Raw genomic sequence first — 224,017 nt, forward strand, 5'->3', positions numbered from 1 at the left:
CCCGGCTGGGCCTGGGCGGGGTTGCCTGGCAACTGGCGGTACGGCGGCTGCAGTTGAGCAGCGGCTCGGCGGCCCGCATGGTGAACGGCATCGCGGTCGCGGTGGCCGGTGCGATCGCGCTGCAGATGCTGTTCGCGGGCGTGCAGGGCGACTACACCAAGTCCACCGGCAAGGACACCGACAGCATTCAGATGCAGGTCAACCTGTCGCGGGGCGTCCCCTTCGTGCCGGTCGCCGGGAAGTTCGCGGCGACCGAGGGCGTACGCGAGGCCACCGCACTCGGCAACACCGAACTGGGGGACCGGCCCTGGACCCCCGGTCACGGGCCGGACGACACGGTGGGCCTCACCGTCGGCACCTGTGCCTCCCTGCGCAAGGTGGCCGCACTGACCTCCTGCCACGACGGGGACGTCTTCGTCGCGAAGGGCGGGGACGAGGACTCCGAAGTGGACCGGTACGCCCGGCCGGGCCGCACGCTCCACGTCGACACGAGCGACGGCCTGGGCGGCGGACCGGACGTCGTCTGGACCGTGCCGCACGGTATGAAGCAGGTCCGCGCGATCACCGGGCCCAACGGCACCAAGGACAGCGGGGTGCTGATGACACCGGCCGCGCTGTCCGGCCCGATGAGCAGCGCCCTGAACGGAGGGATCTACCTCAGGCTCGACGAGTCCGTCCCGGACGTGCACGAGTACGTCCGCAACACGGCGGCCCGGATCGACCCGCTCGCGGACGCGATGGTGTGGTCGGCCACCGAGCAGTCGGACAAGTTCACCTCCATCCGCACCGGAACGTTCGTCGGCGCCGTCTGTGTGCTGGCGCTGATCGGGGCGAGCCTGCTGGTGTCCCAGCTGGAGCAGTTGCGCGAGCGGCGCAAGCTGCTGTCGTCGCTGGTCGCCTTCGGCACCCGGCGGCGCACCCTGAGCATGTCGGTGCTGTGGCAGACGGCGATCCCCATCGCCCTGGGCCTGCTGCTCGCCTCGGCCGTGGGGCTGACGCTGGGCGGGGTGCTGCTGAAGATGGTCGGCTCGACGGTGAGCGTGGACTGGCCGAGCGTGCTGTCGATGACCGGCGTCGGCGCGGCCGTGGTCGTCACGGTCACGCTGCTGAGCCTGCCGCCGCTGCTGCGGATGATGCGCCCGGAGGGGCTGCGGACGGAGTAACGGCGCGAGGTCCGGGCGCGGTCGGCCGTGGGCCCCTCCCTCCCGGGGGCCCACGGCCGTTGCTCACAGGCTGTGCTCCCGCACCACCCTCCGCGCCTGGGCGAACAGCATGCCCACGTTCACCGACTTACGGCAGACGACGACGGCGACGACGTCCTGCTGGTCGTTCATCCGCAGGAACAGGTGGGTGAGGTTCTCGCTGTTGACGAGGATCTCCTGGAAGAAGTGGTTGTCGTCGCTGACGCCACGGCGCTCCTTGAAGACATCCTCGATCATGACGACCGTACGCCCCTGGAACAGGTCGAGGGTCGCACCCGCCAGCAGGTCCAGCACCTCCGGCGGGTGGTTGTCGACGGTCTCGTACGACAGCAGCATTCCGGTGGCCATGTCGACCACACCGGCCGCGACGCAGTCGGGCGTCTCGGCGCGCAGCGACTTGACCAGACTCATCACCTGGTCGGAGAAGCCCGTCATGCGTTTCGTCGCCATCCCTCACACCCCCTCTGGCGTCTTCTCGGTGAGGATCGATCCGATGCGGTCGAGGGCCGGGTGGGTCGCCCGGTGCAGGCGGCTCACGTCCATCCCCTCGTCGCCGAGGACCACCATCAGGGCGGTGTCGCCGACGGCGTAGAAGGCGACGCAGCCGTGGCTGCCGTACGTCACCGTCTGCCGCAGCGCTCCGCGCGCCGTGGCGGCGGTGGTGCGGCGCGCCAGGCCCAGGCCCGCCGCCGCGAGCGCGGCGAGCCCCTCCGGGTCGATCGACTCCGCGGTGTCGGCCGCGATCAGCATGCCGTCGGCCGCTGCCAGGGCGGTGTCGGTGATCCCGGTCACCTGTTCGCGCAGTCCGCGCATCTCCCGTGCCAGGGCTTCGTGGTCCATGTGCTCAACTCCCTTGTTTTCCTTGCCGGTTCGACCGACGCGAGCCGTCGAGGGACCGCTGTCATCCAGCGGTCCCGTGACGCAGCCGGAAGAACCCTTTCCAGCCCGCCCCGCTCACCGGCGGGACGAGGACTTCGGTGATGCCGCTGGCGCCGGGTGCGCGGCGCGGCAGGGCGGCGGGGGCGGTCGGCTCCGGCTCCGGCGGGGACTGCTCGCGATGCCGTACGACCGGAGCCTCGGGCGCCACCAGGAGCGGGGTCCGGGCGAGCGGACCGGGGCACTCCAGCAGCCCCTCGCTCAGCATCCGCGCGACCTCCACGGTGACCGTGTAGACCCCGCGGCCGGTACGGAAGGCCAGGTCACGGGCGGTACGGCGGCCGTCGGCGTGCGCGAGCAGCTCCCGTTGCAGCGGGGTGCAGGCGTCCTCCGGCGCGGCCATGGGCAGGGGCCGGTCCCGGTCGGGGCGCACGGGGTGCGGCAGCGCGTCCACGGCGGACACCTTGCGCACCGCGTCCTCCAGCAGCCGGGCGGGCCGCTCGCCGGTGGCGACCGGGGCGTGCGGCTCGGTGCCGGTGACGCGTGCACAGGCGTCCACCCGGCCGGCGACGACGGCGAAGGCCGCGTCCCGCAGCGCCAGCAGGCACACCACCCGGAGCTGGGCGGCCCCCGCGTAGCCGTGCGCGATCAGCCCGGCGGCCGGCCAGCGCGCCCCGGACTCGCGCACCAGCTCCGCCCACTGCTCGCCGTCGATGCGCTCGGAGCGCAGCAGCAGCGCCTCGGCGCCGGGGGCGCCGGGACTCTCCGCCGCCACGACGAGTCCGTCCCGCAGATGGAAGGCGCCGCCGGGGCTGCCCGGCACCCGCAGTTCCCCCGTGAATCCGTCACGCCCGCACGCGGTCAGCGCGTGCGCGAGCCCGCCGTGATCCATCGCTCCCCTTGGCATTTCGTACAGACGCCTGACGTGTCGCACCGAGGGGGTATGTGTATCAGTCGATCGGCATATTTCAGCCGAAGGTTTCCGACCTGACCCGGACTGACGGAAGTTGGAGTTTCGAGCCGATCACATCGCTTTGTTCGACACTCATTTGATCGATCGGCGGGCTCAGGCGTCCCGGTCGAGTACCCGCACCGGGAGCGAGCGCAGCGCCCCGCGCAGGGCCGCCGCCAGCTCCTCGTACTCGGCGGACCGGGCCGCGCCCGCGCGCATGGCGAAGGCGACCCGACGGCTCGGAGCCGGCTCGGCGAAGTAGCCGGTGAGGAGTTGGCTGCTGCGGGTGGTCTCCAGCTTCAGGGCCGTACGCGGCAGCAGCGTGCAGCCGAGGCCGCCGGCGACCAGCTGCACCAGCGTGGACAGGCCGGCGGCGGTCGTGGTCACCGGGGCGTCCTCGCGGCCCGCCTCCCGGCAGATGTCGAGGGCCTGGTCGCGCAGGCAGTGGCCCTCGTCCAGGAGCAGCAGGTTCAGCTCCCTCAGCGCCTCGCGCGGGATGCCCTCGCGGCCGCCGAGCCAGTGGTCCAGCGGGGTGACCAGCACGAAGTCCTCGTCGAAGAGCGGGAGTTCGACGACTCCGGGCACGCCGAGCGGCACCGCCAGCAACAGCAGGTCGAGACGGCCGGAGCCCAGGCCGTCGATCAGGTTGGCGGTCTGCTCCTCGTGCACCTGGAGGTCGAGGTGCGGATAGCGCTCATGGACCAGCCGCAGCACGGCCGGCAGCAGGTACGGCGCGACCGTGGGGATCACTCCGAGGCGCAGGACGCCGGTGAAGGGCGCCCGGACCGCCTCGGCCTCCTCCAGCAGTGCCCCGACCGCGTCCAGCACCGCCTTCGCGCGTACGGCCAGGCGCTCGCCGGCGGGCGAGAGCAGCACCTTGCGCGTCGTACGCTCGAGGAGGGTCACCCCGAGGGTCTCCTCCAGTGCCGAGACCGCGCCGGACAGGGCGGGCTGGCTCATCCCGATGGCGGCCGCCGCGTCCCGGAAGTGCAGATACTCGGCGACGGCGGCGAAGGCACGCAGCTGTGCGAGGCTCGGCTGCCTGCGCTTGCCGTTACTCATGGTCACTGATAACTACCTCCGATCAACATGACCGAGTGTAGCTATTTCACTAATCAATGCACCCTGTGCCAACATCGACAAAGTCCAACCCATGGGAAACACCCTCAAAAGGGGTGTTCCTCGCTGCAAGGAGAGCGTGTGCTCACTGTCGGTGACAAGTTCCCCGAGTTCGAACTGACCGCCTGCGTCTCGCTGGAGAAGGGCAAGGAGTTCGAGCAGATCCACCACAAGTCCTACGAGGGCAAGTGGCTGGTCGTCTTCGCATGGCCGAAGGACTTCACCTTCGTCTGCCCGACCGAGATCGCCGCGTTCGGGAAGCTGAACGACGAGTTCGCCGACCGCGACGCCCAGATCCTCGGCTTCTCCGGTGACTCCGAGTTCGTCCACCACGCCTGGCGCAAGGACCACCCGGACCTGACCGACCTGCCGTTCCCGATGATGGCCGACTCCAAGCACGAGCTGATGCGCGACCTGGGCATCGAGGGCGAGGACGGCTTCGCGCAGCGCGCCGTCTTCATCGTCGACCCGAACCGCGAGATCCAGTTCACCATGGTCACCGCCGGTTCCGTGGGCCGTAACCCCAAGGAGGTCCTGCGGGTCCTGGACGCCCTGCAGACCGACGAGCTGTGCCCGTGCAACTGGACCAAGGGTGAGGACACCCTGGACCCGGTCGCGCTGCTGGCCGGTGAGTGACCCATGTCGCTCGACTCGCTGAAGTCCCGCGTCCCGGACTACGCCAAGGACCTGAAGCTCAACCTGGGCTCGGTCATCGGCAACTCCGACCTGCCCGCGCAGCAGCTGTGGGGCACGGTGCTGGCGACCGCCATCGCCTCCCGTTCCCCGATCGTGCTGCGTGAGCTGGAGCCGGAGGCGAAGGCGAACCTCTCGCCGGAGGCGTACACGGCCGCCAAGTCGGCCGCCGCCGTCATGGCGATGAACAACGTCTTCTACCGGACCCGCCATCTGCTGTCCGACCACGAGTACGGCACCCTGCGCGCCGGTCTGCGGATGAACGTCATCGGCAACCCGGGCGTGGAGAAGGTCGACTTCGAGCTGTGGTCGTTCGCGGTGTCCGCGATCAACGGCTGCGGCATGTGCCTGGACTCGCACGAGCAGGTGCTGCGCAAGGCGGGCGTGGAGCGCGAGGTCGTCCAGGAGGCGTTCAAGATCGCCTCGGTGATTCAGGCCGTGGGCGTCACCCTCGACGCAGAGGCCGTGCTGGCCGAGTAAGCGGTTCCGCGAAGGCCCCGCTCACCCTTGGTGAGCGGGGCCTTCCGCGTTCTGAGCGACGGGCTCGTCCGCGGCGGCCTTCTGCCGCTGGAGTTCCTCCGAGTACTGCCGCAGATACCCGACCACCGTGTTGGTCACCGCCACCAGCGGTACGGCCACCACCGCGCCGCCGATGCCGGCCACCATGCCGCCGGCGGCGACCGTGAGGACGACGGCCAGCGGATGGACGCGGACCGCACGGCCCAGGATGAACGGCTGCAGGACGTGGCCCTCGATCTGCTGGACCGCGAGGACGACCACCAGGGTCATGACGGCCGTGAAGACACCCTGAGTGACCAGCGCCACGATCACCGCGAGCGCGCCGGAGGCGACCGCGCCGACGAGCGGGATGAACGAGAACAGGAAGATGAAGACGGCCAGCGGGACGGCCATCGGCACGTTGAGGAAGTAGATGCCGATGCCGATGAAGGTGGCGTCGATGAGGGCGACCAGGACCGTGCCCCGGACGTAGGCGGTCAGGGTGCGCCAGGCGCGCGGGCCGGCGCCGGCCACGCCTGGGCGGGCCGCGGCGGGCACCAGCTTCAGGAACCACTCCCAGATGCGCCTGCCGTCGTAGAGCAGGAACAGCGTCGAGAAGAACACCAGCAGGAGGCCGGTGAGGAAGTCGACGATGACCTGGACGCCCTCCAGACCGGCGGACGTTATCTGGTCGGTGTTGGCGCCGATCGCCTCGCGGAGGTTCTTGGCGATCTGATTGATCTGCTTGTCGGTGACGTGGAAGGGGCTCTTCAGCAGCCAGTTGCGCAGGTCGTCGATGCCGGACTGGATCTGGTTGGAGAGCGTGTCGATGTTCTCCATGACCTGCCAGGTCACGAACCAGCCCATCAGCCCTATGACCACGAACCCGCTGATCGCGGTGAGCGCGGTGGCCGGTCCGCGCGGCACTCCGCGCCGGGTGAGCCGGGCCACCGTCGGCTGCAGCAGCGCGGTGACGAGCAGGGCGATGACGAAGGCGAACACCACCAGCTGGACCGCGCTGATGACCTGGATCAGCACCCAGACGGTGCCGGCGAGGACCAGCATGCGCCAGCCGGCCTCGGCCGCGACCCGCACACCCCAGGGCACGGCCTCGGCGGGGTCGGGGCGGTGGCCCGCCGCGGGTGCGGGTACGGGCCGGCGGGCGGGCGGTACGACGGCCTCGGCGACGAGCGGCGGCGCGGGCAGCGGTGCGTCCGAGGGGTCCGGCGGCTCCGGGGCGTGCTCGCGCTCCACCTCCGCACGGCGCTCGTCCAGGCGTTCGCTCATCTCGGTGAGTCCGGCACCGAGCCTGCCGAGCCACCCTGGCACTCGCGACATGATCCGTCCTCTTCCCCCGCGTCCCCGCGTGTTCGCCACCTCTCCTCCCCCTGGAGGCATCCGGGTACGACCGTACAGGGCGAAAGCCCCTCCCCTAAGGACGGGGGAGGGGCTGCGCGAGGTTGAGTGCGACCGGCAGTGACCGACGGGCCTAATACCAGTGGTTGGCCGCCCAGAACGACCAGGCCTGGCAGGGGCTGCCGTACCGGCTGTCCATGTAGTTGAGGCCCCACTTGATCTGGGTGGCGGGGTTGGTCCGCCAGTCGGCGCCGGCCGAGGCGTACTTGCCGGCGGGCAGGGCCTGGAAGAGACCGTAGGCGCCGGAGGAGGCGTTCGTGGCCTGGTAGTTCCAGCTGGACTCGTGGTCCACGATGTTGCTGAAGCACTGGAACTGGTCGCCCGCCACCATCTGCCGTGCCATCGCCTGGATCTGCGCGACGGAGTAGCTGCTCTGGACGGGGAAGCTGGAGGAGTCGCGGGCGCTGTCACGGCTGGCCGCGGCCTTCGCCTCGGCGCGCGCCTTGGCCTCCTTGGCCGCCTGCTCGGCCGCCGCCTTCTTGGCGATCGCGGTCTCGGCGGCAGCCTTGCGGGCCGCCTCCTCGGCGTCCTTCTTGGCGCTCGCGTCCGCGGCGATGGCCTGGGCGTCGGCCTGCTGCGTCAGGGAAGCGGACTGGACCTGGGCCTGCTGACCCGCGGGTATGTCCGCGAGGAGCGTGGTGTCGGCTGCCGTCGCCTCGGCGTCGTTGTTGTTCTGCGCGACGCTGCCCGAGGCAACTCCGACGACGCTTCCGACGGCGGTGACCGCGGTGGCCGAGGCCACTGCGAATCCCCGGACCGAAATCCGGCTCACACGGTTTCCTTCCAGCATCGCCCGCTTCGGTGACCCTGGCGGACGCAATCGTGCCCCTGGCACTGGCCTCCCAACTGCGGGGTCACGGGAGGCGCGGGCCCGGTGGGCAACTCCCCCTTCGGGGAGCGCCGCGAGGTGCTCGGGCGGCATACGACGAACTCTATGGAGTTGGTGGTGCTGCTGTGGTGCCGTACCGCTGGGGGTACAGGTGTGTCGTATGCGGGGCCTGACAGGACTGAGACTCTGCCGTAACCGGACGCCGGGTGGCAATTCTGAGTTGAGTGTGAAAGCTCACATCCCGTTTGCCCCTGGGGATTTCCGGAAAGCTCCACACGCCAAGGCGCCGCCCGGCTAGGCTCTTGACCTTTGCCGGACGGCGCCAACTGCCGTGCGGGTCGAATCAGATGTGACCGTCCTCCAGCATTTCGGTCACAAGTGCAGCAATCTGGGACCTCTCGGACCGGGTCAGCGTGACGTGCGCGAAGAGCGGATGCCCCTTCAGCTTCTCCACGACGGCGACGACACCGTCGTAGCGACCGACCCGCAGATTGTCCCTTTGTGCCACGTCATGGGTGAGAACGACCCGTGAATTCGCGCCGATTCGGGACAGAACAGTGAGAAGCACATTCCGTTCGAGGGACTGCGCCTCGTCCACGATCACGAACGCGTCGTGCAGGGAGCGGCCGCGGATGTGGGTGAGCGGGAGAACCTCCAGCATCCCGCGCGCGGTGACCTCCTCGATGACCTCGCGGCTGGTGACCGCCGACAGCGTGTCGAAGACGGCCTGCGCCCACGGGCCCATCTTCTCCGCCTCGGTGCCCGGCAGATAGCCCAACTCCTGCCCGCCGACCGCGTACAGCGGCCGGAACACCATCACCTTCTGGTGCTGGCGGCGCTCCAGGACCGCCTCCAGGCCCGCGCACAGCGCCAGCGCCGACTTGCCGGTGCCGGCCCGGCCGCCCATCGAGACGATCCCGACGTCCGGGTCGAGCAGCAGGTCGAGCGCGATGCGCTGCTCGGCGCTGCGGCCCTTGATGCCGAACGCCTCCCGGTCGCCGCGCACCAGGCGGACGTTGCCCTCGGCGGTGATCCGGCCGAGCGCCTTGCCGCGCTCGGAGTGGATGGTCAGGCCGGTGTGCACGGGCAGCTCGGCGGCCTCGGGGACGTACAGATGCCCTTCCTCGAAGAGGATGTCCACCTGCTCGCCGGAGAGCGTCAGTTCGGACATTCCGGTCCAGCCGGAGTTCTCCGTGATGGCGAGTTCGGCGCGGTACTCCTCGGCGAGCAGACCGACCGAGGACGCCTTGATCCGCAGGGGCAGGTCCTTCGAGACGACGGTGACGTCGTACCCCTCGGCCTGCAGATTACGGGCCACCGCGAGGATGCGGGAGTCGTTGTCCCCCAGGCGGTAGCCGGTGGGCAGCACGCTGGGGTCCGAGTGGTTGAGCTCGACACGGACGGTCCCGCCCAGCTCCCCGATCGGGATGGGGGCGTCGAGGCGACCGTTCTTCACCCGGTAGTCGTCCAGCAGGCGCAGGGCCTGGCGGGCGAAGTAGCCGAGTTCCGGATGGTGCCGCTTGGCCTCCAGTTCCGTGACCACCACGATGGGGAGCACGACCTCGTGCTCGTCGAAGCGGGTCAGGGCGTTCGGGTCGGCCAGCAGGACGCTGGTGTCGAGAACATAGGTGCGCCGGTCTGGCTTGTGGCGCTTTGTGCTGGTCACCACGGAAGGACGTACCCCCTCGGATGAGGTCGGGGAGCGACGAGATCGAGCTGGGCCGGTCGTCGGCCGCCCTGCACGGGCCGACAGCCGGCCCTCCGCCTCTTCGTCCGTGCTGTGACCGCACGATCGGGCTGGTGCAAAGGGCCTCCCGGGCGGACGGCCCCGTGCCGCCCGCTGAGATCCGACACCCGTGGTTCGGGTGTCGACCTGTTTGGCTTATGCCCTCGAACATGCACTGCCATGCAAAAGCGGCCACCGGCGTACCGGTGAACTCCTCGTTACGTCCGCAAGAATCCGGGTGTGCGAACGCCCCGCCGCCTTGGCGGCCGGCGGGGCGTCGGTCGGGTCTCAGCCGCCGTAACGGCGGTGACGTGCGGCGTAGTCACGCAGGGCGCGCAGGAAGTCGACCTTGCGGAAGGCGGGCCAGAAGACCTCGCAGAAGTAGTACTCCGAGTGCGCGGTCTGCCACAGCATGAATCCGGACAGCCGCTGCTCGCCGCTGGTGCGGATGACGAGGTCCGGGTCGGGCTGGGCGCCCGTGTAGAGGTGACGGCCGATCATGTCGATGTCGACGGACTCGGCGAGGTCCTCCATCGGCACGCCCTTGTCGTGGGCGTCGAGCAGCATGGAGCGCACGGCGTCGGCGATCTCCTGCCGGCCGCCGTACCCGATGGCCACGTTGACGAGTATGCCGTCGATGTGGGCGGTGGCCTCCTCGGCCTCCTTCAGGGTGCGTTGCATGCCGCCCGGCAGCAGGTCCATGGTGCCGACGTGGTGCACGCGCCAGCGGCCGTCGGCGGCGAGCGTGCGGACGACGTCCTCGATGATGCCGAGCAGCGGGACGAGCTCCTCCTGCGGCCGGTCGAAGTTGTCCGTGGACAGCAGCCACAGGGTGACGACCTCGACATCGGTCTCGGTGCACCAGCCGAGGAACTCCTCGATCTTGTCCGCACCGGCCCGGTGGCCGTGCACGGTGGTGGAACCGGACGCCTTCGCCCAGCGGCGGTTGCCGTCCATGATGACGCCGATGTGCTTGGGCACCTGAGCGTGGTCCAGGTGGCCCTCCACCCGGCGTGCGTAGAGCCTGACGAGCAGGCTGCGCAGGTTGTCGCGCAGGTTCACGTGGCCCTCCGGGGGTTTGGCGGCGGGTTCGGGGTGCGGGAGGTGTTTGAGCCTACCCCGCTGGCGGCTTCGTTCTGGCCCGGGGTTTGGGGATCGGGGTCGGGGTGCTGCGGATGCGCCGTCGAGTGCGGCTGTGCGGGGGTGGTCGCCCAGTTCTTCCCGTCCCTTGGCAGGGACGCCGAGCCGGCACCGAGCGGTTCCCGGAGCCCCCGCCGAAAGACCTGCCGATGGACGGGACGAAAAACGGGCCGGTCCGTGGGGGGGAGACGGACCGGCCCGAGGGGGGGTTTCCACCATAACCCTTCGTAAGGGATGGTGGGTGCATCGGCGGGACACAACTACTCTCCGAAATCATCCGGCGACGCCGTGGTGGGCACGGAAGGCTGGATTCAGAGGTGTCACATGGCCGGTTCACAGTGGATTCCCAGGGATGACCGGTCAAATGCGAAAGGATTCAGAAGGAATCCGGATGGTTTACGCCATCTTGCGGAGATGTCGGCGAGTTGCGCCGGGGTCCCCCCGATGGGCTACCCGACCGGCGAACGGTGACTTGACGGTTCCGGTACCGCGACCCGGGAAGAGCGCTCGGGCTCACAGCACCGCGCAGCCCCCTCCACTGCGCGGTGCCACCCGCGCGAGGTTTGCCGACGCGAATTACCTTGGTCTGAACTTATGTGACAGATGAGGCTGATGTGAACCGCACTGCATAACGATGTGGAAACCGTTGGCAAACTGCGGGTGAATCAGCCGGGTTTGCGGACGTCGAAGAGGTGCCGGGTGCTGTGCGCCACGAACGGCCCCTCCCTCTCGATCCGCTCGTGCAGCGCGCGGAGTTGGGGTTCGTACGCCTCCACCGTGAAACCCGGGACCATCCACACCACCTTGCGCAGGAAGTGGACGACGGCGGCGATGTCGTGGAACTCCATCCGCAGCCGCTCCGCCCGCAGCCCGGCCACCGCCAGGCCCGCCGCCTCGGCGTCGGCCCGCTCCCGCTCGGGGTCCCGGCCGGAGCGCGCCTCCTCGGGCAGCGGCCCGAGGAAGTACTCCACCAGCTCGACGACGCTGGCCGGCCCGACATGCTGGGCGAAGTACGTGCCACCCGAACGCAGCACCCGGGCGATCTCGTCCCAGTACGGCCGCACCGGATGCCGGCTGAGCACCAGGTCGAAGGTCTCGTCGGCGAACGGCAGCGGCGCGTCGTCCGGGGCGGCGACGACCACCACCCCGCGCGGCCGCAGCAGCGCGGCGGCCCTGGCCACATTCGGCGGCCAGCCCTCCGTCGCGGCGGCCAGCACCGGCCGGGCGGGCTCGGCCCTGCCCAGCGCGAAGTCCAGGACCTCACCCCCGCCGGTCTGGATGTCCAGCACGGCCTCCGCCCGGGCCAGCCGCTCCCCCGCCGACACGGCGTACCCCCACGAGGGCCGCTCCTCACTGGCCCGCCCCGCGAACCAGGAGAAGTCCCAGCCGTCGGTGGGCACGGCGGCGCCCTCGGCCACCAGGTGTTCGAAGGAGTGGTTCACCGACATGCCTTCCATGATCCCAGGGCACTGCCCGGCGGCGCCTGCTAGTTTCCGCCCGTATGACGACCTCCCGCATGACGACCTACTTCGCCGGAGAGAAGCAGACGCTGCACGCGAGCCTGGACCGGCACCGGGACGCCGTGCTGTGGAAGCTGGACGGCCTCGACGACGAGCAACTGCGCCGGCCGATGACACCGTCCGGCACCAACCTGCTGGGCCTGGTGAAACATCTGGCCTGCGTCGAGTACGGCTGGTTCGTGGACACGTTCGGCGGCGAGGCCGAGCCTTTGTGGTTCGACCCCCATGACGACATGCGGGTCACCCCCGAGGAGACGACCGAGCGGATCGTCGCCTTCTACGGCCGCGCCCGCGCCGCCGCCGACGCCGTGATCGACGAGCTGCCGCTGGACGCCCAGGGCAGCCCGGCCTGGCGGGACATCACCGTGACCCTGCGCTGGACCTTGGTCCACATGGTGGAGGAGACCGCACGGCACGCCGGCCACATGGACATCCTGCGGGAGCTGATCGACGGCGCCACCGGGGACCATCCGCCGGTCACCGGCGCCGGCTGACCGTGCCGTACACCGCCCCGTACGCCGCCTGGGCCGTGGCCGCGTCGAGCAGGCCGGCGTCCAGGTGACGGCGGGCCGCACGGGCGGCGGGGCCCTCGGGCACCAGGTCGTGCGTGTGTATCAGCCCCCACAACGTCATGAGCAGGGCGCCGAAGCGGGCGAGCGGATGGAGCGGGCCGTCCAGCGGACCCTCGCGGGTGGCCCAGCGGGCGGCTATTGTGCCGCCGACCTCCGGGACACGCTCCACTCCGCGCCAGTGCTCGTCGGCGGTGGCGTAGACGACGTGCGGGACATGGGCGTGGATCAGCGCGCCGCTGCACAGCAGGCACGGCTCGAGGGTGGTGTAGAGGCGGTGACCGGGGTGCCGGTGGCCGGCCGGCAGCTGCGCGAGGGCGTTGACCTCGGCGTGCGCGAGGTCGGTACCGGCGAGTTGCCCCGGCGGCGCGGTGGCCTCCCGGCTGCGATTGCGCCCGGCCGCGACGACATTGCCCTCCGGGTCGTACAGCACGGCACCGATGGGTCGGCTGCCGGCCCGCAGCGCCTCCCAGGCCAACTCGAAGGGAAGGCGCCAGAGGAGGGGGATCGAGGTCACTGGACCGCCCCCGGCCCCCCGAGCACGAGGAGGATGTGCTCGGCGTCGCCGTGCCGGATCGTGCCGGCCCGCTCGAAGCCGTGTCTCTCCAGCAGCCGGACGGAGGCGGTGTTGCCGCCGAAGGGGTCGGCTTACAGGGGCCGTACGCGCTCCAGCTCCAGGAAGAGGCCGAGGGCGCGGGTGCCGACGCCGCCGCCCCAGTACGGCCGCCCGAGCCAGTAGCCGACGAACCGCCGCTCGCCCTCCGTCCAGGAAACGACGTGCCCGGCGGCCGCACCGTCCACGGTGACCGTCCGCACGAGGCAGTCCGGATCGCCGAGAACACGCTCTCGCCAGTGCCGCAGGAAGGCGTCCCGCGGCCGGGGCGTGAATCTCGACCGCCGGACGGCCTCCGGGTCGTGCTCATAGGAGAGGAAGGCGAACAGGTCCTCGTCCGTGACGCCCCGAAGGCTCACTTCGCTGTGCTCGTCGCGTTCGTCGGTCATGTCGGGCAGTGTGGCAGCCGCCACTGACAACGCCCCCTGTCGCGTCAGGCCACCAGGGGCCGTACCTCCTCGGCGGCGAACCGCACGAACCCCTCCGGGTCGGGCTCGTCCCCGGTCGGCTGGAGCACGACGGTGTCGGCACCGGCCTCGGCGAGCCGCCGTACCGCCGCGGCCACGGCCGCCGCATTCCCCGCGGCCCCGACGCCCGGCGCCGACTCCAGCCTCTCGTCGGCGAGTTCGGCCCGCAGCCGGGCGGCGGCATCGGCCCCCGTGGCGGCGAGCAGATAGACGACGACCGGGTGGTGCTCGCCGCGCCCCGCCTCCTTCTGCCCCTCCTCGATGAGCCGCCGGGCCTGCCGTACGCCGTCCGGGGAGGTGGCGGAGGTGAGGAGGGTGCCGTCGGCCTTGGCTCCGGAAAGGCGGAGGGTACGCGGGCCGGTGGCGCCGGCGAAGACGGGCACCGGCTGCTCCGGCGGCCAGTCGAGAGCGACGTCGTCGAGGGAGACGTACCGGCCCCGCACGGTGAGCCGTTCACCACCGAGCAGGACGCGCAGGGCGTCGAGATGCTCGCCGAGGAGGGTGAGCGGGGAGGCGGCGCGGGCACCGACCTGACCCATCCAGTCCTGCACCCCGTGTCCGACGACGATGGTGGCCCGCCCTGGGAACATCCGGTGCAAGGAGGCGGCCTCCATCGCGGTGATGGCCACGTTCCTGAGGGGCACGGGCAGCAGCCCGACGCCGACCCGCACCCGCTCGGTCCAGGCGAGCGCCGCGGCGGCGGTCGCCATCCCGCCCTCCCGGAAACAGTCCTCCCACAACCACAGTTCCTCAAGGCCTGCTTCGTCCGCCGCACGGGCCACCGCCCGCAGCCGCTCGGGCGGAAGCTGGGGGCGGAAGACGACACCGAGTCCAGTCATGGACCTCTTCCTAGTGGGGAGGACGTGGGGTGACAAGCGGTGTTGCCCGGCGGAGAGTTGGAGGGGACGGGGATGGGGATGGGGAGACACTGGCGGGACGGGGCCGGGAGGCTGATCGTGCCCCGGGGTGAGGGAACGGAGGACCCGCTGGTGCTTCCGCTGGAGATCTCGGCCTCCTACCGGGCCCGGACGAAGGGTCTGCTGGGCCGGGAGTCGATCGCCGGGGCGATGCTGCTGTCACCGGCGAGCGGGGTCCACACCTTCGGCATGCGCATCCCGATCGACGTCGCCTACCTGGACCGCCACCTGACCGTCCTCGCCGTCCGCACCATGCCCCCGGGCCGCCTGGGCCTGCCCCGGCTGCGGGCACGGCATGTACTGGAGGCGGAGGCGGGAGTGATGGCGGGGTGGGGGCTGCGGACGGGGGTGCGGCTGCGGGTGGAGTCCGGGGGCGACGCCGACGGTGTTCGCGACCCAGGTGACACCGGCGGTGCCGGCGGTGTGGACGGCCTGAGTTGAGGGCCGTTGTCAGTGGCGCGGCCTAGCATCGCGGTATGAGAGCTTCAGGGACGTTCAAGGTCGAGGAGTTCACTCCGGCGGAGGTGCGGCTGCCGGAGCCGGTGGTCGAGACGGCGGTGCCGGTCGGGGTGGCCACGATGCGGAAGCGGTACGAGGGCGAGGTCGCCGGGGTGTCGCAGACGCTGTTCACCGCGGCGTACGACCAGTCCAGTGGGACCGGCACGTATGTCGCCATGGAGTCCTTCGAGGGGAGCCTCGGCGGGAGAAGCGGCAGCTTCAACTTCGCCCACTCGGCGACGACCCTCGGGGAGGGCAGAGAGGCCGAGTTTTTCGTGATCGTGCCGGGGAGCGGGACGGGGGCGCTCACCAGGATCCGAGGGGCCGGCGGTCTGCGGATCGATGTGGACGGCACCCATCGGATCTGGTTCGAGTACGAGGTGGGCGGCAGGTCCTAGGGTTCCGCGGAAAATCGGACCCTGTCGATATCCGCATGGTCAGCGGTTGAGGTCCATGACGCCAACTCCGAGCCTGTCATGGGCTTCCGGTGCGACGGTGGCCACCAGCGCCCCGTCGGGAAGCATCGGATTCGGTCGTGCCACGTGCACGGCCGCCGCGACACCGAGGGCCACACCGTCGCGCAGCAACTCGGAGACCGTTACGGCCATCGCGTAGTCGTCATCGATGACATGGAGTACGTCCAGCAGCACGCCCGCGTGGGCGACGATCCCGGCGCGCTCGCGCTCAGCCTCCAGCAGACACAGGACGGGCGTCCACAGGCGCACGCCATCGCTGGATGCCGCAGCATGAATCAGCCCGGAGACCTGCTTGTTGCCGCCCATCGCCAGCAGTGTGGGACTGTCGAGGACGTAGTGCTCGATCTGGTTCAACGGGACGACTCCGCCTCCGCGAGGGCAGCCCGGTGAGCAGCGGTGGCTTCGCGCATTTTGCGCCGCATCTCGGCGGATTCCTCATCCGTGACGTAATGCCCGAACCGCTCGGCGAGCAGAGCGCGGGTGCGATCGGCCCGTGCCTTGATCTGCTCCGGAGTCAGCGTCTGAGCAGCTATCTCCTGCATGAGGGCACGCAGACTGGTCCCTCGCGCCTCTGCCACGGCGGCGAGCTGGTCACGGACTTCTGCGGGCACACGAATCATGACATCGGCCATACCGCAAGTATACGCGGCGTATACGCCTCGCGCCTCTCACCTTCGGAATCCGGGTGCGGTTAGCTCTCCGAGCGCGGAAAGGACACCTCGACGCGGCGGTTCTTCCTCCTGCCCTCCTCGGTGGAGTTGTCGGCGATCGGGTACTGCTCGCCGTAGCCGCGGACCTCGAAGGTGATGTTCGGGTCGTTCAGGTCCTGGTCCAGGACGGCCTGTACGGCGTTGGCGCGCTGCCTGGACAGGATGTCGCCGTGGGCGGACGAGCCGAGGTTGTCGGTGAACCCGAAGACGCGGACCTGAGTCGCGTTCTGCTTCTTGATCTCGTCGGCGATGGTGGCGATCCGCGCCTTGGCCTCTCCGCTGAGCTTGGCGCTGTCCTTGCTGAAGAGGACTTCGGCCTGGAGCGCGAAGGTGACGTCGGCGTTGGTGTCCTCACGCCGCTCGTCCCCGCTCTGGTCCTCTACGACCGACTTGATGTCCAACACCTTGGGCGCGGCGAGCGTGGCCCCCTCGGGGAGCTTGAGGTCTGGGTCGGTGGGGTCGATCTTCACCGGGGCGGCGGCGGAGGGCGCGGTGTCGGGGGGCTGACTGGGGTCCGTGTCGTCGGCGTAGGAGGGGGTGGCGGTGAGGAGGAGGGTGACGGCGGTGAGGGTGAGGGCGAGACGGGGGGTGGTCACTTTGGCCTCACCCGGAGATCTTGATGGGGGCGGAGGAGAAGGTCGGCAGCTGGAACTCCACCTGGTCCGTGTTCGCGGGAGGGGCCGGGAACTGCATGAAGACCGGGATGGTCTGGCCTGACTGGATGTTTGTCAGGCCGGTCGTTGTGAGGGGCCGCCCCTCCGTGTCCCGCAGCACGTAGTACCGCTTCTTTCCCTTCGGGTCGACGAGCGTTGCTCCGCCAAGCGAGTAGCCGTGCTCGGCGATTTCGGTCTCATCTCCGCGAAGTGCGGCCGGGATGACGAGAGACTGGGCACCGTCATTCTTCAGATTGCCGTTCACCGTAACGAAACCGCCCGAGTCCCGCTGGGCCGAGGTGACTTGGAGAAGCAGGCCACCCTGGCCCTTCAGCTCAGCCAACGGCGCCTGCGACTGTCCCTCTTGAGTACTCGGGTTAGAACCACCTCTCTTGGCGGCAGACGCGGACTTCTGGGGCTTCTTGTCGTCATGCCCGCCACCACCACAGCCGGCCACACCGACGGCGAAGCCGACCACAAGGGTCAGTGCGACCATCCCCTTGCGGGCCTTCGCAGTGAACCGCATGCTCATCGCTCCGCTTCCTTCTTCCCTCGTCATTCGCTTGTCAGTTGGCCAGGTGAACGTCGAAGAGATCCTCGGGCTTCGGGAGCCCTGCTTGGTCCTTCGGGTCGATCTTCCAGTCCTTGCCGTCACACGTGAGTTGCGGCAAGGCGTCACCGCCGGGGGGCTGAAATGTGCAGAGCGGCCGGATCTCGGCGATGGCAGATGCAGTTGAGTGGATGCTCTCCGTGGTGGGCACGACGGAGTCGCCGACTACCTTGTTAGTCGTAACCTTCGCCTGGTACTTGTGCGGCGGAAGTGGAGAGCAGCCGTCCAAGTGGGCATCGTTCTGCGCGGCGAGCTGTCCGGCACGCCAGCACGGGTCGTTCACGGCTGCCTTGCCTTCGAGGATGTCCTGCCACTTGGTGGGGTCACGCAGATCGGCAAGCCACAGGCCCGCGAGTTGGTCCCGTGCGTTCTGGGCCGCCGCCAGTGCTGCCGCATCGGCTGCTGTCTGGGCGCCGCTTCGATTCACCGCGGCCTGGCCGACAGCGAGGTAGGCCAACGCAAGAAAGAGCAGACCCGCCACCACCGTGATGTAGATGGGGAAGGCCTGCCCTGCATCGCCGTGACGGCGATGGCGCGTCACACGATTTTGTTGATCTGCGTCATGATCTTGTCGAGGATCGCCGATCCGATGCTCGTCCCCGTAACCGCCAACACGATGGCCACCACCACCGCGATGATGCCGAGGTACTCCACCGCGGTCTGCCCCTTGTCGCTGCGAGCAACCCGGGCCTGCAGGTACGCGACGGTGGTGTTGAACCAGTTGCTCATGGTGGTCCCCTCCGGGTTCGCCTCCGATCCGGGAAACGTACGCCGGGACCCAGCACTCTCGAGAGGGCCCCAGGACCCAACCCCGGACCCATTCCCCCCGCCGTCCGCTCCCCCACGCTCCCACCTCAAGCCACCCCCAACCACTTCGCGGCCGCCTGGGACCGGGTGGTGGTCTGGAGCTTGGCGAAGATGCGGTTGATGTGGTTCTTGACCGTCTTCTCGGAGATGAAGCACGCGGCGGCGATCTGCTGGTTGGTCATGCCGGACGCGATGAGGTCCATGATCTCCGCCTCCCTCGTGCTCAGCCGGAAATGTGAACGGAATGACTGTCCCATGGAGGATTGCAGTTGCGAAAGGAGTTGGGGTGTAGTTTTCCCTAAATATTGCGGGACTTGAGGATCTGCCTGTGCAGGTGCACTCGTCCGCAACTCCGTCAGCAACGCCTTCGCCGCCCCGGGAGTCACATGCGGCCGCCCCTCCCGGACATCCCGCACCGCCCGTACCAACTGCTCCGTCGTGAACTCGCCGTGCACCAGGTATCCCCCCGCCCCCAGCCGCAACGCCTCCCGCACGGTCTCCGTCTCGTGGCTGTAGGTGAGCATCATGACCGGCGCCACCCGTACCAGGTGCGGCAATGCCGAGATTCCGTCGACTCCGGGCATGCGGACGTCGAGGAGTATGACGTCCGGGCGGTGCCGTACAGCCGCCTCGTACGCCTCCCGGCCGTCCGTCGCCTCCGCCACCACCGTGGTGTCCTCGCGGCCCGACAGCAGGGCCGTCAAACCCGCCCGGACCACGGGGTTGTCGTCGGCCACCAGCAGGCGCAGGGGAGGTGCAGCCGGTGCGGCCTCCTTCGGCCAGGGGGGACTGTGCTGCATGATGCCGCCTCCTCTCAGGCTTCCCGGGATGCGGGGTCGGAGCCGTTCATGGACGGCACGCAGGACATGGAAGACACGGAAGACAGGGAAGACACGGGAAGCTCCACCCGCACCTCCGTGCCCCGTTCGTGGTCGCCCCTGCCGATGCGGATCCTCGCGCCCATCTGCGCGGCCCGCTCCACCATGCCGAGCAGCCCGAAGTGGCCCGAGTCGCGGAGCCGGTCGAGTGTGGTGCCGGGCGGGAGGCCCCGGCCGTCGTCGTGGATCGTCAGGCGCAGCAGGTCGCCGTGCACCGCCGCTGCCACCTCCACCTGGGTCGCGGAGGCGTGGCGGTACGCGTTCTCCAGCGCCTCCGTGGCGATGGAGAGAAGGTGACGGGACAAGGGGGCGGGCAGTGTGGGCAGGTCCGGAGCGCCGGCGGGGTCGTTCGGCCAGCGGCAGGTCACCCGCAGGCCCGTGCGGGTCGTGAAGCTCCGGGCCACGGAGGTCAGTTCGCGCCACACCGTCGTCTCGGTCTCACCCAGCGGATCCGGCTGCTGTCGGCGCAGGTCCGTCAGCAGTTCCCGCGACTCCGCCGCCGCCCTGCGGGCCGAGCGGGACACCAGGTCCGCCTGTTGCCGGATGCGGTCGGGGTCGGGTGCGTCGGCGGAGGCGGTGGCCGCCAGGCCGTCCGCCGCGAGGGCCACGCCGTACAGGGTCTTGGCCACGGAGTCGTGCATCTCGCGGGCCAGCCGGGCGCGTTCCGCGCTCACGGCCTCCGCCGCCGCGAGGCGCGCCTGGACCGTCGTCAGGGCGTGGGTCGCGGCGCCGAAGCGGAGCATCAGGTTGCGCAGGGTCGAGCCCATGGCGCCGGAGATCACGCACAGGCCGGGGAGCAGGAGGGCCTCGGCCACCGGGGCGTGGCGGTCGGCCTTCAGGGTGGCGTGGACCAGCAGCAGGATCAGGGACTGGAGGGAGGCGAAGCACGCCGCGCCCCGCCAGCTGTAGACCAGGCCGGCCAGGAGCGGGGTGCAGACGCTGACATAGGCGAGGGTGGTGTCCGGGCCCGCCGAGACCAGGAGGAACGAGCCGAAGAGGGTGTCGGCGGCGAGGAGGCTGGGGTGGCGCAGGAGGAGCGGGCCGAAGCGTTCCCAGTCGCGGAAGAGGACGTACGACACCATGAAGGTGACCACCACGGCCGCGCCGACCAGGCGGGCGCCCAGGCCGGGGGCCGCGTGGAGCAGCGCGGCGGGCGCGGCCAGGGCGATCATGGCCAGACGGAAGCCGAAGACCTGCCGGCACATGGCCTGCAGCGCACGGATCTGGATCTTCTCCGAGGGTTCGGCGGTGCCGGGATCCGCATGGGCGGTCGACCGCCGGCGGCGTACGAACCAGCCCATGACCGCGCGCACCCGGCCGCCGGCCCCGGAAGACACCCCTCCCCCGCGCCCCATCAGCCCCGCCACCGTCACGTCCGCCTCACTTCCCCGTGAGCGAGCCGAAGTCCACGCCGGAGCCGAGGATCAGGCCGGCGCCCAGCAGCAGCATCGTGGCCGGGACCATGAACGTGGTGATCATCAGCGTGGCCTTGGGCACCGCGCGGGCGGCCTTGCGGCGGGCGTTCTGCGCGTCGGTGCGGCGCATGTCCTTGGCGAGGGAGACCAGCGTGTCCACGATGGGGGCGCCCAGTTCCTCCCCCTGCTGCAGTGCCGTCACGAACATCGCCACCTGTTCCGAGTCGTTCCTCCTCCTCAGCTCCGCGAAGGCCTGGCGGCGGCTCATGCCGAGGTCCATCTGGCGCAGGGTGATGCGCAGTTCGTCCGCCCAGGGGCCCTCGTACCGCGACGCCACCCGGTCGAGAGCCTGGCGGAAGCCCAGCCCCGCGCTGACCACCACGGCCAGCACGTCCAGGAAGTCCGGCAGCGTGCGCTCGATGACGTCCCTGCGGACCCGGATCGCCGACCAGATGCCCACCTCCGTCCAGAACGCGCCGAAGAGCAGCAGCAGTACGGCCACGAACCACTGGCCGCGCAGCAGGAACACCAGGCAGCCGATCCCGCCCAGCGCGCCGTACACCGCGCGGCGGGCCGCGTAGCGGTCGATGGTCAGGCCGCCGGGGTTGCCCGCGAGGTCGATCTTGCGGCGGTACTTGGCCACCAGGCGCGGGCCCATCAGGCGCAGCACGGCGGGGGCGTAGCGCATGCCCATCCGGTCGATGACCGAGCCCACCGCGCCGGTGCGGGTGGCGCCGACCTCCAGGGCCACCGCCAGGTCGCCGGGGAGTTTCGCGTCCGCGCGGTACATCCGGAGGCCGGCGAAGGCGCCCCAGACGCCGAGCCCCATCAGCAGGGCGAGCAGGAATCCCACCATCGGGCCGACCCTCCCCTCACACGTCGATCCGGCTCAGGCGCCGGATGAGGACGAATCCGACGGCGTACATCGCGAAGGCGATCAGCACGCAGGCCTGGCCGACCGGTGAGCCGGTCATGCGGGCCAGCGCGCCGTCCTTCACGCCGTTCATCAAGAACAGCGCACCGACGCCGAGGACGGGGACGGCGTACGACGTCATGGTCACCTGGGAGAGCTGGGTGCGGATCTCACGCCGGGTCTCCTTGCGTTCCTCCAGGGTCTCGGTGAGGTTCCGCAGGGCGGACACCACCTGACCGCCCGCCCGGTTGGACAGGACCAGGGTCGTGACGAGGACGACCAGCTCCCGGGACGGCAGCCGGTCCGCCAGTTCGCCGAGCGCGTCGTCGAGGGACTGGCCGATGGCCAACTGGTCGGAGACCTTGGCCAGTTCCTCGCCGGCCGGGGCCTCCAGCTCCTCCGCGGCCATGCCGATCGCGGTGCGCAGGGCGAGGCCCGCCTGGGTGGCGTTGGCCAGGATGCGGGCGAGTTCGGGGAGTTGGTTGATGAAGCGCTCGATGCGTTTCTGCCGTTGCCAGTTGAGGAACTGCACCGCCGCCCAGATGCCGAGGAGGCCGGCGAGGGGACCGAAGAAGGGGGCCAGGGTGGCCTGGCCGATCAGCCAGAGCGCGGCGACCGTGGCGAGCATGTAGACGAAGAACTCGCCCGGGGTGACGTCCAGTCCGGTCGCCGCCAGGCGCACCTCCAGCCAGCGGCCGAGGCGGGTGCGGCGCAGTCGCCGGTCCAGGTCGCGGAAGCGGCGCCTGCGGCCGGTCGCCGGGACCGGGCCGGTGTGGGTGAGCCGGTCCACGAGGGCCGCGCGCTGGGCCCGGCCCGAGGCGTAGGTGTGTACGCCGGCCACCGCCAGGACGCAGGTCAGCAGCGTCACTCCGGTGGTGAGCTGGACGAGGGTGTGGAGTTCCATGGGTGGCCTACCTGGCTTCTCGGGTGGCGAGCTGGTCCACGGAGTGGGCGACTCCGAAGGCCTGCGGGACGGGCTGGCTCGCCATGTAGAGGCGGTCGGCGGTACGGCGGGGCAGGGGGAAGTACTGGAAGCTGCCGTACACGCGCCCGTCGGGGGTCATGGGCTGGGCGTCGAACCGGGCCACGGTCGCGATCCGGTACGGCTCCCCGCCGTGGCTGTCGAGCAGCGCGATCTCGGTGATCCGGCGGGCGCCGTCGGTGAACCGGGTGAGCTGGACGATGACGTCGACCGCGCTGTTGATCTGGTCGTGCAGGGCTACGAAGGGGACCTCGACGTCGGACATGGAGGCGAGGGTCTGCAGCCGGGTGAGCGCGTCCTCCGCGCTGTTCGCGTGCACGGTCGCCAGCGATCCGTCGTGGCCCGTCGACATCGCCTGGAGCATGTCGAGGGACTCGCCGCCGCGGACCTCACCGACCACGATCCGGTCCGGGCGCATCCGGAGGGAGTTGCGGACCAGGTCGCGGATGGTGACCTGGCCCTGGCCCTCGACGTTCGGCGGCCGTGACTCCAGCCGGACCACATGGGTCTGCTGGAGCTGGAGTTCGGCGGAGTCCTCGATGGTGATGATGCGCTCGTGGGACGGGATCAGGCCCGACAGCGCGTTCAGCAAGGTCGTCTTTCCCGTACCCGTGGCGCCGGAGACGATGATGTTGAACTTCGCCTGCACCAGCCCGGCCAGCAGATACACCATGTGCTCGTCCAGCGAGCCGAAGGAGATCAGCTCCTGGAGGGTGAAGGAGCGCGGGAAGCGGCGGATGGTGAGGATCGGGCCGGTCAGCGACAGCGGCGGGATGATCACGTTGACGCGCTCGCCGGAGGGCAGGCGGGCGTCCACCATCGGGTTCGACTCGTCCACCCGCCGGTTGACGGTGGACACGATCCGCTCGATGGTCTGCATCAGCTGGTCGGCGGAGACGAACCGCAAGGGCAACTGCTCGACGCGGCCGCCTCGTTCGACGAAGATCGCGTCGGGGCCGTTCACCATGATCTCGGTGATCGACGCGTCTTCGAGGAGGGGCTCCAGGATGCCGAGGCCCAGCGCCTCGTCCACCACCCGGCGGATCAGCTGTGAGCGCTCGACCGTCGACAGCACCGGGCCCTCGCGGCTGATGATGTGCCCGAGCACCCGTTCGAGGCGCGCCCGGCGCTCGGCCGCCGCGAGCGAACTCATCTCCGCGAGGTCGATCTCCTCCAGCAGCTTGGCCCGGTAGGAGGCGACCAGATGCCCGTCCTCGCCCCGGCTGGCGTGCTCCTCCGGAGTGCTGATGCGTGCGCGCAGGCTCATGTCGGCACCTCCTCGCTTAGTGGTCGAGCGGCATGGTGGCGGACTTGGTGGCGTAGCCGAAGTCCCAGATGACCTTCGGGATCCTCACCTTGGCGATGACGGTCACCGAGCCGTCGCCTCCGGGGCCGGGTGAGCAGGTCACGGAGATCCCACTGCTCACGGCGTCCGCGCAGGCTTGTGCGTACGACTGCTGGAGGGACGCCGCCCGCGCCCCCGCCCGGGCCGCCGTACCGGCCTGCTCGGCGGCGTAGGCGACGGCGCCGATCTGGATGCCGGCCAGCCCGACGAGCAGCAGCACGGGAACGAACCCGAGGTACTCGATGGCCACCTGGCCCCGGTCGCGTCCACGGCGGTACGGCATCTCAGTGCTTCACCTCCTCGACGGCGCCGGCGTGGCCGGTCACCGTGGCCGGGAAGTCGATCAGACCGGGGAAGAGGACGGGGACGTGCAGTTCGACGTCGGCCGTCACATAGCCGCTCCCGCCACAGGACACTTTCGCGCTCCCCCTCCACGCCGCCGACAGGTGCCTGAGCCCCGCCGCCGAGCACGCCGCATCCCTGGCGCCCCCCGGCGCCGCGGCCGTCCCCGCCCGCACCGCCTCATCGGCAGCATTCCCGGCAAGCGTGAAGGTGTACCCCACCAGCACGGCCTGCCACACGAGCACCAACGTCAGGACGATCAGCGGCGTCATCCCGAGGAACTCGATACTGACCTGCCCCCGATCCCCACCCGGCCTCCTCATGGAGCACTCACTCCTTCCGCCGCCGGAATCCACCCGGACCACGCCCGCTCCCCCGATGGCCCGCGGCTCCCTCGGCCGCCCGCACCAGCCCCAGCTCTCCCGCGAGCCCCCACAGCGCCTGCTTCACCGTGCTCCTGCTGTCGAGCTCATGGACCCGGCCGGCATCCACAACGGCCTGAAGTTCCTTGAAGTTGGCGGGAATCGCCGTACGCGCCAGCGCGGTTCCGGTGATCCGCTGCACCAGCGCGGGCTGGATCTCCGTACTGCGCGTGTGCCGGTTGACGACCACCGTCGTCTCCTCGGCCTTGCGGATCTGCAGCCGGTCCCACATCCGTACGGTCCGCTTGGCGGCGCGGACGGCGATGACGTCCGGGGTGGTGACCAGCAGCGCGATGTCGGCCATCTCCACCACCGCCGCACCGGCCCCGCTCAACTGGGCGCCGCAGTCGACGACGACCACCTCGTAGCGGGAGCGCAGGGCGCTGACGATCTGGCGGGCGGCGCGGTCGGTGACGTCCTCGCCGCGTTCGCCCTCGCCGGGCGCGAGGAGCAGGGCGAGCCCGGTGTCGTGGCGGAAGACCGCGTCGGCGAGGACGCGGGGCGAGATGTCGGTGATGGCGGCGAGGTCGGCCACGGACCGGCGGAACTGGATGTCCAGGTAGGAGGCGAGGTCCCCGGTCTGCAGATCCAGGTCGACCAGGGCCGTCGCCCGCCCGGAGGCCTGCGCGGCGAGGGCGAGCTGAATGGCCGCGAGCGTCGCCCCGACTCCCCCCTTCGCGCCGCTGACCGTGACGACCGTGCCGCCGACCCCGCCCAGCACATCGGAGGCGCCGTGGCCGAGGTGACGCCGTACCCCCGTCGACCACTGGGCGACGGCCTGGACCCGGCTGGCGAGTTCCTCGTACGACAGCGGGAGCGCGACCAGGCCGCGGGCGCCGGAGTCCATGGCGGCGGAGAACAGGCCGGGGCCCGCGTCGGTGGTGACGAGGATGACGCCGACGGCGGGGAAGCGGAGCGCGACCTCGCGGATCAGCTCCAGGGCCGGTACCGGGCCGATCCGCTCGTGCACGACGACGACTTCCGGGAGTTCGTCCACGGACTCGGCGGCGAGCCGGGCGAGGGTGTCGACGAGCTGGGTGGAGTCACCGACCGGTGGCTGGGGTTCGGCGTCGGGGAGCTGGCTGAGCAGGGTGGTCAGGGAGCGTACGGCGTCCGGGTCGGCTCCCGCCGGGAGGATCCTGGTAGGCATGCGGGCCGCCTCTCACTTGTCCGTCGCGAGTTCGTAGGTGCGGTCCTTGTCCGGGACGCTGGTCTCGCTGCCGGGGGCCACCAGCGCGAGCCGGACGCGCTGGGCGAAGGACTCGGCGTAGGTGATGCGCTGGGCGTCGAGGGTGGACAGCGCGAAGGTGATGGGGACGGCCTCGCTGGGCTGCTGCTGGTTCTTGCTCTGGTCCGGGTCGAGGGCGGTGATCTGGCCGACGTCGAGGACCCGGGCGTCGGTGACGATGATCTTCGACTGGTCCGGGTCGCCTTCCTTCTTTCCGGCGAAGGTGGCGTACACGTTGACGTGCGATCCGGGGGTGATCTTCCCCGCCACTCCGGTGGCCGCGTCGATCATGATGGCGACCTCCTGCTGTCCGGGCTGGAGAGCGGGCTGGTCGACGACCATGTCGGTCTGGAGCAGGGAGCCCTTGCGCAGGGTGGTGACCGCGATCTTGCCCTGGATCTGCCGCAGATCCGTGACCGCGTTGTCCGACAGCCACCGCTTGGGCATCTCGATCTTCTCGAACTGATCCACGCCCAGAGTGGTGTACGGCTTCACATCGGAGCGCACCCGGTAGGCGGTGACCTCCGGTCCGACCTTGGAATCGACGTCGTGGACGACGGAGAGCACGCCGGCGAACGCGCCGAGAGCGCACAGGACCGACAGGATCAGGAGTATCACGCCGCGGCGCTGACGGGAGTTCATGAACCGTGCAACCTCATTGGGGGAATCGGTCGAGCGGACTGGGGACGTACAGGGCGGGTCAGGCGGGCGTGCGCTGTTCCAGGGCGCGGGGCGCGGCGGGTTCGTAGGCGGGCGGGGTGGCGGAGCAGAAGACACAGCGGTCGCCGATGACGTCCAGTCCGCACCAGTGACAGGCGGTCTGCCGTACCGACGTGACCAGTTGGTAGAGAACGGACAGATCGGCGAGGTAGCTGCAGAACTCGGTCATGCGGCCGGTCCCCCACCACACCGGGGACTCGGCGGGCAGCGGCACCTCGCGCAGCCCGTGCACGCTCCACTGCCCCGCGAGCCCGGCGACCCAGTCACCCTGCGTCTGTCCCTTGGCGACGAGCATCCAGGTGTTGAACTCGGGCCCCTTGAGCGTGGCACCGGGCCCGATGCGCACGAGCTGGGGCTCCGGATGCGCGAGCACGGCGAACTGGCTGCCGGGCACCCAGGACTTGGCGTGCGCCTTGAGCCCGACCGGCACCCGGTCCAGTTTGGCGACCGAGCCGAGCACGGCCCCGGCGTGGATGTAGTGGGTGAGCAGCCGGCCGGCTGAGGCGAGCACGCCCGGGCTCAGATCGCAGGAGGCGAGCTGCCGGAGCTGCCGGGCGAGCACGGCGATGCCCAGCGGGGGCAGCTCCGGCCGGAAGAGGGCGATGCGATCGCTCTCCAGCAGTGAGCGCAGGGTGTGCAGCCGTCGTACGACGGGCTCGGGGGTGGCCGCCGAGCAGACGACGACCACATATCCGTACTGCTCGGTCAGGGTGTGGAGTTCGGTGAGCGCGTGCTCCAGGGGCCGCTGGTCGAGGCCGCCGAGCACGACGGGTGGCATGGTCCGTTCGTCCTGCGCCGGCAGTGCCATGTCGGCACTGGTCACGGCAATGGCAGTTGGCACGCGCAGCTCCCCGCTCTTCACTTCCGCCGGCCCACGGAGGTAACTCCCTTACGCCGGGACGACTTCACTGCGTGACTACCTGAGCACTGTATCCACGGCCGTATGACCGGAGAACAGCGTTTGTGAAGCCCGCGTGGAACTTTCGGGTCACAACTCCCGCCAAATCCGGACAGCTTGAGCGTCGATCCGGAAGCCGATCTGGTCTGGACCTCTTGACACCCTGATTGGTCTGGACCAACTTGTATCCCCGACGGCGGCGACCACATCTCCCCCCTCCCCTCTTCGCCGAGGCTCCCTCTTCTCCGACCCCACTTCCCCACCGGAGGCCCCAGTGGACCATGCACTAGGCATACCCAGACCCCGCGGACGGCGAATCACCCTGTGGTCCGCCGCCACGGCCCTGGCCCTCTCCGTGGCGGGCCTCACCGCGGCCGCGGCCCCGGCCTCCGCAGCGGACGTGAACAACGTCAAGAACGCCGGCTTCGAGTCGGGCCTGACCGACTGGACGTGCACGGCCGGCAGCGGCACCACCATCTCCTCCCCGGTGCACTCCGGCTCCTCCGCGCTGAAGGCGACCCCGGCCGGCCAGGACGACGCCCAGTGCACCCAGACGGTCGCGGTCAAGCCCAACTCGACGTACACGCTCAGTGCGTGGGTCCAGGGCGGCTACTCCTTCCTGGGCGTGACGGGCACGGGCACGACGGACGTGTCCACATGGACCCCGGACACGACGGCCTGGAAACAGCTGTCCACGACCTTCACCACCGGCGCGTCGACGACCTCGGTCACGGTCTACACGCACGGCTGGTACGGCCAGGCGGCCTACTACGCCGACGACGTCTCGGTCTACGGCCCCGACGGCGGCGGAGGCGGCGATCCGACCCCGACGGTCCCGGCGGCTCCCACCGGCGTGACGGTCTCCGGTACGACATCCTCCTCCGTCTCGCTGTCCTGGTCCCCGGTCTCGGGCGCGACGGGCTACAGCGTCTACCGCGACGGCACGAAGGTGACGGCGGTGACGGGCACGTCGGCGACCGTGACCGGACTGGCCGCCGCCACGTCGTACACCTTCCAGGTGACGGCGACGAACGCGGCGGGCGAGTCGGCCAAGTCGGCGTCGGTGACGGGCACGACGGCCTCCGGCGGCAGCGGCGGTGGCGGTGGCTCCCTGCCCAAGCACGCGGTGACCGGCTACTGGCAGAACTTCAACAACGGCGCGACGGTCCAGAAGCTGTCGGACGTCCCGTCCTCGTACGACATCATCGCGGTGGCCTTCGCGGACGCGACGTCCACGCCGGGTGCCGTGACCTTCAATCTGGACTCGTCCGGCCTGGGCGGCTACACGGTGGACCAGTTCAAGGCGGACATCAAGGCCAAGCAGGCGGCCGGCAAGAAGGTCATCATCTCGATCGGCGGACAGAACGGCACGGTGTCGATCAACGATTCCACGTCGGCGACGAACTTCGCGAACTCCGTCTACTCCCTCATGCAGACGTACGGCTTCGACGGCGTGGACATCGACCTGGAGAACGGCCTCAACGCCACGTACATGACCCAGGCGCTCCGCGCCCTGTCCGCGAAGGCCGGCTCGTCGCTGATCATCACGATGGCCCCGCAGACGATCGACATGCAGTCGACGTCGAACGCCTACTTCCAGACGGCCCTGAACGTGAAGGACATCCTCACGGTCGTCAACATGCAGTACTACAACAGCGGTTCCATGCTGGGCTGCGACGGCAAGGTCTACAGCCAGGGCTCGGTGGACTTCCTCACCGCCCTTGCCTGCATCCAACTCCAGGGCGGCCTGGCCCCGTCCCAGGTGGGCCTCGGCCTCCCGGCCTCGACCAGCGCGGCGGGCAGCGGTTATGTGTCCCCCACGGTGGTGAACAACGCCCTGGACTGCCTGACGGCCGGCACCAACTGCGGCACCTTCAAGCCGTCCAGGACCTACCCCGACCTGCGGGGCGCGATGACCTGGTCGACGAACTGGGACGCGTCGGCGGGGAACGCCTGGTCGAACGCGGTGGGGGCGCATGTGCACGCGCTGCCGTGACGCGAGTTTCGCCCAGTGACGGCGCCCGGGCCCTCGGCGGCCCGGGCGTCGCCGCACGCCGGGGACGCGGGTGGCAAATCCGCGACCCGGAGAGGGACCGGAGCGGCGATCATGAGAGCGCGAGGCGGCCGCCCGGGACATCCCGCGCGCGTGACGGCGCCTACCCGTCACGCGGCCCCCAACTCACACCACACGTACTTCCCCCGGTCTCCGAACCTTGCCGTCGGCTGCCACCCCCAGTACTCCGCACACGCCTTCACCAGGCCCAGCCCGCGTCCGTCCTCCAGTTCCGCCACCTGCTCCAGCGGGCGCGGCGGATCCGGTGGCGCGGGGTCGCTGTCCCACGCCCCGATCCACACGGTGCCCTGCGGGGTTCGGCGGACCCTGAGCGCGGCCGGTCCCTTCGTGTGGCGTACGGCGTTCGAGACCAGCTCTGCCGCCAGCAGCTCCGCGGTGTCCACCAGGCCGATCAGACCGTGCAGGGTCAGGATCAGGCGCAGGGTGCGACGGCAGACGGTCACGGCTCTGAGGTCGTTCGGGATGTAGAGCGTGTAGTCCCAGGTCTCGTTTTCGGGCATGCGTCATCGACTCCAGTCGGTGAGTGGGGACTTCGCGCGCGGTGGCATTGCCGCAGCCGCCATGGCAGGACGGAGCGGCGCGCTTCCGCTGTGTGTGCGCTACGTGACCGACGGTAGGGCCATAATTTGGGACCGTGCAAGTCGTTGCCGTAATCTGCCCCTCGAACGAGGTGGTGTCCCAGGCAAGGTGGCCGCGGGGAGGAAGACATGGCGCGCAGGAAGGAAGTCACCGCACGTCAGGCCCGTCTGGGTGCCGAACTGCGGAAACTACGCGAGGCCGCCGGACTCAAGGGGCGTGAAGCCGCGGCGCTGCTCGGTACGGACTCGGCTCAGGTGAGTCAGATCGAGTTCGGCACAGCAGGCGTCAGCGAGGAACGCGTACGCCGACTCGCCGCGCACTATGCCTGCGCGGACGCGGAGTTGATCGAAGCGCTGGTGGCCATGGCCACCGATCGGACGTGTGGCTGGTGGGAGGAGTACCGGGGTTCACTGCCCAGCTCGTTCCTGGATCTCTCCGAGCTGGAGCACCATGCAAACTACCGGTGGGACGTGGACTTCCTGCACGTTCCCGGCCTTCTTCAGACCGAGGAGTACGCACGCGCCCTCTTCTCGTACGTCAACCCCGAATTCCCGGAAGGCGAGCTGGACCGCTGGGTAGAACACCGCATGAGGCGAAGGGTCGTCATCGAGCGGCCCGACCCGATCCCGTACGAGACCCTGGTCCACGAAGCAGCTCTGCGCATCAGGGTCGGTGACCGCGCCGCGACCCGGGCACAGCTCTCGCGGCTCCTGGAACTGTCCGATGCGGCTCACGTCACCGTGCGCGTGATTCCGTTCGAACTGGACTCCTTCGCCGGCGCCGGTAGCGCCATGGTGTACGCGGGTGGCCCCGTCCCCCAGCTGGACACAGTGGTACGCGACAGCCCCCACGGCACGCTCTTCATCGATGCCGAAGCCCAACTCGGTCGCTTTCGAACGCTCTTCCGTAGGGTAGAAGCAGTGTCACTCGGACCCGAGCGTTCTCGTGACTTCATCCACCAGCTGGCCAAGGAGCTGTGAGGCGCACCATGACCACCCCCTCCGTATGGCGGAAGTCGTCCTACTCCGGCGGCGGCGAAGGCAACGCATGCGTGGAAGTCGCCGACCTCGACGACACCCACATAGCCATCCGCGACTCCAAGACCCCGGCCCGAGCCACCCTCACCTTCCCGGCCGCCGCCTTCGCCCCCTTCATCGACTCCCTGAAGGGGACTCCTCGTCGTCCTCGAAGTACGCGTCCAGCACCGCGTCCAGCTGCTCGTCCCACTCCTTGAACCGGGACTTCGTCGTCGCCTCGATCTCGATCGGGTACCAGCGGCGGTCCGGGGTGTGGACGGTGATCGTGTAGCGCTTGCCGAAGCGGGGGGTCTCCGTCTCGACCGCCGCGATCTCGTCCCAGCGGAACTCGCAGGCCTCCTCGTCCAGGCGGAGGCGGACGCCCTTGCGGTCGGCCACGATCTTCGCCCGGCGGTCGGAGGCCTCGAAGACCGGGCCGTCGACCGGACCGTCCTCGTCCACGCCTTCGTCCGCGCCTTCGTCGTCCCCGGACTGCGAGGTCCCCTCGGTCGCCTCCGGCGCCCTGGAGTCCTCCGGCTCTGCCGGCTCCGCCTTCACCTCCGCGTCCTGCGGCTCCGGTTCGTCGGAATTCGCCGGTGCCGGGACCGTGATTCCGGGGATGAACGCCGGGTCGAAACCGGCGCCCGTCACGGGCTCGGCCTTCAACGGCTCGGCCTCGGACGGCTTGCTGCTCGCTCCTATGCGCTGCTCCACGGCGGCAGTATGGACGACTTCCCTGTGCCGGAACCAGTCAGCCCGCCCATCCCCGGTTTCACTCACGTCACGTTCACACGAACACACTCACCACCGCCGCCACCGCGAACCCCGCCACCGACAGCACCGACTCCAGAACCGTCCAGGTGCGCAGCGTGTCCCGTTCGCTGATGCCGAAGTACTTGGCCACCATCCAGAAGCCGCCGTCGTTGACGTGCGAGGCGAAGATGGAGCCGGCCGAGATGGCCATGATGACAAGGGCCACGAAGGGCTGGGAGTGGTGGCCCTCGGAGAGCAGGGGCGCCACGATGCCCGCCGTCGTCACGATCGCCACCGTCGCCGAGCCCTGGGCCACCCGCAGGACCAGTGAGATCAGGTAGGACAGCAGGATCACCGGCAGGCCCACGCCGTGGAAGGTGTCCGACAGGGCCTGGGCCACACCGCTGGCCTTCAGTACGGCGCCGAAGATCCCGCCCGCGCCGACGACCAGCAGGATGTTGCCGACCGGCTTCAGCGAGGAAGTGGACACCGTTTCCAGGGACTTGCGGGACCAGCCCCGGCGCAGGCCCAGCAAGTAGTACGCGAGGAGGAGCGCCAGCGTCAGGGCCACGAACGGGCTGCCGAAGAACTCCAGGACCGAGCGGGTGGGGGACGGGTCCAGGGCGATCGAGGAGAAGGTGGCCGCGAGGATCAGGATCAGCGGTGTGCCGATGATGGCCAGGACCGTGGCGAGCGGCACCGGACGCTCCTGGGGTGCCATGCCCTGGGCGCGCTGTTCGGCCACGACCGCCCGCTTCGCCTCCTCCGCCGCCTCGACCATGTCCTGCGGTACGGCGACGAAGATCCGCTTGCCGATCCAGGCGGAGTACGCCCAGGCGGCCAGTACGGCCGGGATGCCGCAGACGATGCCCATGAGGATGATCCAGCCGAGCTGGACGTGGAGGAGGCCCGCGGCGGCGACCGGGCCGGGGTGCGGGGGCAGGAAGGCGTGGGTCATCGAGAGGCCGGCCAGCAGGGGGAGGCAGTAGAGCAGGATCGACTTGCCACCGCGCTTCGCCGCCGCGTAGACGAGCGGGGCCAGGACGAAGATGCCCACGTCGAAGAAGACCGGGATGCCGAAGATCAGGCCCGTCAGGCCCATCGCCAGGGGGGCTCGGCGCTCGCCGAACAGGGCCAGCAGGCGGGCCGCGAGCACCTCCGCGCCGCCGCTGACCTCCAGGATCGCGCCGAGCATCGTACCGAGGCCGATGATGATCGCGACGTGGCCGAGGATGCCGCCCATGCCGGACTCGATGGTGGAGACGGCGTCGGAGCGCTGGACCGTGCCGAAGAGTTCGGTGACCGACAGGCCGGCCAGCAGGCCCACGGCTATGGAGACGGCCAGGAGGGCCACGAAGGGCTGCAGCCGGACCTTGATGATCAGGAACAGCAGGAGGGCTAGGCCGAGGGCCGCGACCATGAGGAGGCCGGGCGTGCCGTCGACGAGGAGGAGCAGGCCTCCGGTGTGGGGTGGTGGGGCGGTGGGGGCGGTTGCGGCGAGCAGGAAGGACATACGGGGGTCCTCTTCGTAAATGCATTGTGCTTTCGGGCAGGGGGGATCGCGGTGCGGCGGCCCGGGGGTGGGCGCCGCCGTACCGTGAAGGGGCGTGCGGGTGGTGAGGGGTCGTCAGATGCTCAGCCGAGTACGGCGAGCGCGTCGATCTCGACGAGGAGGCCGGCCGGGAGACCGACGTAGACCGTGGTCCGGGCGGCGGGCGGCTGGGTGAGGCCCTGCTCCTCGAAGTACGCGTTGTAGATCTCGTTCATCTCGGCGAAGTGGTCCACGTCGGTGAGGTAGACGCGGATCATCATCACGTCGTCCCAGCTCGCGCCGCCCTCTTCGAGGATCGCCCTGACGTTGGCGAGGGTCTGGAGGGTCTGCTCGCGCAGGGTGGGACCGGCCGGCGTCGGGGGCCTGCCCTCCTCGGCGGGCAGGAAGCCGACCTGGCCGGCGACCTGCAGGATGTTGCCCTTCTTCACGCCGTGGGAGAACTTGGCGGGCGGGGTGGTGTGGGTCTTCGGGGTCAGGGCGATCTTGTCGGTCATACGGTGGGGTCCTTCGTCTCGGTCATGCGGGGTCCTTCGTGGGGTCCGACACCGGCGTTCTTCCGGAGTACTCGCCGCTGATCGCGTCCGCGGTACGGCGGACCTGCGGGAGCAGGGTGAGGAGTTCCTCGGCGGTGACGACCACGTTCGGCGCGGACACCGACATCGCGGCGACCACGCGGCCGTCGGCGCCGCGGACGGGGGCGGCGACGCAGTTGATGGACTCCTCGTGGCCACCGAGGTCGGTGGCCCAGCCCTGTTCGCGGACCTTCTCCAACTCCCGCAGGAAAGCGGGGGCGTTGGGGGTCGAACGGGGCGTGTACAGGGGGTATTCGAGCTGGTCCGCGAGGGCGCGCCGCTCGGGTTCGGGCAGGTCGGCGAGGAGGAGCTTGGCCACGGCCGCGACGGTGATGGCGACGGGCTTGCCGATCCGCGAGTACATGCGGACCGGGTAGCGGCTGTCCACCTTGTCGATATAGAGGACCTCGCCCTCCTCGTACACGGCGAGGTGCACGGTGTGCCCGCAGGCCTCGTTGAGGCGTACGAGGTGGGGGTGGGCGATCTCGCGGATGTCGAGGTTCTCCATCGCCTCCTGGGCGAGCGCGAAGAGGCGGGCGCCGAGGCGGTAGCGCTGGTCGGACTGGCGGTAGACCAGGCCGTGCTCGTGCAGGGTGCGCAGGAGGCGGAGGGCCGTGGATTTGTGCACGCCCAGCCGGTCGGCGACCTGGCCGAGGTCCGCCGGGCCCTCGGCGAGGAGCGGCAGGATGCTCAGGGCGCGGTCTACGGTCTGACTCATGGGGTGTTCGCCTCCTCCGATGCCCGCTCGGCCTGCGTCCAGCCGGGGGCGAGTCGAAGTCTCCCCCATGCGGTGGCGTCCAGGGCGGTCAGGCGGTCGGCGTGGTCCCGGGCGGGGGGTGTGGCCAGGTCGCCGGGGGTGGTGAGGGCCGCGGCGGCGAAGAGGTGGCCGAGCCGGAGGCGGGTCGCCAGGGGGAGGTCGCGGAGAGTGCCGGAGAGGAAGCCGGCGGCGAAGGCGTCTCCGGCGCCCGTGGTCGCCACGACGTCCACGTCGAGGGCGGGTTCGAAGGTGGCCGGGGTCGCGGTGGGCCGGCACCGTTCGAACGCCGTCGCGCCCCTCTCGCCCCGCTTCACCACCAGCACCCCCGGCTCCGGAAGCGCCGATCGGATCGCCTCCGGCCCGCCGGTGATGCCCCAGGCCTGCTCCGCCTCGTCCTCGCCGACGAAGACGATGTCCGCCCGGCGGGCCAGGTCGAGCAGCACGCGCGGCCCCTCGGGGCTCCGCCACAGGGCCGGACGGTGGTTCACGTCGAAGGACAGCAACGGGCGCGCCGGGCGGGCAGCCGTCAACGCCCGCAGCAAGGCTCCGCACTCCTGGGACAGTGCCGCCGTGATGCCCGACAGGTGCAGCACGCGCCCCGCCCGCACCGCCGCCAGATCCACGGTGGCCACCGACATCGCCGACGCCGCCGAACCCGCCCGGTAGTAGGCGACCTCGTGCGCGCCCGTTCCCCGGTCGCCGGCGGTGCGGAAGTAGACGCCCGTCGGGCGGGCCGGGTCCCGGGACACGGCCGAGACGTCGACGCCGTACCCGGCGATCCGCTCCACCAGGTGCTGCCCGAACCCGTCCGCGCCCACGCGGCTCACCCACCGTGCGCTGTGCCCGGCGGCGGCCAGTACGCAGGCCACGTTGGACTCGGCGCCGCCGATCGCACGGTCGAAGGAGGGCACGTCCGCGAGGCGGCCCGGCCGGGCGGGCAGGAAGGTGACCATGGACTCGCCGAGCGCGACCACGTCCACAACCTCCATGACCGCACCCTTCACGGCGTAAGCAGCGTCGTTGATGATGACTCCTGTCCGATGCCCGGGTCACGGTTTCGTTGACCCGATGTCGGCGAGATGCTAGACACCATTCAGCAATCCGTGCAATGACCGTTGCAGAGAGTGCAACAGTCCAGAGAGGGGCTCCATGAGCAGCAGCGAAGCGCTCGCCCGGCTGGCCGAGGAACGCGTCGACCACCGCTTCAAGGGCCTCCCGCCGGACGCCGACGGCCTCACCGTCGGCGAACTGGCCGCCCAGCGCCGCAACCTCTTCGCCGAGGCCGACGGCTTCACCACGCCCGTGCTCGCCCTGTCCGCCGAGCGCCTGGAACACAACCTCGCGCTGATGGAGACGTACGCCGCCCGGCACGGCCTCGCCTTCGCCCCGCACGGCAAGACCTCCATGGCCCCGCAGCTCTTCCACCGTCAGATCCAGCACGGCGCCTGGGGCATCACGCTGGCGGTGCCCCACCAGGTGCGGGTCGCCCGGGAGTTCGGCATCCAACGGGTCTTCCTCGCCAATGAGCTGGTCGACGCCTCGGCGCTGCGGTGGATCGCCTCCGAACTCGCCGCCGACCCGGACTTCCGGTTCGTCTGCTACGTCGACTCCGTGGGCGGCGTCGAGCTGATGGACTCCGCGCTCAAGGGCTCCGCGCGGCCCGTGGACGTCGTGGTCGAGCTGGGCGCCGGCGACGGCGCGCGGACCGGCGTACGGACGGACGCCGAGGCCCGGACCGTCGCCGATGCCGTGGCCCGCACGCGGACGCTGCGGCTCGTGGGCGTCGCCGGTTACGAGGGTGAGGTGCCGCAGGCCGACCCGGAGCGGGTGCGGGCGTATCTGCGGCGGCTGGTGGCGCTCGCCGCCGGCCTCGACGGGGCCGGGCTCCTCAAGGACGCGGCGGAGATCGTGGTGAGCGCGGGCGGCAGCGCCTGGTTCGACGCGGTGGCCGAGGTGTTCGAGGAGATCCCCGAGCTCTCCCTCCCCGTGCTGAAACTGCTGCGCTCGGGGGCGTACGTCTCGCACGACGACGGGCACTACCGCAGGCTCACCCCGTTCACCCGCGTCCCGGAGGAGGGGGCCCTTGAGCCCGCGTTCCGGCTGTGGGCGCAGGTCGTCTCCCGGCCGACCGCGGAGCAGGCCTTCGCCAACGCGGGCAAGCGCGACGCGGCCTACGACCTGGACCTGCCCACCGCCCAGGTGGTACGCCGGAACGGTGTCGAGCGCCCGGCCACCGGGATCACCGTGACCGGCCTGTCCGACCAGCACGCCTGGCTGCGCACGGAACCGGACGCGGACGTCGAGGTCGGCGACTGGATCGGGCTCGGGCTGTCCCACCCGTGCACGTCGTTCGACAAGTGGCAGCTGATCCCGGTGGCCGAGGCCGACGGGACGGTCGTCGACTACATCCGCACGTTCTTCTAGAGACTCTCAGGAGGCCTGGCATGGAGGACCTGGTCATCCGGGACGTCGACGTCGTGGACGGCAGCGGCGAACCGTCGTACCGGGCCGATGTGGTGATCGACGGCGGCCGGATCGTGTCGATCGTCAAGGAGGCCGCCGCGGCCGGCTGCCAGCGCCCGCGCGCCATGCGGGAGCTGGACGCGGAGGGCCTGGTCCTCTCCCCCGGCTTCATCGACATGCACGCCCACTCCGACCTCGCCCTGCTGCGCGACCCCGACCACAGCGCCAAGGCCGCGCAGGGGGTCACGCTGGAGGTCCTCGGGCAGGACGGGCTGTCGTACGCGCCGGTCGACGACCGCACGCTCCAGGAGGTGCGGCGGGCGATCACCGGGTGGAACGGGCACGGCGACGACATCGACTTCGACTGGCGGTCGGTCGGTGAGTACCTGGACCGGCTGGATCGCGGGGTCGCCGTCAACACCGCCTATCTCGTCCCGCAGGGCACGGTCCGCGCGCTCGTCGTCGGCTGGGAGGACCGCGCGGCGACGCCCGAGGAGCTGGGCCGGATGCGGCAGTTGGTCGCCGAGGGCATGGAGCAGGGCGCGGTCGGGCTGTCCTCCGGGCTGACGTACACGCCCGGCATGTACGCCCCGGACGCCGAACTGACCGAACTGTGCCGGGTGGTGGCGTCCTACGGCGGCTACTACTGCCCACACCACCGCTCCTACGGCGCCGGTGCCCTGGAGGCCTATGCCGAGATGGTCGCCCTGACCCGGGAGGCCGGGTGTCCGCTGCATCTGGCCCACGCGACGATGAACTTCGGCGTGAACGAGGGCCGGGCGCCCGAGCTGCTGACCCTGCTCGACCGGGCCCTGGACGCCGGCGCGGACATCACCCTCGACACCTATCCCTACACCCCCGGCTGCACCACCCTGGCCGCGCTGCTGCCGAGCTGGGCGAGCGAGGGCGGCCCGGAGGAGATCCTGGCGCGGCTCACCGACCCGGCGACGGCGGCACGGATCCGGCACGACCTGGAGGTGACCGGCTCGGACGGCTGCCATGGCGTGCCCGTGGAGTGGGAGACGATCGAGATCTCCGGTGTCACCGACCCGGCGCACGGCGACCTGGTGGGCCGTACGGTCCGGGAGGCGGCCGAGCTGCGCGGCGAAGCCCCGTGGGACACGGCCCGCCGGCTGCTGGTCGGGGACCGGCTCGGTACGACGATCCTCCAGCACGTCGGACACGAGGACAACGTCCGCACGATCATGCGGCACCGCACCCACACCGGCGGCTCCGACGGCATTCTGCAGGGCGACAAGCCGCACCCGCGCGCCTACGGCACCTTCCCGCGCTATCTCGGCCACTACGTACGGGAGTTGGGGATCCTGTCGCTGGAGGAGTGCGTCGCCCGTCTCACGTCCCGGCCCGCGGCCCGGCTGCGGCTGCCGGACCGGGGGCTGGTGCGCGAGGGGTACCGGGCCGACCTGGTGCTGTTCGATCCGGACACGGTGGCGCCCGGCGCGACCTTCGCCGAGCCCCGCACGCTGCCGACCGGCATCCCGTACGTCCTGGTCAACGGCAGGTTCGTCATCGAGGACGGGAAGCGGACGGATGTGCTCGCGGGCCGGGCGGTCCGCCGTACTTCCGTGTGACCGTTACGGCTTGGGCAGGACGCAGCCGGCGGCGCTCAGGTCCAGCTTGTTGCCCGTGGTGAAGCAGGCGGGGATCTGGTAGGTCTCCTCGGCGTAGTTGATGCCCTGGTGGATGGTGACGTTGCCGCTCTCGTCCACCTCGCACGGGTTGTTCACCGTGCAGGTCTCGCCGTCCTCGTTGCCGGTGTTGTTCACGGCGACGACCTTGCCGGTGGTGGTGTCGATCACCGGGGAGCCCGAGGTGCCGCCGATGGTGTTGCACGCGGAGGTGTAGCGGACCGAGTCCTTCCAGGTCCAGTCGCCCTCCTTCAGCCGGTACACGAAGCCGTCGATGCTGCAGCTGTAGGTGCGCTTCCAGTACCCGGAGACGACCTTGATGGCCGTGCCGGCGGTGGGGTGGGTGTCGTTCACGGTGAGCGGGCTGATCCCGTACGCGCTCTTGATCCGCGCGTACGTGGTGGTCAGCCGGTAGATCGTGACGTCCGAGTCCGTCATGGTCGAGTAGACGACCTGGTTGGCGCGGAGGGTGGCGACCCTGCTGCCGGAGGCGTTCAGCAGGCCGAAGCTGCGGCTGGAGGACTGGCCGGTGATGACCTGGCCAGGGTCCGGGAAGCCGGTCTCCAGGCAGTGGCCGTTCGTGAGCACGAGCGCGGGGTCGCTGTCGGCTGAGTTGGGGAAGCGGATCACGGAGCCGGAGCAGTTGCTGAGCGCGACGGTGCCGGCGTAGTTGACGGTCACCGCGGGCTTGACGGCGGTGTGCGGCGCGGCGACCGCGGGTGTGGCGCCCAGCCCGACCATGGCCACGGAGGAGAGTGCGGCAAGGAGAGGCATGTTCATGTGGGGGTCCCCTCTGACGACTTGGGCGACCGGAGTCCTCCGGTCGCCCTTTCGTTTGTCATGCACATACTCAGCGCAGGAGGGGTGCGGGAACAAGAAGGCGGCTCAGGTCATAGGGGTTTCCCTCTGCGGGGCACCTCGCGGTCCTCGTCGGAAGCGAGCACGTCGGGCGCCTGGACACGCACGAAGGCGCGTCCACCCGTCAGTGGGGGCGTTTGGTGTTGCCGTGGCCGTGGCCCCGGCCGCTGGGGAAGCCGGAGGTGGAGGGGGCCGGGTCGGCCGTGGTCGCGGTGGGCTCGGAAGCACCGGAGGTCGCAAACGCCGTGACGGGGGCCGAGGTGGCGGGGCCGGTGCTCGCCTTCCCCTGGGACGCGCCCGCGGCCGGGGCGGCGGACGAGCGGGACGCCGGGGCCGAGCTGTCACCGGCCGTCGGGGTGGCCCCGGCCGAGGAGCCGGCGTCCGCGGAGGGGCTCGCGGTGGCGGAGTCGCCGACGACGGATGGCTTGCCGCCGGCCGGACCGTCCGAGGCGGGGGAATCCGAGCCGCCCGCCATGGCGGCGATCACCGCGACCGCGCCGGCCACTCCCAGCGCCCCGGCGACGGCCACGACCCGGCGGCGGCCGCCCGTGCGCCGCTCGGCGCGCCGCCGCGCGGCCCGCCCCTCGCCCGGCCGGGACCGGCCGGGCGGCTCGGTCACCACGACCGGCCCGGTCGGCTCGACGGCCCCGGTCGGCTCGGCCAGTGGGGGCAGCTCGCGGGTCTCGTCATAGGCGCTCGTCCAGCCGTGGGCGGCGGCCGGGTCCGTGTACTCGTCGTACGCCGGAGCGGAGACCGCCCTGGGGAGGTACACGTTCGGCGAGACCGACGGCGCGTGACCGGCGTCCGGCAGCTGCGCGGTCACCTGCGCGGGATCGGCGTCCGGCGGGGCCGCCCGCCCCGGCTCGGTGCCGTATCCGTTCGGCGGTACCTGGTGGGCCCCACCCGGTCCGCGTCTGCCGTCCGTCCCCGTCTCTCCGCGCATCCCCGCCCCACTCAGCCTCGCCGTACACACAAGCCACCCGCTCGGGCCCGCCCCCCTGACGTCCCCGCCGTACCGGCCCGGCCCGGCGGAGCGGCACCGCATTCTAGGGACGCAAGTGGCTCCTGAGACAGCCATCGGCGATATCCGGGCAAATCGCCGTGTCTCACGTGGCGGAAAACACGACTCAAGAGGGGTGGGCGCGCCGTAAGCTCACGACATGCAGGTGATCCAGTCGACCAAGCTCGCCAACGTCTGTTACGAGATCCGGGGCCCGGTTCTCGAGGAGGCCATGCGGCTTGAGGCGGCGGGACACCGCATCCTCAAGCTCAACACCGGCAACCCGGCCGCCTTCGGCTTCGAGTGCCCGCCGGAGATCCTGGAGGACATCCTCCGCAACGTCTCGACGGCCCACGGCTACGGCGACGCCAAGGGCCTGCTGGCCGCCCGCCGGGCCGTCGTCATGCACAACCAGACCATCGGCATCGAGACGGACGTCGAGCACGTCTTCATCGGCAACGGCGTATCCGAGCTGATCGTGATGGCGATGCAGGGGCTCCTCGACGACGGCGACGAGGTCCTCGTACCGGCCCCGGACTACCCGCTGTGGACGGCGGCGGTGTCCCTCTCCGGCGGCACGGCCGTGCACTACCGCTGCGACGAGCAGTCCGACTGGATGCCCGACCTCGCCGACGTCGAGCGCAAGGTCACCGACCGCACCAAGGCCATCGTCATCATCAACCCCAACAACCCCACGGGCGCGGTGTACGACGAGGCGATGCTGAAGGGCCTGACCGACATCGCCCGCCGGCACAACCTGCTGGTCTGCTCCGACGAGATCTACGACAAGATCCTCTACGACGGCGCCACGCACACCCCCACCGCGAAGATCGCCCCCGACCTGCTCACCCTCACCTTCAACGGCATGTCGAAGGCGTACCGGGTGGCCGGCTACCGGGTCGGCTGGATGGCGATCTCCGGCCCCCGCGCCCACGCCGACTCCTACATCGAGGGCCTGACGATCCTGGCGAACATGCGGCTGTGCGCCAACATGCCGGGGCAGCACGGGGTGGTCGCCGCGCTCAGCGGACGCCAGTCGATCAAGGACCTGGTGCTGCCGGGCGGGCGGCTGAAGGAGCAGGTGGACACGGCCTACGAGCTGCTGACGCAGATCCCGGGCGTGAGCTGCGTCCGCCCCAAGGGCGCGCTGTATCTGTTCCCGCGCCTCGACCCCCAGGTCTTCAAGATCAAGGACGACCGGCAGATGGTCCTGGACCTGCTGCGCCAGGAGAAGATCATGGTCGTCCAGGGCACGGGCTTCAACTGGCCCGAGCCGGACCACTTCCGGGTGGTGACCCTGCCGTCGGTCGGCGACCTCCGGGACGCGGTCACCCGGATCGGGAACTTCCTGGACGGCTACGGCCAGCCGTAGCCGACGGGCACAGCCGGCCGTAGCCGACGGACTCCATTCCGTGACACGGCTCAACTTTAGACGAAATCCAAGCTAGGATGGCTTCCTGTCAGCGCACAGGAGGCCATCGCCATGTACGAACCGATCCGCACCAAGTCGGTCCACAGCACGATGGCCGGCACCGCCTCCGACTTCCCCCACCGGTCGCGCGAGGAGGAGCTGGACATCCAGCTCGCCGGCCACCTCGCGGCCCTGCTCGCCGTCACGGACGAGTTGCGGGCGCTCGCGCCCTCCGCCGACCTGGACCAGGCGGCCGAACGTCTCGCCGAGCAGGTGGCCCGGCTGCGGAGCGGACGAACGCCGGCCCGCGCAACCGGCACCGCACCCGAGGCCCGGCCGGCGGCCCTGCACGAGCGGGCCCACACCCTCGCCGGTCGCGCCCTCGTCGTCGCGGCCTCCCGCGCCGATACGGCGGCGGCGATCCTGTCCGCCGAACGCATGGACGCGCACACCGCCGCACTGGGCGACCCGAAGGAACTCAGCGCGGCCCACTGATCCCTCCCCCGGGATCCCTCGACGGCCCCGGTCCGCGTGCACCCGCAGCGACGCGCGGACCGGGCGCCATTTTTTCGTGCGCGCGACGCGTACATTCGGGTGGACTGCACACCCCAAGTGGCCGCCAAAGGGCGGCCGCACCACCACTGCCTCGTAACGTCGGTGGAAATGACGGTGGTTCGGACTCCGACATCCCATCGTCCCTCACTTTTCCACGAGATATGACAAGGTGAAACGTAGGCAATTGTCGGTGGGGCTCTTCACTGCGGCGGCAGTTGCCACCGGAGTGACAACGTGGGCCATTCATGCATACTCGGCAGCGCCCCCGGATTCCAAGGCCCCGTCAGTCATGGCGAACGAGGCCGGCAGGACGGCCAGTGCCCGTGCGGACCATGACAAGGCCCTGAAGATCGACCCGATGCTCACGTCGGCTCTCTTCAACGAGGCGCTTCTGTTGGAGTCGAGCGACCCCGACCAGGCCGGCGAACTCCTGAAGCGTGCCATTGCCGGCAAACCCAAGGCGGGCACGGCACATCTGCGCCTCGGACGAATCCGAGCGCGGCAGCACCGTACCAAGGACGCCGCGGACGAGTTCCGCCGTGCAATCGCTGCCGATCCCTCACTGCGTTCCCAAGTGCCGGCGGAATTCCGATGATTCCGGATTCCTCAGCCCTCTCACCGACATCGAGCCAAGCAGGGAGCAACAGATGACGCCGACCGCGACACCGAGGTTCTCCGTCTTCACCCCCAGCCACCGGCCCCGTTTCCTCGATGAGTGCCTGGCAACCCTGCAGGCACAGACCTGTTCGGACTGGGAGTGGATCGTCCTGCTCAACAACGGCGCCCGGTGGCGCCCGGAGCGGCCCGACGACCGCGTCCGCGTCGAGATCGCGGACGGCGTGAAGGGCGTAGGGGCTGCCAAGCGCAAGGCCTGTGAACTGGCGCGCGGCGAGATCCTCGTGGAACTCGACCACGACGACCTGATGGCGAAGTCGTGCCTGGCGGAGCTCGGCAAGGCGTTCGACGAAAATCCCGACGCTGTCTTCGTCTACAGCAACACGGCGCAGATCACCGAGGACGGGGGGCGGGACGAGAGCCGTTTCGACGAGACGTTCGGCTGGCAGTACGAGGATGTGGAAGTCGACGGCCGCAAGCTGCTGCAGGTCATCTCCCTCGCGCCGACGCCGCACAACGTCGCCTACATCTGGTACGCACCCAACCACGTGCGGGCGTTCCGCAAGGAGAGCTACGAGAAGGCCGGCGGGTACGACGCCAAGCACACGGTTCTGGACGACCAGGACCTGATGTGCCGCCTCTTCCACCTCGGCGACTTCCACCACATCAACAAATGCCTCTACCTCCAGCGGGTTCACCCCGGGAACACCCAGAGCGACCCGGAGATCAACGCGCACATCCAACGCGAGACGGTCGCTCTGTACGACAAGTACATCGAGGCCAACGCCCTCGCATGGACCTACCGGCGCGGACTGATCGCGTTGGACCTCGGCGCGGCCCACCGCAAACCGCCGGGCTACGTCGGAGTGGACCAGCGGCCGGGAGACGGTGTCGACATCGTCGCGACCCTGCCAGGGAAGCTGGACCTGCCCGACGGCTCCGTCGGCCTGATGCGGGCGGTGGACTTCCTCGAGTACGTGCCGGCGAAGGTGCCGCTGATCAACGAGCTGTACCGGCTGCTGGCGCCCGGCGGCATGCTCCTCACCATGACGCCCAGCGCCGACGGCCGCGGCGCCTACCAGGACCCGACGCGCGTCGCCTACTACAACGAGAACTCGTTCTGGTACTACACGGACGACCAGTACCGCACCTTCGTGCCGGACCTGGAGGCCCGGTTCCAGTCGTCGCGGCTGGTCACCTACTTCCCGAGCGAGTGGCACTCCCAGAACGACATCTCGTACGTGGTCGCGAACCTCATCGCGATGAAGGACGGCGCCCCGCGATGCGGCGGAAAGCTCCTCGTCTAGGCCGCCCCGGCATTCGAGTGGTCTGAACGCCCCTCGCGCCTGCCGTACGACAGCACCATCGGGGGCGCCTCGTAACGTCGGTGCCGACTACCTGCGACAGGCGAACTCCATCCGTCAGCCACGTTCCACGAAAAGTGACCCCGGGCACGCAGTCCCCCGAACGCCACCTGGACCGCCGGCTCGCCCTGCTCCGTGAGGAGGCGGAGCACCTGGTGTCGGACCTCAGGGACCGGGAGGCGCGCAGGCAGGAGTCGCACACGCGCCATCTGGAGGAGCGCAACAACTGAAGCCGGGGCCCCGCACGCCATTGTGCGGGGCCCCGGTGGGTGGTCACCACGGCCGGTCGTGACGATCGCTGGTCAGGGCATCCGGACCGGCCGTGGAGTCTTCGACGGGCTGTTCAGCCCAGGCGCTCCACCAGCGCGCGGTACTGGTCCCACAGCTCCTTCGGGGTGTGGTCGCCGAAGGTGTTGAGGTGCTCGGGGACGAGCGCGGCCTCCTCGCGCCAGATCTCCTTGTCGACCGTGAGCAGGAAGTCCAGGTCGGACTCGGACAGTTCCAGGCCCTTGGTGTCCAGCGCGCCCTTGGCCGGCAGCACGCCGATCGGGGTCTCGACGCCCTCGGCCTTGCCCTCCAGGCGCTCCACGATCCACTTCAGGACACGGGAGTTCTCGCCGAAGCCCGGCCAGACGAACTTGCCCTCGTCGTTCTTGCGGAACCAGTTGACGTAGTAGATCTTCGGCAGCTTGGACTGGTCCTTGTCCTTGGCCACGTCGATCCAGTGGGCCATGTAGTCGCCCATGTTGTAGCCGCAGAACGGCAGCATCGCGAACGGGTCGCGGCGCAGCTCGCCGACCTTGCCCTCGGCGGCGGCGGTCTTCTCGGAGGCCACGTTGGCGCCGAGGAAGACGCCGTGGTTCCAGTCGAAGGACTCCGTCACCAGCGGCACCGCGGAAGCGCGGCGGCCGCCGAAGAGGATCGCCGAGATCGGCACGCCCTTGGGGTCCTCCCACTCGGGCGCGATGATCGGGCACTGGGCGGCGGGGGTGGTGAAACGGGCGTTGGGGTGGGCGGCGGGCTCGGCGGACTCGGGGGTCCAGTCGCGGCCCTTCCAGTCCGTGAGGTGGGCCGGGGTCTCCTGGGTCATGCCCTCCCACCACACGTCGCCGTCGTCGGTGAGGGCGACGTTGGTGAAGACCGAGTTGCCCCACAGGGTCTTCATCGCGTTGGCGTTGGTGTGCTCGCCGGTGCCGGGCGCGACGCCGAAGAAGCCGGCCTCGGGGTTGATCGCGTACAGGCGGCCGTCCTCGCCGAAGCGCATCCAGGCGATGTCGTCGCCGATGGTCTCCACGGTCCAGCCGGAGACCGTGGGCTCCAGCATGGCGAGGTTGGTCTTGCCGCAGGCGCTCGGGAAGGCGGCGGCGACGTACTTGGACTCGCCCTGCGGCGGGGTGAGCTTGAGGATCAGCATGTGCTCGGCCAGCCAGCCCTCGTCACGCGCCATGACCGAGGCGATACGCAGCGCGTAGCACTTCTTGCCGAGCAGGGCGTTGCCGCCGTAGCCGGAGCCGTAGGACCAGATCTCGCGGTCCTCGGGGAAGTGCGAGATGTACTTGGTGGAGTTGCACGGCCACGGAACGTCGTCCTGGCCCTGCTCCAGCGGGGCACCGAGGGAGTGGACGGCCTTGACGAAGAAGCCGTTGTCGCCGAGTTCGTCCAGGACGGCCTGGCCCATGCGCGTCATCGTGCGCATCGAGACGGCGACGTAGGCGGAGTCGGTGATCTCCACGCCGATCGCGGACAGCGGGGAGCCGAGCGGGCCCATGCAGAACGGGACGACGTACATGGTGCGGCCCCGCATCGAGCCGCGGAACAGGCCTTTCTCGCCGCTGAAGATCTCCCGCATCTCGGCGGGGGCCTTCCAGTGGTTGGTCGGGCCGGCGTCCTCCTCCTTCTCGGAGCAGATGAAGGTGCGGTCCTCGACCCGCGCGACATCGGTGGGGTCGGAGGCCGCGTAGTAGGAGTTGGGGCGCTTGATCGGATCGAGCTTCTTGAAGGTGCCCTTGGCGACCAGTTCTTCGCACAACCGGTCGTACTCGGCCTCGGAGCCGTCGCACCAGACCACGCTGTCCGGCTGGGTCAGTTCGGCGATCTCGTCGACCCACGAGATCAGTTCCTGGTGGTTTGTGGGAACGCTGGAAGCCGAGTTGTCGCGCGCCACGGTTGCTCCTAAGTGAGGGATTTTGTCCTGTGGCCCCGTGGGGGCTACGACCCGGATGCTTCGGATGCTCATCCGGTGCCGACTGCACTCATTTGATCATCCGACGAGAGTGCGCATATGTCCAGGGGGCGTCACAAGTGAGCGACGTGATGAAAACCACGGCTTCCAGGCCTGTTTGCGTTCCCTTTACGTCCAGGTTTGTGTCACCTGAAGGTCTTTTTGCGTTCGATCGACCAAGGCCCGCGCTGACACCCGACTTACGGTGCCGTAGGTACCATGCCCCGCATGACTGCGTCCGTCCCCGACGCGCCCACGGACACGCCGGCCGACGGCCGCGGTCCGGCGCTCTCGCTGCCGCAACACGTCAAGCCGAAGCTCCGCGGCTGGCTGCACCTCGGCATGTTCCCGGCCGTACTCATCGCGGGCCTCGTGCTCACCGCCCTCGCCGACTCCACCAGAGGCCGCATAGCCTGCGGGATCTACGTCCTGACGGCCTGCCTGCTGTTCGGTATCAGCGCGCTGTACCACCGGGGCAACTGGAGCCCGCGCATGGACGGCGTTCTGCGCCGTCTGGACCACGCCAACATCTTCCTGATCATCGCGGGCACCTACACCCCGCTGACCCTGCTGCTCCTGCCCGGGGCGAAGGGCGAGTGGCTGCTGTGGGGCATCTGGGCCGCCGCCGCGGCCGGCATAGTCTTCCGCGTCTTCTGGGTGGGCGCCCCGCGCTGGCTGTACACGCCCTGCTACATCGCCATGGGCTGGGCGGCCGTGTTCTTCCTGCCCGACTTCCTGCGCACCGGCGGCATCGCGGTCCTGGTCCTGGTGATCGTCGGCGGTCTGCTCTACAGCGCGGGCGGCGTGATCTACGGCATCAAGCGCCCGAACCCGTCCCCGCGCTGGTTCGGCTTCCACGAGGTCTTCCACTCCTTCACCCTCGCGGCGTTCGTCGTCCACTACGTCGGCATCTCGCTGGTGGCGTACCAGCACGCGTAGACACCCTCAGCCCTCCCTATCCGGCCACGGCTCACCAGCCGTGGCCGTCTTCGTACGCCTGGAAGCATCTGAGGCCAGCCCTCCATTGACAGTTCCCATATTTTGAGAGTTACTCTCATTTCATGGTTGCGCCGAACACACCCGTCGTACGGCGCACCAGGCGGGAGGAGGCCCCGGCCGTGGCCGCCCCCGTCGCGGATGCCAGACAATGACCGGCATGACGGCCGCACGCACCCCCAGCACCTCCCCCGCCGACCGGCCCCGCCTCAGCCTGCGGGAACGCAAGAAGATCAAGACCCGGGAGGCGATCCGCGCGGCGACGTACTCACTGGTCCGGGAGCAGGGGTACGACGCCACCACGATCGACCAGATCGCCGAGCGGGCCGAGGTGTCGCCGTCGACCGTCTTCCGCTACTTCCCGACCAAGGAGGACATCGTCCTCACGGACGAGTACGACCTGATGATGGCCGAGGAGCTGCGGGCCCGCCCGGCCGACGAACCGCTGATCCAGTCCCTGCGGCACGTCATGCACCGGGCGCTCGACCTGGCGCTGTCCGAGGACCCCGAGGTGACCCGGTTGCGGGTGCGGCTCGGGGTCGAGGTCCCGGCCATCCGCAGCCGGATGTTCGAGAGCATGGCGAGCACCAGCCTTCTGCTCCGCCAGGTCGTCGCGGACCGCACCGGCCTCGATCCGGAGAGTCTCGAGGTGCGGGTCTACGCCATGTCGCTCATCGGCGGGCTCATGGAGGTCAACCGGTACTGGGGCGAGAACGACCAGCAGGGCGACCTCCGTGAGCTGATGGAGCGTGCCCTCGACGTCCTGGAGCGCGGCCTGCCCAGGGAAAACCACTGAGGTCACGGCGGTCCGGCGTGCGATGCTGACGAGGTGAACCGACCCGAGATCCGCGTCGAAGTCGCCCCCGCACTGCACCTGTTCGTGCCGCACGCCCGGCGGGCCGGTGCCGCGCCCCTGGCCACGGACGGGGTCTCGACGCTCGGCCATGTCATCGAGTCCCTCGGCGTCCCGCTGACCGAGGTCGGCGCACTGGTCGTCGACGGCAGCGAGGTGCCGGCATCGCACATCCCGAAAGACGGCGAGACGGTGAAGGTACGGCCCGTCGACCGCCCCCAGCGGGTCCCCGGCGCCCCGCTCCGCTTCCTCCTGGACGTCCACCTCGGCACGCTCGCCCGCCGCCTGCGCCTGCTCGGCGTGGACACCGCGTACGAGTCGACCGACATCGGCGACGCAGCGCTCGCCGCCCGCTCGGCCGCCGAGAAGCGGGTCATGCTCAGCCGCGACCGGGGCCTGCTGCGCCGCCGCGAGCTGTGGGCCGGCGCCTTCGTCTACAGCCACCGCCCCGACGACCAGCTCCACGACGTCCTGGACCGCTTCCACCCCGACCTCCACCCCTGGACCCGCTGCACCGCCTGCAACGGCCTTCTGAAACAGGCCACGAAGGCCGAGGTCGTCGATCAGCTCGAACACGGCACCCAGCGCTCGTACGACGTCTTCGCCCAGTGCACCGAGTGCGGCCGCGCGTACTGGAAGGGCGCCCACCACGAACAGCTGGAGGCCATCGTGGAGCGCGCCCTGGCGGAGCACGGTTAGCGCGGTCAGCGCCTGGTCACATCCCCCTTGTCACAGGCGGTCCCGTCCCGGTTCCGGTCCAACCCCAGTGGGTCGTCGGCGCCGTTGACCTTCAGCCGACCGTAGTTGTTCTCCTTGAGCCAGGCGCATCGAGCCGCCGCCGTCTTCTTCACCTCGGGCGGGAACACCGTCGGCACGCACACGTTGGCCGAGCCGTAGTGCCGGTCGCAGCCGGAGATGGTCGGGCTGACCTGCTGTGCGGCCTTCCTCTTGCCGGGGCCCGACACCTTGCCGGTGAGGGAGTCGGCGAAGGCGTGGATGTGCGGGGAGGCGGCGCTGAGGGCCGCCGGGCCCGTCAGATGGACCCACTGGGCCACCGAGGGCACCCCGTTGGCGTCAACGGCGAAGAGCATGTACCAGCCGGGCGGAGCGAGGTTCGGGTTGTTCGTGACGTTCAGGTCCACGTTGTTGCCGTCCACCGACAGGGGGAGGTCCACGAAGCGCTGGTTCGGGTCGGAGGAGTGCGTGACGGCGGCTGGGCGGATCAACTCCGCCTTGGCGATGGGCCGGTCGACCGTGATCCGCTGGGTGTCGCCGTACTTCCACTCCTGGTTGATCACCGAGGTGATCGTCGGGCGTGTGCCCTTGTAGAGATACGGCGGGGTGTAGATCGACACGTTGTGGTTCCAGGTGCCGTTGCCCGGGTTGTCGCCCGTCGCCATCACACGGCCGTCGGGGAGCAGGAACGCCGAGGAGTGGTAGCCGCGGGACTCGGGGTCGGCGGCCACGGGGTCGAAGGTGCTGGTGCCGGGGTCGTAGATCGAGGACTCGTACACCGGGTTGGCCCGGTTGTGCAGGGCGCCGCCGGTCTCCAGCACCTTGCCGTCGGGCAGCAGCACCGCGGAGACGTACATCTTGCCCTGGTTGCCGGTCTCCGGCTGGGGGCCGTTGCCCAGGTCGACCGTGCCCTGCGGGATCGGCGGCCCGGCGACGTAGGCCGGGTTGGCCTGCTTGAGGTCGATCAGGTCGGTGAGGCGGTTCGCATCCGGATTGGACTCGATGTTGCCGCCGCCGATCGTCAGGACCCGCTGGTCCTGCGCGGGCGGCAGCAGCACGCTCGCCGACTGGTCCCGCTCGTCCTTGTTCTGCAGGCCCGGGATCTGGGTGATCGTGTTGGCGCCGTAGTCGTAGATCGCCGAACCCGTGCCGGGGATGTTGTTGCCGAAGACATGACTGCCCGTGTAGAAGAGGCGGCCGTCCTGCATGAGGATCATCGCCGGGTACAGGCCCCAGTACGACCAGGTCTGGTTGACCTGCGACAGCGGCAGCCACTGGTTCTGCGCATAACTGAACTTCTCGGCGGTCACCGAGCCGGTGGAGTCCTCGCGCAGCCCGCCGAAGGAGATGACGTCACCGTTGCCCAGCTCGGTCGCCGACGGGTACCAGTGGCCGTCGTTGAGGTCGTTGGTCTTGGTGTAGGTCTCGGTCGTCGGGTCGAAGATGTACGAGTCCTTGAACCCCTCGTAGCCGTGCCCGCCCACCACCGGGTACGCCTTGTTGCCGCTCAGCACCAGCACCCGGCCGTCCTGGAGCTGGACGTGCCCCGCGCAGAACATGTCCTTCGGCGTCGGGATGACCTTGTACGTGCCGTTCGCCGGGTCGTACACCGCCGAGGTGAAGGTGCCCGCGTTGAAGTTCTCCTCGCTGTTGCCGGAGCCGGCGATCAGCAGCACCTTGCCGTTGTCGAGCACGACGGAGTGCATGGAGCGGACCGGGTTCTGCGTCGGCAGCACCGACCAACTGCCGTTGGCGCACTGGTCGGTGGTGCCGGTGCACTGGGCCGGCGGGAGCGGGTCCGGCACCTGTTCCATGGTGTAGTCGTCGGTGGTCGCCGAGCCGGTGCCGTAGACGGAGACGCCCCAGGTGATGCGGTCGGTGCCGGCCGGGACCTCGGGGGTGCGGACCGTGGCCTGGGTCCAGGTGGAGGCCATGTCGAGGGTCTTGAGGTCGGTCCAGTACTGCCAGCCGGCGGAGGTGTCGTGCCGGAAGAGGGTGATGTTGGCGTCCGGGGTGGTGGTCTTGTACCAGAGTCCCAGGTCGTACTGCTTGCCGGCGCTCACCCCCGGCGCGCAGTCCGTCGACTCGGTGATCATCGCCTTGCGGTCGCCGGAGACCCGGCGGGTCACCGTGACCTTCATGGCCTTGGTCCCGGAGTGCGCGTCCGAGGTCGTCTCGAAGCTGAAGTCGTTGTCGCCCCAGCCCGACTTCTCCCAGCAGTACGGCATGTCGTCGCTGCCTGCGGTCTCGAAGCCGGGGTTCTTGATCAGGTTGGCGGCCTCCGCCGGCTGGGGCGCGGCCAGCAGCAGACCGGCGGTCAGGGCGCCCACCCCGGCCAGCGCGGTCCGTCTGCGGCGTCTGCGGTACGTCGTACTCACACGGCTCTCCTTGCTCGGCTCCCCCGCCGACGGGGGAGGTAGACCAGCGCCTCGGTGCCCACGAAGCGCAGGACGAACGTCATGACCAGCGCGAGCGCCGTGGCGGGCAGGACGCCCATGCCCAACCGGCCGACGAGCAGGGCGATCAGCGGGATGCGCAGCACCAGGTCGGCGTTGGCGAGCAGCGCGAACCGGCCGAGCCGGTCCCACCAGCGGCGGTGCACACGCCGGTCGCGGAACAGCAGGTGTTCGATGAGCAGGAAGTTCCAGGCGACCCCGAGCTGGTTGGCGAGAATCTCGGCGGGCAGGTAGTGCATCCCGAGGGCGGTCAGTGCCCACAGCCCGACGAGGTTCGGCACGAACCCGCTCGCGCCGATCAGTCCGAAGCCGACCATGCGGGCGGCCGGGGAGGCGGTGCGCAGGCCCACCAGGTGGCGCAGGAAGCGGAAGCCCTCCTGGGCGGTGGACTTGGACTCGCCGGCGAACCGCTCCTGGAAGACGAACGGCACCTCGGCGACCTGCCGGGGGCGGCTGCGGACGGCCAGCTCCAGCAGGATCTTGTAGCCGAGCGGTTTGAGTACGTCCGCCGTGACCGCGCTGCGCCGGATGGCGAAGAAACCGCTCATCGGGTCGCTGATGCCGCGCAGTCGGCGGGGGAAGAGCGCCTTGGCGAGCCAGGTCGCGCCGCGCGAGACGGCCACCCGGTAGCCGCCGGCGAGCCCGGCCCGGCTGCCGCCCTCGATGTACCGGGAGGCGACGACGAGCCCGGCGTTCGCCCGCTCGCCGGTGGCCACCAGCTCCGGTACCAGGGACGGCGGATGCTGGCAGTCGCCGTCCATGACGACGATCCACTCCGAGGCCGCCGCCCTCAGCCCCTCGACGACCGCCCCGCCGAGCCCGCCGGCGGGTTCCTCCCGGTGCAGTACGGCCACCGGGAACGGGCAGTCCTTGGCGGCCTCGCGGATCACCTCGGGGGTGTCGTCGGTGGAGTCGTCCACGAAGAGCACCTCGCAGGGCAGCCGCGCCGGCACGGACTCGGTGATCCGGTGCAGCAACTGCCGGATGTTCGCGGACTCGTTGAACGTCGGTACGACGATGGTGACGGCGCCGGGCTCGGGGACCTCCACGGCGTCGAGGCCTTGTGCCGGGGCGCTGTACTCGTTCATCGCGCGCCTCCCCCAACCTGGATCCGCCGGATCTCGATGCGGTCGGGTCCGGTGCCGAAGGTGGCGACCGGCGTGGAGTGCCGGATCGCGGCCCGCACATTGGGCAGGTCCTTGGCGTCGCGGCGGACGGTCGGCGAGGCGACGACGTAGTCGATGTCCCGCCAGCCGTGCGGCATGGTCTTGCTGACGGCCGGGTCGAGGTCGGCCTTGTAGAACCAGATGGCGCCGAGCCCGGGCCGGTATCCGGCGTGCACGAGGTCCAGCCAGAGGGCGTCGTCGACGAGCACGCGGGTGTCCTTCGGGTCCGCCACCTCGGTGCTGAGCCAGTGGGAGGCCTGCCGGTAGGGCTTGTTGGCGTCGGCGGTGACGGCGGTGCGGTCGCCGTCGTACCAGTGCGGTACGACATAGGCGCCGGCGGCGAGGGCCAGGATGGCGGCGAGCGCGTACCGGCCGCCGGTGAGGTGGCGCTTCTCGCCCTCCCTGCGCCACCTGCTGAGGACCGCGTGGGCGACCGATGCGGCGCCGCCGGCGAGGACCAGGGCGAGGAAGGGCAGCGCGCCGATGATGTACATGGCGGGCAGATAGCCGTTCGGGCGCAGGGCCACCGCGGCGAGGACGGCGACCGTGAGGGCCGGTCCGGCGAGGGCGCGGGCGGTGACCGACCAGCGCCAGGTGAGCAGCAGGAGCAGGGCTCCGGCGAGGCCGCCGAGGGGCAGCACGCGGTCGTAGTACAGCCAGGAGTGCAGGACGCCGTAGGAGCCGGAGGAGCGGTCCAGGATGAATCCGGAACCGGGCCTGGACATCTGGTAGGTGATGCCGTCCCACAGCGAGACGTGTCCGGCGCCCGGGAACAGTTCGCCCTTGAGCAGGGCGAACAGCGGATAGGAGAAGCCGATCAGGGCGCAGCCGGTGACGGCTCCGGTGAGGGCGAACTTGCGGGTGTCGCGGTGGCTGTGCCGCCACATGGTGACGAACAGGGCGGGCAGGACGACCAGCATCGTCTCCTTGGTGAGCACTCCCGCAGCGGCGGCGAGGCCCGCGCCGAAGTGGTGCCAGAGGTGGCGGCTGGGCGAGGCGGCGAGGCAGAACGCCAGCAGCAGCCACATCACGGCGATGTTGTCGAGGAAGATCTCCCGGCTGAGCACGACCGCGAGCGGGGAGAGCCCGAACAGGGCCATGCCGAGTCCGGCGGCCCAGCGGGGCAGGGAGAGCCGGCGGCCGAGAACATAGACGAGGACCGCGCTGACGCCGCTGACCAGCAGCATGGTCAGCCGCATGGTGCCGACGGTCATCGAGCCGGGGCTGATCGCCGAGGGGAGCCAGCTGAGCAGGGCTATCTGGATCCAGCCGAGCGGCGGGTGGTCGTACCAGTAGGTGTAGTGGGCGAGGCCCCGGCCCTGCTGGACGGCCCAGGCCTGGGCGAGGTAGGTGCCCTCGTCGTCGCTGAGCGTCGGGTAGGCGGCGATGTTCCAGCCCTGGACGAGGAGGATCACCGCGAGCAGGACCCCGCACACCAGCAGATCGGGGCGGGAGGAGCGGAGCCGTGGCGGCGGGCTGGTCCGGGCGGTCGTACCGCCTTCCGGCACAGGTGGGCGCTGCGCGGGGACCTTCGCTGCGGTCACCGCGGGAAGTGTGGAGGTCACGCAGGAACGTCCTCTCGGATGGGCTCGGCCGCGGTGAGGTGTGCGCCGACGTGCGTGGTCAACTCCCAGTCGTTACGGCCGCGTTGCTCGCGCCAGACGGCACGGATCGCGGCTCCGGCGAGGAGGACCTGGTAGAAGGGGCCGCCCACGATGAGCTTCACGTAGTGGACGAGACGGACCTTCAGGCCGTACTGCTTGCCGAAGTCGTGCAGCCCGACCACCTCGAAGACGAAGGTGACGGCGGCGGTGACCAGCGGGAGGAAGGTGAGGAAGGCGACGCCGACGGGCACGTCGAGGAAGAGCGCGACGGCCGCGTTGAGCGGGATGATCACGCCGGAGAAGGCCTGCATGAACGGGGTCATCAGGGTGTACCGGGCGAGCAACCGCTGTCCGAGCCCGGGCAGTTGCCGCCAGTCCTTCTTCCGGTACACCTGCAGGAAGCCCTGGTTCCAGCGGGTGCGCTGCTTGAGCAGCGACATCAGGGAACCCGGGGTCTCCTCCCTGGTCACCATGTCGGAGTCGTAGGCGACGACGACCTTCTTGCCGACGCTGGAGAGGCGTACGCCCAGGTCGCAGTCCTCGGCGAGGCAGTTGGGGTCCCAGCCGTCCGCTTCCCTGAGGACGCCGGTCCGTACGAAGACGGTGTTCCCGCCGAGCGGGATGAACCCCTTCTGCGCATGCAGGTGCAGCCGGGAGCGGAACCAGAAGAAGTACTCCAGGCAGTTGCGCAGGCTGTACCAGCTGGAGTGGAAGTTGATGAGCTGTACGCCGCCCTGGACGACGTCCGCCCCGGTCGTACGGAAGGCGTGGTCGACGTGGGCGAGCAGCTCCGGGTGGACCTGGTCCTCGGCGTCGAAGACCCCCACGACGTCACCGCGGCAGTGCGGCAGCGCCGTGTTCATGGCCTTCGGCTTGTTCTTCTTCTCGTGGGTGTCGACGACGACGCGGACGCGCGCGTCCCGTGCGGCGGCCTTCTCGGCCACCTCGGTGGTCTCCGGGTCGTCGTGCCCGACGATCACGATGATCTCGAAGTCGGTGTGCGTGGATTCCAGCAGCCGCTGGATGGTGTGGTCCAGCACCGCCTGTTCGTGCCGGGCGGGCAACAGCAGTGAGAACGACAGGTGTTCGTCGCCGTCCGGTCTGCCGAACCGGGTGGAGGCCAGCACCTCGGGCGTGCGCCACGCGTGCATCTGCCACCACAGGGTGAAGGCCGCCATCCAGAACAGGGCCAGTGAGACGGCGGCGATGAAGACAGACGTGAGCAAAAAGATCCCCCCAGATCCCTGAATTCCCCCTGTGCGGGCGACGGTGAGTGACCGCCCGTCGACCCGCTGTGGAGACAGTAGGGGGGATCTGTGAAATGCGGGAGCTCTTCCGATAAATAGATTGTTTCGGAACGGTGGTGTCAGTAGCGGGACCTATCCGAACACCTGCTCTCTTTCGGACAGTTCACGCCTTCCGGTAGCCGGGGTTCCGGATGCTCAGCTCCTGTTCAGGGACGCGCGGAGCCGTTCAGGATCGGTCGTCGGCGCGTCACAGGTGAAGTTACGGCAGACGTACGCGGTCGGTTCACCTTGGCGCAGGGGCCGGTCGGCGAGGAGCGGGAACTCGTCACTGTCCGCTGCGCCGACGGCTACGACGGCGCCCGGGGCGGTACCCAGAAGTGCCGTACGGTGCAGGGCCGTTGTCCGCTCGTCCGCGAAGTCGGGCCCTGGTCCGACGACGGCGATCTCCTTGGGCCCGTCGAGGAGGGCCTCGGCGACGGCGAGCCCCCAGCCGATGAACCGGGGCACGCGCGGCCCCAGGGTCTTCACGACCCCCAACGCCCGCTCGGCGGCGGTCCGGTGCGGCTCGGAACCGGTGTGCGCGGCATAGCCCAGCAGGGCACCGGCCGCCGCGGTCCAGCCCGACGGGGTGGCGTTGTCGGTGGGGTCCTGCGGCCGGCGGATGAGCCGCTCGGCGTCCGACGCGGTGTCGAAGAGCGCGCCGGTGCCGGGGTCGGTGAAGCGGGCGAGCACATGGTCGAGGAGCAGTCCGGCGAAATCCAGCCAGACGCCCTCGCCCGTCACGGACGCGAGCGCGAGGAAGCCCTCGGCGACGTCGGCGTAGTCCTCCAGCACGCCGGCGTTGGGGCCGACACGGCCGTCCTTGCTGGTCCGGGCGAGCCGGGCGTGCTCGTCGAGGTGCACCCGGACGAGCAGGTCGGCCGCGCCGAGGGCGGCCTCGACCAGGTCGGGCCGGTCGAAGTAGGCGCCGGTCTCGGCGAGGGCGGCGACGGCGAGGCCGTTCCAGGCGGCGACGACCTTGTCGTCCCTGCCGGGGGCGGGGCGCCCGGCGCGCTCGGCGAGGAGCCGCGCCCTGATGGAGGCGATCCTCTCGGCGTCGAAGACGGTGCTGCTCTGCGGGAGTTGGAGGACGGACTGCCCGTGCTCGAAGGTGCCCTCGTCGGTCACGCCGAAGTACCGGGCGGCGAGGTCGCCGTCCGCGTCCCCGAGCACGGCGCGCAGCCGCTCGGGCGTCCACACGTAGTACGCGCCCTCGATGTGCCGGCCCGTGCCGTCGTCGCTGTCGGCGTCGAGCGCGGAGGCGAACCCGCCCTCGTCGGTGCGCAGTTCACGCACGAGGAAGTCGGCGGTCTCCAGGGCTACACGCCGGGCGAGGTCCGATCCGGTGGCCCGCCACAGATGGGCGTACACGCGGCAGAGCAGCGCGTTGTCGTACAGCATCTTCTCGAAGTGCGGCACGATCCAGTCACGGTCGACGGAGTACCGGGCGAACCCGCCGCCGAGCTGGTCGTAGATGCCCCCGCGGGCCATCCGCTCACATGTGTCCTGCGCCATCTGCAGCGCGCCCTCGGCGCCGGTCCGGGCGTGATGCCGCAGCAGGAACTCCAGCACCATGGACGGCGGGAACTTGGGCGCCCCGCCGAATCCGCCGCGCTGTGGGTCGTACTCGCGGGTCAGCCCGAGGAGGGCCTGGGCGAGTTCCTGCTCGTCGGGTGCGCGGTCGCCCTGCCGGACGATCTCCCGCTGGGAAAGGTCGCGCACGATCTTCCCGGCGACCTCCGCGACCTCGTCACGGCGGGTGCTCCAGGCCTGCTGCACCCCTTCCAGCACCTGCCGGAAGGAGGGCATGCCGTGCCGGGGTGCGGGCGGGTAGTAGGTCCCGAAGTAGAAGGGCTCGGCGTCCGGGGTGAGGAAGACGGTCATGGGCCAGCCGCCCTGCCCGGTGGCGGCCTGCACGGCCTCCATGTAGACGGCGTCGACGTCGGGGCGTTCCTCGCGGTCGACCTTGATGGTGACGAAGTGCTCGTTGAGGTAGTCGGCGGTGGCCTGGTCCTCGAAGGATTCGTGGGCCATGACATGACACCAGTGACAGCTGGAATACCCGACGCTCAGCAGGACGGGTCTGTTCGCCCTGCGGGCCTCGTCGAAGGCCTCGGCCGACCAGGGCCACCAGTCGACGGGGTTGTCGGCGTGCTGGAGCAGATACGGGGACGTCTCATGGGCCAGTCGGTTCACCGTTCCACTCTCCCACGGGCTCGGGGACGGCGTAGAAGCGCAGGTTCATGGGGCGCGCGCCTTCGGGGGCGTCCTCGCGGAGGTGGCCGTAGCGGTCGAGCAGGGCGTGGTACTCCCGCATGAAGGCGAGCAGTTCCTCCCTGGTCAGCCACGTGCCGTGGCGCTGGATCTGGGCCCAGCCCTCGGGGCCGCGGTACTCCTGGTGGGCGCGGCGGTACAGGGCGCTGTCGAACTCGATCTTCAGATGGGCGAGCTGGGCGGCGGCCTCGTACTCCTCCGGGGTCATCGTGGCCGGGTCGGGTGTGGTGTGGCTGAACGGCAGCGAGCGCCACCACCGCTCCCGCCCGCCGGACTTCTCCGGGATCTCCTCGATGAGCCGCTGCTCGGCGAGTTTGCGCAGGTGGTAGCTGGTGGTGCCGGAGCTCTCGCCGAGTTCGCGGGCGAGGACGGTGGAGTTGGCCTCGCCGTGCCGGCCGAGGTATTCGAGGATCCGGCGGCGCAGGGGGTTGCCGAGGGATTTGTAGAGGGCGGTGCGCTCCAGGCTGGTCATCTCGGGCAGGCCGTCGGTCATGCGGTCACGGTAACCCCGAGAACCCTGAGAAGTCCCCGATGTCTGCCGAACTTTCTTTGCAGAACTTTCTCTGCGATCTACGGTGGAGGCAGTCGAGGGGTGACGAACGGGGAGGGTGTGAGCGCGACCATGACCGTGACGGTGACAGGGCGGAAGAGGTGGCCCTTGGTCCTGCTGGGGGCGGCGGCGGTCCTGCTGGTGCCGTGGATGGTGGTGCTGGCCCTGACCCTGCCGGGCAGCACCGAGGTGGACAACTGGCCCCTGGCCTGGATCGGCCTGGACGTCCTCATGGCGACGGGCTGCGCGGCGACGGCCCTGCTCGGCCTGCGGGGCGACCCGAGGTCCCGCCTGACGGCTTCGGCGACGGCATCGGTGGCGGTGCTGGACGCCTGGTTCGACATAACCACCGCGGGCACGGGCGCTCCGCTGGCCGAGGCGCTGCTGTGCGCGGTGGCGGAGGGGGTGCTGGCGGGGGCGTGCGTGCATCTGGCAGTGGGCAAGGGGCGGCGGACCGCCCGGCGCTGAGCGGCCGGAACATCCTCGGAGCGAGGTCTGCGGACTGGCGTCCGCGTTCCCTCGGACAGGCCGCCGCTCCCTCGCACCGCACGGAACACGCTCACAAGGACGTTGCCGCACCTCCCCAACTCCCCACCGGACACCACCCCTCCCGCTTCCGCGCCCCGCGAAGGACACTCGTGGACAAGGAAGTTGACGCCGGAGGGGGGCGGGGCATGCGGGACGGCCATCGGGCGGAAGCCGAGCGGCTACTGGTGCGGGCCGTCGAGGAGGAGGTACGGCGCTCGGGCGGGCGGATCGACGGGCAGCTGCTGCTGTCGCGAGCGCGCGGCGCGCTGGACGCGATGGCGGAGGCGGCCGGCGAGGAGTACGAGGCCTACGTCCATGCGCTGGACGAGACCGAGGCGGGCCGGCTGACCTTCGGGCAGCGCTACGCCCGCGAGGGCGCCGGAACCGCCCTGCTGGTGGCGGTGGTGGCCGCGGTGGCCGCGGCCGTGGCCGACCTCCTGCTCGGCACCGGCAGCGGTACGGCCGTCGGCGCGGGTGTCGCCGCGGGCGTGGTCGGTGCCGCCGCCTCCGTGGTGAAGGCGGCCGGTGCCCATCTGCCCGCCGCGCATCACCGCGCGGGCGCGGCCGGCCAGCCCGGCGGGCCCGAGCAGCTTCGGCTGCAGTGGCTGACCGCGCTGGAGGTGCGCGGCATCCGCCCGTTCCTCGACCAGCAGCGGGTGCTGACCGCCGCCACGGCCCGGAAGAAGAAGGGCGGCCCGGCGCTGCGCGGCGCGGACAAGAGCGCGGCGGCCCGCCGGCGTTCGGTGCTGGAGCAGTCGTTCGGGCAACTCCCGGACAGGGACGGCCCGTTCGCGGGACGCCGGGCGGAGCTGGCACGGATCCGGCAGTGGGCGCAGGCCGCCCGGGCGGCCACGGAGACCCGGCCCACGGTGGTCGTGCTGCACGGCGAGCCCGGCTCCGGCCGGACCACGCTCGCGGTGCGCGCGGCGCACGAGCTGCGGGACCACTTCCGCGGCGCGGTGATCGTGGATCTGCGCGGCGGCCGGCGGGAGGAGCCGCCCCTGTCGACCCGGGACGCCCTGCTGCATCTGCTCAACCGGCTCGGGGCTCCCCGTGAGCAGTTGCTGTTCCGCGAGCGGTCCGCCCCCGACCAGCAGGTCAAGCGGCTCGGCGAGCTGTACCACCAGCAGCTGTCCGGCCTGCCGGTGACGATCGTGCTGGACGACGCCTCGGACCCGGAGCAGGTGCGGGCGCTGGTCCCCGAGCGCTCCGACAGTCTGGTCCTGGTCACCGCCCGCACGGCCCTGGACCTGCCGGCGGATCTGCCGGCCTGGGTGCACGATCTGCCGGTCGAGGCGCTGGGCGCGGCGGGTGCCGAGGAACTGCTCGGGGCCGTCGCCGAGGACGCGTCGGGGCCGTACGACGCCGAGTCCGCCGACCGGATCCGGGACCTCACCGGCGGGCTGCCGCTGGCGCTCAGGATCGCGGGCTCCGCGCTCGGCCCGCGCTCGCCCCGGCAGCTGGCCACGGACCTGGGCGCGTACGGTCCGGTGGAGCCGGTGGAGCGTGCCCTGTGGCTGCGCTACACCGACCAGCCGGAGCCCGCGCGCCGGCTGCTGAGGAGGCTCGCGCTCGCGGGCCGGGCCTCGCTGGGCGCCGCGGCGGCCGCCGCGCTGCTCGCCACGGACGAGGCCGAGGCCACACGGCAGCTCGCCGACCTCGCCCGGGCCGGCCTCCTCGACCATGTGCGCGGCAGCCGCTACCGGCTGCACGACCTGGTGCGCGCCTTCGCCCAGGCCCGGCTGCTGGCCGAGGAGGACCCGGCCGAGCGTGCGGCGGCGCAGGAACGGCTGATCGTGAACTACGCGGACCTGGCCGACTCGGTGCTGCGCCTGGTCGACGGGAACATGTCGACGCGTTCGCACCAGTTCGGCCCGCACGGCTTCACCTCGCTGGACGAGGCGCTGCGCTGGCTGGACGACGAGTCCAGCTTCATCACCGCGGCCCTGCGGCACGCGGAGGGCGTGGACCAGAGAGCGGTGCAGAACCTGCTGGGCGCGCTGTGCGACTACTGCCTGCTGCGCGGCGACCTGTACCGGCTCGGGGAGATCAGCGAGCTGGCGCAGGCCGTGGACCAGGGGCTGCTGGTGCGCTCGGTGCAGTGGCGCACCGGGATCGCGGCCCGGCAGCTGGGCGAGCTGGACAAGGCGCGCGCCACGCTGGCCTCGGTGGTGGACCTGTACCGGGAGGCGCACCATGACGCGGGTGCGGCCCGCGCGCTGGGCTCGCTCGGGATCACCCTGCACCACCAGGGCCAGCTCACCGAGGCCGCCGCCAAGCTGCGGGAGGCGCTGGATCTGCAGGCGGCGCCGGAGCTGGCCACGGACCGGGCCTGGACGATGCACGCCCTGGCCGCAGTCCAGCGGGACCGGGGCCGGCTCGCGGAGGCGCTGGAGCTGCTCACCCGCTCCCTGGTCCTGCATCGCGAGGGCGGCTCGGTGCACGGCGAGGCCTGGGCGCACTTCCAGCTCGGCCAGCTGGCGCTGCGCATGGGGGACGTACCGCGCGCGGAGTCCGAGCTGCGGTCGGCCCTGGAGCGCTGCGGCCGGACACAGGACGCGCGCGGCGAGGCCTGGGCGCTGACCCAGCTGGCCCGGGCCCGTCTGGTGGCCGGCGACCCCGCACCGGCCGTCGAGGGCCTGCGGCGGGCCGCCGCCCGGCACCGGGACAACGAGGACGCGCGCGGCGAGGCGTGGACGCTGTACTACCTGGGCCAGGCGCTGGAGGAGGCCGGCGACCTGGATCCGGCGGTGCGCGACATGGAGCGGTCCCGCACGATGTTCTCCCGGATGCGCGACGTCTACGGCCTGGCCTGCGCCCGGCACCACTCGGCCCGGGTCACCCGCGACCAGCGGGCCGCGCAGACCGGCTCGCTGCGCAACTCCGGCTTCGCCCGGCAGCTCCTGGTGGACGCCCGCGCCGACTTCCAGCGGATCGGCGTCGCGCACGGGGAGGCGTGGACGTGCCTGGAGCTGGCGGTGGTCGACGCGGGCAACGCCCGTACCCAGGCCGCGCTGGCCCTCGCCGACGAGGCGCTGGACCTGTTCGTCTCCTACGGCGACCGGCGCGGCGAGGACTGGGCCCGCTTTCTGCGCTGCACCCTGCTGCCCTACGCGGCGCCCGGCGGGGTGGAGGTGGGCACGGCGGTGGCCCAGGAGGAGCTGGCCCGGCTGGCCCGCGCCGGCCATCCCCTGCGGGACGAGAAGCTGGCCGACTACGTCCCGGCGTACGCCCTGCTGCTGGAGCGCGGGGTCAGCCTGGAGGACGGCTGGCAGGCCTGGCGGCTGCGCATGACGCCGGACCGCCACGCCCGGGAGGTGATGGGGGTGGCGGTACCGGCGGCGCGCTGACGCCCGGGGTCAGCCCCGCTCGGCCGCGGAGTCGGCCTTCTCGGTGCGCTCGGCCTCGCGGTCCGGGGACTCCTTGAAGTCGACCTTGTTCATGTGCTTGCTCATCGACTTCATCAGTCCCCACACCGCCAGGGCCATCACCGCGAAGACGATGAAGCCGAGGACACCGGGGGTGACCTTGTTCTCGTCGACCTCCTTGGCGAGGGGGACGAGGTGCGTCACTGCCAGGCTCACGCTTGCGCTCATGTCAGGCATTGTCGCGGATGCCCGCGAAGAGGTCGTCCTCGGGGAGGGAGGTGTCCACGAGAGACTTCGCCAGCTCGTACTCCTCCGTCGGCCAGACCTCCTTCTGCAGCTCCATCGGCACCTTGAACCAGCCGCCGTCGGGGTCGATCTGCGTGGCGTGCGCGATCAGCGCCTTGTCGCGGATCTCGAAGAAGTCCGCGCACGGAATGTGCGTGGTCAGCGTGCGCTCGGCGCGCTCGAACTCCTTCCAGCGCTTGAGCCACTCCCCGTACGGCGACTCCAGGCCCCGGTCGAGCATCGCCTGGTGCAGCGCCTCGGTGCGGGGGCGGTTGAAGCCCTGGTTGTAGTACAGCTTCTGCGGCTGGTAGGCGGGGCCGTACTCGGCCTCCGGGTACTTCTCGGTGTCCGCCGCGCCGTCGAACGCCACCATGGAGATCTTGTGGGTCATGATGTGGTCGGGGTGCGGGTAGCCGCCGTTCTCGTCGTAGGTGGTGATCACCTGCGGGCGGAAGGCGCGGATCCTGCGGACCAGCTCGCCGGCCGCCTTGTCGACGTCCTCCAGGGCGAAGCAGCCCTCGGGCAGCGGCGGCAGCGGGTCGCCCTCGGGCAGGCCGGAGTCGACGAAGCCGAGCCACTCCTGCCTGACCCCGAGAATCTCGCGGGCCTCGTCCATCTCCTTCTTGCGTACCTCGTGGATGTGCTCCTCGATGTACGTGTCGCCCTGCAGCTTCGGATTGAGGATGGATCCGCGCTCTCCGCCGGTGCACGTCACCACCAGCACGTCCACCCCCTCGGACACGTACTTCGCCATGGTGGCCGCGCCCTTGCTCGACTCGTCGTCGGGGTGCGCGTGAACGGCCATCAGTCGCAACTGGTCAGTCAAGACTCAATCCTCGGTAAGTCGGCGCCCCGTGGTCCCGGCGCGATCGGCGGCTTCTATAGTGACGGAATCGGGGGGCGAATAATTCCGCGGAGAGGACGATCATGAGCACGGCGAGCGCGCGGCTGCCCGAGGGCCGCTACGGCCGTTCCTCGGACGAGCGTGCGGACCGCAAGCTCAAGGTCGCCGGTGCGGTGCTCGGCGCGGCCCTGCTCGCACTGGTCGGATACTTTGCGTACCACTATGTCGTGGAGAGCAGGATCAGCGCCCAGGTGATCGCCTTCGACGCCACGGACAACGCGGTCGAGGTGCATCTGGAGGTCCACAAGGACTCCGGCACCTCGGGCTACTGCACCCTGCGCTCCCAGGCGGCGGACGGCTCCGAGGTGGGCCGGGCCGACTTCCGCTTCACCGGGTCGGCCACACGCATCGACAAGGTCGTCACGCTGCGTACCACGGCGAAGGGCACCACGGCCGAGCTGCTCGGCTGCCATACCGGCTGACCGGGGCCGGCCGGACACTCACCGGCTTCACCCGGAATACGTACACGCTGACCTGCGTTGATGTGATTCTGATGGCTTATGTCCTCCCCCTTCCGGCCTTGAATTGTTAGGCTCGTGGTTTCGCCCATCCAAGAGGGAACATTCTTCTGGGTAGGGCGATGCTTTGTATTCCCAGTACCGACGAGGAGCACCCTGTGACCCAGACCAGCGAGAACGTCACCTGGCTGACCCAGGAGGCGTACAACAAGCTCAAGGACGAGCTTGAGTACCTTACTGGTCCTGCGCGCACGGAGATCGCCGCCAAGATCGCGGCCGCGCGCGAGGAGGGCGACCTGCGTGAGAACGGCGGGTACCACGCGGCCAAGGAGGAGCAGGGCAAGCAGGAGCTGCGCGTGCGGCAGCTCACCCAGCTTCTCGAGAACGCCAAGGTGGGCGAGGCTCCGGCCTCCACCGACGGTGCCGTCGCGCCGGGCATGGTCGTCACGATCGCCTTCGACGGTGACGAGGACGACACGATGACGTTCCTGCTCGCCTCCCGCGAGTACGCGAGCGCCGACATCGAGACGTACTCGCCGCAGTCCCCGCTGGGCGCCGGTGTCATCGGCCACAAGGTCGGCGAGGACGCGGAGTACGAACTGCCGAACGGCAAGAAGGCCTCGGTGACGATCCTGAAGGCCGAGCCGTACTCGGGCTGATCCACCCACCCGACATGACCTCGGGCCCCCGGGTGTCCGCCGGATTCCGCCGGACCCCGGGGGCTTTGCCGTGCCGCTACCGGCCGGCCGGTGGCGGCATGTCCTGCTCGGTCCAGATGGTCTTGCCGGCGCGTGTGTAGCGCGTGCCCCACTGGTGGGTCATCTGGGCGATGATGAACAGCCCCCGTCCTCCCTCCTCGTCGCTCGCGGCGTGCCGCAGATTGGGCGCGGTGTGGCCGGTGTCGGAGACCTCGCAGATCAGGGTCCGGTCGCGGATCAGGCGTACGCGGATCGGCCCGCCGACGTAGCGGATGGCGTTGGTGACCAGTTCGCTGACGACGAGCTCGGTGGTGAAGGCCAGGTCGTCCAGCCCCCAGTCGCCGAGCTGCTTGGTGACGGCGGTGCGGATGGTGGCCACCGCCGCCGGGTCCGGACGTATCGACCACTCGGCGAACTGGTTCCGGTCGAGCAGGCGGGTTCTGACCATGAGCAGCGTCGCGTCCACGTCCACCGGCCCGGGCAGCAGCGTGGCCACCGCCCTGTCGCACAGCGCCGCCAAGGACGCCCGGCCGTCGGCCAGGACGCGGGACAGCTGCGCGAGCCCGGCGGCGCGGTCCTCGGCCGCCTGGAGGAGGCCGTCCGTGCAGAGGGCGACGAGACTGCCCGGCGCGAGATCCAGTTCCGCGCTCTGGTAGGGCAGGCCACCGATTCCCAGCGGCGGCCCGCTCGGCAGCTCCGGATAGCCGACGACGCCCGTGTGCGGGTCGACGACCGCCAGCACCGGCTCCCCGGCCCGCGCGAGACCGCACTTCCCCGAGAAGGGGTCGTACACGGCGTACAGGCAGCTCACGCCGAGGGCCTCGTCGGCGTGCGGCCTGCGGTGGCCCGGGCCTCGGTCGGGCCCGCCCTCGTGCGTGGTCTGCTCGACCAGGTCGTCCATCCGGGACAGCACCTCGTCCGGGCTCAGGTCCAGCCGGGCCAGCACGCGCACTCCGGTACGCAGGCGCCCCATGGTGGCCGCGGCACGCATGCCGTGACCGAGCACGTCTCCGACGACCAAACCGACCCGCTTTCCCGACAGGGGGATGACGTCGTACCAGTCGCCGCCCACGCCGGACCCGCTGTCGGCGGGCTGGTAGCGGCTCGCCGAGTCGACGGCGGTGTGTGCCGGCAGGTGGCGCGGCAGCAGACTGCGCTGGAGTTTGAGGGCCACGGTATGGCCATGGGTGACCACCGGCATCAGCAGGAGACCGATCAGCAGGGCGCCCAGGCCCAGGACGGTGACCCCGCCCGTCCGGCCGATCAGCGGCAGGTCGACGGCGGTCGTGCCGTACCCGGGTTTCGCGTAGACGACGAAGGCGGCGTAGAGGAACAGCGAGATCATCGTCAGCCCGCCCAGCGCCGGCAGTATGCCCTTGAAGACCAGGTCCCTGATGCTGCGGGTGAGGATCTTGCGGTAGTACCAGACGCAGGCGAAGCCGGTCACCGAGTACTGGAAAGCGATCGCGAGACCGATCGAGTCGATCGAGTCGGCCAGGATGTTCTGGCTGCCCGACGCCAGCAGGGCGAACAGGGCGATCGAGGCCGCTCCTATGCCGACCGTGCCCCAGGTCGGGGTGAGGAACCTGCGGTGGATCCGGGCGAGCCGGGCGGGGATCGCCTTGTGGACCGCCATGGAGAAGACGGTCCTGGACAGGGGCAGGATGGTCGTCTCGGCGGAGGCCAGCGCCGAGGTCAGCACCATCAGAATCAGCAGTCTCGACAGGATCAGCCCGGTGTCGCTTCTCCCGAACACGGCCTCGCCCAGCCCGGAGAGCACATCGTCCGAGTCACGCTTGCCGAGCCCGATGCCCGACGTGCCGACTCCCGCGAACGCCTGCGCGGAAGTGGACACCAGGCCGTACATGATCAGGAGCAGCACGGTGGACAGCACCGCGGCGCGCCCGGGGATGCGCGTGCTGTCGACGGTTTCCTCATTGACCGTGAACGTGGTGTCCCAGCCCCAGTAGATGAAGACCCCCGCGAGGATGCCGGAGGTCAGGGCCCTGGCCGAGGGCACCTCGAACGGGTTGAACCAGGAGGCGGACACATGGATCGCCGTCGGGGGCGGGTCGGTGTAGACCCTCACCAGCGCCGCGACGGCGAAAGCGGTCAGCATCACCACTTCCAGGCACAGCAGCCAGCGCTGGACGGCCGCCGAGAACTCGATGCCGACGTAGCAGATCACGGTGAGCACGGCGATCCAGACCATGCCCGCCACGGTGGTCCACAACCGGTTCTCCGCCAGTCCGTTCAGGCCCGCCAGCCGGAAGCCGTAGGCGGCGGAGATGTCGGCGAGGTTCGCCATGACGATGATGTTGGCGACGATGAGGCCCCAGCCGCCCATCCAGCCGACGCGCGGTCCGAAGGTGCGCGTGGCCCAGGTGAAGGTGGTCCCGCAGTCCGCGTTGCCCGCGTTGAGCTCCCGGAAGGCGTAGGCGACCAGCAGCATCGGGATGAACGCCAGCATGGTGACGATCGGGGCCTGCAGTCCGACCCCGGCCACGATGATGCCCAGCGTGGCGGCCAGGCTGTACGCCGGGCCGGCGGAGGCAAGGCCCATGGTCACCGAGGAGAACATGCCCAGGGCGTCGGTCTTGAGCCCCTTCCGGCGAGCCCCCGTCCCGGGAGCGGGGAGGCCCGGGGACACGGTGCCGCCAAAGTGCCTCACACTTGATTGCACCGCCGGTTCCCATGCCTCCGCAACAGCACGGAGGCAGCCCGACGCGGCAGTCGAACGCTCGACTAGCTGATCATGTCCATGTACAGTCAGTGAAGATCATGGGCGATCTCGGCGGGGCGGGGCGCCCCGGCAAGGGTGAACAGGCGGTCGTGTCCCTCACAAGGCTCTCGAAGACATCACCGTCTCGAAGAGAGATCAATTGAACACGGCTGAGAAGATTGCGGCGGGCTCGTGAACGCTGCCGCCACCGAACAGGCCAAAGTGGCGAGGATCCGGCTCGCCTCGGTCGCCGGGGTGCTCCGATGCCCGCATCTGTGGCTCGGCGCCGCGCTGTTCGTGATCTACGCGGTGCTGTCGGTCGCCAGGTTCGAGCGGTTCGCCACCAGTTCATGGGACCTGTCGATCTTCGAGCAGGTCGTGTCCTCCTACGCGCATCTCCGGGCACCGATAGCCACGATCAAGGGGCCGGGTTTCAATATCCTCGGTGACCACTTCAGCCCCGCCCTGGTGGTTCTCGCGCCCGTCTACCGGCTCTTCCCGACACCGGTGACGCTCCTGGTCGTACAGGCCGCGCTGTTCGCCTGCTCGGCCGCGGTGGTCTCGGCGACCGCGGAGGAGGTCCTCGGCCGCGCCAAGGGGATTCTGCTGGGGGCCGCGTACGGCCTGTCGTGGGGTGTGCAGAAGGCGATCGATTTCGACTTCCACGAGATATGCCTGGCCATGCCGCTGCTCGCCCTGGCCCTGCGGTCGCTCGTGCTCGGCCGGTGGCGCCGCGCGGCCTGGTGGAGCGCGCCGCTGGTGCTGGTGAAGGAGGACCTGGGGCTGACCGTCGCCGCAATCGGCCTGTGCCTGTTCCTGGCAGGTCAACGGCGTCTCGGGGCCGCGCTGGGGGCGTTCGGGGCGGCTGCGACCGCGGTGGTGATGACGGTGATCATTCCGTGGTTCAACACGAACGGGGACTACGACTACTGGGGGAAGGTCAGCCACGGTTCCGGGGCGGGCGGTCTCACCGACGGCATCGGGACGAAGACCGAGACCTTGCTGTGGGTGCTCGGGGTGACCGCCTTCCTCGTGCTGCGGTCCCAGCTCGTGCTGATCGCCCTGCCGACCCTGGGGTGGCGTTTCCTGGCGGACGATCCGAACTACTGGGGGCGGGACTGGCATTACAGCGCGGTGCTCATGCCGATCGTGTTCGTCGCGCTGATCGACGGCATCCGCCGCGCCGAGGCCTCTCCGCGGGACTGGGTGCGCGGGTACGCGCGTGGCGGGGTGGCCGCCGCGACGGCGGTCGCCGGCACGCTGTGTCTGCAACTGCCAGTACGCGGGCTGCTGGACTCCGGCACCTTCGACGGCGGCCCACGGGCCGAGGCCGGCGCGCAAGCCGTACGGCTCATACCGTCCGGGGTGAGCGTGGAGGCGAACACCGGACTCATGGCGCATCTCGCGGGCCGCACCCAGGTGTACTGGGTCGGCAACACCGGGCGAGTGGTGCCGCAGTACATCGCCCTGGATCTGGCATCGGGCTGGTCGTCCCCGATCAAGGACGTCACGGGTTACGCGAACGGACTGCACCCGGGCACCCGGTACCGGCTGGTGTTCAACGACCAGCAGTACGCGGTACTCACCCGAACGTAGCCCGACGCACCTCGGGGAACCCGATGGCCGACGGCGGCGCGGGGGGTGGAAAGCCCCCCTCCGCCCGGAGGGGGGCCGATGCGGGGCGGCTGAGCCGTCAACCGTGCGCCCGGCGGTACTTGCGGACCGCCAGCGTACGGAAGACCAGGATGATCACGACCGACCAGATCAGTGAGGCCCACACGGGGTGCTGCATGGGCCAGGCGCCGGACGCCTGGAAGCCCGGGGGAAGGTTGCCGAACAGTTCGCGACTCGCCTGCACGGTGGCGCTGAACGGGTTCCACTCCGCGATGTGCCGCAGGAAAGCCGGCATCTGGTTCGCGTCCACGAACGCGTTCGAGATGAACGTCAGCGGGAACAGCCAGATCAGGCCTCCCGAGGTAGCCGCTTCGGGAGTGCGCACGGACAGGCCGATGAGCGCGCCGATCCAGGAGAACGCGTACCCGAGCAGCAGGAGCAGGCCGAATCCGGCGAGCACCTTGCCCACGTTCTCATGGGTGCGCCAGCCGACCAGGAGGGCGACGACCGCGAGGACGAGCAGGGTCAGTGCCGTCTGTACCAGGTCGGCGAGGGTGCGCCCGGTCAGCACCGCGCCGCGTGCCATCGGCAGCGAGCGGAACCGGTCGATGAGGCCCTTGTGCATGTCGTCGGCGATGCCGGCACCGGCGCCGGCCGTGGCGAACGTGACCGTCTGGGCGAAGATGCCGGCCATCAGGAACTCACGGTAGGCCTGGGTGGAGTTGGACGACCCGACCTGGATCGAGCCGCCGAAGACATAGGTGAACAGCACCACGAACATGATGGGCTGGATCAGCCCGAAGACGAGCATCTCGGGAATCCGGCCCATGCGGATCAGGTTCCGGCGGGCGATGACCAGGGAATCGCTCACGGCGCTCACTTCACGGTCTCCTTGTCCTTCGCCTCGGCCTGGTCGGCCTGGTCGGTTGCCTCGGCCACGTGTCCCGTCAGCGACAGGAAGACGTCGTCGAGGGTCGGGCGACGCAGCCCGATGTCGTCGATCTCGATCCCGCGGGTGTCCAGCTCACGGATGATCTCGGCGAGCAGCTTGGCGCCGCCGGTCACCGGGACCGTGAGCTTTCGGGTGTGCTCCTCGACCGTGACCTCGCCCTTGCCGAAGCCGCGCAACACCTCGGTGGCGGTCGCGATGTGCTCGCGCTCGTGCACCACGACCTCGACGCGCTCGCCGCCGGTGCGGGCCTTGAGCTGGTCGGAGGTGCCCTGGGCGATGACCCGGCCGTGGTCGACCACCGCGATGTCGTGCGCGAGGTGGTCGGCCTCCTCCAGGTACTGCGTGGTGAGCAGCAGTGTCGTACCGCTGGAGACGAGCTGTTTGATGACCTCCCACAGCTGCTGGCGGTTGCGCGGGTCCAGACCGGTCGTCGGCTCGTCCATGAACATCACCGGCGGCGAGACCACAAGGGCCGCGGCGAGGTCGAGCCGGCGGCGCATGCCTCCGGAGTAGGTCTTGGTGGGGCGGTCGGCGGCGTCCGCGAGGTTGAACTGCTCCAGCAGCTCCTCCGCGCGCGCCTTCGCCGCCTTGCCCTTCATCTGGTACAGCTGCCCGACCATCACCAGGTTCTCCCGGCCGGTCAGATACTCGTCCACCGCCGCGAACTGGCCGGACAGGCCGATGGAGCGGCGTACGGCGTCGGGGTCCTTCAGTACGTCCACGCCCGCGACGACCGCCCTGCCGCTGTCGGGGCGCAGGAGGGTGGTCAGGCAGCGGACGGTCGTCGTCTTACCGGCGCCGTTCGGCCCGAGAAGGCCGAGGACCGTGCCCTCGGGCACGTCCAGGTCTACGCCGTCGAGAGCCCTTACGTCGCCGAAGGTCTTCACCAGGCCTTCGGCATGGATGGCGCCTGGCATGTCTGTCTCCACGTCATCGGGGTCGTCGTCCGGGATTCTTCGGAAGACCGTCCACACCATAACGCGATGTATCGCGTTCCTCAATGGGGTGGATCGGGGATTGACTCGAACGAGTGGCCGATCAGTATCAGGCCCGCCGTCGGGCTCTCAGCCGATGACGGTGTAACCCGCGTCGTGCAGGGCCTGGCCGACCTCGGCGCAGTGCGCCGGGCCCTTCGTCTCGAGGTGCAGCTCCACCTCCGCCTCCGTGAGCCCGAGCCGGGGGTCGGTTCGTACGTGGCTCACGTCGAGGACATTAGCGTCGGCCACTGACAACACCCCGAGGAGTGTGGCGAGAGCGCCCGGGCGGTCCGTCAGCCGAAGCCGAACGGCCAGGTAGCGGCCCTGTGCGGCCATGCCGTGCCGCAGCACGCGCTGCATCAGCACCGGGTCCACGTTCCCGCCGGAGAGCACCGCGACGACCGGCCCCTCGAAGGTGCCCGGCGCGGCCAGCAGCGCCGCGACCGGGCTCGCCCCGGCCGGCTCCACGACCAGCTTGGCCCGCTCCAGGCACAGCAGCAGCGCGGCCGACAGCTGGTCCTCGCTGACCGTGCGCACCTCGTCGACCAGGTCCCTGACGATCCCGAACGGCACCAGGCCGGGCCGCCCCACCTTGATGCCGTCGGCCATCGTCGCCGGGCTCTCCACCGACACCGGATGCCCGGCGGCCAGCGAGGGCGGGTAGGCCGCCGCGCCCTCCGCCTGTACGCCCACGATCCTGACGTCCGGCCGGATCGCCTTCACCGCCACCGCGATGCCGGCCGCGAGTCCGCCACCGCCGATTCCGACGACGATCGAGCGTACCTCCGGGCACTGCTCCAGGATCTCCAGGCCGACCGTGCCCTGACCGGCGATCACGTCCGGGTGGTCGAAGGGGTGGATGAACACCGCCCCCGTCTCGGCCGCGTACTCCTCGGCGGCGGCCAGCGTCTCGTCGACCACCTGGCCGTGCAGGCGCACCTCGGCGCCGTAGTCGCCGGTCGCGCTGATCTTGGGCAGCGGGGCGCCCTTCGGCATGAACACCGTGGAGTGCACCCCGAGCAACGAGGAGGCCAGCGCCACGCCCTGCGCGTGGTTCCCGGCGCTCGCGGCCACCACCCCGGCCGCCCGCTCCTCCGGCAGCAGCCCGGCGATCCGCACATAGGCGCCGCGCAGTTTGAACGAACCGGTGCGCTGCAGGTTCTCGCACTTCAGATGCACCGGTGCGCCGACGAGTTGGGTCAGGTGCCGGCTGCCCTCCATCGCGGTCACCCGCGCCACACCCGAGAGCATCTTCTGCGCTCCGCGCACATCGTCCAGGGTGACGGAACGCAAGGAGTCAGCCGTGCCGTAGCTCATGACTCCAGCATCGCAGTTCACGGTCGTACACGACGGGTGTGACCAAGCTCCGAGACCGGTTTGCGCAGCGCCGGTACGGCCCGCCGCCGGGCCGCGTACCCTGTCCCCCAACCAGCAGCCCTTCATGAAGCGAGCCTCCGGCCATGCCCACAACACCTGAAATGTCGATGGACATGACGACCGTCGGTGACACCGGTCTTCTCGACACCCTCCAGCACGAGGTGGCGGTGTTCGCCCGGCGTGCCGAACAGACGCGGCTCGGCGGGGTCGGGCAGGTGCGCAACTCCATGGACCGCGCGGCGTATCTCCTGCTCAACCGCCTCGACAAGGAAGGCCCGATGGGCGTCAAGGCGCTCGCCGCGAGCATGGGCATCGACTCCTCCACGGTCACCCGGCAGGTGGCTCCGCTGGTCGACACCGGGCTCGTCAAGCGCACCTCGCACCCCGAGGACGGGCGTGCGGTGGTCCTTCAGCTGTCCCCGCGCGGGACCGCCCGGCTGGAGGAGGTGCGCTCCTCCCGGCGCCAGCTGATGGCCGAGTTGACGCAGGACTGGGCACCGGAGGAGCGCGAGCAGTTCTGCACGCTCCTGACCCGGTTCAACCGCGCGCTGTCCGCGCGGATGACGGTGCAGGGGCCGGCGCCGGCGGAGCAGCCGCCGGCGTCCTGAGCACGGGCTCCCACCGCGGACACGCACGGGTCCGTGCCGAAGTCTTGACCCCGGGCCCCCGCTGGCCTCATATGAGACCGGGTCCTGTGTCGTTCGTACGCGGTTCACCTGTCCCGTACCGGACAGGGCCTCTCCAGGGGGAGGCGCGGTGCGTGATCGGCAGGCGTCCCGGGGTGCCCGCCGGGCCCGGGAGTTCGAGGCGTTCGTCGCGGGTGCGGCCGGACGTCTGCTGCATGCCGCCACGCTGCTCACAGCGGAGGCGCCGGATGCCAACCCGCGCGCGCGACGCCTGCTGACGCTCGCGCTCGCCCACACCTACGCGCGCTGGGACCGGCTGCACGGCGAGGACCCGTACGACTGCGCCCGCCAGTACCTGGCCACCCGCTTCGCACGCGCGACGTGGCACCAGTACGGCGCGTTCGGCCGCACCCGCCCGAATCCGCGCAGCCCGCTCGCCGCGCTCACCCCGCAGGAGCGGCTGATCCTGGTACTGCGCCTCTACGAAGGCGTCGCCGAGGAACAGGCAGCGGCTCTCCTCGGACTCCCCCGGGAACGCGTCCACACCATCTGCGACCGCGCCACGGCCACGCTGCTGCACCCCCCGAGCCGTCCCGCAGCACGGACGGCGGGCAGGGAGGTGGCGCCGTCATGACAGCGGGACCCCGGCCTGACGGGAGGGCGGCGTGAACCGGTCCCAGCGGGAGGCCGCCGCGCGGCAGATCATGGAACAGGCCCCGGCGCCGGTGCCGCCGGACCTCTGCGGGGAGGCGGTGCGCCGTGGCGAGCGCCTGCTGCGGCACCGGCAGCTCGTCCGTCGGGTGCTGTGGCTGCTGGCCTGCGCCGCAGCCGTCGCGTTCAGCGTGTGGGCGGCCCGAGTGCACCCGTGGACGGAACCGCCCTCCCAGACGACTCCGCCGATCACCGGCTGGTGAGCCGGGGCGTCGTACGTTCGCGCCCCGCGGCGGAGCCACCGGTCACCAGCCACCGGCCACCCACCAGGAGCCCCGCCGGCCTGCGTGACCCGGCCCCGCCTCAGGGCGTCCGTTCGCGTCAGCCCAGCGCCTGCTGGAGGTCGGCCAGCAGGTCGTCGACGTTCTCGATACCCACGGACAGGCGTACCAGGTCGCCGGGGACCTCCAGTGCGGAGCCGACCACGGAGGCGTGCGTCATCCGGCCGGGGTGCTCGATCAGGGACTCGACGCCGCCGAGCGACTCGCCGAGCGTGAACACCTTGGCTCGGTTGCACACCTCGACAGCGGCCTCCTCGCCGCCGTCGACGCGGAAGGACACCATGCCGCCGAACGTCTTCATCTGCTTCGCGGCGACCTCGTGACCGGGGTGCTCGGGCAGGCCCGGGTAGAGCACGCTGGTCACGCGCCGGTGCCGGGTCAACATGTCGGCGATCTTCGCGGCGTTCTCGCTGTGCCGGTCCATCCGCACCGCGAGGGTCTTGGTGCCGCGCAGCACCAGCCAGGAGTCGAAGGGGCCGGCGACGGCGCCCATCGCGTTCTGGTGGTAGGCCAGCTCCTCGCCGAGGCCCTGGTCGGAGACGATCAGCGCGCCGCCGACCACGTCCGAGTGGCCGCCCATGTACTTGGTCAGGGAGTGGACGACGACGTCCGCGCCCAGCGACAGCGGCTGCTGGAGGTAGGGCGTGGCGAAGGTGTTGTCGACGACGAGCTTCGCGCCCGCGTCGTGCGCGACGGCGGCGACGGCGGCGATGTCGGTGATGCCGAGCAGCGGGTTGGAGGGGGTCTCCACCCAGACGGCCTTGGTCCTCGGGGTGATCGCGGCCCGTACGGCGGCCGGGTCGCTGGTGTCGGCGACGGACCACTCCACGCCCCAGCGGGTGACGACCTTGGCGAAGAGGCGGAAGGTGCCGCCGTAGGCGTCGTTCGGGATCACCACGTGGTCACCGGGGCTGAGCAGCGTGCGCAGCAGGGTGTCCTCGGCCGCCAGGCCGGACGCGAAGGCGAGACCGCGACGGCCGCCCTCCAGCGCGGCGAGGTTCTCCTCGAGGGCGGTGCGGGTGGGGTTGGCGCTGCGGCTGTACTCGTAGCCGCCGCGCAGCCCGCCGACGCCGTCCTGCTTGTAGGTCGAGACCTGGTAGATCGGCGGGACGACCGCGCCGGTGAGGGGATCCGCGGTGTTGCCCGCGTGGATCGCGAGGGTCTCGAAGTGCTGACTGATGTGCCTGTCACTCATGTGCACCGAGCGTAGTGCGCCTGGCCGGATGCTGACGCCCGCCCGGCACAGGCGGCACCGGACGAAGGGTTTTCCCTGCGTGGACCCCGTACGGACACCGCCCCCGGAGTGTCCTGTCATGAACGGGACCGGAGTTTTCCACAGCCTGGCGGCGGGGTTGGCCAATTGTCGGCGGCGTCTGGTTCGCTTGGGGCATGTCGATTCTCTGGCTGCTCATGGCGCTGCTCATGCTGAGCTTCGTGCTGCTGTCGGTCATGCGGCGCAGGCGCGGCGTGATCGAGCAGGTCCCCCCGGGACACCCGGACGCCGCCGACCCGGCGGCCTATGGCTTCGTGCGCCAGGAGGAGCTGGACCTGCGCATGCCCGGCCCGGACCAGGACCTGCTGGACGTCCTGGAGTTGGTGCAGCGCACGCAGGACTATCGCGCGGCCTCCCAGCTGCTGGCCGGCACCGAGACCGAAGGTGAGCTGCGCTGGCAGCGCGTCCAGGCCTTCGCGGGCGCGGCCGCGCTGGAGCTGCAGCAGCGGCCCGGCGGGGTGCACGAGACGCCGGGGGGTCAGTGGCTGCGGGTGTGGCGGGCCGAGCAGCCCAAGGACGCGGGGTGCGCCGCCGTCTACGCGGAGTTCCTGGTGCAGCAGGCCTGGCGGACCTCGACGCCGGGCACGGACGACTTCCGGATCATCATGGAGGAGGCCCGGGACGCGTGCGCCCAGGCGGCTCTGCTGGCCCCCGGCGACCCGGTGCCGTACATCGTCGAGCTGTCCATCGCCCGCGGACTCGCCTACTCCCAGGCCGAGTTCGACCAGCTGTGGCTGAAGATCCTCGACCGCGCCCCGCAGCACATGGGCGCGCATCTGGCCGCGCTGCACTACTGGTGCGAGAAGTGGCACGGCTCGCGCGAGCAGGCGTACTCCTTCGCCGAGGCCGCCGCGGCCCGCGCGCCGCAGGGCTCGCTGCTCGCCGCGCTGCCCCTGTTCGCGGTCTTCGAGCACCTCCCCGAGGTGAATCTGGTGGCGGGCTTCTACCAGAGCGAGGTCGTCACCAAGGCGATGCACGGCGCCCTGCACGCGGTGCACTCGGCCCGCCCCGACGACCCGATGCTCGCGCACGTCCGCCATCTGCTGGTCTTCTTCCTGGTCCGCGCCGAGCGCTGGCAGGAGGCCATGCACCAGCTGATACACGTGGACGGGCACATCGGCGCCCTGCCCTGGACGCTGTCCGCCGACCCGGCCGCCGAGTTCGCCCTCTACCGCGCCCTGGCGGTGGCCGGATACGAGGCCAACGGCGGCAGCCCGGCCACCCTGCCCGGCTGAACCGCCGACCGGGGGCAACGGCGTGGGCACGCAGTACCGCTCGGCGATCCACACCCACCCCCCGGCCCAGACCACCACCGCCGAGCCTCCCAGAGCACGTACCGGAAGGTCCTGACCGCCTCCGGCCACGGCCGGATCACCACAGAAATCCAGTACCACCTGCCGGCGGACAACGATCAGTCCGCCCGGACGGCCACAAGCTGGGCGTCCACGGCAACGACACCGTCGACGCCCTGACACAGACCCACGGCCACTGGAACGAGACGCGGTTCCGGGACGTGACCCCGCAGCGTAACGGCGCCGTCCCGGACCTCCACCGCGACGGTGCCCTTCTCCAGACCGAGGATGCGCCCCAGGACGTCCCGCTCGACCTCGACGCGGATCTCGACGTCGGAGCGGATGAAGACGTCCAGCAGATCGCTGCGGCTGACGATCCCGGTCAGGAGCCCGTGGTCGCCGACCACCGGCAACTGCTTGACGTGCCGCTTGCGGAGTTCCCGCGCGGCCCGGGGGATCGTCCAGTCGGCACGGGCCGTGAAGACGGGGCTGCTCATGAGTGCGCCCGCGGTCCGGGCCCGGGCCTTGCCCCATGCGTGCTCGTCATTCCCGTCCCGCCCCTGCGGGTCGGGCATGCCGGTCTCGTGCCGCAGCACGTCGGAGGCGGACACGACGCCGATGGGAGCGCCCTCGTCGTCGACGACCGGGGCCGCGGCGATGTCGTTGGCGTCCAGCAAGGCGGCGATCTCGTGGAAGGGTGTGTCGGGGCGGACGGTGATGACCTCCTCGGTCATCACGTCACTGACCGTGCGGCGGTGCAGCATGGCATCGGCCTCCTCCACTTCGCGACGGGGCGGAGCCCCGGCCCCCCGGCCGCTCGTCCACACCCGTCTCCCTACCCATGACAACACCGCGCCGCCCCGGCGACCAGTGACGTTCGGCCTGGCGGAGGGGCCGGCTGCCCCACAGCGCGTGTGCACCGTCTGTCGCCCGAAAGGCCGAGCAACAGATGCGTCACCCGTACGGCGGCCCTGGCGTGCAGCCGGTTGCCGCACCCGGAAGCCTAGGATCCGTCACTGGACTACGAGGAAATATCCGCTTCGTCAAGGTATGGCCGGACCCGCGCCGAGATCGAAGGAGACGGGATGTCGCACCGCGCCGGCAAAACCCGTTGGCGGCGCTTCGCGGCAGTCCTGGTACCGAGCATCGCAGCCTGCGCGGCCCTGGGCATCGCCATGGGGCAGGGGGCACTGGCCGCGTCGTTCCTCATCTCCGGCCAGAGATTCCAGGTCACCGCGGACACGCTGACCGCTCGCGGCCTCAGCATCTACGGCATGGTGGACGTGACCAGGCAGGGCGAGCGTGTGCCGGTCCAGGTCACCGGATCCCGGCACTCGACGATCAGCGGGCTGTGCGAGTCCGTGGTGATCGAGGTGCCGGTGCTGGGCCCGCAGACGCTGAAGCTCACCGGCGGAGACAAACGACCGGTCGAGGCATCGAACCTGTTCCTCGACACGGCATTCCAGTCGGCCGGGCAGGCGGAATTCCGTGGACTCGACCAGGGCATCGCACAGGGGGAGATCACCAAGGGCCCGATCAATCCGGGCGACAGGAACTCGCCCTTCTTCGACCCCAACGGCTTCGGGCAGCAGGCCACGTCGGTCACCCTGACCGACGTGCATGTGACGGCGGTCGCGCTCTCTGCCGGTACGTTCAGCATTCCCGGCCTGCGCGTGCAGATCGAGCACGGCCGCCACGAATGCTCCTGAGCCCCGGGCGGGCCGCACCTGCCGAACGCCCCCGCAACCGCGCCGCCCGGCCCCGCGTACGCCGCACCCGCTGATCAGGAAGATACGTGAGCACCAATCTCCTCGGCAGACGAACCCGATTGCGCGTCACCGCGGCGCGCGCCCGGCACAGGTTCAGAACCTGGCGTGGCGAACGCCCCTTCTGGGCAGGGCTTTTCACCTCGACGGCGGGATTGCCCATCCTGTACTGGCCGTACGCGAATCTGGACCTGGCCGGAATTCCGCTGGCCATGTCGACCACGTCCGGTGCCGGAGCCCTGATCATCGGCGTTCTGCTCATCACCCTGGGGCTCACCCTCTGGTACCAACCGCACCTCCGCGTGTTCGCCGGAATCGCCACTCTCCTGCTCGCCCTCGTCTCCTTCCCCGTCGCGAACCTCGGCGGCCTCTTCCTCGGACTGATCACCGGTCTGATCGGCGGCTCCCTGGCCTGCTCCTGGACTCCCGTCGCCACCGAACCGTCGCCGGCGCCGGCGGACTGTGCGTCCACGGCCGTTCCGGCAGGAGAAGCCCGACGTGGCAACTGACCACGCCCATCGGACCACGGACTCCTCCGCCCCCGAGCCCCGCCGCCCGGGCCGTACCCCACCGCCCCACCGCATGCTCGGACGACTACCACGGCCCATCGCCTGCGCACTGGCCGCGGCCGCCGTGCCCCTGGTCCTGCGCCTCCCCACACCCTGGCCGACGCACCCGCTCCCCACACCCGCCGACACCGGCACCCCCACAAGCGCCACCCCGCAACCGGCCGGTCCGGCGCGGACGCTCCCCCGCTTCGGGGCGGCACCGGCACACGCCGCGCGGCCGTCCGCGAGCACCGCACGAGCGGCCACGGGGGCCTCGTGGTCCCTCTCCGACGCACCGCTCGACCCACCGCCGGCCCGCCCTACGACCATCTCCTGGGTACTGCGCGCCGACCGACTCGTACTCCGAGCCGTCGGCTTCCGCGGTGTGGTCACCGTACGCACCGCAGCCGGGCCCATTCGCGCACTGAAGTTCGTCGCCCGGTCCGTGGATGCCGTCAACCTCGACGTCACCGCGGGCCGAGGCCGCGCAGCGGTGCGACTGCAGGCCAGGTCCAGGACCACGCTCACAGGCCAAGGCGGCAACGGCGTGGTGACCCTCTACCTCCGCAATCTGTCCGGCACGGTCACCTCCCTCGGCGGCGCCTCTCTCCCCGCGAACCGCACCGTCGCCGTCACGCCCGACGCCGTACCTCCCTGGCTGGCGCACCTGGTCACCCGTACACGCACGATCACCTGCGTCGACGCGACCGTTTCACCAGTCGCGCAATTCGGCGGCAACCTGTCCATCACGGAACCGCTGCTCCACGCCCCGGCCGGGTGACCCGCGGCCCCGAGCGGGCCCGGGCCGGGAGGAACCGGAGAGTCGCGGACGGAGAACACAGGGAGGAACATCGGAGTCACGGAGGCAAGGTGGTGGCTATGGGGACGCCGTCGATACATTTCAGCGAGAGTCCGGAGGATCCTTTCGCCCTCGGGCGTGGCGCCTCGGCCGTGCTCGACGATCAAGGCACCGTGGTCGGCTGGAGCGCACGTGCGCAGGAGTTGCTCGGCTATCCGGCCAAGGAAGTGATCGGACGCGCCTGGCAGCACCTCCTGATCGACGCCCGTGACCTGCCCGTCGCGCGGTCCGTCGTCGCGGACGCCATGAAGGCGGGGGGATGGTTCGGCGTCCTGACCGTCCGGCACCGCGACGGACGCCGTGTGGAGATGGGTTTCCGGGCCCGTGCGGTCACCCGGGAGGGCGGCGGTCAGGAATGGCTCCTCGTCGGTGCTCCTGCTCCGGAGGTGATCGCCTGGCAGCGGGACCGCGCGCTGCTGGACGGCCTGTACCACCGGTCCCCGATCGGCCTGGTCGTCCACGGCCCGGACAGGAGGGTGATCCGGGTCAACCGCGCGGTCGAAAAGGCGAGCGGCGTCCCGGCCTCGGCGCCGGTAGGCCATCGCCCCCGCGAATTCATGGTCGACGAGGACGCAGGTCCGGCAGAGGAACGGGTACGGCACGTCTTGGAGACCGGCGAGCCGTTGATCTTCACGGAGCAGTCCGCCCGGGCACGCCACGATCCGGGCCGGGAACGGATCGTGTCCGTCTCGGCGTTCCGGATGGAAGACCCCTCGGGCCGGGTTCTCGGCGTGGCCGAGACGATCGAGGACGTGACCGACCGCCACCGGGCGCAACGCAGACTCGCCCTGCTGAACGAGGCGAGCGCCCGCATCGGAACCTCGCTGGACGTGGCACAGACGGCTCGGGAACTGGCCGAGGTGGCCGTGCACGGGCTGGCCGACCACTGCTCGGTCGACCTCCTCAAACCCGTGACGCTGGGCGACGAACCAGTTCCCGGTACGGCGGGCCCGCTGCTCCGGACTGCGCTCGCACCACCGGAACGCCGCGTCCCGTTCCAGGAGGGCGAGGTGGTCCCGCTGCTTCCGGAATCCCCACAGGCGCGGTGCCTGGCCGAGCGTCGCCCGATCCTCGAAGGGCTGCTGTCCCTGCGCCCCGAGTGGTACGACATGGACCGGCGGCGGATCGAGATCGCCCTGGGCCTCGGCGTTCATTCGCTGATCGCGGTCCCTCTGGTCGCGCGCGGCCTGGTACTGGGCGTGGTGAGCCTGTGGCGGTCGCGCAATTCCGAGCCTTTCGAGGACGACGATGCCGCGGTGGCCCGGGAACTTTCCTCGCGCGCGGCCGTGTGCATCGACAACGCGCGCCGCTTCACCCAGCAGCAGAGCGCCGCTCTGACTCTTCAGCGCAGTCTGCTGCCGAGCGCGGCGTCCGACCTGCCGGCCGTGGAGGTGGCCTGCCGGTACCTCCCGGCCAGCGGTGAACCGGGCATCGGCGGTGACTGGTTCGACGTGATCCCGTTGTCAGGGGCCCGGGTCGCCCTCGTGGTGGGGGACGTGGTCGGCCACGGAATCCACGCCGCGGCCTCGATGGGCCGTCTGCGTGCCGCCGCGCGCACCCTGGCCAGCCTCGACCTGGAACCGGACGAGGTGGTGGCGCGCCTCGACGATCTGGTCAGTCTGCTGGCCGCCGAACAGGAGGCGAACCACGACGGCAACCGGTCGGCCATCGAGCAGGTGCTCGGGGCCACCTGCCTCTACGCCGTCTACGATCCGGTCTCCCAGCGCTGCTCCCTCGCACGCGCCGGCCATCCGGCGCCGATGGCGTCCACCCCCGACGGCGAGGTGACCGTGCTCGATCTGCCCGCGGGTCCACCGCTCGGCCTGGGCGGACTGCCATTCGAAACGTACGATCTGGACCTCCCGGAGGGCAGCCTGCTCACGCTCTACACCAACGGCCTCCTGGAGGCACGCAACGGCAACGTAGACGCCGCGCTGAAGAACCTGCGCGCATGTCTCACCGACCCCACGGAACCTCTGGACCAGATCTGCAACGCCACGGTCGAAGCGCTGCTGCCCAAGGGCCACCTCCCCACCGACGACGTCGCGCTGCTCATCGCTCGTACCCGGGCGCTACGGCCACAGAATGTCGCCTCATGGGAGCTGCCCCTGGAAGCGACCGCCGCCGCCCGTGCCAGGGAGTTGGTCACGGCGAAGCTGACCGAATGGGGACTGACCGAACTGGCCTTCACCACCGAGCTGGTCGCCAGCGAACTCGTCACCAACACCTACCGGTACGCAGCCGGCCCCGTCACCCTGCGCCTCATCCGTACGCACTCTCTGATCTGCGAGGTGTCCGACACCAGCCACACGTCCCCCCATCTGCGACGGGCCCTCAGCACGGACGAGGGCGGACGCGGTCTCTTCCTGGTCGCGCAGCTCACCGAGCGGTGGGGCACCCGCTACAGCCACGACGGCAAGACCGTCTGGACGGAGCAGCCTCTTCCGCCCGCATCAGGCCCGTAATTCCGGCGACGGAGGCGGGCCCTCCCCCGTAGATTCACCGCTCGCCAGGTCACGGAAGCCACACAAGGTGCACAGCGACGGGGGAGGAAACCGGTGAGCACGTTTCTGATCGGTGGCGGGTGGGACACCGCCGAGGTGTACGAGCCGTTCGTCGGGGCGGTCGGCGCAGGCCGGCGCATCGGGTGTCTGATCGTCGACGAGGGGGACGGGTCGGCGCAGTTCGAGCGGTATGCCGAGGTGCTGGGCAAGGCGGGAGCGGGCACTCCCGTGCCGTTGCTCGTGCCGCTCGGCGGCCGGTTCGAGCCGGAGTCGGCGCTGGACGGGGTCGACGGGCTGCTGGTGTGCGGTGGGCTGACGCCCGCGTACCAGGAGGCGCTCGGGGACTGCCAGGAGCGGCTGCCGGCGCTGCTCGCCGGGCGCGGGATGCCGTACGCCGGGTTCTCCGCCGGTGCCGCGGTCGCCGCCCGGCGGGCCGTGGTCGGCGGGTGGCTGATGGACGGGGTGCCGGTGTGCCCGGAGGAGACCGGGGAGGACCTGGCGGAGATCGAGGTGCGGGCGGGGCTCGGACTGGTGCCGTTCGCGGTGGACGTCCACGCCGCCCAGTGGGGGACGCTCGCGCGGCTGGTCGCGGCGGTCGGGCGGGGTGCGGCGCCGTACGGGGTCGCCGTGGACGAGAGCACCCTGCTCCAGGTGGTGGACGGCGAGGTCCGGGTGGCGGGGCTGGGGCGCGCCCATGTCGTGCGGCCGGACGGGGACGGCGGGGTGCTCGTGCGGGCCTACCGCGCGGGGGAAGCGTTCTCGATCGCCTAGGCCCGAGCCGCACCCGCCCGCACCCGAAGGGGCGGGCGGGAACCGCACGAGCGACCACGACGTCCCCGCACCCGACGCCAGGGGGCACCCCGAGCCGGCCGCCCGTCAGATGGTCGCCGTGTCGATCACGAAGCGGTAGCGGACGTCGCTCGACAGCACCCGCTCGTACGCCTCGTTGACCTGCTCCGCGCTGATCAGCTCGATCTCGGCGCCGATGCTGTGCTCCGCGCAGAAGTCCAGCATCTCCTGGGTCTCGGCGATGCCGCCGATCATCGAACCCGCGAGGGTCTTGCGGCCGCCGATCACCGAGAACAGGTTCAGGGCGATGGGCTCCTCGGGCGCGCCCACGTTGACCAGCGCGCCGTCCACCTTCAGCAGCGACAGCAGCGCGCCGAAGTCCATCGGCGCCGAGACCGTGGAGACGATCAGGTCGTAGGTGCCGGCCAGTTCGGCGAAGGTCTGCGGGTCGCTGGTGGCGTAGTAGTGGTCGGCGCCCAGCTTCAGGCCGTCGTCCTTCTTGCGCAGGGACTGCGACAGGACGGTCACCTCGGCGCCCATCGCGTGCGCGATCTTGACGGCCATGTGGCCCAGGCCGCCCAGTCCGACCACGGCGACCTTCTTGCCGGGGCCAGCGTTCCAGTGCCGGAGCGGCGAGTAGGTGGTGATGCCGGCGCAGAGCAGCGGGGCCGCCACGTCCAGCGACAGGCCGTCGGGGATGCGCACGACGTAGTTCTCGTCGACGACGATCTTCTCGGAGTAGCCGCCGTAGGTGGGCTCACCGTCCCTGCCGACGGCGTTGTACGTGCCGACCATGCCCTTGAGGCAGAACTGCTCCAGACCCTTGAGACAGTTCTCGCACTCACGGCAGGAGTCGACCATGCAGCCGACGCCCACCCGGTCCCCGACGGCGAACTTCGTCACACCGGGGCCGGCCTCGGAGACCACGCCGGCGATCTCGTGGCCGGGCACCATGGGGAAGATGGCCTCGCCCCAGCCCTCGCGGGCCTGGTGGATGTCGGAGTGGCAGATTCCGGCGAACTTGATGTCGATCAGGACGTCGAACTCGCCGACCGCCCGCCGTTCGATGGTGGTCCGCTCCAGCGGAGCCTTCGCGGCGGGGGCGGCGTACGCAGCAACAGTGGTCATGCCGGGGTTCTCCTAGCAGGTGTTCCGTGCCCGGCCGACTTCCGACCGGGTACGGCCCCAGCCTGCCGCGGTCCCGGCCGGCCACCCAGACCACGCCTTTGCGTACGACCGCCGTGCCTATCACTGGCGGGGTCAGGCTGGTGCGCGTACGACCAGGAATACTGGACGTATGGCACACAGGGACTCAGAACCGCAGGCCGCAGCGGCCGCCGGGCGGCCGCTGGACCGGCGGGCCGAGCTGAGCGAGTTCCTGCGCAGCCGGCGGGCCCGGCTGAAGCCGGAGGACGTGGGGCTGCCGGACTTCGGACGGCACCGGCGGGTGCCGGGGCTGCGCCGTGAGGAGCTGGCGCAGCTGGCCGGGGTGTCGGTGGCGTACTACACCCGGCTGGAACAGGGCAACGGTCGGAACGTCTCGGCGGAGGTCCTGGACTCGATCGCCCGGGCGCTCAGGCTGACGGACGCCGAGCACGCGCATCTGACCCACCTGGCCAAGCCGAAGTCGCACAAGAAGAAGCCGGCGGCACGGCAGCAGCAGGTCCGGGTCGCGCTGCGGCAGCTGCTGGACACGATGGACGGCGTACCGGCGTACGTCGTCGGGCGCCGCTCGGAGATCCTCGCCTGGAACCGGATGGCGGCGGTGGTCTTCGGCGACTGGGCGGAGCTGCCGGCGGGCGAGCGCAACTGGGCGCGTCTGGTGTTCCTGCACCCGGACTACCGCGAGCTGTTCATCGACTGGGAGCAGAAGGCGATCGACATCGTCTGTGCCCTGCGCATGGACGCGGGCTGCCACCCGGACGACCCGAAGCTGTCGGCACTCGTTGGCGAACTCTCCGTCAAGAGCGAGGAGTTCCGCCGCCTGTGGGCGACGCACGACGTCAAGGAGAAGAGCCATGGCGTCAAGCGTCTGCACCACCCGCTGGTCGGCGATCTCTCCTTGAACTTCGAGGGCTTCCGCCTGGCGGACGACTCCGAGCAGTCGCTGATCACCTATCACGCCGAGCCGGGCTCCCCGTCCGCCGACTCCCTGCGCCTCCTGGCCAGCTGGGGCACGGACGCGACGCGCGCGGTGCCGTCGGCGTAGGCCTTCGTACGACGCGTTCGTACGACGAAGGGGCACCCGGAGCTCACTCCGGGTGCCCCTCGCTCGTTCAGCGGGCGCTACGGCTCACTTGCCGAAGTACGCGTCGTAGATCGTGATCTCCGACGTGTTGCCCTGCTTGTCGGTGATCTCGGCGCGGAAGGAGACGGACTTGCCCTTCGCCGGGTTCTTCACGGTGATCCTGCCGCCGCGGACGTCGACCTTCGTGAAGGTCTTGCCGTCGTAGGAGACGTACACCGCGAGGGACTTGAGGTTGCGGCCCGCGGCCGATCCCTCGACGGTGACCGGGAAGGTGACGGTCCTGCCGGCGGCGACCCGGCTGTCCAGGCCGGTCGTGGCGCCGTAGTGCAGCACGGACGCCGGGAGCTGGACGGCGGCGCCGGACACCTTCTTGGAGCGGAAGGTCCAGGTCGCGTCGATCCGCGAGGAGGCCTGGGCGATCCTCGCCGAGCGCTTGACCGAGGTGGTCAGCCGGTACGCGGCGTCACCCGCCGGGACCTTGAAGGTCGTGTCGCCGAACAGCGGGTCCTCGTTGGAGCCGACCTTGGTGCCGTCGCGGTACAGGGTCGTGTTCACCGAGGTGAACTCCGAGTACCCGGCGTGCCTGCCGGAGTCGGCGAACAGCGGCAGCGAACCGTAGATCTCGTCGCCGTTGCGGAACAGGCCGAGGTCCTTGTCGACATGCGGGCCGAAGACGGCGGTGTTGACCGTCCGGGTGTAACTGTGGCCGGCCTTGAAGGAGGACTGGCCGAGCATGTAGCCCGCGTCCTGGACCGGGAAGCCGTCCTGGTCGCGCCCGCCGTACTGGCTGAAGTCCAGGTCCCACAGGACCCCGCCGCCCGCGGACACGTGCAGGGTGCGGGTGCCGGGCAGCTTCTGCGGGATGTCCACGGAGGAGGCGCTGGAGCTGCCGGGCAGCCAGCCGATGGCACTGATCGAGCCGGTCTTGCCGCTCGCCGCGGCACCGAGCCGGGCCTTGACGGTGGCCAGCTCACCCGCCTTCCAGTGCTTGGTGTAGCCGGTGGCGAGCTGCCTGACCGGGCCGCCGGAGGTGACGTCGTACTCCTCGCTCGTGCCCTTGCTCCAGTGGCCGTCCCACTGCTGGAACAGCTGGCCGGCGGGCAGCTTCGGGCCCAGGTGGGCGGTGCGGAAGTTCTTGTACGAGTCCAGGAACCAGCTGTAGCTGTACTCGCCGTCGCCGAGCGTCAGGGAGTACCCCGGCGCGGCGAACTCCGGCTTGGCGCCCGAGGCCGGGACGGTGATGTCCACCGGCTTGGCCTTGCGCGCGTCGATGGTGACGGTCTGCTTCTTGGAGACGGTCAGCTTCGGCTCGGCGATCCAGTCGGTGCCCTTGGTGCCGCCCTTGTCCACGAAGACGGCGGAGTTCAGGATGTATGTGCCCTTGGGCGCGCGCACCTTCACCGTGCCGGACTTGTCGTACGGGCTCAGCTCCGTGCCGCTCGCCAGACCGGCCACACCGCTGAGGGTGGCGTTGTAGAACTGGGCCGGCTTGCCGTCACGGCCGATGACCTTGAGCGTGATGTCGTACGACTCCACCTCGCGCTCCACCGCGGCGGCCGTGCGGACCGTCTGGCCGGGGCCGGTCGCGGTCACGTACGCCGAGTAGGCGCCGTCGAGGGTGCCGCCGAGCCTGGTGTCGGCGGTGAGGCCGACGGAGGCCTTGCCGTGCGCGGGGACCGTCAGCTTCGTCGCGGCGAGCTTGAAGAAGCCCGACGGGGCCGCGTGGCCCTTGGGGTCGAGGGCGGTGCTGCTCAGGCTGAGCGTGACGTCCTTGTCGCCGAGGTTGCGGTACGTGACCTTCTTGGTGACCGGCTTGTCGTCGGTGTGCGGCCACTGCTGCATCCCGAAGCTCACCGACACCGGGTCGGCGATCACGGACTGCCCGATGGCCTTGTCCACCGCGATCCGGCCCGAACCCTGCTGGTACGGCGTGTAGTTGCCGCCCTTGGCGGAGCCGGTCAGCGCGCCCTTCAGCTCGGCGTAGCCCCAGTCGGGGTGCTCCTGTTTCAGGATCGCGGCGGCACCCGCGACGTGCGGGGTGGCCATCGAGGTGCCGGAGATGGTCAGGTAGCCCTCGGGCTTCTCGCCGACCTCCTGGTCGATGACGCTGCCCTTGGCCGCGGCGGCGGTGATGTCCACGCCGGGCGCGGTGACGTCGGGCTTGATGGCGTAGTCGCCGAGGCGCGGGCCGGTGGAGGAGAAGTCGGCGAGCTGGTCCTTCTTGTCGACGGCGCCGACGGTGAGCGCGGCGTCGGCGCTGCCCGGCGAGCTGATCGAGTCGGGCCCGTCGTTGCCCGCGGCGATCGCGAACAGGATGCCCTTGGTGGCGGACAGCTTGTTGACCTCGGCCTCGAGCGGGTCGATGCCGGGGCTGTCGTAGCCGCCGAGGCTGAGGTTGACGACGGAGGCGCCCTGCTGGGCCGCCCACTCCATGCCGGCGAGGATGCCGGAGTCGTCACCGGAGCCGGTGTCGTCCAGGACCTTGCCGTTGAGGATCTTGGCGTCGGGGGCGACCCCCTTGTACTTGCCGCCCGACTTGGCGCCGGTGCCCGCCACGATGGAGGCGACGTGGGTGCCGTGCCCGAAGTGGTCGGTGGCGTCGGCGGCGCCGGAGAAGTTCTTGGACGCGATCACCTGGTCCTTGAGGTCCGGGTGGCTGGTGTCCACGCCGGTGTCCAGGACGGCGACCTTCACGCCCTTGCCGGTGTAGCCGGCCTTCCAGGCGACCGGGGCTCCGATCTGCGGCACGGACTTGTCGAGGGAGGCCTTGCGGACGCCGTCGAGCCAGACGTGTGCGATGCCGGAGGCGGTGGTGTCCCCGCGGGTGACGGCGTGCCACAGCGCGGCGGTGTCCTTGACCGGCGTCTGCACGGCGTCGGCGTTGAGGGCGCTCAGGCTCCGGCGCAGCTTGCCCGCGCCACGGATGTCCGCCTTGGCGGCCGCGGCGGATCCGGTGTAGCCGACGATGACCTTCAGGCCGTTCTTCTGGGCCCGGCGGGTGGCGGCCTTGTTCAGCTCGGTGACGTCGAACAGGCGCTGGTCCAGCTTGCCGGAGGCGACCAGCTGGGCCGCGTCGACCGGGATGACCAGCGTGTGGCCATCGGTCCTGCGGACCTGGAAGGGTATGTGCTCGCGGCCCTTGGCCCGCTGGAGGCCGACGATGCGGCCCTTGGCGTCGAGGACGACACGGTCACCGGTGATGAGCGTGACATGGGTCTTCGCCGTGAGCGCGGAGGCGGCGGCCGGGGTGCGCTCGGCGGGCCTCGCCGTCGCCGGGCTGGTCATACCCGCTGCGAGGGCGACGGCTGCGGCCGTGGCCACACTGGCCGCAGCAGCTCTTTTCACTTGTCTGCGCAAGTTCTCCCCCTGGAGATGGAGTACCGGGCGAATTCCCCGCTCACCCGGCCGGGGGTGGTCTCGTACGCAGGAGCGTCAACCCCCCGGGTCACGCAGTATGCCGGGGGGTGATCAGTCGGCTCAATGGATGAGAGGACGGTAAGAAAGAGCGACGGGAAACTGTTACGCCGTGGCCGGGACACCGTTACACAACCGCGAAGTGCACTGGCTGCGAACGGCGTTACGGGCCGTCAGGCGCCCGCGTTCTCCTTAACCGTGATCTTTCCCTTGCGGATGGTGGCCAGCCGCGGGGCCTTCTTCGCGATCGCGGAGTCGTGGGTGACCATGATGAAGGTCAACCCGTGCTCCTTCCACAGGCGTTCGAGTACATCCATGATCTCGTCCCGCATGCCCTCGTCGAGGTTGCCGGTCGGTTCGTCGGCGAGCAGCACCTTGGGCTTCTTCACCACGGCCCGGGCGATGGCGACGCGCTGCTGCTGCCCTCCGGACATCTCGCCGGGGAGGTGGGAGAGGCGTTCACCGAGGCCGACGGACTTCAGTGCGTCGGCGGCGAGTTCGCGGCGCTCCTTGACCTTGATGCCGAGCGGGACGAGGGCCGTCTCCACGTTCTCCTGGGCGGTGAGGGTCGGGATGAGGTTGAAGGACTGGAAGACGAAGCCGATGTTCTCGCTGCGGACACCGGTCAGGCGGGCCTCGCTGAGCTTGGCCAGGTCGGTGCCGTCCAGGACGACTTCGCCGGAGGTGGGGCGGTCGAGACCGCCGAGCATCTGCAGGAGGGTGGACTTTCCGCCGCCGGTGGGGCCCTGGATGACGAGTCGGTCGCCGTCGGCGATGGTGAGGTCGACGCCGTCGAGGGCGTGGACGGTGTCCTTGCCGCGGGTGTAGCGCTTGGTGACGTTTCTGAGTTCGTACACGGTGGCTCCTGGGGAGGGTTCGGGGGTGCCTTCGGGGCCGCTTGCGCAGCCGGCCCCGGCTACTCGACTCGGCGCAGGGCATCCGCCGGACGGAGCCTGGACGCGCGCCAGCCGCCGAAGGCGCCCGCGACGAGGCCGCCGGCCACCGCCAGGCCCACCGCCAGGGCGATCGTCGTGACGCTGACCGGGGCCGTGAGGGCGACCTCGAGGGACTTCGCCGCCTGTCGGCCGGGGCCGCCGAAGCCACCGCCACCGGGCCCGCCGCCGAAGCCGCCACCACTGCCGTCGCCCAGCTGGGCCTGCAGGGTCGGGCTGATGGCCGTGACCGTGTACGCGCCCGCCAGGCCCAGGGCGATGCCGAGGGCGCCGCCGACCAGGCCGTTGACCACGGCCTCGCCGATCACCTGCCGGGTCACCCGGCCCGACTTCCAGCCCAGCGCCTTCAGCGTGCCGAACTCGCGGACGCGGCGGGAGACCGCGGAGGAGGTCAGCAGGCCCGCGACCAGGAACGCGGCCACCAGCACCGCGATGGACAGCCACTTGCCGACCTTGGTGGCGAGGGAGGAGGCGGTGGACAGCGAGCCGGAAACCGTCTTCGCCAGGTCGGAGGAGGTGGTGACCGTCGTACCGGAGACGTTCTTCTGGATGGCGCTCTTGACGGAGTCGATCTTCTGGGAGTCGGTCGCCTTGACGTAGATCGTGGTGACCTTGTCCTTCTCGCCGGCGAGGGTCTGCGCCTGCTTCAGCGGGATGTACAGGTTGGCCGCCGAGTCGCCGCTGTCGGCGGTGGCGATGCCGATCACCTGGAACTTGGTGCCCTTGACGGTGACGGTCGAACCGACCTTGTACTTCTTCTCCTTGGCGTACGCCGAGTCGACCACGGCCACCTCGGCGTCCGTCTCGGTGGTCTTGAAGGTACGGCCGCTGGTGATCTTCGAGGAGGTCAGCGGGCCGACCCCGGTCCTGGTGACGTCCGTGCCGTAGACGGTGTACTGGTTGATGTCGAAGTTGGCGCCGCCGCCCTTGACTTCACCCTGCGGCTCGCCGGTGCCGCCGCCGCGCTGGAATCCGCCGGTGCCGCCGCCGTTCTGCTGGAACTGGCCCCGCGTGAACTGGCCGCTGACCTTGAACACGTTGAGGCTCAGGCCGCCGACCGCGGTCGAGACGCCCTGCTGGCCGGCGACCTTGGTGACGGTCGAGGAGGACAGGGTGGTGAGGCCCTGCACCATGACCCGGTCGCTGCTCTGGGTGGACTTGTCGTCATTGTTCTGCGCGCCGAACTGGAAGCGGGGCCGCTGCGAGCTGCTTCCGGTCGGTGTCTGCGCCTTGGTGACGGTCATGTCCGTACCCAGGCCGTACAGCGACTGCAGGACCTTGTCCTGGGCCTTCCCCATGCCGCTCGACACGGAGTTGACCACGATGACCAGCGCGATGCCCAGCGCGAGGCCGGAGGCGACGACGAGGGCCGCCTTTCTGCGGCGGCGCAGTTCGCGCCTCAGGTAGGTGAAGAACATGGCCCGCAAGCTAGGTACGGACCGTGACCGCACCCTAAGGCCGGCATAAGAGATGCATGAGAAGGCTGCGTCCCGGCCCGGAAACGCCGGTGCCGCCCTCGAAGGGCGGCACCGGGAAGCTGTGGGACGGATCGTCGGACCGTGAACCGTCAGACGGCCGAACCGGCCTTCCACTGGGCCCAGTCCATGTTCCAGCCGTTCAGGCCGTTGTCCGGGGCGACGGTCTTGTCGCCGGTGTTCTGGACGACGACCACGTCACCGATCAGGGAGTGGCTGTAGAACCAGGCGGCCGGGGTGCTCGCGTCGCCGGCGCCCTTGACGTCCTGCAGGCCGACGCAGCCGTGGCTGGTGTTGACGTTGCCGAAGACGGACGGCGCGCCCCAGTAGTTGCCGTGGATGAAGGTGCCGGAGTTGGTCAGGCGCATGGCGTGCGGCACGTCCTTGATGTCGTACTCGCCCTTGCCGTCGGAGTCCTTGAAGCCGACGGTCGCGCCGTTCATACGGGTCTGCTTGAACTTCTCCGAAATCACCATCTGGCCCTCGTAGGTGGTGTGCTCGGGGGCGCCGGCGGAGATCGGGATGGTCTTGACGACCTTGCCGTCCTGCGTGACCTTCATCTGCTTGGTCTTCGCGTCAACGTAGGAGACCTGGTTGCGGCCGATGTGGAAGGTGACCGTCTTCTGCTGGATGCCGGTGACGCCGGGCGCGCCCTGGACGCCGTCGAGGGCGAGTTTCAGGGTGACGGTGGAGCCTTCCTTCCAGTACTGCTCCGGACGGCAGTCCATGCGGTTGGCGTTGAACCAGTGGCAGGCGACCTCCTGGCCGCTGCTGGAGGTGACCGTGACGCCCTTCTGCACGGCCGCCTTGTTGGTGATCGCCTTGTCGAAGTTGATCGAGACCGGCATGCCGACGCCGACCGTGGCGCCGTCGTCCGGGGTGAAGGTGCCGATGAAGCTGTTGGCCGGGGAGACGGTGGTGAAGGACGCGTTCTCGTTGGCTATGCGGCCCTGGGCGTCCTTGGCCGCCGCGGCGACCTTGTAGGTGGTGGAGCGCTGCAGCTGGACGGTGGGCTTCCAGCTCGTCCTGTCGGCGGAGAGCTGACCGGCGACGGCCTTGCCGTCCTCGGTGGTCATCGTGACGCCGGTGAGGGTGCCCTTGGTGACCGTGACGGCGGCGGAGTTGTTGATCGAGGCGTTGTCGGAGCCGTCCTTCGGCGTGATCGTGATCTGGGCCTGGGAGGACTTCTTCGCGGCCGCCGCGTCGGCCTGGGCCTGCGAGGATTCACCCTTGTCGGACGCCTTGGCGTTGCCGCCGCCGGAACAGCCCGTGAGGGCCAGGACACCACCGAGCAGTGCGGACGCGGCCATCAGACCCCTGCGCCGCTTACTGTCCGTCATCACACGCTTCTCCATCGTCGCCGATTCGCCGAAAACCCCGAGTGCCCCCGCAAGAACCTTCAACGCTACGGCCACGCCGCCCCGTTCCACATACGTGGGATCTGTGGGGCACACCACGTCCGCGATGCGCGGGGGTGCCGGTGGTACGGGAGTCGGTCCGTGCGTCTGCGCGACGACGAAACCCCGGACGGCGGTTGCCGTCCGGGGTCAACGCTGTCCCGGAACGCTCAGCCGATGCCGTCCTCTTCGTCGTCCTCCTCATCGTCCTCATCCAGCTCCCAGTCGGGCGAGTCCGGGTCGTAGTCGATCCGCTCACTCGACCAGGACGCCTGCTGGAGCTCCACCCCGGGTACCTCGCTGACCAGATCGAACGGGTCCACGAGATAGGCCAGGGCCTCCGCGGAGTCTTCCGTCACAGTGGCCTCGGCCTGACTCCGCTCCGCCGCGGGCAGCTCCGGATCGGCGGCGAGGCGGCGCAGCGCGGCCTTGGTGACCGCATCCTCGTCCTGCACTTCGAGGACCAGCTCCACTCGAAGCCGCACAAAACGTGATGTCTCTTCAGCGTTCATGGCGCGAGCGTACGACTGAAACCTCCCGTGACTTTCCTGTGACCCGCGACTTTCACTAACATCGCTCCCCACGGCCAATTCGCCAGCGTCACAAGGGGATCGATATTCCGTGTCATCCGCTCGCCGTCCGCTGCTGACCGCCACCGCCGCGGGCACCCTGTTGTGCGCGCTGTGGTTCGTCCCGTCCGCGCACGCGTCGCAGGACTCCTCGGGCAGAGCGAGCACGGAAACCTCCACCACACAGCTGACCCAGCAGGCCAGGGCGGTGTCGCAGGCGACCGCCGAGACCGCTCGGGAGGCGGCGGACGACACCCGGCTCGCCGACACCGGAAGCATCGACACCACGCCGTACGTCGTCGGCGGCACCCTCTTCCTCGGTGTGGGCGCCGGCTTCGTGGTGTATTCGGTGCGCCGCGAACGCCTGGGCTTTTAATTTCCCTTGACGAATCTTTGACGGGCCGCACATGGTTCGGCCATGAAGAGATCATCGGGCGTACGGCTGTGCGCCACCGCAGCTGTGGGTGCACTGTCGTTCGCCCTTGTCACGGGCTGTTCCGGCGGGGTTTCCGGCGGGGGTGCGAAGGTCTCCGGTACGCCCGCGAAGGCGCTGGGCGCCGCGGAGTTGAAGAAGCTGATCATCGGCGGGGGCGAGGTGCCCGGCTTCAAGGTGGGGGCGGTGCCGGCCACCCGGTCCAGGGCCATCACCACCGACAGCGCGTCCTGTCGGCCGCTGGCCCGCGTGATGAGCGGGCTCCCGCCGGCCGACGCGGCGGCCAGGACCGACCGTATGGCGACGGAGAACCAGAAGAAGACCCCCACGGCCAAGCCGACCTCCCTGGACGACCTCGACGAGGGGAAGTTCGAGGAGACGATGCACAAGTCCCTGGACCGCGACATCACCACGGTCACCCTGGCGTCGTACGACGGGGACGGCGCCGAGAAGGCCCTCGCGTCGGTCTCCACCGCGGTGAAGGACTGCGCGAGCGGCTTTCCCGCCCAGCAGGCCGGTACCAAGCTGCAGTTCACCAAGGTCGCCGAGGAGAAGGCGACGGGCACCGGGGACGGGTCGGTGGCGTTCACCTCGACCATGAACTCGGACGACGGGGACCCGGCGCCCGCCCATGCCGAGGTCGTCCGGCTCGGAAACACCCTGTCGGTCTATGTCACGACGAACCTGGGCGCGATCATGGCCAAGAAGGCCTACACGGTGTCGCCGGAGGTCGTCAAAGCCCAGCAGGCCAAGCTGAAGTGACACGAGAACAGGGGCCCTGCACCGGCAGGGCCCCTGTTCTCGCGCGGAGACGTTACTGCAGCGGGCCGGTGACCGACTCCACCGCGGTGACGAGGTGACCCTCGCGCACGAACGCGTCGGCGGCGGCCAGGTCGGGCGCCAGGAACCGGTCCGGGCCCGGCCCCTGCACACCGGCGGCGCGCACGGCCTCGATCACGGCCCGGGAGGCGGGCGCCGGGGTGAGGCCCTCGCGCAGCTCGATGGCGCGGGTGGCCGCGTACAGCTCGATGGCGATGATCCGGGTCAGGTTGTCCACGGCGATGCGCAGCTTGCGCGCGGCCGACCAGCCCATGGACACGTGGTCCTCCTGCATGGCGGAGGACGGGATGGAGTCCGCGGAGGCCGGTACGGCGAGCCGCTTCATCTCGCTGACCAGGGCGGCCTGCGTGTACTGGGCGATCATCAGGCCGGAGTCCACACCCGCGTCGTCGGCGAGGAACGGCGGAAGACCGTGGCTGCGGTTCTTGTCGAGCAGCCGGTCGGTGCGGCGCTCGGCGATGGAGCCGAGGTCGGCGGCGGCGACGGCGAGGAAGTCCAGGACGTAGGCCACGGGCGCGCCGTGGAAGTTGCCGTTGGACTCCACGCGGCCGTCGGGCAGCACGACCGGGTTGTCGACGGCGGAGGCCAGCTCCCGCTCGGCGACCAGGCGGGCGTGCGCCATGGTGTCGCGCCCGGCACCGGCGACCTGCGGGGCGCAGCGCACGGAGTAGGCGTCCTGCACGCGGGGAGCGTCGTCCTGGTGGTGCCCGGTGAGCTGCGAACCCTTCAGCACCGCAAGCATGTTGGCGGCGGAGGCGCCCTGGCCGGGGTGCGGGCGGATGGCGTGCAGTTCCGGCGCGAGCACCTTGTCCGTCCCGAGCAGCGCCTCCAGGCTGAGGGCGGCGGTGACGTCGGCGGACTTGTAGAGGGTGTCGAGGTCGGCGAGGGCCATGATCAGCATGCCGAGCATGCCGTCGGTGCCGTTGAGAAGGGCCAGTCCCTCCTTCTCGCGCAGCTCGACCGGCTTGATCCCGTGCTCGGCGAGCAGCTCACCGGCGGGCCGTACGACCCCGTCGGGCCCCTCCGCGTCCCCCTCGCCCATGAGGGCCAGGGCACAGTGGGACAGCGGGGCCAGGTCGCCGGAGCAGCCGAGGGAGCCGTACTCGTGCACGACCGGGGTGATCCCGGCGTTGAGCACGTCCGCCATGGTCTGCGCGACCTCGGGCCGGACGCCGGTGTGCCCGGAGCAGACGGTCTTCAGCCGCAGGAACATCAGGGCACGTACGACCTCGCGCGCGACCCGCGGACCCATGCCGGCGGCGTGCGAGCGGACGATGTTGCGCTGCAGCTGGGCACGCAGTTCCTGGCTGATGTGCCGGGTCGCCAGGGCGCCGAAGCCGGTGGAGACGCCGTAGACCGGGTCCGGCTTGGCCGCCAGCGCGTCCACGATCTCGCGGGCCGCCGCCAGGGCCGCCACCGCCTCCGCCGACAGCTCGACACGGGCTCCGCCGCGCGCCACGGCGAGCACGTCGGACGCCGTGACACCCGACGTCCCCACCACCACAGTGTGCATATCCATATTCAGGAGCGTACGCATTGAATGCGGAGATGTCACTAGTGGAGTACGGGAGCGACCCTTACCGATCCGTGTGGGCTTCGCCTCACGGCCGGCGCCCGCGGAACCGGCGCCGTTCGGCGGGCGACACGTGCGGCGGCTCGTCGGCCAGCCGTACGACCGGATCCTGCGGCCCGTCCCGGCCCGCCACCACCGGCCGGTCGGCGCACAGGGCCTTGGCCCGGTACTGGGCGGCGTCGGCGAGCCGGAACAGCCGCCGCGCGTCCTGCACCTCCCCGATCGGGTCCTCGGTCGAGGCGACCCCGCACGCCACGCCTTCCCCCAGCTCCAACTCCCCGGCCCGGCGGCACAGTTCATCGGCGGCCTTGACCACGTCGTCGGCGGGCGGCCCGACGGCCAGCAGACAGAACTCGTCCCCGCCGAGCCGCGCGGCCAGCGCGCCCGGCACCATGGCGCCACACAGCGACAGCACCGAGCCGAAGCGTTCCAGCAGCCGGTCGCCGACGGCGTGCCCGAGGGTGTCGTTGACCCGCTTCAGCCCGTTGAGATCGCAGACGACGAGGCTGACGACCACGCCCTCCGTGCGATGCCGCTCGACCGCCTCCTCCAGGCGCACGTCCACGGCCCGGCGGTTGGCGAGTCCGGTGAGGGCGTCGGTGTACGCGAGCCGGCGAGCCTCCTCCAGCCGCTCGGTCTGCGCGAGCCCGGCGGCGACGACGGCGGCCAGCACGGTCGCGAAGTCGGAGTCGGCCCGGTCGAACACGGGGGCCTCGACGGGCCGGGCGACATACAACTCGCCCCAGGCCCTGCCGTGCAGCAGGACGGGGGCGACGACACAGCATCCGCGTCCGCGTCGCCGCAGGGCGGCGACACGCTGATGGAAGTACCCGGGGGTGCCGGCGGCGGTCCCCTCGGCCGTCTCCACCCATGCGTTCGGTCCGCCCCCGCCGGCCCAGCGCTCGTGCAGGAACTCGGTGATCTCCGGGAACTGGTGCACGGGATAGGCCTCGGACTCGGGGAACTCCTCCTCGTCCGGGCGCCGGTCCCCCACGTTCACGAGAACCCGCAGCCGGCCCAGCTCGCGCTCCCACACCGACAGCGCGGCGAAGCTGCCGTCCAGCGCCCGGCAGGCGCCGAGCGCGGCGGCCTGCCACGAGTCCCGCGGGGTGTGCGCCGCCGCCATGCCCTGCGCCAGCGCCACGACTGCGGCTAGCCGCCTATCCTCGCCCATTACTCCAGGTTAGGGATGATTTGGGGTAATCGGGACATTGGCGGGGCGAACAGATGGGGTGGAGTTACAGGCCACTCACTCGCCGGGCCACTCCGGCTTGCGCTTCTCGTTGAAGGCCGCCACGCCTTCCGCCCGGTCCCCGGAGAACGCCACCGCACGCCATGCGGCGTCCTCGACCTCCAGGCCGGCCCGGAGGTCCAGACTGTGCCCCAGCCGCAGCGCGCGCTTGGCGGCCCGCAGGCCGACCGGTGAGTTGCCGGCGATGCCGGCGGCCAGCGCCAGCGCCTCCTCGCGGTCGCGGCCCTCGTCCACGAGCCGGTCGACCAGCCCCAGCTCGGCCGCCTCGGCCGCCTCCACCCGCCGGGCCGAGAAGATCAGCTCGGCCGCCCGGGCCGCCCCGACCCGCCGCGGCAGCAGCTGCGTACCGCCGCCGCCGGGAATCACGCCCACGGACACCTCCGGCAGCCCCACCACCGCCGTACGGTCGGCCACGATCAGGTCGCAGGACAGGGCCAGTTCGAAGCCCCCGCCCAGCGCGAACCCGTGCACCGCCGCGATGGTCGGCATCGGCAGCTCCAGCACCCCGGTGTACGCACCGCGCGTCAGCGGCCGCTGCCGCAGCAGATCCGCGTCGCTGAAGGAGTTCCGCTCCTTCAGGTCCGCGCCGACGCAGAACGCACGCTCATGGCTGGAGGTCAGGACCACCACGCGCGCATCCCGGTCGCCGGCCAGCGCCGTGCACGCGGCGGTGAGGGAGCGGGCCATCTCCGTCGAGACGGCGTTCATGGCCTTGGGCCGGTCCATGACCAGCTCCGCGACCCGCCCGTGCCGCCGTACCAGCACGAACTCCCCGAACCGCTCCTCGCTCATGGCATCCTCCGGCCTGCTGTTAACCACGGTTAACCCATTGTCGGCCCGATCATCGCAGCCGCACCCGATCCCGGGAAAGTCCAGGGGGCTACGCCCGTTCGAGTGACATCCCGGCCTTCTCACCCCACATCACCCACAGGACCGCATAGCGTGCGTCCGCCACGGCGCGCCCGGGGCGCGGCCGGGAGGGGAACCGGGGAGGGGAACCATGGCAGCACCGATACGTGCACGTGCGGCGGAGACGGAAGAAGCGGGCCGGGACTCGGAGGAGCGCGGCGAGCCGGCCGCTGCGTCCGGCGTACGGCGCGGTCGGCACCGCAAACCCCGCCCGCGCAAGGTGCTGCTGGCGGCCGGCGGTCTCGCCCTGGCGGCGGGCGTGCTCAGCCTGGTCCGGGTCTCGCCGGAGTCGGGCGTCGGCGCCCCGGGCACGGCGGAGGCCGAGCCCCGCGCCGGCGCGGGCGGCGGCGCCACGGACCACGCGGCGAACACCGCCGCGACGGCCGCCGCCGGCCCCACCGCACTGCCCTCGGCGACCTCCGTCATGGGCGGCAGAAGCCTCGCGCCGGCCGCCACGGCCACGGCCACCGGTCCGGCGGCGCCGAGTGCACCGACAAGACGCAGCACCGCACCGACCGCGACCGCCCCACCGACCGCTTCGGGCTCCACCGCCGGCACCACACCAGGGCCCTCGGCGACGACATCCGCGCCGCGTCCGGCCCCCACGACCGCCGCACCCGCGCCGACCACCCCGGCGCCCGGCCACAGCACCCCTGCGCCAGGCCCGGGCGGGCTGTGCGTACCGGTGCTCGGCCTGTGCGTGGACGTCCGCTGAGCAGGCAGGAGCGCCTACGACTGGCCGTCGCGGCGGGTGAGCAGCCAGGGCTCCACCACGCCGAGGCCACGCACCGGGCGCTGCCACATGGGCTGGAGCGCGAAGCGGTACTTCGGCGGCTCCTCGCCCTCCTTCTCTGCGGCCGCAGCGGCCTCCGCCGCCTCGGCCTCGGAGGCGGGAGCCTCGCCGGTGCGGATCAGTTCCTCGGCCAAGGCGCTGTCCACCAGCACGGCGTCCCGGGGCGCTATCGACGTCAGCCGGGAGGCCAGGTTCACCGTCGTACCGAACACATCACCCATACGAGTGGTGACCGTGCCGAACGCCATGCCGACCCGCAGCTCGGGCATGGTCTCGTCGTTCGCCAGCGTCTCGACCAGGCGCAGCGCGATGTCCGCGGCCGTACCGGAGTCGTCCGCCGCGTACAGCACCTCGTCGCCGAGGGTCTTGATGAGCCGGCCACCGCGCGCGGCCACCAGGTCGGCGGCGGTGGTCTCGAAGGCCTCGACCAGCTCGCCGAGCTCCTCCTCCTCCATCCGCCGGGTCAGCCGGGTGAACCCCACCAGGTCCGCGAAGCCGACGGCGAGCCGCCGGTCGACCATCTCCTCGTCGTCGGCCGACTGCACAACACGCCCGGCCGAGGCGGCGAGCTGCCGCCGCCACACATAGACCAGGAACTCCTCCAGCTCGGGCAGGAGCAGCTCGACGATCGGGTACGTCACCTCGGTGCGGGTCATCCCGGGCTCGGGCGGCTCGGTCAGGCCCTCCAGGAAGGAATCCATCTGCCACTCGGCCAACCGGGCGGTGGTCTGCCCGGTGGACCGGGCCACCTGCACCGCCATGGCCTCGCTGAGCAGCCCCGCCTCGACGAGACCGGCGAGCCGGCGCAGAGCGAGCACGTCGGCCTCCGTCAACGCCTTGGCCTGCCCGATGTCCGCGAACCCCATCGCCCGCCAGAACCGGGACGCCAGCTCCATGGAGACACCGGCGCTGCGGGCCGCCTGGAACGGCGTGTAGCGGCGCTCGGCGCCCAGGATGAGCTGTTCGAGGCGCAGGGCCAGCGGGTCCTCGCCGGGGTCGGCGGCGTCCGCGCCCGCACCGGAGCCCGTGTCGTCGACGGTCACGCCTGCTGCCCTTCCGATCTGTCGCGGTCAGGTATCGACCGGCCTCAACTCTACGGCAGGTGTGCGCCAGCTCACTCCGTTGGGTTTGGCCGACGGTTCACTTCCCGGTGCCGGACGCGCTCCCCGGCGTTGGCGCCGGCCACCCCCGGGGCCTGCGCCCCCGGACCCCGCATAGGGGCAGGTCCGGGGCGACCCCCGCCGTCGCCGAGCACCGGTCCACCGTGGCTGGTCGCGCAGTTCCCCGCGCCCCTTTGGGGCGCAACCCGCGCCGTCGGCTTCCTGGCCCCGGCGGTGCCGCAGCCGCCCACGGCGGGAAGGGGACGTGTCGGGGGGTGTCCGCCCGCAGCGGTTGGCGCGTCAACACCGGGACTTGATCGGCCGACCGATTCCGCGCCGTTCCGAGGACGGACACCCCCCGGCGCGGCCCCGACCCCAAGCCCGCACTGGGCGCTAGGCGCACCCCCACCCAGCCGCAGAGGCGCCGCAGGCATCCGCGCCGCAGGCACCCGCACACCCCCACCCAGCCGCAGAGGCGCCGCAGGCATCCGCGCCGCAGGCACCCGCACACCCCCACCCAGCCGCAGAGGCACCGCAGGCACCCGCGCCGCAGGCACCCGCTCACACAGGCCGCAGATGCACGATGTCCCCTGCCCCCACCGGCTCCTGCACCCCCGCCTCCGTAGCGATGACGAGACGGCCGTCCCCGTCGACCGCCACCGCCTCGCCCACGATCGACCGCTCCCCCGGCAACTCGGCCCGCACGGCGCGCCCCAGCGTGGCGCACCCCGCCGCGTACGTCTCCTGAAGACCGCTCACCGCGGGGTCACCCTCCGCGCCCCGCCACCGCCCGTACCAGTCCTCCAGCGCCCGCAGCACCGCCCGCAGCAGCGGATCCCGGTCCGTCGAGACCGCCCCGGCCAGCGCCAGCGACCCCGCCTGCGGCACCGGCAGCTCCTCCGCCCGCAGGGTGACGTTGATGCCGACGCCGACGACCACACCGTCCGTACCGGCCCGCTCGGCGAGGATGCCCCCCGCCTTGCGCTCCTCGCCCCCCACGGTCACCAGCAGGTCGTTCGGCCACTTCAGGGCCGTGTCCACGCCCGCCGCCCGGGAGAGCCCGGTCGCCACGGCGACACCGGTGAGCAGCGGCAGCCAGCCCCACCGCGCCACGGGCACCTCGGCGGGCCGCAGGAACACGGAGAAGAACAGGCCCGAGCGCGCCGGCGCCGTCCACCGGCGGTCCAGGCGCCCCTTGCCGGCCGTCTGCTCCTCCGCCACCAGCACCGCCCCCTCCTCGGCCTTCCCGGCGGCGGCCCGGGCGACCAGGTCGGCGTTGGTGGAGCCGGTGCGCTGCACCACGTCCACCGCGCTGTACAGGCTCCCCTCCCGGACCAGCGCGCGCCGCAGTGCCGCGGCGTTCAGGGGCGGACGGTCCAGGTCGGACCAGCGGCTGTCATCTGATGCATTGTGCGGCGTCATGCAAGTCACCCTAGGTGTGGGAAACGCCGCACTGCCGACCCACAGGCCCAGCACTACTCTACGGATGAGTAACCGTCCCCCCCTTTTGAGCAGGCAGGGAGCCGCGATCCCGATGTCCGAGCCGGAAGAGATCGATATCCACACGACCGCGGGCAAGCTCGCGGATCTGCAGCGCCGCATCCACGAGGCGACGCACGCCGGCTCGGAGCGCGCCGTCGAAAAGCAGCACGCGAAGGGCAAGCTGACGGCCCGTGAGCGGATCGAGCTGCTGCTCGACGAGGGCTCCTTCGTCGAGCTCGACGAGTTCGCCCGGCACCGGTCCACGAACTTCGGTCTGGAGAAGAACCGCCCCTACGGGGACGGTGTCGTCACCGGGTACGGCACCGTCGACGGCCGCCCCGTCGCCGTCTTCTCCCAGGACTTCACGGTCTTCGGCGGCGCCCTCGGCGAGGTCTACGGCCAGAAGATCGTCAAGGTGATGGACTTCGCGCTGAAGACCGGCTGCCCGGTCATCGGCATCAACGACTCCGGCGGTGCCCGCATCCAGGAAGGCGTGGCCTCCCTCGGCGCCTACGGCGAGATCTTCCGCCGCAACACCCACGCCTCCGGTGTGATCCCGCAGATCAGCCTGGTCGTCGGCCCCTGCGCGGGCGGCGCGGTCTACTCCCCGGCGATCACCGACTTCACGGTCATGGTCGACCAGACCTCGCACATGTTCATCACGGGCCCGGACGTCATCAAGACCGTCACGGGCGAGGACGTCGGTTTCGAGGAGCTGGGCGGCGCCCGCACCCACAACACCGCCTCCGGCGTGGCCCACCACATGGCCGGCGACGAGAAGGACGCCATCGAGTACGTCAAGCAGCTGCTGTCGTACCTGCCGTCCAACAACCTCTCCGAAGCCCCGGTCTTCCCGGAGGAGGCGGACCTCGCGATCAACGACGAGGACCGCGAGCTGGACACCGTCGTCCCGGACAGCGCGAACCAGCCGTACGACATGCACACGGTGATCGAACACGTCCTGGACGACGGCGAGTTCTTCGAGACGCAGTCGCTGTTCGCGCCGAACATCCTCACCGGCTTCGGCCGGGTCGAGGGTCACCCGGTGGGCGTGGTCGCCAACCAGCCGATGCAGTTCGCCGGCTGCCTGGACATCGACGCGTCCGAGAAGGCCTCCCGGTTCGTGCGCACGTGCGACGCCTTCAACATCCCCGTGCTCACCTTCGTCGACGTACCCGGCTTCCTCCCCGGTGTCGACCAGGAGCACACCGGCATCATCCGGCGCGGCGCCAAGCTGATCTACGCCTACGCCGAGGCCACCGTCCCGCTCATCACGGTCATCACCCGCAAGGCCTTCGGCGGCGCCTACGACGTCATGGGCTCCAAGCACCTGGGTGCCGACCTCAACCTGGCCTGGCCCACCGCCCAGATCGCCGTCATGGGCGCCCAGGGCGCGGTCAACATCCTGCACCGCCGCACCATCGCCGAGGCGGAGTCCACCGGAGATGGCGAGGCCACCCGGGCCCGGCTGATCCAGGAGTACGAGGACACCCTCCTCAACCCCTACATCGCGGCCGAGCGCGGCTACATCGACGCGGTGATCATGCCGTCCGACACCCGCGCCCACATCGTCCGCGGCCTGCGTCAGCTGCGCACGAAGCGGGAATCCCTGCCTCCGAAGAAGCACGGCAACATCCCCCTGTAAGGAGCCGCTGTGACGATCAGAGTCGTACGGGGCAACCCGACCCCGGAGGAGCTGGCCGCCGCCCTGGCGGTGGTCCGCGCCCGCGCCGCGGCGGCGGTAGCGGCACCGCCCGGCGCGAAGGGCCCGAGGGACGCGTGGTCCGACCCGAGCAGAATCGCCGCCGCCCACCTGCCCAAGCCGGGGCCGGCGTCATGGACTCGCACCTACTGGCCAAGCTGAGGGGTGTCAACTCGGGGCGCGGGGCTGTATCGACATGCGGCTCCGCCGCGTGGGCGCACAGTGGTACAGCTCGGGGCGCCAATTGAGTACTCGTACTCAGGCGCCCACCCCCACCAGCCCGCACGCTGGACGAGTGCTGTGGTCAGACCCCGAAGACGAGCCGCCGAAGGACATGCGCGAAGCGCATGACATGCTCCGGCGGCTCGGCCTTCTCATGGCCGTCGCCATGATCCTGGCGATGCTGGCCATCGGCCTGAGGTGAGCCGAACGGCACCCCGCGACTAACCTGACCGCATGACTGCTACGCACCGCAGGTCTACGCGCCGCAGGCGACTCGTGCTCGCCTCGAAGTCCCCCGCCCGTCTGGGCCTCCTCCGCCAGGCCGGCCTCGACCCGGAGGTGATCGTCAGCGGCGTCGACGAGGACGCCCTCACCGCCCCCACCCCCGCGGAGCTGGCGCTCGCCCTGGCCGAGGCGAAGGCCTCGGTCGTGGCGGCGAAGCCGGAGGTGCAGGGCGCCCTGGTGATCGGCTGCGACTCGGTGCTGGAGCTGGACGGGCAGGCCCTCGGCAAGCCCGCCGACGCCGAGGAGGCGACCGCCCGCTGGAAGGCGATGCGCGGGCGCGCCGGGACCCTCCAGACGGGGCACTGCATCTGGGACACGGAGGCCAAGCGGTACGTGTCCGGCACCGCCTCCACCGTGGTCCTCTTCGGTGAGCCCAGCGACGCGGAGATCGCGGCGTACGTGGCCTCCGGGGAACCCCTCTACGTCGCCGGGGCCTTCACCCTGGACGGCCGTTCGGCGCCGTTCATCGAGGGCATCGAGGGCGACCACGGCAATGTGATCGGCATCAGCCTGCCCCTGGTGCGCAAGCTGCTGGCCGAACTGGGTGTCGGCATCACCGAGTTGTGGTCACCGGACGAGTGATCTGGGCGGGCACGGAGTCCTGCGGCTCGTCCTCCCCGTCCTGCGGCTCCTCCGCACGCGGGGCCGGCGAGCCGGCCGCGCCCGCAGCCGTGACCGGCTCGGCCTCGGCCTTCGGGTCGCCGCCCGCGTCCGCACCACCCCCGGCCGCGGCCGGCTCCGGGCCGCCGTCACGGTCGTACGTCATCAGGAGCAGGACGACGAGGCCGAGCACCGCCACCATGAACAGGAACGCCGTCCAGCCGACCAGGCCCCAGGTGAAGGCGCCCAGCAGGCCGTGCACGACCGCCACGCTGATCAGCAGGACGCGGCCCAAGCCCGCCGGGGCGCGGTCGCGTATCGCGACCAGGAGGGCCACCAGGGCGCACAGCGCGAAGTAGAGGCCGAAGACCAGCCCGCCGATCTTCGAGGACACCGACATCATGTGCGGATCGAGGCCGGCCAGGGACATCTTCTGCCGGTCGACGACCACGCCGAGGAACCAGTTCAGCGCCGCGACGAAGACCGCCTCCGCCAGGAGGACGACCGCCACGACCCACGCCACCGGTCTGCGCACCACCGGTCCCCACCCACTCTCAAGTCGCGCTGACTGTTACCACAGGTACGTTCGAGCCATCGCGCACGCTACTAACGGGTAAACCCCGGGACAAGGGTTCGCGCGGCAGCAAAGAATCATTGGGCCATTCGTAGGGACTCGACAAAGAAACAGAGTGGGCCGCAGCACGCCCTCACAGAGACCTTGACCACATGGCCGGGCTAGGGTTTTCCGGAGGAGTCCTGCGTACCGGGGTGCGACAAGGCTTTTCGCCGGTCGAGCGAGCCTCGAATCACGCTCCGTGTGGGCAAGCTCACCACTGGGGACGGGTCGAAGTGCCGTGTCGGCAGTCCCTAAACTCGGCTTGTTTCAAGGAGGGAGCCTCAATCGTGCGCAAGGTGCTCATCGCCAACCGTGGCGAAATCGCTGTCCGCGTGGCCCGAGCCTGTCGGGACGCCGGGATCGCGAGCGTGGCCGTCTACGCCGACCCGGACCGGGACGCTCTGCATGTCCGCGCCGCGGATGAGGCGTTCGCCCTGGGCGGTGACACACCGGCCACCAGCTATCTGGACATCGAGAAGGTGCTGAACGCGGCGCGCGAGTCCGGCGCGGACGCCATCCACCCGGGCTACGGCTTCCTGTCGGAGAACGCCGACTTCGCCCAGGCGGTGCTGGACGCGGGCCTGATCTGGATCGGCCCGCCGCCGCAGGCCATCCGCGACCTGGGTGACAAGGTCGCCGCCCGCCACATCGCGCAGCGCGCCGGCGCCCCGCTGGTGGCCGGCACCCCGGACCCGGTGAGCGGTGCCGAGGAGGTCGTGGCCTTCGCGGAGCAGCACGGCCTGCCGATCGCGATCAAGGCCGCCTTCGGTGGCGGCGGCCGCGGCCTGAAGGTCGCCCGCACCCTCGAAGAGGTCCCCGAGCTGTACGACTCGGCGGTCCGCGAGGCGGTCGCCGCCTTCGGCCGCGGCGAGTGCTTCGTCGAGCGCTACCTCGACCGCCCGCGCCACGTGGAGACGCAGTGCCTGGCGGACCAGCACGGCAACGTGGTCGTCGTCTCCACGCGTGACTGCTCGCTGCAGCGCCGCCACCAGAAGCTGGTCGAGGAGGCCCCGGCGCCGTTCCTGAGCGACGAGCAGGTCGCCGAGCTGTACCGGGCCTCGAAGGCCATCCTGAAGGAGGCCGGCTACGTCGGCGCCGGCACCTGTGAGTTCCTGGTCGGCCAGGACGGCACGATCTCCTTCCTGGAGGTCAACACCCGCCTCCAGGTCGAGCACCCGGTGACCGAGGAGGTCACCGGCATCGACCTGGTGCGCGAGATGTTCCGCATCGCCGACGGCGAGGAGCTGGGCTACGACGACCCGGCGCTGCGGGGCCACTCCTTCGAGTTCCGCATCAACGGCGAGGACCCGGGCCGCAACTTCCTCCCCGCCCCCGGCACGGTCACCCGGTTCGACGCCCCGTCCGGCCCCGGTGTCCGCCTGGACGCGGGCGTGGAGTCCGGCAGCGTGATCGGCCCGGCGTGGGACTCCCTGCTGGCCAAGCTGATCGTCACGGGCCGTACCCGCAAGGAGGCCCTGGAGCGGGCCGCGCGCGCCCTGGAGGAGTTCCAGGTCGAGGGCATGGCCACGGCGATCCCCTTCCACCGCACGGTGGTCAGGGACCCGGCGTTCGCCCCCGAACTGACCGGCTCCACCGACCCGTTCACGGTCCACACCCGCTGGATCGAGACCGAGTTCGTGAACGAGATCAAGCCGTTCGCCGCCCCCGCCGAGGCCGAGGCCGAGGAGGACGCGGGCCGCGAGACGGTCGTCGTCGAGGTCGGCGGCAAGCGCCTGGAGGTCTCCCTCCCGGCCTCCCTCGGCATGTCCCTGGCCCGCACCGGCCTCGCGGCCGGCGCCAAGCCGAAGCGCCGCGCGGCCAAGAAGTCCGGCCCCGTCGCCTCCGGTGACACGCTCGCCTCCCCGATGCAGGGCACGATCGTCAAGGTCGCGGTCGAGGAGGGCCAGGAGGTCAAGGAGGGCGACCTGGTCGTCGTCCTGGAGGCCATGAAGATGGAGCAGCCCCTCAACGCGCACAAGGCGGGCACCATCAAGGGCCTGAGCGCGGAGGTCGGCGCCTCCGTCACGTCCGGCGCGGCGATCTGCGAGATCAAGGACTGACGGCACCAGTCCGAGTAACGCCCGGTGGACCGACCTCGGTTGGCCTGCCGGGCGTTCCGCCTTTCAGCGAGGCGGGCGAGCTGCATCTCCCTGAGGACGCGTGTGCGCGCACAACCACAACGAACCCGCACACGCCGACGGACCACAGCCCCCACGGCGATCAGGCACGGCCCCCCAACCGAGCCTGACAGCTAGCGCCGTCGCAGATCGGCGACGCGCCCCCGCTCAGGACCCGCAGTCTCCCCGTACCCCGCCCCCGAGCGGAGCGCCATGCCCCTGCGCGGCCCCGGCAGTGGGGCTCGCCGCGCCGGGGCCTGCTCACCCCCCGGAGGGGCTCCGTTGGCCCCGGCCACGGCGATCTGCACCCCCTGGTCGGCGAGCGCCTGCAACTCGGTGGCGGCGCGGTCGTCGTGGGCCGGAGGCTCGTCGGTGACCAGGCGCGTGATGAGATCCGTCGGCACGGTCTGGAACATCGTGTCCGTGCCGAGCTTGGTGTGGTCGGCGAGGACCACGACCTCCGCGGCGGCCTGGACGAGTGCCCGGTCGACGGATGCCGAGAGCATGTTGGACGTGGACAGACCGCGCTCGGCGGTGAGCCCGCTCCCCGACAGGAAGGCCTTGGACACCCGCAGCCCCTGCAGGGACTGCTCGGCTCCGGAGCCGACGAGGGCGTAGTTGGAGCCGCGCAGGGTGCCGCCGGTCATCACGACCTCCACCCGGTTGGCGTGGGCCAGCGCCTGGGCCACCAGCAACGAGTTGGTGACGACGGTCAGCCCGGGCACCCTGGCGAGCCGGCGGGCCAGCTCCTGTGTGGTCGTACCGGCCCCGACCACGATGGCCTCGCCCTCTTCGACGAGGCCCGCCGCGAGGTCGGCGATGGCCGTCTTCTCGGCGGTCGCGAGATGGGATTTCTGCGGAAAGCCGGATTCTCGCGTGAACCCGCCCGGCAGTACCGCACCGCCGTGCCGGCGGTCGAGGAGTCCTTCTGCCTCCAGTGCCCGCACGTCCCGCCGTACGGTCACTTCGGAGGTCTGGACGACGCGGGCGAGCTCACGGAGCGACACGGCACCGTTCGCTCGCACCATTTCGAGGATCAATTGGCGACGTTCAGCAGCGAACACGAAACTGACAGTAACCCCAGCGACCGTCTGCTTTCAGCAGTTTGCGCCGAATAAACGAAGTTGTTCGCATGGCAGGGCGGGAAGTGGTATAGGACCTATCCGCCCTGACTATGCCGTACGCAAACGCGGCAACTCCCCGTGACCAGCGGGTAGTCGGATCCGGCCGTCAGGCCTCCGCGCCGGCCTTGCGGGTGTGCAGCTGCCGGGCCACCTCCGCGATCGACCCCGAAAGGGAGGGGTACACGGTGAACGCGTTCGCGATCTGTTCGACTGTCAGATTGTTGTCGACGGCGATCGAGATGGGGTGGATCAGTTCCGAGGCGCGCGGCGCCACGACCACACCGCCGACGACGATCCCCGTGCCCGGCCGGCAGAAGATCTTCACGAAGCCGTCGCGGATGCCCTGCATCTTGGCGCGCGGGTTGCGCAGGAGGGGCAGTTTGACGACCCGTGCGTCGATCTTGCCCGCGTCCACGTCCGCCTGCGTGTAGCCGACGGTCGCGATCTCGGGGTCGGTGAAGACGTTCGAGGAGACGGTCTTCAGGTTCAGCGGGGCCACCGCGTCCCCGAGGAAGTGGTACATGGCGATACGTCCCTGCATGGCGGCGACGGACGCGAGGGCGAAGACACCGGTCACGTCACCGGCCGCGTAGACGCCCGGAGCGGTCGTCCTGGACACCTTGTCGGTCCAGATGTGACCCGAGTCGCGCAGCTTGACGCCGGCCTCCTCCAGGCCGAGCCCCGCGCTGTTCGGGATGGCACCGACGGCCATCAGACAGTGCGTACCGCTGATGACGCGCCCGTCGGCCAGCGTCACCTCCACCCGGTCCCCGACCCGCTTGGCGGAGGCGGCACGGGAACGGGCCATGACGTTCATGCCACGGCGCCGGAAGACGTCCTCCAGTACGGCGGCCGCGTCCGGGTCCTCACCGGGGAGGACCCGGTCCCGGGAGGAGACGAGCGTGACCTTGGACCCCAGCGCCTGATAGGCACCGGCGAACTCGGCACCGGTCACACCGGAGCCGACCACGATCAGCTCTTCCGGCAGCTCGGTGAGGTCGTAGACCTGGGTCCAGTTCAGGATGCGCTCGCCGTCGGGCTGGGCGTCGGGCAGCTCGCGCGGGTGCCCGCCGGTGGCGATGAGGACGGCGTCGGCGGTGAGGGTCTCCTCGGTGCCGTCGGCGGCGGTGACGACGACCTTCCGGGACCCGTCGAGGGCCTGCATGCCGTCCAGCCGGCCGCGCCCGCGCATGACCCGGGCGCCGGCGCGGGTGACGGAGGCGGTGATGTCGTGCGACTGCGCGAGCGCGAGCCGCTTCACGCGCCGGTTGACCTTCCCGAGGTCCACCCCGACCACCCGGGCCGCCTGCTCCAGCGGCGGGGTGTCGTCGGCGACGATGATCCCGAGCTCCTCGTACGACGAGTCGAAGGTGGTCATCACCTCGGCCGTAGCGATGAGCGTCTTCGACGGCACGCAGTCGGTCAGCACCGACGCTCCGCCCAGACCGTCGCAGTCGACGACGGTCACCTCCGCACCGAGCTGGGCGGCCACCAGGGCCGCTTCGTATCCGCCGGGTCCGCCACCGATGATCACGATCCGAGTCACGTACTCCATTGTCCCGCACGCCTCAAGGTGCTACTGCCCGGGGGCGCGCGGAAGCTCTCCCTGGGACTCGAGTGACTCGCGTTCCCCCTGCCGTACCCTCTCCCCATGTCGCTCTATGCCGCGTACGCCGGCAACCTCGACGCGCGCCTGATGTCGCACCGCGCCCCGCACTCCCCGCTGCGCGCCACGGGCTGGCTGAACGGCTGGTGGCTGACGTTCGGCGGCGAGCAGCTGGGCTGGGAGGGCGCGCTGGCGACGATCGTCGAGGATCCGCTCGCGCAGGTCTTCGTCGGCCTGTACGACATCGCACCCCTGGACGAGGAGTCCCTCGATCGGTGGGAGGGCGTGGGACTGGATCTCTATCGCCGGGTACGCGTGCGGGTGCACACCCTCGACGGCGAGGAGGCCGCATGGACGTACGTCCTGAACGGTTACGAGGGCGGCCTGCCCTCGGCCCGCTACCTGGGCGAGATCGCCGACGCGGCGGAGTCGGCCGGGGCGCCGCACGACTATGTGATGGAGCTGCGCAAGCGCCCCTGCTGAGCACCGGCGGCTCACAGAAGACACACAGACCCCTTTCGTCACGGCTTCGTCGGAAACAACAAGACAACGAAAGCAATCCCGTGACGTCTGTCATCTACGCGCGTAGGCGAACACCGGCTACCCTCAACCACGTGAACGCATCTCTTCTTCCGGACGACATCCAGGGCGACCCGTACGCCGCCGCCGACGCCGCCGCCGCGCGCCTGCGCGAACTCACCGGCGCCGAGACCCACGACGTCGCCCTCGTGATGGGCTCCGGCTGGGCTCCGGCCGTCGACGCCCTGGGCGCACCCGACGCCGAGTTCCAGGTCACCGAGCTGCCCGGCTTCCCGCCGCCGGCCGTGGCGGGGCACGGCGGCAAGATCCGCTCGTACTCCTTCGGTGACAAGCGCGCGCTGGTCTTCCTGGGCCGCACGCACTACTACGAGGGCCGTGGCGTCGCCGCCGTCGCCCACGGCGTCCGCACGGCCGTGGCCGCCGGCTGCAAGACGATCGTCCTGACCAACGGCTGCGGCGGCCTGCGCGAGGGCATGCGCCCCGGCCAGCCGGTCCTGATCAGCGACCACATCAACCTGACGGCGACGTCCCCCATCGTCGGCGCCAACTTCGTCGACCTGACGGACCTCTACTCGCCCCGCCTGCGCGCCCTGTGCAAGGAGATCGACCCCTCCCTGGAGGAGGGCGTCTACGCGCAGTTCCCCGGCCCGCACTACGAGACCCCGGCCGAGATCCGCATGGCCCGCGTCATCGGCGCGGACCTGGTCGGCATGTCCACGGTCCTGGAGGCCATCGCCGCCCGCGAGGCGGGTGCCGAGGTGCTGGGCATCTCCCTGGTCACCAACCTGGCGGCCGGCATGACCGGCGAGCCCCTCAACCACGAGGAGGTCCTCCAGGCAGGCCGCGACTCGGCCGCCCGGATGGGCGAACTGCTGGGCCAGGTCCTGGGGAAGCTGTAAGACAGACGGCATGCCGCTGGGCTCTCACGGGGGTGCGGCGGCATTGACGGCGGCACCGGAGCCACCGGGGCCCGCGGCGGCGGCATCGGCGGGGCCATCGGGGGTCGCGGGGCTACGACGGCAACGGCAGAGCCACCAGGGACTCACGGAGCTACGACGGCAACGGCAGAGCCACCAGGAACTCACGGAGCTACGACGGCAACGGCAGAGCCACCAGGAACTCACGGAGCTACGACGGCAACGGCAGAGCCACCAGGGACTCACGGAGCTACGACGGCAACGGCAGAGCCACCAGGGACTCACGGAGCTACGACGGCAACGGCAGAGCCACCAGGGACTCAAGGTTGCGAGTGCACGGCTGAACGCTGGCTCGGGGACTCTCGGCGCTGCGAGCGCACCGCCGGCCGTCGGGCTTGGGGACTCGCGAGGCGCTGAGCGCACGCCCGGGCAGGCGGACTCGGGGACTCACGAGGCCATGAGCACACCGCCGGGCGGCGGACTCGGCGACTCACGGGACAACGAGCCGTCGTTCGGCGGCGGGCTCGGGGACTCACGGGGCCACGAGCGCACGCGGGCGGGTGGGCTCGGGGACTCGCGGGGGCTGCAAGCCCACCGCCATGTGGTGGCTCGGGAATGCGCGAGACTGCGAGCGCAGCGCTGAGCCACGCGCCGTGAGTGGGCCTCGGTGCCGTGGGAGCGGTGGGGCGGTGCCGCTCGTTGACTTTCCAGCCGACCGAGTCGGGTGGGCGGGTGGGAAACGGGGGTCTGGGGGCGGAGCCCCCAGCGAGGACTAGGAGAGGTTGATCCCAAGGTGCACGACGAACTGATGGCCAAGGCCCACGCATGGCTCGCCGAGGACCCCGACCAGGAGACCCGCGCCGAACTCGCCAAGCTGATCGAGGCCGGTGACATCGACGAACTGTCGGCCCGTTTCAGCGGCACCCTCCAGTTCGGCACCGCAGGTCTCCGCGGTGAACTCGGCGCCGGCCCGATGCGCATGAACCGCAGCGTCGTGATCAGGGCGGCGGCCGGCCTCGCCGCGTACCTGAAGAAGAACGGCCACCCCGGCGGACTCGTCGTCATCGGCTACGACGCCCGCCACAAGTCCGCCGACTTCGCCCGCGACACCGCCGCCGTGATGACCGGCGCCGGCCTGCGCGCCGCCGTACTCCCCCGCCCGCTGCCCACCCCGGTTCTGGCGTACGCCATACGGCACCTCGGCGCGGTCGCGGGCGTGGAGGTCACCGCCAGCCACAACCCGCCCCGGGACAACGGCTACAAGGTCTACCTCGGCGACGGCTCCCAGATCGTGCCGCCCGCCGACGCGGAAATCGCCGCGGAGATCGACGCGATCGCCTCCCTGAACGACGTACCGCGCCCGGACGCCGGCTGGGAGGCCCTGGACGACGCGGTCCTGGACGCCTATCTGGCCCGTACGGACGCCGTCCTCGCCGAAGGCTCCCCCCGTACCGCCCGCACGGTCTACACGGCGATGCACGGCGTCGGCAAGGACGTCCTCCTCGCCGCCTTCGCCCGGGCCGGCTTCCCGGAACCGGTGCTGGTCGCCGAGCAGGCCGACCCCGACCCGGACTTCCCCACGGTCGCCTTCCCGAACCCGGAGGAGCCGGGCGCGATGGACCTGGCGTTCGCCCAGGCCCGTACGACCGACCCGGACCTGGTCATCGCCAACGACCCCGACGCCGACCGCTGCGCGGTGGCCGTCAAGGAGGGCGAGGACTGGCGGATGCTGCGCGGCGACGAGGTCGGCTCCCTGCTCGGCGCCCACCTGGTCCGCCGGGGCGCGAGCGGCGTGTTCGCCGAGTCGATCGTCTCCTCCTCCCTCCTCGGCCGGATCGCCGAGAAGGCCGGCCTCCCCTACGAGGAGACCCTGACCGGCTTCAAGTGGATCGCCCGCGTGGACGGCCTGCGTTACGGCTACGAGGAGGCCCTCGGCTACTGCGTGGACCCCGAGGGCGTGCGCGACAAGGACGGCATCACGGCCGCGCTGCTGATCACCGAGCTGGCCTCGCAGCTCAAGGAGGAGGGCCGTACCCTCCTCGACCTCCTCGACGACCTCGCCGTGGAGCACGGTCTGCACGCCACCGACCAGCTGTCGGTCCGCGTGCAGGACCTCTCGCTGATCGCCGACGCGATGCGCCGCCTGCGCGAGCAGCCGCCGACCGAGCTGGCGGGCCTGGCCATCACCGGCGCCGAGGATCTGACCCGGGGCAGCGCCAAGCTCCCGCCCACGGACGGCCTGCGCTACACGCTCGACGGCGCCCGCGTGATCGTCCGCCCGAGCGGCACCGAGCCGAAGCTGAAGTGCTACCTGGAGGTCGTCGTACCGGTCGCGGACCACGCGGCCCTGCCGGCCGCCCGCGCCCGCGCGACGGACCTCCTCACCGCGATCAAGCGGGACCTGTCGGCGGCCGCCGGCATCTGATCCGTACGACACCGATGGGGGTGCCCCGGCCCGGGGCACCCCCATTTCGTCATCCCCGGACCAGCGGCTTTCGCCAACTGCCGGGAATACAGCCGCTGTTCGCCCCTCGCCTCGCGGCCGCGCCCTCGCGGCCGACGACATCGAGGCAGCGCCCTGTAACACGACTCGCCTCCGCCGCCCGCAGCGACACGCTGCGACGCACCGCGACACGCCGCGACACGACGGAAGTGAGCGAGCGTCAGAAGATACTTCAGAAGGCCTAATAGTCGGTCAATCTGCTTTTAATCACGCCCACTTGACGAGTCGTCGTCGGCCTCCGGGGAGCGGTACGGGGCGCCAAAAGTACCCCGATCGGCCCTCTGCTCCTGTTGTCTTATATGACCGGTATGACTGGTGTAGGTACTTTTACTCAGGAGCCGGCTCACGGGCCGGTATCTCTGAAACCGGAGACAGGAGAAGCGATATGAAGCTCCCCCGTTCCACCGTCGTCACTGCTGGTATCGCGGCCGCGTCTGCCCTGGCCGCGACCGGCATCACCTACGCCTCGGCGGCCTCCGCCCCTCAGTCGACCCCGGCTCCCCAGTCCATCCCTGCCGCTCCTGACACGGCTCCGTTCGGCGGCGAGGCCGGACAGGGCAAGGGCAACGAGGGCGGGAACAGAGGCAGGGGCCACGAGGACTGGGGCCCCGAGGACTGGGGCCGGATCGAGATCAACGAGCGCTCCTACTCCGCCCACCCCGGCGACTGCATCACCGTGATCAGCGGCCTGGGCGCGAAGACCCTGAACATCCGCAACGACAGCCGTAAGACCGTCGAGGTCTTCCGCGGGGTGGTCTGCGACAACGGCGCTCCCGTCGCCACTGTCGGGCCCCGCAGCTCCGCGGACGGTGTGCGTGTCGGGCACATCCACGGCATCAACATCAAGGACGGCGTGGTGGCCAGCTTCCGCGTGGTCCGGCACTTCGACGGGGACTGGGAGTAGTCCGCGCCGAAGTGCACATGTGGTGCTCCGGCCCGCCGGAATCGGGCCGGAGCACCCGCCCTGACCATTGTCGGACGGGCGACACGCCGGGCGCATCCCGCCAGGACCGGACACCGGGCGCCGTACGCCGGGTCTCCGGGCGGCCGTCCTCTCGTCCACGGCCGCACCGCCCGGTGCTGCCCGCCCGAGCGCCCTCCGTCGGCGCCTGTCCCGACGCGACGGCCGTCGGCTTCCTTCCCATCGTTTCCCACCGCCGAACGGGTGAGGAAGCGGCGAAAGACGCACTGCGGGGTGAGTGAGATGAGTGTGGGCCTGGTGGAGGACATCAGCGACGACACCTATGTCCTGGACCTCGTCACCATCACGCTGACCCCCGCGCTGCCGTGGCTCGGACACCAGGTCCGCTGCGAGCTGGCCGGCCACCTCAAGGAGGCCGTCGACCTGACCCGGGTCACCTGCAATGTGATCATGAAGTTCGGTCCGGTGAAGATGCTGGACCGCTGGTATGGGCTGCCCGACCTGCTGGCTCACATGGGCGCGGGGCTGCCGGGTGACCCCAGGCCTCCCGTCGGGCCGTGGAAGCAGGCGTGGATCCTGCGGCTTCCCGAGACCGTGCCGGTGGCCGAGCACCGGATCCGCCTGCGCGCGCGGACGGGGAACGGGAAGAACTTCTTCGCGCTGGACATCCCCATGGACTTCAGCCGCAGGTTTCATCCGTCCAGGAGGAACGGCGGCGGGGGCTCACGCATGTTTCACGGCCAACGCTGCGGCTCGGTGACCCCCGGCTGACGCCCGCCCGGCCCTGCGGACCTCACCCCGTGGCCAGCAGGATCAGCAGCAGCACCGCACCGGCCAGTGCGGGCGCGATCACCTCGTACGCCCAGCGCACGGTGACCTCCCCCTGCGCCGGCTCCGCCTCGCCGCGCCGGTCCAGCAGGTCCCGCAGTTCGTCCATGACCTGGTCGGTCTCCGCACGGGTCGGCCCGGACACACCGCCGGCGCCACCGCCGCCGAAGCCACCGAAGCCGCCCATGCCGCCGAAGCCGGAGGTGCGGCGCGTCGACTCCCCGCCGCGCGCCGCGTCCGCCGCCGCCCGTGACTTGCGCATCTCCGCCTTCTTGCGGGCCCGCAGCGACACCGGGATCGACCACAGCTGGTACTTGGCGCCGGACTTCGCGACGACCTCGTTGGAGAAGCCGGAGCGCAGCGAGGCGACCTCGCCCCAGGGCAGGCCGACCACCCGGAACGGGTTGCGCACCCGCAGCCGGTTCTCGCCCGCGAAGACCGCCGGGCGGAGCGTGAAGGCGATCACCAGCGGCACGATCAGGATCATCCCGGCGAGCGCCAGCCAGGGCGCACGGCCATGGCCCCGGAACAGCGCGTCGAAGCCGAGCCAGCCGATGACGACGAGCAGCAGTACGCCGCCCACGAGCGCCATGGGCGAGCGGTAGACCCGGTCCTTGGCGGTGGAGACCGGAGGCTGTGACGCGGATGACTGGTGGTCGGGCGTGGTCATGGGCCCAGTCTGCATGACACTGGCTGCGGTGCCTCCACGCGCCCCGGAACCGGCGCTCAGCTGTGATCTCCGGAGGGGAGACGAGCGGGAGGGCTGTACAGCCGCTACGCGCGTAGATATGCTCGTCTGGTGACCATGCCCACTACCGCACCCACAGCTCACGCTCTCTCGGATGTCACCGCGTCCGACAGCACGCTGCGCCGCTTCCTGCACGGGCTGCCCGGCGTCGACGCGGTCGGCCTGGAGGCGCGCGCCGCGTCTCTCGGCACCCGTTCCATCAAGACCACCGCGAAGGCGTACGCCATCGACCTCGCCATCTCGATGGTCGACCTGACGACGCTGGAAGGCGCGGACACCCCGGGCAAGGTCCGGGCGCTCGGCGCCAAAGCGGTCCACCCCGACCCCACGGACCGTACGACCCCGACCACGGCCGCGGTCTGCGTCTACCCCGACATGGTGGCCGTCGCCAAGGAGGCCGTCGCCGGTTCCGGCGTCAAGGTCGCCTCGGTCGCCACCGCCTTCCCGGCCGGCCGTGCCGCCCTCGACGTGAAGCTGGCCGACGTCCACGAGGCCGTCGCCGCCGGCGCCGACGAGATCGACATGGTCATCGACCGGGGCGCGTTCCTCGCGGGCAAGTACCTGAAGGTGTACGACGAGATCGTCGCCGTGAAGCAGGCCTGCGGCGACAGCGCCCGGCTGAAGGTCATCTTCGAGACCGGCGAGCTGTCGACGTACGACAACATCCGCCGCGCCTCCTGGCTCGGCATGCTCGCCGGCGCCGACTTCATCAAGACCTCGACCGGCAAGGTGGCGGTGAACGCGACCCCCGCCAACACCCTCCTCATGCTGGAGGCCGTACGGGACTTCCGCGCCCAGACCGGCGTCCAGGTCGGCGTGAAGCCGGCCGGCGGCATCCGCACCAGCAAGGACGCGATCAAGTTCCTGGTCCTGGTCAACGAGACCGCGGGCGAGGACTGGCTGGACAACCACTGGTTCCGCTTCGGCGCCTCCTCGCTGCTGAACGACCTGCTGATGCAGCGCCAGAAGCTGGCCACCGGCCGCTACTCCGGCCCCGACTACGTGACGGTGGACTGATCGATCATGGTTTTCGAGTACGCACCGGCGCCCGAGTCCCGCTCGGTCGTCGACATCGCCCCCTCCTACGGCCTGTTCATCGACGGCGAGTTCACCGAGGCGGCCGACGGCAAGGTCTTCAAGACAGTCAGCCCCAGCACCGAAGAGGTGCTCTCGGAGGTCGCCCAGGCCGGCGCCGAGGACGTCGACCGGGCCGTCAAGGCCGCCCGCAAGGCCTTCGAGAAGTGGTCCGCGCTGCCGGGCTCCGAGCGCGCCAAGTACCTGTTCCGCATCGCCCGGATCATCCAGGAGCGCAGCCGTGAGCTGGCCGTCCTGGAGACGCTGGACAACGGCAAGCCGATCAAGGAGACCCGCGACGCGGACCTCCCCCTGGTCGCCGCGCACTTCTTCTACTACGCCGGCTGGGCCGACAAGCTCGACCACGCGGGCTTCGGTGCGAACCCGCAGCCGCTGGGCGTCGCCGGCCAGGTCATCCCCTGGAACTTCCCGCTGCTGATGCTGGCGTGGAAGATCGCCCCGGCGCTGGCGACCGGCAACACGGTCGTCCTGAAGCCGGCGGAGACCACTCCGCTGTCGGCGCTGTTCTTCGCGGACATCTGCCGCCAGGCCGGCCTGCCCAAGGGCGTCGTCAACATCCTCCCGGGCTACGGCGACGCGGGCGCCGCGCTGGTCGCGCACCCGGACGTGAACAAGGTCGCCTTCACCGGCTCCACGGCCGTCGGCAAGGAGATCGCCCGCACGGTCGCGGGCACGCGGAAGAAGCTCACCCTGGAACTGGGCGGCAAGGGCGCCAACATCGTCTTCGACGACGCCCCGATCGACCAGGCCGTCGAGGGCATCGTCACCGGCATCTTCTTCAACCAGGGCCAGGTCTGCTGCGCGGGCTCCCGCCTCCTCGTCCAGGAGTCGATCCAGGACGAGCTGCTGGACTCCCTCAAGCGCCGCCTGTCCACCCTGCGCCTCGGCGACCCGCTGGACAAGAACACCGACATCGGCGCGATCAACTCCGCCGAGCAGCTGGCCCGGATCACCGCGCTGGCCGAGCAGGGCGAGGCGGAGGGCGCCGAGCGCTGGTCCCCGGCCTGCGAACTGCCGGCCTCCGGCTACTGGTTCGCCCCGACGCTCTTCACCAACGTCACCCAGGCGCACACCATCGCCCGCGACGAGATCTTCGGCCCGGTGCTGTCGGTCCTCAGCTTCCGCACCCCGGACGAGGCGGTCGCCAAGGCGAACAACACGCAGTACGGCCTGTCGGCGGGCATCTGGACCGAGAAGGGCTCCCGCATCCTGGCGGTCGCGAACAAGCTCCGCGCGGGCGTCGTCTGGTCCAACACGTTCAACAAGTTCGACCCGACCTCGCCGTTCGGCGGTTACAAGGAGTCGGGCTTCGGCCGCGAGGGCGGCCGCCACGGCCTGGAGGCATACCTCGATGTCTGATCGCCTGTCTGTCTTCAAGACCTACAAGCTGTACGTCGGCGGGAAGTTCCCGCGTTCCGAGAGCGGCCGGGTGTACGAGGTGACGGACTCGAAGGGCAACTGGCTGGCCAACGCGCCGCAGTCGAGCCGCAAGGACGCCCGTGACGCGGTGGTCGCCGCACGCAAGGCGTTCGGCGGCTGGTCCGGCGCGACGGCGTACAACCGCGGCCAGATCCTCTACCGCGTCGCGGAGATGCTGGAGGGCCGCCGCGAGCAGTTCGTGCGCGAGGTGGCCGACGCGGAGGGCCTGTCCAAGTCCAAGGCGGCGGGTGTCGTCGACGCGACCATCGACCGCTGGGTCTGGTACGCGGGCTGGACCGACAAGATCGCCCAGGTGATTGGCGGTGCGAACCCCGTCGCCGGGCCGTTCTTCAACCTCTCCTCGCCGGAGCCGACCGGCGTGGTGGCCGTACTGGCCCCGCAGGAGTCGTCGTTCCTGGGCCTGGTCTCAGTGCTCGCGCCCGTGATCGCCACCGGCAACACAGCGGTCGTGGTCGCCAGCGAGAAGGCCCCGCTGCCCGCCCTCTCCCTGAGCGAGGTCCTGGCCACCTCCGACGTCCCCGGCGGTGTCGTCAACGTCCTGTCCGGCCGTACGGCGGAGATCGCGGCCCCGCTGGCCGCGCACCAGGACGTGAACGCGATCGACCTCGCCGGCGCGGATGAGGCACTGGCCAAGGAGCTGGAGATCGCCGCGGCCGACAACCTGAAGCGGGTGCTTCGTCCACAGGCTGTGGATTACTTCGAGACGCCGGGGATCGAGCGGATGACGGCGTTCCTGGAGACGAAGACGGTGTGGCATCCGACGGGGTCGTTGGGTGCGAGTGGGTCTTCCTACTGACGGGGTTCGGGCGGGGAACTGATGTCGTCCGCCGGGTGCGGGTTTGTTCGTGGCCGGTCGCTCAGTTCCCCGCGCCCCTGAAGGGGCCCTTCAGGGGCCCAGGACTCCAAGGGCCTGGCCCACTACCGGTACCGCCCCGAGTGATCGGGCCTCGGCCACAGGTGCCGTCAGCATTCGTGTTGTGGCCGGCTTGAAGTCGGCCAGTTGGGCGCCGACCCCGTTGTCCAGGGGGTCCGCGCCCGTGCCCGCCAGGGGGTTGGGCTTGAGGCCGGCCAGCGGGCCCGTGACATGGCCGACCGTGCCGGTGAGCGCCGTGAGGCCCGCATTCGGGTCGATGCGACCGAGCGAGGTCGGCCGCCACGGCACCTCCACGGCCGGGCCGGCGGGGTTCGCGTGGGCCGTCGCCGCGCCCGCGCCCAGGGCCGCTCCGGCGGTCGCGAGGGCGATCAGGGCGCGCTGCGCGACGGGGTGCTGAGGGGAGGTCTGTCGGGCCATCGCTGGTGCCGCCTTACGGTGCGCAGGGTAATAGTGTCGGCACGTAGGGTAGTTGAGGCGGGAGTCACGCTCAAAAGCCGACCCGCGGGGTCGGCAGGCGCGGCGCCATACGTCAAACTGGTGTTCCGTGAGCATTCATCCCCCGTCCTCCGCCCGCGTCGTGCTGCTCTGCGGCCCCTCGGGCTCGGGCAAGTCACTCGTCGCCGTCCGTTCCGGGCTCCCCGTCCTGCGTCTGGACGACTTCTACAAGGAGGGTGACGACCCGACTCTGCCCTTGGTGGAGGGGAGTTCGGACATCGACTGGGACCATCCGGAGTCCTGGGACTCGGATGTCGCCCTCGAGGCCATCACCCGGCTGTGTGCCACCGGTTCGACGCCGGTGCCGGTGTACGACATCTCGTCGAGCGCCCGTACCGGCGAGGAGACGCTGCACATCGGGCGTACCCCGCTGTTCATCGCGGAGGGCATCTTCGCGGCGGAGATCGTCGAGCGCTGCCGGGAGCTGGGCGTGCTCGCGGACGCCCTGTGTCTGACGCGCGGCCCGGTCGTCACCTTCCGCCGGCGGTTCCTGCGGGATCTGAAGGAGGGCCGCAAGTCGGTGCCGTTCCTGCTGCGCCGCGGCTGGCGGCTGATGCGTGCCGAGCGGTCGATCGTCGCCCGTCAGGTGTCGCTGGGGGCCCATCCCTGTGATCGCGACGAGGCGCTGGGGCGGCTCGCGGCAGCGGGGCGGCATGTCAACGCGAAGAGCACCGCAACCATTAATTGAGCAGCCACGACGGCGAACAACCGCGTCCGCGAGAGCGGCGCCGGCTCAGGCGCAAAAAGGGGCAGCGGGACTGGACAGGCCCCCCGACCCTCCAGTCCCGCTTCCGTGCCCCCCCGTTTCCCCCGTTTCCCCCGTGATCCTCCCCCGGTGGTCCCCCGTGTCCCCCTCCGTTTTCCCCCGTGTCCCCCCGCGGGTCACCCCCGAGTGACCCCTGACCTTCAGGCGACCAGTTCGCCGAAGGCGCTCTCCTCGTCACGGCCGAAGCTGAGGACCTCGTCCTCGCGCAGGCGGCGCAGCGAACGCCAGATGCTGGACTTCACCGTGCCGACACTGATGTCGAGGATCTCCGCGATCTCCGGGTCCGTGCGGCCCTCGTAGTAGCGCAGGACCAGCATGGTGCGCTGGAGCTCGGGCAGCCGGGCCAGCGCCTGCCACAGGACCGCGCGCAGTTCGGTGCCGCGCATCGCGTCCGTGTCGGAGGGCGTCTCCGGCAGTTCCTCGGTCGGGTACTCGTTGAGCTTGCGGCGCCGCCAGGCGCTGATGTGCAGGTTGGTCATGGTGCGGCGGAGGTATCCGCCGACCGCGGCCTTGTCGCTGATCCGGTCCCACGCCTTGTACGTCGAGAACAGCGCGCTCTGCAGCAGGTCCTCGGCCTCGAAGCGGTCGCCGGTCAGGTGGTAGGCGGTGGCGTACAGGGAGGCGCGGCGCTCCTGGACGTAGGCGGTGAACTCCGCCTCCGTCAGGGAACGGCGCTGCTCCCCCGAGTCCTCCCCGTACGCGGATCCCCCGTGCGTGTCCCCCGTGTGTGCGTCGACCACCGTCATGTAGGCGGTGTGCTGACGCCCGGTGCCGCGAGCGCACCCCCGCCCGCTCACGGCACCGGACTTCTCGGAACCCCGGTGCACATCGTGCAGACGCGTGACTACGGCGCTGGTGCTGATGCTGTGCAGCGTGTTCATCTCGCGCTCCCCGTGGTGGACTTCCGGTGGTTCGGTCCTGCCGGGCCGGCCGGTCCGTCCCGCCCTGCCCGTGCCCAAAAGACTGCCGGGGCCACTTCATCGCCGTGTCCGCCGACTGTCACAGACCTGTCACAGGGCCCGGATCCAGTGTCGTCACAGGAAGTGCACAGGTGGTGGCGCTGGGGAAGGCCTGGTGTCGGCGGGTCGTACGACAGCCCGTCCATGGGCCAGAATGAGCCCGTGCCTTCCCTGTTGCTGATCGAGGACGACGACGCCATCCGTACGGCCCTGGAGCTCTCCCTGACGCGCCAGGGACACCGGGTGGCGACCGCTGCCAGCGGTGAGGACGGTCTGAAGCTGCTGCGCGAGCAGCGGCCGGACCTGATCGTGCTGGACGTGATGCTGCCCGGCATCGACGGCTTCGAGGTGTGCCGTCGCATCCGGCGCACCGACCAGCTGCCGATCATCCTGCTGACCGCGCGCAGTGACGACATCGACGTGGTGGTCGGACTGGAGTCCGGCGCCGACGACTATGTGGTCAAGCCGGTGCAGGGCCGGGTGCTGGACGCCCGGATCCGCGCGGTGCTGCGCCGCGGAGAGCGCGAGTCCAGCGACTCGGCGACCTTCGGCAGCCTCGTCATCGACCGGTCGGCGATGACCGTGACGAAGAACGGCGAGGATCTGCAGCTGACCCCGACCGAGCTCAGGCTGCTGCTGGAGCTGAGCCGGCGGCCCGGTCAGGCGCTGTCCCGGCAGCAGCTGCTGCGGCTGGTGTGGGAGCACGACTATCTCGGTGACTCGCGGCTCGTGGACGCCTGTGTGCAGCGGCTGCGCGCGAAGGTCGAGGACGTGCCGTCGTCCCCGACGCTGATCCGTACCGTGCGTGGTGTCGGCTACCGCCTGGACGCGCCTCAGTGACCGACACGCAAGGGGGGCTGCGCGGCTGGTCCGCGCGGCGCACGGGAAGTCTGTCGCGGCTCAGGTTCACCAGCCTCAGGCTGCGCCTGGTCGTCGTCTTCGCGCTGGTGGCGCTCACGGCCGCGGTCTCGGCGTCCGGCATCGCCTACTGGCTGAACCGGGAGGCGGTGCTCACCCGCGCCCAGGACGCGGTGCTGCGCGACTTCCGGCAGGAGATGCAGAACCGCGCGGGCGCGCTGCCGGCTCATCCCACGCAGGACGAACTGCAGCGCGCGGCGGGCCAGATGGCCGCGAGCAGCCAGCACTTCAGCGTGCTGCTGGTCGCCCAGGACGCCGCCGGCAAGACGGTGTACGGCAACTCGGGCGGCATCAACGGCTTCTCGCTGGAGGACGTGCCCAGGTCGCTGCGCGCGGCGGTCAACAAGCAGCAGAAGGTGACCGCCGACAACAAGGAGCCGTACCACCTGTACTGGCAGCGGGTCGTGGACCACGGCACGCCGTATCTGGTGGCCGGTTCGCGGGTGATCGGCGGCGGGCCCACGGGCTACATGGCCAAGTCGCTGGAGCCGGAGGCGAAGGACCTCAACTCGCTGGCCTGGTCGCTGGGCATCGCCACCGGGCTCGCGCTGATCGGCGCCGCGCTGCTCGCGCAGGCCGCCGCCACGACCGTGCTCAAGCCGGTGCACCGGCTGGGGGTCGCCGCCCGGCGGCTCGGCGAGGGCAGGCTGGACACGCGGCTGCGGGTGTCGGGGACCGACGAACTCGCCGATCTGTCCCGGACGTTCAACAACGCCGCCGAGGCGCTGGAGCAACGGGTCGCGGAGATGGCCGCGCGGGACGAGGCCTCGCGGCGCTTCGTCGCCGACATGAGCCATGAGCTGCGGACGCCGCTGACCGCCATCACCGCCGTGACGGAGGTGCTGGAGGAGGAGCTGGAGTCGGAGGCCGGCGGCATCGACCCGATGATCGAGCCCGCGGTCCGGCTGGTGGTGAGCGAGACCCGGCGCCTGAACGACCTGGTCGAGAACCTGATGGAGGTCACCCGCTTCGACGCGGGCACCGCCCGGCTGGTCCTGGACGACGTCGACATCGCCGACCAGATCACCGCCTGCATCGACGCCCGGGCCTGGCTGGACGCGGTCGAGCTGGACGCCGAGCGCGGCATCCACGCCCGCCTGGACCCGCGCCGGCTGGACGTCATCCTCGCCAACCTGATCGGCAACGCGCTCAAGCACGGCGGGTCTCCGGTGCGGGTGTCGGTGCGCATAGACGGCGACGACCTGGTCATCGCGGTGCGTGACCACGGGCCGGGCATCCCCGAGGACGTGCTCCCGCACGTCTTCGACCGGTTCTTCAAGGCGAGCGCCTCCCGGCCGCGCTCCGAGGGCAGCGGGCTGGGCCTGTCCATCGCCATGGAGAACGCCCACATCCACGGTGGTGCGATCAGCGCCGCCAACTCGCCCGAGGGCGGCGCGGTGTTCACCCTGCGGCTGCCGCGGGACGCCTCCCGGCTCACGGAGGAGACCGACGAGGGCGACAAGACCGACAAGGACGCTTCCGGGAACCCCGGAAGCCCCGGAAGTTCAGGAAAGGAGGGGTGATGTCCGTACGACGCCTGACCGTGCGACGCCTGCTGGCGCTGCCCCTCCTCGGCCTGCTGCTCTCCGGCTGCGGCATCCGGGCCACCCAGGTGCCGACCGACTTCGGGGCGGCGCCTTCCCGGGTGCCGTGCTCGCTGGCCGGCCCGGACCTGGCCAAGCAGTCCTCGCAGGGCGTGCCCGTGCAGGTCTTCCTGCTCTGCGGGGCGTCCCTGGTGACCGTCGACCGGACGGTGCGCGTCCCCGAGGGCACCCCGGACGCGCGGCGCCGCGTGATCGTGGCGCAGGGGCTTCTGGACCAGCTCGCCGCGTCCCCGTCCGCCGCGGAGCGCTCCGCCGGCTATACGACGTACGTGCCTGGCGGCCTCACGGTGCGCGGGCCCGGCCACGGGGACCCGGAGGACGCACTCCGCCTGAGCACGGCACCGTCCCGGCTCACCTCCTACGCCCTCGCCCAGATCGTGTGCACCCTCTCCGACTCGGCGGCGACGGAGGACGACGGCTCGGTCATCCTCGGCGGCCCGGACACCGGGCCACTGCGCCGCTACGACTGCACGGACGACGTCCGCGACCGGCCGGGCAGCGCGGAGCCGCCGTCGAGCGTGGTCGCGGGGAGATAGCGCCCGGCAGCGAACCGGAACCCCCGCGGCGAAACCCCTTTCCACAGCACAGGGCGACCGGAACGTCGCGGCGCGGAACCGATCGGCACCGGCGTGGCGTCTAGGGGGGCGTGCAGCGTCAAGGCTCCATAGGCGGCGGCAGCGCCGCGATCCATGTCCGGGTGACGGGAGGTGTCCTCCTCGTCGCCCACCTCGCCCTCGTCGCCTGGCTGATGCTGCGACCCCTGGACGTCCCCTGGGTCACGCCTCCCAACCTGCACCCCTTCGCCGGCATCCGGGCCGACCTGGCCCTGGGCTGGCCGCAGGCCGCCAGACGCATCGGCGAGGGCCTGGCCCTGCTCGCCCCGCTGGGTGTGCTGCTGCCGATGGCACACGGCAGGCTCACCGGCTCCCCGCTCTCCTCCCTGGTCCGTACGACCGCCGCGGGTGCCCTCGTCTCCACCGGCATAGCCCTGCTGCAGACCGGCGTGCCCGGCAGGGTCGTGGACGTCGACTCGCTGTTGCTGAACACGGCGGGCGTCGCCCTGGCCCATCTGGCCGTCGTACCGGCGGGCCGTGCCTGGCTGCGACGCCGGGACGCACGGCCGGACGCCGGGGCGGAGCCGCCCGTCACCGTGCAGGAGGAGCTGCCTCAGGGTCGCACCCCGACGATTCCCAGGGTCGGGATCGCCCCGTAGAGCGACGCTTCGCCCGCTTCGTCTCCCTACTGTGGAAGACGGTCGAGGGACGCCACCGGGGCGTCCCCGGCCCCGGCTCGACGAGCGAGCCGACGACCACGGAGGAGTCGCCATGTCCGCCCTTGCCCGCCCCACCCACGGCCGCGTGATCGGCGGAGTCTGCGCCGCACTGGCACGGCGCTTCGGCATCTCCGCGACGACGATGCGGGTGATCTTCCTGCTCTCCTGCCTGCTGCCGGGACCGCAGTTCCTGCTCTACATAGCCCTGTGGATCCTGCTGCCGGCCGAGGACAAGACACGCACCGCCTGGTGAGAGCGGACGCGTGAACGCCGCTGGGGCGCCCTCGGACGGTTCCGGGGCGCCCCAGCGGCGTCGTACGGCCGTCGGCATCGGCGTCAGCCGAGCGGGATCCCGTTCACCGGCACACCGTGCGTGGGCAGGCCGGTGTTGTGCAGCGGCAGCCCGCCGAGCAGCCCGGCGACCGGCGCGGTCGGGCCCTTGGCGAGCACGTTCTGGACGGCCGGCTGCGCGGCGGCCGTCCCTGCACCCACGGCACCCTGCCCCTGGGTGAGCACCTGGGCGGCGCCCGGCAGCGCCTTGGAGACGTTCTCGGCCGGCAGCGTCCTGGTGACGGAGTCCAGCGCCTGCGTGGCCTGGGCGGCGTCGGGGACGGCCGGGGCCGCGTTGGCCGCTCCGGCGCCGACGGCGGCGAAGGCGGCACCGAGGGCGGCGACACCGAGGGTCTTGGCAGCAGACTGCTTCATGGTGAATGCGTCCTTGAATGCGGAGACGGAGATCACGAACGATCTGAGCGGTCCACGACCGTAAACATGCCGGGCCGCCCGCCGCAAACACCGAAATGCGGACGGCCTGTGAAGGCGCGTCCGCATTCCGTGGAGGGGTCCGGGGGCGACTAGCCCTCCGAATCGGCAGATCCGCTGGTGGAGGCCGTCTGCCGGAACAGCCATTCGGATTTCAGCTCCGCATATCCGGGCTTGACGACGTCATTGATCATGGCGAGTCGTTCATCGAAAGGAATGAACGCTGATTTCATCGCATTGACGGAGAACCATTGCAGATCATCGAGCGTGTAACCGAAGGCATCGACCAGATGCTCGAATTCCTGGCTCATGCTGGTGTGCGACATCAGCCGGTTGTCGGTGTTCACGGTGGCCCGGAAGTGCAGCCGGCGCAGCAGTCCGATCGGGTGCTCGGCGTAGGAGGGCGCCGCCCCGGTCTGCAGGTTGGAGCTGGGGCACAGTTCCAGCGGGATCCGCTTGTCACGGACGTACGACGCCAGCCGGCCGAGCGTCACGGAGCCGTCCTCGCGGACCTCGATGTCGTCGATGATCCGCACCCCGTGCCCGAGCCGGTCGGCGCCGCACCACTGCAGCGCCTGCCAGATGGACGGCAGCCCGAAGGCCTCGCCGGCGTGGATGGTGAAGTGGTTGTTCTCGCGCTTGAGGTACTCGAAGGCGTCCAGGTGCCGGGTGGGCGGATAGCCGGCCTCGGCGCCCGCGATGTCGAATCCGACGACTCCGGAGTCCCGGTAGCGGTTGGCGAGCTCGGCGATCTCCAGGGAGCGGGCGGCGTGCCGCATGGCGGTCAGCAGGGCGCCGACCCGAACGCGACGGCCGTTCTCCCGGGCGAGCCGCTCGCCCTGCCGGAACCCCTCGTTGACGGCCTCGACCACCTCCTCCAGGGTCAGCCCGCGCTCCAGGTGCTGCTCGGGGGCGTACCGCACCTCGGCATAGACGACCCCGTCCTCCGCGAGGTCCTCGGCGCACTCGCGGGCCACCCGGACGAGTGCCTCCCGCGTCTGCATCACGCCGACGGTGTGCCTGAAGGTCTCCAGATACCGTTCCAGCGAGCCGGAGTCGGCGGCCTCGCGGAACCAGAGGCCCAGCTTGTCCGGATCGGTCTCGGGCAGCTCCGAGTAGCCGGTCTCCTGGGCGAGTTCGACGACGGTTCCGGGGCGGAGCCCGCCGTCGAGGTGGTCGTGCAGCAGAACCTTGGGCGCCCGGCGGATCTGGTCCGGCGTCGGAAGCGTCCCGGTCGGTGCGGTCTGGCTCGTCATTTCCGCACTGTAACGCCTACGCGCGTAGAAGACCGGGAATCGGCGACATCGCTTTTCCGCCGATACGCAAAGGTGACCGCACGTAAGGGTTTCGTACACCGCTCCTTCTGACACTGTTCTGCCATGGGACAGCAAGCGACGCCGGCCCGAACGGCCAGGCTGGGAAAGGCAGTCGGCCCGGAGCCGACGACGGTGTGCGGAGCGGTGGTGCTGCTCCCCGGCGGGGAGGAGGTCTCCGACCGCGGGCCATCCCTCGTTCGGGCGGCGACCGCGCTGCGCTCGCTGGGCCGGCGGTTCGCTCGCGCGGGGCGGGAGGAGGGACTGGCCGTCCATCCCGTCCACTACCGGTACCGGGGCTGGAACGGCAGCGAGGCACATCTGGCGGCGGACGCGGAGTGGGCGGCCGACGAGGTCGTACGACGGTACGGGGACGTTCCCGTGTGCCTGGTCGGGATGGACATGGGCGGCCGGGCGGCGCTGCGGGCCGGTGGGCATGAGGCCGTCAACTCCGTTGTCGCCCTGGCTCCTTGGCTGCCGGAGGACGATGTGGCCGCGCCTGCCGAGCCGGTGAAGCAGCTCGTCGGGCGGCGGGTGCTGATCGTGCACGGCACGAACGACGAGCGGACCGATCCCGAGCTGTCGTTCCGGTTCGCGGCGCGGGCGAAGAAGGTGAACCGGGAGGTGTGCCGGTTCGAGGTGCATTCCGACGGGCACGGGCTGCATGGGCATCGGGACGAAGTGGCCTGGCTGGCCGTCGATTTCATGATGGGGGCGCTGTTCGGGCACTCCGTGTCCCGCCCTGTCGAGGACGCGCTGGCCGCTCCGCCGCCGATCGGGCTCCGGATGCCGTTGGCCGCGGGGTTCGGTAGGTCGTTGAAGCGGTAGAGCCCCTGTGGGCCGGCGCCGCTCAGGCTGGCAGCAAGCTGCCCCGTCTCGAGAGCAGGAACTTCTTGAACGCCGCCACCGGCGGGGTGTCCGGGCGGTCCGCCAGCCATGCCACGCCGATCTCCCGTACCGCCCTCGGGGCCGTCACCGTCAGCTCCACGACCCCTGGCCTGGGGACGGTCGGCGGTGGCAGGAGGGCGACCCCCAGGCCCGCCGCCACCAGACCCCTCAGGGTCTCCGCCTCCTCGCCCTCGAAGGCGACCCTCGGGCGGAAGCCGGCCTCCCGGCACAGGGAGTCGAAGATGCGGCGCAGGCCGTAGCCGGGTTCCAGGGTGACCCAGGATTCGTCGGCAGCCTCGGCGAGGCGGATGCGGCGGCGGGAGGCCAGGCGGTGGTCGGCGGGGACGACCAGGCGGAGTTTCTGCTCGTCCAGGCGGCGGGCGATCAGATCGGGGGCGTCGGGGACCGGTGAGGTGAGGCAGAGGTCCAGCTCGCCGGCGCGCAGGCCCTCCAGCATGGCCTCGCCGTAGTTCTGGACCAGGCTGAAGCGGACGCCCGGGTGGTCCTCGCGGAAGGCGTGCAGAAGGCCGGGGACGGTCTCGGCGCCCATGGTGTGCAGGAAGCCGAAGGCGACCTTGCCGGTGGCCGGGTCGGCGTCGGCGCGTACCTCCTCGGCTGCCCGCTCGATCTCGGCGAGGGCGCGTTCGACGGAGGTGAGGAAGGTGCGGCCGGCCGGGGTCAGGGAGACCGTGCGGCCGTGCCGGGCGAACAGGTCGACGCCCAGGTCCTGCTCCAGGCGGGCCATCGCGCGGGAGAGGGTGGACTGGGGGACGTTCATCTCGTGGGCGGCGCGGGTGACGTGCTCGGTGCGGGCCACGCCGGCGAAGTAGGCGAGGCGGGGCGCCAGCACCCGCGACATCGCGGACATGTCTTCTGTGTCACTGTTCGGTGACAGGCGAGGCTGTGAGCTCTGCTGATGCTGCATGGGAACGATTATGGCGATTCCATGCATTGGACGGATGAGACGGCCCGTACCTACGGTCGAGGCATGTCTCCCGCCAGTACCGGGGCGTCCACCGTCGTGGGCGCCGCACCGAACGTCCCCGACACCTCCGCCTCCGCCTCCGACTCCCGTATGACCCCGGGCGGGCCCGGCTACCGCCGGATGAGCCTCGCCCTCTTCCTCGCCGGAGTCGCGACCTTCGCCCTCCTGTACTCCACGCAGGCCCTGCTGCCGCTGATCTCCGGCGAGTTCGGGGTCGCGGCGAGCGAGGCGAGCTGGACCGTGGCGGCCGCGACCGGCGGACTGGCCCTGTTCGTCCTGCCCATGAGCGCCCTCTCCGAGCGCTACGGCCGCCGTACGGTGATGACGGCCTCGCTGGCCGTCGCGGTGACCGTGGGACTGCTGGTGCCGTTCGCGCCGTCGCTCGGGGTGCTGGTGGTGCTGCGGGCGGTGCAGGGCGCGGCGCTGGCCGGTCTGCCGGCCTCGGCGCAGGCCTATCTGGCCGAGGAGGTCCGGCCGAAGGCGCTGGTCACGGCGATCGGCCTGTTCGTCGCGGGCAACAGCGTGGGCGGCATGAGCGGCCGGGTGATCACCGGCTGGGTGGCCCAGGAGTGGGGCTGGCGGACGGCCGTCGGCGTGATCGGCGTGATCGCCGTCGGATGCGCGATCGCCTTCCGGCTGCTGCTGCCGGCGCCGAAGCACTTCACGGCCGGTTCGCTGCGGCCCGGGGTCCTGCTCGGCACGGTCCGCGACCACCTCGCGAACCCGCTGCTGCGGCGGCTGTACGCGATCGGCGCGCTGTTCATGACGGTGTTCGGCGGTGTGTACACGGTGATCGGCTACCGGCTGACGGGTGCGCCGTTCGGGCTGCCGCAGGGCATCATCGGCTCGATCTTCCTGGTCTACCTGGTGGGCACGGTGTCGGCGTCCACGGCGGGCCGGCTGGTGGGCCGGCTCGGCCGCCGGGGTGCGCTGTACCTGGCGGGCGGTACGACGGCGGCGGGCCTGCTGCTCTCTCTGGCCCCCTCCCTGCCGCTGGTCCTGCTGGGCCTGGTGCTGATCACGGCGGGCTTCTTCGCGGGCCACGCGGTCGCCTCCTCGGCGGTCAGCAAGACGGCCACGCGGGGCCGCGCCCAGGCCTCGGCCCTGTACCAGTCCATGTACTACATCGGCTCCAGCGTCGGCAGCACGGTCGGTGCGACGGCCTTCCACGCCGGCGGCTGGGGCGGCACGGTCGGCGTCGGTCTGCTCGCGGTCGCCGGCGTCGTCACCATCACGGTGCTCGGCACGCGCGCGGCCCGGGTGGCGGCCCGGCGGGAGCCGGTCGTGGCGTGAGGCGCTGAGCACGGCGTTCCCCCTGCTCGGGGCCGGTTGTCAGTGGGCGCGGATAGCGTCTGCCGGACAACTGGTCCGTCGATGCAGGGGGTTTGCCGTATGGAGTTCCGGATCACGCGCGGGGAGCTGGCGGAGGCCGTGGGGAGAGCGGCACGCGCGCTGCCCGCCCGGACGCCGGTGCCCGTGCTCGGCGGACTGGTGCTGGCCGCTCAGGCGGGGCGGCTGGCGGTGTCCGGGTTCGACTTCGAGACCGCGATCCGGGCGGAGGCGGCGGCCGAGGTGACGGCGGCCGGCCGGGTGCTGGTGCCGGGGCGCAGACTGCTGGACGTGTGCCGGGTGGTGCCCGAGGGCCCGGTGAGCTGTGCGCTGGAGGGGACGCGGTTCACCGTGGAGGCGGACGGCACCCGGTTCGGGCTGTCGACGTTGCCGTACGAGGAGTATCCCGCGCTGCCCGAGACGCCCCCGGAGTACGGCGCGGTGGACGCGGAGGCGTTCGCGACGGCCGTCGGGCAGGTGGCGGTGGCGGCGGGCCGCGACGACACGCTGCCGGTGCTCACCGGGATCCAGCTCCGTCTGGACGGCGACGAGATGACCCTGTCGGCGTCCGACCGGTACCGCTATGCGGTACGGCGGCTGGAGTGGAAGCCGGGGGCGGGGGCGGCCGGGGATCCGGTGGAGGTGCTGGTGCCCGCGCGGCGGCTGCTGGAGGCGGCGCGGGCGCTGGCGCGGTGCGGGACCGTGCGGATCGGACTGGATCCGCGGGCGAGGACCGGCGGGGGCGTGATCGGGTTCGAGGGCGGGTTCGAGGGCGGGGGCGCGCGGACGGTGCTGCGGCGGCTGGAGGGGCGGCTGCCGGGGTACGGGTCGCTGTTCGAGCTGACGGGGGCCGCGGTCGCCGAGGTGGCGGCCGGGGCGCTGGCGGAGGCGGTGCGCCGGGTGGCGGTGGTGGCGGAGGCGAACAGCCCGGTGCGGCTGGACTTCACCGCGGCCGAGAGCTCGCTGCTGGTGCGGGCGGGCTACGGCGACGACGTGGCCGCACAGCGGCTGCCGGCCGTCCTGCGCGGCGCGGCGGAGGTCACCGTGGCGTTCAACCCGGCGTATCTGCTCGACGCGCTGACCTCCTTCGAGGGCACCGGGCTGCGGATGGAGCTGCTCGGGGCCGGGCAGCGGGCGCTGCTTTGCGGCACCGGGGTGGCAGAGGGGCACCGGCATCTGCTCATGTCCGTGAAGCAACTGGTCTGAGCTGCGCTTTTCCGGACTCGGGGGGCCATTGTCAGTGGGCTGCGGTAGCTTCCGAAGTGCTGGGGCGCGATGGCGCGCCACAGGGACGGCCACAGGGGTGGGTGGACGATGGGCGACAGCACGGCGACGGCGGACCTCGACGTCGCACTGGAGAAGCACCGGACCGAACTGACCGGGTACTGCTACCGGATGCTCGGCTCCTCCTTCGAGGCGGAGGACGCGGTGCAGGACACCCTGGTGCGGGCGTGGCGGAGCTACGACAAGTTCGAGGGCCGCTCCAGCCTGCGCTCGTGGCTGTACCGGATCGCGACGAACGTGTGCCTGGACATGCTGACGGCGGGCAACAAGCGGGCGAGACCGATGGACCTGACGGAATCGACACCGCTCGCGCAGGTCGCGCTCTCCCCCCGCCCCGACCACACCTGGCTGGAGCCGATGCCGGACGCGCGCGTGCTGCCCACGGTCGACGATCCGGCGGAGGCCGCCGTCGCGAAGGAGTCGATCCGGCTGGCCTTCATGGCGGCCCTCCAGCAACTGCCGCCCAAGCAGCGGGCGGTGCTGATCCTGCGCGAGGTGCTGGCCTGGAAGGCGAGCGAGGTCGCCGAGCTGCTGGACACCTCGGTCGCCTCGGTCAACAGCGCGCTGCAGCGGGCGCGGGCCACGCTCGCGGAGCGCGCGGACGCGAGCCCCGAGGGCGCGGTGTCCGATCCTCTCGACGAGGAGCAGCAGAAACTCCTGGAGCGCTATGTCAAAGCCTTCGAGGGCTACGACATGACGGCGCTGACGGCGCTGCTGCAGGAGGACGCCATCATGACGATGCCGCCGTTCGACCTGTGGCTGCGCGGCCCCGCCGACATCACCGGTTTCATGTCGACGCTCGGCGCCTCCTGTGCCGGCTCCCGCCTGCTGCCGGTGCAGGTCAACGGACTGCCGGGGTTCGCGCACTACAAGCCGGACGAGGAACAGGGCGGTTTCGCTCCCTGGGCCGTGCAGGTGCTGGAGCTGTCAGGGGGCCGGATCACCGGTCTCCACTGCTTCCTCGACACCAAGCGCTGGTTCCCGCTCTTCGGCCTCCCCCTCCATCTGGAAGCGGAGCCCGACGAGGTCGAGAAGGGCGTGTAGCGCGGGATCGGGGTCCCGCAGCCGGATCCGCCCGCCGGCCCGGCGGGCGGCCAGCTCCAGCCGGGCCAGCAGGTCCACTGCGGCCAGGCCCGGGGGCCCGAGCCCGCCCACGTCGCACACGACGAAGCGGGCCCCACTGCCCGCCAGCAGCATCTGCACCCGGGCACACAGCGCCGCCACCTCGTCCCGGGTGACGGGGCCGGGCAGCACGAGCACGGCGGGTTCCTTGGCGTCCACGTGCGGTAGACCGGCGGACCGGGCGGAACTCATCGGCATCGATCACCGCCGACACAGATCACATTGACCGGTTCCCCGTTCTCCTCGGAGGGTTGACCGTGTGACGGGGGTGCTGAGCGGGTTCGCGGTGATCGCGGTCGTCATCGGGGTGGGCTATGTGCTCGGGCGGCGCGGGACGCTCGGGACGCAGGGCGGCGAGGTGCTGACCCGGCTGGCCTTCACGGTGGCGGGCCCCGCGCTCCTGTTCACGACCCTCGCGCGCGCCGACCTGTCGGTGCTGTTCTCGGCTCGCCTGCTGGTGACGGCGCTGAGCACGGCGGCGGTCGTCGGGGCCTTCGTGGCGGTGGGTACCGTACGCCGCTGGGGCGTGGGACGTACGACCATCGGTGCCCTGTGCTCCGGTTACGTCAACTCGGGCAACCTCGGTATTCCGATCGCGGCGTACGTCCTGGGCGACGCGTCGCTGGTGGCGCCGGTGCTGCTGTTCCAGGTGGTCCTGGTGGCCCCGGTCACGCTGACGATCCTGGACCTGTCCGGCATGGGCGAGAAGGGCACGCTGTGGCGGCGCCTGCTGACACCGCTGCGCAATCCCATAGCGGTGGGGTCGCTGTCGGGGGTCGTGGTGTCGGCGGCGGGCTGGACCATCCCCGGCCCGCTCCTGAATCCCCTGACCCTGATCGGCAACATGTCCGTCCCGGCGGCCCTGCTGGCCTTCGGCATGTCGCTGCACGGCAGTTCGGCCCCCGGCCGGGGCCGGGACCGCCAACTGGTCCTGCTGTCCGTGGCGTTGAAGTCCGTGGGCCAGCCACTGGTGGCATGGGCCCTGGCGGCGGCGGTCTGCCACCTCCGCGGCGCCCCCCTGCTGGACGTGGTGGTGACCTCGGCCCTCCCAGGCGCGCAGAACATCTTCACCTACGCGAGCCGCTACCGCGTGGCCGAAGGCCTGGCCCGCGAGTCGATCCTGCTCTCGACCGTGGTGTCGGTGCCGGTGCTGGTGGGGGTGGCGGCGGTGTTGGGGTGACGCCAGGTCAGCTCAGAGGGAAGACGCTCGTGTCGATGTCCAGCTCGAAGGGCGCGGGCAGAGTGAGCCTCTCGCCGTACTCGACTGAATGCAGGACGCGGTAGGTGCCGTTCTCCGGTGCTCCGTAGAGCGTCGCTGTCGGGCGACCGCTATGCCAGGGGTCGAGCAGGAGGTAGAGAGGTACACCGGCCCGCGCGTACCCGTGCACCTTCTTGATCCGGTCGTGGTTGGCGTTGCGCTTCGACGTGATCTCCACGACCAGCTCCGCCTCATCCGCAGGAACACGGTTCCCGGCGCCCAGAACCGCCTCGACGGGGAGCACCGCCAAGTCGGGCACGAAGAGGTCCGAGCAGCCCGGGAACTCGAGACCCAGCGTCTGGTAGATCTCCCAGGCCTCCGGGATCTTGGTGTACAGACGACGCGTGGTGTTGTGGTCCTTGGACGACGGAGGCGGCACGGTGACGACCCCTTCGATGATCTCCACCTTGCTGCCCTCGGGAGCGTCCGTCTCCTCCCAGACACGGACGATCTCGTCCCAGTCCGTTTCCCTCGGGGACCCGGACTCGGCGGCGAGTGCGCTCATGGCGATCTCCCATCGGTGTGTCACCGATCCCAGCATGCCGAACGGGACCGGCGGCGGTCCACCGGTCCCGTTCACCCGTACGAGGAAACCGCAGGTCAGGCGATACGTTCCAGCACCACCGGCGACGGCGTGAAGTCCGTGCCCGGTGCGGCGATGTCGTACGAGCCCTGCACCGCCTGCAGCGCGTACTCGAAGCGCTCGGGGGTGTCCGTGTGGAGGGTCAGGAGGGGCTGGCCCTCCGTCACCGTGTCGCCCGGCTTGGCGTGCATCTCGACGCCCGCCGCCGCCTGCACCGGGTCCTCCTTGCGGGCGCGGCCGGCGCCGAGGCGCCAGGCCGCGACTCCGATGCCGTAGGCGTCCAGGCGGGTCAGGACACCCGAGGACGGCGCCTTGATCACGTGCTGTTCCTTCGACGTGGGCAGCACCGCGTCCGGGTCGCCGCCCTGCGCCGCGATCATGCGGCGCCAGACGTCCATCGCCGAGCCGTCGGCCAGGGCCTTCGCCGGGTCGGCGTCCTTCACCCCGGCCGCCTCCAGCATCTCGCGCGCCAGGGCCAGCGTCAGTTCCACCACGTCCGCCGGGCCGCCGCCCGCCAGGACCTCCACCGACTCGCGGACCTCCAGCGCGTTGCCGGCCGTCAGGCCCAGCGGGGTCGACATGTCGGTCAGCAGGGCCACCGTCTTCACGCCGTGGTCGGTGCCCAGGCCGACCATGGTGGTCGCCAGTTCGCGGGCGTCGTCCAGCGTCTTCATGAAGGCGCCGCTGCCCACCTTCACGTCCAGCACCAGCGAGCCCGTGCCCTCGGCGATCTTCTTCGACATGATCGAGGAGGCGATGAGCGGGATCGCCTCCACCGTGCCCGTCACGTCCCGCAGCGCGTACAGCTTCTTGTCCGCAGGGGCCAGGCCGTCGCCCGCCGCGCAGATCACCGCGCCGGTCCCCTCCAGCACGGACAGCATCTCCTCGTTCGAGAGCAGCGCGCGCCAGCCCGGGATCGACTCCAGCTTGTCCAGAGTGCCGCCCGTGTGGCCGAGGCCCCGGCCGGAGAGCTGCGGGACCGCGGCACCGCAGGCCGCGACGAGGGGGGCCAGCGGGAGCGTGATCTTGTCGCCGACGCCACCCGTCGAGTGCTTGTCGGCTGTCGGGCGGGACAGGGTGGAGAAGTCCATGCGCTCGCCGGAGGCGATCATGGCCGCCGTCCAGCGGGCGATCTCGCGCCGGTTCATGCCGTTGAGCAGGATCGCCATGGCGAGCGAGGACATCTGCTCGTCGGCGACCTCGCCGCGGGTGTACGCGTCGATGACCCAGTCGATCTGCTCGTCGGTCAGCTCGCCGCGGTCCCGCTTGGTGCGGATCACGGAGATGGCGTCCATGGCCATGGCTGGTGGCTTCCTTCCGGAGGTGCGAAGTGTGCGGCCCCCCTGCGAGCGGGGCAGGGGGGCCGTACGGGACTTACTTGGTGAGATGGTCCGGGCCGAAGGCCTGGGGCAGCATCTCGGAGAGCGTGAGGACGCCCGCGGGGGTGTCCAGGAGGAGGTCCGGGCCGCCGAACTCGTACAGCAGCTGACGGCAGCGGCCGCACGGCACGAGCAGGCCGCCCTTGCCGTCCACGCAGGTGAAGTGCGTGAGGCGGCCGCCGCCCGTGCGTTGCAGGTCGGACACCAGGCCGCACTCGGCGCACAGGCCGATGCCGTAGGAGGCGTTCTCCACGTTGCAGCCGGTGACCGTGCGGCCGTCGTCGACCCTGGCCGCCACGCCGACCGGGAAGCCGGAGTAGGGGGCGTACGCGTGGGACATCGCCTCGCGCGCCACCTCCCGCAGCGCCTCCCAGTCGAACCCGGCGGCCTTCCGCGTCACTTGCCCTGACCCTTCCGGTAGCGCATGCCGTCCGCCTTCGGCATCCGCAGGCGCTGCGCCGACAGCGACAGCACCAGCAGGGTGACGACGTACGGCGTGGCACCCACGAAGTCGCTCGGGACCTCGTCGGTGACGAGGTACCACAGCAGCACCAGCGCCGCCACGATCAGGCTGATCGCGCCCTGCCACAGCGACGTGCGGTACAGCTTCCAGCCTGCCAGGGCGACGAGCAGGATGACCAGCAGGAGCAGCAGCGCGTGGACGGTCGGGCCGCCGTTGCGCAGCTGGAGCGCGTCGGAGTAGCCGAACAGGCCCGCGCCCATCGCGAGGCCGCCCGGACGCCAGTTGCCGAAGATCATCGCCGCGAGGCCGATGTAGCCGCGGCCACCGGTCTGGCCCTCCAGGTAGGTGTGCGAGGTGACCAGCGCGAGGAAGGCACCGCCGAGGCCGGCGAGGCCGCCGGAGACGGCCACGGCCGCGTACTTGTACTTGTAGACGTTGACGCCGAGGGACTCGGCGGCGGTCGGGTTCTCACCGCAGGAGCGCAGCCGCAGACCGAACGGGGTGCGCCACAGCAGCCACCAGCTGCCGACGAACAGCACCGCGGCCAGGATCGTGATCACGGACAGGTTGGTGACCAGACCGCCGATGATGCCGGCGAGGTCGGAGATCAGGAACCAGTGGTGGGTCTCGATCGAGTGCAGGCCGCTGGACAGGCCGGGCACGGTGACCTGCGGCAGCGAGTCCACCGGCGGGGACTGCTTGGGGTTGCCGCCCGCGTTGGCCGCGCTGCCGCCCGCGAAGAACAGCTTGGCGAGGTACTGGGTGGCGCCCAGCGCGAGCAGGTTGACCGCGACACCGGAGACGATGTGGTCGACGCCGAAGGTGACGGTGGCGACGGCGTGCAGCAGGCCGCCGAGGACGCCGAAGCCGATCCCGCACAGCAGGCCGAGCCAGGGGCTGGACTGCCAGCCGACCCAGCCGGCGCCGAAGGTGCCGAGGATCATCATGCCTTCGAGGCCGATGTTGACCACACCGGAGCGCTCGGACCACAGACCGGCGAGGCCGGCGAGGCCGATCGGCACGGCGAGGCCGAGTGCGGCGCTGACCTGGCCGGCGGAGTCGAGCTGCTGAGAGCCGGTGATCATGCGGACCGCGGCCAGGAGCAGCAGCGCACCCGCGACGAGCAGGAGGATCTGGCCGAAGGAGCGGCCCGAGCGCTGCGGCGCGCCCGCCGCCTTGGGCGCCGCGGGCGGCGGCGTGTCGGTCATCGTGGCAGTCATCACGCCACCTCCTGCTTCTTCGTCGGGGCGGCGGCCTGGGCGGCGAGTTCGGCGCCGACCTTCTGCTGCTGGCGCTTGAGGCCGTAGCGGCGCACGACCTCGTAGGCGATCACGACGCACAGGACGATGACGCCCTGGATGACGCCGAGGATCTCCTTGTCGTAGCCCTGGAACTCCAGGTGGTTGGTGGTGCGCTCCAAAAAGCCCCAGAGCAGGGCGCCGAGCGCGATGCCGATCGGGTGGTTGCGGCCGAGCAGCGCGATGGCGATGCCGGTGAAGCCGATGCCGACCGGGAAGTCGTTGCTGAACGCGTAGGAGTCGTTGAGCAGGGTCGGCATGCCGATCAGACCGGCCACCGCACCCGAGATGATCATGCTGGTGGCGATCATCTTCTTCACGGACACACCGCTCGCGGAGGCGGCGCTCTCGGACTGGCCGACGGTGCGCAGGTCGAAGCCGAACCGGGTGCGGCCGAGGACGAACCAGTACGCGACACCGACGGCGGCGGCGATGAAGATGAAGCCCCACAGCTGCCCGGCCGGGCCGGTGTTGATGCTGAAGAAGTACGAGGACGACGGCAGCGGCTTGGTCGAGACCACGGTGCCGCCCTGTTCCAGCCGGGCCAGCTTCCCGGGCTGCAGCAGGTAGGCGATGATCGCGGTGGCGATCGAGTTCAGCATGATGGTCGAGATGACCTCGCTGACGCCGCGCGTCACCTTGAGGATGCCCGCGATGGCCGCCCACAGGGCGCCGGTCGCCATGGCGCAGATGAGGATCAGCGGGATGGCGATCCAGCCGGGCACGGTCAGCGCCCCGCCGAGGACGGCGGCGAAGAACGCGGCGAGCCGGTACTGGCCGTCGACGCCGATGTTGAACAGGTTCATCCGGAAGCCGATGGCGACGGAGACGCCCGCGAGGTAGTACGTCGTCGCCTTGTTCAGGATGTAGACCTGGCTGTCGCTGGCGAAGCCGTAGGTCATCATGTCGCTGAACGCGGAGCCGGGGTTCTTGCCGGTCGCGAGGATCACCAGGGCGGTGACGACGAGCGCGGCGACGACCGCCAGCACCGGCGCGGCGAGGCCGAGGAGCAGCCGCTCCTTGTCGATCCGTGAGGTCAGCTTGTTCATCGCTCGTCGTCCTCTGTGTGCTCCAGGTGGCCGGTGGCCGCACCCGTCATGGCGGAGCCCAGCTCTTCGGGGGTGATGGTGGCGGGGTCGGCGTCGGCGACCAGGCGGCCGCGGTACATCACCCGCAGGGTGTCGGAGAGCCCGATCAGCTCGTCCAGGTCCGCGGAGATCAGCAGGACGGCCAGTCCCTCGCGGCGGGCCTCGCGGATGTAGTCCCAGATGGCGGCCTGGGCGCCGACGTCCACACCGCGGGTGGGGTGGGCGGCGATGAGCAGCTTGGGGTCGTGGCTCATCTCGCGGCCGACGATCAGCTTCTGCTGGTTGCCGCCGGACAGCGAGCCCGCGGTCACGTCGATACCGGGGGTGCGGACGTCGTAGGCCTGGACGATCCGCTCGGTGTCGGCGCGGGCGGCCTTGATGTCGATCAGCCGGCCGCGCGCGTTGGGCTTCTCGGTGACGTGGCCGAGGATGCGGTTCTCCCACAGCGGCGCTTCCAGCAGCAGGCCGTGGCGGTGGCGGTCCTCGGGGATGTAACCGATGCCGGCCTCGCGGCGGTCGCGGGTGGGGGTGCGGGAGATGTCGGTGCCGTCGAGGGTGATCACGCCGGCGTCCGGGTGGCGCATGCCCATGATCGCCTCGACCAGCTCGGACTGGCCGTTGCCCTCCACACCGGCGATGCCGAGGACCTCGCCCTTGTGGATGGTGAAGGAGATCTGGTCCAGAATGATCCGCTCGATGCCCTCGAGGTCGGTCTGCGCGAGGTGCAGCCCCTCCACCTTCAGCATCGGGACGTCCGTGACGGTGGACTCCGCGGTCTCCGGGGTGGGCAGCTCGGCGCCGACCATCAGCTCGGCGAGCTGCTTGGGGGTGGTGCCCTGCGGCGAGACCGTGCCGACGGTGGTGCCGCGCCGGATGACGGTGATCTCGTCGGCGACCGACAGCACCTCGCCCAGCTTGTGGGAGATGAAGATGACGGTGAGGCCCTCGGACTTCAGCTCGCGCAGGTTGTCGAAGAGCGCGTCGACCTCCTGCGGCACGAGCACGGCCGTCGGCTCGTCGAGGATGAGGGTCTTGGCGCCGCGGTAGAGGACCTTGAGGATCTCCACGCGCTGGCGGTCGGCGACGCCCAGCTCCTCCACCAGTACGTCCGGGCGGACGTTCAGGCCGTACGCGTCCGAGATCTCCTTGATCCTGGTGCGGGCCTTGTTGCCGATGCCGTACAGCTTCTCCGCGCCGAGGACGACGTTCTCCAGCACGGTGAGGTTGTCGGCGAGCATGAAGTGCTGGTGCACCATGCCGATGCCGCGGGCGATGGCGTCGCCGGGGTTGTGGAAGGTGACCTGTTCGCCGCCCACCGTGATGGTGCCCTCGTCCGGCTGCTGCATGCCGTAGAGGATCTTCATCAGGGTGGACTTGCCGGCGCCGTTCTCACCGCACAGGGCGTGGACGGTGCCCGTGTGGACCGTGATGTCGATGTCGCGGTTGGCGACGACGCCGGGGAAACGCTTGGTGATGCCGCGCAGTTCGACGGCAGCGGGAGGGCTGGACGCGTTGATGGCGCACTCTCCTCGGGGAAAGGGGCTGCGTAGGGGAGGGCTTGGGCGTCGGCGACGCTAGCGCGGCAACTCCACGCTACACGCGTAGAGTTGACACATTGTTATGGCTCGGCGGGGGGCTCCGGAGGGCGCCCCCGCGCCGAGCCTCAAGTCCCGCGGTACGGCCGGACCGCCGCATCGGCGGTCCGGCCGTACCGGACGGGTCACGGGGTGGTCTTGACCTTGATCTGGCCGGAGACGATCTTCTGCTTCGCGGCGTCCAGCTTGGGCTGGATGTCGTTGATGAAGCCACCGCTGGTGGCCAGCGAGACACCGTTCTTGGCGAGGGAGTAGGCGTTGAGGCCGGCCAGCGGCTTGCCGTCGTGGACGGACTTGATGAAGTCGTACACGCCGACGTCGACGTTCTTGACCATGGAGGTCAGGATCGAGTTCTTGTACTTGGCCAGACCCGGGATGTTGTACTGGTCCGAGTCCACGCCGATGGCCCAGGCACCCTTGGTGCCGCTGACGGCCTCGATCGCGCCGTTGCCGGAGGAGCCGGCGGCCGAGTAGATCACGTCGGCGCCGTTGTCGAGCATGCCCTGCGCGGCCTCCTTGCCCTTGTCGGGGCTGGCGAAGCCGGAGAAGTCCGAGCCGTGGCTCAGGTACTGGGTGTCGACCTTGATCTTCGGGTTGGTGTCCTTGACGCCCTGGACGTAGCCCGCCTCGAACTTCTTGATCAGCGGGACGTCGACACCGCCGATGAAGCCGACGTGGTCCTTCTTGGTCTTCAGTGCCGCGGCGACACCGGCCAGGTAGGAGCCCTGCTCCTCGGTGAACGTGATGCTGTCGACGTTGCTCGCGTTCACGACCGAGTCGACGATGCCGAAGTTGGTCTTCGGGAACTGCTTGGCGATCTTGGTCACGGCCGGCGCGTAGGAGAAACCGACGGCGACGATCGGGTTGTACCCCGCCTGCGCCAGGTCCGTCAGGCGCTGCTCGCGGTCGGCCTCCGTGTCGGAGGTCTTGGCGGTCAGCTCCTTGATGGAACCGCCGAACTCCTTCGCGGCCTTGTCGGCACCGCGCGCGGCGGAGTCGTTGAAGGAACGGTCACCACGGCCGCCGACGTCGTAGGCGAGGCCGATCTTGATGCCGCCCTTGGCGCCGCCCGAGGACGAGGGGCTGGCGTTGTTGTCGGAGGACGTGCTGCCACACGCGGTGGCAGTCACGGCGAGAGCTGCGGTGGCGATTGCCGCAGCGGAAAGCTTGGCTACCCGGCGCACGGGAGGCTCCTTCACCTGACCTGAGCGCCGTGTCGGCGCTTGATGTGAGCACCATGCCAGTGCTCGAGCCGAAACGCCCCGGCGGCGTCGGCTTCGCGGCATCGTAACGCGCGTAGATGTCGCAAAAAACCCTCTCGCGAAGCCGTTATCGATTCGAGGCAAACAGCGTCTGAACTCGCTCTCCCGGTCCTCTCATGGCGCTGTTGCGGAGCGTGTACGAATGGCTTACGAGTGTGTTGCGCCGACGAGGGGAACCTCCCCGGACCTCCGGGCACCCCCTCTCGGGGCCGCCGCGGAGCCTACCTCGGGCCCGCCTCTGGAACGCCCCGTGCGCCCGTTCGGGGCCACTGCAGGGCCCCATCTCCGGGCCACCCCAGGGCCCGATCTCCGGCCACCCCAGTGCTCCGTCTCGGGGACGCCCCGGGCACCCGACTCGGGCAACACACCAGGGCCCCTTAGGCCACCCTCGGGCGCCCGACTCGGGGACACCCCAGGCACCCGACTCGGGCAACACACCAGGGCCCCACCTCCAGGCCACCCAGGGCGCTCGTCTCAGGGCAACCCTCGGGCGCTCGTTCGGGGCCACCCAGGGGCCCCACCTCCAGGCCACCCAGGAGCCCTATCTCCAATCCACCCAGGGCGCTCGTCTCAGGGCAACCCTCGGGGCGCCCGACTCGGGGACACCCCAGGCACCCGACTCGGGCAACACACCAGGGCCCCATCTCCGGGCCACCCAGGGCGCTCGTCTCAGGGCAACCCCGGGCGCTCGTTCAGGGCCGCCCAGGAGCCCCATCCCCAGGCCGCCCAGGGCTCTCGTCCCGGGGCCACCCCGGGCGCTCGTTCGGGGCCGCCCAAGGGCCCCATCTCCAGGCCACCCCGGGCGCCCGACTCGGGGCCGCCCGTGCCCCGGCTCGCGGGCGTGCCCCGGGGCACCGCACGTTCAGCCCTGTACGTCGTTCGGCTCCAGGAAGGCCGCCGCCGTGAACATCTCCACGCCGACCTTGATGGCGTGCTCGTCGGCGTCGAAGTCGCCCTGGTGAAGATCGCGCACGGTGCGCTCGCCGGGCTTGCGGACGCCGAGCCGGGCCATGGCGCCCGGGACGTGCTCCTGGTACCAGGAGAAGTCCTCGCCGCCGAGGCTCTGCTCGGTGCTCTCGACGGAGTCCCGGCCGCGCCGCGCCGCCATCGCCCGGCGCAGCAGCTCGGTGGACTCCCGGTCGTTGACCACGGGCGGCACTCCGCGCACATAGGTGATCTCGGACTTGGCGCGGTGCATGGTGGCGACCTCGTCGATGGCCGCGTGCACGAGGTCGGGGGCCTGCCGCCAGGCGTCCAGGTCCAGACAGCGCACGGTCCCGGACAGCTCGGCGTGCTGCGGGATCACGTTCGGGGCGTGCCCCGACTCGATCCGCCCCCAGGTCAGCGCCAGCCCGGCCCGGGTGTCGACGCGGCGGGCGATCAGCGCGGGCACGTCTACGGCGACCCGGGCGGCGGCGGTGACGAGATCGGTGGTCAGATGCGGCCGGGCGGTGTGCCCGCCGGGCCCGTCCAGGGCGATCTCCAGCCGGTCGCACGCGCTTGTGATCGCGCCGTGCCGCAGCCCGATCTTCCCGGCGTCGACGCGGGGGTCGCAGTGCACGGCGAGGATCCGCTCGACCCCCTTCAGCGCCCCGTCCTCGATGGCGTCCAGCGCGCCGCCGGGCAGCACCTCCTCGGCGGGCTGGAAGATCAGCCGCACCGGCCGCGGCAGCAGGCCCTTGGCGTGCAGGTCGGCGAGCACGAGCCCGGCGCCGAGCACGACGGTCGTGTGCACATCGTGCCCGCACGCATGCGCCCGGTCGGGCACGGTCGACCGGTACGGGCAGTCGGTCTTGGTGTCCGGGATGGGCAGGGCGTCGATGTCCGCGCGCAGCGCCAGCAGCGGTACGGCCGGCCGCTCACCGTCCGTCATGCCGATGTCACAGACGAGTCCGGTTCCCTTGGCGAGCACCCGGGGCCTGAGCCCCGCCTGCTCCAGCCGCTCCTTGATCGCGGCGGTCGTACGGAACTCTTGATTGCCCAGCTCAGGGTGCATGTGCAGGTCGCGACGGAAAGCGACGAGTTCGGTGTGCAGGGCTTCGCTCAGCACACCGGGGAGCACATCCCCCGCGAGGCCGGCCTCGGACTCTAGGGACATCAATTGCTTCACCCTCTGAAGGGTAGGACGCCCGGCTGGTCAACTACCCCTTGATCAACAAAACTTCAGCCCGTTAGGGGAAGAAAATCTGACCGGCGGACGCATGGCGGCGGACACTGATGGGTAAAACCTGTTTCTTCTTCCACGCATACCACGCCTCCCCGCACTCACGCGCGCCATGTCCACGAACCGGACCCCCTCCCGCGCCCCCGGTCGGTAGGGTCCGCACCCGTGACCGACGCGACCGAGAACCTCCGCACCGAAGCGACCGAGACCTTCCTCCGGACGACCCGCGCCTCTTACGACGCGATCGCCAAGGACTACGCCGCCCAGTTCCCGGCCGGCGGCTGGCACCCCCTGGACCGCAGCGTGATCACCGCCTTCGCCGAGCTGGTCACCGCGCTCGGCACGGCCCCCGTGGCGGACCTGGGCAGCGGCCCCGGCCATGTCACCGCGCTCCTGGACGAGCTGGGCGTCCCGGCCTTCGGCGTCGACCTCTCCCCCGCCATGGTGAGGATGGCCCGTGACACCTACCCCCGGCTGCGCTTCCACGTCGGTTCGATGACGTCCCTGGACCTGCCGGACGCCACCCTGGGCGGCATCCTCGCCCTGTACTCGACGATCCACGTCCCCGACGCCCACCTGCCGGCGGCCTGCGCGGAATTCCACCGCACGCTCCAGCCCGGCGGCCACGCCCTCCTCGCCTTCCAGACCGCAGGGGCGCCCGGCCACCTGCACCTCCCGGAGCGCTTCGGCCACCAGATCGACCTCGACTACTACTGGCGCACCCCGGAACAGCTCACCGCGGCGCTGACGGAGGCCGGCCTGGACCTGGTGGCGACGGTGCGCCGGGAACCAGCCGGCGAGGAGACCCTGTCAAGGGCATTCGTACTGGCCCGCAAACCCGCCGCCGGAGCCTGAGCCGATCCGGTGACAGAACCCGATGGGCAGATCTGTACCGGCCCCCGCGCTGCTGGACAACCCCGTCCCCGTCCGCCCCAGGAAGCCCGAGGCCAACGGGTGGCCTTTCGAACTACTCCCGCTTCAACGGGAGTTGAGCGAACAGAAGGACTGCCGGCATTATCTGGCGGGCAAGGGCTACGTGGTCGGTTCGGGGGTCAAGCGGGCATGCAACATCGGCCAGGGAGCGGGTGGCCCAGCCGATACGCTGACGTGCAACCAACTGCTCGTGGACCTCGGTGTCCGTGCGGCACACGCCGGCAGGGCGTGCGACCTGGCGAACGACTGATCCGGCACGGGATGCAGCAGCCCTGCCCGGGAACACCTCGCGGCAGGGCTGCGAATCATCAGCCCCTTGGCCCCCATGGCCTAGGCCAGGCTCGTGACCGCCGCCAGTCGGTGTACGTCACGGGCCGTGCCGGTGACACCCGACAGGAAGCCCTGCGCTCGCGGCGACGCGTTCTCCGTGAGCCAGGCGGGGTCGATGTCGCACACCGCCACCCGCACGCCCGTGCCGGCCAGGGCCAGCGGCAGGGTGTGGACGACCGTCGACGGGAAGCTGAGGATCGTACGGCCGATCGGGCCCCGGCGGGCGATCAGCTCCAGGGGGAGGTCCGGGCGGACTATCTCCAGGCCGGTCTCGGCGGCCAGGCGGTGCAGCTTGTCCGCGCTCTCGCGGCGGTGGGCGAAGTAGCGGGTCGCGCCGTGCGTCTTGGCCAGGGTGCGGACGGCCTCCAGATAGCGGTCGCCGTCCACCACGCCCGTCTCCACCAAGGACGTCCCCACCATGTCCGCCCCCTTGGTGATGCGCGGGGGCCCGAAGCGGGCACGGGTCCAGGAGAAGTCGTTGGCCGTGACCGTCACCCCGTCCGGGGTCTCCGTCACCGGCATGGAGGAGAAGACCTCGACCCTGCGGCGCGCGCTCGGCGTCAGCCGGCGCCGGGCCGAGGAGGAGACGGGGGCGAAGAGCAGGTCCCTCGCGCCCGGGCGGCCGCCCTTGCGGTGCCAGCGGACCAGCCGCTCACCGCGGGCCAGCTGGGCGACGAACTCCATCGTCGCCGTGCCGTCGTCGACCACGACCAGGTCCTTCGCCCGCGTGATCGTCAGCAACAGCTGCACATACCGCGAGAACGGGTCGCCCATGACGATCCGGTCGGCCTTTCTCAGGGCCCCTGCCAGGCCGCCGATCGTCGAGAAGGGCGCGGTCGTGCCGCCCCGCGCCTCCTCCCAGCGCACCCGGTACCCCTCGTCCCGGGCCAGGTCCGCCATGCGGCGCAGCTGGCCCCGGGTCATGGGGTCGGTCGGTGACAGGACGACGACCATGAGCTCCGCGCCGGTCTGTGGGGGGTTGCCGGCCACCGTCCGCCGTACCTGCGCGGGCACGGACGGAAGCGGGTCCGTGGCCGGCAGCGGGTCCGGCTGCGCGCCGCGCAGGCCGTGCAGATGCGCCCACTCCAGCACGTTGAGCAGCTGGACCGGGCTCTCCACGAAGGCGAGCGTGCGGGGAGGGTGGCCGGCGTGACCGGCGCGGGGGCTCATGGGCGTACGACCGTCCCGTCGTAAGGGGATCAAAACACTCAGACCGTGACCGGCTCGCCCGCCGCCGCGGCGATCTCCGCCTCGGCGACGACGCCGGCGACGCGGCGCAGCTTCTTCATCGGGCCGAGCTCGGAGTCGTAGACCTTCTTGACGCCGTCACCCAGGGAGGACTCGATCACGCGGATGTCGCGGACCAGGCGCTCCAGGCCCTGCGGCTCCACCGACGCGGCCTGGTCGGAGCCCCACATGGCGCGGTCGAGGGTGATGTGACGCTCGACGAAGGTCGCCCCGAGCGCGACCGCGGCGAGGGTGGTCTGCAGGCCGGTCTCGTGGCCGGAGTAGCCGATCGGGACGTTCGGGTACTCCTTCTCCAGCGTGTTGATCACGCGGAGGTTCAGCTCCTCGGCCTTGGCCGGGTAGGTCGAGGTGGCGTGGCACATCAGGATGTTGTCGGAGCCGAGGACCTCGACCGCGTGGCGGATCTGCTTCGGGGTCGACATGCCCGTGGAGAGGATGACCGAGCGGCCGGTGGCGCGCAGGGCGCGCAGCAGCTCGTCGTCCGTCAGGGAGGCGGAGGCCACCTTGTGGGCCGGGACGTCGAACTTCTCCAGGAAGGCGACGGCCTCGGTGTCCCACGGGGAGGCGAACCAGTCGATCCCCTTCTCCTTGCAGTACTCGTTGATCTGGCGGTACTCGTCCTCACCGAACTCCACGCGGTGGCGGTAGTCGATGTAGGTCATCCGGCCCCAGGGGGTGTCGCGCTCGATGTCCCACTGGTCGCGCGGGGTGCAGATCTCCGGGGTGCGCTTCTGGAACTTCACGGCGTCGCAGCCGGCCTCGGCGGCCACGTCGATCAGCTTGAAGGCGTTCTCCAGCTCACCGTTGTGGTTGATGCCGATCTCGCCGCAGATGTAGACGGGACGGCCGGGGCCGACCTCGCGGGAACCGAACGTACGCAGACGGGAGTTGGTGCTCATCAGGGGATGTCCTTACTTGGGGAGGGAATCGAGAGAGGGGCCGAGGATCCAGCTGGCGATCTCTCGGATCGCGCCGTCACCGCCGGGGAGGGTGGTGACCGCGCGTGCGGCGCCGCGTACGACGTCGTGGGCGCTAGCGACCGCCACGGGCCAGCCGACGAGGGCGAAGCACGGCAGGTCGTTGACGTCGTTGCCGACGTAGAGCACGCGCTCCGGCGCGATGCCCTGCTCCTCGCACCACTGCTTCAGCGCGAGGTCCTTGCGGTCGATGCCGTGCAGCACGGGAAGCTTCAGCTTCCGGGCGCGGGCGGCGACCACAGGGTTCTGTTCCGTGGACAGGATCAGCATCTTCAGGCCGCTCCTGCGGAGGGCCGCGATGCCGAGTCCGTCGCCGCGGTGCACGGAGACGAACTCCCGTCCTTCGGAGTCGATCAGCACCCGGTCGTCGGTCTGGGTGCCGTCGAAGTCCAGTACGACCGCGTCGATGTCGTCGGCGGTCGGCAGCGAACCGGGGCGGTCCGCGTCGAAGAGCGGGGCCAGCGCGCGGGCGCGTGCCAGGTCGTGCGGGTCGTCGATCTCCAGCACGCGCGCGGGGTCGGTGCGGACGAGTTCCGTACGGCCGAAGAAGCGGTGCTGGTGCTTGCGGAAGCCGGCCGCGTCCATCGCGTAGGCGGCGCCGGTCTCCAGGAAGTCCTGCGGGCGGTCCTGGCGGCGCGGGCGGTAGGACTTGTCGTGGTTGACGCCATGGCCTCCGGCGGTCGGCGCGGGAACGGCGTGGCTGCCGCCCGCCGCCGCGGCCGTGCCGGTGGCGCCCTCCGTCGCCGCGCGGCCTTCGGCCACCGCGCCGGTGGCCGACGGCTCGCCGTGCGCGGAAAGTTCGTCGACCGCGTCGCGCCAGACGAACCCGTGGAACGGGGCGACCGTCAGCGCGGTGTCCGCGCCGCCTTCGATCACCGCCGACGCAACCCCGTCGATGTCCTCGCGGACGATGAACGGGCTGGTGCACTGCACGAGCAGGACCACGTCGACGGCGGCGCCGTGCAGCGCCTCGTGGGCGTCCATGGCGTGCAGGACCGCGGCCTCGGAGGTCGCCGTGTCCCCGGCGATGGCGGCCGGGCGCAGCACGACCTCGGCGCCGGCCTCCCGGGCGGCGGCGGCGATGGCCTGGTCGTCGGTGGAGACGACGACGTCGGTCACCAGCCGGGTCGCCCGGCACTCGCGCACCGCGCGCGCCACCAGCGGGACCCCGCCGACGGGAGCGAGGTTCTTCGCGGGCACGCCCTTGGAGCCGCCGCGGGCGGGGATCACCGCGAGCACCCGGCGCACCGTCGCGCCTTGGCCCGCTTCCGGGTTCGACATGGGGTCCACTCCTTGGAAAGAGGTCACAGCTCCCCCATCCGGCGGATCACCGGAGCGACCCGCTGCACGCCGTGGCGGTAGGCGCCACGCGCCGCGCGGCGCACGATCTGGCGGACCGGTCCGGGCTCCTTGTCGGCGGCGGGCGCACCGGGCAGCGGGACGCCGTCGGGGCCGAGGTGGTGCCGGGCGAGGATGCCGGGCAGATAGCCGGGCGCGGTCTCGGGGGTGTAGTAGGGGTTCAGGGGCGGCAGGCCGCCGGGCCGGTCGAGCAGCTTCGCGATGCGTTCGCGGGCGGTCTCGAAGGCCGTCTCGTACGAGCCGTCGGCGGCGACCCCCTGCCGGGCCACCCACTCCGCGTCCGGCACCGGCCGGTGCCCGGCGTCGAGCTGGTCCCAGGAGGCCAGGCACCCGGAGCCGGTGAAGTGGTGGTTGCCGAGCACCTCGCGCACGCCCAGGTCGGTCAGGACGACCGTGGGGATACGGCGGTGCAGGGCCTCCAGGGCGGCCGTGGAGCTGACCGTGACGAGCAGGTCGGTGCGGTCCAGCACCTCGCCCATGTGGCCGTACACCAGGCGGAAGTTGGCGGGCACGTCCTTGCCCTGGACCAGCTTCTGGTACGGCAACTCCTCGATGTGGGTGGTGTGTTCGCCCGGCTTGGAGCGCAGCTTCAGCAGCACCTCGCGCTCGGGGTGCTTCCGGGCGTGCTCGATCAGCCGGTTCAGCAGGTAGGTGCGGTCCTTGCGGCTGTCCGGGACGGACGGCTGGGCCGCGAACACCACGGTGTAGGGCTCGTGTTCACCGGTGTACGGCGCCCCGCCGAGGAAGGGCAGCGCGACCTCGGTGACCGAGGAGGCGTCGGCGCCCACGCCCTCGTACACGGCCCGGAACCGGTCCGCGTCGTGCCGGGAGTTGGCGAGGACGAGGTCGGCGCCGTGCCGCAGCAGCAGGCCGTCGGCGAGCTTCTCGTAGACGACACCGACATAGCCGGTGACGACCACGGGGCGCTTGCCGGCGCCCGCCCAGGTGGCGCGCAGTCCGTGCAGCATGGCCTGGACGCCGCCGCCGACGAGCGCGAGGATGAGCACGTCGTACTGGTCCTCGACGGCTCCATCCATCGCACGAAGGAACTCGACGCCGGTGACCTCGCGCAGGGAGTCCGCCCGGACGCCGACCTCCTTCAGCTGGCGGGCCGTCGGGGTGGCGCGCCCTCGCAGGAGGTAGCCGTCGAGCCGGATCTCGGCATCCGTGGGGGCGAGGCGCTGCGCGGTGAGCGCGCCCCACTTCCACCGGGTGTCGGAATCGGCGAGGACGGCGACCCGCAGGGACTTCGTAGCACTTGCTGGCACGCGGAAGACGCTAGGAAGCCATTCCGAGGTTCCGCCCAACCTGAATGCAACAAACGGTTAACAGCACATCGCCGAATGGCGAATCGGGCCGTGAGGGCACGGGAAAACAGCCCGGTTCACAGCTTCGCCACGTGGCGTTCACCCAGCATCAAGCGGACGGTCAAGACGAATGACGGGCTTCGTCCTAACGTTCAAGTCGTGGTCAAGCTCTCCGTCATCGTGCCGTTCTACAACGTGCAGCAATACGCGCCCGACACGCTCAGGAGCCTGAAGGCGAACGCGCGTGAGGACTTCGAATTCATTCTCGTCGACGACTGTTCGCGCGACGGGACACCAGAGATTCTCGCGCGCGCGGAGCGCGAGCTGCCCGGAGCGGTCTACGTCCGGCACGAGCAGAACGGAGGGCTGGCGACCGCCCGCAACACCGGTATCGACCGGGCGCGCGGCGAGTACCTGACCTTCCTGGACGGCGACGACTGGCTCGCCCCCGGCTACTTCCCGCAGCTGGTCGCGGCCATGGAGGAGCTCGGCTGCGACTTCATCCGCACCGACCATGTGCAGTGCACGGCGCGCTCGCGCACGGTGAACCGGGTGCCGGTCGGCCGGCGGAACGTGGTGATGGACCCGCGGGAGGCGATCCTGCCCACCGACCGGTCCACGTCCGTCGACTACGCGTACGCGTGGGCGGGCGTCTACCACCGCCGGCTGGTGGACAAAGGGCTGCTGCACTTCACCGACGGACTGCGCACGGCCGAGGACCGGCCGTGGATCTGGAAGCTGCACCGGGAGGCGGAATCCTTCGCGGCGGTGAGCATGCTCGGGGTGTTCTACCGGCGTGGCGTAGCCTCCTCGCTCACCCAGATCGGCGATGTCCGGCAGCTCGATTTCATTCGCGCGTTCGATCAGGTCATCGCGGAAACGGCCGGGGACCGGGACGCCGATCAGCTGCTGCCGAAGGCCGTCCGCACCTATTGCGCCATCATTTCCCATCATCTGGGATCCATCGAAAGGTTCGAGCCCGCGGTGGCGAAGAAACTGAAATCCATGAGTGCCGCGGCCCTGCGACGCATGCCGCAGGACGTGCTGGACGAGGCGCTGGACTCCATGGACCTCCAGCGCGCCACCAAGCTGCGCCGGCTGCGCCGCCGTCCCGCCTCCGCGGGGGCCGCCGCGTGACCACCCAGATTTTCCAGGCGTCGACGCTCTACGGCACGGCCACGCTCGCCGCCGCCCTGGACTCCGGCTGCTTCCGCCCGGCCGACCGGCGGATCCTGCTGGTCTGCAACAACGCGGCCACGCCCGAGACCACGCCCGCGCTGGACGAGGCGCCCGGTTTCGAGAAGCTGCGCGACCGGTTCGACGAGGTGATCTCGTACAACGAGACGATCTTCCCGTTCCACCCGGGCGGCTGGGCGCCCCGCACGGACGACATGCCGCTGTGGGAACGCTTCCTGCGGCACGAGTGGCGACTCGGCGACGACGACGTGGAGCTGGCCGTCGAGTCGATCCAGGTCAATCCCTCCCTGGCGCTCGCGCAGATCTTCAACGGCGCCCCGGTGACGGTCTACGCCGACGGCCTGATGAGCTACGGCCCCACCCGCAACAAGATCGACCCGCTGGTCGGCACCCGCGTGGACCGGGTGCTCCACCTGGACCTGGTGCCGGGCCTGAAGCCGCTGCTGCTGACCGAGTTCGACGTGCCCGGCGAGGTGCTGCAGACGGCCTCCTTCACCAAGGTCCTCGCCGAACTCGCGCCCTCCGGCGCCGAGTTGCCGGAGATCGAGGAGCCGGCGTTGCTGCTCGGCCAGTATCTGTCGGCGCTGGACATCCTCACCGCCGAGCAGGAGGAGAAGCTGCATGTGCGGATGCTGAAGGGCGCGGCCGCGCTCGGGCACACCAAGGTGGTGTTCAAGCCGCACCCGTCCGCCCCGGCCCGCTTCACCCGCCTGCTGGAACAGGAGGCGGAGCGGCTGAAGGTCGAGCTGACCGTGCTCGACACCCCGGTCCTCGCGGAGGTGCTGTACCAGCGGATGCGTCCCGCGCTGGTCGTCGGCTGCTTCTCCACCGCCCTGCTCACGGCGCAGGCCCTGTACGGCCTGCCGGTCGCCCGGATCGGCACCGAGGTGCTGCTGGAGCAGCTGACGCCGTACGAGAACAGCAACCGCGTCCCGGTGACCATCGTGGACGCGCTGCTGCCCGAGCTCGGCAACCGCGCCGCGGTGACCGAACAGCGGGCCGGCATGGACGTGGAGGCGCTCGGCGCGCTGATCCGCGCGGTGGGCTTCGCGATGCAGCCGAAGATCTACCCGAGTCTGCGCCCGGAGGCCGAGGCCTGGCTGGCGCGGAACCTGAACCAGCGCACCGTGCGCTACTTCAAGCGCCGGCGTCTGTCCTCGCTGGCCCTGCCCGGTGGGGTGCCCTCCCAGTTGGCATTCATCCCGCGCAACCCGACGGTCCGCCGGATGGCGAAGAAGGCGCGCAGTTTGCGCAATTCGGTACGCCGCTGACAACACCGAGTGAACGCTCACCGACCAGTTGACCAACAGTGTGCCGAACAGCCCGGTCGTGGGTGTGAGGCGCCGAGACCCTGGCAAGGCGCCCCACACCATGGCTGCTTCATCCTCCGCCCTGACCGCCGTTCCCGCTCCTCCCGCCGCCGGAACGGCACCCGTCTCCAGGCCCCGGAGCCGTCTGCTCGCCCTGGACGGTCTGCGGCTCGTCGCCGCGCTGATGGTCTGCCTCTACCACTACACCGGCCGCGGCGGCACGGTCTCCGCGTCCTGGCACGGGAGCCCGGCCCACCTCTTCCCGGGGCTGTCCCGGGCGGCCGTCTACGGCAATTTCGGCGTCGAGCTCTTCTTCGTCATCAGCGGTTTCGTGATCTGCATGAGCAGTTGGGGCCGCACCCTCGGTGACTTCTTCCGCTCCCGGGTCTCCCGCCTGTACCCCGCGTACTGGGTGGCCCTGGTCCTGGTCACGGGTGCGTCCCTGGCCCTGCCGGTCGTCGTCCACCCGGTCCGTCTGGACGAGTTCCTCGTCAACGTGACGATGCTCCAGCAGCCGATGGGCGCGACGCGGGTGCTGGGCGTGTGCTGGACGCTCTGGGTCGAGGTGCGTTTCTACGTGCTGTTCGCGCTGTTGGTCGTCCTGCGCGGGGTGACCTACCGCCGGGTGGTGCTGTTCGCGTGTGTGTGGACCGTGGCGGCCGTGCTGTGCCACTCGTCCGGCAACGAGCTGCTGAACCAGGTCGTCATGCCCGAGTACGCCCCGTTCTTCATAGGCGGTCTGGCGCTGTACCTGATACACCGCTTCGGCAGTGACCTGCTCGCGTGGGGCATCGTCGCGATGTCCTGGCTGCTCGCCCAGAGCGAGGCCACCCGTGGCCTGTGGGGCCCGCACCCGCACCGTGACCCCTACGTCGTCATCCTGATCGTCACCGTCGCCTTCGCGGCCGTCGCCGCCGTGGCGCTGGGCTGGACGCGCTGGGCCTCCTGGCCCTGGCTGGTCACGGCCGGCGCGCTGACGTATCCGTTCTACCTGGTCCATGAGCACCTCGGCTGGTTCGTCATCCGGGTGCTGCACCGGGGGCTCGGCCTGCCCGCGTGGCCGACGCTCGGGGTGACGGTGGTCTCCATGCTGCTGCTCGCCTGGCTGATCCACCGGTTCGTGGAGAAGCCGTTCGGCCCGCGGCTGAAGCGGGCACTGAAGGGGCGGAAGTTGGGCAGCCGTTCACCTCGTCTTGGGTTTTGAACCAGCCCATCGGGCAGGCACCGTAGAGCCCTTGCCACCCCCAGGCCGCACAGGCTTTTCGCAGGGACCCCACAGACGCCGTACCGAGGGAGCGCCCACCCCGCATGGCCACCATCCAGGAAACGACGCGACAGCCCGAGCGTCTCGACGACGTCCCCGGCTGGTTCCCGGTGCTCGACCAGTTGCTCTTCGACTGGTTCCTGAACCGGCAGGAAACCGCGGAAATGCGGGGTGATCTGCTGGAAGTCGGGGTCTACATGGGCAAGAGCGCGATCTTCGTCGGCCGGCACCAGCAGCCGGGCGAGCGGTACACCGTGTGCGACCTCTTCGAGGGCGACGCCCCGGACGACGCCAACCAGGCCGAGTCCACGAAGTCGTACAGCGCGCTGACCCGGCGCGTCTTCGAGGACAACTACCTCTCCTTCCACGACGAGCTGCCCCGCGTGCTGCAGGGCCCCAGCTCGATCGTGCCCGGCGAGGTCGAACCGGGCTCCTGCCGGTTCGTGCACATCGACGCCTCGCACCTGTACGAGCACGTGCACGGCGACATAGGAGCCGCCCGCGATCTGCTGCTCCCGGACGGGATCGTCGTCCTGGACGACTTCCGCTCCGAGCACACCCCCGGAGTCTCCATCGCCACCTGGGAGGCCGTGCTCAACCGCGGCCTGCGCCCCATCTGCCTGAGCACCCAGAAGCTCTACGGCACCTGGGGCGACCCGGAGCCGGTCCAGGAGGAGCTGCTGGCCATGGTGCGGGAGCGGTCCGACTGCCACCTGAGCGTCCAGGAGGCCGCCGGGCACCGGATCGTCCGGCTGAAGTCCAAGAACATGCGGGCGCCGGAGTTCCCGGCCTCCAAGCACGCGAAGGCGGTGCAGCCGCAGCCGGTGCCGCAGGAGACCCCGGCAACCGCACCGGCGCCCGCTCCCGCACCGGCTCCGGTCCGGCCCGCGCCCCGCCGCGGCGCGAGCCGGCTCCGCCGGGTCGCCGTCGACCTGCTGCCGCCGGTGGTCACGCGGGCGATCCGCAAAGCCCGCGCCGCCCGGAGGTGACGGCTCAGCCGATCCCGTACCGCGCCCCGACACCCGCGATCACAAGCGCCAGCCCCTCCTCGAACTGCTCGTCGTAACCGTCGAAGAGCAGCTTCCCGGCCTCGGCGGCGAGCGGGTACTCGGCCATCCGCCGGGCGCGTTCCGCGACGTCGTACCCCTCCCGGCGCTCGCCCGGGAGGGGCTGCACGCCCTGCTCCTCGGTGACGAAACCGATGGTGTACGCGTTCACCGTGCGGCCCGCGTGGACCGCCTGGGCGAGGGTGAATCCGGCTTCCGTCAGCAGCCGCAGATTGGCTTCGAGCTGGGGTGCGTGGTCCGTGCCCGTGAAGCGTGAACCGCTGAACACCTTGGCACCGTCGCGGTAGCCGAGCAGCGCGGTCCGCAGTCCGCGACCCGCCTTCAGCAGCCGCTCCTGCCAGCTGTCGGCGGGATCGAGCGCGGTGCCGGCGACCATCCGCCGGTACATCTCGGTCGCCATCTCGTCCAGCAGCGCCTGTTTGTCCTTGAAGTGCCAGTACAGCGCGGGCGCCTTGACGTCCAGTTCCTTGGCGATGGAGCGCAGGGTCAGGCCGTCCAGGCCGACCTCGTTCAGCAGCCGCAGCGCGGTGCCGGCGACGCGTCGGCGATCCAGCGGGGCGCGTTTCTCAGGGTTCACACTTGACAGCTTAACAGCGTTAAGGGCACCCTCTTGGGCGACGACACTTAACGACGTTAAGGGGATTTGTGATGGATGTTCTGATCGTGGGGGCGGGTCCGACGGGTCTGACGCTCGGCATCGACCTCGCCCGGCGCGGTGTGGACGCGCTGGTCGTGGAGCGGGCGGAGGGGCTGTTCCCCGGCTCGCGCGGCAAGGGGCTCCAGCCGCGCACCCTGGAGGTCTTCGACGACCTGGGCGTACTGGACGCGATCCGAGCGGCGGGCGGCCCCTACCCGACGCGGATGATCTGGAAGGACGGCGAGCGGGTCGGCGAGCGGCCGATGTTCGAGCGGGTCGAGACGGACGAGGGCACGCCGTACGCCGAGCCGTGGATGGTCGCACAGTGGCGGACGCAGGAGATCCTGTACGGGCGCCTGCTGGAGTGGGGCGGCCGGGTGGACTTCGGGCGCGAGGTGACCGGCCTGGAGCAGGACGCCGAGGGCGTGACCGTGCGGTTCACCGACGGCAGGACCGCACGCGCGCGGTACGTCGTCGCGGCCGACGGCGGACGCTCGGTGGTCCGGCGCGCGGTGGGCGTGGGCATGACCGGGGAGTCGGTCGACCCGGCTCCGTTCCTGGTGGCGGACGTACGGCTGACGGGCCTGGACCGGGACCAGTGGCACACCTTCCCCAAGGACGACGGCACCGCCCTCGGCCTGTGCCCGCTGGCCGGCACGGACGACTTCCAGCTGCAGGCACGCCTGCCGGAGGGCACGGAACCCGACCTGACCCTCGACGGCATCCGCAAGCTGGTGGCCGCGTACACGCACCTCTCCGCCGAGGACGTCACGGGCCTGCGCTGGTCTTCCGACTTCCGCCCCCGCGCCGCCCTCGCGGACCGCTTCCGGGTGGGCCGGGCCCTCCTCGCCGGCGACGCCGCCCACGTCCACTCCCCGGCCGGCGGCCAGGGCCTGAACACCAGCGTCCAGGACGCCTACAACCTGGGCTGGAAGCTCGGCGCGGTCCTGCGCGGCGGGGCGCCGGAGGCGTTGCTGGACACCTACGAGGAGGAGCGCCGGGCGAACGCGGCGGCCATGGTGAACCTGTCGACGGGCGTGCACCGCGGCGAGGTACGACGCGGAAAGGCGACAGTGCAACTGGGGCTGGGCTACCGGGAGTCGTCCCTGAGCGTGGAGACACGGACCGGCCCGACCGGCGTGCGGGCGGGCGACCGGGCCCCGGACGGCATGGCGTCCGGCGCCCGCCTCTTCGACGCGTTCCGGGGCCCGCACTGGACGCTGCTGGGCGCGCGGAGCCCGGTCACCGGCGTGCGCACGCTCCCGACGGCACCGGAGTCCTACGGCCAGGGCGTCTTCCTGATCCGTCCGGACGGCTATGTGGGCTGGGCGGGCGGGACGACGGAGGGCCTGCACGCGTACGCGGCGCGGACGGGGGCCTTCGCGGCGGGGTGAGGCACTCCGCCGACGAAGCCGCCCGCAGCCCGGCGCTCCCCGCGCCCGTCATGCAGGGCGTGATCGAACGGGCCGCGGCCACCCGCTGACGGTCGACGGCTCAGGCACTGGCCAGCGTCAGCTTCACCGCGAACCCGAGGAACAGCGCGCCCGCCACCGAAGTGGCCGTCGCCGACAGCCGCTTGCGGCGCCGGAACGCGGCGGCGAGTCGCGTGCCGCTGAATATCAGCGCGCTGAGGTAGAGGAAGCTGGCCAACTGCGCGAACGCGCCCAGGACGACGAAGGACAGGGCCGGATAGGCGTAGTCCGGGTCGACGAACTGCACGAAGAAGGCGACGAAGAACAGGATCGCCTTGGGATTGAAGAGACTGACGACGAGCGCCCGCCGGAACGGCCGCTCATCTCCGGTGCCGGACGGGGCCTCCTCCGCCACGGCCTTCTCTCTCCGCGTCCGCCACATCTGCCAGGCGGCCCGCAGCATGCCGAGCGCCAGCCAGGTCAGATATCCGGCACCGGCGTACTTCACGATCCCGAAGAGCAGGGCGTTGGCCTTGAGCAGGGAGGCGACTCCGGCGGCGGAGAGCGTCATCAGCACGGTGTCCCCGCACCACACACCGGCGGCTGCGGTGTATCCGGCCCGCACGCCGCGCCGGGCGGCCACGGAGAGGACGTAGAGGGAGTTGGGCCCGGGCAGCAGGACGATCAGGACGAGTCCTGCCAGATAGGTGGGAAGGTCGATGACACCGAACATGGAAAGGAGTGTCGCACGGGGGTACGACAGTCCGGTCCAGGGTGGGTCAGAACACTTCCGAGGGCTCATACGCCCCCCAAACCCCCCGCAGCGCGTTGCACACCTCCCCCACGGTCGCCCGCCCCCGCAGCGCCTCTTTCATCGGGTACAGCACGTTGCCCTCCCCCTCCGCCGCCTTCCGCAGCGCGTCCAGCGCCGAGTCCACCGCCCGCTGATCCCGCTCGGCCCGGAGCTTCTCCAGGCGTTCCGCCTGCCGGGCCTCGATGGCGGGGTCCACCCGGAGGGGCTGGTACGGCTCCTCCTCGTCCAGTCGGAAGCGGTTCACCCCGACGACCACCCGCTGCCCGGAGTCCGTCTCCTGGGCGATCCGGTACGCGTTCCGCTCGATCTCGGCCTTCTGGAAACCCCGCTCGATCGCCGCGACCGCCCCGCCCAGGTCCTCGACCCGCCGCATCAGCTCGACGGCCGCCTCCTCCACGTCGTCCGTCATCCGCTCCACCGCGTACGACCCCGCGAAGGGATCCACCGTCGCCGTCACGTCCGTCTCGTGGGCCAGCACCTGCTGGGTGCGCAGGGCCAGACGGGCGGACTTGTCGGTCGGCAGGGCGATCGCCTCGTCGAAGGAGTTGGTGTGCAGGGACTGGGTGCCGCCCAGCACCGCGGCCAGGGCCTGTACGGCGACCCGGACCAGGTTCACCTCAGGCTGCTGGGCCGTCAGCTGGACGCCCGCCGTCTGGGTGTGGAAGCGGAGCATCAGGGACTTCGGATTCCGGGCGCCGAACTCCTCCCGCATCACCCTGGCCCAGATCCTGCGGGCGGCGCGGAACTTGGCCACCTCCTCCAGCAGCGTCGTACGGGCCACGAAGAAGAAGGACAGGCGGGGCGCGAAGTCGTCGACGGACATGCCCGCCGCCACCGCCGTACGGACGTACTCGATGCCGTCCGCCAGAGTGAAGGCGATCTCCTGGACGGGTGACGCGCCCGCCTCGGCCATGTGGTAGCCGGAGATCGAGATCGTGTTCCACTTCGGGATCTCGGCGGTGCAGTACTTGAAGATGTCGGCCGTCAGGCGCAGGGAGGGCTTCGGCGGGAAGATGTACGTCCCCCGCGCGATGTACTCCTTCAGCACGTCGTTCTGGATCGTGCCCGTCAGCCGGTCGGGGCGCGCCCCCTGCTCCTCCGCCACCAACTGGTAGAGGAGCAGCAGGAGGGCGGCCGGGGCGTTGATCGTCATGGAGGTCGACACCTGGTCGAGCGGGATGCCGTCGAACAGCAGCCGCATGTCCTCGATCGAGTCGATCGCCACGCCCACCTTGCCGACCTCGCCGTGCGCGAGGGGCGCGTCGGAGTCGTGGCCCATCTGGGTGGGCAGGTCGAAGGCGACCGACAGGCCCGTGGTGCCATGGGCGATCAGCTGCCGGTAGCGGGCGTTCGATTCGGCGGCCGTGCCGAAGCCGGCGTACTGGCGCATGGTCCAGGGGCGGCCGGTGTACATGGTCGGGTAGACCCCGCGGGTGAAGGGGTACGTGCCCGGTTCGCCCAGTTTCCCGGCCGGGTTCCAGCCCTGTAGGTCCTGCGGGCCGTAGACCGGCTCGATGGGCAGTCCCGACTCCGACTCATGCGTCATGGATGCCTCCGGGGTGCGTCCTGTCACCCCTCACCATGCCCCGTCGTTCGGCGGCGGTCACGCTGGGAAGCATCTCCGGCATGAGGATCCCGGGAAGACCCGCCGCCCTGCTCGCCTCGGCCGCCGCCCTCGCCGCCCTGTGCGGCTGCACCGTCCAGCCCACGGCCGCCGACGGCAAGGCCCGGGCACCGGTGCACGTCCCGACCGGGGGACGGAGTCCGGCACGGACCCCGGGAAGTGATCCGGCGCATCCCACCCGGACGGAGCAGCCGGCCGCCCCCGCTCCCCGGGTGCTGTACGCGCGCGGCGACAGCGGGGCGGGCGTTCGGGAGCTGCAGGCCCGGCTGCGCCAGCTGGACTGGCTGTCCGACGGGCCGACGGGGTCGTACGACGATCTGACCGAGCGGGCCGTGCGGGGCTTCCAGGGCAAGCGCGGGCTGCCGCGGACCGGGCGGACGGACACCGTCACCTGGCAGCGGCTGGTGCGGATGACCCACACGCCCGGCACATGGGAGCTGTTCCTGATGGGCGGTCAGCCGGCCGGCGCGCCCGACCCGCGCTGTATGACCGGACGCGTGCTGTGCATCGACAAGACGACGCGGACGCTGCGCTGGATGGTCGACGGGCGGACGCTGTCGACGACGGCGGTGCGGTTCGGGGCGCAGTACACGCCGACCCGGGAGGGTGTCTTCCAGGTCTACTGGAAGGCGCGGGACTGGGTGTCGACGCTCTACCACTCGCCGATGCCGTACGCGATGTTCTTCAGCGGCGGCGAGGCCGTGCACTACTCGTACGACTTCGCGGCGCGCGGGTACGCGGGAGCTTCGCACGGATGCGTGAACGTCCGGGACGAGGCCGCGATCCAGGAGCTGTTCGCTCAGGTGCGGGTGGGCGACAAGGTCGTCGTCCACTGGTGACGCGGGATTGCGGGGCGCGGGCGGGACCGGGGGAACGTGTCCCGCCCGCGCCAGGTGCACGAGCCGTGGGTACGGGGGGAACCCCGGCTCAGTGCGACGGCCGATGACCAGTCGGCTCACTCAGTACTGCGTACCGGGCTCCGAAAACGTCACACCCCCCGCGAAGAATTTTTCGCGACCCAAGAAACCCCAGGTCAGAGGGGCGTGAGGGGGGCAGAGGGCGCGGGCCGCGCCGGCAGGCCTGCCGGGTCAGAGCGTGTGGTACGTCGGGCTCGGCGCCGGGACCGGTGTGGTGCCCGTCGTCCGGGCGGGGCGGGGCGGAGCGAAGGACGTGGGAGCGGGCGCGGCTGCGTCGCCGTGCCAGCCCTTGCCACCGCCGCCGTTGCCCTCGCCACCGCCGTTGCCCTTGCCGCCGCCCTTGCCGGGGTGGCCGCCCGCACCGTGACCGTCGCCGCCCTGGCCGGGGTTGCCTTCCTCGTCGCCGCCCTGGCCGTTTCCGTTGCCCTTGCCCTTGTTGCCGTTCTCGTCGCCCTTGCCGCCGCTCGTCGCGCCGTCGGCCGAGTCGGTGGTGGCGAGGACGACCTTGCAGTACCGGCTCACCCGGGCGCTGCCGCCGGCCAGGTTCTCCAGGGCGCGCCGGCGGCCGGCGGTCAGTTCCTTGCCGTCCCGGATGTCCCGGCAGGCCGAGGCCGCGTCCTTCCACCGGCCGCCGGTGGTGCCGGAGGAGTCGCCGGTGCCCGGAGCGGTGCTGTTGTCCTTGCGGTCGTCCGGTCCCATGGCCTCGCCGGGGTGTGCGCCCGCGCTGCCGCTCGGCACGCCGGTCCCCACCGTCGCACCGGGGGTGCCCTGCGGCACCGAGGCCTGCGGCGTTCCGGAGTTCGGGCCGGCGGAGACGGAGGTACCCGGGCCGGGGCGTTCGGGCCCGAACTTGGGCAGCATCCCGGTCCCGGCGGCCACGGCGACCCCGCCGACCGTGCCCACGGCCACCACCGCGGCGAGCGCCAGCCGCACCGGGCGGGCCCAGCGGGGGCGGCGGACGGGGATTCCGGTACGGCCCGGGGCGCCGATGCGGACCAGGCCTGCGTCGGCGCCGGGCACGGGCAGTCCCAAGGCGCCGTCGGCACGGCCGGCGTCGGTGCGTTCGGTGCCAGGGGCCTCGCGGGCCTTGCGGAACGCGGCCAAAGCGGCCTGCTCACCGGGGAGTTCGCCGGTGGCGGGGTCCGTCTGCGAGGTCAGTGCGCCGAGCGCCCGGGCAAGGCGTTCGGCCTGGTCACGGGCGGAGGCGTCGACGGCTTGAAGCGACTCACCGCGCAGCAGGCGTTCCGCCGTCTCACGGTTCAGCCACTTGTACTGCTCGTCGGCCATCACATGTCCTTCTGCGTCCGCGCACGCGTATCCGTCACAGTTGCGGACGACACCGCACGACCGCGCGGTTCTCGCTGGGGCGGGAGAGCGTCGAGCACGCCCGCCGATTCCGGATCCTCGCCGAGCAGTTCAGCGAGCCGCTTCAGGCCGCGGTGCGCGGCGGTCCGTACGGCACCGGCGCGTTTGCCGAGGGTCTCGGCGGCGCTCTTGGCGTCGAGGCCGACCACGACGCGCAGGACGACCGCCTCGGCCTGGTCCTGCGGCAGCCGCGCGATGAGGGAGAGGGTGCTGTCGGTGGTCAGGGCCTCGATGGCCTCGCCGGCCGTGTCGGACTCGGCGGCCCGGCCGGTGAGTTCCGTCTCGTCGCCGCCTATGGCGGGGCGACGGCCGCGCATGCGTATGTGGTCCAGGGCGCGGTTGCGGGCTATGCGGGCGGCCCAGCCGCGGAAGCGGTCGGCGTCTCCGCTGAACCGGTCGAGGTCGCGGGCGATCTGCAGCCAGGCCTCGGAGGCCACGTCCTCGGCGTCCGGATCACCGACCAGCGTGCGTACGTATCCGAGCAGCCGTGGATGCACCGCGCGGTACACAGTACGGAACGCGGTCTCGTCACCGTCCTGCGCCGATCGCACCGCGGCGGTCAGCTCCGCGTCGTCCCCCAGCACCTGACTCCCTTACGCCTGTTTCCCGGTCGGCGCGAAAGGCACGTTACGGCGTCAAACCGCTCCCCGTCCATGTCCGTAGAAGATGCAACTAACTCGTGACCGGGTGCGGATGTGCGCAGGGTGAGGGTCGGCGGTGGCCGGGTGTGACAGAAACAGCACGCACGGCGCTGTAGAGGGTACGGGCCGCACGCGGCCCGACCGCGCGACGGCCGGGGCCTCTCCTGTGGGGGGTGGCGGCCCCGGCCGTTCGCCTTTCGCGGTACGCCCGGGTGACGAGGATTACTTCTTCCCGGAGGCCCTGCGGTCCGAATTGCCGCCATTTCCGGCACTGTTGCCACTACTGGCAGTTTGCCCTTTCTCGGGGGAATTGCCAGCCTTATGGGCCTTCTTCCCCTGGGCGGACGCCACTTGGGCGGCGCAGTAGGCCGCGACCTTGTCCTCGCCGCCCGCCGCCTCGACGAGCCCCTGCCAGGCGGTCGAGTCCAGGGCGCCGCCCCGGTCCCCGGCGCGCTCGTAGGTACGGCAGTGCGCCACGGTGTCCCGGGCGGTGGCCGGATGGTGCGGCCGCGTGGGCGGGGCGCCGGACCCCGCGTCGGCGGTCCCGGCGGACGTGCCGGGAGCGGTCGGCCGGTTCGGGATGCCCGTGGACGGGTGGGCCGGCCGCGAGGTGCCGGGGTGACCGCCCGCACCGGCGACGTCGATGGCCGCGAAGGCGACACCGCCGAGCGTGAGGCTCGCGAGCACCACCGAGAGCGTGGCCTTCAGCGACACCCGCGCACGCCTCGGCGCGGCGGGCCGCCAGTCGTCCCGGCGCCGGGTGCGGGGGTGGGCACGGGCGGCCTGCGTCGCGCGGGCGGCGCGGTAGGCGGCCACGGCCCGGTGCTCGGCCTCGGCGTCGATGCCGTGGGCGCGCAGGACGGCGCCGAGCCGCGCCTCGAATCCGGAGTCCGCGCGGTCGCTGCCGGCCGTGCCCGCGTGGGCGTGGTCCGGTGCGGAAAGGGTGCCGCCGGGGTGCGCACGCCGGCGACCGAGGCGACCTTCGCCGCTGTGCCGTTCGCCCATGCCCGTTCCCGTCCTCGTCCGGTGCGCCGGAGACATGCCGCCTCCCGGGCCTCGTACCGACTCCGGAACCCTCGGCGCTCCTGTATCCATACGGCTCTCGGCCGGCGCCGTTCACTTCGACTCACCCAGCGTCAGGGTGCCGCCGTCCCGTCACACCCGGTCCGCCGGGTCCTGGGCGCCCAGCTGACGGGCGAGACGTTTCAGTCCGCGGTGCGCGGCCGTGCGGACGGCGCCGGGGCGCTTGCCGAGGACGCGTGCGGCGGCGGGGCCGTCGAGGCCGACGACCACCCGTAGCAGTACGGCCTCGGCCTGGTCGCGCGGCAGGCTGTGCACCAGCTCCAGCGCCCGTGCGGTGGACAGCGACTCCAGGGCCTGGGCGTGGGTGTCGAGCCGGCCGGGCAGCTCCAGCGCGTCCTGTTCCAGCGGCGCGGCCTGGGGCCGTACCCGCCGGCGGCGCAGATGGTCCAGGGCGCGGTGCCGGGCGATGGTCGCGCTCCAGCCGCGGAAGCCGGCGCCGTCGCCCTTGAACCGGCCCAGGTCGCGGGCGATCTCCAGCCAGGCCTCGGACGCCACGTCCTCGGCCTCCTCGCCGACCAGGCCCCGCAGATAGCCGAGCAGTCCGGGCTGCACGATCCGGTAAGCCACCGCGAAGGCGGTCTCGTCGCCGTCCTGGGCCCGCGCGACGGCGGCACCCAATTCCCCGTCCCGCGGCTGCGGACGCCGGGGTTCCCCTCCCTGGCCCAAGAACCGTCCTCGTCCGTACCCAGCCCGGGGCCCGTGCCCGCGCGCACCGAATCCGCGTGCGACACGGCCGCACGCGCTCCATGTCCCACGGTGATCAGCGCCCGGGCGCACAGATGTGTCACAGCTTCCCGGGCACGCATCCGACGCCGTGACGTTTCCTGCCGTGGCCCGCGCGTGTGGGCCCCGGCCGGTCAGCGGGAGCCGGTCGCGTCCCGGCAGAGCAGGCGCAGCGAGCCGTTGCCGCCGTAGACCTGCCGGGCCTCGTCGATGGGGTCCCAGAGCCGGCCGTCGGGGGTGCGCACCCAGTGGTCGCCGCCGGTCGTCCACCACTCGGCGCCGCTCTGCCGGACGATCACCTCACCGGCGTAGGCGCCGAAGCCGCGCAGCACGCTCTCGACGGCGGCGTACGGCGGTCCCTCGCGCCGTATCTCCTCGATCATCCGGTCCACCCGCCACAGGCTCTGGGCCGAGTAGTCGAGCCGCACCCGGGCGCCCTCGCGCATGGTCGCCACGGTGTCCGCGGCCCACCGGACGGGCTTCGCCGCGGCCTGTGGCCTGGTCTCCTGCTGTGCTGTCACGTACTGGGCTGTCACATAGGGAAGAGCGACGCGGACAGGGCAACCGTCACCGTATTCCGCAGCGTTTCGCCAACCGTCGCAGGACTACCCCACGTCCACCGCACCACTGTCACAGGACCCGTCCACGCACGGGGGTTTGACCGCTGCCTCTCATGCCCCGCTGCGCGCCCGCCGCGACACCACCGCGCGCAGGACCCGCCGTCCCTCGATCGACAGGTCCAGGGCGCGCCGCAGGCCCTGCGGACCGTGCTCGGCCAGAACGTCCAGCACCGCCGTCTGCCGCCGCAGCTCCGCCGCGACCAGCGGCGGCAGGTCCGCCGTGTCCCCCGCCCGCCCGGCGTCGAGCCCCTCGGCGGCCGGCGTACCGTCCGCCGCCGGGTCCAGCAGCCGGTGGATGCGCAAGGAGGCGACCGAGCAGGCGTCGGCCCAGGGGCGTACGGCGTCGGCGGTGCGCTCGGCCGGGGCCGCGTCGAGCATGCGCCGGACGAGCAGCGCGGCCTCGTCGTCCGGCTGCCCGGCACCGAGCGCCGCCCGCGCCTTCTCCAGGCTCGCGCCCCAGTCGGAGCCGTCGGCAAGGCTCGCCCACAGGGGCCGCAGCAGCTCGTCGTCGGCGCCGAGCAGCGGCAGGCACCGATCCAAACAAGCCAGTCCGCTGGCGGCCAGTCCCCGTTCGTCGGCCTGTGCGATCCGTTCCACCAGGCTCATGAAATGTCTCCCTCGCCGGGGCGCCGACCGTTACGGAGCCCGCACTTCCCTTTACTGCGTGGTACGGCGCGGGAGTGTCACAGCCAGAGATTTTCAGCCAAAGACCGGGACCGGCACCGGACCCGCGAGGGCCTTGCGATCCTGCATCCGGGTCAGCTGGACGACCACCACGATCGCGAGGACGGCGGCCGCGATGTCGACCGCGTCGGAGAACAGCAACTGCCCGGCGGCGTTCCGCAGCAGCCTCGCCGTGCGGGCGTGGCTCCAGCTGAGGGACGCGAGCCGTGCGGTGAGGATGCTGATGATCCACAACGTCCACCAGGCGTTGACCGCCCTGTGCCGGGCCCGCTCGCCCCAGGGCACGCTGGCGTCCCAGGCGTTCAGGACGATCCGGCGCGGGAACCACAGCTGGACGACCGGGCAGAACCAGCCGCCGATCGTCCAGCCGCGTCCCAGGCTGTGCGCGGACGCGTCGAACACCTCGGCGTTGACCCGCACCCGCCACAGCCAGCACAGGTAGACGACGGCTGTCGCGAGCAGCGTCCACGCATGGGTGAAGCCGGCCCAGCGGTAGACGGCGTCGGCGTGATACGCCCGGCTCAGCACGCCGGCGCCCCTGTTGCCGGCGGCCAAGTCACCGGCGACGTTCAGCTCCAGCAGGTCCGCGTAGCAGGCGAACAGGTCGGTGGCGATGACGAGCCCGAGCAGAACGGCGGCGGCCCGGCCGAGCGCCACGGGCTTGCGAAGCACGGCGCCGGGCACGAACGGCGGCGCGGGCATGGGTGATGTCACGAAGAGGTCCCCCCCGGGATGACGATGCGGCCTGCGCGCGGCCTTCCCCCGGCCGCACACACGAGCACCGGAACATACGACCGGACGGCGGCGTGCGTCCACCCCTTCGCGATCAGTCCGGTTCCGTCAGCCCAGCCGGTTCGCCAGAGCCTGGAAGCCCGTCCAGGACAGCGCGGGCCTGCCCGGGTCCCACAGCTTCTGGGCGGTGGCCCGCAGGGGCAGGCGGATGCCGGTCGCGACCTGGGCCTCGGTCTGCGCGTTCGGGAAGTCGCCCCAGACCGCGAACGCCCCGCCGAGGATCTGGCCGTCGTAACTCGCCGGTACGGCCGTCGTGCCGCGCAGCACCCGTGGGTTCCACTGCTCGTAGATCCGCCGTCCGGTCGGGTAGACGAAGGTCTGCGGCTGGCCGAGGACGTAGTAGAGGAACTCGTCGTTGTGGTTGATGACCTCCCGGCCCGCGCTCAGATACTCCACGGGCGGCCGGGCGCCGAACTCCTTGCCGGTCCAGTAGGCGACCTGCAGGTCCCTGGCCGCCTGCACGGACGTACCGCGGTAGAAGCCGTCGTTCCAGGCCCGCACGGTCCTGCCGTGGCCGCGGACGGTGCCGGCGCGGTCGTTCAGCCAGCCGGTGGCGAGGTCGGCGACCGTGCCGCCGGAGCCGTACTTCTGCCGGGCGGCGGCCGCGAGCTGCGGATAGGAGGTCTGCGGGCTCTTCACGGTCAGCGCCTGGTACTCGTCGCCGCCAAGATGCCACTGGTTGCCGGTGAACAGCCCCGCGTACTCGTTCAGCAGATCGTCCACGAGCTTCGCGGAGGCGGGCTTGGAGATGTCGATCGCGCCCTTGGTGACGACTCCGCTCGCGTTGCGCAGCTTCAGATCGGGGTGGGCGGCGAGGACGGCGCCCAGATGCCCCGGCGAGTCGAGTTCGGGCACGACGGTGATGTGCCAGCTGTCCGCCAGCTCCACGATCCGCTTGACCTGCGCCTTGGTCAGATGGTCCGGGGAGACGATCTCGGGGTGGGTGCTGGACTCGATCCGGAACGCCTGGTCGTCGGAGAAGTGCAGCCCCAGCTCGTTGAACTTCAGGTCTCCCAGCTCCCGGATCCGGTCCTCGATCCAGGACTCGGAGAACGGTTTGCGCGCGATGTCCAGGTTGAACCCGCGCACCGGCTTGGCCGGCTCGTCCCGTACGACCCCCTCCGGGGCCGTACCGCCGCCGTGGACCTCCTGCTTGAGGGTCCGGGTGCCGTAGAAGACGCCGGCCTCGCCGGGCCCGCTGATGTCGACCCGCCCCTCGCGGACGGTCATGGTGTACGACTCCTGGTTCCCGCCCCCGCCACCGAGCGCCAGCCGGACGTCGCCCGCCCGCACGTCGTCCTTCTCCCCGGCGTAGGTCAGCCCCAGCTCCCCGGCGATCAGCTGCCCCTCGTCGGCCAGCTCCCCGTCGCTGATCACCACCCGGTCCGCCTTCTGCGGCTTCCAGCCGGGCCCGCGCGCGGGGGTGTGGGAACGCACCGCTGGAATCGTGAGCGGTGCCTGGGACAGCGGATAGGACCGGCCGGGCGTCGGACTCGCCGACGGCGTGGCCGCCCCGCTGGAAGCGCCGCCGGCCACCCGGCCGGACGACGACTGCCCGGCACCCCCTTGCCGCGTCCCGCCGCCCCCGCCCGACGACGCCCATACGCCGATCCCCGTGCCGAGCGCGACGGTCCCGACGACCGCTGCGGCCACCACCGCCCGCTTCCGTATCACCTGCTGCGCCGGAACACGGCGCCTGTGCTGGCTCACTCCGCCAACGTACGACCCATCCGCACTTCATCCGTCATCGAGACGTTCTGAAACTCTTCCGTCCGAGTGAACTTTCAGGCACCTCGCGGACACACAGTGACCACTCTCGATAACCTGACAGCACACCTTTCACAGCATCCCCTGCCACGCCACATGTGACGCGAGGACCCACGCTGCCCGCCCACCGTCTCCCGTATCTCCCCAAGCCCCTCGACGCCTTCAACGCGGCACCCGCCGACGAGGCACGCGCCCTCCTGCTGCACTGCCTGCGCAGCCTGCGCTGGGCCCACCGGGTCGCGGACCACCGCCCCTACCCCGACCTGGACTCCCTCCTGGCCGCGGCGGACGAGGCGGCCTACGACCTGTCACCGGGTGACCTGTCGGAGGCCTTGGCCGGCGAGTCCCTCCCGGACCTGCCCGAGGACACCTATTCGGCGGCCCACATGGCCCTGAGCGCGGCCCACGCGGCCTACGAGGCCAGATTCGGACACGCGTTCGTCATCTACCTGGGCGACACCCACCCGGACGAATCCCTCGACCGCACCCTCGAAGCGATCCGCTCCCGGCTGACGAACGATCCCGAGGAAGAACGGGTCATAGCGGCAGAGGAACTCCGGCGCCTGGCAAGAAGCAGACTGGGCACCTGCCTAGGGGGCGCGAGGCTGCATCCATCTGCGGCTCCGCCGCGGAGCGCGACCAGTCCAAACGCACCCGGCAAATAACCGGACACACCATCCCAGTAGCCGCCCGGCGCCTAACCCATCCGGTGCCAATTTGATCACACAAGGTAGGCCCCCCGTAAAGCACAGCGCAGCGCATGGCTACGATGCTGGGGGCCGGTGGACCGTACCCGGCCGGGCCCGCCCGACACCGAAGCCGGCGCGGCCCCAATCCCCGCTCCCGGAGGGACTTCCGTGCCGGCTGGAACGCTGTACCGCGGCCGGGAAGGAATGTGGTCCTGGGTGGCTCACCGAGTCACCGGCGTCCTCATTTTCTTCTTCCTGTTCGTTCACGTGCTGGACACCGCTCTCGTGCGTGTCTCCCCCGAGGACTACGACAAGGTCGTAGCCACGTACAAGACGCCGATCGTCGCGCTGCTGGAGTACGGCCTCGTCGCCGCCATCCTCTTCCACGCGCTCAACGGCCTGCGTGTCATCGCCGTCGACTTCTGGTCGAAGGGTCCGCGCTACCAGAAGCAGATGTTCTGGACCGTGATGGGTGTCTGGGTCGTCCTGATGGCCGGCGCGATCTACCCGGTCCTCGGCCACGCCGCCCGCGTTCTCTTTGGGAGCTGACGCCGATGTCCACGACTGAAACCACCGCGTCCGGCGTCGGCCCCGTCGAGGGCGCCCCCGTCTACACCGTCGACAACCCGGCCCCGCTGATCGAGGCGCCGCGCAAGCGGACCAAGAAGTCCCCGAAGTCGACCCGGGGCAACTTCGAGCTGGCCGCCTGGCTGTTCATGCGCCTGTCCGGCATCGTGCTGGTCATCCTGGTCATCGGCCACCTGCTGATCCAGCTCGTGCTGGACGGCGGTGTCTCCAAGATCGGCTTCGCCTTCGTGGCCGGCCGCTGGGCGTCCCCCTGGTGGCAGGTCTGGGACCTGCTGATGCTGTGGCTCGCGATGCTGCACGGCGCCAACGGCCTGCGCACGGTCATCAACGACTACGCCGAGCGGCCTGCGTCCCGCATGTGGCTGAAGGCCCTGCTGTACACCGCCACGGTGTGGACCATCCTGCTGGGCACGCTGGTGATCTTCACCTTCGACCCGAACATCCGCTAGGCACGGGGCTGCGAGAATCATGAAGATCCACAAGTACGACACCGTCATCGTCGGCGCCGGTGGCGCGGGCATGCGCGCCGCCATCGAGGCGACGAAGCGCAGCCGCACCGCCGTGCTGACCAAGCTCTACCCCACCCGCTCCCACACGGGCGCCGCGCAGGGCGGTATGGCCGCCGCGCTCGCCAACGTGGAGGAGGACAACTGGGAGTGGCACACCTTCGACACGGTCAAGGGCGGTGACTACCTGGTCGACCAGGACGCCGCCGAGATCCTGGCGAAGGAGGCCATCGACGCCGTCCTCGACCTGGAGAAGATGGGCCTGCCGTTCAACCGGACCCCGAACGGCACCATCGACCAGCGCCGCTTCGGCGGTCACTCCCGCAACCACGGCGAGGCGCCGGTCCGCCGGTCCTGCTACGCCGCGGACCGCACCGGCCACATGATCCTCCAGACGCTGTACCAGAACTGCGTCAAGGAGGGCGTGGAGTTCTTCAACGAGTTCTACGTCCTGGACCAGCTGATCACCGAGGTCGACGGGGTCAAGCGCTCCGCCGGTGTGGTCGCCTACGAGCTGGCGACCGGTGAGATCCACGTCTTCCAGGCGAAGGCCGTCATCTACGCCTCCGGCGGCTGCGGCAAGTTCTTCAAGGTGACCTCCAACGCGCACACCCTCACCGGTGACGGCCAGGCCGCCGTCTACCGCCGGGGTCTGCCGCTGGAGGACATGGAGTTCTTCCAGTTCCACCCGACCGGCATCTGGCGCATGGGCATCCTGCTCACCGAGGGCGCCCGTGGTGAGGGCGGCATCCTGCGCAACAAGGACGGCGAGCGCTTCATGGAGAAGTACGCTCCCGTCATGAAGGACCTGGCGTCCCGTGACGTCGTGTCCCGCTCCATCTACACGGAGATCCGCGAGGGCCGCGGCTGTGGTCCCGAGGGCGACCACGTCTACCTCGACCTGACCCACCTGCCGCCGGAGCAGCTGGACGCCAAGCTGCCGGACATCACCGAGTTCGCGCGCACCTACCTCGGTATCGAGCCGTACACGGACCCGATCCCGATCCAGCCGACCGCGCACTACGCGATGGGCGGCATCCCGACCAACGTCGAGGGTGAGGTCCTCGCGGACAACACCACCGTCGTCCCGGGTCTGTACGCGGCCGGCGAGGTCGCCTGTGTCTCCGTGCACGGCGCCAACCGCCTCGGCACCAACTCGCTGCTGGACATCAACGTCTTCGGCCGCCGTGCGGGCATCGCAGCCGCCGAGTACGCGCACACGACGGACTACGTCGAGCTGCCGGAGAACCCGGAGTCCTTCGTCGTCGAGCAGATCGAGCGGCTGCGGGGCTCCACCGGCACCGAGCGGGTGGCCACCCTGCGCCGCGAGCTGCAGGAGACCATGGACGCCAACGTCATGGTGTTCCGCACCGAGCAGACGATCAAGACGGCGGTCGAGAAGATCGCCGAGCTGCGCGAGCGCTACAAGAACGTGGCGATCCAGGACAAGGGCAAGCGGTTCAACACCGACCTGCTGGAGGCCATCGAGCTGGGCAACCTGCTGGACCTGGCCGAGGTCATGGCCGTCTCGGCGCTGGCCCGCAAGGAGTCCCGCGGCGGTCACTACCGCGAGGACTACCCGAACCGCGACGACGTCAACTTCATGCGCCACACCATGGCGTACCGCGAGGTCGGCGCCGACGGCTCGGAAACCGTCCGTCTCGACTACAAGCCGGTCGTCCAGACCCGCTACCAGCCGATGGAGCGTAAGTACTGATGGCTACCCCTGTTCTGGACAAGGAAGAGGCGGCCGGCAAGCCCGAGCCCGGTTTCGCCGACTCCCCCTACATCACGGTCACCTTCCGGGTCCGCCGGTTCAACCCGGAGGTCTCGGCCGAGGCGACCTGGGAAGACTTCCAGCTGGAGATCGACCCGAAGGAGCGTGTCCTCGACGGCCTCCACAAGATCAAGTGGGACATCGACGGCACCCTCACCTTCCGCCGTTCGTGCGCCCACGGCATCTGCGGCTCGGACGCGATGCGGATCAACGGCAAGAACCGCCTTGCCTGCAAGACGCTGATCAAGGACATCAACCCCGAGAAGCCGATCACGATCGAGCCCATCAAGGGCCTGACGGTCCTGAAGGACCTGGTCGTGGACATGGAGCCGTTCTTCCAGGCGTACCGGGACGTCATGCCGTTCCTGGTCACCAAGGACACGAACGAGCCGACCCGTGAGCGGCTTCAGTCGGCCGAGGACCGCGAGCGCTTCGACGACACCACCAAGTGCATCCTGTGCGCCGCGTGCACGTCGTCCTGCCCGGTGTTCTGGAACGACGGCCAGTACTTCGGTCCAGCCGCGATCGTGAACGCCCACCGCTTCATCTTCGACAGCCGTGACGAGGCGGGCGAGCAGCGCCTGGAGATCCTGAACGACCGTGACGGCGTGTGGCGTTGCCGTACGACCTTCAACTGCACGGACGCCTGCCCGCGCGGTATCGAGGTCACCAAGGCGATCCAGGAAGTGAAGCGCGCGCTGATCACGCGCCGCTACTGATCGTCCCGGCACCCCCCGAGGGCCCTGCTTCCGAGTGTTCGGAAGCAGGGCCCTCGGGCGTTTTTGTCGGATTTCACCGCTCGACGGCTCTAATGTGACGACATGTCAGACGACGAGTCGTACGAACTGCTCGGTTTCGACAACGTGCTGCTCCCCGTCGGCGATCTCGGCGAGGCCGTCGGGTTCTACGAGCGGGCCGGGTTCAGTGTCGAGTTCCGGTTCGACGAGGGCGGGATCGCCCTGCTGAAGATCGGCAAGGAGACCCCGGGGATCCTGCTGTGCGCCGAGGAGACCCTGGGGCACCGGTCGCCGCCCTGGCCCGCGCCGCGCATCTGGCTGGAGGTGCCGGACGCGCGAGCGGCGGCGCGGGGACTGGTCGCCGCCGGTGTCGCGCCGCTGGACGAGGTGCTCCCAGTGGCCACCGGCTGGGCCGTGGAGATCGCCGACCCCTGGGGCAACGTCCTCGGGTTCACGGACTACAGCAAACGCCCGGAACTGGGGCGCAGAAGCTGAGCGCGATTGAGTTGAACATGTTCAAATACGGGGCTACAGTCATCCCTGTCAGCGTTTTGAACGTGTTCAAGAAGGGGTGGGGGCATGGACCGCACGGTCATCGCCTACGTCATCTACCTGGTCGTCAGCATCGCGCTGACCATCTGGGTGGCCCGCACGCTCAGCCACAACGGCCGGATCTTCCTGGCCGACGTGCTGCGCGGCAACGAGAAGCTCGCGGATGCCGTCAACCACCTCCTGGTCGTCGGCTTCTACCTGGTCAACCTCGGCTTCGTGGCGCTGTACCTGAGCGGGGACGAGACGATCGAGGACACCCGCGGCATCTTCGAGGCCCTGTCGACCAAGCTGGGCGTGGTCCTGCTGGTGCTCGGCGTGATGCACCTGGGCAACGTGTACGTGCTCAACCGGATCCGGCGGCGCGGGATCATGGAGCGCGAGGAGCGGCCGCCGGTCGACCCGCAGGAGTGGATCGCCCCGGCGGCCGGGGCGTGACCGCCATGACCACCACTGAGGACCGGGGCGTCACGGGGGGCGTCCCGGTCCGCCGGCTCACCGTCCTGTACGACGCCGAGTGCGGGCTGTGCACCCATCTGCGGGACTGGCTCACCCGGCAGCCGCAGCTGGTGCCGCTGGACCTGGTGCCGGCCGGCTCGGACCGGGCCCGGGCCCGCTTCCCCGGGCTCAACCACGCGGCCACGCTCGACGAGGTCACCGTCGTCGGCGACTTCGGCCAGGTCTACCGGGGCTCCCGTGCCTGGATCGTCGTCCTGTGGGCCCTGCGCGAGCACCGGCCCCTCGCCCACCGGCTGAGCACCCCGTCCGGCGCCCGGCTCGCCCGCGGCGCGGTGCTGGCGGCGGCGAAGTGGCGGGGTGCGCAGCGGCCGGACCCCGGGTGGAACTGGGGCGGGACGGCCTACCGGCGGCAGGACGGGTGGGTCTACCGTCCGGACACCGGCTGGAGCTTCGAGCCGCCCGCCTGCTCCGGCGGAGCCCGCGCCACCGGTTAGGCGGCCCTTCTGCCGTACTCGTTAGGCTCTTCTACCGTGCCCGCGAAGAACGACGGCCCCGAGACGGCCGGCTCCCCCAGCAGCAAGTCCGAGCAGACCCGCGCGCTGATCCTGGAGACCGCGATGCGGTTGTTCCAGGAGCGCGGGTACGACAAGACCACCATGCGGGCCATCGCCAAGGAGGCCGGGGTCTCCGTCGGCAACGCCTACTACTACTTCGAGGGCAAGGAACACCTGATTCAGGGCTTCTACGACCGGATCGCCGCCGAGCACCAGCGAGCGGTCCGCGAGGTCCTGGACCGGGAGACCGACCTGGAGGCACGGCTCGCGGGCGTGCTGACCGTCTGGCTCGACATCGCCCGGCCGTACCACGAGTTCGCCGTGCAGTTCTTCAAGAACGCCGCCGACCCCGACAGCCCGCTCAGCCCCTTCTCCCCGGAGAGCGCACCCGCCCGCGAGCAGGCGATCGCCGTCCACCGGGAGGTGCTGGCCGGTTCCAAGTCCAAGGTCGCCCCCGAACTGCGGGAGGTCCTCCCGGAGTTGATGTGGCTCTCCCAGATGGGGCTGGTCCTGTACTGGGTCTTCGACCGGACGGAAGGGCGCGAGCGCAGCTACCGGCTGGCCCGGCGCGGCGCCCGGCTGACCGCCCGCGGGGTGGCGCTCGCCCGCTTCCGTGTGCTGCGCCCCCTGGTCCTGGAGGTCCATGAGCTGTTCACGGACTTCCTGCCCGGGATGACCCGGGCGCTGCCCGATCCCAGGACCAGGAGGAGCGGCGAGGGCTGATCAGATCCAGTTCAGCCGCCACAGGCGGAAGACGCCCGTGCCGTCGTCCAGATACTGGCTGCCGCCCACGTCCTCGGTGCTGACCACGTACTCCTTGCGCTGCCACAGCGGGATCAGCGGGACGTCCTGGGCGACGTCCGCCTGGATGTCCCTGAAGTCGCTCGCGGCCCGGCTGCGGTCGGCGTACTGCTGGCTGTCCAGGATGAGATGGTCGACCAGCTTGTTGCTGTACCCGGTGCTCATCGTGGAGCCGGTGCCGACGAGCGCGGCGCCGAAGGTGTCCGGGTCGGGGTAGTCGGGCACCCAGCCGACCGCCCACGCGTCCATCTTCCCGTTGGCCCAGCGCTTTTGGAAGTCGGTCCACTCGTACCCCTGGACGTCCACCTTGAACAGGCCGCCGGCTTCCAGCTGCTGCTTCAGCGCCGCGGCCTCCTGCTCGCCGACGCCCCGGTTCTTCCCGTAGCCGAAGGTGAACCGGACGGGCAGGGACACCCCGGCCTGGGTGAGCAGCGCCCGCGCCTTCTGCACGCTCTGCGCCGGGTAGTCGTCGAAGAAGGACGTGGTGTGGCCGGTGATGCCGGCCGGGATCAGCGAGTACAGCGGGTCGACCGTGCCCTCGTAGACCGTCGAGGCGAGCTGCTCGCGGTTGACCAGCCAGGCCATCGCGCGGCGCACCCGCACGTCGTGCAAGGGGGAGTCGGCGCGCGTGTTGAGGTACAGGTTGCGGGTCTCGGCGCTGTCGGACTCGGTGACCCGCTTGTTGGGGTCGCTCGGGTTCAGCGCGGAGAGCACGCTCGGCGGCAGCTCCCGGGTGGCGACGTCGACCTGCCCGGCCTTCCAGGCGCTGTCGAGCTTCGCGGAGTCGGCGTAGTAACGCAGCTCGATCGGGCGGCCGGAGCCGCTGAGGTAGCCCATGTAGTGGCTGTTCGGCTGGAGTACGGCCTTCTGGTCCTTGGTATACGACGAGAGCGTGTACGGACCGGTGCCGTCGACGGCGGTGCCGGTGCGCAGCGAGTCGGCCGGGTACTTGTCCTTGTCCACGATCGCCCCGGCGCCCGTGGCGACCTTCAGCGGCCAGGTGGCGTCCGCGGACGACAGATGGAACGTGACGGTCGTCGCGCTGTCGGCGGTCACCGAGGCGAGCGTGGAGAACAGCGACGCCGGGCCGACATCGGAGTTGATCTTCTTGACCCGGTCGAACGAGTACTTCACGTCCTCGGCCGTCATCGCGCGTCCGCTCGGGAAGGTGATCCCGGGGCGGAGTGTGCACTGGTACGTCCGCAGACCACTGCCTTCGAAGGCGCAGCTCTTCGCCGCGTCCGGGACCGGCTCGACGCCGCCCGGCTCGAACGTCAGCAGCGACTGGAAGACATTGCTGAACAAGGCCCAGGAACCGGCGTCGTAGGCGCCCGCCGGGTCGAGGTCCGTGACGGCGTCCGTCGTACCGACCGAGATGGTCTTGTTCTTGTTGCCCTGCGACGGCAGAAGCTGCCAGCCGCCGATTCCCGCGACCGCGAGCACAAGCAGTGTCACGAGAACGCGCATGCGAACAGATCGCATGGTGGTGCCCTCCCCAGGCCCCTTCAAAGGCCCTACCCCTGGCCAGCACGATTTCGCCACTCCCCTAGTGGCGCGGCTCACCTAATCACACGGGTTTCGCCTGGGGGAAGGGCTTTCTGACCAGATGGGGAAAGAACTTACCGAGGCGTTGTTTCCCCCGGGTTTCACGGCGTCTTCACAGGCGCGGGAGCGGTTCCGCGGCTATGACGTCCGGCGCAGTGCGCGCAGTCCGCGCAACCCGATGACCCCGATGGCCGTCCCCAATACGAAGGAAACGACCGCGAGCAGCAGGTGCACCCAGAAGTACGCGGTCGGGTGCCCGTTGTCGAAGGCCAGCCCACTGCTGTCCTTGACCAGGTTCTTGACGAAAGTGACCCAGATGACCCAGGACCACACCCCGAACGCGAGCAGGAACCAGGAGACCGGGCGGCTGAGCTTCATGCGACCAGTATTGCCGCTCGCCGTTCCGTTCCGTGTCGGGGGTGAGGTCGGTCATGGAACTCCACAGCCGACAAAAGGTACTTTTTCGACCGTGCTTGCTCCGAAGAAGATCGGCCCGCGATCGCTGCTGGCCACCTCCGCCACCCTGCTGTCCCTCTCCGTCACCGCGCCCGCCGCCCTCGCCGCCCCGGCCCCCTCCACGAGCCCGGCGGCCACCCCCCCGGCTCATATGTCGACCGTGGGCGGCGAGCGGCTGGGGCAGCCCGGCACGCAGGTCGATCTCGCGCCCGATGTCCCGGTACTGCCGAAGGACCTCACCGCGCGGTCATGGATCGTCACCGACGCCGAGTCCGGCCAGGTGCTCGCCGCGCACAACGCGCACTGGCGGCTGCCCCCGGCGAGCACGCTGAAGATGCTGTTCGCGGACACCCTGCTGCCCCGCTTCCCGAGGGACGAGAGGCACAAGGTGGCGCCGTCCGACCTCGCGGGCATGGGCGCCGGCTCCAGCGTGGTCGGGATAAAGGAGGGGCACACCTACTCCGTCCACGACCTGTGGCTCGGGGTCTTCCTGCGCTCGGGCAACGACGCCGTGCACACACTGGCCGCGATGAACCACGGTGTCCCGCAGACCGTCAAGGACATGCAGGACCACGCCGACGAACTGCAGGCCCTGGACACGCACGTGGTCTCGCCCGACGGCTACGACGAGCCGGGGCAGCTGTCGTCGGCGTACGACCTGACGCTGTTCGCCCGGTCCGGGCTGCAGAAGAAGGACTTCCGCGACTACTGCTCGACCGTCAGCGCCAGGTTCGAGTCGGGCGAGATCCGCAACACCAACCGACTGCTGAGCGGCGACAGCGACGTGCCCGTCTACCAGGGCATCGCGGGCGTGAAGAACGGCAACACCACCAACGCGGGCGCCACCTTCACCGGGGTCGCCGAGCGGGGCGGCCGGGTGCTGCTCGTCACCGTGATGCACCCGGAGAAGCGCGCGCACAACGAGGTCTACAAGGAGACCGCCAAGCTGTTCGACTGGGGCTTCCAGGCGGCCGGCAAGGTCAGGCCGGTGGGTGAGCTGGTACCGCCGAAGAGCGCCCTGCCGAGCCCGGGGGCCGGCACCTCCGCCGGGAACTCCACGGGCGGCGACGGCTCCGGCGCCAAGCCGGTGGCGGGTGCCACCACCGGCTCCGGCTCGGGCATCGGCACCGCCGCGGCCATCACGGGCGGGGTGCTGGTGCTGCTCGCGGGCGCGGCGTTCCTGATCAATCGCCGGTGGCCGCTGCCGGACCTGATGCGCCGCCGGCCACGTCCGTGACGTCGGCGCCTTCGGCCTCCGTGCTGTCCGTCGCCGTCCAGGAGGCGCAGAACAGGATCAGTTTCGCGGTGAAGTTGATCCACAGCAGCAGCGCCACGGGGACGCCGAACGCGCCGTACATGCTCTTCGCGGCGACTCCCTGGATATAGCCGCTGAGCAGCAGTTTCAGCAGTTCGAAGCCGACCGCGCCGAGCAGTGCGGCCACCACCAGGCGGCGGCGCGGCGGCTCGACACCGGGCAGCAGGGTCAGGACGTAGAGCAGGACGAGGAAGTCGCCGAGCACGGCGACGGCGAACGCGGCGATCCGCAGCAGCACACTGCCCCAGCCGTGCTCGGCCAGGCCGAGGTTGCGCGACACGACGCCGACGGCGGCCGAGGCGAGCGTGGACGCGGCGAGCGTGATCAGCAGGGACCCGCCGAGGCCGAGCAGGATGCCGGCATCCTTGGCCTTGGCCACCACCGGGTTCTGCTGCTGGTCCGGCAGCTCCCACACCGCGCGCAGACAGTCCCGGGTCTGGCCGACCCAGCCGATGCCGGTGAGCAGCAGCACGGCGCCCGCGATGACGCCGACGGTACCGGCGTTGTGGACGAGCGAGGTGAGGTCCAGTTGGCTGGAGACGACGCCGGGGAACTGCTCGGCGATCTTGTGCTCGACGGTCTTCTGGCGGTCCGGGCTGAGCGTGGCCGCGCTGACCGCGGCGACCAGGGTGAGCAGCGGGAACAGCGCCACGAAGCTGATGAACGTCATGGCGGCGGCCAGCCGCGTCCACTTCACCCGGTCCAGCCGTTCGTAACAGTGCCACGCGTGCGTCTCCATCAGCCGGACCACGAGCGGCCCGATGCCGGGGAGTCTCTTCAGCCAGTCCATGATCCGTTCCTGCCCCCGACCGCGCGCTCGTAAGACATCCCACTAATCACCCATTGTGTGGAGCGGGCGAATGTTCAGTAACAATCCCTCATATAGGGACGATACGGTCAACGGCATGCCTGGAGACACCGCCTTCGGCCTCCCCCAGTCCCTGCTCGTCCTCGGCGGCACGTCCGAGATCGCGCTGGCCGCCACGCGCCGGCTGATCGCCCGCCGCACCCGCACGGTGTGGCTCGCGGGCCGCCCGTCACCGGCCCTGGAACAGGCCGCCGAGAGTCTGCGCGCGCTCGGCGCGGACACCCGCACCGTCGCCTTCGACGCCCTCGACCCCGAGTCCCACGAGGCCGTCCTCGGCAAGGTCTTCGCCGAGGGCGACATCGACATGGTGCTGCTGGCCTTCGGCATCCTCGGCGACCAGGCCCACGACGAACGTGAGCCGGTACGGGCCGTCCAGGTCGCCCGGACCAACTACACCGGAGCCGTCTCCGCCGGCCTGGTCGCCGGCCGCGCGCTGCAGACCCAGGGGCACGGCTCCCTCGTGGTGCTGTCCTCCGTCGCCGGCGAGCGGGCCCGCCGGGCCGACTTCATCTACGGCTCCAGCAAGGCCGGCCTCGACACCTTCGCCCAGGGCCTCGGCGACGCCCTGCACGGCACGGGCGTGCACGTCATGGTCGTGCGGCCCGGGTACGTCAGGGGCGAGGGGCTGCTTTCGACGACCCCGGAGGCGGTGGCCACGGCGATCGAACTGGGCTTGCGCAGGCGGTCGGAGGTGGTGTGGGTGCCGGGGGCGCTGCGGCTGGTGATGGCGGCGCTGCGGCACCTGCCGAGGGCGCTGTTCCGACGGCTGCCCGTCTGAGGGCTTGCCAGGCCCTGTCGTCACATTCCCGTCGTCCGCCCGCCGAGCAGGCGGGAAGTTGACGGCAGGGCCTACGACACCGCGCTGCGGCCCACCCCACGGAGCGCACCGGCCTGCGGCGGGACCACGGATCCCCCGAACGTGTACTCCCGCAACTTGCGCCACACCCCGTCGGCGCCCTGCTCGTAGAGCGCGAACCCCGTGCACGGCCACTGCGCGTCGAATCCGGCCAGTTCCTCGAACGCGCGGTCCATCGCTTCGTCGTCGATGCCGTGCGCGACGGTGACATGCGGGTGGTACGGGAACTGCAGCTCACGCGCCACCGGCCCGGAAGCGTCCCGCACGCGCTGCTGCAGCAGGGTGCAGTCCTCGGCGCCCTGGACGACACGGACGTAGACCACCGGGGACAGCGGACGGAACGTGCCCGTGCCGGACAGTCGCATCGGGAACGGCCGCCCGGCCGCGGCGACCTCGGTGAGGTGCGCCTCGACGGCCGGCAGCTCGCTCTCGTCGACCTCGGTCGGCGGCAGCAGCGTGACATGCGTGGGGATACCGTGAGCCGCGGCGTCGCCGAAGCCCGCGCGCCGCTCCTGGAGCAGGCTGCCGTGAGGCTCCGGGACCGCGATCGAGACGCCGATCGTTACGGTCCCCACGTCGTCTCCTGTCGTGTGTCTGTTTTTGTCTCGTCCGTCGGCTATCGACTGTACGGCTATGGCCGCCCTGTGGGCAGGCGCGGCGGAAGTGATGTGCAGCGCTCTGCCCCGTAGGACGTGTGTACGGTCGTGCGCCTCAGCGCCGGTCCGTGCGACTGTGTGCCGGTCCGTACGTGCTCAGTGCTTCGCCGGCAGGAAACCGACGCGCTCGTACGCCTGCGCGAGGGTCTCCGCGGCGACCGCGCGCGCCTTCTCCGCGCCCTTGGCGAGGATCGAGTCGAGCGTCTCGGAGTCGTCCAGGTACTGCTGGGTGCGCTCCCGGAACGGCGTCACGAACTCGACCATGACCTCGGCCAGGTCCGTCTTGAGGGCGCCGTACATCTTGCCCTCGTACTCCCGCTCCAGGTCGGCGATCGACTTGCCGGTGAGCGTGGAGTAGATGGTGAGGAGGTTCGACACGCCCGGCTTGTTCTCCGTGTCGTAGCGGATCACGGTGTCGGTGTCGGTGACGGCGCTCTTGACCTTCTTGGCGGTGGTCTTCGGCTCGTCGAGCAGATTGATGAGGCCCTTCGGCGTGGACGCCGACTTGCTCATCTTGATCGACGGTTCCTGCAGGTCGTAGATCTTCGCCGTCTCCTTGAGGATGTACGGCGACGGGATGGTGAACGTCTGCCCGAAGCGGCCGTTGAAGCGCTCGGCCAGGTCGCGGGTCAGCTCGATGTGCTGGCGCTGGTCCTCGCCGACCGGCACCTCGTTCGCCTGGTAGAGGAGGATGTCGGCGACCTGGAGGATCGGGTAGGTGAACAGGCCGACGGAGGCGCGGTCGGCGCCCTGCTTGGCGGACTTGTCCTTGAACTGGGTCATGCGGCTGGCCTCGCCGAAACCGGTGAGGCAGTTCATGATCCAGGCGAGCTGGGCGTGCTCGGGGACGTGGCTCTGGACGAAGAGGGTGCAGCGGTCCGGGTCCAGACCGGCGGCCAGCAGCTGCGCGGCGGCGAGCCGGGTGTTGCCGCGCAGCTCCTTCGGGTCCTGCGGGACCGTGATCGCGTGCAGGTCGACGACCATGTAGAACGCGTCGTGGGTCTCCTGCAGGGCCACCCACTGGCGGACGGCGCCGAGGTAGTTGCCGAGGTGGAACGAGCCGGCGGTGGGCTGGATGCCGGAGAGCACGCGGGGGCGGTCAGCAGTGGCCATGTTTTTCATTGTCGCAGAGAGCACGGGGGGTTCTGTGCGAGGGCAACTGCGCGTGGTCCGTGGTTCCTCGCGCCCGCGCGGCGGAGCCGCATGTCGAATGCAGCCCCGCCGCCCCTTCCAGGGCGCTTCAGCCGAGGTCGACCTGCGGATACAGCGGGAAGCCCGCCACCAGGTCCGTCGCCCGCCCGGCGATTTCCTGGGCGACCTTCTCGTCCAGGACGTGGGCCGCCTTGGACGGGGCACCCGACTTGGTGGTGCCCGCCTCGGTGGTGGTGAGGACGCGGTCGATCAGGCCCGCCACCTCGTCCATCTCGGCGGTGCCGAGGCCGCGGGTGGTCAGGGCCGGCGTGCCGATGCGGATGCCGGAGGTGTACCAGGCGCCGTTGGGGTCGGCCGGGATGGCGTTGCGGTTGGTGACGATGCCCGAGTCGAGGAGGGCCGCTTCGGCCTGGCGGCCGGTGAGCCCGTAGGAGGTGGCGACGTCGATCAGGTTGAGGTGGTTGTCCGTGCCGCCGGTGACCAGGGTGGCGCCGCGCCGCATCAGGCCCTCGGCCAGGGCGCGGGAGTTGTCGACGATGCGCTGGGCGTAGTCCTGGAAGGCGGGCTGCCGCGCCTCGGCGAGGGCGACGGCCTTGGCGGCCATGACGTGCGGCAGCGGGCCGCCGAGGACCATCGGGCAGCCGCGGTCGACCTGGTCCTTGAGGGAGTCGTCGCACAGGACCATGCCGCCGCGCGGGCCGCGCAGCGACTTGTGGGTGGTGGTGGTGACGATCTGGGCGTGCGGGATCGGGTCGAAGTCGCCGGTGAGGACCTTGCCGGCGACGAGGCCCGCGAAGTGCGCCATGTCGACCATCAGGGTCGCGCCGACCTCGTCGGCGATCTCGCGCATGACGCGGAAGTTCACCAGACGGGGGTAGGCCGAGTAGCCGGCGACGATGATCAGCGGCTTGAACTCGCGAGCCTGGGCGCGCAGGGCGTCGTAGTCGATCAGGCCAGTGGCCGGGTCGGTGCCGTAGGAGCGCTGGTCGAACATCTTGCCGGAGATGTTCGGGCGGAAGCCGTGGGTGAGGTGGCCGCCGGCGTCCAGGGACATGCCGAGCATGCGCTGGTTGCCGAAGGCCTGCCGCAGCTCGGCCCAGTCGGCCTCGGTCAGGTCGTTGACCTGGCGGGCGCCGGTCTTCTCCAGGAAGGGCGCCTCGACCCGGTCGGCGAGGACGGCCCAGAAGGCGACGAGGTTGGCGTCGATGCCGGAGTGCGGCTGGACGTAGGCGTGGCGGGCGCCGAAGAGTTCGCGGGCGTGCTCGGCGGCCAGGGCCTCCACGGTGTCGACGTTGCGGCAGCCGGCGTAGAAGCGGCGGCCGACGGTGCCCTCGGCGTACTTGTCGCTGAACCAGTTGCCCATCGCCAGCAGGGTGGCCGGGGAGGCGTAGTTCTCGGAGGCGATCAGCTTGAGCATCTGGCGCTGGTCGGCGACCTCCTGGCCGATGGCGTCGGCGACGCGCGGTTCCACGGCGCGGATGACGTCGAGGGCGGCGCGGAAGGCGGTGGACTCGGTGGAGAGGGACTGCTGCTCTGGCATGAGGACCTCCGGACGGCGTGTACAGCGTTCACGTTCGGCCCAGGCGCACGGCACTTTCCCGCTGGGGCCGCTCCCCGATGGTCCGTCCCATCCCAAGCGCGCCAGTCACGACCCGCTGATCAGCCTACCGGGCGAGCCGTACGGCGCAGGTCCCGCGTCCACCATGCGAGCGACGATAGGAAAGAGGTCACCGTCGTGTTCCCGAAGTGTTCTCGTCGGATCCGGGAGAGGCCATGACCGCTGCAGAAGACCTCATCAGCGCCGCCGAGGCGCACTGTGCTCCCACCTACCGTCCGCTGCCGGTCGTCGTGGCCACGGCGGAGGGCGCGTGGATGACGGATGTGGAGGGGCGGCGGTATCTGGATCTGCTGGCCGGTTACTCGGCGCTGAACTTCGGGCACGGCAACCGGCGGCTGATCGAGGCGGCGAAGGCCCAGCTGGAGCGGGTGACGCTGACGTCCCGCGCCTTTCTGCACGACCGGTTCGCGGCGTTCTGCACGGAGCTGGCCGAGCTGTGCGGGATGGAGATGGTGCTGCCCGTGAACACCGGCGCCGAGGCGGTGGAGAGCGCGGTGAAGACGGCCCGGAAATGGGGCTACCGGGTGAAGGGGGTGCCCGCGGAGATGGCGAAGATCGTGGTCGCGGGCGGCAACTTCCACGGGCGTACGACGACGATCATCAGCTTCTCCACCGACCCGGAGGCCCGGGCGGACTTCGGGCCGTACACGCCGGGGTTCGAGATCGTGCCGTACGGCGATCTGACGGCGATGGGTCAGGCGCTGACGGAGAACACCGTCGCGGTGCTGCTGGAGCCGATCCAGGGCGAGAACGGAGTGATCGTGCCGCCGGCCGGATATCTCCCCGCGGTCCGGGAGCTGACCCGCGAGCGGAACGTGCTGTTCGTCGCCGACGAGGTCCAGTCGGGTCTCGGCCGCACCGGGCGGACCTTCGCGTGCGAGCACGAGGGGGTGGTCCCGGACATGTATGTGCTGGGCAAGGCGCTGGGCGGCGGGATCGTGCCGGTGTCGGCGGTGGTGTCGAGCGCGGAGGTGCTCGGGGTGTTCCGGCCGAACGAGCACGGGTCGACGTTCGGCGGGAATCCGCTGGCCTGCGCGGTGGCGCTGGAGGTGATCGCGATGCTGCGCACGGGCGAGTTCCAGGCCCGGGCGGCCGAGTTGGGCGAGCGGATGCACCGGGCGCTGGGGGCGCTGCTGGACACGGGCGCGGTGACGGCGGTGCGCGGGCGCGGGCTGTGGGCGGGCGTGGACATCGCGCGGAGGGTGGGCACGGGGAGGGAGGTCTCGGAGCGGCTGATGGACCGGGGGGTGCTGGTGAAGGACACCCACAGCGCCACGGTACGGATCGCTCCGCCGCTGGTGATCAGCGAGGAGGACCTGGACTGGGGGCTGGAGCAGTTCCGGGCGGTGCTGAGCGGCTGAGCGCGGGGGGTCAGAGGATCACATGGGGCAGGAAGCGGGCGTACTCGTCGGTGATCAGGCCGGCGGACTCGCGGATGCCGAGGCCGGCGGGCTCGTCCCGGACGACCCAGGCGCCGAGGACGACATGGTTGCCGTCGAAGGCGGGCAGCGGGGCGAGCTGCTGGTAGCAGCAGGGCTCGTCGCGGAGTACGGCCGGGGCGCCCGGCCGGTGCACGGTGACGCCCTCGCCCTCGCGGCCGAGCAGGGGTTTGGCGACGTAGCCGGGCGCGGAGGCCAGCTCGCGGGGGCCGTCGAGGTAGGCGGGGAGGAGGTTGGGATGGCCGGGGTACAGCTCCCAGAGGATCGCCAGCAGGGCCTTGTTGCTGAGCAACATCTTCCAGGCGGGTTCGATCCACAGGGTGCTGCCGGTGCCGCCGCCGTTGTCGAGGGTGGCGAGGACATGCCCGCCGAAGGCGTCGGTGGTCAGCCACTCCCAGGGGTAGAGCTTGAAGATGCTGCGGATGAACCGGAGTTGGTTGTCCACGAAGCGGCCGGAGAGGGTGTCCCAGCCGATCTCCTCCATGGACAGCCAGTCGGTGTCGAGGCCGGCCTGCTCGGCGGTCTCCTTCAGATAGGCGACCGTCATCAGGTCCTCCCCGAGCTCGTCGGCCGAGGAGTGCGCGAAGTGCAGGGGGCTGCCGGGAGGAAGGAGCGCGGCCTGGGTCCGCCAGGCCTCGACGAGGCGTTCGTGCAGGGAGTTCCACTGGTCGGCGCCGGGAAAGCGGTCCTCCATCCAGAACCACTGGGGGGAGGCGGCCTCCACCAGTGAGGTCGGGGTGTCGGCGTTGTACTCCAGCAGCTTGGCCGGGCCGGTGCCGTCGTAGCGGAGGTCGAACCGGCCGTAGACGGAGGGGAGTTCGGAGCGGCGCCGCCAGGCCTCGGTGACGGCGGCGGCCACGCCCGGGTCGGTGATGCCGAGGTCGGCGAGCCGGCCCTCGGCCACGATGTGCTCGGCGGCCACGAGACACATGCGGTGCAGTTCCTCGACGGTCTCCTCCAGCGCCTCGATCTCGTCCAGGGTGAAGACGTAGTAGGCGCTCTCGTCCCAGTAGGGGCGCAGGGAGCCGTCGGGGTGGCGGGTCAGGGGGTAGACGAGCCCCTGCTCCTCGACGGTCCGCTGCCAGCCGGGGCGGGGGGCGGTGGTACGGCGTTCCATGGGCCGGTGCCGGTCAGCCGCCGGAGCTGTGGTGGCCGCCGCCGAAGCCACCGCGGTGGACTCCGGTGCCGCCGTGGCTGCCGCCCGGACCCGACCTGGGCCTGGTGAAGGAGCCGCCGCTCACCCAGGAGCCCTTCTTCTTGCCGCCGTAGTACCAGCCGCCGTCGACCGAGGTCTTGAGGGAGGACGTCTTGCAGTTCTTGTCGGAGACGACCTTGTAGCCCTTGCCGTAGGTGTAGCTGTCGCGGTCGACGCAGCGCTTGTCCGGGTCGGAGGAGCAGGCGGTGAGGGCGGCGGCCAGCAGGCCCATGCCGCCGAGGACGACCGTGCCGGAGCGCAGTCGGCGGCGCGTGTTCTCCATCGTGGTGCTCCCCCGCGTGTTCGCCTGTTCGTAGGACTGTCGGTTCAGCCTAGAGAACGGTAAGAGGACAGGCCGCAGTGGGTTGCCGCCTCGGCCCTCTCCTAGAGTCCCTTTGTGGTCTTTGGAATGGTGTGCGCCCTTGGCGCGGCGGTCTGCTTCGGCACCGCGACGGTGTTGCAGGCGGTGGCCGCGCGGGCGGCGGGCGCGGACGGGGGTGGCGGCGAGGCGGCACTGCTGCTGCGGGCGCTCAGACAGTGGCGGTACATCGCCGGACTGGCGCTGGACGGGCTCGGCTTCCTGTTCCAGATCGCGGCGCTGCGGTCTCTGCCGATCTACGCCGTGAGTGCCGCCCTTGCGTCGAGCCTGGCGGTGACCGCGGTGGTCGCGGCGCGCCTGCTGCGGGTGCGGCTGAGCGGCACGGAGTGGAGCGCGGTGGCCGTGGTGTGTGCCGGGCTCGCGATGCTGGGGCTGGCGTCCGGGCCGGAGGGCAGGCAGGGCGGCTCGCAGGCGTTGGCGTACGTGATGCTCGCCGTGGCGGTCGGGATACTGCTGCTCGCCCTCGCGGGCGGCCGGCTGAGCGGTCCGGCGCGGGCGCTGGCGCTCGGGCTCGGGGCGGGGTTCGGGTTCGGGGTGGTGGAGGTGTCGGTCCGGCTGATCGACAGCCTGGCGCCGACGGATCTTCTGACCAACCCGGCGACCTACGCGCTGCTGATCGGGGGCGGCGCCGCGTTCATGCTGCTGACGTCGGCTCTGCAGCGGGGCTCGGTGACCACGGCGACCGCCGGGATGGTGATCGGGGAGACGATCGGGCCGGCGGCGGTGGGGGTGGTGTGGCTGGGAGACCGTACGCGGGAGGGGCTGACCTGGCTGGCCGTGCTCGGGTTCGCCGTGGCCGTGGCGGGCGCGTTGCTGCTGGCCCGATTCGGAGAGGCACCCGCGGAGGAGCAGCCCGCCTGAACGGGCTGCACGTTCAAGGACGAGGAGTGCGGGGCGGCCGGGAAACGGCCGCCCCTTTTTTGGCAATACATCCCCTGCAGACCGTGAACCCGTCGTGGCGGTTTAGTGAAATACATATGGCGATGGTCACGTTGTCTCCCCATCTGACGCTGTTTTAGTGTCGCGATCGACCACTTATTTTTGCTATACGTCTGTGTGCGCGGGGGCCCTCCGGTGTGTCTGACGGCACTTCACCGGAAACGGCGATCGCAATACCGGCTCACCGCTGAGTGGTTTTCCGGCCCGGTTCCTACGGCAGCGCCCTGCACAACGCCTCCAGCGCCCCCGCCCACGCGCTGTCCGGTGGGGTCGCGTATCCCACGACCAGCGCGTCCAACGGCTCGGCGACAGCCTCCTCGTGGCGGTAGCGGGCGAGGCCGTGCAGCGCCAGGCCCTGCCAGGTCGCGGCCTGGATCACCGACTGTTCCAGGCCGGCCGGCAACTGCAGCACCGCGTGCAGGCCGGCGGCGATGCCGGTGACCGTCACCTCGGGGGCGCGAGCGGAGACGGCGGCGGCGAGGGCGTCGCGGCGGCGCCGGTAGCGCAGGCGGGAGGAGCGGACGTGGCGGTCGTACGCGCCGGAGGTGATGAACTCGGCGAGGGTGAGCTGCTCCAGCACCCCCACCGTGTCGGTGCCGCCCTTGGCCGAGGCCGCCTCCTCCGCCAGGGACGGCGGCAGCACCATCCAGCCCAGTCGCAGTCCGGGGGCCAGGGACTTGCTGGCGGTGCCGAAGTAGATCACGCGATCGGGGTCGAGGCTCTGGAGGGCGCCGACGGGCTGGCGGTCGTAGCGGAACTCGCCGTCGTAGTCGTCCTCCAGGATCAGCCCGCCGGTGCGCCGCGCCCAGTCCACGACGGCGGCCCGCCGGTCGGGGTGCAGGGGCGTGCCCATGGGGAACTGATGGGCCGGGGTCAGCATGACCGCGCCCTGTCCGCCCAACGCCCGTGTGTCGGTGCCGAGTTCGTCGTACGGGAGGGCCGGTGTGGCCAGTCCGGACCGCTGGAGCAGGTCCCAGTACGCGTCGAGGCCGTACGACTCGACCGCCACCGTCCGCACGCCGCGCGCCCCGAGCAGCGTGCCGGCGATCCGCAGGGCGTGGGCGAAACCGGAGGTGATCAGCACCCGCTCCGGGTCGGTGCGGACGCCGCGTACCCGTGCGAGGTACCCGGCGAGGGCGGTGCGCAGTTCGGACCTGCCCCGCGAGTCGCCGTAGCCGAGGGCGTCGTAGGGGGCGGCGGCGAGGGCGCGGCGGGCGGCCCTGAGCCACTCGGTGCGCGGGAAGGCGGCGAGGTCGGGGGCGCCAGGGAGAAGGCTGTACGTCGACCGGTCGGGCTCCCGGTGGCGGGGTCGCGCGCTCCTGCCGGAGGGCGGAGTCGCCGCCAGCTCCGCCACGCGGGTGCCCGAGCCCTGCCGGGCGGTGAGCCAGCCCTCCGCCACCAGGTCCGCGTACGTCTCGGCGACGGTGTTGCGGGCGATGCCGAGGTCGGCGGCGAGGGAGCGGGAGGAGGGCAGCCGGGTGCCGGGGGCGAGGCGACCGGTGCGGACGGCCTCGCGCAGGGCGTCGGTCAGGCCCCGGCGCAGCCCGCCGGAGCCGGCCGGTTCGAGGTGCAGGTCGACGCCCAGAGTGGCCCAAGGTTTCGCCATATGAATGGACCATACTCCTGGGCTGCCTCGCTCATAGGGTCGAGGGCATGAGCACAGAGACCAGCACCGAGAAGACCGTCGAGTACGTCCCCGAGCACACCCCCCGCATGAACTGGGCCGAACAAGCCCCCGAGGTGTTCAAGGCGATGATCCGGCTCGACGCGGCGGCCCGGCAGGGACTGGACCCCACGCTGTACGAGCTGGTGAAGATCCGCGCCTCGCAGATCAACCACTGCGCCCTGTGCCTGGACATGCACACGAAGGACGCGCTGGCGGCCGGCGAGAGCGTCCAGCGGATCGTGCAGCTCAGCGCCTGGGAGGAGTCGAAGCACTTCTACACCGCGAAGGAACTGGCGGCGATCGAGCTGACCGAGGCGATCACCGTGCTGACGGACGGGTTTGTGCCGGACGAGGTGTACGAGAAGGCCGCCAAGCACTTCGAGGAGGCCGAGCTGGCCCAGCTGATCGCCGCGATCACGGTGATCAACGCCTGGAACCGGTTCGGTGTCACCACCCGCGCGGTGCCCGGCCACTACCAGCCGGGGCAGCACAAGTGAGCCGTACCCAGCTGCTGGACCCGAAGGTCGGCCAGGCGATGTCCGCGCTCAGCGCGGCCGCGAAGAAGGGGCTCGGTGATCCGGTCCTCGCCGAGCTGGTGATGATCCGGGCCTCGCAGCTCAACCACTGCGCGTTCTGCCTGGACATGCATCTGCGGCTGGCCCGGAGGAACGGCGAGTCGGAGGACCGGATCCAGCTCCTGGCCGCCTGGGAGGAGGCCGAGGATCTCTACAGCGAGCGGGAGCGGGCCGCGCTGGCGCTGACGGAGGCGGTCACCGTGCTGACCGAGGGCTTCGTGCCGGACGGGGTGTACGAGACGGCCGCCAAGCACTTCGGGGAGGCCGAGCTGGCCCACCTCATCGCCCTGATCACCGCCATCAACGGCTGGAACCGGATCATGGTCAGCCGCCGTACCGCACCAGGGGGTTACCAGCCATGAGCAAGGCCGACGTCTTCCGCGCCCTGCATCTCAAGCGTCCTCAGGGCGACCCGCTGGTCCTGCCCGGCCCCTGGGACGCGGCCAGCGCACGCGTGTTCGCGGAGGCCGGGTTCCCGGCGCTGGCCACGCCGAGCGACGGCGTGGCCGCCTCGCTCGGATACGCGGACGGCGCCACCCCGGCCGACGAGATGTTCGCCGCGGTCGCCCGGATCGCGCGGGCGGTGGACGTCCCGGTGTCGGCGGACCTCGAGAGCGGGTACGGACTCGCGCCCAAGGAGATCGTGGAACGCCTGCTGGAGGCGGGTGCCGTCGGCTGCAACCTCGAGGACTCGCACGGAGGTGTCCTCAAGGACCCGCACGAGCAGGCCGAGTTCCTCGCCGAGGTCCGCTCGGCCGCCGCCGACCGGCTGTTCGTCAACGCCCGGGTCGACGTCTTCGTCCGCGGGGACGGCGATCCCGAGCGCGCCATCGAGCGGGCCGCGCTGTACGTGGCGGCGGGCGCGGACTGCATCTACCCGATCCTCGCCCCCGCCGGCGTACTGCCCCTGCTCCGCGCCGGCATCCAGGGCCCGCTGAACGCCCTGGCCCGGCTGGACGCGGACGGCCCCTCGCCCGCCGCACTCGGCGAACTCGGGGCCACCCGCATCACGTTCGGACCGGGGCTCCAGCGGCGGGCCATGACCGGCGTCCGGGAGATCGCCAACGTCCTCAAGGGGTGAGGAGGTTCAGGACAGCCACCGCTTCCACACGGCGGGGTGGCTGTCCACCCACCTCTTCGCCGCGTCCTGGGGCGAGAGCTTCTGGTCGGCGATCATCAGGGAGACCTCGTTCTGGTCCTCGGTCGTCCAGCTGAACTTCTTCAGGAAGGCCGCCGCCTTGCCGCCGGACTTGGCGAAGCCGGCGTTCAGGTACTTCTGCAGCGGGGTGTGCGGGTAGGCGCAGGCGACCTTCGCCGCGTCCGCGTCGCATCCTTCCTTGTAGGGCGGCAGCTTCACCTCCGTCATGGGGACCTTCTTGAACAGCCACTGGGGGGCGTACCAGTACGTCAGGAAGGGTTTGTGCTGCTTGGCGAACTGTTTCATCTGGGTGATCTGGGCGGCCTCGGATCCGGCGAAGACGACCTGGTAGTTGAGCTTCAGGTTGTTCACCAGGGCCTTGTCGTTGGTGACGTACGACGGGGAGCCGTCCATCAGCTGGCCCTTGCCGCCGCTCTCCGCGGTGCGGAAGAGGGGGGCGTACTTGTCGAGGTTCCTCCAGTTCGTGATGTCCGGGTGCTGCTTGGCCAGGTAGGTGGGGACGTACCAGCCGATGTGGCCGGTCACTCCGAGGCCGCCGCCCCGCCGAATCGTCTTCTTGTCCTCGACGTACCGCTTCTCCTGGTCCGGGTGGCCCCAGTCCTCCAGGATGGCGTCGACCCGGCCCTGGCTGAGCGCGTCCCAGGCGGGCACCTCGTCGACCTGGACGGTGTCGACGCGGTAGCCGAGCTCGTGCTCCAGGAGGTACTGGGCCACGGCGACGTTGGACTGCGCGCCCACCCAGGACTGCACGGACAGGGTGACGGTCTTCGAGCCCCGGGCGTTGGCGAACGGGCTGGCCTGCTTGGTCATGTCGGCGGCGCCGCAGCCGGTCACCGTCAGCAACAGCAGCGAGCCCACCGCGAGTGTCGTACGTGCGCGCATGTCAGGCTCCCTTCGTCGCGCGTCGCTCGGTCGGCTGGGTCACCCGGTCGAGCATCAGGCCCAGGCAGACGATCGCGGCACCGGCCACCAGACCGGTCGCCAGGTCGCCCTGGGCGAGGCCGAAGGCCACGTTGTAGCCGAGGGCGCCGCCGCCGACCAGGCCGCCGATGATGACGACGGCGAGGACCAGGACTACGCCCTGGTTGACGGCGAGCAGCAACGACCGTTTGGCGAGCGGGAGTTGTACCTGCCACAGCTGCTGCCTGCCGGTCGCGCCGAGCGAACGCGCGGACTCCAGCGCGGCCGGGTCGACCTGGCGCAGGCCCTGCGCCGTGATCCGGACGACGGCGGGCAGCGCGTAGACGACGGCCGCGGCGACGGCGGGGGCGCGGCCGACGCCGAACAGGGCGACGACCGGGATCAGGTACACGAACTGCGGCATGGTCTGGAACACGTCCAGGACCGGGCGCAGCGCGCGTTCGACACGGTCGCTGCGTGCGGCGGCGATGCCGGTCGCGAAGCCGAGGACGAGCGTCACGGCCACGGCGGCGAGCACCTGGGAGAGCGTGTCGAGGGCCGGTTCCCAGACGCCGAGGACGCCGATCGCGGCCATGGCGAGGACGGCGGTCAGGGCGGTGCGCCAGGTGCCGATCGACCAGGCCAGGGCGGCGACGATCAGCAGCACCGACCACCAGGGCAGCCACTGCAGACCGCCGCGCACGGGGTCCAGGACCCAGGTGGTGAAGTGGCCCGCCCAGTCGGCCGTACCGCCGACGACCGGGACGCCGGAGTAGAGGTGGTTGGTCATCCAGTCGACGGCGTGGTTGACCGGTTCGGCGATGTCGAGGGTCCAGCCGGAGGGCCAGTCGAGACGGCCGAGGAGCCGGGCGGCGAGGGCGACGGCCACGGTGACGCCGAGGGCGTAGGCCCAGCCGATGGTCTTCGGGCGGGTGGTGCCGGCGCCTGCCGCTCCGGTCACCCGGTCCAGGACGATCGCGAGCAGCACGATCGGGATGCCGGCGGCGAGGGCCTGGCCGACGTCGACCGAGGCGAGCGCCTGGTAGACGCGGTCACCGAGGCCGCCGGCACCGATGACCGAGGCGATGACGGCCATGGACAGCGCCATCATGATCGTCTGGTTGAGGCCGAGGAGGAGTTCGCCCCGGGCCAGCGGGATACGGGCGGTCAGCAGCCGCTGGCGGCGGGTGGCGCCGAGCGACTCCACGGCCTCCAGGACTTCGGGGTCGGCGCCGCGCAGGCCGAGTGCGGTGAGGCGGGCCATCGGCGGGGCGGCGTACACGACGGTGGCGAGCACGGCCGCGGGGACGCCGATGCCGAAGACCAGGACGACGGGGAGGAGGTAGGCGAAGGCCGGGAGCACCTGCATGGTGTCCAGGACCGGGCGCAGGGCGCGGTCCAGGCGGTCGGACAGGCCGGCGGCGAGGCCGAGGAGCGCGCCGACGACGACAGAGGCGAGGACCGCTACGACCATGAGCGCGAGGGTCTGCATGGTCGGCACCCACATGCCGAGTGCGCCGCAGGCCAGGAAGGCGATCGCGGTGCCGGCGGCGAGGCGCGGGCCGGCGAAGCGCCAGGCGAGCAGGGCGCCGAACGCCGTGACGCCGGTCCAGCCCGCGGCGAGCAGGGTGAGGTAGACGGCGCGTACGGAGAGGACGACCGCGTTGCTGATGTAGCCGAAGAAGTAGAGGAACAGGGGGTGGCTGTCCCGGTTGTCGATGACCCAGTTGCTGGCGCTGGTGAGGGGCTTGTCCAGGCTGACGGTCAGGTGGTGGGGCCATGATCCGCCGTGGAGGAGGGGCAGGAGTACGGCGGTGACGAGCGCGAGCAGGAGCAGTTTCGCCGCGGTCCGACTCTTCAGCAGGCGGAGGGAGTTCGCGCGGGAGGAGGTCGGGACGGTGAGCGTTGCCATCAGACGGCCTCCGGGCTGGTGCGGGGGCCGGGTATGGACACGTCTATACCGGCCACGACGTCCAGCAGCAGTTCGTGGTCCACGGTGCCGACGCAGGTGCCGTCCTCCAGCACGCACGCCGGCGTGCCGGTCTCGGCCACGGTTCGGATCGCGTCCGCGACCACGGCGTCCGGGGCGAGCGCGCCCGGGTGCTCCGGGCCGCCGCAGGCACCCGGCTTCATGGCCGTACGCACCGTCATCACCTGCTCGCGCGGCACGTCCCGGACGAACTCGCGGACGTAGTCGTCGGCCGGGGAGCCCACGATCTGCTCCGGGGTGCCCAGTTGGACGACCTTGCCGTCGCGCATCAGGGCGATACGGTCGCCCAGCTTGAGGGCCTCGGAGAGGTCGTGGGTGATGAAGACCATGGTGCGGCCCTCCTCGCGGTGCAGGCGGGCCACCTCGTCCTGCATGTCGCGCCGGATGAGCGGGTCGAGGGCGCTGAACGGCTCGTCGAACAGCAGCACCTCGGGGTCGACCGCCAGTGCCCGTGCGAGCCCCACGCGCTGGCGCTGGCCGCCGGAGAGCTGGGCGGGGCGGCGGTGTTCCATGCCTTCGAGGCCGACCTTGGCGACGACCTCGGCGGCCCGCGCGCGCCGCTCGGCCTTGCCCATGCCCTGGATCTCCAGGCCGTACGCCACGTTGTCGAGGACCGTGCGGTGCGGGAGCAGGCCGAAGTGCTGGAAGACCATGGCGGCCCGGTGCCGGCGCAGTTCGCGCAGGCGGGCCTTGTCCATCGCGCGGACATCCTCGCCGTCGATGGAGATCGCGCCCGCCGTCGGTTCGATGAGGCGGGTGAGGCAGCGGACCAGGGTGGACTTGCCGGAGCCCGAGAGGCCCATGACCACGAAGACCTCGCCCTTGCGGACGTCGAAGGAGACGTCCCGGACGGCCGCCGTACAGCCCGTGCGGGCGCGCAGGTCGGCGGGATCGAGGGCGCCGAGTTCGGGGTCGGCGGGGATCCGCTGCGGCTTCGGGCCGAAGACCTTCCACAGGCCTGAGACCGAGAAGACGGGGGTGTCGGTGGTGGGCGGCTTGCGGGTGGGGACGGTGCGGTTCATCGGGCGTCACCTCCGATCAGGTCGACGGCTTTCTCCCCGACCATGAGCACCCCGATCATCGGGTTGACGGCGGTCATGGTCGGGAAGACGGACGCGTCGGCGATGCGGATGCCGTCGAGGCCGCGGATCTTCAACTCCGGGTCCACTACGGCGTGTTCGTCGTCGGCGGCGCCCATCTTGCAGGTGCCGGCCGGGTGGTAGACGGTGTGCGCTACCTTGCGGGCGTACTCGCCGAGTTCGGCGTCGCCCTGGATCTCGGGGCCGGGGCAGACCTCGCGCTTGAGCCAGCTCGCGAGGGGCTCGGTCGCGGCGATCTCGCGGGCGATGCGGATGCCGTCGACCAGGGTCCTGCCGTCGTAGTCGTCCTCGTCGGTGAAGTAGCGGAAGTCGAGGGCGGGTTTGACGGACGGGTCGGCGCTGGTCAGGTACAGACGGCCGCGGCTCTTCGGCTTGGGGATGTTGGGGGTCATCGAGACGCCGTACGAGGGGCGCTCGTAGCCGAGCCGCTCCGGGTTGTCCGTGAACGGGATCTGGTAGAAGTGGAACATCAGGTCCGGGCCCGCGTGTCCGGGGTCGCGGCGCACGAACAGGCCCGCGTCGGAGTCCATCGCGGAGTTCTCCGGGATCGGGCCGTGGGTCTCCCAGACGATGACCGACTCGGGGTGGTCCAGCAGGTTCTCGCCGACGCCCGGCAGGTCGTGGACGACGGGGATGCCGAGGGCTTCCAGATCCCCCCGGGGGCCGATGCCCGAGTGCAGCAGCAGGCGGGGCGAGTCGACGGCGCCGGCGCACAGGACGACCTCGCTCCGGGCGCGGATCAGCAGTTCCTCGCCGTCCTTGGTGCGCACGTGGACGCCCTCGGCGCGGGTGCCGTTCAGCTGGAGCCGGTACGCCCAGGTCTCCAGCAGGATGGTGAGGTTGGGGCGCTCGTCCATCACGGGGTGCAGGTAGGCCACCGACGCCGAGGACCGCTTGTTGTTCTCGGGGTGGTAGGCGAGGTCGAAGAAGCCGACGCCCTCGGTGAACGGCTTCCTGTTGAAGCCCTCGACGCGGGGGACGCCGAGCGCGGCCTGGGCGGCGTCGACGAAGTCCCGGGCGATGGCGTTCCGGTCCTTCTCGTCGACGGAGACGATGTTGTTCTTCAGGCGGGCGAAGTAGGCCTCCATGGGGACGGCGCCCCAGCCCTTGGCGCCGGCCTCCTCCCACTCGTCCCAGTCGGACGGCAGCGGCTTGAAGGAGATCAGGGTGTTGTGGGAGGAGCAGCCGCCGAGGACGCGGGCGCGGCTGTGCCGGATGTGGGAGTTGCCGCGGGGCTGCTCCACCGTCGGGTAGTCGTAGTCGAGGTCGCCGCCGAGCAGGCCCATCCAACGGCGCAGGGTGAGGACGTCGTCGCGGCCGACATCGCTCGGGCCGCCCTCGATGACGGCGACGGTGACGTCCGGGTTCTCGGTGAGGCGGCAGGCGATGACGGAGCCCGCCGTGCCGCCGCCGATGACGACGTAGTCGTAGACGTGGGGGGTGTGGGACATGGGGGTGTTACTCCAGGGGGTCTTTCCGGGGGAAGAGGGATGCTCAGCCGGCGAACCAGCGCACCGGCTTCGGCGCGAGGTTCTGGTACACGTGCTTGGTCTCGCGGTACTCGGCGAGTCCGGCGGGCCCCAGTTCGCGGCCGGTGCCGCTCTTGCCGAAGCCTCCCCACTCCGCCTGCGGCAGGTAGGGGTGGAAGTCGTTGATCCAGACGGTGCCGTGGCGGAGGCGGGCCGCGACGCGCCGGGCCCTGCCGGGATCGGTGGTCCAGACGGCGCCGGCGAGGCCGTACTCGGTGTCGTTGGCGAGGAGGACGGCTTCCTCCTCGGTGCGGAAGGTCTCGACGGTGAGGACCGGTCCGAAGACCTCCTCGCGGACGACCCGCATCTCGCGGTGGCAGGCGTCGAGGACGGTCGGCTCGTAGAAGTAGCCGGACTCCGGGCGGTCCTCACCGGGTTCCGGCCGCTTGCCGCCGCAGCGCAGTACGGCGCCTTCTTCCAGCGCGGAGGCGACGTACGCCTCGACCTTGGCGCGCTGCTGCGCGGAGACGAGCGGGCCGCACTCGACGCCGTCCGCGGTGCCGCGGCCGAGCCTGATCTTCCGTGCGCGGCGGGCGAGTTCGGCGACGAAGCGGTCCCTGACGGACTCCTCGACGATGAGGCGGGCGCCGGCCGAGCAGACCTGGCCGCTGTGGATGAAGGCGGCGTTGAGGGCCTGGTCGACGGCGGTGTCGAAGCCGTCCTCGGTGGCGCAGGCGTCGGCGAAGACGACGTTGGGGTTCTTGCCGCCGAGTTCGAGGGCGACCTTCTTCACGGTCGGGGCGGCGGCCTGGGCCACCTTGGTGCCGCTGGCCAGGCCGCCGGTGAAGGAGACCAGGTCGACGTCGGGGTGCTCGGCGAGCCGGGCGCCGACGGTGTGGCCGGGGCCGGTGACGATGTTCGCCACTCCGGCGGGCAGACCGGCCTCCGCCAGCAGCTCGATCAGCGCGATGGTGGTCATCGGAGTGATCTCGCTGGGCTTGACCACGAAGGTGTTGCCGGCGGCGAGTGCCGGGGCGATCTTCCAGCTGGCCTGGAGGAGCGGGTAGTTCCAGGGGGTGATCAGCGCGCAGACGCCGACCGGCTCGTGTACGACGACGCTGTGGACGTCGGCCGAGCCCGCGTCCACGACCCGGCCCGGCGCCTCGGCGGCGACCAGGTCGGCGAAGTAGCGGAAGGCGTCGGCGACACAGTCGATGTCGATCCGGCCCTCCTCGACGGTCTTGCCCGCGTCCCGGCTCTCCAGCAGGCCGAGTTCCTCGCGGCCCTGCACGAGGAGATCGGCGACGCGGCGCAGCAGGGCGGCGCGTTCGGCGACCGGGGTGTGCGGCCAGGGGCCGTGGTCGAAGGCCTGCCGGGCCGCGGCCACCGCGCGCTCGGCGTCCTTCTCGTCGCCCTCCGCGACCACGGCGAACGGCCGGGCGTCCGCGGGGTCGAGGATCTCGCGCGTCGCGCCGGAGATCGCTGGAAGCCACTCGCCTCCCGCGTGGATGGTCGCCTGGGCCTGTCGTGCCGTTCTGTCCGCCATGATCGGTGTTGCCTTCCGTTCCTGATCCGTGCCCCTGTGTCACACGCGTGTCACGCTCGGGGACCGTCGCCGCCTGCCCAGGTCGCGCACCTCGCATGCGCAATCGACCGCCGAAAGTGCGCGGCATCACACCGGAACCACCGCAGGGCGAGCCGGGATCATTTAATTCCAGAATTCACGGAATGTAATTTCCTGTGTATTCATAATTCCTTCAAATGTGCGTCAACACGCACCGAACGGCTCACCTTTCAGGTCTATGCATTCGCCCGAATGCCCCAAAGCCGGCCTCCGGTGACCATCGTTAGGTGATCGTGAAGCGATTGGACTGGCAGGCAGCCGAGGATCATCCGACGACCACTCTGCGCTGGAGCGGCGAGGTGGACATCACGTCATGCTCGGATCTGCTCGAAGATTTCCTGACAAGAATCAAGACCATGGAAAATGAATATCGGCGGACGATGGCAGATTTGTACCGGGCGTCCTGAGGCGGGGAAGGAGGTCAATCGATGGACACCTGGAGCGTCCCGGCAGCGGACATCGCGCCGAACGACTGGGACCCGGTCGAGGAACTGGCCCAGATACTGGCCACACCGACCAGCGTGCGCCCCGTCGCCACCCCGCTGGTGCCGCCCCCGCGCAGGAGCGGCCGCCGGCGGCTCCGCCAGGAATCCCATCTGCTCGACGGCGGTCGACGCGTCACGCACATCACGCTGCTGATCGCGACGGTCTCCCTGTGTGCGGTGTGCATGCTGGCCTGGTCCGTCTGCTATTCCTATGGGCAACTGCGCGAAATCGCCTCGTCGGTGCTGCCGATGAGACTGGCGCAATACTGGCCGCTGACGGTGTACGGGCCATGGTTCGTGGCCGCCCTTTCCGTCCTGCGGGCCACCGCTCAACGCCGCAGCGCGTGGCGCTCCTGGTGCATTGTGCTGGCCGCTTCCGCGATGGCCGTGGCGCTGTGCGTCAGCCACTCGTCACATGCGCTGCTCTCGTTAGTGATCTTCGGGATTCCGCCGGTCACCGCTCTGGCGTGTTTCTGGGAACTGGTCGGCCAGATCGCGATCAGGAGCCGCCCCCGGCACGCCACGCACAACGTTCCGCCAAAGTCCGCACCGTGAGGCCGGCCCGCCGGCGCCATGGACGCGGCGAAGGTCTTTGACTATGGTCAAGGAATGGAAACCTTTGACCATAGTCAAAGAACCCCGGTCCGCGCGGAGGACGTGGCCGCCTTCCGCCGCTTCAACCGGTACTTCACCCGCCGCATCGGCGTCCTGGACGATCACTACCTCGGTCAGGACCGCCCGCTCGGCGAGGCCCGGCTGCTGTTCGAGATAGGTGAGGGGGTGTCCCTGCGGGAGCTGCGCGGGCGGCTCGGTCTGGACGCCGGTTACCTCAGCCGGATGGCGAAGGCCCTGGAGGCGCAGGGCCTGGTCCGGCTCGCGGTGCCCGCGCACGACAACCGGCTGCGCATGGTCGAGCCGACCCCGGCCGGCCGTGCCGAGGTGGCCGAGCAGCAGCGCCGCGCGGACGCCCTCGCCGCCGGTCTCCTGGAGGGCCTCACCCCGGCCCAGCGGGCCGAGCTGACCGGGTCCATGGCGACCGCGGAGCGGCTGCTGCGGCTGGCCGGGATCAGCGTGGAGAGCGTCGACGGCGCCTCGGCGGACGCGCGCACCTGCCTGGACGCCTACGCGGCGGACATCGACGCGCGCTTCCCCGAGGGCTACGACAAGGCGGCCCTGGTCCGGCCCGAGGAGGTGACCGGGGACGCCGGCGCCTTCCTGGTGGCCTACGAGGAGGGGCGGCCGGTGGGCTGCGGGGCCCTCAGACGCCTCGCCCCCGGAGTCGGCGAGATCCGGCATGTGTGGGTGCGCCCCGAGGCGCGCCGGCTGGGGCTCGCGCGGCGGCTGCTGGCGGAGCTGGAGCGGGAGGCGCGGGCGCGCGGCCTGGCGGTCGTACGCCTGGACACGCACGCCGTGCTCACCGAGGCGCAGTCGATGTACCGGGCGTGCGGGTACGCCGAGATCCCGCGCTACAACGACGACGTATACGGCGGCCACTGGTTCGAGAAGCGGCTGCTTCCTGAGGACAGCGCCTGACATCCGTCGTCCGAGGCCGAGTTCGGCCCGGGGGACTTTGCAACACGGCAGAGCTCGGCATCCCCACGCGGGATGCCGAGCTCTGCCGTGTCTCCGGAACCCTTAGATGAGGCCCAGCGAGCGAACCGCCTCGCGCTCCTCCTCCAGCTCCTTCACCGACGCGTCGATGCGAGCACGGGAGAACTCGTTGATGTCCAGGCCCTGGACGATCTCGTACTTGCCGTCCTTGGTGGTGACCGGGAAGGAGGAGATCAGGCCCTCCGGAACGCCGTAGGAGCCGTCCGACGGGATGCCCATGGACGTCCAGTCGCCCTCGGCCGTGCCGTTGACCCAGGTGTACACGTGGTCGATCGCGGCGTTCGCGGCGGAGGCGGCCGACGACGCGCCACGGGCCTCGATGATCGCGGCACCGCGCTTGGCGACGGTCGGGATGAAGTCCTCGGCCAGCCACTTCTCGTCGCCCACGACCTCGGCGGCGTTCTTGCCGGCGACCGTGGCGTGGAAGATGTCCGGGTACTGGGTGGCGGAGTGGTTGCCCCAGATGGTCAGCCGCTTGATGTCGGCGACCGTCGAACCCGTCTTCTTCGCGAGCTGGGTGAGCGCGCGGTTGTGGTCCAGGCGGGTCATCGCGGTGAAGCGTTCGGCCGGGACGTCCGGCGCGGCGGCCTGCGCGATGAGCGCGTTGGTGTTGGCCGGGTTGCCGACGACCAGGACCTTGATGTCGTCCGCGGCGTGGTCGTTGATGGCCTTGCCCTGCGGCTTGAAGATGCCGCCGTTGGCCTCCAGCAGGTCGCCGCGCTCCATGCCCTTGGTGCGGGGGCGGGCGCCGACCAGGAGGGCTACGTTGGCGCCGTCGAAGGCGACGTTCGGATCGTCGGTGATGTCGATGCCCTGGAGCAGCGGGAAGGCGCAGTCGTCCAGCTCCATGGCCGTGCCCTCGGCGGCCTTGAGCGCGGGCGTGATCTCCAGGAGGCGCAGCTTGACCGGAACGTCCGCGCCGAGCAGCTGGCCGGAGGCGATGCGGAAGAGCAGGGCGTAACCGATCTGGCCGGCCGCGCCGGTGACGGTGACGTTCACGGGAGTGCGGGTCATGGCGTTCTCCGTATGACAGCTGGCGGTGGGGCGTCCCTGCCCCGGGCGGATGATCGATCTCTCGGCGTCAAGAGATCGATCCAGCGGTCAGGCTATCGCGCATCCGGCATGCGAGACGTACAGGGCCGTGTGGCTCACCCCACAAGTCGGACACATGGCAAAACGAAGGGGCGGCCGCCCGTCCGGGAGAGGGGGGGAGAGGACGGAGGCGGCCGCCAGGTGGGGGTACCGGTTTGCCGGACTCCCGTGGGGGTACTGGGCCGCGTGCCCAGAATCCCGCCCACCATGCACCCGACCCCCGAATTTCATTCTCCCGGTTCAGCGCACGGTCCGCGCCGGCTCTACTTGGTGCACCCCGTCCGCCCGGATGCCAGGGTCGCGCAGGCCTTGGCCTCTGCCGCGTTCTTCACCGCGACCATCGGGGTGTAGGCGATGGTGTCGCCGACGCCGGAGGTCTCGCCGGTCTGCCGGGCCTTCCCGGCGGAGATCTGGACCTCGTCGCCCTCGGCGGCGCCGGTGATGCGGCCCCAGGCGGTGCCGCAGGCCCTGCTGTAGCGGACCTCCAGGGTGGTGGTGCCGACGGTGGCGGTCTTGGCCGTGGTCACCAGGTCACCGCTGCACCCCATGGCCTCGGCGTCCTTCCCGTCGCAGGCGGAGCCGGTGCACTTGACCCCGGGCGGCGGGGTCGCGTGCGTGGTGGCGGTCGGGGACGGCGGCTTGGCGGCGTTGTGGTGCTTGCCGCCGTCCCGGTTGGTGAAGAAGAAGACGGCGCCGATGACGACGAGCACGCCGACGAGCCCCGCCAGGAACATGATCACCCGCTGCCGCCCCGCGTTCCCGGAAGCCGCGGTGCCTCCCCCGGCGGACCCGGGTTCCTGTGGTCGGCCGTCGTAAGGGTTCGGGGTGTTGGGGGTCCGGCCGGGGCCCTCGGCCGAGCCGGCGGGCCGCACACCGTTCGCGGCAGTGGCACCGGCACCGGCGCGCGCCCCGGCGCCGGGGCGGGCGCTCGCCGTGGACGGACCCTGATACCCGGCCAGACCCCAGGAGTTGCCACCCGGGTTCCCGGCACGCTGCCCAACGCCGTCCCGGCCACCAGGACCGAGGCCCACACCCTCAGCCAGCCCCAGGCCCGCCCCGTCGGCCGTACCCAGCCCCGCCGCGTCGGCCGCACCGAGTCCCGCCATGTCGGCCGCACCGAGTCCCGCGCGATCGTCCGTACCAAGGCCCGAACCGGCGCCCGCACCACGCCCGGAACCACCGCCCGGCCCAAGCCCCGCTCCCCCGGCCGAGCCACGACCGGAACCGTCGGCCCGATCACGCCCGTTGGCCCGATCCCGACCGTCGACCCGATCCGGCCCGTCGACCCGACCACGACCCTCGGCCCGACCACGGCCCTCGGCCCGACCACGACCGTCGACCCGACCACGACCCTCGGCCCGATCCCGACCGTCAACCCGATCCCGACCGTCGGCCCGACCACCACCCTCGGCCCGATCACGCCCCGCCCCCTCCCGTGCGTCGGCGTCGGGGGCCGTCGGCTGGGTGGGGATGGTGGGGGAGACGCCGGCCGGGCCGGCGATCCCCATGGCCGCGTCGGCGCTCTTGCGGCCGGACGGGCCGCCGGTCGCCTCCGCCGCGCCGAACTCCCCGAGCGCCGCGCGCGCCTGGGAGATGCGGATCGCCTCCATCGTGCGGTCGTGTCGCATCTCGGCCCGGCTCCAGGCGCGTTCGGCCAGCTCCCACATCGTGGTCAGATGCACCAGGTTGGTGCCGGTGACCTCGGCGAGCGCGACGATCGCGCCCTTGGGTGCGAGGAGCCGGCCGCCCAGGTAACGCTCCCAGGACGTCTTGCTGTAGCCCGTGCGGTCGGCGAGTGCCGCGACGCTCAGGCCGCTGCGGTCCACGAGCCGCCGCACCTGCTGGGTGAACTCCTTGATCTGCGGATCCAGATCCTCCGGCAGATCCTTCCAACGAGGCATCGCTTCCCCCCTACTTCCCCCGTCCTGGCTACCCACAAGGATGCACTGCCTGAGGATCCCAGTTCCCGGAGTGGGGGCGCGCGGGAGCACGAACGGCGCGCGCGGACACCGTAGCGGAACGGTCACTTCCGTGCCACAGCGCATGGACAGGCGTTGAACAGGCGGTTCTTGGGCGGAAGGCTGATTCCCGGCGGTGGTTCGCCCTTCCTCGGGGGAAAGGGCGAACCACTGTTCAGCGGGCGTCGAATTCCGGCCGGCAGGATCCGGCGGCGCGCTGTGCGGCCGCTACTTGCTGCTGCTGAGCGTGACGTGCAGGAGGTCCTTCAGGAACGGTATCTGCAGCCACGGATTGGGCTGGGCCATCATCGCCAGCAGGGCGATCGCGAGACCGAGGACGCCGTAGGTGGCGATGTCCGTGAAGCGGGAGCGGACGGCGAGCATGCCGACGCTCGGCAGTATCCAGCGCATGACCGCGCCGGCCAGCAGGGCCACGCCGATCAGCAGGGTGCCGGCGCGGAACGCGTCGAGGGCGGTCAGCAGCAGGCCGAGCGCGACCCCGCCGAGCACCACGAGCAGGGGCCACTGCCGCGCCGGGGCCGGGGCGTCGCCGGAGGCGGCCCGGCCGCCGCCCTCGGGCCGCGCGGTGTCCCGGGTGATCCGCGGGAAGCGGCGGGTGGTCCGCTTCCCACGCTCCTCGGCGCCGGTGTGCACTCCGCGGGTGACCGCCCCCGCGCGGGCGTTCTCAGCCGGCACTGCGCTCCGCCGCCTCGACCACGTTGACCAGCAGCTGCGCCCGGGTCATCGGGCCCACGCCACCGGGGTTCGGGGAGATCCAGGCGGCCACCTCGGCCACGTCGGGGTGCACATCGCCGACGATCTTGCCCTCTGCGGTGCGGGAGACCCCGACGTCGAGGACGGCGGCGCCCGGCTTGACGTCCTCGGCGCGGATCAGGTGCGGGGAGCCGGCCGCCGCGATGACGATGTCGGCCCGCTTCAGGTGGGCGGCGAGATCGCGGGTGCCGGTGTGGCACTGGGTCACGGTGGCGTTCTCGCTGCGCCGGGTGAGCAGCAGCGGCATGGGCCGGCCGATGGTGACACCGCGGCCGACGACCACGACCTCGGCGCCCTTGATCTCCACGCCGTGGCGGCGCAGCAGGGTCAGGATGCCGTTCGGGGTGCAGGGCAGCGGGGCCGGCTCGTTCAGCACCAGCCGGCCGAGGTTCATCGGGTGCAGCCCGTCGGCGTCCTTGGCCGGGTCCATCAGCTCCAGGACGCGGTTCTCGTCGATGCCCTTGGGCAGCGGCAGCTGGACGATGTAACCGGTGCAGTCCGGGTCCTCGTTCAGCTCCCGTACGACCGCCTCGATCTCCTCCTGCGTCGCCGTGGCGGGCAGCTCGCGCTGGATGGAGGCGATGCCGACCTGCGCGCAGTCGCGGTGCTTGCCGGCGACGTACTTCTGGCTGCCGGGGTCGTCCCCGACCAGGATCGTGCCGAGGCCGGGCGTGACCCCCTTCTCCTTCAGCGCCGCCACGCGGGCGGTCAGATCGGACTTGATCGCGGCTGCGGTGGCCTTGCCATCGAGAATCTGGGCGGTCATACCCCCATCCTCGCGGATGACCCGCCCCCGGTTCCAATCCGGGTCCCCCGCTGTCCGCCCGCGCCGTGTCACGACATGATCGGTGATGTTGCACTTGCACAACACCTGCGTCATCCGGCTGGACAAGCCGGTAACCGGTCAAGAACGATGAGCAGACAGTGCAGCGGGCAGCTCATCGGGGGGACGGACCGCATCTGTAGAAACCCTCCTCCGTGCAGTGCCGCGCCTCGTCCCCGCACTCGATCAACGGAGGAAACACCGCCATGAGCTTCGGCGAACCGAACAACCCCTACGGCCCGCCGCAGGGCCAGCAGCCCGGTTACGGCTACCCGCAGGGCCAGCAGCCCGGTTACGGCTACCCGCAGGCCCCGCCCGTCCAGCAGCCGTACGGCGCCGGCGCTCCGATGACGGCCATGCCGGGCAACGTCAGCGCGGCCCGCGTGCTGCTGTGGGTGATCGTCGGCCTGCAGGTCATCGGCGTGGTGATCTTCGCCTTCGCCGGTGTGGCCCTCAACAAGGCCAGCAACGACAGCTCCGTCCCGTCGACCCTCCGGGACTACCCGGTCGGCGTGATGTGGGCCTTCGCGGCGCTCGCGCTCGCGTGGCTGGTGTGGGCGGCCGTCCTGGCCTCGAAGTTCACCACCGGTGGCAACGGCCTGCGCGTCACGGCCCTGGTCTTCGGCATCATCACCGCCGTCCTCGCGCTCTACCCGTTCACGGTCCTGGGCATCATCCACCTGGTGCTCGGCATCCTGATCGCCTGCTTCGTGGGCGGCTCCAACGGCAAGGCCTGGTTCAACCGCGCGCGCTACTGAACCCGCCCGCGCGACGGAACAGTTCGCGCCATTTCAACGCCGAGGGCCGTGTCTCACCCGTCCAGGGGGAGGCACGGCCCTGGTGTGTCCCCCTAGTCTGACCGGGTCGGCCGGGGTGGCCGTCAGGCACGGGGAGACGCACCTTGTACAGCATCATCGTCGTACCTCCGCCGACCCCGGAGGACCGACAGGACAGCACCCGGATCCGGCTCGCCCCGGGTGAGCGCCTCACCTTCGGACGGGCCCCCGGCAACGATCTGACGATCCCGCACGACGGGGTCTCCCGCCGCGCCGGGGTACTGAGCGCCCAGGGCGCGTTCTGGATACTGAGCAACCTGTCCGCGCGGCAGACCTACGTCGTGGAGAACCCCGAGGGCGCCGGCGAGCACATCAAGGTCGGCCCGGGCCGGCTCGACGCGCCCGTCCCGTTCGAGTTCTCGCGGATCGTGCTGCCCGCCGCCGGGGACCTGCTGACGATCGAGGTGTGGGCGCCGCGCCACGACTATCTGCGGGAGGGGGCCGGGCCGGACGGGGACACCACCGCGCCCGCCTTCTCCGTCGACCGCACCAAGCGCTACTTCGCCGTCCTGGCCGCCCTGTGCGAACCGCGGCTGCGCGGCGACCCGCACGCCCCGCTGCCCACGGTCGACCAGGTCGTCGACCGGCTGCGCCCCGCCTGGCCGGCCGCCTCGCGCACCTCGGTGCAGTGGAACATCGACTACCTCGCGGTGAAGCTGCGGCTCAAGCCCGGCCCGGAGACCGCGGACACCGGTCCGCGCCTCAACGGCAAGAAGGAGTCCCTGGTGTCCCTGGCGCTCCGCTTCGACCTCGTACGGGAGGACGACCTGGTCGTCCTGTCCTCCGCCGACGCGAGCCGTACGGCCCGGTGACCGAGCCGTACGCCGTGCCGGTGCCGCGGGGTTACCGGGTCGGCGCCTGGGAGGTGCGCGAGCCGATCGCGACGGGTGCCTTCGGCAGCGTGTACGCCGGCCGGCGCACCGGCGGCCCCGAAGAGCTGCCCACCGCCGCCGCCCTGAAGTTCCTGCCGACCGGTACCGGCACCCCGCGCCAACTGGCCCATCTGCGCGAACTCATCGAGCGTGAGATCGATCTGCACCGGCGGCTCAGCCGGCCGCGGCTGATCCGGATGTACGAGTCCCTCGTCGTCGACGACCCGGACCGCCCGGAACTCGACGGCGCCACCGTCCTCGTGCTGGAGCGGGCCGAGGGCTCCCTGTCCGCCCTGCTCGCCGCCGCCCCACGCCCGGACGCCGGGCCCGCGCTGCTCGCCCAGATCTGCGAGGGGCTGGCCCAGCTGCACCGGGCGGGCTGGGTGCACGGGGACCTGAAACCGGCCAATGTGCTGCTGATGGCGGACGGTTCGGCGCGGCTCGCCGACTTCAACATGGCCGCCGAGCTGGAGGGCACCCACGCCTACTCCCCGGCCTTCTCGACCCCGGACTACACCCCGCCCGAGCTGCTGTGGTCGGAGATCGGGGAACGCGGCCGGCGGATCCGGCCGTCCGCCGACGTGTGGGCCTTCGGCGTGCTCGCCCATCTCGTCCTCGCCGACTCCTTCCCGCTGTCCGGCGCCACCCCGACGGCCCGCCGCGACGCGGCCGCCGCCTATGCGCGGGGCACCGACGCACTGCGCCTGTCGCCCCAACTGCCGGACGTGTGGCGGGAGATCGTACGGGACTGCCTGGCCCGGACGCACGAGACACGCATCGGCACCGAGGCACTGCTGCGCCGCGTCGAGGCGGCCGCCGGCACCGGCAGCTCGCCACGCCTGCCCAGCCGGCTGTTCCCGCTGTTCCCGCCGTTCCGGCGCCGCGGACGCCGACGGGTGGCCGTCGCGGGCGCCGCCGCCGCGACCGTCGCCGTCGCGGCCCTCGGCTACGGCATCAGCACCTGGGCGGGCGACGGCGGCACGGACGGCAAGGCCCTGGCCGCGTACGGCGCCTCGGAACTCCGCACGGACAGGGGCGTCCCGGTGCAGTACCGCAAGCTCATCGTCGACTCCGCCCACGCCTGCCCCGAGCCCGATGTGACCCCCGCGCTCATGGCGGCGATGCTGAAGGCCGAGAGCAATTTCGACCCGAACCTCTCCGACCCGGCCAAGCACGAGTTCGGTATCGCCCGCTGGACCCCCGCCGTCCTGCGCTGGTACATGCGCGACGACGGCGCTCCCGCATCGGCCACGCCCACCCCGCCCCTCACCCCCTCCGTCTCCATCCCGGCCATGGGCCGCTACCTCTGCTTCATGGCGCCCAATCTGAAGGCCGGCCTGCCCGGCGACAAACGGGTGCTGCTCTCCGCCGCCTACCGGACGTCGTACAAGAAAGTGAACGACGCGAACGGAGTTCCCCCGAGGTACCGCGACTACTGCGCCCGCGTCGCCCACTACCTCAAGGAGTACACGCCCCCGGGAAAGAAGTGACCCTCAGACGTCCGAGGTACCGGCACGGGGACACGGCTGCGACGGTGGAACCACTCCGCCGGGACGGCACGGACATCACCGACGTCAGGCGGAGCGACCGACACCGTTCGTTCACATGGGGGAACACGTGAACATCGCCAAGCCCGCCGCACTGCTCGTCGCGGCCACCGCCCTGCTCGCCGGCTCCACGGCCGCGGCCGGCGCCGCCGCACCGGACGGCACCCGGGTCACCGGCGTCCAGCAGGTCGCCGACCAGGTCCTCGCGGGCCACCCGAAGCCTCTGAAGACCTCCGCCGACAAGGTCCAGTACGACGGCCTGACCCTCACCAGGGCCGCGAAGGGCGTCGCCGCCAAGGACCTGGACTGCGCCTACGGTCATCTCTGCATGATCGTCAAGGGCACCAAGTTCGACTTCTACAAGTGCCAGACCTGGACCGTGAACAACTGGACCGGCGACGGCCCGTTCACCAACAACCAGACGCCGGGCACGGTTGCCAGGTTCTTCAACCAGGACGGCAGCGTCCGCTGGACCTCGACGGCGTACGAGGCCGGCACGGCCACCTGGGACCCGATCTGGTCCCTGCGCCCCTGCTGACCCCGGACAGGCCGACGGCCTCCGGCCCCCTCGGGGGAGGGTCGGAGGCCGTCGGCCTGTCAAGGGTGATGTCAGTGGAAGAAGTGGCGCGTGCCCGTGAAGTACATCGTCACGCCGGCCTTCTTGGCGGCCTCGACGACCTGCTCGTCACGGATCGAGCCGCCCGGCTGGACGATCGCCCGGACACCGGCCGCGATGAGGATCTCCGGCCCGTCGGGGAAGGGGAAGAACGCGTCCGAGGCGGCGTAGGAGCCGCGCGCCCGCTCCTCACCGGCCCGCTCGACGGCCAGCTTGCAGGAGTCGACCCGGTTGACCTGACCCATGCCCACACCGACCGAGGCGCCGTCCTTGGCGAGCAGGATCGCGTTGGACTTCACCGCGCGGCACGCCTTCCAGGCGAATGCGAGCTCCTTGAGCTCCTCGGGGGAGAGCGCCTCGCCGCTGGCCAGCGTCCAGTTCGCCGGGTCGTCGCCGTCGGCCTGGAGCCGGTCGGTGACCTGGAGCAGGACACCGCCGTCGACCTGCTTGGCCTCGACCCGGTTGCAGGGCGCGCCCGGGGCCTTCAGGACCCGGATGTTCTTCTTCTTGGCAAGGGCCTCCAGGGCCCCCTCCTCGTAGTCCGGCGCGACGATGACCTCGGTGAAGATCTCCGCGACCTGCTCGGCCATCTCCCGGCTCACCGGCCGGTTGACGGCGATGACACCGCCGTACGCGGAGACCGGGTCGCAGGCGTGCGCCTTGCGGTGCGCCTCGGCGACGTCCGAACCCACCGCGATACCGCAGGGGTTGGCGTGCTTGATGATCGCGACGCACGGCTCGTCGTGGTCGTACGCGGCACGGCGGGCGGCGTCCGTGTCCGTGTAGTTGTTGTACGACATCTCCTTGCCGTGCAGCTGCTCGGCGTCCGCGAGCCCGCCGCTGCCGTCGACGTACAGGGCGGCCGGCTGGTGCGGGTTCTCGCCGTAGCGCAGGGTGTTCTTGCGCTCGAAGGTGGCGCCGAGGAAGTCGGGGAACCGCGACTCGTCCACCGGGGCGTACGAGGAGGCGAACCAGGAGGCGACGGCCACGTCGTAGGCGGCGGTGTGCTGGAAGGCCTCGGCGGCCAGGCGCCCCCGGGCGGCGAGGTCGAAGCCGCCGTCCTTGACGGCCGAGAGCACGTCGGCGTACCGCTCGGGGCTGGTGACCACGGCGACGGAGGGGTGGTTCTTCGCGGCGGCACGGACCATGGACGGGCCGCCGATGTCGATCTGCTCCACGCACTCGTCGTCGCTCGCGCCCGAGGCGACGGTCTCGCGGAAGGGGTAGAGGTTGACGACGACGAGGTCGAACGGCTCCACGCCCAGCTCGGCGAGCTGCTCGCGGTGGCTCTCCAGCCGCAGGTCGGCAAGGATGCCCGCGTGCACCCTCGGGTGCAGGGTCTTGACCCGGCCGTCCAGGCACTCGGGGAAGCCGGTCAGCTCCTCGACCTTGGTGACGGGGACACCGGCGGCGGCGATCCGGCCGGCCGTGGACCCGGTGGAGACCAGCTCGACACCGGCCTCGTGCAGCCCGCGCGCGAGCTCTTCGAGCCCGGTCTTGTCGTAGACGCTGACGAGCGCGCGGCGAATGGCCCGCTTGCTGCTCTCGGCCGTGACTGTGCTCTCGGCGGTCACTGGATTACTACCTTTCGTCCCTCAATGCGATAGCCGTTGCGGGCGAGCCGCCCCACGACCTCGACGAGCAGCCTTCGCTCGACTTCCTTGATGCGCTCGTGCAGCGCGCTCTCGTCGTCCTCGTCCCGGACCTCGACCACGCCCTGAGCGATGATCGGGCCGGTGTCGACCCCGTCGTCGACGAAGTGGACGGTGCAGCCGGTGACCTTGGCGCCGTACGCGAGCGCGTCACGGACGCCGTGGGCCCCCGGAAAGCTGGGCAGCAGGGCGGGGTGCGTGTTCACGAACCGCCCGCCGAACCGCGCGAGGAACTCCTTCCCCACGATCTTCATGAACCCGGCGGAGACCACGAGGTCGGGCTCGTACGCGGCCACGGCCTCGGCGAGGGCGGCATCCCACTCCTCGCGGCTCGCGTGGTCCTTGACCTTGCACACGAAGGTCGGCAGCCCGGCCCGCTCGGCGCGGGCGAGCCCCTCGATGCCGTCTCGGTCGGCCCCTACGGCGACGATCCGGGCGCCGTACCGCTCGGCTCCGGTGCGGTCGATCTCGTCCAGGAGCGCCTGCAGATTGGTGCCGGATCCGGAGACCAGCACGACGAGGCGCTTGACCGCTGGGCCAGCGGGGGTGGCGGCCACGATGGGGCCCTTTCTGGGGTGGCGACGGTTCCGGCCGGCGCTTTGTGCATTCGCACGAATGCTTTACGCCCCTCGATACAGGGAAGTCTACGAAGCGGCCGACCGTCAGCAACGATACCGGCACACGGGACGACCCCCACGGGACGGGGGCGTGGCCGGAAGGTAGCGTTCGTGGGGAATCAAGAAGGGGGCTGTCTCCAGCAGCCCCGGGAACGCGGTCGTCATGCGGTGCGTTCACGGGGTGGAAGCTCACGTCGGACTGCCGTATTCACCTAGGGGAAGACGCTCTTTTGATGCCCGATCGCAGCCTGCGACTCCTGACGTTCCCTCTGCGCCCGGCCCAGGGAGGCGAGCGTCGCGCCGTACTGCTGCGGGAGCGGCCGGCCTCGCCGCCGCAGGCGCCCCAGGGCGGGCGCGACGGTGACGGACGGGGCAGCGGGCCACAGGACGACAACCCCTTCGCGCCGCCGCCCGAGGGTGCGCCGGACCGGCCCTGGCAGCCGCGCCACCCTCAGGGGCAGGGTTCGGGACAGGGGCAGGGTTCTGGTCAGGGGCCCGGTTCCGGTCACGGCGGCGGCTCCCCGTGGGGCAACCAGTGGAGCGACCGCCAGCCCGGGCGCTCCCCCGGCGGCTTCGGCGAGCGGCCCGGCGGCGGCCCCCAGGGCCCCGGCGGCCCGGGCAGTGGCCCCGGCGGCATGCGCTGGGACCCGACCGACCCCGCCCAGCGGCGCGCGCGCTACGCCCTGCTCTCCGGCATGTGGGCCGTCTTCTTCGCCCTGTTCAGCTGGCCGTACGTGGCCCTGCTGCTGGGCGCGCTGGCCCTGTACTGGGGCGTCAGCGCCCTGCGCGCCAAGCCGCGCAGGGCGGACCCGGACACCCCCACGCCTCCGCCGGGGGCGGGCCGGCCCCAGGTGACCGCGGCCGTCGGCGGCCTGGTCACGGCATCCCTTGCCCTGGTCCTGGTGGCCTCGACCTTCACGGTCCAGTTCGTCTACCGCGACTACTACACCTGCGTGAACGACGCTCTCACCCACGAGGCCAAACAGTCCTGCGACCGACTGCTGCCACAGCACCTGCGGGGCGTGCTGGGGGTCGGGAACAGCTGAGCATTCGGCTCGGGGCATGTGGGTCAGTCCGGTGAGGCGCCGGGCGATGGGTGGTCGGTGGGGCCGGGTCGTGGGTCCGGCGGGGGCGTTGGCTCCGCAGAGGGTGCCGACTGCGTAGGGGGCGTTGGTTCCATAGGTGGCGTTGGCTCCGCAGGAGGCGTTGACTCCGCAGAGGGAGTCGGCTCCGCAGGGGGCGTCGAAGGGGCTGTGGGGACTGCCCAGGGGGCGGGCAGGTCGCGGGGGGCGGCTGCCTCGCGCAGGGCCGCCCAGCGTGCGGCGCGTGCCAGGTCGTCGTGCCAGTCCGGGGGGAACGGGTCGTCGGTCGGGAGGAAGTCGTACAGCTCCTCTTCGTCCTCGCCGGGCACGGCCGCCTCCGGTCGGGGGGCGGGGGTCCTGCCCTTGCCCGGCTCCTTGCCTCTGGCTGATTCCTTGCCCTTGGCCTTGGCGGTCTCCACGTCCTGACCCGCACTCTCCGCCTTGCCGGTGGTCTTCCCCGGTTCCTTCCGGTCCCCGGAGTTCCCCGTCCCCCGCGTCGGGATCTCCCCGTCCCAGGTGCGCCGGCCCCACAGCCGCCACGCCCGTACCGTCAGTGCCACCGGCATGCCGAACAGCGCCGTCCACGCCCCCGCCGCTCCCCCGGTCTGCCACCACACCGGTCCGAAGCGGGCCAGCGCGGACACGCCCAGCGGGCCGCCGGCCAGGTCGGCGAGCAGGGCGAGGGCCGCCGCGCAGAGCGTCGCCGTCAGCAGCAGGACCCCCGAGGTACGCGCGGCCGACCAGCGGTCCGGTGCCGGTGCGCCCGGCTCCGGGCGTGCTGCGGCCCCGCGCGCCACGAACCACCCCGCCGTCACCCCGGCCGCCACCGGCACCAGTCCCGCCGCCCAGTTCGGCGGCGCCCCGGCACCGGCGTCCGGCACCGCCGCCAGCAGGGGGAACGGCGGCAGCAGCGGGGCCGGGTCGGAGGCGAAGGGCTGCACCACATGCCCGACGCCGAGAAGAAAGCCGGGACCGAGGGCGTAGGACGCGGCCCACACCGCCGCGTTGGGGATCAGCGCGACGCCGAGCAGCAGCACCGCGAACCGTCCCGTCCATCCCTCCGTCAGCTGGACGAAGGACGCCCGCGCCGCCCCGCCGTGCCACACCAGTGACACCGCGACCAGCAGCGCCCCGCCGACGAGGAACACCGCCGTGGCGGCGCCGGTGGCCCGCAGCGCCGTACCCAGCCGGGCGCGTTCGTCCCCGCCGAACACCAGCCGCCGCACCGGCCCAGGCAGCACCACCAGCATGTTCAGCACCGGCTCCCGGGGACGGCCGTACGCCGACCACACCCCAGCCGCCGCCGAGACCGCCGCCACCAGCGGCAGACATACCGTCACCCAGGGCCAGCTCGGCCGCAGTTCGCCGCCCGAGCAGTACAGCGCGAGCGCGCCGCCGACGCCCAGGTAGCCGAGGACGACCCCCGTCCACACCGTGTGCGCCGGCACCGGCGGTGGGCCGTCGGCGTCGGCGGGCGCGTCCACCGCGTCCCTGGCCGCCCGGTACACCAGCCACACGGGCAGTACGAGCAGCAACAGCGGGGTCACCCCCACCGGCAGGGGCGCGCCGGAGAGCGTGTCGGTGCGGACCAGTTCGACGCCGTGGGCGAGCAGCCACAGCGCGCCCGCGACATGCAGCGCACCGCCCGGACCGCTGTCGGGATACGGCGAGCTGACCCACAGCACCATCACCAGCACGGCGAACGAGCCGAACCCGAGTCCGGCCGCGACGGCGCCGCCGAGCAGGCTCGCGGCCAGTCCGGGCTCGCGCTCCCGCATCCGGGTCAGCATGGGCGACAGGGACGGTCGGCGAGCGGTCATCGGGATCACGCCCGCCATGCTGCCAACGACACGCGCTTTTCCGTCGTAACACGCGAACTTCCGTAGTGTCGCTCAATATACGTTTATGTTGTTTTTCGCACGGAAGGGCACACGGTGACGACGCGGCACACCGCCGGCCCGCTGCCACCGTCGGAGGAACGCCGGCGCCTGCGCCGGGTCCGATCGCTGACGCGGGCGGTCGCCGCGCGGATCGGTGCCAACCGCTCGACGCTGCGCGCCTGGGAATCCACCGTCACTCCCGACCCGCTGACGCCCGCTCAGGCCTTCGACGCCCTGTACGCGTCCTGCGCGCCCGCCCTCGTACGCCAGACCTTTCTGCTCACCGGGCGCCGGGAGCTTGCTCGCGGGGCCGTGGCGTGGGCCTTCCAACGAGCCTGGCAGCGCTGGCCCGAGGTGGCCCGGGACCGGGATCCGGCCGGCTGGGTGCGGGCGACGGCGCATGACTGCGCGCTCTCTCCCTGGCATCGCTTCCGTCCCCGGTACCGGCACCCGGAGCCGCCGCCCGCCGACCCGGCCGACCGGGCGCTGCTGGACGCCCTGCTGCAACTGCCGCCGGTGTACCGGCGCACGCTCGTCCTGTACGACGGTCTGGGCCTCGACCTGCCGGAGACGGCGGCGGAGACGGAGGCGAGCACACCGGCCGCCGCGAGCCGGCTGACCCACGCCCGCGGGGCGCTGGCCGCGCAGTTGCCGGAACTGGCCGAGCCCGCCGCGCTGCATCGCCGGCTGCGGGCGCTGGCCTCGACCGAGCCCTTGCGCGCGGCCGATCCGGAGCCGGTGCGGCGGGAGGGCGAACGGCGGAACGTGTTCTGGACGTGGGCGGCGATCGCGTTCACGGTGACGATCATCGGCGCGACGACGCTCACGGTGTGGTCGGCGCCGACGCACTATGAGGAGCCGATCGCTCCGGCGCAGGCGGTGCAGGGGGTTCCGCCGGTGGGAGTGTCGGGGCCGCTGTCGCGGGAGCAGCTGGCGTTGCAGGCGAAGTTGAGGCAGGCAGAGGCCAAGGGGGCCTGACCGGCTGCTCCCGGAGGCGCGATGAGCGCTGTCCGCCGCGGGGATTCCGGCTACAGCCGAGTGCGGGCCCGCCGTGGCCGGTCGCGCGGTTCCCCGCAGGCCTTCCGGGCGTTTGTGCGTGTGTGAACGCCGGTAGGCCCGCCCCGGCGAACGGAACGGGCCTACCGACAGTCAGCCGAGAAGCTCAGCCGCCCAGGATCTCGCGGGCGAGCTTCGCCGTCTCGGTCGGGGTCTTGCCGACCTTGACGCCCGCGGCCTCCAGGGCCTCCTTCTTGGCCTGTGCGGTGCCGGAGGAGCCGGAGACGATGGCGCCGGCGTGACCCATGGTCTTGCCCTCGGGCGCCGTGAAGCCCGCGACGTAGCCGACGACCGGCTTGGTCACGTTCTCCTTGATGAACGCGGCCGCACGCTCCTCGGCGTCGCCACCGATCTCACCGATCATCACGATGAGCTCGGTCTCCGGGTCGTCCTGGAACGCGGCCAGGGCGTCGATGTGGGTGGAGCCGATGATCGGGTCGCCACCGATGCCGACGGCGGTCGAGAAGCCGATGTCACGCAGCTCGTACATCATCTGGTACGTCAGCGTGCCGGACTTCGACACCAGGCCGATGCGGCCCGGCTTGGTGATGTCGCCCGGGATGATGCCGACGTTCGACTGGCCCGGGGTGATGATGCCGGGGCAGTTCGGGCCGATGATGCGGGTCTTGTTGCCCTTCTTGCCGGCGTACGCCCAGAAGGACGCCGTGTCGTGCACGGCGATGCCCTCGGTGATCACGACGGCCAGCGGGATCTCGGCGTCGATGGCCTCGACGACCGCGTCCTTGGTGAACTTCTCCGGCACGAAGATGACGGAGACGTTGGCGCCGGTCTTGTCGATGGCGTCCTTGACGGAGCCGAAGACGGGTACCTCGGTGCCGTCGAAGTCCACGGTCTGACCCGCCTTGCGCGGGTTCACGCCGCCCACGACGTTGGTGCCGTCACCGAGCATGAGCTTGGTGTGCTTCATGCCGGTGGAGCCGGTCATGCCCTGGACGATGACCTTGCTGTCCTTGTTGAGCCAGATAGCCATGGTGTGTTGGTGTCCTCGTCCTGAGTGCTTACTTGGCGGCGTGGGCCAGCTCGGCGGCCTTGTCGGCCGCGCCGTCCATGGTGTCGACGCGCTGGACCAGCGGGTGGTTGGCGTCGGTGAGGATCTGCCGGCCGAGCTCGGCGTTGTTGCCGTCGAGGCGGACAACGAGCGGCTTCTCGACCTTCTCGCCGCGGTCCTCCAGGAGCTTCAGGGCCTGCACGATGCCGTTGGCGACCTCGTCGCAGGCGGTGATGCCACCGAAGACGTTCACGAAGACGGACTTGACGTCCGGGTCGCCCAGGATGATCTCCAGGCCGTTCGCCATCACCTGGGCGGAGGCGCCACCGCCGATGTCCAGGAAGTTGGCGGGCTTGACGTTGCCGTGCTTCTCACCGGCGTACGCGACGACGTCCAGGGTGCTCATGACGAGACCCGCGCCGTTGCCGATGATGCCGACCTCGCCGTCGAGCTTGACGTAGTTGAGGTTCTTCTCCTTGGCAGCGGCCTCGAGCGGGTTGGCCGCGGCCTTGTCGTGGAGCTCCTCGAACTCGGGGTGACGGAACTCGGCGTTGTCGTCGAGCGACACCTTGCCGTCGAGGGCGATGACCTCGCCGGAGGCGACCTTGGCCAGCGGGTTGACCTCGACCAGGAGGGCGTCCTCCTTGATGAAGGTGTCCCACAGCTTGACCAGGACGTTCGCGACCTTGTCCGCGACCTCGGCCGGGAACTTGGCGGCCGCGACGATCTCGCGGGCCTTGGCCTCGTCCACACCGTCGATCGGGTCGATCGGCGTCTTGGCGACGGCCTCCGGGCGGGTGGCCGCCACCTCCTCGATCTCCATGCCGCCCTCGACGGAGGCGATGGAGAGGAAGGTGCGGTTGGCACGGTCGAGGAGGAAGGAGACGTAGTACTCCTCGATGATCTCCGGAGCGGTCTCGGCGATCATGACCTTGTGGACCGTGTGGCCCTTGATGTCCATGCCGAGGATGTCCGTCGCACGGGCGACGGCCTCGTCCGCGGAGGCGGCCAGCTTCACGCCACCGGCCTTGCCGCGACCACCGACCTTCACCTGCGCCTTGACGACGGACTTGCCGCCCAGACGCTCGGTGATCTCGCGCGCCGCCTCAGGCGTGTCGATGACTTCACCGGCCAGCACCGGTACATCGTGCTTGGCGAAGAGGTCCCTCGCCTGGTACTCGAACAGGTCCACGCGCTTCCGTCCCTATCAGTGATCTCGCGGTTCGTTGGATGCGTGGGCGTGCCGCGAAGGGCAACGTGACGTCCGCTTGTCACAAGGGGGGCGCACACGGTGTCCGAGCGCGCGGCATGTCCGTCTCGCAGGTTATCGCCGCTTGCGGGGGCTCCCTAAATCGAGGGTCACACCTGAGCGGTGATACCTGTCACATGATGCCGGGTTTGTTGGCACGGGGTGCCGGTGGATGGGGCGGATGGGTGGCTTCGGTACATCGGTGCTGGATCACTGGCTTCGGGGCATGTGCGAGGCCTCACCGGGCTGGGGTTGACCCGGTGAGGCCTCTGGGGCGGCCCCGGTGGTGCCGGGGCCGGGGCGATTGATCCCCACCCCAATGGGGACCACCCGCCCGGGCCGCGGGGCCCCGGCCGGACGCGCCGACGGCATTCGGCCGTCCGGGTCCGGACACCCCGCGGAGCCGTTCGGGGCACTCAGCCCTGGTGGCGAATGCCCGGTCAGGCGCCCGGCACGCCGTACCCCTCCTGGAGGTACGTCGGTACGGCGGCGCGGGCAACCCCTTCGACCCCGCCGACGGCATGCCCGGCGAGCGAGCCACCGGCGTCCCGGACCGTGCCGTGGACGTCGTGGGCGAACCCTCCGACCTGCCATCCGACCGGCTCGACCGCACCGACGACCCCGCCCACGAAGGGCGGCACCTGGGCGGTCGTGCCCTCGGCGAAGGCTCCGGTCGGCGTCGTCACACCGTGCGCGAGCGGGGGTACGGCGCCGACGGCACCGCCGGCGAAGGGCTGGACGTCACCGGCCACGCCGTGGCCGAGGGCCCCCGCGTCCGCGGCGGCCTGCCCGGCGAGCGGCAGGATCCCGTGCACGGCACCGGCGGCCACCGGCGGCAGCACCGCGTCCATGGCGTCCTGCCCGACCTGTGCGGCCGGCCCGCCGGCGTATGCCGTCGCCCCCGCGGCCACCGGCCGTACGTCGCCCAGGGCTCCCGCAGCGACCCCCTGGACACCGGACACGGCGCCCTCGGCGGCCCCATACGCACCGGCGGCGGTGTGCGCGGCGGTTCCGTACGCCCCCGACACGGCGGCCCAGGCGGTCCCGGACACACCCGACCTGGCGCCCTCGGCGAGCCCGTGCACCGCGGAGGCGGTGTGCCGCACCGTCCCGTACCCACCCGCCGCCGCATGCCCGGCCGTGCCCGGTACGCCCGTCACGGCCTGGCCGGCGACCGGCACCGCGCCGTTCACCGCAGCGGAGACCACCGGCGGAACGGCGGCGGCGGCCGTCTCCTCCACCACCGGCGTGACCGCGCCCGGCACGGCCCGCACCGTGCCGACGACCCGCTGCTCGGCAGCCGCGGCCGTACCGGTGACATGCGCGGGCACACCCGCGACGGAGGACTCTGCCGCGCCGGTCGCCTCGGCGGCCGTACCGCGCCCGACGGCCGCCGCACCCGCGGTCCGCCCCTGCGCGCCCGCGACGGTCCGCCGAACCGTCGTCCGTACGACGCCCTCGACACCCCGCGTCTTGGCACGGGCCGCCGCCTGCGTGGCCTGGAGCTTGGTCTGGGCGGCGGCCAGGGCCTCCTCGACCTCGGGGGCGAAGGAGGAGAGCGGGCCGAAGAGGTAGTCGATCTCGTCCTGGGGAGCACCGTGGGGAACCGCCCGGGACGCGCTCGAGGCGGCGTGCACGGCCGTGTGCGCGACATGGGCGGCACGGGCGACGTGGCCGTCGCCGTGCGTGCCGTCGGCCTGGACGCGGGCCTGGACATGCGCCTGCGCCTGACGGGCCGCCTGAGCGCCCCTGACGGCTTCGGCGCCCCGGATCTTCGCGGCGGCCGGGACCTTGGCGTCGACGTAGCGGCGGGCGTGGTCGGCGGTGCCGGTGGCGGTGGACGCCGTCGAGGTGAGCGAGGTGGAGGAGGCGTCCGGAGTGGCCGCGTCGGCCGTGTCGGCCGTGCCGGTCAGGCCGGTCAGGCCGGAGACGGTGTGGGCGACGGTGCCCTGGACACCGGAGACGGTGTCGTGGACGCCGGTGAGGACGCCGTCGACCGTCCCGGCGACGCTGTCGGTGCCCGCGTCCGGCACGGTGACGGAGGTGGTGGACAGCTCATCGGCGCTGGCGGCGGCCGAGCCGAGCGCCCACGCGCCGGTCACACCGGCGGCTATCACGATCGAACGGCGGATGTTCTTGTTCATTGCGTGCGTCAAGTCCTTCGGAAACGGCCGGAATAGGCCGGAATCGGCTAGGGGTGCCGTCCGGAGACCGCTGAACGCCGGTCGCGGTGAACGCTTCGACGGCTGACAGCGCTGCTCGCTGAAGGGGTCCGGACGGACGGGGCAGACCTGTTCCGCCCCCGCTCGACAGGTCCGTGGCGGGGAGGTCGGCCCTGTTGCCTAGCCGGGGAAGACGGGAATGTCCCGGTGCCGGTCCCGGGTACGGGGCGCGTCGGCGCGCGCGGTGGCGCCGGGCGCGAGCCGCAGGGGCGCCCCGTCGTCGAAGGTGACGGCGTACGCGTCGCCGTGGCGGGACGTGCTGCCGTCAGCCGCCTGCTTGCCGAGCACGCCGTCGGAGTCCCCGGTGGGCACCGGCCGGCCGGGGACGCCCAGGGCGGCGACCCCGTGGCGCGCGAAGGTGTGCGTCACAGGCTGCGCCACGGCGGCGGCCTCCGGGCCGTACGAGGCGGTCGGCGCCGCTGCGCCGTCGGCCGTACGGCCCTGGGCACGGACGTGCCGCTGCTTCTGCCGCTCCACGGAAACCGGCGCCGCCGTGCCGCTGTGCCGCCGCGGCCCGGGCACCGTGGACTTCGTCTCCGGCGTCAGCCGGACGGGCTCGTCCGAGACTTGAGTGAGGTCGTGCAGGGGCAGCGAGGGCGCCGCGGTCCGGGGCTTGTCGACCACTGCTTGGGCGACCGTGGTCTCGACGGTTTCTACGGTCTCGACGGTCCGCGAAACGGCGGGGAGCACGTCGCTTACGGGGGCGACGGCCTGTTCGCCGACGGCGTGGACGTGGACGGCAACCCGCTCGGCGGCCGTGCGAACCGTCCGCACCGCCGGTACGGCCCGCGCCGCCCGCGCCACCCGTGCCGGGTCGTCGTGCCCGGCGATCCCCACGGACCGCACCGGCGCCGCCTGCGCCGGCACCGGGGTCCCGTCGGCCGCGTGCGCCTGTTCGCCGCAGAGGAAACCCAGCGCGAACAGCCCGCCCACCAGCAGCACCAGTTGGAGCACACGCCGCCCGGCCGCCGTACGCAGTGCGCGCACGGTGGTACCAAGGAGGGCTGCTGGGAAGGTCAAGGAGCTGAACATCCTCGGCTCGGTACGGCATGGGCTCCGCCGATACTTGCACGGCCCGCCCGAGGCCGCGCAAGCCCGGTGTTACCGATGGGTAGTCATGTCCACTTTGCTGCTCCTTTCATGGTCGGCGTCACACAGTGTCCGGTATCGGCAGCGGCCGCTTCTCCAGTGCGGCGGCCATGACTTCGGGGAACAGGTCGGGCGTGCAGGCGAAGGCCGGTGCGCCGAGCGCGGCGAGCGCGGCCGCGTGCTCCCGGTCGTACGCCGGCGCGCCCTCGTCCGACAGCGCGAGCAGCGCCACGAACTGCACCCCGGACGCCTTCATCGCCGCCACCCGCTTGAGCATCTCGGCGCGGATGCCGCCCTCGTAGAGATCGCTGATCAGCACGACCACGGTCTCGGCCGGCCGGGTGATCTGTGACTGGCAGTAGGCCAGCGCCCGGTTGATGTCCGTGCCGCCGCCGAGCTGGGTGCCGAAGAGGACGTCGACCGGGTCGTCCAGCTGGTCGGTGAGGTCGACCACCGCCGTGTCGAAGACGACCAGCCGGGTGCCGATCGACCGCATGGAGGCGAGGACCGCGCCGAACACGGACGCGTAGACCACGGACGCGGCCATCGATCCGGACTGGTCGATGCAGAGGATGACCTCCTTCTTCACGGACCGGGCGACCCGCCCGTATCCGACGAGCCGTTCCGGCACGACCGTGCGGTACTCGGGCAGGTAGTGCTTGAGGTTGGCCGCGATGGTGCGGTTCCAGTCGATGTCGTGGTGGCGCGGGCGGCTGATCCGCGCGCTGCGGTCGAGGGCGCCGGTGAGCGTGGCCCGCGTCCGGTTCGCGAGCCGCTTCTCCAGGTCCTCGACGACCTTGCGCACGACCGCGCGTGCCGTCTCCTTCGTCGTCTCCGGCATCGCCTTGTTCAGCGAGAGCAGCGTGCCGACCAGGTGCACGTCCGCCTCCATCGCTTCCAGCATCTCCGGCTCCAGCAGCAGGGAGGCGAGGCCGAGCCGGTCGATGGCGTCGCGCTGCATGACCTGGACGACGGAGGAGGGGAAGTAGGTGCGGATGTCCCCGAGCCACCGCGCCACGGACGGCGCCGAGGCCCCGAACCCCGCCGAACGCTCCCGTCCCGCCTGCGGCTTGTCCGCCTTGCCATAGAGCGCGGCCAGCGTCCCGTCCATCGCCGCGTCCCGCCCGGACAGCGCACACCCGGTGCCGTCGGCCTGCTCCCCACCGAGCACCAGCCGCCACCGCCGCAACCGCTCCCGCGCCGTGTCCTCCACCTCCAACGACACCGATCCGCTCGTCATACACCCACCCCCGCAAGGCTGTTGTCCTCTGTCGCGTCCCATCCGGTGCCGCACCCGCTTAAGCCGCACCGGCTCGTACCGCACGCGGTCGTGTCACAACCGGTAGTGCCGGACACGCTCGTGTCGCGCCCAGTCGTGCCGCACCCGCTAGTGCCGCACCGGCTCGTACCGCACGCGGGCGTGCCGCAGCCGGTAGTGCCGGACACGCTCGTGTCGCGCCCAGTCGTGCCGCACCCGCTAGTGCCGCACCGGCTCGTGTCGCGCCCAGTCGTGCCGCACCCGCTAGTGCCGCACCGGCTCGTACCGCACGCGGTCGTGTCACACCCGGTAGTGCCGCACGCGCTCGTACCGCACCTGGTCGTGACCCGCTCGGCGGCCGCCGGCTCGGGCGGCGCCGGCTCGGGTTTCTCCTGCCCATCCGTCCCGCGCTCGGCCGGCCGCCGGGCATCGCAGACGGTCGGTCCAGGCTGGGCGGTCTCCCGCTGGGGCAAGGCGCGCTCGCGCGGTGCTCGCCGGGCCGGAGCGCACTCGGCCAGGTCGGGCTCGGCCCGTGCTCGCCGGGCCGGGTCACCTTCGGCCTGGTCGGCCAGGCCGAGCAGCAGGCGCAGCACCGGCAGTACGGCGTCGGCGCGCCGGAGGTCCGGTTCGGCGGCGAAGCCGGGTGTCATGGGCGCGTGGGCCGCCCGGCCGACCGCGCCTCCGGGGCCGCGCCGGACCAGTTCGCCCAGCGTTCTGCGCACCCCGGGCTCATATGCTGCGAACGTGCGGCGCAGCAGCGGCAGTACGTCCGTGAACGCCTCCGCCGAGACACCGGTCAGCCAGCTGTCCACCAGAGCGAGCAGCCGCTCGTCGTGCACCAGCAGCAGTCCGCCTCCGCCGCCGACGAAGCCCTCGATCCAGGCGGCGGCGTCGGCGGGCGGAGTCCCCGGCGACAGCGCGAGCCCCATCAGCCGCGCCGCCTCATCGGCCCCCAACTCACCGTCGTCCAACAGCAACCGCACCGCGCGCCCCCGCAACACACCGGGCACGCTGTCCCGCAACGACAAGGTCCGCAGCACCGCCCGCCAACGGCCGCGCAGATCACCGTGCCCGGCACGGAGGACGGCACCGCCACCCGCGCCGACTCCGGCACGCTCGCCCGCACCGGTACCGGGACCCGCGCCGGGGCCGCCGGTCCCCACGGCACCTGCTCCCCCACCGGCACCGCCACCCGCATCCACACCGACACCCGCGCGCCCGCCCACACCCGAACCCGCGCCCGCACCGCCGGCCCCCACCGCGGCCACCGTCTCCGCCAGCAACCCCACCGCCGTGTGCACGGCGTCCATATGACCGCGCATCTCCTCCGCCGCGTCCGTGTCGAGCGCGGCGCACGCCGGGGGCAGGCCGACGAAGATGCGTTCGGCTAGGCCCGCGGCGACGTCGGCCAGCGCGCCGGTGTCGGTGCCGCGCACGTCGCCGTAGCGCAGGGAGCGGACGAGGGCGGGCAGGGCCTGGGCGAGGTGGCCCACGTCGGCGTCGAGCGCGGCCCGGTCGGCGAGGACCCGCATGACGACGGGCAGGGCGTCCGGCAGCCCGGCCAGCAGACACTGCTCGGCGAGCGCGGTGACATCGGCGAGGGTGCGCGCGGCCGTCGCGTCCGCCTCGGCCCTGGCCTGCGCAGCGCCCAGTACGGTCGTCCCCCACACGCCCGCCTCGGCCACCCGCACCGACAACTCCGGCTCCCAGCGCAGCCGCCACGTCTCCCGGAACGTGCCCGTACTCCCCCGTGACCGCGTGGGCTCGCCCCAGCCGACGCCGAGCAGCCGGAGCCGGTGCAGCAGCCTGCTGCGGCCGGCATCGGTGTCACCCCGCAGGTCCAGCTCCAGTTCGCGCTCCAGAGCCTCGGGTTTAAGCCGCAGCGAGCGCTGTTGCCGGGCCAGGTCGCGCTGGAGCGGCACCGCCGGCGCCGACTCCGGCACCTCTCCCAAAACGTCCCCGACCAC

General features: G+C 71.1%; 214 protein-coding genes, 2 pseudogenes and 1 riboswitch (2 of these 217 cut by a window edge). Of the genes and pseudogenes, 94 read left to right on the plus strand and 122 right to left on the minus strand.

The features are described from left to right. Positions 1 to 1,163, plus strand: partial view of an ABC transporter permease gene (locus ACWCQS_RS01300; protein WP_451002557.1) — the 3' portion only. It extends 1,147 nt beyond the left edge of the window; the window shows 1,163 of its 2,310 coding nt (coding positions 1,148–2,310); its start codon lies off the left edge, out of view; the stop codon is at positions 1,161 to 1,163. Between the two features lie 63 nt (positions 1,164 to 1,226). Here the strand turns inward: ACWCQS_RS01300 and ACWCQS_RS01305 are convergent, their stop codons facing one another. The 4 genes from ACWCQS_RS01305 to ACWCQS_RS01320 form a co-directional block, all read right to left on the minus strand. Beyond that, on the minus strand, positions 1,227 to 1,652 hold the full coding sequence (locus tag ACWCQS_RS01305; protein WP_451002558.1) for a hypothetical protein: 426 nt from the start codon (positions 1,650 to 1,652) through the stop codon (positions 1,227 to 1,229). 3 nt (positions 1,653 to 1,655) lie between these two features. Continuing rightward, positions 1,656 to 2,042, minus strand: coding sequence for a roadblock/LC7 domain-containing protein (locus ACWCQS_RS01310; RefSeq protein WP_388620290.1), 387 nt, complete (start codon positions 2,040 to 2,042; stop codon positions 1,656 to 1,658). 61 nt (positions 2,043 to 2,103) lie between these two features. Continuing rightward, positions 2,104 to 2,970, minus strand: a complete 867-nt coding sequence (locus ACWCQS_RS01315) for a MarR family transcriptional regulator (protein ID WP_451002559.1) — start codon at positions 2,968 to 2,970, stop codon at positions 2,104 to 2,106. A gap of 174 nt (positions 2,971 to 3,144) precedes the next feature. Further along, positions 3,145 to 4,092 carry a LysR substrate-binding domain-containing protein gene (locus ACWCQS_RS01320; RefSeq protein ID WP_451003001.1) on the minus strand — a complete coding sequence of 316 codons (948 nt, stop codon included), beginning with the start codon at positions 4,090 to 4,092 and terminating at the stop codon, positions 3,145 to 3,147. A 138-nt stretch (positions 4,093 to 4,230) separates the two neighbouring features. On the opposite strand from ACWCQS_RS01320, the gene ACWCQS_RS01325 reads away from it, so the two are divergent. Then, positions 4,231 to 4,785, plus strand: coding sequence for a peroxiredoxin (locus ACWCQS_RS01325; RefSeq protein ID WP_055704786.1), 555 nt, complete (start codon positions 4,231 to 4,233; stop codon positions 4,783 to 4,785). 3 nt (positions 4,786 to 4,788) lie between these two features. Further along, positions 4,789 to 5,322: an alkyl hydroperoxide reductase gene (locus ACWCQS_RS01330; protein WP_388620284.1), complete on the plus strand. Its 534-nt coding sequence runs from the start codon at positions 4,789 to 4,791 to the stop codon at positions 5,320 to 5,322. 21 nt (positions 5,323 to 5,343) lie between these two features. Here ACWCQS_RS01330 and ACWCQS_RS01335 read toward each other — a convergent pair whose 3' ends face one another. From ACWCQS_RS01335 to ACWCQS_RS01355, 5 genes are all read right to left on the minus strand, one after another. Continuing rightward, positions 5,344 to 6,678 (minus strand): AI-2E family transporter, encoded by a 1,335-nt coding sequence (locus ACWCQS_RS01335; protein ID WP_451002560.1) that lies wholly within the window; start codon positions 6,676 to 6,678, stop codon positions 5,344 to 5,346. A 151-nt stretch (positions 6,679 to 6,829) separates the two neighbouring features. Then, on the minus strand, positions 6,830 to 7,528 hold the full coding sequence (locus ACWCQS_RS01340) for an aggregation-promoting factor C-terminal-like domain-containing protein (RefSeq protein WP_450981709.1): 699 nt from the start codon (positions 7,526 to 7,528) through the stop codon (positions 6,830 to 6,832). A 400-nt stretch (positions 7,529 to 7,928) separates the two neighbouring features. After that, positions 7,929 to 9,254, minus strand: a complete 1,326-nt coding sequence (locus ACWCQS_RS01345) for a PhoH family protein (RefSeq protein WP_451002561.1) — start codon at positions 9,252 to 9,254, stop codon at positions 7,929 to 7,931. A 345-nt stretch (positions 9,255 to 9,599) separates the two neighbouring features. Continuing rightward, positions 9,600 to 10,373, minus strand: a complete 774-nt coding sequence (locus ACWCQS_RS01350) for an isoprenyl transferase (protein WP_451002562.1) — start codon at positions 10,371 to 10,373, stop codon at positions 9,600 to 9,602. A gap of 743 nt (positions 10,374 to 11,116) precedes the next feature. Beyond that, positions 11,117 to 11,899 carry a methyltransferase domain-containing protein gene (locus ACWCQS_RS01355; RefSeq protein ID WP_451002563.1) on the minus strand — a complete coding sequence of 261 codons (783 nt, stop codon included), beginning with the start codon at positions 11,897 to 11,899 and terminating at the stop codon, positions 11,117 to 11,119. 53 nt (positions 11,900 to 11,952) lie between these two features. Here ACWCQS_RS01355 and ACWCQS_RS01360 point away from each other — a divergent pair, with 53 nt between their 5' ends. Further along, complete coding sequence (locus ACWCQS_RS01360) at positions 11,953 to 12,465, plus strand: DinB family protein (RefSeq protein WP_451002564.1); 513 nt, start codon at positions 11,953 to 11,955, stop codon at positions 12,463 to 12,465. On the opposite strand, the gene ACWCQS_RS01365 is transcribed toward ACWCQS_RS01360, so the two are convergent. The 3 genes and pseudogenes from ACWCQS_RS01365 to ACWCQS_RS01375 all read right to left on the minus strand — a co-directional run bounded on the left by ACWCQS_RS01365 (position 12,449) and on the right by ACWCQS_RS01375 (position 14,495). After that, positions 12,449 to 13,057: a nucleoside deaminase gene (locus ACWCQS_RS01365; protein ID WP_451002565.1), complete on the minus strand. Its 609-nt coding sequence runs from the start codon at positions 13,055 to 13,057 to the stop codon at positions 12,449 to 12,451. The two genes, ACWCQS_RS01360 and ACWCQS_RS01365, sit on opposite strands and share 17 nt — an antisense overlap. Then, a pseudogene (locus ACWCQS_RS01370) lies at positions 13,054 to 13,542 on the minus strand (GNAT family N-acetyltransferase). Before ACWCQS_RS01370 ends, ACWCQS_RS01365 begins: the two are co-directional and overlap by 4 nt. Positions 13,543 to 13,586: 44 nt before the next feature. Further along, positions 13,587 to 14,495, minus strand: a complete 909-nt coding sequence (locus ACWCQS_RS01375) for an LLM class flavin-dependent oxidoreductase (RefSeq protein ID WP_451002566.1) — start codon at positions 14,493 to 14,495, stop codon at positions 13,587 to 13,589. Between the two features lie 42 nt (positions 14,496 to 14,537). Between ACWCQS_RS01375 and ACWCQS_RS01380 the strand changes: the two genes are divergently transcribed. Together ACWCQS_RS01380 and ACWCQS_RS01385 are read left to right on the plus strand one after the other, a co-directional pair. Then, a complete protein-coding gene (locus tag ACWCQS_RS01380) occupies positions 14,538 to 14,978 on the plus strand; it encodes a DUF192 domain-containing protein (RefSeq protein WP_451003002.1) in 441 nt (146 codons plus the stop codon). A gap of 35 nt (positions 14,979 to 15,013) precedes the next feature. Beyond that, positions 15,014 to 15,433 carry a DUF3224 domain-containing protein gene (locus ACWCQS_RS01385; RefSeq protein WP_451002567.1) on the plus strand — a complete coding sequence of 140 codons (420 nt, stop codon included), beginning with the start codon at positions 15,014 to 15,016 and terminating at the stop codon, positions 15,431 to 15,433. Between the two features lie 39 nt (positions 15,434 to 15,472). Here the strand turns inward: ACWCQS_RS01385 and ACWCQS_RS01390 are convergent, their stop codons facing one another. The 16 genes from ACWCQS_RS01390 to ACWCQS_RS01465 all read right to left on the minus strand — a co-directional run bounded on the left by ACWCQS_RS01390 (position 15,473) and on the right by ACWCQS_RS01465 (position 27,398). Continuing rightward, complete coding sequence (locus tag ACWCQS_RS01390; RefSeq protein WP_451002568.1) at positions 15,473 to 15,865, minus strand: hypothetical protein; 393 nt, start codon at positions 15,863 to 15,865, stop codon at positions 15,473 to 15,475. After that, complete coding sequence (locus ACWCQS_RS01395) at positions 15,862 to 16,143, minus strand: Arc family DNA-binding protein (protein ID WP_451002569.1); 282 nt, start codon at positions 16,141 to 16,143, stop codon at positions 15,862 to 15,864. The genes ACWCQS_RS01390 and ACWCQS_RS01395 overlap by 4 nt, the downstream gene beginning before the upstream one ends. A gap of 59 nt (positions 16,144 to 16,202) precedes the next feature. Further along, on the minus strand, positions 16,203 to 16,817 hold the full coding sequence (locus ACWCQS_RS01400; RefSeq protein ID WP_451002570.1) for an OmpA family protein: 615 nt from the start codon (positions 16,815 to 16,817) through the stop codon (positions 16,203 to 16,205). Positions 16,818 to 16,824: 7 nt separating this feature from the next. Then, positions 16,825 to 17,406, minus strand: a complete 582-nt coding sequence (locus ACWCQS_RS01405; protein ID WP_451002571.1) for a hypothetical protein — start codon at positions 17,404 to 17,406, stop codon at positions 16,825 to 16,827. 34 nt (positions 17,407 to 17,440) lie between these two features. Beyond that, positions 17,441 to 18,025 (minus strand): pilus assembly protein TadG-related protein, encoded by a 585-nt coding sequence (locus ACWCQS_RS01410; RefSeq protein WP_451002572.1) that lies wholly within the window; start codon positions 18,023 to 18,025, stop codon positions 17,441 to 17,443. Further along, positions 18,022 to 18,213 (minus strand): hypothetical protein, encoded by a 192-nt coding sequence (locus ACWCQS_RS01415; protein ID WP_451002573.1) that lies wholly within the window; start codon positions 18,211 to 18,213, stop codon positions 18,022 to 18,024. The genes ACWCQS_RS01410 and ACWCQS_RS01415 overlap by 4 nt, the downstream gene beginning before the upstream one ends. A 125-nt stretch (positions 18,214 to 18,338) precedes the next feature. Continuing rightward, the gene (locus ACWCQS_RS01420) at positions 18,339 to 19,091 is read right to left on the minus strand and encodes a response regulator (RefSeq protein ID WP_451002574.1); all 753 of its coding nucleotides are present in this window, start codon (positions 19,089 to 19,091) and stop codon (positions 18,339 to 18,341) included. A gap of 14 nt (positions 19,092 to 19,105) precedes the next feature. Continuing rightward, positions 19,106 to 20,470: a sensor histidine kinase gene (locus ACWCQS_RS01425; RefSeq protein WP_451003003.1), complete on the minus strand. Its 1,365-nt coding sequence runs from the start codon at positions 20,468 to 20,470 to the stop codon at positions 19,106 to 19,108. Positions 20,471 to 20,549: 79 nt separating this feature from the next. Beyond that, a complete protein-coding gene (locus ACWCQS_RS01430) occupies positions 20,550 to 21,437 on the minus strand; it encodes a DUF5936 domain-containing protein (protein ID WP_451003004.1) in 888 nt (295 codons plus the stop codon). Between the two features lie 19 nt (positions 21,438 to 21,456). Beyond that, positions 21,457 to 22,401, minus strand: coding sequence for a type II secretion system F family protein (locus ACWCQS_RS01435; protein WP_451002575.1), 945 nt, complete (start codon positions 22,399 to 22,401; stop codon positions 21,457 to 21,459). Between the two features lie 7 nt (positions 22,402 to 22,408). Continuing rightward, on the minus strand, positions 22,409 to 23,746 hold the full coding sequence (locus ACWCQS_RS01440; protein WP_451002576.1) for a CpaF family protein: 1,338 nt from the start codon (positions 23,744 to 23,746) through the stop codon (positions 22,409 to 22,411). 16 nt (positions 23,747 to 23,762) lie between these two features. After that, the gene (locus ACWCQS_RS01445) at positions 23,763 to 24,107 is read right to left on the minus strand and encodes a TadE/TadG family type IV pilus assembly protein (RefSeq protein WP_451002577.1); all 345 of its coding nucleotides are present in this window, start codon (positions 24,105 to 24,107) and stop codon (positions 23,763 to 23,765) included. 1 nt (position 24,108) lies between these two features. Then, positions 24,109 to 24,489 (minus strand): TadE/TadG family type IV pilus assembly protein, encoded by a 381-nt coding sequence (locus ACWCQS_RS01450; RefSeq protein ID WP_451002578.1) that lies wholly within the window; start codon positions 24,487 to 24,489, stop codon positions 24,109 to 24,111. A gap of 7 nt (positions 24,490 to 24,496) precedes the next feature. Beyond that, complete coding sequence (locus ACWCQS_RS01455; RefSeq protein ID WP_451002579.1) at positions 24,497 to 25,738, minus strand: AAA family ATPase; 1,242 nt, start codon at positions 25,736 to 25,738, stop codon at positions 24,497 to 24,499. A 12-nt stretch (positions 25,739 to 25,750) separates the two neighbouring features. Next, positions 25,751 to 26,458 carry a Flp pilus assembly protein CpaB gene (gene cpaB / locus ACWCQS_RS01460; protein WP_451002580.1) on the minus strand — a complete coding sequence of 236 codons (708 nt, stop codon included), beginning with the start codon at positions 26,456 to 26,458 and terminating at the stop codon, positions 25,751 to 25,753. 58 nt (positions 26,459 to 26,516) lie between these two features. After that, on the minus strand, positions 26,517 to 27,398 hold the full coding sequence (locus ACWCQS_RS01465) for a hypothetical protein (RefSeq protein WP_451002581.1): 882 nt from the start codon (positions 27,396 to 27,398) through the stop codon (positions 26,517 to 26,519). 310 nt (positions 27,399 to 27,708) lie between these two features. Between ACWCQS_RS01465 and ACWCQS_RS01470 the strand changes: the two genes are divergently transcribed. Beyond that, positions 27,709 to 29,430 carry a chitinase gene (locus tag ACWCQS_RS01470; protein WP_451002582.1) on the plus strand — a complete coding sequence of 574 codons (1,722 nt, stop codon included), beginning with the start codon at positions 27,709 to 27,711 and terminating at the stop codon, positions 29,428 to 29,430. 167 nt (positions 29,431 to 29,597) lie between these two features. Here the strand turns inward: ACWCQS_RS01470 and ACWCQS_RS01475 are convergent, their stop codons facing one another. Continuing rightward, positions 29,598 to 30,008: an ATP-binding protein gene (locus ACWCQS_RS01475; protein ID WP_451002583.1), complete on the minus strand. Its 411-nt coding sequence runs from the start codon at positions 30,006 to 30,008 to the stop codon at positions 29,598 to 29,600. A gap of 207 nt (positions 30,009 to 30,215) precedes the next feature. On the opposite strand from ACWCQS_RS01475, the gene ACWCQS_RS01480 reads away from it, so the two are divergent. Both ACWCQS_RS01480 and ACWCQS_RS01485 read left to right on the plus strand, forming a co-directional pair. Next, positions 30,216 to 31,067: a helix-turn-helix domain-containing protein gene (locus tag ACWCQS_RS01480; RefSeq protein ID WP_451002584.1), complete on the plus strand. Its 852-nt coding sequence runs from the start codon at positions 30,216 to 30,218 to the stop codon at positions 31,065 to 31,067. Positions 31,068 to 31,075: 8 nt separating this feature from the next. Further along, positions 31,076 to 31,321 (plus strand): DUF397 domain-containing protein, encoded by a 246-nt coding sequence (locus ACWCQS_RS01485; protein WP_451002585.1) that lies wholly within the window; start codon positions 31,076 to 31,078, stop codon positions 31,319 to 31,321. On the opposite strand, the gene ACWCQS_RS01490 is transcribed toward ACWCQS_RS01485, so the two are convergent. From ACWCQS_RS01490 to ACWCQS_RS01510, 5 genes are all read right to left on the minus strand, one after another. Continuing rightward, on the minus strand, positions 31,239 to 31,817 hold the full coding sequence (locus ACWCQS_RS01490; protein ID WP_451002586.1) for a hypothetical protein: 579 nt from the start codon (positions 31,815 to 31,817) through the stop codon (positions 31,239 to 31,241). The two genes, ACWCQS_RS01485 and ACWCQS_RS01490, sit on opposite strands and share 83 nt — an antisense overlap. A gap of 73 nt (positions 31,818 to 31,890) precedes the next feature. Further along, positions 31,891 to 33,369, minus strand: coding sequence for a GntP family permease (locus ACWCQS_RS01495; RefSeq protein ID WP_451002587.1), 1,479 nt, complete (start codon positions 33,367 to 33,369; stop codon positions 31,891 to 31,893). A 122-nt stretch (positions 33,370 to 33,491) separates the two neighbouring features. After that, positions 33,492 to 33,902, minus strand: coding sequence for a RidA family protein (locus tag ACWCQS_RS01500; protein ID WP_451002588.1), 411 nt, complete (start codon positions 33,900 to 33,902; stop codon positions 33,492 to 33,494). Positions 33,903 to 33,924: 22 nt separating this feature from the next. After that, the gene (locus ACWCQS_RS01505; protein ID WP_451002589.1) at positions 33,925 to 34,698 is read right to left on the minus strand and encodes an IclR family transcriptional regulator; all 774 of its coding nucleotides are present in this window, start codon (positions 34,696 to 34,698) and stop codon (positions 33,925 to 33,927) included. After that, positions 34,695 to 35,726, minus strand: a complete 1,032-nt coding sequence (locus ACWCQS_RS01510; RefSeq protein WP_451002590.1) for a sugar kinase — start codon at positions 35,724 to 35,726, stop codon at positions 34,695 to 34,697. Before ACWCQS_RS01510 ends, ACWCQS_RS01505 begins: the two co-directional genes overlap by 4 nt. Before the next feature lie 160 nt (positions 35,727 to 35,886). On the opposite strand from ACWCQS_RS01510, the gene ACWCQS_RS01515 reads away from it, so the two are divergent. Then, positions 35,887 to 37,161 carry an amino acid deaminase gene (locus ACWCQS_RS01515; protein WP_451002591.1) on the plus strand — a complete coding sequence of 425 codons (1,275 nt, stop codon included), beginning with the start codon at positions 35,887 to 35,889 and terminating at the stop codon, positions 37,159 to 37,161. 20 nt (positions 37,162 to 37,181) lie between these two features. Next, entirely contained in the window at positions 37,182 to 38,792 is a 1,611-nt protein-coding gene (locus ACWCQS_RS01520) for an N-acyl-D-amino-acid deacylase family protein (protein WP_451002592.1), read from the plus strand. Positions 38,793 to 38,795: 3 nt separating this feature from the next. Here ACWCQS_RS01520 and ACWCQS_RS01525 read toward each other — a convergent pair whose 3' ends face one another. Continuing rightward, positions 38,796 to 39,629: a trypsin-like serine peptidase gene (locus ACWCQS_RS01525; RefSeq protein ID WP_451002593.1), complete on the minus strand. Its 834-nt coding sequence runs from the start codon at positions 39,627 to 39,629 to the stop codon at positions 38,796 to 38,798. A 202-nt stretch (positions 39,630 to 39,831) separates the two neighbouring features. Continuing rightward, complete coding sequence (locus tag ACWCQS_RS01530; RefSeq protein WP_451002594.1) at positions 39,832 to 40,650, minus strand: hypothetical protein; 819 nt, start codon at positions 40,648 to 40,650, stop codon at positions 39,832 to 39,834. 217 nt (positions 40,651 to 40,867) lie between these two features. On the opposite strand from ACWCQS_RS01530, the gene ACWCQS_RS01535 reads away from it, so the two are divergent. From ACWCQS_RS01535 to ACWCQS_RS01555, 5 genes are all read left to right on the plus strand, one after another. Next, positions 40,868 to 42,079 carry a pyridoxal phosphate-dependent aminotransferase gene (locus tag ACWCQS_RS01535; RefSeq protein WP_388620199.1) on the plus strand — a complete coding sequence of 404 codons (1,212 nt, stop codon included), beginning with the start codon at positions 40,868 to 40,870 and terminating at the stop codon, positions 42,077 to 42,079. Between the two features lie 111 nt (positions 42,080 to 42,190). After that, positions 42,191 to 42,613, plus strand: coding sequence for an SCO4983 family protein (locus ACWCQS_RS01540; RefSeq protein WP_451002595.1), 423 nt, complete (start codon positions 42,191 to 42,193; stop codon positions 42,611 to 42,613). 349 nt (positions 42,614 to 42,962) lie between these two features. After that, a complete protein-coding gene (locus tag ACWCQS_RS01545) occupies positions 42,963 to 43,268 on the plus strand; it encodes a tetratricopeptide repeat protein (protein WP_451002596.1) in 306 nt (101 codons plus the stop codon). Between the two features lie 52 nt (positions 43,269 to 43,320). Then, on the plus strand, positions 43,321 to 44,595 hold the full coding sequence (locus ACWCQS_RS01550; protein ID WP_451002597.1) for a glycosyltransferase: 1,275 nt from the start codon (positions 43,321 to 43,323) through the stop codon (positions 44,593 to 44,595). Between the two features lie 134 nt (positions 44,596 to 44,729). Next, on the plus strand, positions 44,730 to 44,882 hold the full coding sequence (locus tag ACWCQS_RS01555) for a hypothetical protein (protein WP_451002598.1): 153 nt from the start codon (positions 44,730 to 44,732) through the stop codon (positions 44,880 to 44,882). 113 nt (positions 44,883 to 44,995) lie between these two features. Here ACWCQS_RS01555 and ACWCQS_RS01560 read toward each other — a convergent pair whose 3' ends face one another. Further along, positions 44,996 to 46,816, minus strand: a complete 1,821-nt coding sequence (locus ACWCQS_RS01560) for a phosphoenolpyruvate carboxykinase (GTP) (RefSeq protein ID WP_451002599.1) — start codon at positions 46,814 to 46,816, stop codon at positions 44,996 to 44,998. Positions 46,817 to 47,101: 285 nt separating this feature from the next. Between ACWCQS_RS01560 and trhA the strand changes: the two genes are divergently transcribed. From trhA to ACWCQS_RS01575, 3 genes are all read left to right on the plus strand, one after another. Next, on the plus strand, positions 47,102 to 47,812 hold the full coding sequence (gene trhA / locus ACWCQS_RS01565) for a PAQR family membrane homeostasis protein TrhA (RefSeq protein ID WP_451002600.1): 711 nt from the start codon (positions 47,102 to 47,104) through the stop codon (positions 47,810 to 47,812). Between the two features lie 217 nt (positions 47,813 to 48,029). Beyond that, positions 48,030 to 48,665: a TetR/AcrR family transcriptional regulator gene (locus ACWCQS_RS01570; protein WP_451002601.1), complete on the plus strand. Its 636-nt coding sequence runs from the start codon at positions 48,030 to 48,032 to the stop codon at positions 48,663 to 48,665. Between the two features lie 33 nt (positions 48,666 to 48,698). Continuing rightward, positions 48,699 to 49,421, plus strand: coding sequence for a Mut7-C RNAse domain-containing protein (locus tag ACWCQS_RS01575; protein WP_451002602.1), 723 nt, complete (start codon positions 48,699 to 48,701; stop codon positions 49,419 to 49,421). Positions 49,422 to 49,426: 5 nt separating this feature from the next. Here ACWCQS_RS01575 and ACWCQS_RS01580 read toward each other — a convergent pair whose 3' ends face one another. The 6 genes from ACWCQS_RS01580 to ACWCQS_RS01605 all read right to left on the minus strand — a co-directional run bounded on the left by ACWCQS_RS01580 (position 49,427) and on the right by ACWCQS_RS01605 (position 58,736). Next, a complete protein-coding gene (locus tag ACWCQS_RS01580) occupies positions 49,427 to 51,835 on the minus strand; it encodes a galactose oxidase-like domain-containing protein (protein WP_451002603.1) in 2,409 nt (802 codons plus the stop codon). Continuing rightward, positions 51,832 to 53,001, minus strand: coding sequence for a glycosyltransferase (locus ACWCQS_RS01585; protein WP_451002604.1), 1,170 nt, complete (start codon positions 52,999 to 53,001; stop codon positions 51,832 to 51,834). The genes ACWCQS_RS01580 and ACWCQS_RS01585 overlap by 4 nt, the downstream gene beginning before the upstream one ends. Further along, positions 52,998 to 54,644 carry an ArnT family glycosyltransferase gene (locus ACWCQS_RS01590; RefSeq protein ID WP_451002605.1) on the minus strand — a complete coding sequence of 549 codons (1,647 nt, stop codon included), beginning with the start codon at positions 54,642 to 54,644 and terminating at the stop codon, positions 52,998 to 53,000. The genes ACWCQS_RS01585 and ACWCQS_RS01590 overlap by 4 nt, the downstream gene beginning before the upstream one ends. Next, complete coding sequence (locus tag ACWCQS_RS01595; RefSeq protein WP_450981666.1) at positions 54,641 to 55,909, minus strand: glycosyltransferase; 1,269 nt, start codon at positions 55,907 to 55,909, stop codon at positions 54,641 to 54,643. Before ACWCQS_RS01595 ends, ACWCQS_RS01590 begins: the two co-directional genes overlap by 4 nt. A gap of 216 nt (positions 55,910 to 56,125) precedes the next feature. Beyond that, positions 56,126 to 58,165, minus strand: a complete 2,040-nt coding sequence (locus ACWCQS_RS01600; RefSeq protein WP_451002606.1) for a thioredoxin domain-containing protein — start codon at positions 58,163 to 58,165, stop codon at positions 56,126 to 56,128. Beyond that, positions 58,146 to 58,736: an ArsR/SmtB family transcription factor gene (locus ACWCQS_RS01605; protein WP_451002607.1), complete on the minus strand. Its 591-nt coding sequence runs from the start codon at positions 58,734 to 58,736 to the stop codon at positions 58,146 to 58,148. The genes ACWCQS_RS01600 and ACWCQS_RS01605 overlap by 20 nt, the downstream gene beginning before the upstream one ends. A gap of 99 nt (positions 58,737 to 58,835) precedes the next feature. Between ACWCQS_RS01605 and ACWCQS_RS01610 the strand changes: the two genes are divergently transcribed. Further along, positions 58,836 to 59,261: a hypothetical protein gene (locus ACWCQS_RS01610; protein ID WP_451002608.1), complete on the plus strand. Its 426-nt coding sequence runs from the start codon at positions 58,836 to 58,838 to the stop codon at positions 59,259 to 59,261. Between the two features lie 206 nt (positions 59,262 to 59,467). Further along, the gene (locus tag ACWCQS_RS01615) at positions 59,468 to 62,671 is read left to right on the plus strand and encodes a tetratricopeptide repeat protein (RefSeq protein WP_451003005.1); all 3,204 of its coding nucleotides are present in this window, start codon (positions 59,468 to 59,470) and stop codon (positions 62,669 to 62,671) included. A 9-nt stretch (positions 62,672 to 62,680) separates the two neighbouring features. On the opposite strand, the gene ACWCQS_RS01620 is transcribed toward ACWCQS_RS01615, so the two are convergent. Together ACWCQS_RS01620 and mca are read right to left on the minus strand one after the other, a co-directional pair. Continuing rightward, positions 62,681 to 62,926, minus strand: coding sequence for a hypothetical protein (locus ACWCQS_RS01620; protein WP_451002609.1), 246 nt, complete (start codon positions 62,924 to 62,926; stop codon positions 62,681 to 62,683). After that, positions 62,919 to 63,800: a mycothiol conjugate amidase Mca gene (gene mca / locus ACWCQS_RS01625; RefSeq protein WP_450981661.1), complete on the minus strand. Its 882-nt coding sequence runs from the start codon at positions 63,798 to 63,800 to the stop codon at positions 62,919 to 62,921. The genes ACWCQS_RS01620 and mca overlap by 8 nt, the downstream gene beginning before the upstream one ends. Positions 63,801 to 63,901: 101 nt before the next feature. On the opposite strand from mca, the gene ACWCQS_RS01630 reads away from it, so the two are divergent. Together ACWCQS_RS01630 and greA are read left to right on the plus strand one after the other, a co-directional pair. Continuing rightward, a complete protein-coding gene (locus tag ACWCQS_RS01630) occupies positions 63,902 to 64,300 on the plus strand; it encodes a DUF4307 domain-containing protein (protein WP_451002610.1) in 399 nt (132 codons plus the stop codon). A 194-nt stretch (positions 64,301 to 64,494) separates the two neighbouring features. Beyond that, positions 64,495 to 64,995, plus strand: coding sequence for a transcription elongation factor GreA (gene greA / locus ACWCQS_RS01635; protein WP_450981659.1), 501 nt, complete (start codon positions 64,495 to 64,497; stop codon positions 64,993 to 64,995). Positions 64,996 to 65,071: 76 nt separating this feature from the next. On the opposite strand, the gene ACWCQS_RS01640 is transcribed toward greA, so the two are convergent. Continuing rightward, positions 65,072 to 67,615 (minus strand): amino acid permease, encoded by a 2,544-nt coding sequence (locus ACWCQS_RS01640; protein ID WP_451002611.1) that lies wholly within the window; start codon positions 67,613 to 67,615, stop codon positions 65,072 to 65,074. A gap of 333 nt (positions 67,616 to 67,948) precedes the next feature. Here ACWCQS_RS01640 and ACWCQS_RS01645 point away from each other — a divergent pair, with 333 nt between their 5' ends. After that, positions 67,949 to 69,352 (plus strand): DUF2079 domain-containing protein, encoded by a 1,404-nt coding sequence (locus tag ACWCQS_RS01645; RefSeq protein ID WP_451002612.1) that lies wholly within the window; start codon positions 67,949 to 67,951, stop codon positions 69,350 to 69,352. Between the two features lie 97 nt (positions 69,353 to 69,449). Here the strand turns inward: ACWCQS_RS01645 and ACWCQS_RS01650 are convergent, their stop codons facing one another. The 3 genes from ACWCQS_RS01650 to ilvA form a co-directional block, all read right to left on the minus strand. Continuing rightward, positions 69,450 to 70,250 carry an ABC transporter permease gene (locus ACWCQS_RS01650; RefSeq protein ID WP_450981656.1) on the minus strand — a complete coding sequence of 267 codons (801 nt, stop codon included), beginning with the start codon at positions 70,248 to 70,250 and terminating at the stop codon, positions 69,450 to 69,452. Beyond that, positions 70,247 to 71,239: an ATP-binding cassette domain-containing protein gene (locus tag ACWCQS_RS01655; protein ID WP_451002613.1), complete on the minus strand. Its 993-nt coding sequence runs from the start codon at positions 71,237 to 71,239 to the stop codon at positions 70,247 to 70,249. Before ACWCQS_RS01655 ends, ACWCQS_RS01650 begins: the two co-directional genes overlap by 4 nt. Before the next feature lie 147 nt (positions 71,240 to 71,386). Beyond that, positions 71,387 to 72,616 (minus strand): threonine ammonia-lyase, encoded by a 1,230-nt coding sequence (gene ilvA / locus ACWCQS_RS01660; protein ID WP_451002614.1) that lies wholly within the window; start codon positions 72,614 to 72,616, stop codon positions 71,387 to 71,389. A gap of 161 nt (positions 72,617 to 72,777) precedes the next feature. Here ilvA and ACWCQS_RS01665 point away from each other — a divergent pair, with 161 nt between their 5' ends. The 3 genes from ACWCQS_RS01665 to ACWCQS_RS01675 all read left to right on the plus strand — a co-directional run bounded on the left by ACWCQS_RS01665 (position 72,778) and on the right by ACWCQS_RS01675 (position 74,216). After that, the gene (locus ACWCQS_RS01665; RefSeq protein ID WP_451003006.1) at positions 72,778 to 73,284 is read left to right on the plus strand and encodes a MarR family winged helix-turn-helix transcriptional regulator; all 507 of its coding nucleotides are present in this window, start codon (positions 72,778 to 72,780) and stop codon (positions 73,282 to 73,284) included. A 148-nt stretch (positions 73,285 to 73,432) separates the two neighbouring features. Further along, positions 73,433 to 73,936 carry a sigma factor-like helix-turn-helix DNA-binding protein gene (locus tag ACWCQS_RS01670; RefSeq protein ID WP_451002615.1) on the plus strand — a complete coding sequence of 168 codons (504 nt, stop codon included), beginning with the start codon at positions 73,433 to 73,435 and terminating at the stop codon, positions 73,934 to 73,936. A 31-nt stretch (positions 73,937 to 73,967) separates the two neighbouring features. Beyond that, entirely contained in the window at positions 73,968 to 74,216 is a 249-nt protein-coding gene (locus tag ACWCQS_RS01675) for a hypothetical protein (RefSeq protein WP_388620122.1), read from the plus strand. A gap of 118 nt (positions 74,217 to 74,334) precedes the next feature. On the opposite strand, the gene ACWCQS_RS01680 is transcribed toward ACWCQS_RS01675, so the two are convergent. Beyond that, positions 74,335 to 75,489 carry a cystathionine gamma-synthase gene (locus ACWCQS_RS01680; protein ID WP_451002616.1) on the minus strand — a complete coding sequence of 385 codons (1,155 nt, stop codon included), beginning with the start codon at positions 75,487 to 75,489 and terminating at the stop codon, positions 74,335 to 74,337. Positions 75,490 to 75,683: 194 nt separating this feature from the next. On the opposite strand from ACWCQS_RS01680, the gene ACWCQS_RS01685 reads away from it, so the two are divergent. Both ACWCQS_RS01685 and ACWCQS_RS01690 read left to right on the plus strand, forming a co-directional pair. Continuing rightward, positions 75,684 to 76,802 (plus strand): hypothetical protein, encoded by a 1,119-nt coding sequence (locus tag ACWCQS_RS01685; protein WP_451002617.1) that lies wholly within the window; start codon positions 75,684 to 75,686, stop codon positions 76,800 to 76,802. Continuing rightward, positions 76,753 to 76,973: pseudogene (locus ACWCQS_RS01690) on the plus strand (hypothetical protein); the annotation flags it as partial. The gene ACWCQS_RS01685 and the pseudogene ACWCQS_RS01690, both read left to right, overlap by 50 nt. Before the next feature lie 5 nt (positions 76,974 to 76,978). Here ACWCQS_RS01690 and ACWCQS_RS01695 read toward each other — a convergent pair. Next, positions 76,979 to 77,623, minus strand: coding sequence for a CBS domain-containing protein (locus ACWCQS_RS01695; protein ID WP_451002618.1), 645 nt, complete (start codon positions 77,621 to 77,623; stop codon positions 76,979 to 76,981). Positions 77,624 to 77,944: 321 nt separating this feature from the next. Between ACWCQS_RS01695 and ACWCQS_RS01700 the strand changes: the two genes are divergently transcribed. From ACWCQS_RS01700 to ACWCQS_RS01720, 5 genes are all read left to right on the plus strand, one after another. After that, entirely contained in the window at positions 77,945 to 78,568 is a 624-nt protein-coding gene (locus ACWCQS_RS01700; protein ID WP_451002619.1) for a DUF6230 family protein, read from the plus strand. A gap of 86 nt (positions 78,569 to 78,654) precedes the next feature. Next, a complete protein-coding gene (locus ACWCQS_RS01705; protein ID WP_451002620.1) occupies positions 78,655 to 79,134 on the plus strand; it encodes a DUF6114 domain-containing protein in 480 nt (159 codons plus the stop codon). Beyond that, on the plus strand, positions 79,124 to 79,954 hold the full coding sequence (locus ACWCQS_RS01710) for a hypothetical protein (protein ID WP_451002621.1): 831 nt from the start codon (positions 79,124 to 79,126) through the stop codon (positions 79,952 to 79,954). The genes ACWCQS_RS01705 and ACWCQS_RS01710 overlap by 11 nt, the downstream gene beginning before the upstream one ends. A 98-nt stretch (positions 79,955 to 80,052) precedes the next feature. Continuing rightward, complete coding sequence (locus ACWCQS_RS01715; RefSeq protein WP_451002622.1) at positions 80,053 to 82,497, plus strand: SpoIIE family protein phosphatase; 2,445 nt, start codon at positions 80,053 to 80,055, stop codon at positions 82,495 to 82,497. A gap of 93 nt (positions 82,498 to 82,590) precedes the next feature. Beyond that, a complete protein-coding gene (locus ACWCQS_RS01720) occupies positions 82,591 to 83,307 on the plus strand; it encodes a hypothetical protein (protein WP_451002623.1) in 717 nt (238 codons plus the stop codon). Between the two features lie 105 nt (positions 83,308 to 83,412). Here the strand turns inward: ACWCQS_RS01720 and ACWCQS_RS01725 are convergent, their stop codons facing one another. Further along, entirely contained in the window at positions 83,413 to 84,453 is a 1,041-nt protein-coding gene (locus tag ACWCQS_RS01725; protein ID WP_451002624.1) for an NAD(P)-dependent alcohol dehydrogenase, read from the minus strand. 169 nt (positions 84,454 to 84,622) lie between these two features. Between ACWCQS_RS01725 and ACWCQS_RS01730 the strand changes: the two genes are divergently transcribed. Next, entirely contained in the window at positions 84,623 to 85,534 is a 912-nt protein-coding gene (locus ACWCQS_RS01730) for a helix-turn-helix domain-containing protein (RefSeq protein ID WP_451002625.1), read from the plus strand. 84 nt (positions 85,535 to 85,618) lie between these two features. Here ACWCQS_RS01730 and ACWCQS_RS01735 read toward each other — a convergent pair whose 3' ends face one another. From ACWCQS_RS01735 to ACWCQS_RS01755, 5 genes are all read right to left on the minus strand, one after another. Further along, complete coding sequence (locus ACWCQS_RS01735) at positions 85,619 to 88,858, minus strand: S8 family peptidase (protein WP_451003007.1); 3,240 nt, start codon at positions 88,856 to 88,858, stop codon at positions 85,619 to 85,621. Positions 88,859 to 89,160: 302 nt separating this feature from the next. Then, complete coding sequence (locus tag ACWCQS_RS01740) at positions 89,161 to 89,844, minus strand: ABC transporter ATP-binding protein (protein WP_451002626.1); 684 nt, start codon at positions 89,842 to 89,844, stop codon at positions 89,161 to 89,163. 59 nt (positions 89,845 to 89,903) lie between these two features. Beyond that, complete coding sequence (locus tag ACWCQS_RS01745) at positions 89,904 to 91,358, minus strand: ABC transporter permease (protein ID WP_451002627.1); 1,455 nt, start codon at positions 91,356 to 91,358, stop codon at positions 89,904 to 89,906. Positions 91,359 to 91,507: 149 nt separating this feature from the next. Beyond that, positions 91,508 to 92,755 carry a L,D-transpeptidase gene (locus tag ACWCQS_RS01750; RefSeq protein ID WP_451002628.1) on the minus strand — a complete coding sequence of 416 codons (1,248 nt, stop codon included), beginning with the start codon at positions 92,753 to 92,755 and terminating at the stop codon, positions 91,508 to 91,510. 227 nt (positions 92,756 to 92,982) lie between these two features. Further along, entirely contained in the window at positions 92,983 to 93,324 is a 342-nt protein-coding gene (locus tag ACWCQS_RS01755) for a hypothetical protein (protein WP_451002629.1), read from the minus strand. Positions 93,325 to 93,433: 109 nt separating this feature from the next. On the opposite strand from ACWCQS_RS01755, the gene ACWCQS_RS01760 reads away from it, so the two are divergent. After that, a complete protein-coding gene (locus tag ACWCQS_RS01760; protein WP_451002630.1) occupies positions 93,434 to 93,757 on the plus strand; it encodes an LPXTG cell wall anchor domain-containing protein in 324 nt (107 codons plus the stop codon). Between the two features lie 42 nt (positions 93,758 to 93,799). Next, positions 93,800 to 94,576, plus strand: coding sequence for a hypothetical protein (locus tag ACWCQS_RS01765; protein WP_451002631.1), 777 nt, complete (start codon positions 93,800 to 93,802; stop codon positions 94,574 to 94,576). 52 nt (positions 94,577 to 94,628) lie between these two features. On the opposite strand, the gene hutH is transcribed toward ACWCQS_RS01765, so the two are convergent. The 3 genes from hutH to ACWCQS_RS01780 all read right to left on the minus strand — a co-directional run bounded on the left by hutH (position 94,629) and on the right by ACWCQS_RS01780 (position 98,271). Next, positions 94,629 to 96,167, minus strand: a complete 1,539-nt coding sequence (gene hutH, locus ACWCQS_RS01770) for a histidine ammonia-lyase (protein ID WP_451003008.1) — start codon at positions 96,165 to 96,167, stop codon at positions 94,629 to 94,631. 88 nt (positions 96,168 to 96,255) lie between these two features. Beyond that, positions 96,256 to 97,401 carry a diguanylate cyclase domain-containing protein gene (locus ACWCQS_RS01775; protein ID WP_451002632.1) on the minus strand — a complete coding sequence of 382 codons (1,146 nt, stop codon included), beginning with the start codon at positions 97,399 to 97,401 and terminating at the stop codon, positions 96,256 to 96,258. A 75-nt stretch (positions 97,402 to 97,476) separates the two neighbouring features. Next, positions 97,477 to 98,271: an enoyl-CoA hydratase/isomerase family protein gene (locus ACWCQS_RS01780; protein ID WP_451002633.1), complete on the minus strand. Its 795-nt coding sequence runs from the start codon at positions 98,269 to 98,271 to the stop codon at positions 97,477 to 97,479. Between the two features lie 208 nt (positions 98,272 to 98,479). Between ACWCQS_RS01780 and ACWCQS_RS01785 the strand changes: the two genes are divergently transcribed. Next, entirely contained in the window at positions 98,480 to 99,103 is a 624-nt protein-coding gene (locus ACWCQS_RS01785; protein ID WP_451002634.1) for a hypothetical protein, read from the plus strand. Positions 99,104 to 99,117: 14 nt separating this feature from the next. Here the strand turns inward: ACWCQS_RS01785 and ACWCQS_RS01790 are convergent, their stop codons facing one another. Both ACWCQS_RS01790 and ACWCQS_RS01795 read right to left on the minus strand, forming a co-directional pair. Beyond that, positions 99,118 to 100,224 (minus strand): adenylate/guanylate cyclase domain-containing protein, encoded by a 1,107-nt coding sequence (locus tag ACWCQS_RS01790; RefSeq protein ID WP_388620071.1) that lies wholly within the window; start codon positions 100,222 to 100,224, stop codon positions 99,118 to 99,120. Between the two features lie 618 nt (positions 100,225 to 100,842). Next, positions 100,843 to 101,703, minus strand: coding sequence for a biotin--[acetyl-CoA-carboxylase] ligase (locus tag ACWCQS_RS01795; protein WP_451002635.1), 861 nt, complete (start codon positions 101,701 to 101,703; stop codon positions 100,843 to 100,845). 112 nt (positions 101,704 to 101,815) lie between these two features. Here ACWCQS_RS01795 and ACWCQS_RS01800 point away from each other — a divergent pair, with 112 nt between their 5' ends. From ACWCQS_RS01800 to ACWCQS_RS01815, 4 genes are all read left to right on the plus strand, one after another. Further along, positions 101,816 to 103,408, plus strand: coding sequence for an acyl-CoA carboxylase subunit beta (locus tag ACWCQS_RS01800; protein ID WP_451002636.1), 1,593 nt, complete (start codon positions 101,816 to 101,818; stop codon positions 103,406 to 103,408). Between the two features lie 9 nt (positions 103,409 to 103,417). Beyond that, positions 103,418 to 103,627, plus strand: coding sequence for an acyl-CoA carboxylase epsilon subunit (locus ACWCQS_RS01805; RefSeq protein ID WP_451002637.1), 210 nt, complete (start codon positions 103,418 to 103,420; stop codon positions 103,625 to 103,627). A 133-nt stretch (positions 103,628 to 103,760) separates the two neighbouring features. After that, positions 103,761 to 103,889 (plus strand): morphogenic membrane protein MmpB, encoded by a 129-nt coding sequence (gene mmpB, locus ACWCQS_RS01810; RefSeq protein ID WP_451002638.1) that lies wholly within the window; start codon positions 103,761 to 103,763, stop codon positions 103,887 to 103,889. 32 nt (positions 103,890 to 103,921) lie between these two features. Beyond that, positions 103,922 to 104,554 (plus strand): Maf family protein, encoded by a 633-nt coding sequence (locus tag ACWCQS_RS01815; protein WP_451002639.1) that lies wholly within the window; start codon positions 103,922 to 103,924, stop codon positions 104,552 to 104,554. Here the strand turns inward: ACWCQS_RS01815 and ACWCQS_RS01820 are convergent. After that, the gene (locus ACWCQS_RS01820) at positions 104,526 to 105,110 is read right to left on the minus strand and encodes a hypothetical protein (RefSeq protein ID WP_451002640.1); all 585 of its coding nucleotides are present in this window, start codon (positions 105,108 to 105,110) and stop codon (positions 104,526 to 104,528) included. The two genes, ACWCQS_RS01815 and ACWCQS_RS01820, sit on opposite strands and share 29 nt — an antisense overlap. Positions 105,111 to 105,475: 365 nt before the next feature. On the opposite strand from ACWCQS_RS01820, the gene ACWCQS_RS01825 reads away from it, so the two are divergent. After that, entirely contained in the window at positions 105,476 to 107,248 is a 1,773-nt protein-coding gene (locus ACWCQS_RS01825; protein ID WP_451002641.1) for an acetyl/propionyl/methylcrotonyl-CoA carboxylase subunit alpha, read from the plus strand. Between the two features lie 191 nt (positions 107,249 to 107,439). On the opposite strand, the gene ACWCQS_RS01830 is transcribed toward ACWCQS_RS01825, so the two are convergent. Both ACWCQS_RS01830 and ACWCQS_RS01835 read right to left on the minus strand, forming a co-directional pair. After that, positions 107,440 to 108,369 (minus strand): DeoR/GlpR family DNA-binding transcription regulator, encoded by a 930-nt coding sequence (locus ACWCQS_RS01830; RefSeq protein WP_451002642.1) that lies wholly within the window; start codon positions 108,367 to 108,369, stop codon positions 107,440 to 107,442. Positions 108,370 to 108,535: 166 nt separating this feature from the next. Then, entirely contained in the window at positions 108,536 to 109,984 is a 1,449-nt protein-coding gene (locus ACWCQS_RS01835) for an NAD(P)H-quinone dehydrogenase (RefSeq protein WP_388620051.1), read from the minus strand. A gap of 96 nt (positions 109,985 to 110,080) precedes the next feature. On the opposite strand from ACWCQS_RS01835, the gene ACWCQS_RS01840 reads away from it, so the two are divergent. From ACWCQS_RS01840 to ACWCQS_RS01860, 5 genes are all read left to right on the plus strand, one after another. After that, complete coding sequence (locus ACWCQS_RS01840) at positions 110,081 to 110,518, plus strand: gamma-glutamylcyclotransferase (protein ID WP_451002643.1); 438 nt, start codon at positions 110,081 to 110,083, stop codon at positions 110,516 to 110,518. A gap of 131 nt (positions 110,519 to 110,649) precedes the next feature. Then, positions 110,650 to 111,474: a purine-nucleoside phosphorylase gene (locus tag ACWCQS_RS01845; RefSeq protein WP_451002644.1), complete on the plus strand. Its 825-nt coding sequence runs from the start codon at positions 110,650 to 110,652 to the stop codon at positions 111,472 to 111,474. An 811-nt stretch (positions 111,475 to 112,285) separates the two neighbouring features. Further along, positions 112,286 to 113,917 (plus strand): phospho-sugar mutase, encoded by a 1,632-nt coding sequence (locus tag ACWCQS_RS01850; protein ID WP_451002645.1) that lies wholly within the window; start codon positions 112,286 to 112,288, stop codon positions 113,915 to 113,917. Between the two features lie 463 nt (positions 113,918 to 114,380). Then, on the plus strand, positions 114,381 to 114,899 hold the full coding sequence (locus tag ACWCQS_RS01855; RefSeq protein ID WP_451002646.1) for a hypothetical protein: 519 nt from the start codon (positions 114,381 to 114,383) through the stop codon (positions 114,897 to 114,899). Positions 114,900 to 115,199: 300 nt separating this feature from the next. Next, entirely contained in the window at positions 115,200 to 115,688 is a 489-nt protein-coding gene (locus ACWCQS_RS01860) for a hypothetical protein (protein ID WP_451003009.1), read from the plus strand. A gap of 22 nt (positions 115,689 to 115,710) precedes the next feature. Here the strand turns inward: ACWCQS_RS01860 and ACWCQS_RS01865 are convergent, their stop codons facing one another. Continuing rightward, on the minus strand, positions 115,711 to 116,415 hold the full coding sequence (locus ACWCQS_RS01865) for a PH domain-containing protein (protein WP_451002647.1): 705 nt from the start codon (positions 116,413 to 116,415) through the stop codon (positions 115,711 to 115,713). Between the two features lie 135 nt (positions 116,416 to 116,550). On the opposite strand from ACWCQS_RS01865, the gene deoC reads away from it, so the two are divergent. The 3 genes from deoC to ACWCQS_RS01880 are packed head-to-tail and all read left to right on the plus strand — an operon-like array spanning position 116,551 to position 119,824. Further along, entirely contained in the window at positions 116,551 to 117,510 is a 960-nt protein-coding gene (deoC, locus tag ACWCQS_RS01870; protein WP_451003010.1) for a deoxyribose-phosphate aldolase, read from the plus strand. A 6-nt stretch (positions 117,511 to 117,516) separates the two neighbouring features. Continuing rightward, positions 117,517 to 118,947 carry an aldehyde dehydrogenase family protein gene (locus ACWCQS_RS01875; protein WP_451002648.1) on the plus strand — a complete coding sequence of 477 codons (1,431 nt, stop codon included), beginning with the start codon at positions 117,517 to 117,519 and terminating at the stop codon, positions 118,945 to 118,947. Next, positions 118,940 to 119,824, plus strand: coding sequence for an aldehyde dehydrogenase family protein (locus ACWCQS_RS01880; RefSeq protein WP_451002649.1), 885 nt, complete (start codon positions 118,940 to 118,942; stop codon positions 119,822 to 119,824). Before ACWCQS_RS01875 ends, ACWCQS_RS01880 begins: the two co-directional genes overlap by 8 nt. Before the next feature lie 90 nt (positions 119,825 to 119,914). On the opposite strand, the gene ACWCQS_RS01885 is transcribed toward ACWCQS_RS01880, so the two are convergent. Next, complete coding sequence (locus ACWCQS_RS01885) at positions 119,915 to 120,319, minus strand: hypothetical protein (RefSeq protein WP_451002650.1); 405 nt, start codon at positions 120,317 to 120,319, stop codon at positions 119,915 to 119,917. 127 nt (positions 120,320 to 120,446) lie between these two features. Between ACWCQS_RS01885 and ACWCQS_RS01890 the strand changes: the two genes are divergently transcribed. Further along, positions 120,447 to 121,085, plus strand: coding sequence for a uridine kinase family protein (locus ACWCQS_RS01890; RefSeq protein ID WP_451002651.1), 639 nt, complete (start codon positions 120,447 to 120,449; stop codon positions 121,083 to 121,085). Positions 121,086 to 121,303: 218 nt separating this feature from the next. Here the strand turns inward: ACWCQS_RS01890 and ACWCQS_RS01895 are convergent, their stop codons facing one another. Then, positions 121,304 to 122,044: a SigE family RNA polymerase sigma factor gene (locus ACWCQS_RS01895; RefSeq protein WP_451002652.1), complete on the minus strand. Its 741-nt coding sequence runs from the start codon at positions 122,042 to 122,044 to the stop codon at positions 121,304 to 121,306. Between the two features lie 240 nt (positions 122,045 to 122,284). Here ACWCQS_RS01895 and afsQ1 point away from each other — a divergent pair, with 240 nt between their 5' ends. The 5 genes from afsQ1 (at position 122,285) to ACWCQS_RS01920 (ending at position 126,170) form a co-directional block, all read left to right on the plus strand. Continuing rightward, positions 122,285 to 122,962, plus strand: coding sequence for a two-component system response regulator AfsQ1 (afsQ1, locus tag ACWCQS_RS01900; RefSeq protein ID WP_031024517.1), 678 nt, complete (start codon positions 122,285 to 122,287; stop codon positions 122,960 to 122,962). Beyond that, the gene (locus ACWCQS_RS01905) at positions 122,959 to 124,563 is read left to right on the plus strand and encodes an ATP-binding protein (protein WP_451002653.1); all 1,605 of its coding nucleotides are present in this window, start codon (positions 122,959 to 122,961) and stop codon (positions 124,561 to 124,563) included. Before afsQ1 ends, ACWCQS_RS01905 begins: the two co-directional genes overlap by 4 nt. After that, positions 124,563 to 125,180, plus strand: coding sequence for a hypothetical protein (locus tag ACWCQS_RS01910; protein WP_451002654.1), 618 nt, complete (start codon positions 124,563 to 124,565; stop codon positions 125,178 to 125,180). Before ACWCQS_RS01905 ends, ACWCQS_RS01910 begins: the two co-directional genes overlap by 1 nt. Before the next feature lie 110 nt (positions 125,181 to 125,290). Next, complete coding sequence (locus ACWCQS_RS01915) at positions 125,291 to 125,857, plus strand: VanZ family protein (protein ID WP_450981618.1); 567 nt, start codon at positions 125,291 to 125,293, stop codon at positions 125,855 to 125,857. Positions 125,858 to 125,969: 112 nt separating this feature from the next. Beyond that, positions 125,970 to 126,170 (plus strand): PspC domain-containing protein, encoded by a 201-nt coding sequence (locus ACWCQS_RS01920; RefSeq protein ID WP_388620020.1) that lies wholly within the window; start codon positions 125,970 to 125,972, stop codon positions 126,168 to 126,170. Between the two features lie 83 nt (positions 126,171 to 126,253). Here ACWCQS_RS01920 and ACWCQS_RS01925 read toward each other — a convergent pair whose 3' ends face one another. Beyond that, entirely contained in the window at positions 126,254 to 126,622 is a 369-nt protein-coding gene (locus ACWCQS_RS01925; protein ID WP_451002655.1) for an ATP-binding protein, read from the minus strand. Positions 126,623 to 126,771: 149 nt separating this feature from the next. Next, positions 126,772 to 127,935: an adenosine deaminase gene (locus ACWCQS_RS01930; RefSeq protein WP_451002656.1), complete on the minus strand. Its 1,164-nt coding sequence runs from the start codon at positions 127,933 to 127,935 to the stop codon at positions 126,772 to 126,774. 123 nt (positions 127,936 to 128,058) lie between these two features. On the opposite strand from ACWCQS_RS01930, the gene ACWCQS_RS01935 reads away from it, so the two are divergent. Beyond that, on the plus strand, positions 128,059 to 128,820 hold the full coding sequence (locus ACWCQS_RS01935; RefSeq protein ID WP_451002657.1) for a prolyl oligopeptidase family serine peptidase: 762 nt from the start codon (positions 128,059 to 128,061) through the stop codon (positions 128,818 to 128,820). Positions 128,821 to 128,842: 22 nt separating this feature from the next. Here ACWCQS_RS01935 and ACWCQS_RS01940 read toward each other — a convergent pair whose 3' ends face one another. Beyond that, positions 128,843 to 129,805 (minus strand): LysR family transcriptional regulator, encoded by a 963-nt coding sequence (locus ACWCQS_RS01940; RefSeq protein ID WP_451002658.1) that lies wholly within the window; start codon positions 129,803 to 129,805, stop codon positions 128,843 to 128,845. Positions 129,806 to 129,868: 63 nt separating this feature from the next. Here ACWCQS_RS01940 and ACWCQS_RS01945 point away from each other — a divergent pair, with 63 nt between their 5' ends. The 3 genes from ACWCQS_RS01945 (at position 129,869) to ACWCQS_RS01955 (ending at position 133,522) form a co-directional block, all read left to right on the plus strand. Then, positions 129,869 to 131,158: an MFS transporter gene (locus tag ACWCQS_RS01945; protein ID WP_451002659.1), complete on the plus strand. Its 1,290-nt coding sequence runs from the start codon at positions 129,869 to 129,871 to the stop codon at positions 131,156 to 131,158. A 99-nt stretch (positions 131,159 to 131,257) separates the two neighbouring features. Next, positions 131,258 to 132,400, plus strand: a complete 1,143-nt coding sequence (gene dnaN, locus ACWCQS_RS01950; RefSeq protein ID WP_451002660.1) for a DNA polymerase III subunit beta — start codon at positions 131,258 to 131,260, stop codon at positions 132,398 to 132,400. 108 nt (positions 132,401 to 132,508) lie between these two features. Continuing rightward, positions 132,509 to 133,522: a sigma-70 family RNA polymerase sigma factor gene (locus ACWCQS_RS01955; RefSeq protein WP_451002661.1), complete on the plus strand. Its 1,014-nt coding sequence runs from the start codon at positions 132,509 to 132,511 to the stop codon at positions 133,520 to 133,522. On the opposite strand, the gene ACWCQS_RS01960 is transcribed toward ACWCQS_RS01955, so the two are convergent. Continuing rightward, positions 133,406 to 133,792 (minus strand): STAS domain-containing protein, encoded by a 387-nt coding sequence (locus ACWCQS_RS01960; protein ID WP_451002662.1) that lies wholly within the window; start codon positions 133,790 to 133,792, stop codon positions 133,406 to 133,408. The genes ACWCQS_RS01955 and ACWCQS_RS01960 overlap by 117 nt on opposite strands. Positions 133,793 to 133,859: 67 nt before the next feature. Between ACWCQS_RS01960 and ACWCQS_RS01965 the strand changes: the two genes are divergently transcribed. After that, positions 133,860 to 134,780: an AEC family transporter gene (locus ACWCQS_RS01965; RefSeq protein WP_451002663.1), complete on the plus strand. Its 921-nt coding sequence runs from the start codon at positions 133,860 to 133,862 to the stop codon at positions 134,778 to 134,780. A gap of 7 nt (positions 134,781 to 134,787) precedes the next feature. Here the strand turns inward: ACWCQS_RS01965 and ACWCQS_RS01970 are convergent, their stop codons facing one another. The 8 genes from ACWCQS_RS01970 to ACWCQS_RS02005 all read right to left on the minus strand — a co-directional run bounded on the left by ACWCQS_RS01970 (position 134,788) and on the right by ACWCQS_RS02005 (position 144,624). After that, on the minus strand, positions 134,788 to 135,363 hold the full coding sequence (locus ACWCQS_RS01970; RefSeq protein ID WP_451002664.1) for a Uma2 family endonuclease: 576 nt from the start codon (positions 135,361 to 135,363) through the stop codon (positions 134,788 to 134,790). A gap of 95 nt (positions 135,364 to 135,458) precedes the next feature. Further along, the gene (locus tag ACWCQS_RS01975) at positions 135,459 to 136,742 is read right to left on the minus strand and encodes a thymidine phosphorylase (RefSeq protein WP_451002665.1); all 1,284 of its coding nucleotides are present in this window, start codon (positions 136,740 to 136,742) and stop codon (positions 135,459 to 135,461) included. A 73-nt stretch (positions 136,743 to 136,815) separates the two neighbouring features. Continuing rightward, positions 136,816 to 137,220, minus strand: a complete 405-nt coding sequence (locus ACWCQS_RS01980; RefSeq protein ID WP_451002666.1) for a cytidine deaminase — start codon at positions 137,218 to 137,220, stop codon at positions 136,816 to 136,818. Beyond that, on the minus strand, positions 137,217 to 138,503 hold the full coding sequence (locus ACWCQS_RS01985) for an ABC transporter permease (RefSeq protein ID WP_451002667.1): 1,287 nt from the start codon (positions 138,501 to 138,503) through the stop codon (positions 137,217 to 137,219). The genes ACWCQS_RS01980 and ACWCQS_RS01985 overlap by 4 nt, the downstream gene beginning before the upstream one ends. Further along, positions 138,503 to 139,630: an ABC transporter permease gene (locus ACWCQS_RS01990; protein ID WP_451002668.1), complete on the minus strand. Its 1,128-nt coding sequence runs from the start codon at positions 139,628 to 139,630 to the stop codon at positions 138,503 to 138,505. The genes ACWCQS_RS01985 and ACWCQS_RS01990 overlap by 1 nt, the downstream gene beginning before the upstream one ends. Beyond that, positions 139,627 to 141,153 (minus strand): ABC transporter ATP-binding protein, encoded by a 1,527-nt coding sequence (locus tag ACWCQS_RS01995; RefSeq protein ID WP_451003011.1) that lies wholly within the window; start codon positions 141,151 to 141,153, stop codon positions 139,627 to 139,629. The genes ACWCQS_RS01990 and ACWCQS_RS01995 overlap by 4 nt, the downstream gene beginning before the upstream one ends. Positions 141,154 to 141,389: 236 nt before the next feature. Next, positions 141,390 to 142,448: a BMP family lipoprotein gene (locus ACWCQS_RS02000; RefSeq protein WP_451002669.1), complete on the minus strand. Its 1,059-nt coding sequence runs from the start codon at positions 142,446 to 142,448 to the stop codon at positions 141,390 to 141,392. 940 nt (positions 142,449 to 143,388) lie between these two features. After that, entirely contained in the window at positions 143,389 to 144,624 is a 1,236-nt protein-coding gene (locus ACWCQS_RS02005; protein WP_451002670.1) for an amidohydrolase, read from the minus strand. Between the two features lie 231 nt (positions 144,625 to 144,855). On the opposite strand from ACWCQS_RS02005, the gene ACWCQS_RS02010 reads away from it, so the two are divergent. Further along, positions 144,856 to 145,545 (plus strand): class I SAM-dependent methyltransferase, encoded by a 690-nt coding sequence (locus ACWCQS_RS02010; protein ID WP_451002671.1) that lies wholly within the window; start codon positions 144,856 to 144,858, stop codon positions 145,543 to 145,545. A 408-nt stretch (positions 145,546 to 145,953) separates the two neighbouring features. Here the strand turns inward: ACWCQS_RS02010 and ACWCQS_RS02015 are convergent, their stop codons facing one another. The 4 genes from ACWCQS_RS02015 to ACWCQS_RS02030 are packed head-to-tail and all read right to left on the minus strand — an operon-like array spanning position 145,954 to position 150,805. Beyond that, positions 145,954 to 147,123 carry a hypothetical protein gene (locus tag ACWCQS_RS02015; RefSeq protein ID WP_451002672.1) on the minus strand — a complete coding sequence of 390 codons (1,170 nt, stop codon included), beginning with the start codon at positions 147,121 to 147,123 and terminating at the stop codon, positions 145,954 to 145,956. A gap of 38 nt (positions 147,124 to 147,161) precedes the next feature. Beyond that, positions 147,162 to 148,100: an N-acetylneuraminate synthase family protein gene (locus ACWCQS_RS02020; protein ID WP_451002673.1), complete on the minus strand. Its 939-nt coding sequence runs from the start codon at positions 148,098 to 148,100 to the stop codon at positions 147,162 to 147,164. Between the two features lie 12 nt (positions 148,101 to 148,112). Then, the gene (locus tag ACWCQS_RS02025; protein WP_451002674.1) at positions 148,113 to 149,459 is read right to left on the minus strand and encodes a cytidylyltransferase domain-containing protein; all 1,347 of its coding nucleotides are present in this window, start codon (positions 149,457 to 149,459) and stop codon (positions 148,113 to 148,115) included. A 23-nt stretch (positions 149,460 to 149,482) separates the two neighbouring features. After that, the gene (locus ACWCQS_RS02030; RefSeq protein WP_451002675.1) at positions 149,483 to 150,805 is read right to left on the minus strand and encodes a DUF6716 putative glycosyltransferase; all 1,323 of its coding nucleotides are present in this window, start codon (positions 150,803 to 150,805) and stop codon (positions 149,483 to 149,485) included. A 198-nt stretch (positions 150,806 to 151,003) separates the two neighbouring features. Here ACWCQS_RS02030 and ACWCQS_RS02035 point away from each other — a divergent pair, with 198 nt between their 5' ends. From ACWCQS_RS02035 to ACWCQS_RS02050, 4 genes are all read left to right on the plus strand, one after another. Further along, a complete protein-coding gene (locus tag ACWCQS_RS02035) occupies positions 151,004 to 151,981 on the plus strand; it encodes a glycosyltransferase family 2 protein (protein ID WP_451002676.1) in 978 nt (325 codons plus the stop codon). Next, positions 151,978 to 153,312: an alpha-2,8-polysialyltransferase family protein gene (locus tag ACWCQS_RS02040; RefSeq protein WP_451002677.1), complete on the plus strand. Its 1,335-nt coding sequence runs from the start codon at positions 151,978 to 151,980 to the stop codon at positions 153,310 to 153,312. Before ACWCQS_RS02035 ends, ACWCQS_RS02040 begins: the two co-directional genes overlap by 4 nt. 100 nt (positions 153,313 to 153,412) lie before the next feature. Then, positions 153,413 to 154,555, plus strand: coding sequence for an acyltransferase family protein (locus ACWCQS_RS02045; RefSeq protein ID WP_451002678.1), 1,143 nt, complete (start codon positions 153,413 to 153,415; stop codon positions 154,553 to 154,555). A 104-nt stretch (positions 154,556 to 154,659) separates the two neighbouring features. Beyond that, positions 154,660 to 155,604, plus strand: coding sequence for a class I SAM-dependent methyltransferase (locus tag ACWCQS_RS02050; protein ID WP_451002679.1), 945 nt, complete (start codon positions 154,660 to 154,662; stop codon positions 155,602 to 155,604). Positions 155,605 to 155,608: 4 nt separating this feature from the next. Here the strand turns inward: ACWCQS_RS02050 and ACWCQS_RS02055 are convergent, their stop codons facing one another. Further along, positions 155,609 to 156,259: a TetR/AcrR family transcriptional regulator C-terminal domain-containing protein gene (locus ACWCQS_RS02055; RefSeq protein ID WP_451002680.1), complete on the minus strand. Its 651-nt coding sequence runs from the start codon at positions 156,257 to 156,259 to the stop codon at positions 155,609 to 155,611. Between the two features lie 71 nt (positions 156,260 to 156,330). On the opposite strand from ACWCQS_RS02055, the gene ACWCQS_RS02060 reads away from it, so the two are divergent. Continuing rightward, positions 156,331 to 157,713: an FAD-dependent monooxygenase gene (locus tag ACWCQS_RS02060; RefSeq protein WP_451002681.1), complete on the plus strand. Its 1,383-nt coding sequence runs from the start codon at positions 156,331 to 156,333 to the stop codon at positions 157,711 to 157,713. Positions 157,714 to 157,813: 100 nt separating this feature from the next. On the opposite strand, the gene leuE is transcribed toward ACWCQS_RS02060, so the two are convergent. Together leuE and ACWCQS_RS02070 are read right to left on the minus strand one after the other, a co-directional pair. Further along, complete coding sequence (gene leuE / locus ACWCQS_RS02065) at positions 157,814 to 158,464, minus strand: leucine efflux protein LeuE (RefSeq protein ID WP_451002682.1); 651 nt, start codon at positions 158,462 to 158,464, stop codon at positions 157,814 to 157,816. A 46-nt stretch (positions 158,465 to 158,510) separates the two neighbouring features. Continuing rightward, positions 158,511 to 160,091, minus strand: a complete 1,581-nt coding sequence (locus ACWCQS_RS02070; RefSeq protein WP_451002683.1) for an acyl-CoA mutase large subunit family protein — start codon at positions 160,089 to 160,091, stop codon at positions 158,511 to 158,513. Between the two features lie 80 nt (positions 160,092 to 160,171). Between ACWCQS_RS02070 and ACWCQS_RS02075 the strand changes: the two genes are divergently transcribed. Continuing rightward, positions 160,172 to 161,008 carry a L,D-transpeptidase family protein gene (locus ACWCQS_RS02075; protein ID WP_451002684.1) on the plus strand — a complete coding sequence of 279 codons (837 nt, stop codon included), beginning with the start codon at positions 160,172 to 160,174 and terminating at the stop codon, positions 161,006 to 161,008. A 249-nt stretch (positions 161,009 to 161,257) separates the two neighbouring features. Here ACWCQS_RS02075 and ACWCQS_RS02080 read toward each other — a convergent pair whose 3' ends face one another. The 8 genes from ACWCQS_RS02080 to ACWCQS_RS02115 form a co-directional block, all read right to left on the minus strand. Beyond that, a complete protein-coding gene (locus tag ACWCQS_RS02080) occupies positions 161,258 to 162,373 on the minus strand; it encodes a hypothetical protein (RefSeq protein ID WP_451002685.1) in 1,116 nt (371 codons plus the stop codon). Then, positions 162,373 to 163,035 carry an RNA polymerase sigma factor gene (locus ACWCQS_RS02085; RefSeq protein ID WP_450981589.1) on the minus strand — a complete coding sequence of 221 codons (663 nt, stop codon included), beginning with the start codon at positions 163,033 to 163,035 and terminating at the stop codon, positions 162,373 to 162,375. The genes ACWCQS_RS02080 and ACWCQS_RS02085 overlap by 1 nt, the downstream gene beginning before the upstream one ends. A gap of 279 nt (positions 163,036 to 163,314) precedes the next feature. After that, positions 163,315 to 164,097: a hypothetical protein gene (locus ACWCQS_RS02090; RefSeq protein WP_451002686.1), complete on the minus strand. Its 783-nt coding sequence runs from the start codon at positions 164,095 to 164,097 to the stop codon at positions 163,315 to 163,317. A gap of 150 nt (positions 164,098 to 164,247) precedes the next feature. Continuing rightward, on the minus strand, positions 164,248 to 164,841 hold the full coding sequence (locus tag ACWCQS_RS02095; protein WP_451002687.1) for an RNA polymerase sigma factor: 594 nt from the start codon (positions 164,839 to 164,841) through the stop codon (positions 164,248 to 164,250). Positions 164,842 to 165,032: 191 nt separating this feature from the next. Further along, positions 165,033 to 165,419: a hypothetical protein gene (locus ACWCQS_RS02100; RefSeq protein ID WP_450981586.1), complete on the minus strand. Its 387-nt coding sequence runs from the start codon at positions 165,417 to 165,419 to the stop codon at positions 165,033 to 165,035. A gap of 150 nt (positions 165,420 to 165,569) precedes the next feature. Continuing rightward, entirely contained in the window at positions 165,570 to 166,124 is a 555-nt protein-coding gene (locus ACWCQS_RS02105; protein WP_450981585.1) for a hypothetical protein, read from the minus strand. A 93-nt stretch (positions 166,125 to 166,217) separates the two neighbouring features. Then, positions 166,218 to 166,916 carry a DUF4328 domain-containing protein gene (locus ACWCQS_RS02110; protein ID WP_451002688.1) on the minus strand — a complete coding sequence of 233 codons (699 nt, stop codon included), beginning with the start codon at positions 166,914 to 166,916 and terminating at the stop codon, positions 166,218 to 166,220. A 126-nt stretch (positions 166,917 to 167,042) separates the two neighbouring features. Further along, positions 167,043 to 168,704 carry a beta-N-acetylhexosaminidase gene (locus ACWCQS_RS02115; protein ID WP_451002689.1) on the minus strand — a complete coding sequence of 554 codons (1,662 nt, stop codon included), beginning with the start codon at positions 168,702 to 168,704 and terminating at the stop codon, positions 167,043 to 167,045. Between the two features lie 155 nt (positions 168,705 to 168,859). Here ACWCQS_RS02115 and ACWCQS_RS02120 point away from each other — a divergent pair, with 155 nt between their 5' ends. The 9 genes from ACWCQS_RS02120 to ACWCQS_RS02160 all read left to right on the plus strand — a co-directional run bounded on the left by ACWCQS_RS02120 (position 168,860) and on the right by ACWCQS_RS02160 (position 175,343). Further along, a complete protein-coding gene (locus ACWCQS_RS02120) occupies positions 168,860 to 169,426 on the plus strand; it encodes a 2-oxo-4-hydroxy-4-carboxy-5-ureidoimidazoline decarboxylase (protein WP_451002690.1) in 567 nt (188 codons plus the stop codon). Between the two features lie 192 nt (positions 169,427 to 169,618). Beyond that, on the plus strand, positions 169,619 to 169,999 hold the full coding sequence (gene sdhC, locus ACWCQS_RS02125) for a succinate dehydrogenase, cytochrome b556 subunit (protein ID WP_076087831.1): 381 nt from the start codon (positions 169,619 to 169,621) through the stop codon (positions 169,997 to 169,999). A gap of 5 nt (positions 170,000 to 170,004) precedes the next feature. Beyond that, on the plus strand, positions 170,005 to 170,487 hold the full coding sequence (locus ACWCQS_RS02130) for a succinate dehydrogenase hydrophobic membrane anchor subunit (RefSeq protein ID WP_451002691.1): 483 nt from the start codon (positions 170,005 to 170,007) through the stop codon (positions 170,485 to 170,487). A gap of 19 nt (positions 170,488 to 170,506) precedes the next feature. Further along, positions 170,507 to 172,261 carry a succinate dehydrogenase flavoprotein subunit gene (sdhA, locus tag ACWCQS_RS02135; RefSeq protein WP_450981581.1) on the plus strand — a complete coding sequence of 585 codons (1,755 nt, stop codon included), beginning with the start codon at positions 170,507 to 170,509 and terminating at the stop codon, positions 172,259 to 172,261. Then, entirely contained in the window at positions 172,261 to 173,040 is a 780-nt protein-coding gene (locus ACWCQS_RS02140; protein WP_451002692.1) for a succinate dehydrogenase iron-sulfur subunit, read from the plus strand. Before sdhA ends, ACWCQS_RS02140 begins: the two co-directional genes overlap by 1 nt. Positions 173,041 to 173,142: 102 nt before the next feature. After that, positions 173,143 to 173,553 (plus strand): VOC family protein, encoded by a 411-nt coding sequence (locus ACWCQS_RS02145; protein WP_451002693.1) that lies wholly within the window; start codon positions 173,143 to 173,145, stop codon positions 173,551 to 173,553. 84 nt (positions 173,554 to 173,637) lie between these two features. Beyond that, positions 173,638 to 174,045, plus strand: coding sequence for a hypothetical protein (locus tag ACWCQS_RS02150; RefSeq protein WP_451002694.1), 408 nt, complete (start codon positions 173,638 to 173,640; stop codon positions 174,043 to 174,045). Between the two features lie 5 nt (positions 174,046 to 174,050). After that, complete coding sequence (locus ACWCQS_RS02155; protein ID WP_451002695.1) at positions 174,051 to 174,560, plus strand: thiol-disulfide oxidoreductase DCC family protein; 510 nt, start codon at positions 174,051 to 174,053, stop codon at positions 174,558 to 174,560. 36 nt (positions 174,561 to 174,596) lie between these two features. Next, positions 174,597 to 175,343 carry a TetR family transcriptional regulator gene (locus tag ACWCQS_RS02160; protein ID WP_451002696.1) on the plus strand — a complete coding sequence of 249 codons (747 nt, stop codon included), beginning with the start codon at positions 174,597 to 174,599 and terminating at the stop codon, positions 175,341 to 175,343. On the opposite strand, the gene ACWCQS_RS02165 is transcribed toward ACWCQS_RS02160, so the two are convergent. Beyond that, positions 175,344 to 176,888 (minus strand): ABC transporter substrate-binding protein, encoded by a 1,545-nt coding sequence (locus tag ACWCQS_RS02165; RefSeq protein ID WP_451002697.1) that lies wholly within the window; start codon positions 176,886 to 176,888, stop codon positions 175,344 to 175,346. It abuts the gene before it with no gap. Positions 176,889 to 177,104: 216 nt separating this feature from the next. Continuing rightward, positions 177,105 to 177,344, minus strand: a complete 240-nt coding sequence (locus ACWCQS_RS02170; protein WP_388619897.1) for an SCO4848 family membrane protein — start codon at positions 177,342 to 177,344, stop codon at positions 177,105 to 177,107. A 91-nt stretch (positions 177,345 to 177,435) separates the two neighbouring features. Here ACWCQS_RS02170 and ACWCQS_RS02175 point away from each other — a divergent pair, with 91 nt between their 5' ends. Further along, positions 177,436 to 178,659 (plus strand): D-alanyl-D-alanine carboxypeptidase family protein, encoded by a 1,224-nt coding sequence (locus ACWCQS_RS02175; protein ID WP_451002698.1) that lies wholly within the window; start codon positions 177,436 to 177,438, stop codon positions 178,657 to 178,659. On the opposite strand, the gene ACWCQS_RS02180 is transcribed toward ACWCQS_RS02175, so the two are convergent. Beyond that, positions 178,607 to 179,527: a YihY/virulence factor BrkB family protein gene (locus ACWCQS_RS02180; RefSeq protein WP_451002699.1), complete on the minus strand. Its 921-nt coding sequence runs from the start codon at positions 179,525 to 179,527 to the stop codon at positions 178,607 to 178,609. The genes ACWCQS_RS02175 and ACWCQS_RS02180 overlap by 53 nt on opposite strands. Before the next feature lie 115 nt (positions 179,528 to 179,642). Here ACWCQS_RS02180 and ACWCQS_RS02185 point away from each other — a divergent pair, with 115 nt between their 5' ends. Next, the gene (locus ACWCQS_RS02185) at positions 179,643 to 180,383 is read left to right on the plus strand and encodes a decaprenylphospho-beta-D-erythro-pentofuranosid-2-ulose 2-reductase (protein ID WP_451002700.1); all 741 of its coding nucleotides are present in this window, start codon (positions 179,643 to 179,645) and stop codon (positions 180,381 to 180,383) included. A 71-nt stretch (positions 180,384 to 180,454) separates the two neighbouring features. On the opposite strand, the gene ACWCQS_RS02190 is transcribed toward ACWCQS_RS02185, so the two are convergent. The 3 genes from ACWCQS_RS02190 to ACWCQS_RS02200 all read right to left on the minus strand — a co-directional run bounded on the left by ACWCQS_RS02190 (position 180,455) and on the right by ACWCQS_RS02200 (position 183,809). Then, entirely contained in the window at positions 180,455 to 181,036 is a 582-nt protein-coding gene (locus ACWCQS_RS02190; protein ID WP_451002701.1) for a 2'-5' RNA ligase family protein, read from the minus strand. A 177-nt stretch (positions 181,037 to 181,213) separates the two neighbouring features. Beyond that, positions 181,214 to 182,230: a tryptophan--tRNA ligase gene (gene trpS, locus ACWCQS_RS02195; protein WP_451002702.1), complete on the minus strand. Its 1,017-nt coding sequence runs from the start codon at positions 182,228 to 182,230 to the stop codon at positions 181,214 to 181,216. A 127-nt stretch (positions 182,231 to 182,357) separates the two neighbouring features. Continuing rightward, positions 182,358 to 183,809 carry a glycine hydroxymethyltransferase gene (locus ACWCQS_RS02200; protein WP_451002703.1) on the minus strand — a complete coding sequence of 484 codons (1,452 nt, stop codon included), beginning with the start codon at positions 183,807 to 183,809 and terminating at the stop codon, positions 182,358 to 182,360. Positions 183,810 to 183,839: 30 nt separating this feature from the next. Beyond that, positions 183,840 to 183,928: riboswitch (ZMP/ZTP riboswitch) on the minus strand. Between the two features lie 114 nt (positions 183,929 to 184,042). On the opposite strand from ACWCQS_RS02200, the gene rocD reads away from it, so the two are divergent. Next, positions 184,043 to 185,248, plus strand: a complete 1,206-nt coding sequence (rocD, locus tag ACWCQS_RS02205) for an ornithine--oxo-acid transaminase (RefSeq protein WP_451002704.1) — start codon at positions 184,043 to 184,045, stop codon at positions 185,246 to 185,248. Positions 185,249 to 185,258: 10 nt separating this feature from the next. Here rocD and ACWCQS_RS02210 read toward each other — a convergent pair whose 3' ends face one another. Beyond that, entirely contained in the window at positions 185,259 to 186,443 is a 1,185-nt protein-coding gene (locus ACWCQS_RS02210; RefSeq protein WP_451002705.1) for a glutathionylspermidine synthase family protein, read from the minus strand. A gap of 13 nt (positions 186,444 to 186,456) precedes the next feature. Next, on the minus strand, positions 186,457 to 186,804 hold the full coding sequence (locus ACWCQS_RS02215; protein ID WP_451002706.1) for a hypothetical protein: 348 nt from the start codon (positions 186,802 to 186,804) through the stop codon (positions 186,457 to 186,459). A 126-nt stretch (positions 186,805 to 186,930) separates the two neighbouring features. Here ACWCQS_RS02215 and ACWCQS_RS02220 point away from each other — a divergent pair, with 126 nt between their 5' ends. Continuing rightward, positions 186,931 to 187,761 carry a DMT family transporter gene (locus ACWCQS_RS02220; RefSeq protein ID WP_451003012.1) on the plus strand — a complete coding sequence of 277 codons (831 nt, stop codon included), beginning with the start codon at positions 186,931 to 186,933 and terminating at the stop codon, positions 187,759 to 187,761. A 289-nt stretch (positions 187,762 to 188,050) separates the two neighbouring features. Here ACWCQS_RS02220 and pdxR read toward each other — a convergent pair whose 3' ends face one another. Further along, complete coding sequence (gene pdxR / locus ACWCQS_RS02225) at positions 188,051 to 189,445, minus strand: MocR-like pyridoxine biosynthesis transcription factor PdxR (protein WP_451002707.1); 1,395 nt, start codon at positions 189,443 to 189,445, stop codon at positions 188,051 to 188,053. 47 nt (positions 189,446 to 189,492) lie between these two features. Here pdxR and ACWCQS_RS02230 point away from each other — a divergent pair, with 47 nt between their 5' ends. Genes ACWCQS_RS02230 through ACWCQS_RS02240 form a run of 3 tightly spaced genes read left to right on the plus strand, consistent with a single transcriptional unit; the run spans position 189,493 to position 191,161 of the window. Continuing rightward, the gene (locus ACWCQS_RS02230) at positions 189,493 to 190,002 is read left to right on the plus strand and encodes a carboxymuconolactone decarboxylase family protein (RefSeq protein ID WP_451002708.1); all 510 of its coding nucleotides are present in this window, start codon (positions 189,493 to 189,495) and stop codon (positions 190,000 to 190,002) included. Further along, positions 189,999 to 190,442, plus strand: a complete 444-nt coding sequence (locus tag ACWCQS_RS02235) for a carboxymuconolactone decarboxylase family protein (RefSeq protein WP_451002709.1) — start codon at positions 189,999 to 190,001, stop codon at positions 190,440 to 190,442. The genes ACWCQS_RS02230 and ACWCQS_RS02235 overlap by 4 nt, the downstream gene beginning before the upstream one ends. Continuing rightward, positions 190,439 to 191,161, plus strand: a complete 723-nt coding sequence (locus ACWCQS_RS02240) for an isocitrate lyase/PEP mutase family protein (RefSeq protein WP_451002710.1) — start codon at positions 190,439 to 190,441, stop codon at positions 191,159 to 191,161. The genes ACWCQS_RS02235 and ACWCQS_RS02240 overlap by 4 nt, the downstream gene beginning before the upstream one ends. A gap of 6 nt (positions 191,162 to 191,167) precedes the next feature. Here ACWCQS_RS02240 and ACWCQS_RS02245 read toward each other — a convergent pair whose 3' ends face one another. Genes ACWCQS_RS02245 through ACWCQS_RS02265 form a run of 5 tightly spaced genes read right to left on the minus strand, consistent with a single transcriptional unit; the run spans position 191,168 to position 198,244 of the window. Continuing rightward, positions 191,168 to 192,121, minus strand: a complete 954-nt coding sequence (locus ACWCQS_RS02245) for an ABC transporter substrate-binding protein (RefSeq protein WP_451002711.1) — start codon at positions 192,119 to 192,121, stop codon at positions 191,168 to 191,170. 1 nt (position 192,122) lies between these two features. Then, a complete protein-coding gene (locus ACWCQS_RS02250; RefSeq protein WP_451002712.1) occupies positions 192,123 to 194,051 on the minus strand; it encodes an ABC transporter permease in 1,929 nt (642 codons plus the stop codon). Continuing rightward, a complete protein-coding gene (locus tag ACWCQS_RS02255; protein WP_451002713.1) occupies positions 194,051 to 195,151 on the minus strand; it encodes a quaternary amine ABC transporter ATP-binding protein in 1,101 nt (366 codons plus the stop codon). Before ACWCQS_RS02255 ends, ACWCQS_RS02250 begins: the two co-directional genes overlap by 1 nt. Beyond that, a complete protein-coding gene (locus ACWCQS_RS02260) occupies positions 195,148 to 196,680 on the minus strand; it encodes a GMC family oxidoreductase (protein ID WP_451002714.1) in 1,533 nt (510 codons plus the stop codon). The genes ACWCQS_RS02255 and ACWCQS_RS02260 overlap by 4 nt, the downstream gene beginning before the upstream one ends. A gap of 43 nt (positions 196,681 to 196,723) precedes the next feature. Beyond that, a complete protein-coding gene (locus ACWCQS_RS02265) occupies positions 196,724 to 198,244 on the minus strand; it encodes an aldehyde dehydrogenase family protein (RefSeq protein WP_451002715.1) in 1,521 nt (506 codons plus the stop codon). Between the two features lie 305 nt (positions 198,245 to 198,549). Here ACWCQS_RS02265 and ACWCQS_RS02270 point away from each other — a divergent pair, with 305 nt between their 5' ends. From ACWCQS_RS02270 to ACWCQS_RS02280, 3 genes are read left to right on the plus strand one after another with little or no spacing between them, the layout of a single operon-like run. Beyond that, the gene (locus ACWCQS_RS02270) at positions 198,550 to 198,729 is read left to right on the plus strand and encodes a hypothetical protein (protein ID WP_451002716.1); all 180 of its coding nucleotides are present in this window, start codon (positions 198,550 to 198,552) and stop codon (positions 198,727 to 198,729) included. A 21-nt stretch (positions 198,730 to 198,750) separates the two neighbouring features. Beyond that, positions 198,751 to 199,362: a DUF2637 domain-containing protein gene (locus ACWCQS_RS02275; protein ID WP_451002717.1), complete on the plus strand. Its 612-nt coding sequence runs from the start codon at positions 198,751 to 198,753 to the stop codon at positions 199,360 to 199,362. A gap of 54 nt (positions 199,363 to 199,416) precedes the next feature. Then, a complete protein-coding gene (locus ACWCQS_RS02280) occupies positions 199,417 to 200,340 on the plus strand; it encodes a GNAT family N-acetyltransferase (RefSeq protein ID WP_451002718.1) in 924 nt (307 codons plus the stop codon). Positions 200,341 to 200,442: 102 nt separating this feature from the next. Here the strand turns inward: ACWCQS_RS02280 and ACWCQS_RS02285 are convergent, their stop codons facing one another. The 4 genes from ACWCQS_RS02285 to ACWCQS_RS02300 all read right to left on the minus strand — a co-directional run bounded on the left by ACWCQS_RS02285 (position 200,443) and on the right by ACWCQS_RS02300 (position 205,008). Further along, entirely contained in the window at positions 200,443 to 201,432 is a 990-nt protein-coding gene (locus tag ACWCQS_RS02285) for a malate dehydrogenase (RefSeq protein WP_450984310.1), read from the minus strand. 341 nt (positions 201,433 to 201,773) lie between these two features. Further along, positions 201,774 to 203,411 (minus strand): DUF2690 domain-containing protein, encoded by a 1,638-nt coding sequence (locus ACWCQS_RS02290; protein WP_451002719.1) that lies wholly within the window; start codon positions 203,409 to 203,411, stop codon positions 201,774 to 201,776. A 285-nt stretch (positions 203,412 to 203,696) separates the two neighbouring features. Next, positions 203,697 to 204,164 carry a DUF3017 domain-containing protein gene (locus tag ACWCQS_RS02295; protein WP_451002720.1) on the minus strand — a complete coding sequence of 156 codons (468 nt, stop codon included), beginning with the start codon at positions 204,162 to 204,164 and terminating at the stop codon, positions 203,697 to 203,699. Then, positions 204,154 to 205,008, minus strand: a complete 855-nt coding sequence (locus ACWCQS_RS02300) for a bifunctional methylenetetrahydrofolate dehydrogenase/methenyltetrahydrofolate cyclohydrolase (protein ID WP_388619834.1) — start codon at positions 205,006 to 205,008, stop codon at positions 204,154 to 204,156. Before ACWCQS_RS02300 ends, ACWCQS_RS02295 begins: the two co-directional genes overlap by 11 nt. A gap of 263 nt (positions 205,009 to 205,271) precedes the next feature. Between ACWCQS_RS02300 and ACWCQS_RS02305 the strand changes: the two genes are divergently transcribed. The 4 genes from ACWCQS_RS02305 to ACWCQS_RS02320 all read left to right on the plus strand — a co-directional run bounded on the left by ACWCQS_RS02305 (position 205,272) and on the right by ACWCQS_RS02320 (position 208,858). After that, positions 205,272 to 205,823 carry a hypothetical protein gene (locus ACWCQS_RS02305; RefSeq protein ID WP_451002721.1) on the plus strand — a complete coding sequence of 184 codons (552 nt, stop codon included), beginning with the start codon at positions 205,272 to 205,274 and terminating at the stop codon, positions 205,821 to 205,823. Between the two features lie 143 nt (positions 205,824 to 205,966). Then, positions 205,967 to 206,713 carry an FHA domain-containing protein gene (locus ACWCQS_RS02310; protein ID WP_451002722.1) on the plus strand — a complete coding sequence of 249 codons (747 nt, stop codon included), beginning with the start codon at positions 205,967 to 205,969 and terminating at the stop codon, positions 206,711 to 206,713. Further along, complete coding sequence (locus tag ACWCQS_RS02315) at positions 206,710 to 208,263, plus strand: protein kinase domain-containing protein (RefSeq protein WP_451002723.1); 1,554 nt, start codon at positions 206,710 to 206,712, stop codon at positions 208,261 to 208,263. The genes ACWCQS_RS02310 and ACWCQS_RS02315 overlap by 4 nt, the downstream gene beginning before the upstream one ends. 115 nt (positions 208,264 to 208,378) lie before the next feature. Continuing rightward, positions 208,379 to 208,858, plus strand: a complete 480-nt coding sequence (locus ACWCQS_RS02320) for a hypothetical protein (RefSeq protein WP_451002724.1) — start codon at positions 208,379 to 208,381, stop codon at positions 208,856 to 208,858. Between the two features lie 71 nt (positions 208,859 to 208,929). On the opposite strand, the gene purH is transcribed toward ACWCQS_RS02320, so the two are convergent. Both purH and purN read right to left on the minus strand, forming a co-directional pair. Further along, on the minus strand, positions 208,930 to 210,510 hold the full coding sequence (gene purH / locus ACWCQS_RS02325; protein ID WP_451002725.1) for a bifunctional phosphoribosylaminoimidazolecarboxamide formyltransferase/IMP cyclohydrolase: 1,581 nt from the start codon (positions 210,508 to 210,510) through the stop codon (positions 208,930 to 208,932). Next, on the minus strand, positions 210,507 to 211,145 hold the full coding sequence (gene purN / locus ACWCQS_RS02330; protein ID WP_451002726.1) for a phosphoribosylglycinamide formyltransferase: 639 nt from the start codon (positions 211,143 to 211,145) through the stop codon (positions 210,507 to 210,509). The genes purH and purN overlap by 4 nt, the downstream gene beginning before the upstream one ends. Positions 211,146 to 211,438: 293 nt before the next feature. Between purN and ACWCQS_RS02335 the strand changes: the two genes are divergently transcribed. Continuing rightward, positions 211,439 to 212,251 (plus strand): hypothetical protein, encoded by an 813-nt coding sequence (locus tag ACWCQS_RS02335; protein ID WP_451002727.1) that lies wholly within the window; start codon positions 211,439 to 211,441, stop codon positions 212,249 to 212,251. 23 nt (positions 212,252 to 212,274) lie between these two features. On the opposite strand, the gene ACWCQS_RS02340 is transcribed toward ACWCQS_RS02335, so the two are convergent. Next, complete coding sequence (locus ACWCQS_RS02340; protein ID WP_451002728.1) at positions 212,275 to 214,125, minus strand: cell division protein PerM; 1,851 nt, start codon at positions 214,123 to 214,125, stop codon at positions 212,275 to 212,277. A 96-nt stretch (positions 214,126 to 214,221) separates the two neighbouring features. Between ACWCQS_RS02340 and ACWCQS_RS02345 the strand changes: the two genes are divergently transcribed. Continuing rightward, the gene (locus tag ACWCQS_RS02345) at positions 214,222 to 215,145 is read left to right on the plus strand and encodes an RNA polymerase sigma factor (RefSeq protein WP_451002729.1); all 924 of its coding nucleotides are present in this window, start codon (positions 214,222 to 214,224) and stop codon (positions 215,143 to 215,145) included. A 184-nt stretch (positions 215,146 to 215,329) separates the two neighbouring features. On the opposite strand, the gene sucD is transcribed toward ACWCQS_RS02345, so the two are convergent. The 6 genes from sucD to ACWCQS_RS02375 all read right to left on the minus strand — a co-directional run. Beyond that, positions 215,330 to 216,214 (minus strand): succinate--CoA ligase subunit alpha, encoded by an 885-nt coding sequence (gene sucD, locus ACWCQS_RS02350; RefSeq protein WP_388619817.1) that lies wholly within the window; start codon positions 216,212 to 216,214, stop codon positions 215,330 to 215,332. Between the two features lie 28 nt (positions 216,215 to 216,242). After that, positions 216,243 to 217,424, minus strand: coding sequence for an ADP-forming succinate--CoA ligase subunit beta (gene sucC / locus ACWCQS_RS02355; protein ID WP_388619815.1), 1,182 nt, complete (start codon positions 217,422 to 217,424; stop codon positions 216,243 to 216,245). Positions 217,425 to 217,921: 497 nt separating this feature from the next. Then, positions 217,922 to 219,625: a hypothetical protein gene (locus tag ACWCQS_RS02360; RefSeq protein WP_451002730.1), complete on the minus strand. Its 1,704-nt coding sequence runs from the start codon at positions 219,623 to 219,625 to the stop codon at positions 217,922 to 217,924. Between the two features lie 198 nt (positions 219,626 to 219,823). Next, positions 219,824 to 220,723: a hypothetical protein gene (locus ACWCQS_RS02365; protein ID WP_451002731.1), complete on the minus strand. Its 900-nt coding sequence runs from the start codon at positions 220,721 to 220,723 to the stop codon at positions 219,824 to 219,826. A gap of 130 nt (positions 220,724 to 220,853) precedes the next feature. Next, the gene (locus tag ACWCQS_RS02370) at positions 220,854 to 222,032 is read right to left on the minus strand and encodes a VWA domain-containing protein (RefSeq protein WP_451002732.1); all 1,179 of its coding nucleotides are present in this window, start codon (positions 222,030 to 222,032) and stop codon (positions 220,854 to 220,856) included. Continuing rightward, positions 222,029 to 224,017, minus strand: partial view of a DUF5682 family protein gene (locus ACWCQS_RS02375; protein WP_451002733.1) — the 3' portion only. Its footprint extends 1,236 nt past the window's final position; the window shows 1,989 of its 3,225 coding nt (coding positions 1,237–3,225); its start codon lies beyond the right edge, outside the window; the stop codon is at positions 222,029 to 222,031. Before ACWCQS_RS02375 ends, ACWCQS_RS02370 begins: the two co-directional genes overlap by 4 nt.

This window comes from Streptomyces sp. NPDC002076, from assembly GCF_053593835.1.

Bases quoted from the DNA above. Each gene is read 5' to 3' on its own strand.
- ACWCQS_RS01780 (WP_451002633.1), bottom strand. From the start codon at position 98,271: ATGAGCGAGGAGCGGTTCGGGGAGTTCGTGCTGGTACGGCGGCACGGG.
- ACWCQS_RS02020 (WP_451002673.1), bottom strand. From the start codon at position 148,100: ATGAGCACCAACTCCCGTCTGCGTACGTTCGGTTCCCGCGAGGTCGGC.
- pdxR (WP_451002707.1), bottom strand. From the start codon at position 189,445: ATGGCGAAACCTTGGGCCACTCTGGGCGTCGACCTGCACCTCGAACCG.
- ACWCQS_RS01310 (WP_388620290.1), bottom strand. From the start codon at position 2,042: ATGGACCACGAAGCCCTGGCACGGGAGATGCGCGGACTGCGCGAACAG.
- ACWCQS_RS02250 (WP_451002712.1), bottom strand. From the start codon at position 194,051: ATGGCAACGCTCACCGTCCCGACCTCCTCCCGCGCGAACTCCCTCCGC.
- ACWCQS_RS01785 (WP_451002634.1), top strand. From the start codon at position 98,480: ATGGCAGCACCGATACGTGCACGTGCGGCGGAGACGGAAGAAGCGGGC.
- ACWCQS_RS01380 (WP_451003002.1), top strand. From the start codon at position 14,538: ATGGGGAGACACTGGCGGGACGGGGCCGGGAGGCTGATCGTGCCCCGG.
- ACWCQS_RS01685 (WP_451002617.1), top strand. From the start codon at position 75,684: ATGTCGATTCTCTGGCTGCTCATGGCGCTGCTCATGCTGAGCTTCGTG.
- ACWCQS_RS02300 (WP_388619834.1), bottom strand. From the start codon at position 205,008: ATGACCGCCCAGATTCTCGATGGCAAGGCCACCGCAGCCGCGATCAAG.
- ACWCQS_RS01640 (WP_451002611.1), bottom strand. From the start codon at position 67,615: ATGTTCTCCTCGGTGACCATGGGCCTTGCCTCCGCCGGCCCGGCGTAC.
- ACWCQS_RS02280 (WP_451002718.1), top strand. From the start codon at position 199,417: ATGGAAACCTTTGACCATAGTCAAAGAACCCCGGTCCGCGCGGAGGAC.
- ACWCQS_RS02335 (WP_451002727.1), top strand. From the start codon at position 211,439: ATGCCCGATCGCAGCCTGCGACTCCTGACGTTCCCTCTGCGCCCGGCC.
- ACWCQS_RS01415 (WP_451002573.1), bottom strand. From the start codon at position 18,213: ATGAGCAACTGGTTCAACACCACCGTCGCGTACCTGCAGGCCCGGGTT.
- ACWCQS_RS01585 (WP_451002604.1), bottom strand. From the start codon at position 53,001: ATGAACGAGTACAGCGCCCCGGCACAAGGCCTCGACGCCGTGGAGGTC.
- ACWCQS_RS01330 (WP_388620284.1), top strand. From the start codon at position 4,789: ATGTCGCTCGACTCGCTGAAGTCCCGCGTCCCGGACTACGCCAAGGAC.
- ACWCQS_RS01895 (WP_451002652.1), bottom strand. From the start codon at position 122,044: ATGAACACGCTGCACAGCATCAGCACCAGCGCCGTAGTCACGCGTCTG.
- ACWCQS_RS01880 (WP_451002649.1), top strand. From the start codon at position 118,940: ATGTCTGATCGCCTGTCTGTCTTCAAGACCTACAAGCTGTACGTCGGC.
- ACWCQS_RS01865 (WP_451002647.1), bottom strand. From the start codon at position 116,415: ATGACCACGCCCGACCACCAGTCATCCGCGTCACAGCCTCCGGTCTCC.
- ACWCQS_RS01700 (WP_451002619.1), top strand. From the start codon at position 77,945: ATGTCGCACCGCGCCGGCAAAACCCGTTGGCGGCGCTTCGCGGCAGTC.
- ACWCQS_RS01355 (WP_451002563.1), bottom strand. From the start codon at position 11,899: ATGTCGGTGAACCACTCCTTCGAACACCTGGTGGCCGAGGGCGCCGCC.
- ACWCQS_RS01385 (WP_451002567.1), top strand. From the start codon at position 15,014: ATGAGAGCTTCAGGGACGTTCAAGGTCGAGGAGTTCACTCCGGCGGAG.
- ACWCQS_RS02080 (WP_451002685.1), bottom strand. From the start codon at position 162,373: ATGGCCGACGAGCAGTACAAGTGGCTGAACCGTGAGACGGCGGAACGC.
- ACWCQS_RS02260 (WP_451002714.1), bottom strand. From the start codon at position 196,680: ATGTCCCACACCCCCCACGTCTACGACTACGTCGTCATCGGCGGCGGC.
- ACWCQS_RS02265 (WP_451002715.1), bottom strand. From the start codon at position 198,244: ATGGCGGACAGAACGGCACGACAGGCCCAGGCGACCATCCACGCGGGA.
- ACWCQS_RS01735 (WP_451003007.1), bottom strand. From the start codon at position 88,858: ATGACCAGCCCGGCGACGGCGAGGCCCGCCGAGCGCACCCCGGCCGCC.
- ACWCQS_RS01320 (WP_451003001.1), bottom strand. From the start codon at position 4,092: ATGAGTAACGGCAAGCGCAGGCAGCCGAGCCTCGCACAGCTGCGTGCC.
- ACWCQS_RS01885 (WP_451002650.1), bottom strand. From the start codon at position 120,319: ATGGCCCGACAGACCTCCCCTCAGCACCCCGTCGCGCAGCGCGCCCTG.
- ACWCQS_RS01495 (WP_451002587.1), bottom strand. From the start codon at position 33,369: ATGTCCTTCCTGCTCGCCGCAACCGCCCCCACCGCCCCACCACCCCAC.
- ACWCQS_RS02105 (WP_450981585.1), bottom strand. From the start codon at position 166,124: ATGAGCCTGGTGGAACGGATCGCACAGGCCGACGAACGGGGACTGGCC.
- ACWCQS_RS01680 (WP_451002616.1), bottom strand. From the start codon at position 75,489: ATGAGTGACAGGCACATCAGTCAGCACTTCGAGACCCTCGCGATCCAC.
- ACWCQS_RS01450 (WP_451002578.1), bottom strand. From the start codon at position 24,489: ATGAGGAGGCCGGGTGGGGATCGGGGGCAGGTCAGTATCGAGTTCCTC.
- ACWCQS_RS02360 (WP_451002730.1), bottom strand. From the start codon at position 219,625: ATGAACAAGAACATCCGCCGTTCGATCGTGATAGCCGCCGGTGTGACC.
- dnaN (WP_451002660.1), top strand. From the start codon at position 131,258: ATGGAGTTCCGGATCACGCGCGGGGAGCTGGCGGAGGCCGTGGGGAGA.
- ACWCQS_RS01755 (WP_451002629.1), bottom strand. From the start codon at position 93,324: ATGAACGCTGAAGAGACATCACGTTTTGTGCGGCTTCGAGTGGAGCTG.
- ACWCQS_RS02230 (WP_451002708.1), top strand. From the start codon at position 189,493: ATGAGCACAGAGACCAGCACCGAGAAGACCGTCGAGTACGTCCCCGAG.
- ACWCQS_RS02305 (WP_451002721.1), top strand. From the start codon at position 205,272: ATGAGCTTCGGCGAACCGAACAACCCCTACGGCCCGCCGCAGGGCCAG.
- ACWCQS_RS02240 (WP_451002710.1), top strand. From the start codon at position 190,439: ATGAGCAAGGCCGACGTCTTCCGCGCCCTGCATCTCAAGCGTCCTCAG.
- sucD (WP_388619817.1), bottom strand. From the start codon at position 216,214: ATGGCTATCTGGCTCAACAAGGACAGCAAGGTCATCGTCCAGGGCATG.
- ACWCQS_RS01970 (WP_451002664.1), bottom strand. From the start codon at position 135,363: ATGAGCGCACTCGCCGCCGAGTCCGGGTCCCCGAGGGAAACGGACTGG.
- ACWCQS_RS02170 (WP_388619897.1), bottom strand. From the start codon at position 177,344: ATGAAGCTCAGCCGCCCGGTCTCCTGGTTCCTGCTCGCGTTCGGGGTG.
- ACWCQS_RS02130 (WP_451002691.1), top strand. From the start codon at position 170,005: ATGTCCACGACTGAAACCACCGCGTCCGGCGTCGGCCCCGTCGAGGGC.
- ACWCQS_RS01855 (WP_451002646.1), top strand. From the start codon at position 114,381: ATGAAGCTCCCCCGTTCCACCGTCGTCACTGCTGGTATCGCGGCCGCG.
- ACWCQS_RS01510 (WP_451002590.1), bottom strand. From the start codon at position 35,726: ATGGAGGTTGTGGACGTGGTCGCGCTCGGCGAGTCCATGGTCACCTTC.
- trhA (WP_451002600.1), top strand. From the start codon at position 47,102: ATGACTGCGTCCGTCCCCGACGCGCCCACGGACACGCCGGCCGACGGC.
- ACWCQS_RS01500 (WP_451002588.1), bottom strand. From the start codon at position 33,902: ATGACCGACAAGATCGCCCTGACCCCGAAGACCCACACCACCCCGCCC.
- trpS (WP_451002702.1), bottom strand. From the start codon at position 182,230: ATGGCCACTGCTGACCGCCCCCGCGTGCTCTCCGGCATCCAGCCCACC.
- ACWCQS_RS01540 (WP_451002595.1), top strand. From the start codon at position 42,191: ATGTACGAACCGATCCGCACCAAGTCGGTCCACAGCACGATGGCCGGC.
- ACWCQS_RS01630 (WP_451002610.1), top strand. From the start codon at position 63,902: ATGAGCACGGCGAGCGCGCGGCTGCCCGAGGGCCGCTACGGCCGTTCC.
- ACWCQS_RS01960 (WP_451002662.1), bottom strand. From the start codon at position 133,792: ATGAGTTCCGCCCGGTCCGCCGGTCTACCGCACGTGGACGCCAAGGAA.
- ACWCQS_RS01725 (WP_451002624.1), bottom strand. From the start codon at position 84,453: ATGACCACTGTTGCTGCGTACGCCGCCCCCGCCGCGAAGGCTCCGCTG.
- ACWCQS_RS02320 (WP_451002724.1), top strand. From the start codon at position 208,379: ATGGGGGAACACGTGAACATCGCCAAGCCCGCCGCACTGCTCGTCGCG.
- leuE (WP_451002682.1), bottom strand. From the start codon at position 158,464: ATGTTCGGTGTCATCGACCTTCCCACCTATCTGGCAGGACTCGTCCTG.
- ACWCQS_RS02090 (WP_451002686.1), bottom strand. From the start codon at position 164,097: ATGGGCGAACGGCACAGCGGCGAAGGTCGCCTCGGTCGCCGGCGTGCG.
- hutH (WP_451003008.1), bottom strand. From the start codon at position 96,167: ATGCACACTGTGGTGGTGGGGACGTCGGGTGTCACGGCGTCCGACGTG.
- ACWCQS_RS01545 (WP_451002596.1), top strand. From the start codon at position 42,963: ATGGCGAACGAGGCCGGCAGGACGGCCAGTGCCCGTGCGGACCATGAC.
- ACWCQS_RS02165 (WP_451002697.1), bottom strand. From the start codon at position 176,888: ATGCGCGTTCTCGTGACACTGCTTGTGCTCGCGGTCGCGGGAATCGGC.
- ACWCQS_RS01360 (WP_451002564.1), top strand. From the start codon at position 11,953: ATGACGACCTCCCGCATGACGACCTACTTCGCCGGAGAGAAGCAGACG.
- ACWCQS_RS01485 (WP_451002585.1), top strand. From the start codon at position 31,076: ATGACCACCCCCTCCGTATGGCGGAAGTCGTCCTACTCCGGCGGCGGC.
- ACWCQS_RS01530 (WP_451002594.1), bottom strand. From the start codon at position 40,650: ATGCGCGGAGAGACGGGGACGGACGGCAGACGCGGACCGGGTGGGGCC.
- ACWCQS_RS01745 (WP_451002627.1), bottom strand. From the start codon at position 91,358: ATGTTCTTCACCTACCTGAGGCGCGAACTGCGCCGCCGCAGAAAGGCG.
- ACWCQS_RS02145 (WP_451002693.1), top strand. From the start codon at position 173,143: ATGTCAGACGACGAGTCGTACGAACTGCTCGGTTTCGACAACGTGCTG.
- ACWCQS_RS01835 (WP_388620051.1), bottom strand. From the start codon at position 109,984: ATGGAGTACGTGACTCGGATCGTGATCATCGGTGGCGGACCCGGCGGA.
- ACWCQS_RS01505 (WP_451002589.1), bottom strand. From the start codon at position 34,698: ATGAGTCAGACCGTAGACCGCGCCCTGAGCATCCTGCCGCTCCTCGCC.
- ACWCQS_RS02025 (WP_451002674.1), bottom strand. From the start codon at position 149,459: ATGTCGAACCCGGAAGCGGGCCAAGGCGCGACGGTGCGCCGGGTGCTC.
- ACWCQS_RS01665 (WP_451003006.1), top strand. From the start codon at position 72,778: ATGTCGATGGACATGACGACCGTCGGTGACACCGGTCTTCTCGACACC.
- ACWCQS_RS01940 (WP_451002658.1), bottom strand. From the start codon at position 129,805: ATGCAGCATCAGCAGAGCTCACAGCCTCGCCTGTCACCGAACAGTGAC.
- ACWCQS_RS01985 (WP_451002667.1), bottom strand. From the start codon at position 138,503: ATGACTGCCACGATGACCGACACGCCGCCGCCCGCGGCGCCCAAGGCG.
- ACWCQS_RS01550 (WP_451002597.1), top strand. From the start codon at position 43,321: ATGACGCCGACCGCGACACCGAGGTTCTCCGTCTTCACCCCCAGCCAC.
- cpaB (WP_451002580.1), bottom strand. From the start codon at position 26,458: ATGAACTCCCGTCAGCGCCGCGGCGTGATACTCCTGATCCTGTCGGTC.
- ACWCQS_RS01520 (WP_451002592.1), top strand. From the start codon at position 37,182: ATGGAGGACCTGGTCATCCGGGACGTCGACGTCGTGGACGGCAGCGGC.
- ACWCQS_RS02220 (WP_451003012.1), top strand. From the start codon at position 186,931: ATGGTGTGCGCCCTTGGCGCGGCGGTCTGCTTCGGCACCGCGACGGTG.
- sdhA (WP_450981581.1), top strand. From the start codon at position 170,507: ATGAAGATCCACAAGTACGACACCGTCATCGTCGGCGCCGGTGGCGCG.
- ACWCQS_RS02370 (WP_451002732.1), bottom strand. From the start codon at position 222,032: ATGACGAGCGGATCGGTGTCGTTGGAGGTGGAGGACACGGCGCGGGAG.
- rocD (WP_451002704.1), top strand. From the start codon at position 184,043: ATGACCGCTGCAGAAGACCTCATCAGCGCCGCCGAGGCGCACTGTGCT.
- ACWCQS_RS02340 (WP_451002728.1), bottom strand. From the start codon at position 214,125: ATGGCGGGCGTGATCCCGATGACCGCTCGCCGACCGTCCCTGTCGCCC.
- ACWCQS_RS01395 (WP_451002569.1), bottom strand. From the start codon at position 16,143: ATGGCCGATGTCATGATTCGTGTGCCCGCAGAAGTCCGTGACCAGCTC.
- ACWCQS_RS01315 (WP_451002559.1), bottom strand. From the start codon at position 2,970: ATGGATCACGGCGGGCTCGCGCACGCGCTGACCGCGTGCGGGCGTGAC.
- ACWCQS_RS01815 (WP_451002639.1), top strand. From the start codon at position 103,922: ATGACTGCTACGCACCGCAGGTCTACGCGCCGCAGGCGACTCGTGCTC.
- ACWCQS_RS02015 (WP_451002672.1), bottom strand. From the start codon at position 147,123: ATGAGCCCCCGCGCCGGTCACGCCGGCCACCCTCCCCGCACGCTCGCC.
- ACWCQS_RS01480 (WP_451002584.1), top strand. From the start codon at position 30,216: ATGGCGCGCAGGAAGGAAGTCACCGCACGTCAGGCCCGTCTGGGTGCC.
- ACWCQS_RS02290 (WP_451002719.1), bottom strand. From the start codon at position 203,411: ATGCCTCGTTGGAAGGATCTGCCGGAGGATCTGGATCCGCAGATCAAG.
- ACWCQS_RS01615 (WP_451003005.1), top strand. From the start codon at position 59,468: ATGCGGGACGGCCATCGGGCGGAAGCCGAGCGGCTACTGGTGCGGGCC.
- ACWCQS_RS02075 (WP_451002684.1), top strand. From the start codon at position 160,172: ATGAGGATCCCGGGAAGACCCGCCGCCCTGCTCGCCTCGGCCGCCGCC.
- ACWCQS_RS01730 (WP_451002625.1), top strand. From the start codon at position 84,623: ATGGCACACAGGGACTCAGAACCGCAGGCCGCAGCGGCCGCCGGGCGG.
- ACWCQS_RS01945 (WP_451002659.1), top strand. From the start codon at position 129,869: ATGTCTCCCGCCAGTACCGGGGCGTCCACCGTCGTGGGCGCCGCACCG.
- ACWCQS_RS01925 (WP_451002655.1), bottom strand. From the start codon at position 126,622: ATGAAGCAGTCTGCTGCCAAGACCCTCGGTGTCGCCGCCCTCGGTGCC.
- ACWCQS_RS01620 (WP_451002609.1), bottom strand. From the start codon at position 62,926: ATGCCTGACATGAGCGCAAGCGTGAGCCTGGCAGTGACGCACCTCGTC.
- ACWCQS_RS02185 (WP_451002700.1), top strand. From the start codon at position 179,643: ATGCCTGGAGACACCGCCTTCGGCCTCCCCCAGTCCCTGCTCGTCCTC.
- ACWCQS_RS02140 (WP_451002692.1), top strand. From the start codon at position 172,261: ATGGCTACCCCTGTTCTGGACAAGGAAGAGGCGGCCGGCAAGCCCGAG.
- ACWCQS_RS01305 (WP_451002558.1), bottom strand. From the start codon at position 1,652: ATGGCGACGAAACGCATGACGGGCTTCTCCGACCAGGTGATGAGTCTG.
- ACWCQS_RS02180 (WP_451002699.1), bottom strand. From the start codon at position 179,527: ATGGACTGGCTGAAGAGACTCCCCGGCATCGGGCCGCTCGTGGTCCGG.
- ACWCQS_RS01445 (WP_451002577.1), bottom strand. From the start codon at position 24,107: ATGCCGTACCGCCGTGGACGCGACCGGGGCCAGGTGGCCATCGAGTAC.
- ACWCQS_RS02050 (WP_451002679.1), top strand. From the start codon at position 154,660: ATGGCCACCATCCAGGAAACGACGCGACAGCCCGAGCGTCTCGACGAC.
- ACWCQS_RS01800 (WP_451002636.1), top strand. From the start codon at position 101,816: ATGTCCGAGCCGGAAGAGATCGATATCCACACGACCGCGGGCAAGCTC.
- ACWCQS_RS01440 (WP_451002576.1), bottom strand. From the start codon at position 23,746: ATGAGCCTGCGCGCACGCATCAGCACTCCGGAGGAGCACGCCAGCCGG.
- ACWCQS_RS01975 (WP_451002665.1), bottom strand. From the start codon at position 136,742: ATGGCCATGGACGCCATCTCCGTGATCCGCACCAAGCGGGACCGCGGC.
- ACWCQS_RS01715 (WP_451002622.1), top strand. From the start codon at position 80,053: ATGGGGACGCCGTCGATACATTTCAGCGAGAGTCCGGAGGATCCTTTC.
- ACWCQS_RS01775 (WP_451002632.1), bottom strand. From the start codon at position 97,401: ATGGGCGAGGATAGGCGGCTAGCCGCAGTCGTGGCGCTGGCGCAGGGC.
- ACWCQS_RS02210 (WP_451002705.1), bottom strand. From the start codon at position 186,443: ATGGAACGCCGTACCACCGCCCCCCGCCCCGGCTGGCAGCGGACCGTC.
- ACWCQS_RS02275 (WP_451002717.1), top strand. From the start codon at position 198,751: ATGGACACCTGGAGCGTCCCGGCAGCGGACATCGCGCCGAACGACTGG.
- ACWCQS_RS01405 (WP_451002571.1), bottom strand. From the start codon at position 17,406: ATGAGCATGCGGTTCACTGCGAAGGCCCGCAAGGGGATGGTCGCACTG.
- ACWCQS_RS02285 (WP_450984310.1), bottom strand. From the start codon at position 201,432: ATGACCCGCACTCCCGTGAACGTCACCGTCACCGGCGCGGCCGGCCAG.
- ACWCQS_RS01795 (WP_451002635.1), bottom strand. From the start codon at position 101,703: ATGACGCCGCACAATGCATCAGATGACAGCCGCTGGTCCGACCTGGAC.
- ACWCQS_RS01655 (WP_451002613.1), bottom strand. From the start codon at position 71,239: ATGCCAGGCGCCATCCATGCCGAAGGCCTGGTGAAGACCTTCGGCGAC.
- ACWCQS_RS01605 (WP_451002607.1), bottom strand. From the start codon at position 58,736: ATGACCGACGGCCTGCCCGAGATGACCAGCCTGGAGCGCACCGCCCTC.
- ACWCQS_RS01860 (WP_451003009.1), top strand. From the start codon at position 115,200: ATGAGTGTGGGCCTGGTGGAGGACATCAGCGACGACACCTATGTCCTG.
- ACWCQS_RS01535 (WP_388620199.1), top strand. From the start codon at position 40,868: ATGCAGGTGATCCAGTCGACCAAGCTCGCCAACGTCTGTTACGAGATC.
- ACWCQS_RS02150 (WP_451002694.1), top strand. From the start codon at position 173,638: ATGGACCGCACGGTCATCGCCTACGTCATCTACCTGGTCGTCAGCATC.
- ACWCQS_RS01990 (WP_451002668.1), bottom strand. From the start codon at position 139,630: ATGAACAAGCTGACCTCACGGATCGACAAGGAGCGGCTGCTCCTCGGC.
- ACWCQS_RS01910 (WP_451002654.1), top strand. From the start codon at position 124,563: ATGTCCGTACGACGCCTGACCGTGCGACGCCTGCTGGCGCTGCCCCTC.
- ACWCQS_RS01930 (WP_451002656.1), bottom strand. From the start codon at position 127,935: ATGACGAGCCAGACCGCACCGACCGGGACGCTTCCGACGCCGGACCAG.
- ACWCQS_RS01335 (WP_451002560.1), bottom strand. From the start codon at position 6,678: ATGTCGCGAGTGCCAGGGTGGCTCGGCAGGCTCGGTGCCGGACTCACC.
- ACWCQS_RS01765 (WP_451002631.1), top strand. From the start codon at position 93,800: ATGAAGAGATCATCGGGCGTACGGCTGTGCGCCACCGCAGCTGTGGGT.
- ACWCQS_RS01750 (WP_451002628.1), bottom strand. From the start codon at position 92,755: ATGACGGACAGTAAGCGGCGCAGGGGTCTGATGGCCGCGTCCGCACTG.
- ACWCQS_RS01840 (WP_451002643.1), top strand. From the start codon at position 110,081: ATGTCGCTCTATGCCGCGTACGCCGGCAACCTCGACGCGCGCCTGATG.
- ACWCQS_RS01935 (WP_451002657.1), top strand. From the start codon at position 128,059: ATGGGACAGCAAGCGACGCCGGCCCGAACGGCCAGGCTGGGAAAGGCA.
- ACWCQS_RS01420 (WP_451002574.1), bottom strand. From the start codon at position 19,091: ATGCAGCACAGTCCCCCCTGGCCGAAGGAGGCCGCACCGGCTGCACCT.
- ACWCQS_RS01695 (WP_451002618.1), bottom strand. From the start codon at position 77,623: ATGCTGCACCGCCGCACGGTCAGTGACGTGATGACCGAGGAGGTCATC.
- ACWCQS_RS02070 (WP_451002683.1), bottom strand. From the start codon at position 160,091: ATGACGCATGAGTCGGAGTCGGGACTGCCCATCGAGCCGGTCTACGGC.
- ACWCQS_RS02215 (WP_451002706.1), bottom strand. From the start codon at position 186,804: ATGGAGAACACGCGCCGCCGACTGCGCTCCGGCACGGTCGTCCTCGGC.
- ACWCQS_RS01435 (WP_451002575.1), bottom strand. From the start codon at position 22,401: ATGGAACTCCACACCCTCGTCCAGCTCACCACCGGAGTGACGCTGCTG.
- ACWCQS_RS01570 (WP_451002601.1), top strand. From the start codon at position 48,030: ATGACGGCCGCACGCACCCCCAGCACCTCCCCCGCCGACCGGCCCCGC.
- ACWCQS_RS01920 (WP_388620020.1), top strand. From the start codon at position 125,970: ATGTCCGCCCTTGCCCGCCCCACCCACGGCCGCGTGATCGGCGGAGTC.
- ACWCQS_RS01515 (WP_451002591.1), top strand. From the start codon at position 35,887: ATGAGCAGCAGCGAAGCGCTCGCCCGGCTGGCCGAGGAACGCGTCGAC.
- ACWCQS_RS01425 (WP_451003003.1), bottom strand. From the start codon at position 20,470: ATGGGCTGGTTCGTACGCCGCCGGCGGTCGACCGCCCATGCGGATCCC.
- deoC (WP_451003010.1), top strand. From the start codon at position 116,551: ATGCCCACTACCGCACCCACAGCTCACGCTCTCTCGGATGTCACCGCG.
- ACWCQS_RS01525 (WP_451002593.1), bottom strand. From the start codon at position 39,629: ATGAACATGCCTCTCCTTGCCGCACTCTCCTCCGTGGCCATGGTCGGG.
- ACWCQS_RS02045 (WP_451002678.1), top strand. From the start codon at position 153,413: ATGGCTGCTTCATCCTCCGCCCTGACCGCCGTTCCCGCTCCTCCCGCC.
- ilvA (WP_451002614.1), bottom strand. From the start codon at position 72,616: ATGAGCTACGGCACGGCTGACTCCTTGCGTTCCGTCACCCTGGACGAT.
- ACWCQS_RS02245 (WP_451002711.1), bottom strand. From the start codon at position 192,121: ATGCGCGCACGTACGACACTCGCGGTGGGCTCGCTGCTGTTGCTGACG.
- ACWCQS_RS02255 (WP_451002713.1), bottom strand. From the start codon at position 195,151: ATGAACCGCACCGTCCCCACCCGCAAGCCGCCCACCACCGACACCCCC.
- ACWCQS_RS02005 (WP_451002670.1), bottom strand. From the start codon at position 144,624: ATGTCCCTAGAGTCCGAGGCCGGCCTCGCGGGGGATGTGCTCCCCGGT.
- ACWCQS_RS01955 (WP_451002661.1), top strand. From the start codon at position 132,509: ATGGGCGACAGCACGGCGACGGCGGACCTCGACGTCGCACTGGAGAAG.
- ACWCQS_RS01875 (WP_451002648.1), top strand. From the start codon at position 117,517: ATGGTTTTCGAGTACGCACCGGCGCCCGAGTCCCGCTCGGTCGTCGAC.
- ACWCQS_RS02155 (WP_451002695.1), top strand. From the start codon at position 174,051: ATGACCACCACTGAGGACCGGGGCGTCACGGGGGGCGTCCCGGTCCGC.
- ACWCQS_RS01475 (WP_451002583.1), bottom strand. From the start codon at position 30,008: ATGCCCGAAAACGAGACCTGGGACTACACGCTCTACATCCCGAACGAC.
- ACWCQS_RS02060 (WP_451002681.1), top strand. From the start codon at position 156,331: ATGGATGTTCTGATCGTGGGGGCGGGTCCGACGGGTCTGACGCTCGGC.
- ACWCQS_RS01455 (WP_451002579.1), bottom strand. From the start codon at position 25,738: ATGCCTACCAGGATCCTCCCGGCGGGAGCCGACCCGGACGCCGTACGC.
- ACWCQS_RS02200 (WP_451002703.1), bottom strand. From the start codon at position 183,809: ATGCCAGAGCAGCAGTCCCTCTCCACCGAGTCCACCGCCTTCCGCGCC.